This is a genomic window from Pseudomonas sp. 18173 (genome assembly GCF_050432945.1).
Taxonomy (GTDB): domain Bacteria; phylum Pseudomonadota; class Gammaproteobacteria; order Pseudomonadales; family Pseudomonadaceae; genus Aquipseudomonas.
In genome coordinates this window covers 1-230,686 of the sequence record NZ_JBKFTN010000002.1, presented here as the reverse complement: position 1 = coordinate 230,686, position 230,686 = coordinate 1, and the positions used below count along the sequence as shown (strand labels likewise).

General features: G+C 60.7%; 192 protein-coding genes (1 of these 192 cut by a window edge). 111 read left to right on the top strand and 81 right to left on the bottom strand.

Going from position 1 to position 230,686, the window contains the following annotated elements; genetic code table 11:
• Window positions 1-1,433, bottom strand: the 5' portion of a protein-coding gene (locus ACLD1X_RS03170) for a leucyl aminopeptidase (RefSeq protein ID WP_429366208.1). Its footprint begins 58 nt before the window's first position; the window shows 1,433 of its 1,491 coding nt (coding positions 1-1,433); it begins with the start codon at window positions 1,431-1,433; the stop codon falls past the left edge of the window.
• A 393-nt stretch (window positions 1,434-1,826) separates the two neighbouring features.
• On the opposite strand from ACLD1X_RS03170, the gene lptF reads away from it, so the two are divergent.
• The 8 genes from lptF to pdxJ all read left to right on the top strand — a co-directional run bounded on the left by lptF (window position 1,827) and on the right by pdxJ (window position 10,228).
• Window positions 1,827-2,945: an LPS export ABC transporter permease LptF gene (lptF, locus tag ACLD1X_RS03165; protein ID WP_429366081.1), complete on the top strand. Its 1,119-nt coding sequence runs from the start codon at window positions 1,827-1,829 to the stop codon at window positions 2,943-2,945.
• Window positions 2,938-3,999, top strand: a complete 1,062-nt coding sequence (lptG, locus tag ACLD1X_RS03160) for an LPS export ABC transporter permease LptG (RefSeq protein WP_429366080.1) — start codon at window positions 2,938-2,940, stop codon at window positions 3,997-3,999. Before lptF ends, lptG begins: the two co-directional genes overlap by 8 nt.
• Window positions 4,000-4,170: 171 nt before the next feature.
• On the top strand, window positions 4,171-5,970 hold the full coding sequence (lepA, locus tag ACLD1X_RS03155; RefSeq protein ID WP_008020289.1) for a translation elongation factor 4: 1,800 nt from the start codon (window positions 4,171-4,173) through the stop codon (window positions 5,968-5,970).
• A 5-nt stretch (window positions 5,971-5,975) separates the two neighbouring features.
• On the top strand, window positions 5,976-6,830 hold the full coding sequence (gene lepB, locus ACLD1X_RS03150; protein ID WP_008053222.1) for a signal peptidase I: 855 nt from the start codon (window positions 5,976-5,978) through the stop codon (window positions 6,828-6,830).
• A gap of 173 nt (window positions 6,831-7,003) precedes the next feature.
• Window positions 7,004-7,693, top strand: a complete 690-nt coding sequence (gene rnc, locus ACLD1X_RS03145; RefSeq protein WP_007973960.1) for a ribonuclease III — start codon at window positions 7,004-7,006, stop codon at window positions 7,691-7,693.
• Complete coding sequence (gene era / locus ACLD1X_RS03140; protein WP_093214366.1) at window positions 7,686-8,588, top strand: GTPase Era; 903 nt, start codon at window positions 7,686-7,688, stop codon at window positions 8,586-8,588. The genes rnc and era overlap by 8 nt, the downstream gene beginning before the upstream one ends.
• Before the next feature lie 154 nt (window positions 8,589-8,742).
• Window positions 8,743-9,432, top strand: coding sequence for a DNA repair protein RecO (recO, locus tag ACLD1X_RS03135; protein ID WP_429366079.1), 690 nt, complete (start codon window positions 8,743-8,745; stop codon window positions 9,430-9,432).
• Window positions 9,433-9,481: 49 nt separating this feature from the next.
• Window positions 9,482-10,228 (top strand): pyridoxine 5'-phosphate synthase, encoded by a 747-nt coding sequence (gene pdxJ, locus ACLD1X_RS03130; protein ID WP_429366078.1) that lies wholly within the window; start codon window positions 9,482-9,484, stop codon window positions 10,226-10,228.
• A 127-nt stretch (window positions 10,229-10,355) separates the two neighbouring features.
• Here the strand turns inward: pdxJ and mltF are convergent, their stop codons facing one another.
• The gene (mltF, locus tag ACLD1X_RS03125) at window positions 10,356-11,816 is read right to left on the bottom strand and encodes a membrane-bound lytic murein transglycosylase MltF (protein WP_429366077.1); all 1,461 of its coding nucleotides are present in this window, start codon (window positions 11,814-11,816) and stop codon (window positions 10,356-10,358) included.
• Window positions 11,817-12,101: 285 nt separating this feature from the next.
• Here mltF and purL point away from each other — a divergent pair, with 285 nt between their 5' ends.
• The 3 genes from purL (at window position 12,102) to ACLD1X_RS03110 (ending at window position 17,143) form a co-directional block, all read left to right on the top strand.
• On the top strand, window positions 12,102-15,998 hold the full coding sequence (gene purL / locus ACLD1X_RS03120; protein WP_429366076.1) for a phosphoribosylformylglycinamidine synthase: 3,897 nt from the start codon (window positions 12,102-12,104) through the stop codon (window positions 15,996-15,998).
• A gap of 5 nt (window positions 15,999-16,003) precedes the next feature.
• A complete protein-coding gene (locus ACLD1X_RS03115; protein ID WP_429366075.1) occupies window positions 16,004-16,315 on the top strand; it encodes an NGG1p interacting factor NIF3 in 312 nt (103 codons plus the stop codon).
• 366 nt (window positions 16,316-16,681) lie between these two features.
• Entirely contained in the window at window positions 16,682-17,143 is a 462-nt protein-coding gene (locus ACLD1X_RS03110; RefSeq protein WP_429366074.1) for a RidA family protein, read from the top strand.
• Between the two features lie 111 nt (window positions 17,144-17,254).
• Here ACLD1X_RS03110 and nagE read toward each other — a convergent pair whose 3' ends face one another.
• The 7 genes from nagE to ACLD1X_RS03075 all read right to left on the bottom strand — a co-directional run bounded on the left by nagE (window position 17,255) and on the right by ACLD1X_RS03075 (window position 25,947).
• Window positions 17,255-18,970, bottom strand: coding sequence for an N-acetylglucosamine-specific PTS transporter subunit IIBC (nagE, locus tag ACLD1X_RS03105; protein WP_429366073.1), 1,716 nt, complete (start codon window positions 18,968-18,970; stop codon window positions 17,255-17,257).
• 30 nt (window positions 18,971-19,000) lie between these two features.
• Window positions 19,001-21,517, bottom strand: a complete 2,517-nt coding sequence (gene ptsP / locus ACLD1X_RS03100) for a phosphoenolpyruvate--protein phosphotransferase (RefSeq protein WP_429366072.1) — start codon at window positions 21,515-21,517, stop codon at window positions 19,001-19,003.
• Window positions 21,518-21,667: 150 nt separating this feature from the next.
• Entirely contained in the window at window positions 21,668-22,690 is a 1,023-nt protein-coding gene (locus ACLD1X_RS03095) for an SIS domain-containing protein (protein WP_429366071.1), read from the bottom strand.
• Window positions 22,671-23,777: an N-acetylglucosamine-6-phosphate deacetylase gene (gene nagA / locus ACLD1X_RS03090; protein WP_429366070.1), complete on the bottom strand. Its 1,107-nt coding sequence runs from the start codon at window positions 23,775-23,777 to the stop codon at window positions 22,671-22,673. The genes ACLD1X_RS03095 and nagA overlap by 20 nt, the downstream gene beginning before the upstream one ends.
• Before the next feature lie 39 nt (window positions 23,778-23,816).
• Window positions 23,817-24,548: a GntR family transcriptional regulator gene (locus ACLD1X_RS03085; RefSeq protein ID WP_429366069.1), complete on the bottom strand. Its 732-nt coding sequence runs from the start codon at window positions 24,546-24,548 to the stop codon at window positions 23,817-23,819.
• A gap of 296 nt (window positions 24,549-24,844) precedes the next feature.
• A complete protein-coding gene (locus ACLD1X_RS03080) occupies window positions 24,845-25,348 on the bottom strand; it encodes a L,D-transpeptidase family protein (protein WP_429366068.1) in 504 nt (167 codons plus the stop codon).
• Between the two features lie 50 nt (window positions 25,349-25,398).
• On the bottom strand, window positions 25,399-25,947 hold the full coding sequence (locus tag ACLD1X_RS03075) for an NUDIX hydrolase (protein ID WP_429366067.1): 549 nt from the start codon (window positions 25,945-25,947) through the stop codon (window positions 25,399-25,401).
• A gap of 147 nt (window positions 25,948-26,094) precedes the next feature.
• Here ACLD1X_RS03075 and ACLD1X_RS03070 point away from each other — a divergent pair, with 147 nt between their 5' ends.
• The 8 genes from ACLD1X_RS03070 to guaA all read left to right on the top strand — a co-directional run bounded on the left by ACLD1X_RS03070 (window position 26,095) and on the right by guaA (window position 33,528).
• Window positions 26,095-26,694, top strand: a complete 600-nt coding sequence (locus ACLD1X_RS03070; protein ID WP_429366066.1) for a CoA pyrophosphatase — start codon at window positions 26,095-26,097, stop codon at window positions 26,692-26,694.
• 71 nt (window positions 26,695-26,765) lie between these two features.
• Window positions 26,766-27,290, top strand: a complete 525-nt coding sequence (locus tag ACLD1X_RS03065) for a gamma carbonic anhydrase family protein (RefSeq protein WP_429366065.1) — start codon at window positions 26,766-26,768, stop codon at window positions 27,288-27,290.
• Window positions 27,287-27,502 carry a DUF1289 domain-containing protein gene (locus ACLD1X_RS03060; protein WP_429366064.1) on the top strand — a complete coding sequence of 72 codons (216 nt, stop codon included), beginning with the start codon at window positions 27,287-27,289 and terminating at the stop codon, window positions 27,500-27,502. The genes ACLD1X_RS03065 and ACLD1X_RS03060 overlap by 4 nt, the downstream gene beginning before the upstream one ends.
• A gap of 169 nt (window positions 27,503-27,671) precedes the next feature.
• Window positions 27,672-28,139, top strand: coding sequence for a VUT family protein (locus ACLD1X_RS03055; RefSeq protein ID WP_429366063.1), 468 nt, complete (start codon window positions 27,672-27,674; stop codon window positions 28,137-28,139).
• Between the two features lie 86 nt (window positions 28,140-28,225).
• Complete coding sequence (gene purT / locus ACLD1X_RS03050; protein ID WP_429366062.1) at window positions 28,226-29,407, top strand: formate-dependent phosphoribosylglycinamide formyltransferase; 1,182 nt, start codon at window positions 28,226-28,228, stop codon at window positions 29,405-29,407.
• A 185-nt stretch (window positions 29,408-29,592) separates the two neighbouring features.
• Window positions 29,593-30,141 carry a sugar ABC transporter ATPase gene (locus ACLD1X_RS03045; protein WP_429366061.1) on the top strand — a complete coding sequence of 183 codons (549 nt, stop codon included), beginning with the start codon at window positions 29,593-29,595 and terminating at the stop codon, window positions 30,139-30,141.
• Window positions 30,142-30,381: 240 nt separating this feature from the next.
• A complete protein-coding gene (gene guaB / locus ACLD1X_RS03040; RefSeq protein ID WP_008057763.1) occupies window positions 30,382-31,851 on the top strand; it encodes an IMP dehydrogenase in 1,470 nt (489 codons plus the stop codon).
• 99 nt (window positions 31,852-31,950) lie between these two features.
• Entirely contained in the window at window positions 31,951-33,528 is a 1,578-nt protein-coding gene (guaA, locus tag ACLD1X_RS03035) for a glutamine-hydrolyzing GMP synthase (protein WP_413423661.1), read from the top strand.
• 84 nt (window positions 33,529-33,612) lie between these two features.
• On the opposite strand, the gene ACLD1X_RS03030 is transcribed toward guaA, so the two are convergent.
• On the bottom strand, window positions 33,613-38,352 hold the full coding sequence (locus tag ACLD1X_RS03030) for a membrane-targeted effector domain-containing toxin (protein WP_429366060.1): 4,740 nt from the start codon (window positions 38,350-38,352) through the stop codon (window positions 33,613-33,615).
• A gap of 210 nt (window positions 38,353-38,562) precedes the next feature.
• On the opposite strand from ACLD1X_RS03030, the gene ACLD1X_RS03025 reads away from it, so the two are divergent.
• Window positions 38,563-39,939 carry a multicopper oxidase family protein gene (locus ACLD1X_RS03025; RefSeq protein WP_429366059.1) on the top strand — a complete coding sequence of 459 codons (1,377 nt, stop codon included), beginning with the start codon at window positions 38,563-38,565 and terminating at the stop codon, window positions 39,937-39,939.
• Window positions 39,939-40,436 carry a tRNA adenosine(34) deaminase TadA gene (gene tadA / locus ACLD1X_RS03020; protein ID WP_429366058.1) on the top strand — a complete coding sequence of 166 codons (498 nt, stop codon included), beginning with the start codon at window positions 39,939-39,941 and terminating at the stop codon, window positions 40,434-40,436. The genes ACLD1X_RS03025 and tadA overlap by 1 nt, the downstream gene beginning before the upstream one ends.
• A 120-nt stretch (window positions 40,437-40,556) precedes the next feature.
• Here tadA and cmoB read toward each other — a convergent pair whose 3' ends face one another.
• The 7 genes from cmoB to ACLD1X_RS02985 all read right to left on the bottom strand — a co-directional run bounded on the left by cmoB (window position 40,557) and on the right by ACLD1X_RS02985 (window position 50,423).
• Window positions 40,557-41,513: a tRNA 5-methoxyuridine(34)/uridine 5-oxyacetic acid(34) synthase CmoB gene (gene cmoB / locus ACLD1X_RS03015; RefSeq protein WP_429366057.1), complete on the bottom strand. Its 957-nt coding sequence runs from the start codon at window positions 41,511-41,513 to the stop codon at window positions 40,557-40,559.
• Window positions 41,510-42,289: a carboxy-S-adenosyl-L-methionine synthase CmoA gene (gene cmoA, locus ACLD1X_RS03010; RefSeq protein WP_429366056.1), complete on the bottom strand. Its 780-nt coding sequence runs from the start codon at window positions 42,287-42,289 to the stop codon at window positions 41,510-41,512. The genes cmoB and cmoA overlap by 4 nt, the downstream gene beginning before the upstream one ends.
• A gap of 153 nt (window positions 42,290-42,442) precedes the next feature.
• Window positions 42,443-43,078 (bottom strand): lysoplasmalogenase, encoded by a 636-nt coding sequence (locus ACLD1X_RS03005; protein ID WP_429366055.1) that lies wholly within the window; start codon window positions 43,076-43,078, stop codon window positions 42,443-42,445.
• Window positions 43,079-43,080: 2 nt separating this feature from the next.
• Window positions 43,081-43,473 (bottom strand): protease inhibitor I42 family protein, encoded by a 393-nt coding sequence (locus tag ACLD1X_RS03000; RefSeq protein WP_429366054.1) that lies wholly within the window; start codon window positions 43,471-43,473, stop codon window positions 43,081-43,083.
• Window positions 43,474-43,690: 217 nt separating this feature from the next.
• Entirely contained in the window at window positions 43,691-46,108 is a 2,418-nt protein-coding gene (gene lon / locus ACLD1X_RS02995) for an endopeptidase La (RefSeq protein ID WP_429366053.1), read from the bottom strand.
• 308 nt (window positions 46,109-46,416) lie between these two features.
• Complete coding sequence (locus tag ACLD1X_RS02990; protein ID WP_429366052.1) at window positions 46,417-48,828, bottom strand: glucose/quinate/shikimate family membrane-bound PQQ-dependent dehydrogenase; 2,412 nt, start codon at window positions 48,826-48,828, stop codon at window positions 46,417-46,419.
• A 212-nt stretch (window positions 48,829-49,040) separates the two neighbouring features.
• On the bottom strand, window positions 49,041-50,423 hold the full coding sequence (locus ACLD1X_RS02985) for a carbohydrate porin (RefSeq protein WP_429366051.1): 1,383 nt from the start codon (window positions 50,421-50,423) through the stop codon (window positions 49,041-49,043).
• 385 nt (window positions 50,424-50,808) lie between these two features.
• Here ACLD1X_RS02985 and ACLD1X_RS02980 point away from each other — a divergent pair, with 385 nt between their 5' ends.
• Together ACLD1X_RS02980 and ACLD1X_RS02975 are read left to right on the top strand one after the other, a co-directional pair.
• Complete coding sequence (locus tag ACLD1X_RS02980) at window positions 50,809-51,039, top strand: VF530 family DNA-binding protein (protein WP_057398608.1); 231 nt, start codon at window positions 50,809-50,811, stop codon at window positions 51,037-51,039.
• A 1-nt stretch (window position 51,040) separates the two neighbouring features.
• Window positions 51,041-51,694: a Pr6Pr family membrane protein gene (locus ACLD1X_RS02975; RefSeq protein ID WP_429366050.1), complete on the top strand. Its 654-nt coding sequence runs from the start codon at window positions 51,041-51,043 to the stop codon at window positions 51,692-51,694.
• Window positions 51,695-51,746: 52 nt separating this feature from the next.
• On the opposite strand, the gene ACLD1X_RS02970 is transcribed toward ACLD1X_RS02975, so the two are convergent.
• A complete protein-coding gene (locus ACLD1X_RS02970; RefSeq protein WP_429366049.1) occupies window positions 51,747-52,538 on the bottom strand; it encodes a siderophore-interacting protein in 792 nt (263 codons plus the stop codon).
• Window positions 52,535-53,110: a PadR family transcriptional regulator gene (locus ACLD1X_RS02965; RefSeq protein ID WP_429366048.1), complete on the bottom strand. Its 576-nt coding sequence runs from the start codon at window positions 53,108-53,110 to the stop codon at window positions 52,535-52,537. The genes ACLD1X_RS02970 and ACLD1X_RS02965 overlap by 4 nt, the downstream gene beginning before the upstream one ends.
• Window positions 53,111-53,615: 505 nt before the next feature.
• Between ACLD1X_RS02965 and ACLD1X_RS02960 the strand changes: the two genes are divergently transcribed.
• From ACLD1X_RS02960 to ACLD1X_RS02935, 6 genes are all read left to right on the top strand, one after another.
• The gene (locus tag ACLD1X_RS02960; RefSeq protein ID WP_429366047.1) at window positions 53,616-54,092 is read left to right on the top strand and encodes a CS1 type fimbrial major subunit; all 477 of its coding nucleotides are present in this window, start codon (window positions 53,616-53,618) and stop codon (window positions 54,090-54,092) included.
• A 111-nt stretch (window positions 54,093-54,203) separates the two neighbouring features.
• Complete coding sequence (locus ACLD1X_RS02955; RefSeq protein WP_429366046.1) at window positions 54,204-56,726, top strand: CS1-pili formation C-terminal domain-containing protein; 2,523 nt, start codon at window positions 54,204-54,206, stop codon at window positions 56,724-56,726.
• On the top strand, window positions 56,726-57,985 hold the full coding sequence (locus tag ACLD1X_RS02950) for a hypothetical protein (RefSeq protein ID WP_429366045.1): 1,260 nt from the start codon (window positions 56,726-56,728) through the stop codon (window positions 57,983-57,985). The genes ACLD1X_RS02955 and ACLD1X_RS02950 overlap by 1 nt, the downstream gene beginning before the upstream one ends.
• Before the next feature lie 58 nt (window positions 57,986-58,043).
• Window positions 58,044-58,844 carry a molecular chaperone gene (locus ACLD1X_RS02945; RefSeq protein WP_429366044.1) on the top strand — a complete coding sequence of 267 codons (801 nt, stop codon included), beginning with the start codon at window positions 58,044-58,046 and terminating at the stop codon, window positions 58,842-58,844.
• A 130-nt stretch (window positions 58,845-58,974) separates the two neighbouring features.
• Entirely contained in the window at window positions 58,975-59,472 is a 498-nt protein-coding gene (locus ACLD1X_RS02940; protein WP_429366043.1) for a CS1 type fimbrial major subunit, read from the top strand.
• Between the two features lie 188 nt (window positions 59,473-59,660).
• Window positions 59,661-60,902, top strand: a complete 1,242-nt coding sequence (locus ACLD1X_RS02935) for a hypothetical protein (protein ID WP_429366042.1) — start codon at window positions 59,661-59,663, stop codon at window positions 60,900-60,902.
• A 66-nt stretch (window positions 60,903-60,968) separates the two neighbouring features.
• Here ACLD1X_RS02935 and ACLD1X_RS02930 read toward each other — a convergent pair whose 3' ends face one another.
• Together ACLD1X_RS02930 and ACLD1X_RS02925 are read right to left on the bottom strand one after the other, a co-directional pair.
• Window positions 60,969-65,618: an NEL-type E3 ubiquitin ligase domain-containing protein gene (locus ACLD1X_RS02930; protein ID WP_429366041.1), complete on the bottom strand. Its 4,650-nt coding sequence runs from the start codon at window positions 65,616-65,618 to the stop codon at window positions 60,969-60,971.
• A 148-nt stretch (window positions 65,619-65,766) separates the two neighbouring features.
• Window positions 65,767-68,880: a transglycosylase domain-containing protein gene (locus ACLD1X_RS02925; protein WP_429366040.1), complete on the bottom strand. Its 3,114-nt coding sequence runs from the start codon at window positions 68,878-68,880 to the stop codon at window positions 65,767-65,769.
• Window positions 68,881-69,271: 391 nt separating this feature from the next.
• Between ACLD1X_RS02925 and ACLD1X_RS02920 the strand changes: the two genes are divergently transcribed.
• Window positions 69,272-70,690: an amino acid permease gene (locus tag ACLD1X_RS02920; protein WP_429366039.1), complete on the top strand. Its 1,419-nt coding sequence runs from the start codon at window positions 69,272-69,274 to the stop codon at window positions 70,688-70,690.
• A 135-nt stretch (window positions 70,691-70,825) separates the two neighbouring features.
• Here the strand turns inward: ACLD1X_RS02920 and ACLD1X_RS02915 are convergent, their stop codons facing one another.
• Window positions 70,826-71,950, bottom strand: coding sequence for an OpgC family protein (locus ACLD1X_RS02915; protein ID WP_429366038.1), 1,125 nt, complete (start codon window positions 71,948-71,950; stop codon window positions 70,826-70,828).
• Window positions 71,951-72,331: 381 nt separating this feature from the next.
• Here ACLD1X_RS02915 and ACLD1X_RS02910 point away from each other — a divergent pair, with 381 nt between their 5' ends.
• Both ACLD1X_RS02910 and ACLD1X_RS02905 read left to right on the top strand, forming a co-directional pair.
• On the top strand, window positions 72,332-73,273 hold the full coding sequence (locus tag ACLD1X_RS02910; RefSeq protein ID WP_429366037.1) for a glycosyltransferase family 2 protein: 942 nt from the start codon (window positions 72,332-72,334) through the stop codon (window positions 73,271-73,273).
• A 1-nt stretch (window position 73,274) separates the two neighbouring features.
• Window positions 73,275-74,783 (top strand): glucosyltransferase domain-containing protein, encoded by a 1,509-nt coding sequence (locus ACLD1X_RS02905; protein WP_429366036.1) that lies wholly within the window; start codon window positions 73,275-73,277, stop codon window positions 74,781-74,783.
• Between the two features lie 27 nt (window positions 74,784-74,810).
• Here the strand turns inward: ACLD1X_RS02905 and ACLD1X_RS02900 are convergent, their stop codons facing one another.
• Both ACLD1X_RS02900 and ACLD1X_RS02895 read right to left on the bottom strand, forming a co-directional pair.
• On the bottom strand, window positions 74,811-76,430 hold the full coding sequence (locus ACLD1X_RS02900) for an FMN-binding glutamate synthase family protein (protein WP_429366035.1): 1,620 nt from the start codon (window positions 76,428-76,430) through the stop codon (window positions 74,811-74,813).
• Between the two features lie 162 nt (window positions 76,431-76,592).
• The gene (locus ACLD1X_RS02895) at window positions 76,593-77,393 is read right to left on the bottom strand and encodes a response regulator transcription factor (RefSeq protein ID WP_429366034.1); all 801 of its coding nucleotides are present in this window, start codon (window positions 77,391-77,393) and stop codon (window positions 76,593-76,595) included.
• A 124-nt stretch (window positions 77,394-77,517) separates the two neighbouring features.
• Between ACLD1X_RS02895 and ACLD1X_RS02890 the strand changes: the two genes are divergently transcribed.
• The 5 genes from ACLD1X_RS02890 (at window position 77,518) to ACLD1X_RS02870 (ending at window position 81,574) form a co-directional block, all read left to right on the top strand.
• Window positions 77,518-78,339 (top strand): carbon-nitrogen hydrolase family protein, encoded by an 822-nt coding sequence (locus ACLD1X_RS02890; protein ID WP_429366033.1) that lies wholly within the window; start codon window positions 77,518-77,520, stop codon window positions 78,337-78,339.
• A 159-nt stretch (window positions 78,340-78,498) separates the two neighbouring features.
• Window positions 78,499-79,824, top strand: coding sequence for an APC family permease (locus ACLD1X_RS02885; protein ID WP_429366032.1), 1,326 nt, complete (start codon window positions 78,499-78,501; stop codon window positions 79,822-79,824).
• A 153-nt stretch (window positions 79,825-79,977) separates the two neighbouring features.
• Window positions 79,978-80,412, top strand: a complete 435-nt coding sequence (locus ACLD1X_RS02880; RefSeq protein ID WP_429366031.1) for an NUDIX hydrolase — start codon at window positions 79,978-79,980, stop codon at window positions 80,410-80,412.
• Between the two features lie 23 nt (window positions 80,413-80,435).
• Entirely contained in the window at window positions 80,436-81,074 is a 639-nt protein-coding gene (locus ACLD1X_RS02875) for a LysE family translocator (protein WP_429366030.1), read from the top strand.
• A gap of 2 nt (window positions 81,075-81,076) precedes the next feature.
• On the top strand, window positions 81,077-81,574 hold the full coding sequence (locus ACLD1X_RS02870) for an N-acetyltransferase family protein (protein ID WP_429366029.1): 498 nt from the start codon (window positions 81,077-81,079) through the stop codon (window positions 81,572-81,574).
• Between the two features lie 132 nt (window positions 81,575-81,706).
• Here the strand turns inward: ACLD1X_RS02870 and metR are convergent, their stop codons facing one another.
• Entirely contained in the window at window positions 81,707-82,624 is a 918-nt protein-coding gene (gene metR, locus ACLD1X_RS02865) for a transcriptional regulator MetR (RefSeq protein WP_008021042.1), read from the bottom strand.
• A 117-nt stretch (window positions 82,625-82,741) separates the two neighbouring features.
• Window positions 82,742-87,973 (bottom strand): dermonecrotic toxin domain-containing protein, encoded by a 5,232-nt coding sequence (locus ACLD1X_RS02860; RefSeq protein ID WP_429366028.1) that lies wholly within the window; start codon window positions 87,971-87,973, stop codon window positions 82,742-82,744.
• A 220-nt stretch (window positions 87,974-88,193) separates the two neighbouring features.
• Between ACLD1X_RS02860 and ACLD1X_RS02855 the strand changes: the two genes are divergently transcribed.
• A complete protein-coding gene (locus tag ACLD1X_RS02855; protein WP_429366027.1) occupies window positions 88,194-89,228 on the top strand; it encodes an alpha/beta fold hydrolase in 1,035 nt (344 codons plus the stop codon).
• Window positions 89,229-89,253: 25 nt separating this feature from the next.
• Here ACLD1X_RS02855 and ACLD1X_RS02850 read toward each other — a convergent pair whose 3' ends face one another.
• The 5 genes from ACLD1X_RS02850 to ACLD1X_RS02830 are packed head-to-tail and all read right to left on the bottom strand — an operon-like array spanning window position 89,254 to window position 95,394.
• Window positions 89,254-90,645 (bottom strand): sigma-54-dependent transcriptional regulator, encoded by a 1,392-nt coding sequence (locus ACLD1X_RS02850; protein ID WP_429366026.1) that lies wholly within the window; start codon window positions 90,643-90,645, stop codon window positions 89,254-89,256.
• Window positions 90,635-92,407 carry an ATP-binding protein gene (locus tag ACLD1X_RS02845; RefSeq protein WP_429366025.1) on the bottom strand — a complete coding sequence of 591 codons (1,773 nt, stop codon included), beginning with the start codon at window positions 92,405-92,407 and terminating at the stop codon, window positions 90,635-90,637. Before ACLD1X_RS02845 ends, ACLD1X_RS02850 begins: the two co-directional genes overlap by 11 nt.
• A gap of 14 nt (window positions 92,408-92,421) precedes the next feature.
• Entirely contained in the window at window positions 92,422-93,312 is an 891-nt protein-coding gene (locus ACLD1X_RS02840) for an alpha/beta hydrolase (RefSeq protein WP_429366024.1), read from the bottom strand.
• On the bottom strand, window positions 93,309-94,703 hold the full coding sequence (locus ACLD1X_RS02835) for an aspartate aminotransferase family protein (protein ID WP_429366023.1): 1,395 nt from the start codon (window positions 94,701-94,703) through the stop codon (window positions 93,309-93,311). The genes ACLD1X_RS02840 and ACLD1X_RS02835 overlap by 4 nt, the downstream gene beginning before the upstream one ends.
• A complete protein-coding gene (locus tag ACLD1X_RS02830) occupies window positions 94,696-95,394 on the bottom strand; it encodes an MtnX-like HAD-IB family phosphatase (RefSeq protein ID WP_429366022.1) in 699 nt (232 codons plus the stop codon). The genes ACLD1X_RS02835 and ACLD1X_RS02830 overlap by 8 nt, the downstream gene beginning before the upstream one ends.
• A 232-nt stretch (window positions 95,395-95,626) precedes the next feature.
• On the opposite strand from ACLD1X_RS02830, the gene ACLD1X_RS02825 reads away from it, so the two are divergent.
• Window positions 95,627-96,388 carry a MipA/OmpV family protein gene (locus ACLD1X_RS02825; RefSeq protein WP_429366021.1) on the top strand — a complete coding sequence of 254 codons (762 nt, stop codon included), beginning with the start codon at window positions 95,627-95,629 and terminating at the stop codon, window positions 96,386-96,388.
• 18 nt (window positions 96,389-96,406) lie between these two features.
• On the opposite strand, the gene ACLD1X_RS02820 is transcribed toward ACLD1X_RS02825, so the two are convergent.
• From ACLD1X_RS02820 to ACLD1X_RS02790, 7 genes are all read right to left on the bottom strand, one after another.
• Entirely contained in the window at window positions 96,407-97,735 is a 1,329-nt protein-coding gene (locus ACLD1X_RS02820) for a sigma-54-dependent transcriptional regulator (RefSeq protein WP_429366020.1), read from the bottom strand.
• On the bottom strand, window positions 97,732-99,633 hold the full coding sequence (locus ACLD1X_RS02815) for a sensor histidine kinase (protein ID WP_429366019.1): 1,902 nt from the start codon (window positions 99,631-99,633) through the stop codon (window positions 97,732-97,734). The genes ACLD1X_RS02820 and ACLD1X_RS02815 overlap by 4 nt, the downstream gene beginning before the upstream one ends.
• A 159-nt stretch (window positions 99,634-99,792) precedes the next feature.
• Entirely contained in the window at window positions 99,793-100,527 is a 735-nt protein-coding gene (locus tag ACLD1X_RS02810) for an amino acid ABC transporter ATP-binding protein (protein ID WP_429366018.1), read from the bottom strand.
• Entirely contained in the window at window positions 100,524-101,195 is a 672-nt protein-coding gene (locus ACLD1X_RS02805; RefSeq protein WP_429366207.1) for an amino acid ABC transporter permease, read from the bottom strand. The genes ACLD1X_RS02810 and ACLD1X_RS02805 overlap by 4 nt, the downstream gene beginning before the upstream one ends.
• Window positions 101,195-101,941, bottom strand: coding sequence for an amino acid ABC transporter permease (locus tag ACLD1X_RS02800; RefSeq protein WP_429366017.1), 747 nt, complete (start codon window positions 101,939-101,941; stop codon window positions 101,195-101,197). Before ACLD1X_RS02800 ends, ACLD1X_RS02805 begins: the two co-directional genes overlap by 1 nt.
• A gap of 195 nt (window positions 101,942-102,136) precedes the next feature.
• Window positions 102,137-103,051, bottom strand: coding sequence for a glutamate/aspartate ABC transporter substrate-binding protein (locus ACLD1X_RS02795; RefSeq protein ID WP_429366016.1), 915 nt, complete (start codon window positions 103,049-103,051; stop codon window positions 102,137-102,139).
• Window positions 103,052-103,328: 277 nt separating this feature from the next.
• Window positions 103,329-104,957, bottom strand: a complete 1,629-nt coding sequence (locus ACLD1X_RS02790) for a glucan biosynthesis protein D (protein ID WP_429366015.1) — start codon at window positions 104,955-104,957, stop codon at window positions 103,329-103,331.
• A 416-nt stretch (window positions 104,958-105,373) separates the two neighbouring features.
• Here ACLD1X_RS02790 and ACLD1X_RS02785 point away from each other — a divergent pair, with 416 nt between their 5' ends.
• Window positions 105,374-105,559, top strand: a complete 186-nt coding sequence (locus ACLD1X_RS02785) for a hypothetical protein (protein WP_429366014.1) — start codon at window positions 105,374-105,376, stop codon at window positions 105,557-105,559.
• A gap of 36 nt (window positions 105,560-105,595) precedes the next feature.
• Here ACLD1X_RS02785 and ACLD1X_RS02780 read toward each other — a convergent pair whose 3' ends face one another.
• The 10 genes from ACLD1X_RS02780 to ACLD1X_RS02735 all read right to left on the bottom strand — a co-directional run bounded on the left by ACLD1X_RS02780 (window position 105,596) and on the right by ACLD1X_RS02735 (window position 116,366).
• Window positions 105,596-105,886, bottom strand: a complete 291-nt coding sequence (locus ACLD1X_RS02780) for a type II toxin-antitoxin system RelE/ParE family toxin (protein WP_429366013.1) — start codon at window positions 105,884-105,886, stop codon at window positions 105,596-105,598.
• Complete coding sequence (locus tag ACLD1X_RS02775) at window positions 105,864-106,112, bottom strand: CopG family ribbon-helix-helix protein (RefSeq protein WP_008021026.1); 249 nt, start codon at window positions 106,110-106,112, stop codon at window positions 105,864-105,866. The genes ACLD1X_RS02780 and ACLD1X_RS02775 overlap by 23 nt, the downstream gene beginning before the upstream one ends.
• Window positions 106,113-106,309: 197 nt before the next feature.
• A complete protein-coding gene (locus tag ACLD1X_RS02770; protein WP_429366012.1) occupies window positions 106,310-107,794 on the bottom strand; it encodes an APC family permease in 1,485 nt (494 codons plus the stop codon).
• Window positions 107,795-108,082: 288 nt separating this feature from the next.
• Window positions 108,083-109,507: a gamma-aminobutyraldehyde dehydrogenase gene (locus tag ACLD1X_RS02765; protein WP_429366011.1), complete on the bottom strand. Its 1,425-nt coding sequence runs from the start codon at window positions 109,505-109,507 to the stop codon at window positions 108,083-108,085.
• A 170-nt stretch (window positions 109,508-109,677) separates the two neighbouring features.
• Entirely contained in the window at window positions 109,678-110,487 is an 810-nt protein-coding gene (locus ACLD1X_RS02760) for an ABC transporter permease (RefSeq protein ID WP_429366010.1), read from the bottom strand.
• Window positions 110,477-111,424, bottom strand: coding sequence for an ABC transporter permease (locus tag ACLD1X_RS02755; RefSeq protein WP_429366009.1), 948 nt, complete (start codon window positions 111,422-111,424; stop codon window positions 110,477-110,479). Before ACLD1X_RS02755 ends, ACLD1X_RS02760 begins: the two co-directional genes overlap by 11 nt.
• A gap of 1 nt (window position 111,425) precedes the next feature.
• Complete coding sequence (locus tag ACLD1X_RS02750) at window positions 111,426-112,463, bottom strand: ABC transporter ATP-binding protein (RefSeq protein WP_429366008.1); 1,038 nt, start codon at window positions 112,461-112,463, stop codon at window positions 111,426-111,428.
• A 147-nt stretch (window positions 112,464-112,610) separates the two neighbouring features.
• On the bottom strand, window positions 112,611-113,762 hold the full coding sequence (gene ydcS, locus ACLD1X_RS02745) for a putative ABC transporter substrate-binding protein YdcS (RefSeq protein ID WP_429366007.1): 1,152 nt from the start codon (window positions 113,760-113,762) through the stop codon (window positions 112,611-112,613).
• An 84-nt stretch (window positions 113,763-113,846) separates the two neighbouring features.
• Window positions 113,847-115,304, bottom strand: coding sequence for a gamma-aminobutyraldehyde dehydrogenase (locus tag ACLD1X_RS02740; RefSeq protein ID WP_429366006.1), 1,458 nt, complete (start codon window positions 115,302-115,304; stop codon window positions 113,847-113,849).
• A gap of 147 nt (window positions 115,305-115,451) precedes the next feature.
• Window positions 115,452-116,366: a LysR family transcriptional regulator gene (locus tag ACLD1X_RS02735; protein ID WP_429366005.1), complete on the bottom strand. Its 915-nt coding sequence runs from the start codon at window positions 116,364-116,366 to the stop codon at window positions 115,452-115,454.
• Window positions 116,367-116,571: 205 nt separating this feature from the next.
• Here ACLD1X_RS02735 and ACLD1X_RS02730 point away from each other — a divergent pair, with 205 nt between their 5' ends.
• The 15 genes from ACLD1X_RS02730 (at window position 116,572) to ACLD1X_RS02660 (ending at window position 133,150) form a co-directional block, all read left to right on the top strand.
• A complete protein-coding gene (locus ACLD1X_RS02730; RefSeq protein ID WP_429366004.1) occupies window positions 116,572-117,264 on the top strand; it encodes a tellurite resistance TerB family protein in 693 nt (230 codons plus the stop codon).
• Window positions 117,265-117,589: 325 nt separating this feature from the next.
• Window positions 117,590-119,212 (top strand): methyl-accepting chemotaxis protein, encoded by a 1,623-nt coding sequence (locus ACLD1X_RS02725; protein ID WP_429366003.1) that lies wholly within the window; start codon window positions 117,590-117,592, stop codon window positions 119,210-119,212.
• Window positions 119,212-119,748, top strand: coding sequence for a chemotaxis protein CheW (locus tag ACLD1X_RS02720; protein ID WP_429366002.1), 537 nt, complete (start codon window positions 119,212-119,214; stop codon window positions 119,746-119,748). Before ACLD1X_RS02725 ends, ACLD1X_RS02720 begins: the two co-directional genes overlap by 1 nt.
• Entirely contained in the window at window positions 119,745-121,016 is a 1,272-nt protein-coding gene (locus tag ACLD1X_RS02715; RefSeq protein WP_429366001.1) for a CheR family methyltransferase, read from the top strand. The genes ACLD1X_RS02720 and ACLD1X_RS02715 overlap by 4 nt, the downstream gene beginning before the upstream one ends.
• The gene (locus ACLD1X_RS02710; RefSeq protein WP_429366000.1) at window positions 121,013-121,693 is read left to right on the top strand and encodes a chemotaxis protein CheW; all 681 of its coding nucleotides are present in this window, start codon (window positions 121,013-121,015) and stop codon (window positions 121,691-121,693) included. Before ACLD1X_RS02715 ends, ACLD1X_RS02710 begins: the two co-directional genes overlap by 4 nt.
• Window positions 121,690-123,963, top strand: a complete 2,274-nt coding sequence (locus ACLD1X_RS02705; protein ID WP_429365999.1) for a hybrid sensor histidine kinase/response regulator — start codon at window positions 121,690-121,692, stop codon at window positions 123,961-123,963. Before ACLD1X_RS02710 ends, ACLD1X_RS02705 begins: the two co-directional genes overlap by 4 nt.
• Window positions 123,960-124,970 carry a chemotaxis response regulator protein-glutamate methylesterase gene (locus ACLD1X_RS02700; RefSeq protein ID WP_429365998.1) on the top strand — a complete coding sequence of 337 codons (1,011 nt, stop codon included), beginning with the start codon at window positions 123,960-123,962 and terminating at the stop codon, window positions 124,968-124,970. The genes ACLD1X_RS02705 and ACLD1X_RS02700 overlap by 4 nt, the downstream gene beginning before the upstream one ends.
• A gap of 48 nt (window positions 124,971-125,018) precedes the next feature.
• Entirely contained in the window at window positions 125,019-126,020 is a 1,002-nt protein-coding gene (locus tag ACLD1X_RS02695) for a diguanylate cyclase (RefSeq protein WP_429365997.1), read from the top strand.
• Window positions 126,021-126,228: 208 nt separating this feature from the next.
• Window positions 126,229-127,324 (top strand): peptide chain release factor 2 gene (gene prfB / locus ACLD1X_RS02690; protein ID WP_143512432.1). Its coding sequence is split into 2 segments (ribosomal slippage): window positions 126,229-126,300 and window positions 126,302-127,324, totalling 1,095 coding nucleotides; the frame shifts between segments, so codons are not numbered across the junction.
• 114 nt (window positions 127,325-127,438) lie between these two features.
• Window positions 127,439-128,941, top strand: coding sequence for a lysine--tRNA ligase (gene lysS, locus ACLD1X_RS02685; protein WP_104450709.1), 1,503 nt, complete (start codon window positions 127,439-127,441; stop codon window positions 128,939-128,941).
• Window positions 128,942-129,052: 111 nt separating this feature from the next.
• Window positions 129,053-129,757 carry a TetR/AcrR family transcriptional regulator gene (locus ACLD1X_RS02680; RefSeq protein WP_429365996.1) on the top strand — a complete coding sequence of 235 codons (705 nt, stop codon included), beginning with the start codon at window positions 129,053-129,055 and terminating at the stop codon, window positions 129,755-129,757.
• A 141-nt stretch (window positions 129,758-129,898) separates the two neighbouring features.
• Window positions 129,899-130,453 (top strand): hypothetical protein, encoded by a 555-nt coding sequence (locus ACLD1X_RS02675; RefSeq protein WP_429365995.1) that lies wholly within the window; start codon window positions 129,899-129,901, stop codon window positions 130,451-130,453.
• Between the two features lie 32 nt (window positions 130,454-130,485).
• On the top strand, window positions 130,486-131,763 hold the full coding sequence (locus tag ACLD1X_RS02670) for a flavohemoglobin expression-modulating QEGLA motif protein (RefSeq protein ID WP_429365994.1): 1,278 nt from the start codon (window positions 130,486-130,488) through the stop codon (window positions 131,761-131,763).
• A 146-nt stretch (window positions 131,764-131,909) separates the two neighbouring features.
• Window positions 131,910-132,824 (top strand): alpha/beta hydrolase, encoded by a 915-nt coding sequence (locus ACLD1X_RS02665; protein ID WP_429365993.1) that lies wholly within the window; start codon window positions 131,910-131,912, stop codon window positions 132,822-132,824.
• Window positions 132,821-133,150: a hypothetical protein gene (locus ACLD1X_RS02660; protein ID WP_429365992.1), complete on the top strand. Its 330-nt coding sequence runs from the start codon at window positions 132,821-132,823 to the stop codon at window positions 133,148-133,150. Before ACLD1X_RS02665 ends, ACLD1X_RS02660 begins: the two co-directional genes overlap by 4 nt.
• A 132-nt stretch (window positions 133,151-133,282) precedes the next feature.
• Here the strand turns inward: ACLD1X_RS02660 and ACLD1X_RS02655 are convergent, their stop codons facing one another.
• Window positions 133,283-133,627 carry a pilin assembly protein gene (locus ACLD1X_RS02655; protein ID WP_429365991.1) on the bottom strand — a complete coding sequence of 115 codons (345 nt, stop codon included), beginning with the start codon at window positions 133,625-133,627 and terminating at the stop codon, window positions 133,283-133,285.
• A 200-nt stretch (window positions 133,628-133,827) separates the two neighbouring features.
• On the opposite strand from ACLD1X_RS02655, the gene ppc reads away from it, so the two are divergent.
• The 6 genes from ppc to ACLD1X_RS02625 all read left to right on the top strand — a co-directional run bounded on the left by ppc (window position 133,828) and on the right by ACLD1X_RS02625 (window position 140,439).
• Complete coding sequence (gene ppc, locus ACLD1X_RS02650; protein ID WP_429365990.1) at window positions 133,828-136,458, top strand: phosphoenolpyruvate carboxylase; 2,631 nt, start codon at window positions 133,828-133,830, stop codon at window positions 136,456-136,458.
• A gap of 288 nt (window positions 136,459-136,746) precedes the next feature.
• On the top strand, window positions 136,747-137,394 hold the full coding sequence (gene adk, locus ACLD1X_RS02645; RefSeq protein WP_429365989.1) for an adenylate kinase: 648 nt from the start codon (window positions 136,747-136,749) through the stop codon (window positions 137,392-137,394).
• Window positions 137,395-137,487: 93 nt separating this feature from the next.
• Entirely contained in the window at window positions 137,488-138,162 is a 675-nt protein-coding gene (gene tsaB / locus ACLD1X_RS02640; protein ID WP_429365988.1) for a tRNA (adenosine(37)-N6)-threonylcarbamoyltransferase complex dimerization subunit type 1 TsaB, read from the top strand.
• Between the two features lie 255 nt (window positions 138,163-138,417).
• Window positions 138,418-138,723 (top strand): hypothetical protein, encoded by a 306-nt coding sequence (locus tag ACLD1X_RS02635; protein ID WP_057716196.1) that lies wholly within the window; start codon window positions 138,418-138,420, stop codon window positions 138,721-138,723.
• Window positions 138,723-139,583, top strand: a complete 861-nt coding sequence (locus ACLD1X_RS02630) for a DUF72 domain-containing protein (RefSeq protein WP_429365987.1) — start codon at window positions 138,723-138,725, stop codon at window positions 139,581-139,583. The genes ACLD1X_RS02635 and ACLD1X_RS02630 overlap by 1 nt, the downstream gene beginning before the upstream one ends.
• A 34-nt stretch (window positions 139,584-139,617) precedes the next feature.
• Window positions 139,618-140,439, top strand: a complete 822-nt coding sequence (locus ACLD1X_RS02625) for an isocitrate lyase/PEP mutase family protein (protein ID WP_429365986.1) — start codon at window positions 139,618-139,620, stop codon at window positions 140,437-140,439.
• 27 nt (window positions 140,440-140,466) lie between these two features.
• Here ACLD1X_RS02625 and ACLD1X_RS02620 read toward each other — a convergent pair whose 3' ends face one another.
• Complete coding sequence (locus tag ACLD1X_RS02620; RefSeq protein WP_429365985.1) at window positions 140,467-141,087, bottom strand: energy transducer TonB; 621 nt, start codon at window positions 141,085-141,087, stop codon at window positions 140,467-140,469.
• A gap of 93 nt (window positions 141,088-141,180) precedes the next feature.
• Here ACLD1X_RS02620 and ACLD1X_RS02615 point away from each other — a divergent pair, with 93 nt between their 5' ends.
• A complete protein-coding gene (locus ACLD1X_RS02615; protein WP_008019582.1) occupies window positions 141,181-141,963 on the top strand; it encodes a class I SAM-dependent methyltransferase in 783 nt (260 codons plus the stop codon).
• A gap of 124 nt (window positions 141,964-142,087) precedes the next feature.
• Here the strand turns inward: ACLD1X_RS02615 and ACLD1X_RS02610 are convergent, their stop codons facing one another.
• Window positions 142,088-142,726 carry a TetR/AcrR family transcriptional regulator gene (locus tag ACLD1X_RS02610; protein WP_429365984.1) on the bottom strand — a complete coding sequence of 213 codons (639 nt, stop codon included), beginning with the start codon at window positions 142,724-142,726 and terminating at the stop codon, window positions 142,088-142,090.
• Window positions 142,727-142,819: 93 nt separating this feature from the next.
• Between ACLD1X_RS02610 and ACLD1X_RS02605 the strand changes: the two genes are divergently transcribed.
• The 4 genes from ACLD1X_RS02605 to ACLD1X_RS02590 all read left to right on the top strand — a co-directional run bounded on the left by ACLD1X_RS02605 (window position 142,820) and on the right by ACLD1X_RS02590 (window position 149,406).
• Window positions 142,820-143,920: an efflux RND transporter periplasmic adaptor subunit gene (locus ACLD1X_RS02605; protein ID WP_429365983.1), complete on the top strand. Its 1,101-nt coding sequence runs from the start codon at window positions 142,820-142,822 to the stop codon at window positions 143,918-143,920.
• A gap of 6 nt (window positions 143,921-143,926) precedes the next feature.
• Window positions 143,927-146,992, top strand: coding sequence for an efflux RND transporter permease subunit (locus tag ACLD1X_RS02600; RefSeq protein WP_429365982.1), 3,066 nt, complete (start codon window positions 143,927-143,929; stop codon window positions 146,990-146,992).
• Between the two features lie 642 nt (window positions 146,993-147,634).
• A complete protein-coding gene (locus ACLD1X_RS02595; RefSeq protein ID WP_429365981.1) occupies window positions 147,635-147,916 on the top strand; it encodes a DUF6124 family protein in 282 nt (93 codons plus the stop codon).
• Between the two features lie 143 nt (window positions 147,917-148,059).
• Window positions 148,060-149,406, top strand: coding sequence for a Fic family protein (locus tag ACLD1X_RS02590; RefSeq protein ID WP_429365980.1), 1,347 nt, complete (start codon window positions 148,060-148,062; stop codon window positions 149,404-149,406).
• A gap of 45 nt (window positions 149,407-149,451) precedes the next feature.
• Here the strand turns inward: ACLD1X_RS02590 and ACLD1X_RS02585 are convergent, their stop codons facing one another.
• From ACLD1X_RS02585 to plsB, 3 genes are read right to left on the bottom strand one after another with little or no spacing between them, the layout of a single operon-like run.
• Window positions 149,452-150,141 (bottom strand): DUF4197 domain-containing protein, encoded by a 690-nt coding sequence (locus ACLD1X_RS02585; RefSeq protein ID WP_413703495.1) that lies wholly within the window; start codon window positions 150,139-150,141, stop codon window positions 149,452-149,454.
• Between the two features lie 26 nt (window positions 150,142-150,167).
• Window positions 150,168-150,566 (bottom strand): YbaY family lipoprotein, encoded by a 399-nt coding sequence (locus ACLD1X_RS02580; protein WP_429365979.1) that lies wholly within the window; start codon window positions 150,564-150,566, stop codon window positions 150,168-150,170.
• A gap of 51 nt (window positions 150,567-150,617) precedes the next feature.
• Window positions 150,618-153,122 carry a glycerol-3-phosphate 1-O-acyltransferase PlsB gene (gene plsB / locus ACLD1X_RS02575; RefSeq protein ID WP_429365978.1) on the bottom strand — a complete coding sequence of 835 codons (2,505 nt, stop codon included), beginning with the start codon at window positions 153,120-153,122 and terminating at the stop codon, window positions 150,618-150,620.
• Between the two features lie 236 nt (window positions 153,123-153,358).
• On the opposite strand from plsB, the gene ACLD1X_RS02570 reads away from it, so the two are divergent.
• Window positions 153,359-153,568: a cold shock domain-containing protein gene (locus ACLD1X_RS02570; protein WP_008019570.1), complete on the top strand. Its 210-nt coding sequence runs from the start codon at window positions 153,359-153,361 to the stop codon at window positions 153,566-153,568.
• A gap of 147 nt (window positions 153,569-153,715) precedes the next feature.
• Here the strand turns inward: ACLD1X_RS02570 and ACLD1X_RS02565 are convergent, their stop codons facing one another.
• The 4 genes from ACLD1X_RS02565 to ACLD1X_RS02550 all read right to left on the bottom strand — a co-directional run bounded on the left by ACLD1X_RS02565 (window position 153,716) and on the right by ACLD1X_RS02550 (window position 158,970).
• Window positions 153,716-154,093: a hypothetical protein gene (locus tag ACLD1X_RS02565; RefSeq protein ID WP_429365977.1), complete on the bottom strand. Its 378-nt coding sequence runs from the start codon at window positions 154,091-154,093 to the stop codon at window positions 153,716-153,718.
• Between the two features lie 92 nt (window positions 154,094-154,185).
• The gene (locus ACLD1X_RS02560) at window positions 154,186-154,998 is read right to left on the bottom strand and encodes a putative RNA methyltransferase (protein ID WP_429365976.1); all 813 of its coding nucleotides are present in this window, start codon (window positions 154,996-154,998) and stop codon (window positions 154,186-154,188) included.
• Window positions 154,998-156,149, bottom strand: a complete 1,152-nt coding sequence (dapE, locus tag ACLD1X_RS02555) for a succinyl-diaminopimelate desuccinylase (RefSeq protein ID WP_103394413.1) — start codon at window positions 156,147-156,149, stop codon at window positions 154,998-155,000. The genes ACLD1X_RS02560 and dapE overlap by 1 nt, the downstream gene beginning before the upstream one ends.
• A 229-nt stretch (window positions 156,150-156,378) precedes the next feature.
• Window positions 156,379-158,970, bottom strand: coding sequence for a glycosyltransferase (locus ACLD1X_RS02550; RefSeq protein WP_429365975.1), 2,592 nt, complete (start codon window positions 158,968-158,970; stop codon window positions 156,379-156,381).
• Between the two features lie 212 nt (window positions 158,971-159,182).
• Between ACLD1X_RS02550 and tcdA the strand changes: the two genes are divergently transcribed.
• Window positions 159,183-160,001 carry a tRNA cyclic N6-threonylcarbamoyladenosine(37) synthase TcdA gene (gene tcdA / locus ACLD1X_RS02545; RefSeq protein ID WP_429365974.1) on the top strand — a complete coding sequence of 273 codons (819 nt, stop codon included), beginning with the start codon at window positions 159,183-159,185 and terminating at the stop codon, window positions 159,999-160,001.
• A gap of 102 nt (window positions 160,002-160,103) precedes the next feature.
• Here the strand turns inward: tcdA and ACLD1X_RS02540 are convergent, their stop codons facing one another.
• The 4 genes from ACLD1X_RS02540 to ACLD1X_RS02525 all read right to left on the bottom strand — a co-directional run bounded on the left by ACLD1X_RS02540 (window position 160,104) and on the right by ACLD1X_RS02525 (window position 163,287).
• Window positions 160,104-160,508 carry a SufE family protein gene (locus ACLD1X_RS02540; protein ID WP_429365973.1) on the bottom strand — a complete coding sequence of 135 codons (405 nt, stop codon included), beginning with the start codon at window positions 160,506-160,508 and terminating at the stop codon, window positions 160,104-160,106.
• On the bottom strand, window positions 160,505-161,710 hold the full coding sequence (locus ACLD1X_RS02535) for an aminotransferase class V-fold PLP-dependent enzyme (RefSeq protein WP_429365972.1): 1,206 nt from the start codon (window positions 161,708-161,710) through the stop codon (window positions 160,505-160,507). Before ACLD1X_RS02535 ends, ACLD1X_RS02540 begins: the two co-directional genes overlap by 4 nt.
• Before the next feature lie 147 nt (window positions 161,711-161,857).
• Window positions 161,858-162,892: a 2,3,4,5-tetrahydropyridine-2,6-dicarboxylate N-succinyltransferase gene (gene dapD / locus ACLD1X_RS02530; RefSeq protein WP_429365971.1), complete on the bottom strand. Its 1,035-nt coding sequence runs from the start codon at window positions 162,890-162,892 to the stop codon at window positions 161,858-161,860.
• A 32-nt stretch (window positions 162,893-162,924) separates the two neighbouring features.
• On the bottom strand, window positions 162,925-163,287 hold the full coding sequence (locus tag ACLD1X_RS02525; RefSeq protein ID WP_008052792.1) for an ArsC family reductase: 363 nt from the start codon (window positions 163,285-163,287) through the stop codon (window positions 162,925-162,927).
• 318 nt (window positions 163,288-163,605) lie between these two features.
• On the opposite strand from ACLD1X_RS02525, the gene ACLD1X_RS02520 reads away from it, so the two are divergent.
• A complete protein-coding gene (locus ACLD1X_RS02520; protein ID WP_429365970.1) occupies window positions 163,606-165,237 on the top strand; it encodes a Na+/H+ antiporter in 1,632 nt (543 codons plus the stop codon).
• Between the two features lie 24 nt (window positions 165,238-165,261).
• Here ACLD1X_RS02520 and dapC read toward each other — a convergent pair whose 3' ends face one another.
• The 3 genes from dapC to map form a co-directional block, all read right to left on the bottom strand.
• Window positions 165,262-166,461: a succinyldiaminopimelate transaminase gene (dapC, locus tag ACLD1X_RS02515; RefSeq protein ID WP_429365969.1), complete on the bottom strand. Its 1,200-nt coding sequence runs from the start codon at window positions 166,459-166,461 to the stop codon at window positions 165,262-165,264.
• A gap of 152 nt (window positions 166,462-166,613) precedes the next feature.
• On the bottom strand, window positions 166,614-169,316 hold the full coding sequence (locus tag ACLD1X_RS02510) for a [protein-PII] uridylyltransferase (protein WP_429365968.1): 2,703 nt from the start codon (window positions 169,314-169,316) through the stop codon (window positions 166,614-166,616).
• A gap of 42 nt (window positions 169,317-169,358) precedes the next feature.
• Entirely contained in the window at window positions 169,359-170,141 is a 783-nt protein-coding gene (gene map, locus ACLD1X_RS02505; RefSeq protein WP_008000050.1) for a type I methionyl aminopeptidase, read from the bottom strand.
• Between the two features lie 371 nt (window positions 170,142-170,512).
• Between map and rpsB the strand changes: the two genes are divergently transcribed.
• The 23 genes from rpsB to ispD all read left to right on the top strand — a co-directional run bounded on the left by rpsB (window position 170,513) and on the right by ispD (window position 196,800).
• Window positions 170,513-171,250, top strand: a complete 738-nt coding sequence (rpsB, locus tag ACLD1X_RS02500) for a 30S ribosomal protein S2 (protein ID WP_007978390.1) — start codon at window positions 170,513-170,515, stop codon at window positions 171,248-171,250.
• A gap of 189 nt (window positions 171,251-171,439) precedes the next feature.
• Window positions 171,440-172,303 (top strand): translation elongation factor Ts, encoded by an 864-nt coding sequence (gene tsf / locus ACLD1X_RS02495; protein ID WP_008019553.1) that lies wholly within the window; start codon window positions 171,440-171,442, stop codon window positions 172,301-172,303.
• 208 nt (window positions 172,304-172,511) lie between these two features.
• On the top strand, window positions 172,512-173,255 hold the full coding sequence (pyrH, locus tag ACLD1X_RS02490; protein ID WP_008000043.1) for a UMP kinase: 744 nt from the start codon (window positions 172,512-172,514) through the stop codon (window positions 173,253-173,255).
• Window positions 173,252-173,809: a ribosome recycling factor gene (gene frr, locus ACLD1X_RS02485; RefSeq protein ID WP_008019552.1), complete on the top strand. Its 558-nt coding sequence runs from the start codon at window positions 173,252-173,254 to the stop codon at window positions 173,807-173,809. The genes pyrH and frr overlap by 4 nt, the downstream gene beginning before the upstream one ends.
• 13 nt (window positions 173,810-173,822) lie before the next feature.
• Window positions 173,823-174,578, top strand: coding sequence for a polyprenyl diphosphate synthase (uppS, locus tag ACLD1X_RS02480; protein ID WP_429365967.1), 756 nt, complete (start codon window positions 173,823-173,825; stop codon window positions 174,576-174,578).
• The gene (locus ACLD1X_RS02475; protein ID WP_429365966.1) at window positions 174,578-175,384 is read left to right on the top strand and encodes a phosphatidate cytidylyltransferase; all 807 of its coding nucleotides are present in this window, start codon (window positions 174,578-174,580) and stop codon (window positions 175,382-175,384) included. Before uppS ends, ACLD1X_RS02475 begins: the two co-directional genes overlap by 1 nt.
• Window positions 175,381-176,571: a 1-deoxy-D-xylulose-5-phosphate reductoisomerase gene (gene ispC / locus ACLD1X_RS02470; protein ID WP_429365965.1), complete on the top strand. Its 1,191-nt coding sequence runs from the start codon at window positions 175,381-175,383 to the stop codon at window positions 176,569-176,571. The genes ACLD1X_RS02475 and ispC overlap by 4 nt, the downstream gene beginning before the upstream one ends.
• 53 nt (window positions 176,572-176,624) lie before the next feature.
• Window positions 176,625-177,977 (top strand): sigma E protease regulator RseP, encoded by a 1,353-nt coding sequence (gene rseP / locus ACLD1X_RS02465; RefSeq protein WP_429365964.1) that lies wholly within the window; start codon window positions 176,625-176,627, stop codon window positions 177,975-177,977.
• 72 nt (window positions 177,978-178,049) lie between these two features.
• Window positions 178,050-180,440: an outer membrane protein assembly factor BamA gene (bamA, locus tag ACLD1X_RS02460; protein ID WP_429365963.1), complete on the top strand. Its 2,391-nt coding sequence runs from the start codon at window positions 178,050-178,052 to the stop codon at window positions 180,438-180,440.
• 45 nt (window positions 180,441-180,485) lie between these two features.
• A complete protein-coding gene (locus ACLD1X_RS02455; RefSeq protein WP_008000031.1) occupies window positions 180,486-180,989 on the top strand; it encodes an OmpH family outer membrane protein in 504 nt (167 codons plus the stop codon).
• A gap of 3 nt (window positions 180,990-180,992) precedes the next feature.
• Window positions 180,993-182,048 carry a UDP-3-O-(3-hydroxymyristoyl)glucosamine N-acyltransferase gene (gene lpxD, locus ACLD1X_RS02450; RefSeq protein WP_429365962.1) on the top strand — a complete coding sequence of 352 codons (1,056 nt, stop codon included), beginning with the start codon at window positions 180,993-180,995 and terminating at the stop codon, window positions 182,046-182,048.
• 108 nt (window positions 182,049-182,156) lie between these two features.
• The gene (fabZ, locus tag ACLD1X_RS02445) at window positions 182,157-182,597 is read left to right on the top strand and encodes a 3-hydroxyacyl-ACP dehydratase FabZ (RefSeq protein ID WP_007978374.1); all 441 of its coding nucleotides are present in this window, start codon (window positions 182,157-182,159) and stop codon (window positions 182,595-182,597) included.
• Complete coding sequence (gene lpxA / locus ACLD1X_RS02440) at window positions 182,594-183,370, top strand: acyl-ACP--UDP-N-acetylglucosamine O-acyltransferase (RefSeq protein WP_429365961.1); 777 nt, start codon at window positions 182,594-182,596, stop codon at window positions 183,368-183,370. The genes fabZ and lpxA overlap by 4 nt, the downstream gene beginning before the upstream one ends.
• 2 nt (window positions 183,371-183,372) lie before the next feature.
• Window positions 183,373-184,503 carry a lipid-A-disaccharide synthase gene (gene lpxB / locus ACLD1X_RS02435; protein ID WP_429365960.1) on the top strand — a complete coding sequence of 377 codons (1,131 nt, stop codon included), beginning with the start codon at window positions 183,373-183,375 and terminating at the stop codon, window positions 184,501-184,503.
• A gap of 11 nt (window positions 184,504-184,514) precedes the next feature.
• Window positions 184,515-185,141, top strand: coding sequence for a ribonuclease HII (gene rnhB, locus ACLD1X_RS02430; protein ID WP_429366206.1), 627 nt, complete (start codon window positions 184,515-184,517; stop codon window positions 185,139-185,141).
• Between the two features lie 77 nt (window positions 185,142-185,218).
• Entirely contained in the window at window positions 185,219-188,740 is a 3,522-nt protein-coding gene (dnaE, locus tag ACLD1X_RS02425) for a DNA polymerase III subunit alpha (RefSeq protein WP_429365959.1), read from the top strand.
• 139 nt (window positions 188,741-188,879) lie between these two features.
• Window positions 188,880-189,827 (top strand): acetyl-CoA carboxylase carboxyltransferase subunit alpha, encoded by a 948-nt coding sequence (locus tag ACLD1X_RS02420; RefSeq protein ID WP_007990250.1) that lies wholly within the window; start codon window positions 188,880-188,882, stop codon window positions 189,825-189,827.
• 131 nt (window positions 189,828-189,958) lie between these two features.
• Window positions 189,959-191,287, top strand: a complete 1,329-nt coding sequence (gene tilS / locus ACLD1X_RS02415; RefSeq protein ID WP_429365958.1) for a tRNA lysidine(34) synthetase TilS — start codon at window positions 189,959-189,961, stop codon at window positions 191,285-191,287.
• Between the two features lie 274 nt (window positions 191,288-191,561).
• On the top strand, window positions 191,562-193,193 hold the full coding sequence (locus ACLD1X_RS02410) for a CTP synthase (RefSeq protein WP_008019781.1): 1,632 nt from the start codon (window positions 191,562-191,564) through the stop codon (window positions 193,191-193,193).
• Between the two features lie 5 nt (window positions 193,194-193,198).
• Complete coding sequence (gene kdsA / locus ACLD1X_RS02405) at window positions 193,199-194,044, top strand: 3-deoxy-8-phosphooctulonate synthase (protein WP_093214934.1); 846 nt, start codon at window positions 193,199-193,201, stop codon at window positions 194,042-194,044.
• Window positions 194,045-194,200: 156 nt separating this feature from the next.
• Window positions 194,201-195,490 carry a phosphopyruvate hydratase gene (gene eno, locus ACLD1X_RS02400; RefSeq protein ID WP_008019783.1) on the top strand — a complete coding sequence of 430 codons (1,290 nt, stop codon included), beginning with the start codon at window positions 194,201-194,203 and terminating at the stop codon, window positions 195,488-195,490.
• A gap of 327 nt (window positions 195,491-195,817) precedes the next feature.
• Window positions 195,818-196,096 (top strand): cell division protein FtsB, encoded by a 279-nt coding sequence (gene ftsB, locus ACLD1X_RS02395; RefSeq protein ID WP_008019784.1) that lies wholly within the window; start codon window positions 195,818-195,820, stop codon window positions 196,094-196,096.
• Window positions 196,093-196,800: a 2-C-methyl-D-erythritol 4-phosphate cytidylyltransferase gene (ispD, locus tag ACLD1X_RS02390; RefSeq protein WP_429365957.1), complete on the top strand. Its 708-nt coding sequence runs from the start codon at window positions 196,093-196,095 to the stop codon at window positions 196,798-196,800. Before ftsB ends, ispD begins: the two co-directional genes overlap by 4 nt.
• A 92-nt stretch (window positions 196,801-196,892) precedes the next feature.
• Here the strand turns inward: ispD and ACLD1X_RS02385 are convergent, their stop codons facing one another.
• A complete protein-coding gene (locus ACLD1X_RS02385) occupies window positions 196,893-197,789 on the bottom strand; it encodes a LysR substrate-binding domain-containing protein (RefSeq protein WP_429365956.1) in 897 nt (298 codons plus the stop codon).
• A 106-nt stretch (window positions 197,790-197,895) separates the two neighbouring features.
• On the opposite strand from ACLD1X_RS02385, the gene ACLD1X_RS02380 reads away from it, so the two are divergent.
• The 8 genes from ACLD1X_RS02380 to rpoS all read left to right on the top strand — a co-directional run bounded on the left by ACLD1X_RS02380 (window position 197,896) and on the right by rpoS (window position 205,110).
• Window positions 197,896-199,008, top strand: coding sequence for an S-(hydroxymethyl)glutathione dehydrogenase/class III alcohol dehydrogenase (locus tag ACLD1X_RS02380; protein WP_008019788.1), 1,113 nt, complete (start codon window positions 197,896-197,898; stop codon window positions 199,006-199,008).
• 88 nt (window positions 199,009-199,096) lie between these two features.
• Window positions 199,097-199,942: an S-formylglutathione hydrolase gene (gene fghA / locus ACLD1X_RS02375; protein ID WP_429365955.1), complete on the top strand. Its 846-nt coding sequence runs from the start codon at window positions 199,097-199,099 to the stop codon at window positions 199,940-199,942.
• Window positions 199,943-199,985: 43 nt separating this feature from the next.
• On the top strand, window positions 199,986-200,459 hold the full coding sequence (gene ispF / locus ACLD1X_RS02370) for a 2-C-methyl-D-erythritol 2,4-cyclodiphosphate synthase (RefSeq protein WP_111281392.1): 474 nt from the start codon (window positions 199,986-199,988) through the stop codon (window positions 200,457-200,459).
• A complete protein-coding gene (truD, locus tag ACLD1X_RS02365; protein ID WP_429365954.1) occupies window positions 200,456-201,514 on the top strand; it encodes a tRNA pseudouridine(13) synthase TruD in 1,059 nt (352 codons plus the stop codon). Before ispF ends, truD begins: the two co-directional genes overlap by 4 nt.
• Window positions 201,502-202,251, top strand: coding sequence for a 5'/3'-nucleotidase SurE (gene surE / locus ACLD1X_RS02360; RefSeq protein ID WP_429365953.1), 750 nt, complete (start codon window positions 201,502-201,504; stop codon window positions 202,249-202,251). Before truD ends, surE begins: the two co-directional genes overlap by 13 nt.
• Before the next feature lie 41 nt (window positions 202,252-202,292).
• A complete protein-coding gene (locus tag ACLD1X_RS02355) occupies window positions 202,293-202,928 on the top strand; it encodes a protein-L-isoaspartate(D-aspartate) O-methyltransferase (protein WP_177323274.1) in 636 nt (211 codons plus the stop codon).
• A 211-nt stretch (window positions 202,929-203,139) separates the two neighbouring features.
• Window positions 203,140-203,997, top strand: coding sequence for a peptidoglycan DD-metalloendopeptidase family protein (locus tag ACLD1X_RS02350; RefSeq protein ID WP_429365952.1), 858 nt, complete (start codon window positions 203,140-203,142; stop codon window positions 203,995-203,997).
• A 105-nt stretch (window positions 203,998-204,102) separates the two neighbouring features.
• On the top strand, window positions 204,103-205,110 hold the full coding sequence (gene rpoS / locus ACLD1X_RS02345; protein WP_007990225.1) for an RNA polymerase sigma factor RpoS: 1,008 nt from the start codon (window positions 204,103-204,105) through the stop codon (window positions 205,108-205,110).
• 475 nt (window positions 205,111-205,585) lie between these two features.
• On the opposite strand, the gene fdxA is transcribed toward rpoS, so the two are convergent.
• On the bottom strand, window positions 205,586-205,909 hold the full coding sequence (fdxA, locus tag ACLD1X_RS02340) for a ferredoxin FdxA (RefSeq protein ID WP_413427241.1): 324 nt from the start codon (window positions 205,907-205,909) through the stop codon (window positions 205,586-205,588).
• Window positions 205,910-206,051: 142 nt separating this feature from the next.
• Entirely contained in the window at window positions 206,052-208,631 is a 2,580-nt protein-coding gene (mutS, locus tag ACLD1X_RS02335) for a DNA mismatch repair protein MutS (protein WP_429365951.1), read from the bottom strand.
• 210 nt (window positions 208,632-208,841) lie between these two features.
• Here mutS and ACLD1X_RS02330 point away from each other — a divergent pair, with 210 nt between their 5' ends.
• The 5 genes from ACLD1X_RS02330 to recX all read left to right on the top strand — a co-directional run bounded on the left by ACLD1X_RS02330 (window position 208,842) and on the right by recX (window position 212,328).
• The gene (locus ACLD1X_RS02330; protein WP_429366205.1) at window positions 208,842-209,576 is read left to right on the top strand and encodes a LexA family transcriptional regulator; all 735 of its coding nucleotides are present in this window, start codon (window positions 208,842-208,844) and stop codon (window positions 209,574-209,576) included.
• Between the two features lie 173 nt (window positions 209,577-209,749).
• Window positions 209,750-210,091, top strand: coding sequence for a phage holin family protein (locus tag ACLD1X_RS02325; protein ID WP_429365950.1), 342 nt, complete (start codon window positions 209,750-209,752; stop codon window positions 210,089-210,091).
• Between the two features lie 118 nt (window positions 210,092-210,209).
• Window positions 210,210-210,710 carry a CinA family protein gene (locus ACLD1X_RS02320; RefSeq protein WP_429365949.1) on the top strand — a complete coding sequence of 167 codons (501 nt, stop codon included), beginning with the start codon at window positions 210,210-210,212 and terminating at the stop codon, window positions 210,708-210,710.
• A gap of 83 nt (window positions 210,711-210,793) precedes the next feature.
• On the top strand, window positions 210,794-211,852 hold the full coding sequence (gene recA, locus ACLD1X_RS02315) for a recombinase RecA (RefSeq protein ID WP_007996915.1): 1,059 nt from the start codon (window positions 210,794-210,796) through the stop codon (window positions 211,850-211,852).
• An 8-nt stretch (window positions 211,853-211,860) separates the two neighbouring features.
• Entirely contained in the window at window positions 211,861-212,328 is a 468-nt protein-coding gene (gene recX, locus ACLD1X_RS02310; RefSeq protein ID WP_095965054.1) for a recombination regulator RecX, read from the top strand.
• A gap of 44 nt (window positions 212,329-212,372) precedes the next feature.
• Here recX and ACLD1X_RS02305 read toward each other — a convergent pair whose 3' ends face one another.
• Window positions 212,373-213,491 (bottom strand): TIGR00730 family Rossman fold protein, encoded by a 1,119-nt coding sequence (locus ACLD1X_RS02305; RefSeq protein WP_429365948.1) that lies wholly within the window; start codon window positions 213,489-213,491, stop codon window positions 212,373-212,375.
• A gap of 482 nt (window positions 213,492-213,973) precedes the next feature.
• Between ACLD1X_RS02305 and ACLD1X_RS02300 the strand changes: the two genes are divergently transcribed.
• A complete protein-coding gene (locus tag ACLD1X_RS02300; RefSeq protein WP_429365947.1) occupies window positions 213,974-214,168 on the top strand; it encodes a hypothetical protein in 195 nt (64 codons plus the stop codon).
• Here the strand turns inward: ACLD1X_RS02300 and ACLD1X_RS02295 are convergent, their stop codons facing one another.
• Window positions 214,169-214,591, bottom strand: coding sequence for a quorum-sensing-regulated virulence factor family protein (locus ACLD1X_RS02295; protein ID WP_007990204.1), 423 nt, complete (start codon window positions 214,589-214,591; stop codon window positions 214,169-214,171).
• Window positions 214,592-214,779: 188 nt separating this feature from the next.
• Between ACLD1X_RS02295 and ACLD1X_RS02290 the strand changes: the two genes are divergently transcribed.
• A complete protein-coding gene (locus ACLD1X_RS02290) occupies window positions 214,780-215,538 on the top strand; it encodes a tRNA-uridine aminocarboxypropyltransferase (protein WP_429365946.1) in 759 nt (252 codons plus the stop codon).
• Window positions 215,539-215,616: 78 nt separating this feature from the next.
• Here ACLD1X_RS02290 and ACLD1X_RS02285 read toward each other — a convergent pair whose 3' ends face one another.
• Window positions 215,617-215,763, bottom strand: a complete 147-nt coding sequence (locus ACLD1X_RS02285) for a hypothetical protein (protein ID WP_429365945.1) — start codon at window positions 215,761-215,763, stop codon at window positions 215,617-215,619.
• Between ACLD1X_RS02285 and erdR the strand changes: the two genes are divergently transcribed.
• A complete protein-coding gene (gene erdR, locus ACLD1X_RS02280) occupies window positions 215,756-216,406 on the top strand; it encodes a response regulator transcription factor ErdR (RefSeq protein ID WP_429365944.1) in 651 nt (216 codons plus the stop codon). The two genes, ACLD1X_RS02285 and erdR, sit on opposite strands and share 8 nt — an antisense overlap.
• 75 nt (window positions 216,407-216,481) lie before the next feature.
• Window positions 216,482-216,844: a diacylglycerol kinase gene (locus ACLD1X_RS02275; protein ID WP_429365943.1), complete on the top strand. Its 363-nt coding sequence runs from the start codon at window positions 216,482-216,484 to the stop codon at window positions 216,842-216,844.
• Here the strand turns inward: ACLD1X_RS02275 and ACLD1X_RS02270 are convergent.
• Window positions 216,841-217,767 carry a LysR family transcriptional regulator gene (locus ACLD1X_RS02270; RefSeq protein ID WP_429365942.1) on the bottom strand — a complete coding sequence of 309 codons (927 nt, stop codon included), beginning with the start codon at window positions 217,765-217,767 and terminating at the stop codon, window positions 216,841-216,843. The two genes, ACLD1X_RS02275 and ACLD1X_RS02270, sit on opposite strands and share 4 nt — an antisense overlap.
• Window positions 217,768-217,889: 122 nt before the next feature.
• Between ACLD1X_RS02270 and fpr the strand changes: the two genes are divergently transcribed.
• Window positions 217,890-218,669, top strand: a complete 780-nt coding sequence (gene fpr, locus ACLD1X_RS02265; RefSeq protein ID WP_003443014.1) for a ferredoxin-NADP reductase — start codon at window positions 217,890-217,892, stop codon at window positions 218,667-218,669.
• Window positions 218,670-218,871: 202 nt separating this feature from the next.
• Here the strand turns inward: fpr and tsaA are convergent, their stop codons facing one another.
• The 6 genes from tsaA to rimO all read right to left on the bottom strand — a co-directional run bounded on the left by tsaA (window position 218,872) and on the right by rimO (window position 224,081).
• Window positions 218,872-219,570, bottom strand: a complete 699-nt coding sequence (gene tsaA / locus ACLD1X_RS02260; RefSeq protein ID WP_429365941.1) for a tRNA (N6-threonylcarbamoyladenosine(37)-N6)-methyltransferase TrmO — start codon at window positions 219,568-219,570, stop codon at window positions 218,872-218,874.
• 165 nt (window positions 219,571-219,735) lie between these two features.
• A complete protein-coding gene (locus ACLD1X_RS02255; RefSeq protein WP_429365940.1) occupies window positions 219,736-220,506 on the bottom strand; it encodes an SDR family oxidoreductase in 771 nt (256 codons plus the stop codon).
• A 203-nt stretch (window positions 220,507-220,709) separates the two neighbouring features.
• The gene (locus tag ACLD1X_RS02250) at window positions 220,710-221,180 is read right to left on the bottom strand and encodes a DUF1456 family protein (protein ID WP_429365939.1); all 471 of its coding nucleotides are present in this window, start codon (window positions 221,178-221,180) and stop codon (window positions 220,710-220,712) included.
• Between the two features lie 76 nt (window positions 221,181-221,256).
• The gene (locus tag ACLD1X_RS02245; RefSeq protein ID WP_429365938.1) at window positions 221,257-221,967 is read right to left on the bottom strand and encodes an rRNA pseudouridine synthase; all 711 of its coding nucleotides are present in this window, start codon (window positions 221,965-221,967) and stop codon (window positions 221,257-221,259) included.
• A 191-nt stretch (window positions 221,968-222,158) separates the two neighbouring features.
• Window positions 222,159-222,632, bottom strand: coding sequence for a GNAT family N-acetyltransferase (locus tag ACLD1X_RS02240; RefSeq protein WP_429365937.1), 474 nt, complete (start codon window positions 222,630-222,632; stop codon window positions 222,159-222,161).
• Between the two features lie 111 nt (window positions 222,633-222,743).
• The gene (gene rimO / locus ACLD1X_RS02235; RefSeq protein ID WP_429365936.1) at window positions 222,744-224,081 is read right to left on the bottom strand and encodes a 30S ribosomal protein S12 methylthiotransferase RimO; all 1,338 of its coding nucleotides are present in this window, start codon (window positions 224,079-224,081) and stop codon (window positions 222,744-222,746) included.
• A gap of 292 nt (window positions 224,082-224,373) precedes the next feature.
• Here rimO and ACLD1X_RS02230 point away from each other — a divergent pair, with 292 nt between their 5' ends.
• A complete protein-coding gene (locus ACLD1X_RS02230; RefSeq protein ID WP_429365935.1) occupies window positions 224,374-226,275 on the top strand; it encodes a potassium transporter Kup in 1,902 nt (633 codons plus the stop codon).
• A gap of 200 nt (window positions 226,276-226,475) precedes the next feature.
• Here the strand turns inward: ACLD1X_RS02230 and ACLD1X_RS02225 are convergent, their stop codons facing one another.
• The 3 genes from ACLD1X_RS02225 to ACLD1X_RS02215 all read right to left on the bottom strand — a co-directional run.
• A complete protein-coding gene (locus ACLD1X_RS02225) occupies window positions 226,476-227,771 on the bottom strand; it encodes an AcvB/VirJ family lysyl-phosphatidylglycerol hydrolase (protein ID WP_429365934.1) in 1,296 nt (431 codons plus the stop codon).
• Complete coding sequence (gene mprF, locus ACLD1X_RS02220) at window positions 227,771-230,413, bottom strand: bifunctional lysylphosphatidylglycerol flippase/synthetase MprF (protein WP_429365933.1); 2,643 nt, start codon at window positions 230,411-230,413, stop codon at window positions 227,771-227,773. Before mprF ends, ACLD1X_RS02225 begins: the two co-directional genes overlap by 1 nt.
• On the bottom strand, window positions 230,394-230,686 hold a 293-nt coding region (locus tag ACLD1X_RS02215; protein ID WP_429365932.1), incomplete at its 5' end, for a hypothetical protein. The genes ACLD1X_RS02215 and mprF, both read right to left, overlap by 20 nt.

The window sequence follows — 230,686 nt, the reverse complement described above, 5'->3', positions numbered from 1 at the left end:
GCGCCCTTGTCCTTGCCGCCGCTGGTCCAGGCAGTACCGGCGATGTCCAGGTGTGCCCAGTTCAGGTTCTTGGTGAAGCGCGACAGGAAGCAGGCCGCAGTGATGGTGCCGGCTTTCGGGCCGCCGATGTTGGCGATGTCGGCGAACGGGCTGTCCAGTTGCTCCTGGTACTCATCGAACAGCGGCAGCTGCCAGGCGCGGTCGTCGGCCGCCTTGCCGGCGCTCAGCAGTTGGCCGATCAGTTCGTCGTTGTTGCCCAGCAGGCCCGACGTGTGGGCACCCAGGGCGACCACGCAGGCGCCGGTCAGGGTCGCGATGTCGATGACCGCTTGCGGCTTGAAACGCTCGGAGTAGGTCAGGGCGTCGCACAGCACCAGACGGCCTTCGGCGTCGGTGTTGAGGATTTCCACGGTCTGGCCGCTCATGGTGGTGACGATGTCGCCCGGGCGCGAAGCGTTGCCGCTCGGCATGTTCTCGGCGCAGGCCAGGATGCACACCAGGTTGATCGGCAGCTTCAGTTCCAGCACGGCACGCAGGGTCCCGAACACGCTGGCGGCGCCGCCCATGTCGTATTTCATTTCATCCATGCCGGCGCCCGGCTTGAGGCTGATGCCGCCGGTGTCGAAGGTGATGCCTTTGCCGACCAGCGCATACGGCTTCTCGGATTTCTTGCCGCCGTTGTATTGCATGACGATCAGGCGCGGTGGCTGGGCGCTGCCCTGGCCTACGGCGTAGAACGAGCCCATGCCCAGGGCCTTGATCTTCTTCTCGTCGAGGACTTCGACTTTCAGGTCCTTGAATTCTTTGCCCAGGTCTTTGGCCTGTTCACCGAGGAAGGTCGGGTGGCAGATGTTTGGCGGCAGGTTGCCCAGGTTGCGGGTGAAGGCCATGCCGTTGGCGATGGCGGTGGCGTGGGTCACGGCGCGCTGCACTTCAGCCTGAGCGGCCTTGATGGTCAGCAGGGTGATTTTCTTCAGGGCGCGGGGTTCGGCTTTCTGGCTCTTGAACTGATCGAAGCTGTACTCGCCGTCCACCAGGGTCTCGGCCAGCAGGCGGGTCTTGCCATAGCTGTCGCGGCCTTTGACGACCAGTTCATCCAGGGCCAGTACCGCTTCGCTGCCGCCCAGACCTTTCAACGTGTTGAGGATGCCGGCGATGATTTTGCGGAACGGGCGGTCGCCCAGCTCGTCGTCCTTGCCAACGCCCACCAGCAGCACGCGTTCAGCCTTGAGGTTCGGCAGGCTGTGCAGCAACAGGCTCTGGCCGACCTTGCCGGCCAGATCGCCACGCTTGAGCACTGCGCTGATCGCGCCGCCGCTCAATTCGTCGAGTTGTCTGGCAACGGCACCGAGCTTGCGGCCTTCGCCAACGGAAACCACCAGCGTGGCGGTCTTCAACGTTTCCGGGTTAACGCTTTTTACAACCAGTTCCATGTCCGGGTCCCTGAATTGATGGTTATCACGCATGCGCCCGACACCTTATGTGCGTCGATTGCCTATAAATAGAAAGGCGCCAGGATCGACCGGCGACAAAGGCCGCAGTTTGAACCTCGCCGGCGGCGGCTGACAACCCTCGGTTGTACGATTGTAGGAGCGAGCTTGCTCGCGAAGAACCTGAGACCGCCGCGGGGGTTCAGGCTCCCCGCGTTATCGTTGACGACCATCGCGAGCGAGCTCGCTCCTACAGGCGTTTCCATGCATTGCGCAGTGACAGGCGCACCCAATCACAGGATAATGCGCCATCTTTTTCGGCGGCCCTGCCTTGCGGGCTGGCCGATACGTTTGCTTGTTTGGCCGCCTTAGCCTGACAACCCTGGAGTGTCTGGTTTGATTGTCTTCCGTTATCTATCCCGCGAAGTCCTGTTGACCTTGAGCGCCGTCAGTGCCGTGCTGCTGGTCATCATCATGAGCGGTCGCTTCATCAAATACCTCGCCCAGGCGGCTTCGGGCCTGCTGGATCCGGGCTCGCTGTTCCTGATCATGGGCTTTCGCCTGCCGGGCTTCCTCCAGCTGATCCTGCCGCTGGGGCTGTTTCTCGGGATCCTGTTGTCCTACGGTCGCCTGTACCTCGAAAGCGAGATGACCGTACTTTCCGCCACCGGCATGAGCCAGCAACGGCTGGTCTGGATGACCCTGTTTCCAGCCACCCTGGTCGCGCTCATCGTCGCGTGGTTGAGCCTGAGCCTGGCGCCGCAAGGGGCCAACCAGTTTCAGTTGCTGCTCAACAAGCAGGATGCCCTGACCGAATTCGATACCCTGGAGCCAGGGCGCTTCCAGGCCCTGCGTGACGGTACCCGGGTCACCTACACCGAACGCATGTCGGATGATCGCGTCAACCTGGGCGGTGTGTTCATCTCGCAAAAGAACATCAGTTCCAACAACAAGGATCGCGGCATTTCTGTCCTGGTGGCGGAAAAGGGGCGTCAGGAGATTCGTCCGGACGGCAACCGCTATCTGATCCTGGATAACGGCTATCGCTATGACGGTAGTCCGGGCCAGGCCGACTACCGGGCGATCAAGTACGACGAGTACGGTGTGTTGCTGCCAAAACCCGACGTCAGCGACGAAGTCACCGACCGCGATGCGATGCCGACCAGCACCTTGATCGGCAGCGATGACATTCGCCTGCGCGCCGAGCTGCAATGGCGCATATCGCTGCCGTTGCTGGTGTTTGTCGTAACCTTGATGGCGGTGCCGCTGTCGCGGGTCAACCCGCGTCAGGGCCGATTCCTCAAATTACTGCCGGCGATTCTTCTCTATATGGCTTACCTGACCATTCTGATCGCCGCCCGTGGTGCCCTCGACAAGGGCAAGATCCCTGCGGCGCTGGGCTTGTGGTGGGTGCACGGGATTTTCCTGGCCATTGGCCTGGGCTTGCTCTATTGGGAACCCTGGCGTTTGAAGCGGGCAAGTCGCCGCAGTGCACTGGAGGTGGCCCGTGGTTAAGCTGGATCGCTACATTGGTAGCAGTGTGCTGATTGCGATTTTGGCGGTACTCGGGATCATTCTCGGTCTGGCGACACTGTTTGCCTTCATCGACGAGATGAGTGAAGTCACCGATACCTACACGCTGGTCGACGTTCTGAGTTATGTGACGCTGACTGCGCCGCGCCGGATGTACGAAATGCTGCCGATGGCTGCGCTGATCGGGTGCCTGATCGGCCTGGGCAGCCTGGCCAGCAACAGTGAGCTGACCATCATGCGCGCCGCCGGTGTGTCGATCGGCCGGATTGTCTGGGCGGTCATGAAGCCGATGCTGGTATTGATGCTGGCTGGCCTGCTGGTCGGGGAATACATCGCACCACCAGCCGAAACCGCCGCGCAAGCCAATCGCTCGCTGGCCCAGGGCAGTGGCGATGCGCAAAGTGCCAAGCATGGCCTGTGGCACCGCCAGGGCGACGAGTTCATTCACGTCAACTCGGTGCAGCCCAACGGTGTCCTGTACGGCGTGACCCGCTACCGTTTCGATAACGAACGGCACATGCTGTCGGCGAGCTTCGCCAAGCGTGCCGAGTTCGACACGGATCACTGGCAGTTGACGGACGTCACGACCACGCTGTTCCACGAGCGCAGCACTGAGGTGGTGTCGACCCCGGTCGAGCGTTGGGCCATCGCCTTGAGTCCGCAATTGCTGAACACGGTGGTCATGGTGCCAGAGTCATTGTCGATCAGCGGTCTGTGGGGCTACATCCACTACCTGGCGGATCAGGGGCTGAACAACAGCCGCTATTGGCTGGCATTTTGGGTCAAGGTGTTGCAGCCGCTGGTGACTGCCGCCCTGGTGTTGATGGCGATTTCCTTCATCTTTGGCCCGCTGCGTTCGGTAACCCTGGGGCAGCGTGTGTTCACCGGCGTGCTGGTGGGCTTCACCTTCCGCATCGTTCAGGACCTGCTCGGGCCTTCGAGCCAGGTGTTCGGCTTCCCGCCGTTGCTTTCGGTGCTGGTGCCAGCAGGTGTTTGTGCCGTAGCGGGGCTCTGGCTGATGCGTCGGGCAGGTTGATGGCGGGCGTTTCCCGGCCGCTTTGACGATAAAAAACGCCCTTGTCGCAAGACCGGGGCGTTTTTGTAGGTGCCGTCTGACCTGCGAACGTGACGCTTGCGCCGTGGATCAGGTACAATTCCCGGCTATTTTTCGGCGGGCTATGCCTGCAGCCTTTTTGAGTGTTGATCCGTGAGTGATTTGAGTCATATCCGCAATTTCTCCATCATCGCCCACATTGACCATGGCAAGTCGACGCTGGCCGATCGCTTCATCCAGATGTGTGGCGGCCTGGCCGAGCGCGAAATGGAAGCCCAGGTCCTGGACTCCATGGACCTCGAGCGTGAACGCGGGATCACCATCAAGGCGCACAGCGTTACTCTGTATTACAAAGCCAAAGATGGTATCAACTACCAGCTGAACTTCATTGACACCCCCGGCCACGTTGACTTCACCTACGAAGTCAGCCGTTCGCTGGCTGCCTGTGAAGGCGCGCTGCTGGTGGTCGATGCCGGTCAAGGTGTTGAAGCGCAGTCGGTTGCCAACTGCTACACGGCAATCGAACAGGGCCTGGAAGTGATGCCGGTGCTGAACAAGATCGACCTGCCGCAGGCCGATCCGGAGCGCGTCAAGGAAGAAATCGAAAAAATCATCGGCATCGATGCCACCGACGCGGTCACTTGCTCTGCCAAGACCGGCCTGGGCGTCGACGAAGTGCTCGAACGCCTGGTGACCACCATTCCGGCGCCGACCGGCAACATCGAAGATCCGCTGCAAGCGTTGATCATCGACTCCTGGTTCGACAACTACCTGGGCGTTGTCTCCCTGGTTCGCGTTCGCCACGGCCGCGTGAAGAAGGGTGACAAGATCCTGGTCAAGTCCACCGGCAAGATCCACCTGGTGGACAGCGTCGGCGTATTCAACCCGAAACACACCCCTACCGCCGACCTGAAGGCCGGTGAAGTGGGCTTCATCATCGCCAGCATCAAGGACATTCACGGTGCGCCAGTGGGCGACACCCTGACCTTGAGCTCGACGCCGGACGTCGACGTGCTGCCAGGGTTCAAGCGCATCCAGCCACAGGTCTACGCCGGCCTGTTCCCGGTCAGCTCCGACGACTTCGAAGACTTCCGCGAGGCGCTGCAAAAGCTCACCCTCAACGATTCGTCGCTGCAATACACACCGGAAAGCTCCGACGCCCTGGGCTTCGGCTTCCGTTGCGGCTTCCTCGGCATGCTGCACATGGAAATCATCCAGGAGCGTCTCGAGCGCGAATACAACCTGGACCTGATCACCACGGCGCCGACGGTAATCTTCGAGCTGCTGCTCAAGACCGGCGAGACGATCTACGTCGATAACCCGTCCAAGCTGCCGGACCTGTCCGCCATCGAAGACATGCGCGAGCCGATCGTGCGCGCCAATATTCTTGTGCCGCAAGAGCACCTGGGTAACGTCATTACCCTGTGCATCGAAAAACGTGGCGTACAGGTCGACATGCTATTCCTCGGCTCCCAGGTACAAGTGACCTACGACCTGCCGATGAACGAAGTGGTTCTGGACTTCTTCGACCGCCTGAAATCCACCAGTCGCGGCTATGCTTCTCTGGACTACCATTTCGATCGTTACCAATCGGCCAGCCTGGTGAAACTGGACGTGCTGATCAACGGTGACAAGGTCGACGCGCTGGCGCTGATCGTGCACCGTGACAATTCGCACTACAAAGGTCGCCAGTTGACCGAGAAGATGAAGGATCTGATTCCGCGGCAGATGTTCGACGTGGCAATCCAGGCCGCCATTGGCGGGCAGATTGTGGCGCGGACAACCGTCAAGGCGCTCAGAAAGAACGTATTGGCCAAATGCTACGGCGGTGACGTCAGCCGTAAGAAAAAGCTGCTGGAAAAGCAAAAGGCCGGTAAGAAACGCATGAAGCAAGTCGGCAACGTGGAAATTCCACAGGAAGCCTTCCTTGCAGTGCTCAGGTTGGATAGTTAGGTCCTATGTCACTAAATTTCCCGCTGTTGCTGGTCATCGCCGTATTTGTCTGCGGCCTGTTGGCGTTGCTCGATCTGTTGATCCTGGCCCCGCGCCGGCGTGCCGCTATCGCCTCCTATCAGGGCAGCGTCAGCCAGCCTGACATGGTCGTGGTCGAGAAGCTGAACAAGGAGCCGCTGCTGGTTGAATACGGCAAGTCGTTCTTCCCGGTGTTGTTCATCGTGCTGGTGCTGCGTTCGTTCCTGGTGGAACCGTTCCAGATTCCTTCCGGCTCGATGAAGCCCACCCTGGATGTCGGCGACTTCATTCTGGTGAGCAAGTTTTCCTACGGGATCCGCTTGCCGGTGATCGACAAGAAAGTCATCGAAGTCGGTGATCCGCAGCGCGGCGATGTCATGGTGTTCCGTTACCCGAGCGATCCGAACGTCAACTACATCAAGCGTGTGGTTGGTTTGCCGGGCGACACGGTTCGTTACACCGCCGACAAGCGTCTGTTCGTCAACGGCCAATCGATTGCCGAGCAATTGGTCGGCTCCGAGCCGGGCACGCTGGGTAGTGCTGAGCTGTACAAGGAAAAACTCGGTGCGGCCGAGCACATGATCCGCAAGGAAATGAGTCGCTACCGCGCCATGCCGGACCATTCGTGGACCGTGCCGGCCGGGCACTATTTCATGATGGGCGACAACCGCGACAACTCGAACGACAGTCGCTACTGGGATGATCCAAACATTCCCAAGGATCTGCTGGGCATGGTTCCCGACAAGAATATCGTCGGCAAGGCCTTCGCGGTCTGGATGAGCTGGCCGGAACCCAAACTCAGTCACCTGCCGAATTTCTCGCGGGTTGGCCTGATCAAGTAATCAAACACGGCGCTGTTGAACACAGCGCCGAATGCATTTCTGGAACCGACAGAAAGCATGAAGCCAATGATATTCAGGACGTTATTTTTGAACACAGCGTTAATTGTCCCAAGCCTGCGCCGCCTCACGGCGATGGCAGTGCAATCGAACCACGAACTCAGCGTGGGTAAACCGTGAGCGTCTCCTTAAGCCGTCTAGAGCGTCAGCTCGGCTACACCTTCAAGGATCAGGAACTGATGGTCCTGGCCCTGACTCACCGCAGTTTTGCCGGGCGCAATAACGAACGCCTGGAATTCCTCGGTGACGCCATCCTCAACTTCGTCGCCGGCGAGGCGCTGTTCGAGCGCTTTCCGCTGGCCCGCGAAGGCCAGTTGTCGCGTTTGCGCGCGCGCTTGGTGAAAGGTGAGACCCTGGCCGTGCTGGCCCGTGGTTTCGATCTAGGCGAATACCTGCGCCTGGGGTCGGGCGAATTGAAAAGCGGCGGCTTTCGTCGCGAGTCGATTCTGGCCGATGCCCTGGAAGCGCTGATCGGTGCGATCTACCTCGATGCTGGCATGGAAGTGGCCCGTGAGCGTGTGCTCGCCTGGCTGGCCGGAGAGTTCGAAGGCCTGACGCTGGTCGACACCAACAAGGATCCAAAGACCCGCCTGCAAGAGTTCCTGCAGTCCCGTGGTTGTGAGCTGCCGCGTTACGAAGTGGTGGATATCCAGGGTGAGCCGCATTGCCGGACGTTCTTCGTCGAATGCGAAATCATCTTACTGAATGAAAAAAGCCGAGGTCAGGGTGTGAGCCGTCGTATTGCCGAACAGGTAGCGGCCGCCGCAGCGCTGATTGCCCTGGGTGTGGAGAATGGCAATGACTGATACAAACGCAACTCGCTGTGGCTATGTTGCCATCGTCGGCCGTCCGAACGTGGGCAAGTCCACGTTGCTGAACCACATCCTGGGTCAGAAGCTGGCGATCACCTCGCGCAAACCGCAAACCACCCGCCACAACATGCTCGGTATCAAGACCGAGGGCGATGTGCAGGCGATCTACGTCGACACCCCCGGTATGCACAAGGGGGGCGAAAAGGCCCTGAACCGCTACATGAACAAGACCGCTTCGGCGGCGTTGAAAGACGTCGACGTGGTGATCTTCGTGGTCGACCGCACCAAGTGGACCGACGAAGACCAGATGGTGCTCGAGCGCGTCCAGTACGTGACCGGCCCGCTGATCGTGGCGCTGAACAAGACCGACCGCATCGAGGACAAGGCCGAGCTGATGCCGCACCTGTCCTGGTTGCAGGAACAGCTGCCGAACGCGCAGATCATCCCGATTTCGGCGCAGCACGGGCATAACCTCGATGCGCTGGAGCGCGTGATTGCCGAGCACCTGCCGGAGAACGATCACTTCTTCCCGGAAGACCAGATCACCGACCGCAGCAGCCGTTTCCTCGCCGCCGAGCTGGTGCGCGAGAAAATCATGCGCCAGATGGGCGCCGAGCTGCCGTACCAGATCACCGTGGAAATCGAAGAGTTCAAGCAGCAGGGCAAAACCCTGCACATCCATGCCTTGATCCTCGTCGAACGCGATGGCCAGAAGAAAATCATCATTGGCGACAAGGGCGAGCGCATCAAGCGCATCGGCACCGAGGCGCGCAAGGACATGGAGCTGCTGTTCGACTCCAAGATCATGCTCAACCTCTGGGTCAAGGTTAAGGGCGGCTGGTCCGATGACGAGCGTGCATTGCGTTCGTTGGGCTACGGCGACCTGTAAGACACAGCAGCCCCCCTGTAGGAGCGAGCTTGCTCGCGATGGTCGATAACGATAATGCTGGCTTTCTGAATGAACGCGGCGCTTTCAATTCCATCGCGAGCAGGCTCGCTCCTACAGTCGTTTTTGAGCGCCCAGTTACCTCGGCGAGAAGCCCATGTCCCAAACCCCTCCCATCGGCCAACCCGCCTACGTCCTGCACTCCCGCGCCTACCGCGAAAACAGCGCCCTGGTGGATTTCCTCACGCCGCAAGGCCGGCTGCGGGCGGTGTTGCGCAGTGCACGGGGCAAGGCCGGGACGCTGGCGCGGCCGTTCGTGCCACTGGAAGTGGAGTTTCGGGGCAGGGGAGAGTTGAAGAATGTCGGGCGCATGGAAAGTGCCGGCATTTCTACCTGGCTCAATGGCGAGGCTTTGTTCAGTGGGCTTTATCTCAATGAGCTGCTGATTCGCCTGTTGCCCGCTGAAGATCCGTTCCCCTCGGTGTTCGATCATTACGCCGCCACTTTGTTGGCCCTGGCCGAAGGTCGTCCACTGGAGCCCTTGCTACGCTCCTTCGAGTGGCGCTTGCTCGATGACCTCGGCTACGGTTTTTCCCTGACAGTTGATATTCATGATCAGCCCATCGCGCCGGACGGTCTCTACCGTCTGCAAGTGGATGCGGGACTGGAGCGTGTCTACCTGTTGCAACCGGGCCTGTTCAATGGCGCCGAACTGCTGGCCATGGCCGAAGCCGACTGGTCCGCCCCCGGCGCTTTGTCTGCCGCCAAGCGCCTGATGCGCCAGGCATTGGCCGTTCACTTGGGCGGCCGTCCACTTGTCAGTCGCGAGCTGTTTCGCAAGCCCTGATCACACCGTATGCTGTGCACCGAACTTTCTCTTCTTCTGGAGCGCTTCCGTGACCACCAGCACCCGTATTCTTCTTGGCGTGAACATCGACCACGTTGCCACCCTGCGTCAGGCCCGGGGCACCCGTTATCCGGACCCGGTCAAGGCGGCACTGGACGCGGAAGAGGCGGGCGCTGACGGCATCACCGTGCACCTGCGCGAAGACCGTCGGCACATTCAGGAGCGCGACGTGTTGCTGCTCAAGGACGTGCTGCAAACCCGCATGAACTTCGAAATGGGCGTCACCGAAGAAATGATGCAGTTCGCCGAACGCATCCGCCCGGCACACATTTGCCTGGTACCGGAAACCCGTCAGGAGCTGACCACCGAAGGCGGCCTGGACGTAGCGGGGCAGGAAGCGCGGATCAAGGCGGCGGTCGAACGCCTGTCGAAGATCGGCTGCGAAGTGTCGCTGTTCATCGATGCCGATGAGCGCCAGATCGAAGCCTCCCGCCGTGTTGGCGCGCCAGCCATCGAACTGCACACCGGGCGTTATGCCGATGCCGAAACACCGGCCGAAGTCGCTGAAGAGCTCAAGCGTGTGGCCGATGGCGTGGCCTTCGGCCTGGCCCAGGGCCTGATCGTCAATGCCGGCCATGGCCTGCACTATCACAACGTTGAAGCCGTGGCCGCGATCAAGGGCATCAACGAGCTGAACATCGGGCACGCGCTGGTGGCCCATGCGCTGTTCGTTGGCTTCAAGTCGGCTGTTTCGGAAATGAAGGCGCTGATTCTGGCGGCTGCCGCAAAAGCCTAAGCCGAACACAAAAACCAATGTGGGAGCGGGCTTGCTCGCGAAAAAGGAGTATCAGCCAACAGAGATGTTGGATGATAAATTGCCTTCGCGAGCAAGCCCGCTCCCACATTTGATCTCGGTTGTTCTGTCAGAGCGGCGAAGGCTCCTGCGCCGGCTTGGTCTTGTCGATCCCCGGAACCAGCAGTTTGCCCTCGGCGACCTGGTCGCCTTCAAGCTGCGGCTGCGTGACCCAGGTCAGGATGTCGTAGTAGCGCCGGATGTTCGCCACGAAATGCACCGGTTCGCCGCCACGGGCGTAGCCGTAACGGGTTTTGCTGTACCACTTCTTTTCCGAGAGGCGGGGCAGGATCTTCTTCACATCCAGCCATTTGTCCGGATTCAACCCTTCCTTGGCCGCCAGTTTGCGTGCGTCGTCCAGGTGACCGCTGCCGACGTTGTAGGCCGCCAGGGCAAACCAGGTCCGGTCCGGTTCCTGGATCGACTCGTCGAGCTGGTCTTTCATGTAGGCCAGGTACTTGGCGCCGCCCATGATGCTCTGTTTAGGATCCAGGCGATTGGATACGCCCATGGCCTGCGCGGTGTTCTGGGTCAGCATCATCAGGCCACGCACACCGGTCTTGGACGTGACGGCCGGTTGCCACAACGACTCCTGGTAGCCGATGGCCGCCAGCAGGCGCCAGTCGACTTTCTCTTTCTTGGCGTACGACTTGAAGTGCTGTTCGTACTTGGGCAAGCGTTGCTGCAAGTGTTGCGCAAAGGTGGTGGCGCCCATGTATCCGAGAACGTCGACATGCCCGTAGTAACGGTCCTTGAGGCGTTGCAGGGTGCCGTTTTTCTTGACCTTGTCGAGGTAGTCGTTGATTTCGTTGAGCAGGCTGTTGTCGTCGCCCGGCGCGACGGCCCAGCTCTGGTTGCTGGCGTCGCCGAGGTCGAAGGCGACCCGGATGTTGGTGAAGTACACCTGGTTCATCGCGACTTCGTTGGAGTCGACCAGCGTCAGGTCGATCTGACCTTCGTCGACCATGCGCAGGAGATCGACGACCTCGACCGCGTCAGACTCTTCGTATTCGATGCCGGGAAATTTCTGTTTCAGCTGCGCTAGTTGTTCGGCGTGGGTGCTGCCCTTGAGCACCATGATCTTCTTGCCCACCAGATCTTTCGCGTCGGTCGGCCGTGACTGGCCGTTGCGGTAGATGATCTGCGGGGTGACTTCCAGGTAGGAGTGGGAGAAGCGCACCTGCTTCTTGCGCTCTTCGCTGCTGACCAGGCCGGCAGCCGCCAGCACCGGGCCGTTGGGCTGGCCTACCTGGTTGAACAGGTCATCGAGGTTGTCGGCGGTCTCGATCTTGAGCTCGACCCCCAGATCGTCGGCGAAGCGCTTCACCAGCTCGTATTCGAAGCCGGTTTCACCGTTGCGATCCTGAAAGTAGGTGGCGGGGCTGTTTCGGGTAACCACCCGCAGCACACCATCCTCCTTTACGCGCTCGAGCGTGTTGGGTTTATCAACACAGCCACCGAGCATCAGGAAGAGTCCGGTTGCGATCAGCCATTTGGCGTACCGCGGACGTAAAGCCGTTGGGGAAAACATCTGCGCAGTATACGCAAAGGACCACGGGCGCCATATCTCGACAGCGAAGGGCTTGTCTGCTAGCGATCACAAAACCGCTCGAAACCCCGCAGGAATGGGCCTTGTCTGCATTTTGTTACAGTAAAAATAAGCTGTCGTCATACGCCGCATTAACCTGACTTTCGAGGCAGAAACACAGATTGGCACCCGAGTGCAACCGTGCGTAGCGTTTCGGGTGATGTCGCGGGCTGTTTAGGCTAGAATGCACGGCCTCAAAGCACACCCCTTCCCGAGGCTGTCCCGAAGATGTTGATCCTGCGCGGCGCTCCTGCCCTTTCTGCCTTTCGCCACAGCAAGCTCCTTGAGCAACTGAGCCAGAAGGTTCCGGCTGTCAGTGGCCTGTATGCTGAATTCGCTCACTTCGCCGAAGTTACCGGCGTCCTGACCGGCGACGAACAGCAGGTGCTTGCGCGCCTTCTGAAATACGGTCCAAGCGTTCCGGTACAAGAACCGACCGGTCGTCTGTTCCTGGTGTTGCCGCGTTTCGGCACCATCTCGCCATGGTCGAGCAAGGCCAGTGATATCGCCCGTAACTGTGGCCTGGCGAAAATCCAGCGCCTGGAGCGCGGCATCGCGTTCTACGTGGCCGGCCAGTTCAGCGACGCTGAAGCTCAGGTGATCGCTGACGGTCTGCACGACCGCATGACCCAGATCGTCCTGGGCAACCTTGAACAGGCCGCCGGTCTGTTCAGCCACGCCGAACCGAAACCCCTGACCGCGATCGACGTGCTGGGTGGCGGCCGTGCCGCGCTGGAAAAAGCCAACACCGAGCTGGGCCTGGCCCTGGCCGAAGACGAGATCGACTATCTGGTCAACGCCTTCGTGGGCCTTTCGCGCAACCCGCACGACATCGAACTGATGATGTTCGCCCAGGCGAACTCCGAGCACTGCCGTCACAAGATCTTCAACGCCAGTTGGGACATCGACGGTGAGAGCCAGGAAAAAAGCCTGTTCGGCATGATCAAGAACACCTACCAGATGCACAACGAAGGTGTCCTGTCGGCCTACAAGGACAACGCTTCGGTGATCGTCGGCTCCGTCGCCGGTCGCTTCTTCCCGGACCCTGAAACCCGCCAGTACGGCGCGGTGCAGGAGCCGGTGCACATCCTGATGAAGGTTGAAACCCACAACCACCCGACCGCGATTGCCCCGTTCCCGGGCGCGTCCACCGGTTCCGGTGGCGAAATCCGCGACGAAGGCGCTACCGGCCGTGGTGCCAAGCCGAAAGCCGGCCTGACCGGTTTCACCGTGTCCAACCTGCAGATCCCGGGCTTCGAACAGCCGTGGGAAGTGCCGTACGGCAAGCCGGAGCGCATCGTCACTGCGCTGGACATCATGATCGAAGGCCCGTTGGGCGGCGCTGCGTTCAACAACGAATTCGGCCGTCCGGCGCTGACCGGTTACTTCCGTACCTTCGAACAATCGATCACCACCCCGCACGGTGATGAAGTTCGCGGCTACCACAAGCCGATCATGCTGGCCGGCGGCATGGGCAACATCCGTGAAGAACACGTCAAGAAAGGCGAGATCGTCGTCGGCTCCAAGCTGATCGTGCTCGGCGGCCCGGCGATGCTCATCGGCCTGGGCGGCGGCGCGGCTTCCTCCATGGCCACCGGCACCAGCTCGGCAGACCTGGACTTCGCTTCGGTACAGCGTGAAAACCCGGAAATGGAACGCCGTTGCCAGGAAGTCATCGACCGTTGCTGGCAGCTGGGCGACAAGAACCCGATCAGCTTCATCCACGACGTGGGTGCGGGCGGCCTGTCCAACGCCTTCCCGGAACTGGTCAACGACGGCGACCGCGGTGGCCGTTTCGAACTGCGCAACATTCCAAACGACGAGCCGGGCATGGCCCCGCACGAAATCTGGTCCAACGAATCCCAGGAACGCTACGTTCTGGCCGTTGGCCCGGCGGACTTCGAGCGCTTCAAGGCGATCTGCGAACGCGAGCGTTGCCCGTTTGCCGTCGTCGGCGAAGCCACTGCCGAGCCACAGCTGACCGTCACCGACAGCCATTTCGGCAACAGCCCGGTGGACATGCCGCTGGAAGTATTGCTGGGCAAGGCCCCGCGCATGCACCGTTCGGTGGTGCGTGAAGCCGAGCTGGGCGATGACTTCGATCCGTCGACCCTGAACATCGCCGACTGCGTCGAGCGCGTCCTGCATCACCCGGCCGTGGCCAGCAAAAGCTTCCTGATCACCATCGGCGACCGCACGATCACCGGCCTCGTGGCCCGTGACCAGATGGTCGGCCCGTGGCAGGTGCCGGTGGCCGACGTTGCCGTCACCGCCACCAGCTTCGACGTCTACACCGGTGAAGCCATGGCCATGGGCGAGCGTACTCCGCTGGCACTGCTGGACGCTCCGGCGTCGGGCCGCATGGCTATCGGCGAAACCCTGACCAACATCGCCGCTTCGCGCATCGGCAAGATCTCCGACATCAAACTGTCGGCGAACTGGATGTCCGCTGCCGGTCACCCAGGTGAAGATGCACGCCTGTACGACACCGTGAAAGCGGTCGGCATGGAACTGTGCCCTGAGCTGGGCATCACCATTCCGGTGGGCAAGGACTCGATGTCCATGGCTACCCGCTGGAATGATGAAGGCGTGGACAAGTCCGTTACGTCGCCAATGTCCCTGATCGTGACCGGTTTCGCGCCAGTGACTGACATCCGTCAGACCCTGACCCCGCAACTGCGCATGGACAAGGGCACCACCGACCTGATCCTGATCGACCTGGGCCGCGGCCAGAACCGCATGGGCGCCTCGATCCTGGCACAGGTTCACGGCAAGCTCGGCAAGCAGGCTCCGGACGTCGATGACGCCGAAGACCTGAAAGCCTTCTTCGCCGTGATCCAGGGCCTCAACGCCGATGGTCACCTGCTGGCTTACCACGACCGTTCCGACGGCGGTCTGTTGACCAGCGTGGTGGAAATGGCCTTCGCCGGTCACTGCGGCCTGAGCCTGAACCTCGACAGCCTGGCGGATTCTTCCAGCGACATCGCCGCGATCCTGTTCAACGAAGAACTGGGTGCCGTGATCCAGGTTCGCCAGGACGCCACACCGGACATCCTTGCGCAGTTCAGCGCTGCCGGCCTGGGCGATTGCGTGTCGGTGATCGGTCAGCCGATGAACAACGGCGAGATCAGCATCACCTTCAACGGCGACACCGTGTTCGAAGGCCAGCGTCGTCTGCTGCAACGCCAGTGGGCCGAGACCAGCTACCAGATCCAGCGTCTGCGTGACAACGCCGACTGCGCCGAACAAGAGTTCGACGTGCTGCTGGAAGAAGACAACCCGGGCCTGAGCGTCAAGCTGAGCTACGACATCAACCTTGACATCGCCGCGCCTTACATCAAGAAAGGCATCCGCCCACAGGTTGCCGTACTGCGTGAGCAGGGCGTCAACGGTCAGGTGGAAATGGCGGCTGCGTTCGACCGCGCCGGTTTCAACGCGATCGACGTGCACATGAGCGACATTCTGGCCGGCCGTGTCGACCTGAACGACTTCAAGGGCATGGTCGCTTGCGGTGGCTTCTCCTACGGCGACGTATTGGGTGCCGGTGAAGGCTGGGCCAAGTCGGCGCTGTTCAACAGCCGTGCCCGCGATGCGTTCCAGGGCTTCTTCGAACGCAACGACAGCTTCACCCTCGGCGTGTGCAACGGCTGCCAGATGATGTCCAACCTGCACGAGCTGATCCCGGGCAGCGAGTTCTGGCCGCACTTCGTGCGTAACCGTTCCGAGCAGTTCGAAGCCCGTGTGGCCATGGTGCAGATCCAGGAGTCGAACTCGATCTTCCTGCAAGGCATGGCCGGTTCGCGTATGCCGATCGCCATCGCCCATGGTGAAGGTCATGCCGAGTTCGCCAGCGAAGAAGCACTGCTGGAAGCCGATCTGTCAGGTTGCGTGGCGATGCGTTTCGTCGACAACCACGGCAAGGTCACCGAAAGCTACCCGGCCAACCCGAACGGTTCGCCGCGCGGGATCACCGGTTTGACCAGCCGCGACGGTCGCGTGACCATCATGATGCCGCACCCGGAACGTGTGTTCCGCGCTGTGCAGAACTCGTGGCGTTCGGATGACTGGAACGAAGACGCACCGCTGATGCGCATGTTCCGTAATGCTCGCGTCTGGGTGAACTAAACACCGTGTACAAGCTCAGCTTTTTTGTTCCAGCCAGTCACGTCGAAGACGTGAAAAGTGCCGTATTCGCCGCCGGCGGCGGGCGGATCGGCGCTTACGATCACTGCGCCTGGCAGGTGTTGGGCCAGGGCCAGTTTCGTCCCTTGGACGGCAGTCAGCCGTTCATTGGCGAAGCGGGGCAGGTCGAGCAGGTCGAGGAGTGGAAGGTTGAGCTTGTCGTGGCTGATGAGTTGATCGTTGCTGTTGTGGCGGCGTTGAAGCTCAGTCACCCGTATGAGACACCGGCTTATGAAGTGTGGCGGCTGGAAGATTTTTGATAGCTGCTGAATAAGAAACCCGCTGAGAGTGATTTCAGCGGGTTTTTTGTTGTTTGCTTTTCTGTAGGAGTGAGCCTGCTCGCGATAGCGTTCCTACAGATGCAGGAACATTTTCCGAAGTGCCTGCTGAATCTTCCTATCTACTTTTCAGAGACATTCTCTGAATTTGCCTCGGAATTATCACCGGTTGTGTATTTGCGACTGCGGTGGCGACGTCTTCGCTACCATGCCGGCCGGCTTGGTCCTGCTGTCCCCTGTAACGAGAAAGGGCAGCAGGACCTGGCAGGGGCGGCTGCACAGTGATGGTTCGTTAGTGGATCAAACAGACGACTGCTCGACATTCTTGTGGACGAAGGATTTGAAACCGTGAAGAAAATTCTATGGATGGCGGTCGGCGTTTTAGCGGTGACTTTGGTCGGGTGTGCAGGCTCCGAGGTCAAGAATCCTGGCAATAAGGGCAATGTTCAGTTCTATGATTCGGGGCGTTTCAATTTGCCCTTCTCCGATGGTGTAAGGGTTGGGAATGTGTTCTACACCTCAGGGGAAATCGGCGACAAGGCAGGATCTGACAAGCTGGTCCCCGGCGGTATCAAGGCTGAGTCTCGCCAGGCGCTGGATAACATCAGAGACACGCTTCAGGTTAACGGCTATGAACTGAAAGACGTGGTCAAGTGCACAGTGATGTTGGCCGACATGAAGGAGTGGCCGGCATTCAACGAGGTGTACAAGGAGTACTTCAAAAAGCCTTATCCGGCCCGCAGCGCATTTGGTGGGAATCAATTGGCGTTTGATGCACGCATGGAAATTGAGTGCATCGCGGCCAAGTAACGAGCTGAGTTATCAGGTTCAGCGCATCATCGTTCATCGCGAGCAGGCTCGCTCCACAGGTGATGTGGATGCGAGGCTGCTCGCGATGGCAGCCAGGGGAGGATGTCCGGTTCAGACCTTGGCGCTGACCTCGCTGCGATTGACGAGTGCCTCGATCGCCCCACTCAAACTCGCCGCCTTGTCTCCCACCAGCAAATGCCAGACCCCACCATCCAGCTGGCTGACACCCTGACAACCCAGCTCCTTCAACTGGCTCTCCGACAATGCTTTACCGTCCGCCAGTTGCAGGCGAATGCGGGTCAGGGCGATGCAGTCCAGTTGCAGCACATTTTCGCTGCCGCCCAGTGCAGTCAGCCATTGCCGGGCTTCCGGCGCAGCGACAAATGCAACTTTCGATTCCTCGACCACCACCGCAGGCGCCGGCACCAGGGCACGCCCCAACGCCGGCATGGCGAGGCGAATCTCATCCGCAATGCTGTCCGCCATCGGCCCGACCACGACCTGCAAACTGCCGCCCTTGCCCGGACGTACCACTGCCATTGCACCCAACGCTTTCAAATCAGCATCTGACGCCCTGTTGCGATCCACCATCTCAAGGCGCAGGCGGGTCGTGCAGGCGCCGACGGTCACCAGATTCTCCGCGCCACCCAGTGCCCTGATGTAAGCCGCTGCTCGTTCATTTTCGCTCAGGACAACTTTCTCAGCGGTGGCAGCGTCTTCCCGTCCTGGCGTCTTGAGATTGAAACGGCGGATACAGAAGTCGAACACCAGGTAATAGATCAGCGCATAAACCAGGCCGACCGGGACCACGAGCCAGCCATTGGTGGATTTGCCCCAGCCGAGGATCATGTCGATGAAGCCGCCGGAAAAGGTAAAGCCGAGGTGGATGTTCAGCAGGTTGGTGACAGCCATGGACAGGCCGGTCAGTAGCGCATGCAGCAAGAACAGCAGCGGCGCGAGGAACATGAAGGCGAATTCGATGGGCTCGGTGACACCGGTCAGGAACGAGGTCAGGGCCATCGACAGGAATATCCCGCCCATGATTTTGCGCCGTTCCGGCAGGGCGTTGCGGTACATCGCCAGGCAGGCGGCGGGCAGGCCGAAGAGCATCACCGGGAACATGCCGGTCATGAACTGGCCGCCTTTCGGGTCGCCGGCAAAGTAGCGCGATATGTCACCGGTCACCACGGCACCCGTGGTCGGGTCGGTGAAGTTACCGAACACGAACCAGGCCATGTTGTTGATGATGTGGTGCAGGCCGGTGACGATCAGCAGGCGGTTGAGCACGCCGAAAATGAATGCACCGATGCTGCCGCTCTCCAGCAGCAGCGCGCCGAAGCTGTTGATGCCGTGCTGGACCGGTGGCCAGATCAGACCGAACACCACGCCCAGGCCGACCGCGCTGAAACCGGTCACGATCGGCACAAAACGCCGGCCGCCGAAGAACGCCAGGTACTCCGGCAGCTTGATGTCCTTGAAACGGTTGTACAGCGCGCCGGCCATCAGGCCGCTGATGATCCCGGCGAGCATGCCCATGTTGATGCTCGCATCCAGCACCTTGAGCGTGGACACCATCACCAGATAACCGATGGCCCCGGCCAGACCGGCCGTGCCGTTGTTGTCCTTGGCGAAACCGACCGCGATGCCGATGGCGAAGATCATGGCCAGATTGGCAAAGATCACCTGGCCGGCGTCGTGGATGATCGCGATGTTCAAAAGGTCCGTGTCGCCCAGGCGCAGCAGCAGGCCCGCAATCGGCAGGATCGCGATAGGCAGCATCAGCGCGCGGCCGAGGCGCTGCAGGCCTTCGATAAAGTATTGGTACATGGCGGTACTCCCTGGATTTTTTGTTGTTCTTCAGCTCAGAGGCCAATGCTGGTGACAGGCGTGACGTACCGCAGCGGCGCTGCTCAGCTTGAGCAGGTCCTGGCTGATGCGCCGGCATTGGCTGGCATCGAGATGGCGCACGCGATCCTTGATTTCACCGATCTGTACCGGGCTCACCGACAGTTCACTCACGCCCAGCCCGACCAACACCGGCGTGGCTAGCGGATCGGAGGCCAGCGCCCCACAAACCCCGACCCAGCGTTTGTGCTGTGCGGCACCTGCACAGGTCTGGGCAATCAAGCGCAGCAGTGCCGGGTGCAGGGCATCGACCCGCGAGGCGAGACCGGCGTGGTCACGGTCCATGGCCAGGGTGTATTGCGACAGGTCGTTGGTGCCGATGGACAGGAAGTCCGCGTGTTCCGCCAGCTGTTCAGCCAGCAGAGCGGCGGCCGGCACTTCGATCATCACCCCCAGTTCCGGGCGCTCGCTCAGGCCCAGTTCGGTGCACAAGGCGTCGAGGCGCTGGCGGATGTGCAGCAACTCCTCGACCTCGGTCACCATCGGCAACAGGATCCGGCAGCGGGACAACGGGGTGACGTGCAGCAGGGCGCGCAGTTGCTGGTCGAGCAATTCCGGGCGGGCCTGGGCCAGGCGAATGCCGCGCAGGCCGAGCACCGGGTTCGCCTCGGCGGGCAGTGGCAGATAGTCGAGTTGCTTGTCGCCACCGACGTCGATGGTGCGAATGATCACCGACTTGTCACCCATGGCATCGAGCACGGCTTGATAGGCGTGGTGTTGTTCCTGTTCGTCCGGGGCGGTCTGGCGGTCGACAAAGAGAAACTCGGTGCGCAGCAAGCCGACGCCGTCGGCGCCATTGGCCAATGCGTCTGCCGCTTCCGTGCTGGACGCCACATTGGCGGCGACTTCGATGCGCAAGCCGTCGGTGGTCAGCGCGGGTGTATGCGCCTGGAGCTGTTGTTCGGCCCGGCGTTGCTGCTGTTGCAGTTGCCTCTGGCGCACGTCCGTCAGGCGTTCGGCGCTTGGCATCAGTTCGAGACGACCGCCGTCGGCGTCCAGCACCACCTGTTGCCCCTGTTGCTGATCGAGCAATGTCGAGCCCAGTGCGACCATGCACGGCAAGCCTTTGCCCCGCGCGAGGATTGCCACATGGGACGTCGCGCCGCCTTCGGCCATGCACAAACCGGCGACACCTTGCTGACTCAGTTGCAGCAGATCGGATGGGGTCAATTCGTGGGCGGCGACGATGGCACCGGGTGGTACATCGTAATGCCAGGCTTCACCGAGCAGGGCGCGCAGCACCCGTTGCTTGAGGTCGCGCAGGTCGTTGGCGCGCTCGGCCAGCAGCGTGCTGCCCAGTTGCCGGAGCACGTCGCACTGCACGTCGATCGACTGGCTCCAGGCGTGGGTCGCCACGGTGCCGAGATCGATGGACCGGCGGGCCGCGTCCAGCAATGCCGGGTCTTCCAGCAGCGCGAGATGGGCGGCGAAGATGGCTTCTTCGTCAGTGTTCCTGTGTTTTCTGGCCTGGTCCAGGGTGCCGGCGATTTCGCTGCGGACCTGGGTCAACGCAGCGTCGAGGGATTGCCGTTGCTGCATCGGATCATTGTGCCCGGCATCCGCAGGCAGGCTGATCGCGTTCAAGCGCAACAGCGGCCCGCCGACCAGCCCCGGAGCGGCGCAGACACCGTGCAACACACCGGCTTCGGCCACCCGGTTGCGCTGGACCATCGATGCCGGGGCGGTGGCGTGATGCTCTTCGGCCAGTGCCGTGGACAGCGCAGTCAACAACGCTTGCAGTGCGGCTTCGGCATCCGGACCCTGGCAGCTGACCTGCACTTCGTCATGCTCGCCGACGGCCAGGCCCATCAGCCCGATCAGGCTGTCGCAGGTCGCCGATTTACCGGCGAAATGCAGCCGGGATCTGCTTTTGAAACCCAGGGCGGTCTGCCGGATCAACGCGGCCGGCCGGGCATGCAGACCGCCACGATGGGCGATGCGGATGTGGCCGACCACTTCTTCGCCGACAAGCTCCACGTCCGCCTGCACGCCCGCGGCCTGGCGGCGAATGATGTGCAGCAACGGTTCGCCGACTTTCACCGATTTGAGGGTGATGGGCCGGGCCTGAAAATCCTGGCTGTTGGTGAGGATCAGCAGGCTGACCAGGCTTTTGCATTGTTGCGCGACCTTGTCCAGGTCGTAGCGCAGCAGCGGCTGGCCATTGGCGACCCGTGCACCTTCCTGCACCAGCATCGAAAAGCCCTGGCCTTGCAGTTCGACGGTGTCGAGACCCAGGTGCAGCAGCAGTTCCGCTCCATTGTCGGCACGCAGGGTCACCGCATGGCCGGTGCGGGCGACATGCACCACGACGCCCGCGCAGGGCGCGTGCAGGGTATCGTTCAACGGGTCGATGGCGATCCCGTCGCCCATGGCGCCACTGCTAAACACCGCATCCGGGACTTTGGCGAGCGTGAGCACCGGGCCGCTGAGCGGGGCGCTTAAGGTCAGCTCTTTATTGTTGTTATGCATGGCTCGGTCTCATCAGGAAAGCTATTGGGAACGACGCGGCCCTTGTAGGAGCGAGCTCGCTCGCGATGGTCGTAAACGAAAACGCGTGTTTGTTGGATAAACGCGGCGTTCTTTAGTCCATCGCGAGCGAGCTCGCTCCTACAAGGGGGGTTAGTGCGTACGAGTGACTTTGCTCAGGTGCCGCGGCTGGTCCGGGTCCATGCCACGAGCCACGGCCAAACCGGCGGCCATCACGTAGAAACTCTGTATCGCCAGGATCGGATCGAGGGCCGGGTGCTCGGCGCGGGTCAGGGTCAGGTCGCGCTCGAGCACGTCATCCGGTGCGGCCAGCAGGACACGGGCGCCGCGCTGGCGCATGTCGGCGGCCAGGCTGAGCAAGCCGGCCTGTTCGGCACCGCGTGGGGCGAATACCAGTAGCGGGTAGTTGTCGCCAATCAAGGCCATCGGGCCGTGACGGACTTCCGCGCTGCTGAAGGCTTCGGCCTGGATCGCCGAGGTTTCCTTGAACTTGAGCGCCGCTTCCTGGGCGATGGCAAAACCGGCGCCACGGCCGATCACCATCAAGCGTTGGCAATCGCGCAGGGCGTCGATGGCCGGGCTCCAGTCCTGCTTCGCGGCGTCGCGCAGGCCATCGGGCAAGGCAGAAACGGCCTCCAGCAGTTCGGCGTCTTCCTTCCAGTGGCCAATCAGCCGGGCGCTGGCGCTGAGGGTGGCGATGAAGCTCTTGGTCGCGGCAACGCTGCTTTCGGTGCCGGCACACAGCGGCAGGCTGAATTCGCAGGCGGCCTCCAGTGGCGAGTCTTCGGCATTGACCAGCGAAATGCTCAAGGCACCGCGCTTGCGCAACAGGCGCAGGCTGTTGACCAGGTCAGGGCTCTGCCCCGATTGCGAAAAGGCGAATGCCACCTGGCCGCTGACCTTCAACGGTGCCTGTTGCATGGTCACCACCGACATCGGCAACGAGGCCACCGGGATGCCCAGCAACTGCATGGTCAGGTAGGCGAAATAACTGGCGGCATGGTCGGAACTGCCACGCGCCACGGTCATGGCCACTTGCGGCGGCTGACGGCGCAAGCGTCCGGCGATCTCGATCATCTGCGGGTCTAGCTGCTGCAACTGGGCCTGCACGGCCTCGAACGAGGACAGCGCCTCTTCAAGCATTTTTGAAGTCAATGTCTTCTCCTTCGACCATGACGGCGGTCAGTTTCAATGAGCGATCCAGCCGCACGCAGTCGGCCCAGGCCCCCGGTTGCAGGCGCCCGCGTTCGGTGATGCCGAGGTAGTCGGCGGGGAATTGTGAAAGGCGCTGCGAGGCTTCGGTGATGGGCAGGCCGATCTTCACCAGGTTGCGCAGGGCCTGATCCATGGTCAGCGTGCTGCCGGCCAGGGTGCCGTCGGGCAGGCGCACGCCGCCCAGGCATTTGGTCACGGTGTGGCTGCCGAGTTTGTATTCGCCGTCGGGCATGCCGGCGGCCGCGGTCGAGTCAGTGACGCAGTACAGGCATGGAATCGAGCGCAGGGCCACGCGGATGGCGCCGGGGTGCACGTGCAGCAAGTCCGGAATCAGTTCGGCGTATTGGGCGTGGGCCAACGCGGCGCCGACGATCCCCGGCTCGCGGTGATGCAGCGGGCTCATGGCGTTGTAGAGGTGGGTGAAACTGCTGGCGCCGGCCTCCAGCGCCGCCACGCCTTCCTCGTAACTGCCCAGGGTGTGGCCAATCTGCATGCGGACGCCGCGGCTGCTCAGATCACGGATCAAGGCATCGTGACCGGCGATTTCCGGAGCGATGGTAATCACCCGGATCGGTGCGAGCGCCAGGTACGCTTCGACTTCGGCCATCAGCGCCGTGTGGGCGAAGTTGGGTTGCGCACCGAGCTTGCCGGGGTTGATGTAGGGGCCTTCGAGGTGCACACCGAGCACCCGGGCGCAGCCTTGGGGCCGCTGCTCGCAGAATTCGCCGACGGCCTTGAGCACGCTGGATATCTCGTCGCTCGGCGCGGTCATGGTGGTGGCCAGCAGCGACGTGGTGCCGAAGCGCAGGTGGGTTCGGGTGATGGTCTCGAAGGCCGGCGCGCCTTCCATGATGTCTTTGCCGCCGCCGCCGTGAACGTGCAGGTCGATGAAGCCCGGGAGCAGGTACGGCAGGTCGTTGTCGGCCGGATCGCAGGGCTGGCCTTCGATCGACACGACTTTGCCGTGTGCGTGGACCAGTCGGCCGCGAACCCAGCCGTGAGCGGTGAGGATGTTGTCTTCGGACATGATCGGTTCTCTGGTTTGACGGCTTCGCGGTGCAGGGTCCTAGCGGCGAAGCTCTGCCACAAAGTCGTAGTAGTCGTTACGGCAATAGGTGTCGGTGACTTCGATTGGCGTGTTGTCTTCCAGGTAGCCGACCCGGGTCATCAGCAGCATCGCGGTGCCGGGGGCGATGCCGACCAGGGCTGCGAACTCGTCCGAGGCGTTGATCGCCTGGATATGCTGCAGGGCGCGGACAACCGGTTTGCCGATGCCGTCGAGGAATTCGTAGAGGGAGTCGCCGACCAATTGCGGGTTGGCAATGATCGAGGCGGGCAGGGTGCTCATCTCGATGGCCATCACGGTGTCGTCGGCCTTGCGCAGGCGTTTGAGCCGCGCGACCTTGTCGTTGGGCGACAGGCCGAGGCGGATCAACTCTTCGTGGGTCGGCAGGGTGATTTCCCGCTCAAGCCATTGCGAGCCGGGGACGAAACCCTTGAGGCGGAGCATTTCACTGAAACCGGAGAGGCGCGACAACGGTTGTTCGAGGCGTGGCGTGATGAAGGTGCCGGAGCCTTGGTTACGGCGGATCAGACCTTGCTCGAACAACACTTCCAGCGCCTTGCGGGCGGTGACCCGGGAGATGCCCAGCGTCTCGCTCAGATTGCGCTCCGATGGCATGGCCTGTTCGGCTTTCCACTGGCCGGCATGGATCGCCGCTTCCAGATTGCGTGCCAGTTGCAGATACAGCGGCGTGGGTTGGGTGTCGTCGGGGCGCAGGGCCAGTAGGTCGTTCATGTAGGCAGTGTCCGATGCGGGTATAGGATTGTTGTCGCCCGGTTGTGAGGCGAAACCTAATACCACTTGAATACCATGTCAACGCCGCCACTGGGCCTTTGGCGCGAGAAATCCTGCCGTTTTGGCCGGTTTTCCAGAGGGTGGTTCTAAGTGGTATTAGCGTAGAGGGAGGCAGCAGCAAAAATCGCAGCCTGCGGCAGCGTCTACAGGTCAGAGTGGTATCACTGCTGTAGGAACTGCCGCTGGCTGCGATCTTTTGAATTTATTTTTTGCAGGCGACCAATGGTCGTGGGGAGTTACGGGCGGATTTCGATCATCGTGCCGTCCGGCACCAGGTTCCAGACTTCGCGCATGTCCATGTTGCGCATGGCGATGCAGCCGTCCGTCCAGTCCAGGGTATGGAACAGGTCTTCCGGGGTGTCCTCGCTGTCCGGGGTACCGTGGATCATGATCATGCCGCCGGGCTCGACACCTTCACGGCGGGCACGGGCAGAGTCGCTGATGTTCGGGTAGGAAATGTGCATCGCCAGGTTGAAGCGGTCGCTGACCTTGCGCCAGTCAACCCAGTAGAAGCCTTCCGGAGTGCGTTTGTCGCCTTCCATGAGCTTCGGCCCCCTTGGGCTCTTGCCCAGGGAAATGCGATAGGTCTTGAGCGGCTTGCCGTCATTGATCAACTGCAATTGATGGGAAGACTTGAGAATCAGGATTTTCTCGATGACCTTGCCGTCCAGGGTTTCCACGGCAGAAGCCTGGGAAAGCGTGACGAACGACAAACAGAACAGGGCAAGCAACCAGCGCATTGAAACGATTCCCCAGGAGGTGTCGCGACTATTTATTTATAGATGTTTTTTTAGTTGGCAGGCTGAGCAAGCGGCGGGATCGATTCAGACCGTACGGGATAGACCTCGGCCCGCCGGTCAGCGAAGAAGCATTCTAAGGTACGACCCACCGTGCGGAAAGCCAGCTCATCCCAAGGAATGTCCGCTTCGTCGAATAGTTGCACTTCCAGGCTCTCGGGGCCGGCGGAAAAATCCAGGTCCGCCAGTTCGGCACGGAAGAACACATGCACCTGGCTGATGTGTGGCACGTCGATCAGGGTATAGATGCTCAGGTTGCGCACCCGGGCGCAGGCTTCCTCGGCGGTTTCGCGAATGGCGGCCTGTTCGATGGTCTCGCCGTTTTCCATGAAGCCGGCGGGCAGGGTCCAGTAACCGCGCCGCGGCTCGATGGCCCGCCGGCACAGCAGCACCTTGGTGCCCCAGGTCGCCACGCAGCCGGCGACGATGTTGGGGTTCTGGTAGTGGATGGCCTGACAGCTGTCGCAGACGAAACGCAGGCGCGAATCGCCTTCGGGAATGCGCTGGGTCACCGGGTTTCCGCACTGGCTGCAAAATTTCATGCTGGGGTTCCTGAATGCTGCGCCTATCTTGGCGTGCGGCAGTGTCTGTCGGCAAGTTGTCGTTTCGCGACATGGGGCTGTTGCGGGGGTTGGGCGACCGCAGCGATTGGTGCATGATGCCGGGTAAGGCACAAATCGAGAACACTCATGCTGGACGAGCTACTGCATCGGGTTAGTAACCACACTCCACGCACACTGGAGACCGATCGTCGTTTTCCCGAGGCCGCGGTGCTGGTGCCCATCACCCGTAGTGGCGAACCCGAGTTGGTGTTGACCCTGCGTGCCAGTGGTCTGTCGACCCATGGCGGCGAAGTCGCCTTCCCCGGTGGTCGCCGCGACCCCGAAGACCCCGACCTGATTTTCACCGCCCTGCGTGAAGCCGAAGAAGAGATCGGCCTGCCGCCGGGGCTGGTCGAGGTGATCGGCCCGCTCAGCCCGCTGATCAGCCTGCATGGCATCATGGTCACGCCCTATGTCGGGGTCATCCCGGATTTTGTCGAATACCGGGCCAACGATGCCGAGATCGCCGCGGTGTTCAGCGTGCCGCTGGAGTTCTTCCGCAAAGACCCCCGCGAACATACCCATCGCATCGACTATCAGGGCCGCAGCTGGTATGTGCCGAGCTATCGCTATGGCGAATACAAGATCTGGGGGCTGACGGCGATCATGATCGTCGAGTTGATCAACCTGCTATATGACGCCAAAATCAGCCTGCATCAGCCTCCCAAAAGCTTCATCAATATCTGAAGCCATCGTTCGAATGGCCTGAATCCTGATCTGGCTGAAAAAAACCTGCCTGAGCCTTGAGGAAAACAACAATGAAATACCGCCTGGGCGACGCCCGCGTCGAAACCCATCCACAGAGCTGGGTCGCCCCCAATGCCGTGCTGGTGGGCAAGGTCAAGCTGGAAGAGGGCGCCAACGTCTGGTTCAACGCCGTGCTGCGCGGCGATAACGAGTTGATCCTGATCGGCAGGAACAGCAACGTCCAGGACGGCACCGTGATGCACACCGACATGGGCTACCCGCTGACCATCGGCACCGGCGTGACCATCGGCCATAACGCCATGCTCCACGGCTGCACCGTCGGCGACAACAGCCTGATCGGCATCAACGCGGTGATCCTCAATGGTGCAAAGATCGGCAAGAACTGCATCATCGGCGCCAACTCGCTGATCGGCGAGGGCAAGGAAATTCCGGATGGATCGCTGGTCATGGGCTCGCCCGGCAAAGTGGTGCGCGAACTGACCGAGCCGCAAATCAGGATGCTGGAGGCCAGCGCTGCTCACTACGTGCATAACTCCCAGCGTTATGCCCGCGATCTGGTCGAGCAGGAACAATGAGCACGCCCGAACGCCCGGTGCCGTCGCCCTGCGTGAACATTTGCGCGCTGGATGAAGATGATATTTGCACCGGTTGCCAACGCACGGTGGAGGAAATCACCCGCTGGAGCCGCATGACCAACGAAGAGCGGCGCACGGTGCTGGGGTTGTGTCATGAGCGGGCGAAGGCCAGTGGGTTGGTGTGGATGCTCCCCGGGAAATCTGGCGCCTGACAGGCCGACTTCGCGAGCAAGCCCGCTCCCACATATGATCTGTGGCGTACACAAGACCAATGTGGGAGCGGGCTTGCTCGCGAAGAGGCCGGTACAGTCACCACGTCTATTGGCCCATAGCCATCCCTGACGTACCCTGTGCACAAAATTGACAGGTGCTTTCACCCCCATGCTCTTCCTGATCGCCTACATCAGCAGCGTCGTGCTGATCAACTACGCCTTTTCCACCGCGCCGCACCTGGACATCATCTGGTCGGCCTGGGGCGGGCTGGTGTTCGTGTTGCGCGACATGGTGCAAGCCCGGTTTGGACATGGTGCCCTGGTGGCGATGCTGGTGGCGCTGGTGTTGTCCTATGTCACTTCCGCCCCGTCCATCGCCCTGGCCAGCGCCACGGCGTTCGCGGTGTCCGAGTGCATCGACTGGCTGGTGTTCAGCATCACCAAACGTCCCTTGCATGATCGCCTGTGGATAAGTTCGGCCCTGAGCATTCCCCTCGATACCTTTATCTTTTTCGGCATGATCGACACCCTGACACCGGGGGTGATCCTCACTGCCTTGGGCTCGAAATTCGCCGGGGTCACCGCCGTGTGGCTGATCATGGCCTGGCGCCTGCGCAAACAGGCTGTCGTCGGCTGAAGTTCATGTAAAATGCCGCGCTTTCTCCCCATGGATCGCGCCTGGTGCGCCGTATCCTCGATGATCCGCTTCTTGAGGACCTTCAGATGACCCGTATCGGAACTCCATTGTCGCCTACCGCGACCCGCGTATTGATGTGTGGCTGTGGCGAGTTGGGCAAGGAGGTGGTGATCGAGCTGCAACGTCTGGGCGTTGAAGTGATTGCCGTGGATCGCTACGCCAACGCGCCGGCCATGCAGGTGGCGCACCGCAGCCACGTGATCAACATGCTCGACGGCGCTGCCCTGCGTGCCGTGATCGAAGCCGAGAAGCCGCACTTCATCGTGCCGGAAATCGAAGCCATCGCCACCGCGACCCTGGTGGAGCTGGAAGCCGAAGGCTTCACCGTGATCCCGACGGCTCGCGCCGCGCAATTGACCATGAACCGCGAAGGCATCCGTCGCCTGGCCGCTGAAGAGCTGGACCTGCCGACCTCGCCGTACCACTTCGCCGACACCTTCGAGGACTACAGCAAGGCCGTCGAAGACCTCGGTTTCCCGTGCGTGGTCAAGCCGGTCATGAGTTCTTCGGGCAAGGGCCAGAGCCTGCTGCGCAGCGTCGATGACGTGCGCAAAGCCTGGGACTACGCCCAGGAAGGTGGCCGTGCCGGTAAAGGTCGGGTGATCGTCGAAGGCTTCATCGATTTCGACTATGAAATCACCCTGCTGACCGTGCGCCACGTTGGTGGCACGACGTTCCTGGCGCCGGTCGGTCACCGTCAAGAGAAGGGCGATTACCAGGAGTCCTGGCAACCACAAGCCATGAGCCCGATCGCCCTGGCGGAATCCGAGCGTGTGGCCAAGGCCGTAACCGAAGCCTTGGGCGGTCGTGGGCTGTTCGGTGTCGAACTGTTCATCAAGGGTGATCAAGTGTGGTTCAGCGAAGTCTCGCCGCGTCCACACGATACCGGTATGGTCACGATGATTTCTCAGGACCTGTCGCAGTTCGCCCTGCATGCACGGGCGATCCTCGGCCTGCCGATCCCGGTGGTGCGCCAGTTCGGGCCGTCGGCCTCGGCGGTGATCCTGGTGGAAGGGCAGTCGACCCAGACCGCATTCGCCAATCTGGGCGCCGCCTTGAGCGAGCCGGATACCGCATTGCGCCTGTTCGGCAAGCCTGAAGTCAACGGCCAGCGCCGCATGGGCGTTGCCCTGGCACGCGACGAGTCGATCGAAGCCGCCCGCGCCAAGGCGACCCGTGCTTCGCAGGCGGTCGTTGTCGAACTGTAAAAACAGCTGCGGCGGGCCTATACCTTCTAAAGGCATCGCGCCATTGCTTTACCTGTAGGAGCGAGCTTGCTCGCGATGGACTCAAGAACACCGCGGGGAACCTGACTGCCCGCGTTATCGTTAACGACCATCGCGAGCAGGCTCGCTCCTACAGTTCATTTATCAACGCTTCAGGCCTGTACCCCATGAATTCGCAAAGCATCATCGTCCCGAAAATCTCCACACTGCCGGTGCACGAGCCCCGGGCCCGGGCGATCGTGCGTTGGCTGGTGCGCAAGAACATCGTCCAGCAAGAGCTGACCACTTGCGGCCGCACCGGCAATCGCATGGGCCATGCCATCGCCGAGGGTGCTCGTGAGGTGGTCCTGCACCCGGACGCGCTGCCATTCGGCGAGCCGGTCAATGGCCTGGAGATCATCACCAAGCGCTGCATCTATACGCCGGCCAAGGGGTTTCTTGGCGAAGCGGGCTGCGCCGAGTGCCGCAAGGAAGTGGGTGAAGCCCTGTTCGAAAGCCTGGAAGACTGGATGCCGGGGCGCACCGACAACTTCACCTGCCCGGAATGCGGGCATGAAGACGACATCAACGGCTTCCTGTTCCTGCAGGAGTGCGGCTTCTCCAACCTCGGGTTCATCTTCAACAACTGGGCTGAAGCCGGGTTCAAGCAGGCATTTCTCGACGAATTTGCCGATTGGCTCGATCAGCCGGTCAGCTGGGTCAAAGTCGAACTCTGATCACCGTTGTAGGAGCGAGCCTGCTCGCGATGAACTTGAAGGCGACGTTGGTTTCCAGAAAGCACGCGTCATCGTTCACGACCATCGCGAGCAAGCTCGCTCCTACAAAAAAGCAGCAATAAAGCGGATGGAATCCCCGTATATCAGTAATGCCAATAATAGACAGAGTTTTACATTGAACCCGAAGGGGTGTCTGACTATAATGGCGCGCTTCCATTTTCCCGCTCGGGAGCCCCCGCGATGCTGCGTATCAGCCAAGAAGCTCTGACATTCGACGACATTCTCCTAGTGCCCGGTTATTCCGAGGTGCTTCCTAACGAAGTCAGTCTCAAGACCCGCCTTACCCGTGGCATCGAGCTGAATATTCCACTGGTTTCCGCCGCCATGGACACCGTCACTGAAGCCCGTCTGGCAATTGCCATGGCTCAGGAAGGTGGTATCGGCATCATCCACAAGAACATGACCATCGAGCAGCAAGCTGCCGAAGTGCGCAAGGTCAAGAAGTTCGAAGCCGGTGTGGTCAAGGACCCGATCACCATCGAGGCTGACGCCACGGTGCGTGACCTGTTCGAACTGACCCGCATGCACAACATTTCCGGCGTTCCGGTGCTGCACGATGGCGACCTGGTCGGCATCGTCACTTCCCGTGACGTGCGTTTCGAAAACCGTCTGGACGCCAGTGTCCGTGAAGTGATGACGCCTAAAGAGCGTCTGGTCACGGTCAAGGAAGGCGCCGACAAGAACGACGTTCGCGAGTTGCTGCACAAGCACCGCATCGAACGCGTGCTGATCGTCGACGACAAGTTCGCCCTCAAAGGCATGATGACCGTCAACGACATCGAAAAAGCCAAGGCTTACCCGCTGGCCAGCAAGGACGATCAAGGTCGTCTGCGCGTTGGCGCGGCGGTCGGCACCGGTAAAGACACCGGCGACCGCGTTGCCGCCCTGGTCAATGCCGGTGTTGACGTGGTGGTGGTCGACACCGCTCACGGTCACTCCAAAGGCGTGATCGACCGCGTTCGCTGGGTTAAAGAGAACTTCCCTGAAGTGCAGGTGATCGGCGGCAACATCGCTACCGGCGCTGCCGCCAAGGCCCTGGCCGAAGCCGGCGCTGACGCGGTCAAGGTCGGTATCGGCCCAGGCTCGATCTGCACCACCCGTATCGTCGCCGGTGTCGGCGTGCCGCAAATCAGCGCCATCGCCAACGTCGCCGCTGCCCTTGAAGGCACTGGCGTACCGTTGATCGCCGACGGCGGTATCCGTTTCTCCGGTGACCTGTCCAAGGCCATCGTGGCCGGTGCCTCCTGCGTGATGATGGGCTCGATGTTCGCCGGTACCGAAGAAGCGCCGGGCGAGATCGAACTGTTCCAGGGCCGTTCGTACAAGGCTTATCGCGGCATGGGTTCGCTGGGCGCCATGTCCCAGGCCCAGGGTTCTTCCGACCGTTACTTCCAGGACTCCTCGGCAGGCGCCGAGAAGCTGGTTCCGGAAGGCATCGAAGGGCGTGTTCCGTACAAGGGCACCCTGAGCGCGATCATCCACCAGTTGATGGGCGGCCTGCGCTCCTCGATGGGCTACACCGGTAGCGCCAACATCGAAGAGATGCGCACCAAGCCCGAGTTTGTGCGGATCACCGGCGCCGGCATGGCCGAATCCCACGTTCACGACGTGCAGATCACCAAGGAAGCGCCGAACTACCGCGTAGGTTGAGCCTTCAAGCAACAAGCTAAGCAACCGGGGCTGTTTGATTCAGCCCCGAGTTGTTTCTGAATCACGACTGTTTCTGAATGACTTAGACGAGACTGAATCATGGCCCTCGATATTCACGCTCACCGCATCCTGATCCTCGACTTCGGTTCCCAGTACACCCAGCTGATTGCCCGCCGCGTGCGTGAAATCGGCGTGTACTGCGAACTGCACCCGTTCGACATGGACGAGGATGCGATCCGCGAGTTCGCGCCAAAAGGCGTCATTCTCGCCGGCGGCCCGGAGTCCGTGCACGAAGCCAACAGCCCTCGCTGCCCGCAGGCAGTCTTTGACCTGGGCGTGCCGGTCTTCGGTATCTGCTACGGCATGCAGACCATGGCCGAGCAACTGGGCGGCAAGGTTGAAGGTTCCGAGCTGCGTGAGTTCGGTTATGCCCGCGTTGACGTGGTCGGCAAGAGCCGCCTGCTCGACGGCATCGAAGACCACATCGACGCCGACGGCCTGTTCGGCCTCGACGTGTGGATGAGCCACGGTGACAAAGTCACCCGCATGCCGTCCGACTTCCACATCCTGGCCAGCACCCCGAGCTGCCCGATTGCCGGCATGTTCAGCGACGAGCGTCGCTACTATGGCGTGCAGTTCCACCCGGAAGTGACCCACACCAAGCAGGGCGGTCGCATCCTGTCGCGTTTCATCCTCGACATCTGCGAGTGCGAAGCGCTGTGGACCCCGTCGAAGATCGCTGAAGACGCCATCGCCCAGGTTCGTGCCCAGGTGGGTACCGACAACGTGCTGCTCGGCTTGTCCGGCGGCGTGGACTCGTCCGTAGTGGCTGCGCTGCTGCACAAGGCCATCGGCGACCAGCTGACCTGCGTGTTCGTCGACAACGGCCTGCTGCGCCTGCACGAAGGCGAGCAAGTGATGGCCATGTTCGCCGAGAACATGGGCGTCAAGGTGATCCGTGCCAACGCCGAGGACCAGTTCCTCAACAACCTGGCCGGCGAAGCTGACCCTGAGAAGAAGCGCAAGATCATCGGCCGTACCTTCATCGACGTGTTCGATGCCGAGTCCTGCAAGCTGGACAACATCAAGTACCTGGCCCAGGGCACCATCTACCCGGACGTGATCGAGTCGGCTGGCGCGAAAAGCGGCAAGGCCCACGTGATCAAGTCGCACCACAACGTGGGCGGCCTGCCGGAAGAGATGAACCTGAAGCTGGTCGAGCCACTGCGCGAACTGTTCAAGGACGAAGTCCGTCGTCTGGGCCTGGAACTGGGCCTGCCGTACGACATGGTCTACCGTCACCCGTTCCCGGGCCCGGGCCTGGGCGTGCGCATCCTCGGTGAAGTGAAGAAGGAATACGCCGACCTGCTGCGTCGTGCCGACCACATCTTCATCGAAGAACTGCGCAAGGCCGACTGGTACCACAAGGTCAGCCAGGCGTTCGTGGTGTTCCAGCCGGTGAAATCGGTTGGCGTGGTCGGTGATGGCCGTCGTTACGCCTGGGTCGTGGCCCTGCGTGCCGTGGAAACCATCGACTTCATGACCGCGCGTTGGGCACACCTGCCTTACGAACTGCTGGAAACCGTATCCGGCCGCATCATCAATGAAATCGAAGGCATCTCCCGCGTCACCTACGACGTGTCGAGCAAGCCGCCGGCGACCATTGAGTGGGAGTGATCCTGCTAAAGCCTTGATGGCTTGAACGCCGGAACCGCAAAAGCCGTGTGAAATCTGATTTCACACGGCTTTGTTGTTTTCGGGTTATAGCGGTCGGGACCAGCCGGCGAGTTTCAGGCCCATGCCATTCAAATCCAGCAGGAGTTCTTTGATGCTGGCGTAGCGTTTTCCATTCACCGAGGGCCAGGCGGGGCGCTCGATGTAGTAGCGGCCTGCTTCGTCAATCTGGATGCGCGTGCGCACCAGAGCATTGGTGCGGCTGCGGTGCACCAGGAATATCGCGTCGGGTTGTTGTTTCAAGGTGTACATACCGTAGCGCGGCAGCAAGGCTTCGATTTCCGTCAGGGTTTTCGCTGGCCACGGCGTTTCCATTTGCAGGCGCAAGTCGCCTTTGGCGAGCGCGGAGCGTCCCGTGAGGTTATCGCCAAAATCCATGATTTTGCCCGGATCGACCTCGATACCCGTGGAGGCTCCTTCGGCGACGTCTTCAACGCGGATACCAATGGCTTCTTCCAGCTCGCTGATGCCTGCGATGCCTTCGAACGTGTTGGAGTGAGAGTTGCCCATCAGCGCCACCCATTTGTGCGCGCCCCGCAATGCCTGGTCACTGCGAATAATCGACCGGGCAAAGTAGTTCATCATTTTTTGCCGTGCCATTTCGTCGACGGTTCTTTCCTGATCGCTGAGGATTTCCATGCCGTTGAGTCGGTAACTCGCCATGCAGTCGATGGCTTGCACGCGGATGCCGTGTTTTCCTGCGGCCTTCACCAGTTCAAGAAAGTTGTAGCGTTCAAGGGGGTCGGTCATGTGCCCGATGTCGAGGGCCTTGAGGTAGTTTTCCAGGTCGTTTGCCATTACCCCGGTTTCGAAAAACGCGTCCAGGGCGGCTTGATGGAAGTCCGTCAGCAAATGCTCCATATACAGCGTCTTCACATTTTTGCTGGCCAGCCGTTCCATGTTCTCGATCAGCCATTGCTTGCTGCCAATGTCGCCATGGCTTTCGCCGATGACCAGTCCACGGGCATGCTCCAGGGTCTTTTCGATGATCTCGTCGGCTGTGGCGGCGGGATTTAACGTCGGAACGGGTGGGCGAGCAGGCAATTGGAGGTCGGAATAAAAACTCACGGCATCGCGATACAAGCGTTTCCTGATCGCTTTGAAGTCCCGGTAGGGGTCGAACTCGTTCAGGCTGTCGTAGACATCTCGCAGCGCATTGTCGTTTATCCCGGCTGCACCCTCTTGCAGATGCGTCTTCAACCCGTCGGGAATGTCGTATTCCGATGCCGGTAGCGGTACCGTTGGTGCGCGGCCGGGCAAGCGTGTCGCGCTTGAACCTGGAGTCGGAGGCGTCTTGCCTCCCCCCTTGAGTCCATACCGCGGCATCGTTTCCCACTTGCCTTCAGCGTTCAGGCGGACAGGGATCGAGCCGGCAGACGTTGAAGGTCTGACCGGATCAACGATCGCCCAGTGTCCTGGTCCGGCGCCGTCGTCTTGAAAGCGAACGTAATAGGGAATCTCGTCGATCATGATGGCGGTCGAGGGCTCGGAGTCGAGCCGATAAATGCCCTGGAATCTTCCGGGGGTTGTTTCGGGTGTTGTGCCGTCCAGCACTTCGTTGGCTTGCCAATGCTGAGGGATGGTCGGTCGCGGAACTTCAGGTCGCACCGGTGCAAGATCCTCCAGTACCGACGCGGCACCCTCCGCTTCGCCGGCCAGTTCTGGCCAGCCCATCGGTTGCATCCCTTTTCTGATCAGTGTCTGCTTCAGCTCATCGAGGCTGTCCACCGTCGTGCTTTCGTGGGCTGGACCCATAGGCGTGTCCAGATTGATTCGGCCGCCGGGTGTAAGTCTGAGTACGCTGTCTGCCATTCGATTTTCGGCATTGCGATAAACCACGAAGATGCTGCTTCTGTAACGCTGGAAGGTGAACATCCCGGGTCGCGACAACAGTGTTTTCAAATCATGCGGACCTCTGTGCGCCCAAGGTGTTTCAATCTGTACTCGCCAGTCGCCCTTGAGCATTTCCTGGATGTTGTTGACCTCAGATTCATCTGGCACCTCCAGAACAGGGGAGTCCGGATAATCTGAGTAGAACACCTGCAATCCGGGATCGGCGCCGATGGGTTGGGCCTGACCCGGTGTGACATCATCGACGCGTATGCTCAGGGCATCGGTCTGTTCGCTGATACCGCGATAACCTCTGAAGGTTGTCATGTTTTCCCGATTGACTAGCGCTACCCATTTGCCCGGGCCTTTCAATGCTTCATTGAACTGAATGACCTCACTAGCAAAATAGCTGCGCGACATTTGATGGTTGGGCTCCAAAGCGTTGGGGTCATTGTTGATGTTGTAGGTCGTCGACATGTCGATGGCCTGGACCCGGATGCGCTGGGCATTGGCGCTTTTCACCAATGACAGGAGATTGAATTTCCCGTCTGGATCGTTGCCGGCCTTGATGTCGAGCTTGTTCAGGTAGTTTTCCAGCTCCTCGGACATTTCTCCGGTACGTGCGTAGGCGTCCAGGTCGAGCTGGTTGACGTTGGCCAGCAGTTCCTGGAGGTACAGTGTTTTCACGCCGAGGCGGGCCAGTTTCGGCATCTGTTCGATGAGCAGTCTCTTGCTGCCGATGCAGCCTCGACTTTCACCTATGACCAATCCGGGTTTTTCCGCCAGAGCGGTCTCAAGCAGTTGGGGCGGTGAATCGAAGGTCGACGCTGTCGTTACTGGCAGTCGGGGAGCCGGCGGGTGAAGGTCGTAGTAGGCATTGGCGTCATCGATCAGGTTTTTACGCGCATCTTCCTGTGCCAGGTCAAACTCGCTCACAGTATCGACTTGTTCGATTGGAAAGGTCCTCATGATCACGCTCCTGCCTTCTATGCTGGAGTCAGAACCGGTCACACTGCGCACGTCTATGTCACCGAGAGTCCATACCCTTCTGAATTGGCCCTGAACATCTGCTCCTCCCATGGCCCATGACCTCATTTCGGGGTCATCCAGTCCGGGAACATGAACGCCTGGATATCGCGCCCATTCTTCTACAGCGGGATCACCGGTAGCGCTTTCGAGAGTGGTTGGAGGTACGTTCATGCCCCCCCTCAAACCCAGCCTCGGCAGGGTCTCCCACTGGCCGTCGGCGCCCAGGCGTACTGGAATAAATCCCGAGGACGCATAGGGATCGGACGGATCGATGATTGCCAAGTATCCAGGACCATTGGGGTCGTTCACATAGCGCACGTAGTACGCATCGTCGCCGATTTTGATCGCGGATGAAGGGTTGGACTGCAATAGGTACGTGCCCTGGTATCTGCCGGGTTCACGAACCAATGTGTCATCAGCCAGCGGTTGGCTGATTTTGAAGTGGTCGGGCACTGTGGAGGTTTTTTTTCGGGGCTCGCCGGGTGTGACTTTCGATCCTCCTACGGCGCTTTCGGTCCCGCCAGCGGAGCCTTTGTCTGGCAGCAACGTTTCACGCAAGTCAGCCATTTCTTTCGCTTCGGCCGCGTCAACTTCAGGGCCGATTTCATTCAGCGCCCCCGGACCTTTGAGAACCAGCAGGTTGAAGAGTAAATCAATACCGCTGAGCACCGCACCCAGGATGCCGGCCTTGCGTTCTTCGGACGTTTTTCCGTTGACTGCCTGATCGATGTTCAAACCCATATTGGCGATGCTGGCGCCAATCACTGGCAGTGCGATGGGCCAACCGACGACCGCCATCGGCCCGAATACTTTCACCCCGGCACTGAGGTAACCGATCCAGAGTTTTTTTCGTAAATCGCCGTTGGAGGTCAACGACAACCTGGCCTCGGCGAGCATGGCTGCTTTGTTGGCGTCACTCAGCCAGGTGAAGGCGTCACCCGTGATGACCTGGTTTTTCCGGTTGATCAGATGGTGGTTGCCCTTGTTCCAGGTGTCGAAAAGAGGGGCCCTGAAATCGTTGAGGTTTTCGGTGATGGTTTGACGATCACCCAGAGAAAAATGGGTGATGAATTGTCGGGTAAATTGTTCTTCCAGCACTTGTTCAAGCACCCAGTTGTGCATGTCGCTGGCGGTTTCAAGGGTCCGGAATGCGTTGGTTTCACCGGGTTGGTAAATAATCTGCCGGCCCTTGGGTGCCACAAAGCGCAGGATGTTGTTAGCGACGTAGTCGCTGACATCCAGGGTTCGGACGCTACCCGTGCAGGGATGTTGCGACTGCAGCATCTGCAGGGTGACTGGCCAGGTGAGCGGGCCGATGGCGGCATTCGTGACGAATTGGAAATCCTCATCGCTTAACTGGCGTGTGTCCCGGGCCTGTACGGCTTTGATAAGGAAGTTGCACTTGGCCAGTGTCCGAAAATCGCTGCCGGAATCTTTCCAGAATTTCGTCAATCGTTCGGTGTACAGGGAACTGAAATCAATGCGCCAGAAGTCCTTCAACACATCGTCACCGTGCAGGCGTACTTCATTGGTGTTATCGAACGTACCGGCATTCGGACCGGCGGTGTAGAAACCGGTATAGCTATCCAAAAGGTCAGCGTTGTCCTGATCGCTGACGCGGAAGCGCTGGATCACCAGTTGCGTCAGGGTCATGGAAGAGGTCGGCGTCGCGTTGACATGTTCCCAGCCGGTGAAGGTTTTCGAATTGCTTTGGGCAGCATCGAAGCGGTGGAAATAGACGCGATCCGGATCGAGACCGGTGATGTTGTATTTGTTCAACAGATCGCGGGCAACTTCGTGCGCCGTGTCCTGCAGGCTTGGACATGTCTGGATGACGGTGGTGGCGATGGCCTTGAGTGCGGCCTTGTCGGCGGCATTAGGCAGCGGACGTGCTGTATTCGGGTTCATGCACTCTCATTCCTTGAGAAAACGGGACGTCGAGAATGGCCCGTTTGCTCAAGGCCCGTGCACTACATGTTTATATCCATGCGAATTGAGCTGATCTGACTGTGACCCGTCGCCGCGTCGGGTTTGCTGTTTCTTTCACAATTGCAGGTGTATCGTATTCGCCTTTTGCGGGCCCACGACCCGTTGCTGATACGTGAGGTAGTTGAGTTCATGTCGTTTACCCGTCGCCAAATCCTCGGTGGCCTGGCCGGTCTTGTTGTCGTTGGCGTGGGCGCCGGTGGTGCGTCACGCTATTGGCTGGGCAAGATGGCCGACGCGGATGCCGGTCACGACTACGAGTTGATTGCCGCACCGCTGGACGTCGAACTGGTGCCGGGGCACAAGACCGAGGCCTGGGCGTTCGGCCCATCGGCGCCGGGCACCGAGTTGCGTGTGCGCCAGGGCGAATGGCTGCGGGTGCGGTTCATCAATCATCTGCCGGTCGCTACCACTATCCACTGGCACGGCATCCGTCTGCCGCTGGAGATGGACGGTGTGCCTTACGTGTCGCAATTGCCGGTGCTGCCGGGAGAGTATTTCGACTACAAATTCCGCGTGCCCGACGCTGGCAGCTACTGGTATCACCCGCACGTGAACAGCAGCGAAGAACTTGGCCGTGGGCTGGTCGGGCCGTTGATCATCGAAGAGCGCGAGCCGACCGGATTCAAGTACGAAAAAACCTTGAGCCTCAAGAGTTGGCATGTCGACGAGGTGGGCAATTTCGTCGAGTTCAGCATTCCCCGTGAAGCGGCCCGTGGCGGCACGGCCGGGCGCCTGTCGACCATCAACGGCGTCCCGCAGCCGGTGATCGACTTGCCGGCCGGGCAGATTACCCGAGTACGCCTGCTCAACCTCGATAACACCCTGACTTATCGCCTGAACATTCCCGGTGTCGAAGCGCAGATCTATGCGCTGGACGGCAACCCCATCGAGCCGCGCCCGCTTGGCAAGGAATACTGGCTCGGTCCTGGCATGCGTATCTGCCTGGCGATCAAGGCGCCGGCGGCCGGTGAGGAGTTGTCCCTGCGTAATGGTCCGGTTCGCCTGGCTACATTGCGCTCGGTGGCCAATGGCGACGCGCCGACCGACTGGCCGCCGGCACTGCCGGCCAACCCGATCGCCGAGCCGGACCTGGCCAATGCCGAGAAACTCAACTTCAATTTCGAATGGGTGGGCTCGGTGTCGGTCAATCTCGACAACGGCAAGCCGCCAAGCCTGTGGCAGATCAACGGCAAGGCCTGGGACATCACCGACAAGACCTGCGCCGACCGCCCGATTGCCAAGCTTGAGAAGGGCAAGAGCTACATCTTCGAATTGAAAAACATGACTCAGTATCAGCATCCGATTCACCTGCACGGCATGAGCTTCAAGGTCATCGCCTCGAACCGGCACAAAATCATTCCGTACTTCACCGACACCTACCTGCTGGGCAAGAACGAGCGCGCCCAGGTGGCGCTGGTGGCGGATAACCCCGGCGTGTGGATGTTCCATTGCCACGTGATCGACCATATGGAAACCGGCCTGATGGCCGCGATCGAGGTGGCGTGATGCGTCAGATTCGACCCACCGCCATTATCGACCGTAGCCGTGATCGGGATTTCATGCGTGAAGCCCTGGCGCTGGCCGCGCAAGGTGCAGCACTCGGCGAAGTGCCGGTGGGCGCGGTACTGGTGCAGGACGGTGAAATCATCGGCCGCGGCTTCAATTGCCCGATCAGTGGCAGCGACCCGAGCGCCCACGCCGAGATGGTCGCCATCCGCGCTGCTGCCCAGGCCGTGAGCAACTATCGCCTGCCAGGCAGCACGCTGTATGTGACCCTGGAGCCGTGCAGCATGTGCGCAGGCCTGATCGTGCATTCGCGGATTGCGCGGGTAGTGTACGGCGCGCTGGAACCGAAAGCCGGGATTGTGCAGAGCCAGGGGCAGTTCTTTACCCAGGGTTTCTTGAATCACCGGGTGCTGTATGAGGGCGGGGTGTTGGCGGAGGAGTGCGGGGCGGTGCTGAGCGAGTTCTTCAAGGCCAGGCGCGCCAAACCCTCAGACTGAACACCGAACCAATGTGGGAGCGGGCTTGCTCGCGAAAGCGGTGGATCAGTGAACATGGATGTCGACTGACTCTCCGCTTTCGCGAGCAAGCCCGCTCCCACAGGTTTTTCTGGTGTCTGGTTATTTGCGGGCGACGATGACAGCCCGCATCGGCGCCGGCAAACCTTCGATGGTCTTGCTGTGATCCTCGGGATCCAGGAAGTCACTGAGCGACTGATACTTCATCCACTCCGTCCCGCGCTGTTCCTCGATCGTGGTGGTGCTCACATCCACGCACTTCACATCGGTGAATCCGGCGCGACGCAGCCACAATTCCAGCGCCGGCACCGATGGCAGGAACCAGACGTTGCGCATCTGCGCGTAACGGTCTTCCGGCACCAGCACCTGGTGCTTGTCGCCTTCAACCACCAGCGTTTCCAGCACCAGCTCACCGCCTTTGACCAGGCAATCCTTCAGCGCCAGCAAATGCTCGATGGGCGAGCGGCGGTGGTAGAACACACCCATGGAAAACACCGTGTCGAAACCTTCGAGGTTCGGCGGCAGGTCTTCGAACGGGAAGGGCAGGTGCCAGGCGTTCGGCTCTGACAGGTAACGCTGCACGGCCTGGAACTGGCAGAAGAACAGCCAGTTCGGGTCGACGCCGATCACGCTGTCCGCACCGGCGCCGAGCATGCGCCACATGTAATAGCCGTTGCCGCAGCCGACATCGAGGATGCGTTTGCCTTTGAGATCCAGATGCGGGGCGACCCGCGACCATTTCCAGTCCGAGCGCCATTCCGTGTCGACGTGTACGCCGAACAGATCGAACGGCCCTTTGCGCCACGGCGACAACCCCATCAGGGCCGTACGCATTTGTGCACGGGTTTGATCGTCGCAATCGGTGTCCAGCTTCAGGCCATTGAGCAGGTCGACTTCACTTGGCTGAATCTTTGGCAGGGCGTCCAGCGCGCTTTGCCAGCGCTCCAGGTCGCCGTGACCTTTTTCCATTTTCTTGTCGAGTTGCGCTTGCAGGGTGTTGGCCCAGTCGGCCAGCGGTGTGCCGGCCAGACGGCGGGCGAGGGGGGACAGATCAATCATGGCAAGGCAATCAACGAGGCAAAGTTAAGACACTGGAACCACGGCACGACTTTCGAGAACCCGGCGGCCAGCAGGCGTTCGCGGTGTTCTTCGAGGCTGTCGGGCTTCATGACGTTTTCGATGGCGCTGCGCTTCTGGGCGATTTCCAGCTCGCTGTAGCCGTTGGCGCGTTTGAAGGCGATGTGCAAGTCGGTCAGCAACGCGTGTTCCTGCTCGTCTTCGAAGCGCAGCTTCTCCGAGAGGATCAGCGCGCCACCGGGCAGCAGCGATTGGTGGATACGCGTCAGCAACGCGGTGCGCTGGTCGGGGGCGATGAATTGCAGGGTGAAGTTCAACGCCACCACCGAGGCTGGCTGAAAGTCGAGGGCAAGGATATCGCCTTCGATCACCTCGACCGGCAGCAACTCCTGGAACATCGAATCCTGCCCGTTGAGGTACTCGCGGCAGCGTTCGACCATCGCCGCCGAGTTATCCACAGCGATCACCCGGCAACCGTCGGTGCGCACGTGCCGGCGCAGGGCCTGGGTCACGGCGCCCAGCGAGGAGCCCAGGTCGTAGAGCACGCTGCCCGGCTGGGCGAACTGCGCGGCGAGCACGCCGAGGTTTTCAACGATGGTCGGATAACCCGGCACCGAGCGCTTGATCATGTCCGGGAATACCCGCACCACGTCCTCGTTAAAGGCGAAGTCAGGCACCTGGGCCAAAGGCTGGGCGAAAAGGCGATCGGGTTCTTTGCTCACGGCGGTTCCAGCGGTGTAGGTGGAAAAGGCCGGCATTTTAGCCAAGTTGGCGCGCTGATGCGCGGGTTGTCTGATAAACCGGCGGGGAGGCTCTGAGGTCCGTGTTGTCAGTGATACCGCTTTCGCGAGCAAGCCCGCTCCCACAAGGACTGCGCTGTACCTGTGGGAGCGGGCTTGCTCGCGAAGAATTCAGCGCGGTTTTGTGCCAAACGCCGAAGCGGTGATCCCCCATTGCCCCAGCCAATAGCTGAGGATGATCACGTAAGGCGCCGCATCGAACGGCACCACAAAGCGACTGATGCCGATCACGCTGTCGGAAAACACGAACGCCACCGCCCCGCCCGCCGCCAGCAGTGCCGAACGCTTGGGCACGTCGGTGCCGAGCCGCGCGAGGGCGCGCCAGAGCATGGCGCTGATCGCCGTGCCATAGACAATCACGGGCACCAGCAATGGGCCGAGACCATTGGAAATCAGAATCCCCAGCAGGACGGCACCGACGCCGAGGGCCAGCACCAGTGGCAGCAACGCCAGCCGCCGGCAATCGCTCAGATACGCTTTCAGATAGGCCAGGTGGGCGACGAGAAACGCGCCCAAGCCAAACACGAACAAGTCCCCCGGCCATGCCAGCAACACGTCGCCGAGCAGGGAGAAAATCAAGCCCAGGCTGATCCAGCGCCGATAGTCGCCGGGCGGTGCGTCGTGCAGCCAGCCGAGCAGGGCCAGCACCGGCAGTGGTTTGACCAGCAGGCACAGGAGCGAGGCATGTACGCTCACGCCGTAAAGAAAGGTCACCGCGCCCATCAGCGCCAGAATCAGCCAGCCCACGGTCAGTTAACCGAGATCGCGCAGTCGAAGGATTCCACCGGCAGCACTTCCGGTGCCCACGGCTGTTGCGAGGTCAGGCGCAAACGCCCGGTGCCGGTCGAAAACGCTTGAAAGCGCCAGGTCGAGACCCCGGCCGCGCCGACGATGCCGGCATCTTCCGGGTTTCGATAAACCTCCGGCCCCAGGGTGTGCAAGACGCCGCCGGCCGAATCCTGGATTGCCCAGCGATAGCCCGTGGTCGGATTGCTCGGCAGGGTCAGGATCAGGTTTTGCCCGTTGGTGAGTTTCACCGGACATTCGCTTTGTTTTTCCACGGTCACGTTCTGTTTCGGTTGCGTGGCGCACGCGGCCAGCAGGGCGAGGGCGAGGGGGGCAAGCAGGCGAATGGGGGACATAAGGTCAGCGGCTCCGGCGTTCACGACGAACGGCGAGCATAACTTAAGATGAGACAAAGTGTGACAGCTGGGGGAATTGGTGTTGTGAGTGCCGGCGCCTTCGCGAGCAGGCTCGCTCCCACAGGGATCTTCGGTGAACACTCAATTTGTGTTCTACACATTCCACTGTGGGAGCGAGCCTGCTCGCGAAATCGGTAGTGCTGACGCTACAGAACTATCAGAACAACACCTTCGCCACATCCGCAAAGCGCTTGGCGAAGTGCACGGTAATACCTTCCTTCAGATATTCCGGCAATTCCTCAAAGTTGCCGCGGTTGGCCTCTGGCAGGATCAGCTCGAAAATCTTCTGCCGCCGCGCCGCAATGACTTTTTCCCGCACCCCGCCAATCGGCAATACATGCCCGGTCAACGTCAGTTCGCCGGTCATGGCCACGCCTTTTTTCGGCGGTTGGTTGCGCGCCAGCGACAGCAGGGCGCTGGCCATGGTCACGCCGGCGCTAGGGCCGTCTTTCGGCGTGGCGCCTTCCGGCACGTGCAGGTGGACGAAGGCTTCGTCGAAGAACTTCGGATCGCCACCATACGACTTCAGGTGCGAACTGACGTAGCTGTAGGCGATCTCGGCCGACTCTTTCATCACGTCACCCAACTGCCCGGTGAGCTTGAACCCGCGGTTGAGGGTGTGGATGCGCGTGGCTTCGATCGGCAGGGTCGCGCCGCCCATGCTGGTCCAGGCCAGCCCGGTGATCACGCCGACACCCGCCAGCACCTGCTCGTTGCGGAACACCGGTTTGCCGAGGGAGGCTTCCAGGTCTTTCGGCCCGAGCTTGATCACGGCTTGCGGCTCGTCGAGCAGTTTCATCACCGCCTTGCGCACCAGCTTGCCGAGGTTTTTTTCAAGCTGGCGCACGCCGGCTTCACGGGCATAACCGTCGACCAACGCCTTGAGCGCGCTGTCGCTGATGCTCAGGCTGGCCTTGGACACACCGGCTTTTTCAAGCTGCTTGGGCCACAGGTGACGTTTGGCGATGGCGACTTTTTCTTCGGTGATGTAACCCGACAGGCGGATCACTTCCATCCGGTCCAGCAGTGGGCCGGGGATCGAATCGAGGGTGTTGGCGGTGCACACGAACAACACTTTCGACAGGTCCAGGCGCAGGTCCAGATAGTGGTCGAGGAATTCGACGTTCTGCTCCGGATCGAGGGTTTCCAGCAGCGCCGAGGCCGGGTCGCCCTGGTAGCTCTGGCCCATCTTGTCGATCTCGTCGAGCATGATCACCGGGTTCATCACTTCGACATCTTTCAATGCCTGGACCAGTTTGCCCGGCTGCGCGCCGATGTAGGTGCGGCGGTGGCCCTTGATCTCGGCTTCATCGCGCATGCCGCCGAGGCTGAAACGATAGAACGGCCGGCCCAGGGATTCGGCGATGGATTTACCGACACTGGTCTTGCCTACGCCCGGCGGGCCGACCAGCAATACGATGGAACCGCTGATCTCGCCTTTGTAGGCCCCGACCGCGAGGAATTCGAGGATGCGGTCCTTGATGTCGTCGAGGCCGGCGTGATGTTTGTCCAGCACCTTGCGCGCGTGCTTGAGGTCGAGTTTGTCCTCGCCGTAGACACCCCACGGCACTGAAGTCGCCCAGTCGAGGTAATTGCGGGTGACGGCATACTCGGGCGAGCCGGTTTCCAGCACCGACAGCTTGTTCATCTCTTCTTCGATGCGTTTTTGCGCTTGCGACGGCAACACCTTGCCGGTCAGCCGCTGCTCGAACTGTTCAAGATCGGCGCTGCGGTCGTCCTTGGTCAGGCCCAGCTCCTGCTGGATGACCTTGAGTTGTTCCTTGAGGAAGAACTCGCGCTGATGTTCGCCGATCTTGCGGTTAACTTCGGCGGAAATCTCTTTTTGCAGGCGCGCGACCTCGACTTCCTTGCGCAGCATTGGCAGGACTTTCTCCATGCGCTTGAGCATGGGCACGCAGTCGAGCACTTCCTGCAGTTCGCTACCGGTGGCCGAGGTCAGCGCGGCGGCGAAATCGGTCAGCGGCGACGGATCGTTGGGGCTGAAGCGGTTGAGGTAGTTCTTCAGCTCTTCGCTGTACAGCGGGTTGAGCGGCAGCAGTTCCTTGATCGCATTGATCAGCGCCATGCCGTAGGCCTTGACCTCGTCGGTCGGCTCGGTGGGCTGGTGCGGGTATTCGACTTCCACCAGGTACGGCGGGCGGTGATGCTTGAGCCAGGTCTTCAGACGCACACGGGTCAGGCCCTGGGCGACGAACTGCAGCTTGCCGTTTTCGCGGCTGGCGTGGTGCACCTTGACCAGGGTGCCGTAGAGCGGCAGGGCCGAGGTGTCGAAGTGACGCGGGTCCTCCTGGGGCGAGTCCATGTAGAACAGGGCCAGGGAGTGGTGTCCGGACTTGGCCACCAGGTCGAGCGTCTCGGCCCACGGTTCTTCGTTGACGATGACCGGCAGCACCTGGGCCGGGAAAAACGGTCGGTTGTGGATCGGGATGATGTAGACCTTGTCCGGCAGGTTCTGACCGGGCAGGGCCAGGCCTTTGCCAGCGGTGTGGTGCGGTGCGTTTTCCGGGTCTGCGTATTCGCTCGGGTCTTCGGGGAATGCTTGCTGGTCGCTCATGGGGGCACCTGCGCAATGGGTATGGGTCTTAGATGGGGCAGGTTGGCGGTGGTTTCAACGGTCATTTTCTGCGAAGCGCTGTTTCGAAGGCGTGTTCAGGAGAGAGACAGGTTAGCTGAACCAAGGCTGTGCGCGGTCAGAATGTGGGAGCGGGCTTGCTCGCGAAGAGGGCGCGTCAGTTGATGTAAATGTTGCCTGACACAACGCCTTCGCGAGCAAGCCCGCTCCCACAGGGTGTTCCACGGCGGCCACAAAAAAAAGGCGACGTCCTCACGGACGTCGCCTTTGATGTTTACTGCCGCTGAAACTTATTCGGACAGCTTGTACGCAATCACATAGTCACCCATTTTGGTGCCCAGTGAGCCGTGGCCACCGACGACCAACAGCACGTACTGCTTGCCATCCTTGCCGGTGTAGGTCATCGGCGTAGCCTGGCCGCCAGCCGGCAGGCGGGCTTTCCACAGCTCTTTACCGCTGTTGACGTCGTAGGCGCGCAGGTACTGGTCCAGGGTGCCACTGAGGAAGCCGACGCCGCCGGCGGTGACGATCGAGCCGCCCATGCTCGGCACGCCGAGGTTCATGCCGACAGGAATGGGCGAGCTGTCGCGGCTGGTGCCGTTCTTGCGTTTCCACACGACTTTGCCGGTGGTCAGGTCGATACCGGCGACGTAGCCCCAGGCCGGAGCCTGGCAGGGTACGCCGAACGGCGACATGAACGGGTGCATGATCACCGCGTAAGGTGCGCCCGTGTTTGGTTGCACGCCCGCGGTTTCACTCTCGCGCTTGCTGCCGGCCGCGACTTGTGCGCGAGGCACCATTTTCGAGACGAAAGCCATGTAGTTCGGGCTGGTGAACAGCATCTGGCGGACCGGGTCGACCGAAACGCCGCCCCAGTTGAAGACGCCGACGTTACCCGGATAGATCAGGCTGCCCTGTTCCGACGGCGGGGTGTACTGGCCTTCGTAACGCAGTTCCTTGAACTGGATGCGGCACAGCATCTGGTCAAACGGGCTGGCGCCCCACATGGCTTTTTCGGTCAGTTCCGGGGCCAGCAGGTTCAGGTCCGAGCGGGCCTGGGTCGGGGCGGTGTGGTCGCCTTTCACCGCGCCTTGCGGAACCGGGATTTCCTTGATCGGGATGATCGGCGTGCCGTCACGACGGTCGAGGACATACAGGCTGCCCTGCTTGGTCGGGGCGATCAGCGCAGGTTTCACGCCGTCGGCGGTTTTCATGTCGAGCAGGGTTGGCTGGCTGCCGACGTCCATGTCCCACAGGTCGTGGTGGGTGAACTGGTAGTTCCAGCGCACCTTGCCGGTAGCGAGGTCCAGGGCGACCAGGCCGGCGCTGAATTTCTCGGCGCCTGGCGTGCGGTCGGCGCCCCACTGGTCAGGCGTCTGGTTGCCCAGTGGCAGGTAGACCATGCCGAGTTTTTCGTCGACGCTGGCCAGCGACCACATGTTCGCCGAGTTGCGGCTGTAGGTCTGGCCCGGAGCCAACGGTTCGGTGGCGTCCGGATTGTTGCTGTCCCAGTTCCACACCAGATGACCGTCGCGCACGTCGTAGGCGCGGATCACGCCGGACGGCTCGTTGGTCGACTCGTTGTCGGTGACGTGGCCGCCCATGATCACCAGATCACGGGTGATCGCGGCTGGCGAGGTGGAGTAGTAGCCACCGGGGGTGAACGGGCCGATGCCCTGGGTCAGGTCAACCACACCGTTGGTGCCGAAGCCTTCGCAGATCTTGCCGGTGTCGGCATTGAGTGCGATCAGGCGTGCATCGGCGGTGGGCAGGTACAGGCGACGCGGGCAAGCCTGGGCAACGGCTTTGCCAGCCTCGGAGATGACGGCGGACGCAGCGGTTTCAGACTTGGCGTAGGCGGCTTCGTCGTAGTACGACACGCCACGGCAGGTCATGTGGGCGAAGCCCTTGAAGCCCACCGGGCTCTTGATCTGCGGGTCGAAACGCCACAGTTCCTTGCCGGTATCCGGGTCCAGCGCCAGCACCTTGCTGTGGGCGGTGCAGGCATAGAGCATGCCGTTGGCCTTGAGCGGGGTGTTTTCGTTGGTCAGTTCCACCGGGTCATCGGCGGTTGGCAGATCGCCGGTCTGGATACGCCAGGCTTCCTGCAGCTTGCCGACGTTGGCCGGGGTGATCTGCTTGAGTGGCGAATAGCGGTCACCGAATTCGCTGCGGCCATAGGCCTGCCAGTCTCCGTCCGGCATTTGTGGCGCGGCGCTGGTCATGTCAGCCGAGTCACGACCCAACTCGCCGAAAGTCTCGCCCGGATGGGTGAACTGGCTGGCCACGGCGGTAGCACCGGCCAGGACCACGGCCACGCTCAAAGCGCCAGTGCCCGTTGGGGCCGGGCCATTGATCAGCAATGGGCGACGGAACCACGGCAGCAGCATCACCACGCCGAGGGCGAACCACAGCGCCAGGCGCGGCACCAGTTGCCACCAGTCCAGGCCGACTTCCCACAGGGCCCACACAGTGCTGGCGAACAGCACCAGGGCATACAGGCCCAACGCAGCGCGGCGGGCGGCAATCAGCAACACGCCGGTCAGCGCCAGGCCGATACCGGCCAGCAGGTAATACAGCGAGCCGCCGAGCATGCCCAGCTTGATCCCCCCGGCCAGCATGGCCAGGCCCATTAGCAGAAGCAGTATGCCGAGCAGGGTCGGCAACAGACGACCTCGACCCAAGGCACCATCAGTGCTCATAGTGTGATTCTCCGTGACGTTTCAAGTAGTCCCGCGCCAGTTCACTGTAGATGACGATCCGGCGCGGGCATGGTTCATATAAAAACTGTTGGGGCGCTGCATTCCCTTGTGGGAGCGGGCTTGCTCGCGAAGGCGGTGTGTCAGATAACATCGATGCTGGCTGTACCGGCCTCTTCGCGAGCAAGCCCGCTCCCACAGGTTCTGTGTGAGTTTTAGAACGACGACTGGATCTTGATACCGCCGATCAGCGCGTCATCGACCTGGTCCACGCCACCGGGATGGCGGATGTATTGCAGGTTCGGGCGCACGGTCAGCCAATGGGTGACGTGCACGCCGTAATAGAGTTCGGCGCTGTATTCGGTGTCCTGCGGTGGCAGGAAGGTCGGGTCGTCGAAGTCGAAGACGGCATGGGCCTGGTTGGTCGCCTCGGCGTTCTTGCGAAAGGCCGGGTTGACGTGCACGCGGGCCATGGCGAAACCGATGTCGTCCCTGGCGCGGGCATCGAACGGGCCTTTGTAGACAAGGCCGGCCTGGACGTAGTTGTCGATGGCGTTGGTTTTTTTGTCGTGCATCGTGCCGTTGGCGAACAGGCTCAGGCCGCGGGAGTGGTCGCTGGCGAGGCTGGTGACCTGCTGCTGAAGGCCCAGCCACACGCCGTGCTTGCTCGAGGCGCTGCGGTAGGCCTCGCCACTCAGGGCGGCAGGCTGGCCGTTGCTGTCCTTGTAGACGTCGGTGGCGTTGGCGCTGCTGTAGTAGTAACCGGCGCGGTATTCGCCCGGCAGGCCGTTGAGTTTCGGCGTCCACACCAGCTCCACCGGCAGGACCGCGCCCTGGGTGCCGCTGCCGCTGAGCTTGAAGCCATTGCCGCGATCCAGGTTCGAGGAGTTTTGCTCGTACGCACCCACCTGCGCGTACAACTCGGGCGTCAGGTGATATTTGACCCGCAGCGCCCACTGGCTGACCGGCCAGTTGTACCAGATGTCGCCCGCCCAGTTGCCGACCTGGGAGCCGCAGAACGCCAGGTTCTGGAAGTCGCAGGGGAAGCTGTTGAAGTCTTCGCCCTCACCGAAACGACCGACCTTGATGTCGAGGCTCTGGTCGAAGAACTTCTGCTGATACCACATCTGCGTCAGGCGCCAGGTCTGGCCACGTCCCCAGACCTCCTGGGCCGAGGTGAAACCGCCGACGCGCGGATCATTGATGCGGTCGTTGCTGATGTTGTTGCCGCTGCGTTCGGTGATGGTCAGCTGAAATTCGGCAGCGTCCCAGCCGAGGATCTTCTGCAAGTCCAGATGGGTGCCCAGGCCGAATTGGTCGCTGTAGCGCGCAGTGCGGTCGTGGTCGTAGCCACCGTGCAGGTTGCTGCCCATCTCGCCAGTGTAATCGACTTTGAAGTCGTAGCCTTTTTCCGCAAGTTCAGTGCGAGTGCCGTTCCAGTCGCCGAGCATCCACGGTGAGTCGCTATCGAATGCCGCAGCGGCCTGGACACAGGTGGCGAGGCCGAACGCGGTGAATCCGCTGATCAGCTTGAGGGTGTTGTGGCAAGAGACAGTCTTAAAGACAGCGCTGTCTTTCGAAAATCGTAAATCAGGCATAAAGAAGAAATTCTTGATCTTTTCTGGGGGATGAGCGGAAGAAGTGGCTAGCGGAAGCGTTTCAGCTAAGGCGGGCGCAAGGATAATGTTCTGTTACAAATAGAGAAAGGGCTTTTACTGACATGCAGCCTTTCGGATTTGGTAACAGTGCATGCGACTGATTGCTGCCCCCCTGTGGGAGCGAGCCTGCTCGCGATGGTGGTGAACAATAACGCGTTAACCCGGATGCCCATCGGCATCATCGGTTTCTTCGCGAGCAGGCTCGCTCCCACAGAGTTGTCGCGGTTCACCTACATTTAACAGACAGCACACAGACCGCTTCCCCCCAACGAAGCCCTCGGCTAAGGTGCGCGGCTTCCCATCCCTACATCGCTGAAGGCCCGGCATGACCGAACAGACCAACGACCCGCTGCATGGCGTTACCCTGGAGCAAATCCTCAACGCCCTGGTTGAACATTACGAATGGTCGGGGCTGGCCGAGCGCATCGATATCCGCTGCTTCAAGAGTGACCCGAGCATCAAGTCGAGCCTGACGTTCCTGCGTAAAACCCCGTGGGCTCGGGAGAAGGTCGAGCGCCTCTACGTGAAACTGATGCGCACCAAGCGTCCGCTCTGACATGTTCGTCCCGTCAGTCGCGCGGCGTCGTTTCGTCGCCATCGCTGCCATCCTTGGCTGGGTCGGATTGAGCATTCAGCTGTACCTGATTTTTTACTCGCGCTGGACGCTGGCAGCCAGTTTGATCGGCGGGCTGGTGAGCTTCTTCAGCTATTTCACCGTGCTCGGCAATACGCTGGTGGCGACTGTGCTGACCTGTGAAACGACGTCCCGCGAATCAGCCGCGCGCCGCTGGTTTTTACAGCCGTGGGTCAGCAGTGGAGTGGCCGTGAGCATCGCCGTGGTCGGCCTGGCCTATAACGTGCTGCTGCGCCATTTGTGGCATCCCGAAGGCTGGCAATGGCTGGCCGACGAGTTGCTGCACGACGTCATGCCGCTGCTGTACCTGGGCTATTGGTGGTGCTGTGTGCCGAAGGGCACGCTGCGGCTGGGGCACATTGCGTTGTGGGTGATTTATCCGCTGGTGTACTTTGCCTATTCCCTGTTGCGCGGGCATTTGCTGGCGGTTTATCCGTACCCGTTCATTGATGTGGAGAGGCTGGGTTATCCACAGGTGTTTATCAATGCCGGGGGATTGTTGGCGGGGTTCGTGGCGATTGCGTTGCTGTTGATCGCGCTCGATCGATGGCGTGGTGGCAAAGGCATGGATTTGTAGTGTTCGTAGCATCGCCTTCGCGAGCCTGCTCGCGAAGGGGCCCTGGAGGTTGTCACTCCTCGTCGCTGTCATCCAGCCGCCAATAGCCGACGGCTTTGACGAACTGATCATCGAGCCCATGCTCATCGAGCAGCACCCGGCGAATCTGCCGCGACACCTTGCTCTCGGTCGCGACCCAGGCATACAGGCTTCCTGCAGGAACCTGAATCTGCCGCACGGTACTCAGCAAATGGTCCTTGCCGCCTTCGCGCAGTACCCAGATCACATTGACTTCGGCAGCGCTCTGCAGCACTTGCTGCTCCTTGCCGTTCTCCACTTCGACAATCACCAACGCCCGGCGATTGGCGGCCAGCCCTTCGAGGCGGCGGGCGATGGCGGGCAGGGCGGTCTCATCGCCGATCAGCAGGTAGCTGTCGAAGATGTCCGGCACGATCATCGAGCCACGGGGCCCGCCGATGTGCAGGAACTGGCCAGGTTTGGCCTGCTCGGCCCAGGTCGAGGCCGGGCCGTCGCCGTGCAGCACGAAATCGATGTCCAGCTCCAGTGTGTCTCGGTCATAGCGGCGTGGCGTGTAGTCACGCATGGCCGGCATCGGCCCGTTGTCCTTGCCGGCGCCCAGCACCAGGGTTTCCAGCGCAGCGGCTTGCTCGGCGTTCTGCGGGAACAGCAACTTGACGTGATCGTCCGTACCAAGGCTGACGAAACCTGCCAGTTCCGGACCACCCAGCGTGATCCGACGCATGCGTGGGGTCAGGTCGACGACCCGCAGCACTTCCAGGCGACGACGTTTGATTTCATGCATGACGCGGTGAATGGTTTGGGAAGGCTCGATAACGTCGATCATTCGGCTGTCTCCTGGGCAGATTGAACGGCAGGGCCGTCGACAATGGCTTTGGCGGTGTTGTTGAGCAAGGTCGCGACACGGCGGATTTCTTCGGGGCTCCAGCGGCCATGGTGCAATTGCAGGGCATGGCGCAGGTTGTGTACCGCCTCGTGGATTTCCGGTGGACGGTCATGACCACGCAATGAGCGTTTGCTGACATCGATGCGCACCCGCACGCCTTCAAGGGCGACAGCCTGCTCGATCAGGGACAGGCGCCCGGCCTCCGTCACGCTGTAGCGTTTTTTACCGCCTTCGGCGTCGCCCTGGATCATTTCGCTTTCTTCCAGAAAGGTCAGGGTCGGATAGATCACGCCGGGGCTGGGGCTGTAGGCACCGTCGAACATCCCTTCGATCTGGCGGATCAGGTCGTAGCCGTGGCAGGGCTGCTCGGCGATCAAGGCCAGCAACAGCAATTTCAGATCGCCGGGGGCGAACACCCGTGGTCCGCGACCGCCGCGTTCGCGGCCAGGGCGTTTTTCGAAGCCGTCACGGCCATCGCCATGTTCACGGTGGGGGGAATGATGGTCTCTCATTTTTGCTTTCTCTCGTCGTATTTAGATACAACTTAAGATATATCTTAATGGCGACGCAAGACCTCCCGACCAGCGGACGCCCCCAGCGTCACCCCTGAGAAACCCGCCAGGATCGAAAAAATAGTGGGTATTAATGCAGGCGAACAACTTGAAATTAGTGTTAACTCTCTAATGTCATGTTTTCGCCTATTGTTTGCGGGACTTGTAGTATCGGTCTTACAGAGGTAACTTGCTTGGTAGTTGGTAATCATTGCTTATAAAGTGCTGTTTGTAGTCTGTCTCTTACAGTCAGACATTGGCTTTTATGTTATTTCAGATTTTTTCTTTCCAGGGTGGTAGCACTTTGGCTACGCACTTGCAGGAATTTGCCTGCTTACTTTCCAGAATGATTGAACCATCATCTTTCGGCGTTGAAAGTTCAGCTGAGCAAATAGCTGCTCGTGACGGTTTTGCTCAACAAGAACTTTCAGCGCTTAAATCCTTTTAAAAAGACAGGTACTGAAAGATGTTCAAGAAAATCGCGTTCGCTGCTCCTCTGGCTGTTCTGGCACTGAGTTCCTCGATGGCATTCGCCGCGACCGAAGCCCGGCACTCCATCAATCTGGTCGCCCATGTTCCGAGCGATGACTTCTACGCGATTCCGGTCGATGCCGACCTGGTCAACAAGGACCAGGACATGAGCTACAACCCGGCTATCGGTGGCATGCGCACTGTCGATGGCCACTTTGATGTCCTGCATACCGCCGGCAAGGTCAACGCCCGTCTGGAAGGTACGCCAAAGCTGATTTCCGGTAACAAGTACATCGATCTGAAAGTCGAACTCAACGGCAAGGAACTCAACACCATTTCCCAGGAAGTGGTCGGAGCCGATGAGTCGAATATCAGCTACCGCGCGCCGTTCAAGATCAGCGCCCAGGGTACCAAATTCGATGCGGGCGACTACACCGGTGTAGTCATGCTGGTCGTGGAACCTTCCGTGTAAGTAACTACCTACACGGCAGAACGCTTACTTACCCCAAGTAACGTACTCGGTCGGCAAACTTTCCGGTTTGCCGGCCGTGCTTTGACCTTCCCGTAATCAGAGTACTTTTTCATGTTCCCGATGACGCCCATCGCGGCAGCGCTTGCGTTGCTGTTATGTAGCAGTGCATTTGCGGCGCCTACGTCTATTGATAATACGCCGCGAAGTTTGCTGGCCCAGGCCAAGGGTTTGCCGGCAGACTTCGAAGAGCATTTCTTCGATGTTCCGTTGGCGGTTCGGGTAGAACTCGATCAACAACCTCTCGGCGAGGCGATGATTGTGTTATCCCGCGATGACCGGGTCACCTTGCTCGACTTCACCGACACCAGCGACAGCCGTTTCAGCGCCAGCGAGCGCGACACCTGGGCCGATATCCTCAAGCCCGGCGTGGTGCTGGGCAACTGCAAAGGACAGTGCCCGGAGCAGATGCTGGCAGTGCACTACAACCTGGAAAATTCCTTGCTGTCGGTCGTCACCGAAAATGCCGAGCGCGACAGCGAAGCCAAACGCTTCTACGACCAACCCGAAGGCGGCAGCAGCGGCCTGATGGTACGCAACCAGCTCAATCTCAATGGCGGCCAGGATCAGGACCTGGGCGGGCGTTTCGGTCTTGAGGCCAGCGGTAGCCTGGGCAATTGGACCCAGGCCCTCAACATGCAACTGTCTCGTCTGGGCGGCCCGGACGACAAGCTCTATCACGCGGTGCACGAGCTTTATACCCAGCGCGAGTTGCAGGGCAGTTTCTTTCGCCTGGGCTACTTCACTCCCAGTTCCGAAGGCTTGACCCGTCAGCCTCGTTCTTTCGGCACCAGCCCCGACACGGCGGTGGGCGTTATGTACGGCAGCTCGGACAGCCTGGCCATCGACAGCGCGAAACCCAGCGTCTACCCGGTTTATGTCACGGCCAACCGCCAGGCCTCGGTGGAGATCTACCGCGATGGCCTGCTGCTCAACACCCAGTCGGTGCCGGCGGGATTGCAGACCCTCGATACCCGGCCGTTGCCGGGCGGCATCTACGAAGTGGAAGTGCGTCTGATCGAAGACGGGCAGATCACCTCGACCACTCAGGAGTTGATCTACAAACCAACCAACTGGCGCAACCATGACGAACGCTGGCGCTACAACCTGTTCGCCGGCCAGGAAAGCAAACTGCTGAGCAACTGGAATCAGCAGGAAAGTGGCGATGCCACGGCGGGAGCAGCGATCAATTACCTGCTGCATCCACGGGTGATCCTCGGATTATCGGCGCGCCAGGTGCGGGAAAAACTGCAGTACGGCACCTCGGTCGATTGGAGCCTGGCCAACAGCACCAGTGTCTACGCCAACTTTTACCAGACCGAAGACCACGGCACCGGTATGGATCTGCAGGGCCTGTACAACTATGGCTCGGGCAGCCTGGTGGTCAGCCACAACCGCAGCTGGCTCGACACCACCAACACGTTCGACACGCTGCCCGACGGTACCCGCGTGCGCCAGCGCAACGTGTTCACCGGCGAGACCAGCAACTCGTCATTGGCGCTCAACCATCGGATCAGCCGCAGCAGTTCGTTGAATGCACGGGTTTCCCACAGTGACGGCAATGTTGAAGGCGTAGGCGTGGATCTGGGCTGGACCCAGCGCACGACAATGATGGGCAGCGATGCCAGCTGGCGCCTGTCGCTGTTCGACCGCCCTGGCAGCTTCAGCAGTGGCGATGCGCGCAACCGCGGCGTCGATCTGAGCATGAGCGTGGCATTGGGCGGGCCGGGCCAGCAGATCTCCGGCAGCATCGGCACCCGCACGGCGCGGGACGGCAGCCGCGACAACAACGCGTCGCTGGGCTATCGCAAAGACCTGCAGGACCACATCTTGCAAAGCGTCTCGGTGACTGCGCTCACCGATACCTATGGCGTCGGCGTGTCGAGCCTGGCGAACTTTCGTACCGATGCCATCAACGGCGACGGCTTTGTCCAGCGCTCGTCTTTCAATGGCAATTTCACCGGCGGTTTGAACGTGGACAGCACGCTGGTGATCGGTGGGCAGCAAATGGTCATGACCAGCCAGCACCAGGGGCGTGGCGCCGGGATGATCGTCGACGTGGAGTCCGATATCGACGACATCGCCCTGCGCGCCGACGACCTCAGCGGTGGCAGCGCGGCCTTGCGCCCGGGGCGCAACTTCATCCCGATCACCGCCTATAGAAACGGTTCGGTGAGTTTCGACTTCCAGGGCAATCACGCGCCAGCCGCGACCATCGAGCCCTCGCGCACCCGCTATCACCTGAACAAGGGGGGCGTGGAATACCGCAAGGTGCGGGTGATGAAAACCCTCACGGTGCTCGGGCGTTTGCTCGATGCCCAAGGGCAGCCGCTCAAGGGCCATCACGTGATCAACCACGCCAGCCGTGGCGTGAGTGAGGTCGATGGGTTCTTCTCGATGGAAATGAACGCCGGCTCGCCAACCCTGGAAGTGCGTCATGCCGACCAGTTGCTGTGCCAGTTCCGCCTCGACGCGAGCCAGCATCGCAGTGAAAACGATGTGCTGATGATCGGTGATCTGCGCTGTACGCCGGACACGTTGGCGGATGCCTCCTTCACAAGCGGGAGGTCGAGCTGATGAACATTAGCCGTGGAAAGAGATTCGGTGCCGGAAAGTCGCTGGCGCTGTTGTTCGGGATGTTTGTGTTACCGGTGCATGCCGCCGTACTGAACATCGATGCAACGTTTGTCCCGGATTTGACGGCGCCGCATAAAAACGAATTCGTCAACAAAACACCCTCCCAGGGTTTTTGCCAACAACTTCCTCATGTCTGCCTTCCGGAAGGGCTCTTCAGCTTGATCGCGCCGATAGCGTTTACGGCGAATGCGCCCATCCGTGCCGGTCATACGGATCCGCGCCAGGGCGGGATGGCCAGCGTACCGTCAAGTTGGCGCGACGTGGAGGTGACTCACGCGTCGGGTGATAAACAAACCCTCAAGGTTCGCATTGCCGGGATCGGACACGAAGCGGCGCTGCCGGTTTCAATTGGCGAAATCACCGGATCGTCTGGAGTTGCCGGCTGGGACAAACTCTGGGAGGGAGGAGGTTGGGTATACGCTCCGCCCCCTTGCCAGGGTGTAGGCCGGTTAACCGTAGGAGAACATGGCTACAACAGCTTCTGGAAAGTCCCTCTGGGGGCCGGCGTCTGCGCCAAACGAGCGCTGTTCGATATTCCGCTGGCCTTCCGGTATCAGTACTTCGTATTCGGCTACGAGCTACGAACCCCTGAGCCGTTGAAAATGCAAAGTGGTCATTACACCGGATCCATCACCTTCAGTGTCGGGCCGGGACAGGATTTCGACATGGGCGATGTGATGCAGCCCGATGACTCGACATTGACCTTGAATTTCAACCTGGATGTCCAGCACACCCTCAAAGTCGACATCCCACCGGGCGGCGAAAAAATCCAGTTGGTCCCCGAGGGTGGCTGGCAAAGCTGGTTGCAGGCAGGGCGCAAACCGGTACGGCTGTTCCGCGACCAGACCTTCAATATTTCCGCGTCATCGCGGTTCAAGATGCACTTGCAGTGCGGGTACACCACTACCGATGACCAATGCGGGCTTTTTAGCGGAGCGGCGAATCGTATGGTCGGGATCTACGTCAGCGTCAGTCTGCCCAATGGTCTGACCGACATGGCTGGACAACCCGTAAGGCAAATGCGCCTGCGCCCGGGAGAGGCCAATGCGTTGCAGTTCCAGCCGGGGTTTTATGTCGATAGAGCGCCGGGCGTGCTGCACTTTGAAATGCCGTCGCAACGTGTGGAAGAAATGCTTAGGCCGGGCGCAGGTCACCGTTACTGGGGCCCTGTCACTGTCATCTGGGATTCGGAAGTCTGACGGGCGTGCCCATCCGGGGCGCCGTTGCGCTGTATTCAATGTTACGAGGTTCAAGTGTATGAAACGTTTTTGGCTGATGTTGGGTTTGTGCGGCTTTTCCCTGGGGCTCCAGGCCGGCCCGCAAATCAATGTGGGCACGGTCTACGACTATCTGGATGCCGACAAGAGCACGTACCTCAAGCGCGTGTTCAACAGCGGTGACAGCACCGCGTTCGTCAAGGTCAACATCCTGGAGATCATCTACAACGCCGACGGTACGTCCAGTGAAGTGCCGGTCAAGACCCAGGCCGATGCCAGCGGCCGCGATGGCCTGATGGCCAGCCCGGCGCGGTTGATCGTGCCGGCCAACGGCATGCAGGGTACGCGCTTGTTGCACATGGGCAGCCGCGACACCGAACGTTATTTCCGCGTGCGTTTCGTGCCGGTGGTGCCGGAAAAGGAAGACGAGTTCGCCGTGTCGGCCGACGAACGTGAAGACTACAAGAAGAACCTGTCGGCGGGGGTCAACGTCATGACCGGCTTCGGCACGGTGTTTTTTGTCCGCCCCGGCAATGCGCGTTTCGACAGCGTGATCGACGACAGCCCCGAGCGTTATCGCCTGCGCAACAACGGCAACACTGTGGTGCTGATCGACGAGTTCCGCAACTGTTCGCGCAAGAACGAGAACGAGTGCGAACCGACCACCAANCGCCCGGGAGAGGCCAATGCGTTGCAGTTCCAACCGGGGTTTTATGTCGATAGAGCGCCGGGCGTGCTGCACTTTGAAATGCCGCCGTATCGTGTGGAAGAGATGCTCAGGCCGCCTTTAGGTCACCCTTACAGGGGCCCTGTCACTGTTATCTGGGATTCGGAAGTCTGACGGGCGTGCCCATCCGGGGAGCCGTTGCGCTGTATTCAATACACCATGTGCTGGCGGGCAAGAGCTTCGAGTTCGAGAAGAAGCCCGGGCGCGCTCGCGGTTCCGTTTTTTTATGCAACAGGTAACTGACATGATCAAGCAATCGGCCATCGCCTTGTGCATGGGCGCACTGACACTGCTAGTAAGTGCATCGACTTTCGCGGCGCGTGAAGAGCACACTTTCGAAGTGTCGGTAGACATCCCGACCCTGGGCTTTTACGTGATCCCTGCCGAATCGGACTGGATTCATCAGGAACAAACCCTGCCGTGGAACCTGAATACCTCGACGTTGGACGGATTACGCAAGAATTTCGACGTGCGTCATGACACCAGCGCCATCGAGGCCCGGCTGGAGAGCGAGCCGTATCTGTCCAATGGCCGTGAGGAGCAGAACATCTATCTGCGGGTCACTTTCAATGGTCAGGAACTGAGCCATGAGCCACAACCAAGGCAACTGGTGCCGGCGGACCAGGCCATGAGCGGCGGCCGCTTTCCGCTGGAGATCAGACCGCTACCGCCAGCCGGTGGCTACAAGCCCGGTAACTACTACGCAAATGTCTTGCTGGTCTTCAGTGCCGCCGCGCCATGAAGCGCCATCAGCTCAAGGGCCATCACGTGCAGCCAGTTCCACCTCGATGCGAGCCGGCATCGTAGTGAAAACGATGTGCTGATGATCGGCGATCTGCGCTGTACGCCGCAGGCGTTGGCGGATGTCTCTATCACGCGGCACAAGGCCGGTTGAACCGGATCGGCAATGACCTATGGGAATGAAAGTTGATGAATCTGAAAACCTGCCTACCGAAATGGCTGGGGCTGCTGGCGGCCCTGGCGGTGCCATCGGCCGGGGCGATGACCCAGGAAATCAGGGCGGTGTTCACCCCTGATCCCGCGAACCCGCAGCGCAATGCTTTCGTTAACGTGACGCCGGTCAGTGGCCGGTGCGTTAATAATCCAGGCGATTGTCGGGCCGAGAACATGTCCAGTATCCGCCTCCCGATCAAATTCCAGTCCGCCAGGGCCATGCAGCCTAACGACCCTGTTGTGCGTAACCGCGCCATGTTCAAAATTCCGGCGCAGTGGCGGTCCCTGACGGTGACGAACGCGGACACCGGCAAATCCGAGACGGTGGAGGTTCGTGTTGCTGGGATCGCCTCGCAGTACCGTCTCAGCGACACTGCCCAGAATCTCACAGGGGAATCGAATCTCCAGCTAGCGCACGCACGCCTGTGGGACGGCCGTTGGGATAATGCGCCATCACCCTGCACATACAGCACTGGGGCGGGGCTTGGTGCCGACTATTACTACTTTGTCTGGAGGACCCCTGTTGAAGGTACGTGCGTCAGGTATGCGCAATTCCCGATTCCGGGAGTGTCATACGAGTATCTGGATTTTATCTACCAGCTACGCACACCCAACCCGCTGGGAATGTCCTCGGGCCTGTACACCGGTTCGCTGAATTACAGCTTCGGCCCCGGCGGTGATTACGACATGGGCGACGTGATGCTGCCGGACGACCCGGTCCTGACCCTGGATTTTGTGCTCGACGTGCAGCACGCCCTCAAGGTCGATATACCGCCGGGGGGTGAAAAAATCCAGCTGGTGCCGGAAGGCGGCTGGCAGAACTGGCTGCAGGCGGGGCGCAAGCCGGTACGAGTATTTCGCGACCAGACCTTCAACATTTCTGCGTCAACGCGCTTCAAGATGCGTTTGGAGTGCGAGTTCATCTACGTAGCCCACTGCATGCTCCGTGACTCCGTTTCGAATCGCACAGTTCAGGTATTCACCCGTATCAGCCTGCCCAATGGCTTGACGTGGAGTGGCGGGCAGCCGATTCAACGGCACCTGTTACGCAGCGACTTTGGAGTGCCGCCAACCGTTTACCCCGGTTTTTACGTTGATCGCGCCCCTGGCGTTCTGCATTTTGAAATTCCGGGTTTTTACTTCAAGCCGATGCTGGGGCCCGGCGAGGGAGGGCGTTTCAGGGGCAATGTCACGGTGATCTGGGATTCGGAAGTCTGACGCAGAGCATTACGATGTTCCCGGTCGGGCTGACGGCAGTCGCCAGCCCGTCCAGGTACTGCGTTGCTATTGCCCGGCTCGCCTTAACGCCTCGCGAGTCAGGCGTCTGGACAGTTCCTTCTCGTCGTCGCCCAGGTCGACCAGCAATCGGTCAAAGATCGCATCGCTGATCGGCTCATCGTCGAAGACCACCGTTGCTGGCACCGGAAGATCATTCATCAGTTCCCACAAGCGGTTGCGCAGTTCCCCCCGGTCTTTGTCCGCGGCTTGCGCCCACTCGCGCTGCACGGTGCGCAATGTCTCCAGTCGCTCGTATTTGGTCAGGTAGTCGCGCTTGTTGGCTTCCATTGCGTTTGGATACCTTTCGTGCAGATACTTTTCCCAGAAATCCTGCTCGAGCATTTTATTGACCAGGCCGTCGCCTTCTTCCAGCGTCAGCACGGTGTCATAGGCCTGGTCGACCATGGCATCGGTCACTCCGGACACGCGCCTGAACAGCATGCCTTCGGATTGCCACGGCAAGCCCAGGCGCTGCGCCAGCCCGGTCTGGTAAGCCAGGTAGACTTCCACATCGTCCGGGTTGCCGCCTCGGCCGGCGACGTCGGCACGGGCGATTTCATTGACCTGCTCCAGGCGAGCGGCACCCTTGGCCAGCGTCACCAGTTTGTTTTCAAGCTCGACGTTGTCGGTGGAGTACGAGTACGCCTCGGAGGCCAGCACCCGGATACCCATGCTGTTGAACAGTTGCGCGCCGGCATCGGCACAGTCCACGGGTGCGATGGCCATGGTGAACAGCTCCTCGCGCAAGCGTGTGTCGACCTGCACCGCATCGAGCATGCGCCAGATGCGTTGAGTCAGTTGATCGCGCGCCCGGCCGCCGGCTCGATAGTCGGCCGATTTCTGGGTGTCGATCAACACCTCCATGAAGCGCTGGGCTCTGGGTTCGTTGATCAGGTCCGACCACAGAGAGGCGCGGTCAACGCCCAGGCCGGGTACATCATTCCAGTGGTCGATGCTGATCCTCGGGTCGATCTGGCTGTTTGAAGGTATGACTGGTTCCGGGGGCAGCGCCACAGTGCGGCGTACTTCCTGATAGAGAACACGATTGATATCCGACAAATTGGCGACGTTCAGACGGGTGCGTGCCACGACCCAGGCGTCTGCGGAGGCGGGTATCACTTCGGGAATCCGGTTAATCGGGTTGTCGCGCAGGTCCAGCAGGAAGCCGCGAGGCCTGCGTTTGCTGAAGGTTCCGACCGGCCAGGTCGAGAGGCCCGTGTCCTTCAAACCCACGACGATCAGACGGGGCATGCGCCGGATGTCCGGGCTCATGCCCAGGGGATTGCCATCGAGTCTGAGGATTTCCAGGCGGGTCAGGTCCTTCAGTCGGCGGACTGAAGGGGCATCCAGCACGATCTTGTTGTCCGTCAGACGCAAACGCTCCAGTCGCGGCATCGAGTCCAGTCTTTTGGGCAGTATCGTCAGCTCGCAACCTTTGGCGCTGAGTTCGCGAAGGTTGGGGAAATCCTTGAGTATGCCGTTCAGCTCGATGGAAAACCGTGTGTTGTCGAGTTTCAGCACGGTGACTTTATCGAGGAATTTTTTCAGCACCGGGCGTCTTGACCACCAGGTTTCCAAATCCAGCGGCAAGAATTCCCGAGACAGGTCCAGGGAGTAGCTGGCCGGATCGGTGCGGGTGCCGAGGTCGGTGTTTTTGCGCCGGAAACATTCGATCAGGCGCTCGACGATGTGGCGTCCGCCGTCATCACGAAAGCTGTTACCGCTGGGGCCCCAGGTTTGGGGTTGCTGATATTCCCAACGATTGACGATTGCCCGCAGTTCGTCGAGGTCAGCTTCTTCGCGCTCCATGGCCTGGAGCGGTTCGCCTTGTTCGGTCAGGGCATCGGCGTATGCATCGACCTCGCGTTCGCTGAAATGCGGGTAGAGGTCGCGGACGCGCTCGTGCACGGTTGCGCCGTCCCGACTCATACCACCGCCACGCACCAGCAGCAGCGTTTCGCGTTCGGCAACCGGGCGCAAGGGCGGGGTGGCGAGGACCGTGCGACGCTCGGTGGGCGTGGCCTTGGCGATGACCCATTGTCTGAAAAACTCACCATCGCCCGGCCTGTAGCCCAGTATGTAGCGCCCGTTGTTTTGAGTGGCATGGAGCAGGGCTTCGAAAAGACCTTGCGCTGCGTGGATCTGTTGGTCCGAGCCATCGCGTACGGTGTATTTCCCGGCCGCGTCCCGAATCAACACCCGTACCCGCGTTGCATTTTCGGAACCGGTGTCGCAACGAAGCTCGCCATCGAACGTCCCCTGACGGATTTCAATGCGCAAGTCGGCAAAGGTATCGGTATGGATTCGCAAGGCCCCCAGCGCCAGGCGTTCGGTATCGATGCTGCTTAATGAATCCAGGTACAGGCCCTGTGCCGCGCGAACCGAGCGTGTTTCGAATTGCAGTTCCCGCGCCTGGGTTTTCAGGCGCAGTGGCAGGCGCTTGTTTTGCGTGATTCGCTGGCGCTCCGCCGGGGTGGCGCTGTCGAGAATTCTTTGCGCGATGTTTGCTGGCAGGTCCGGGAAGTCGCTGAACAGCTGGCCAATCTCGGGGGATGCCACCGGAGCGGGGCTGGCGGTGGAACCGATGCGTTGCAGGGTATCGCTCAGCAGCGGCGGCGGTGGCGCGTGCTCAACGTGCATCCTGCGCAGTTCGGTCTCTTCACTGCCGCTGACCTGACGGATCTGCTCAAGTTGTTGGTCGCTGTAACCGTCGGTGCTGTGACCGAGGCGGCGCATCAGCGTCGAGCCTTCCCACTGTCGGGGGTTTTCCGTTTCGCTGACCCAGGCCCCGTGGCCATTGTGTTGCAGGGTGGGCGCATAGGCGTCGGCGCGTTGCGGATGCTGGATGCGGTGCTGCCCGGTGACCGGGTCCTGGCGCACCTGGTAATGCTGGTTGTCCAGGCGTACAAGGCTTTGCTCTTGATGCTGGTAGATACCCAACCGGTCTGGCCTTGCGGTGGTGGGCAAGACGACATCGGTCCGCTGATAAGGTGCCAGGTCGGGGTGCCACAAACGCGCCTGGCCGTTGTCCAGCCGGACCGGTTTGAGCCCCTCGAAAAACGGCGAGAGCTGCGTCCGGGCGTAGTTGCCCAGTGCGGCTCCCCCCGCGAACGCAGCGAACTGAGCGACACTTTCCAGCACGCCGATGGCCTGTTCAGCCGCCTCGACCAGGTGACCTTCGGCCAGGTCGACAATGCCTTCGACCACTTCGTCGGTCAGTTGATAGGCGGTATACGCCAGCATCAGCTCGCCCAACCCCGGCACGAAGGGTGTCACCACCATGAGAGCGGCATTGAAAATGTCAGAAAGCATTTTCTCCAGATTGTCCCACCAGGCCCAACGCGCTATGCGGTCGGCGTACTCGGTGGTAATCGCGATCTCCCTGGCGTCGTTGAGAATCTTGTTCATGCTGCGCTTGTAGAGGTAATCCCACGGGTCACCGGCATAGCGCAGCTGGCGGTCCTCCTCAAACCTGGTCACGCGAAATTGCAGGTTCGGATTATTCACCGGTGTGTCGCGCCAGCTCGGAAGGTTGGAACCCGGTGGGGCGGGTTGCCATGTCACCTTGCTCAGGCGCGCGTTCAGATTGGCAAAAAAATGCCCACGCTGGTTGTGGGCGACAAACCGGCTGAAAAACTGTGGGTAGTTTGCATCGGTCTCTGTGCTGCGCAGCTGGCGGGTCAGCTCGGCCATGAATTGCAGCGACGACGGATACTCCTTGAGCGGATGCTCCGGATCGTGCGGGACGTACGCAATCAGCGGCGCAGGGGTGTTGCCGCTGAGCGACGAGTAGCTGATCAGCACGATGCCGGTCAGCGCGGCGTCCATCATCTCCAGGGTGTAATAGCTGACGGGATGACCGTTCCAGTGCGGATTCCTGTGGCCATCAATCAAGCCCTGGATGACGTGATGGGCGTGCTGGCCGATGTCGTTTTTCATCAACGCCATGTGTGCCGCGACTTTGAGTGCATGTTTCTGGTTGAGCACGACTTTGTAGCGCAGGACATTGCTGGCCACCGGGTTGGTGGACAGCAGGTATTCGCGCAGGCGCCGTTCGTACCGGGCGCCGATATCCAGTTCGCGGCACAGGGATTTGAACTGATCGATGCTGATTTTGTGCAGCAGGTGTTTGGTGAAGAAGTGACCGCGCTCGTCGGGTCGGGTGATGAACCCCGAATCTGCGGTAAAGGTTTCGCCACTGGAAAAATTGTGCAGCGCCGCATCCAGCAGGGAAACGTTGCGTGCCCGGGTGCTTGAAGAGAAGTCATGCACCCACCATGACGTTTCCCTCGGTGCATAGAGCCTCAACCAGGTCTCTTCGACATCGTCTTCAACACCGTAGCGGTCCTTCAACGCCTGTTGCAACAGAGGTTTGGCAAAGGCGTAGACGTCTTGCAGATTGCTCAGCATCCGGTCGATATCGTTCTGGGCAGTCCAGGCCAGCTGCATGTCGTTTTTAAGGTTTTGATGGGCCGTGGCCGGCGCATTCCTGTGCCAGTCGGGCAGGGTCAGCCTGACGGTTTTCAGCGCTTTGATGCGAGGCAGCGAGGTGCTCAGCAGCCAGGAAGGAATGGCCTTTTCGACCAACTCGTAGTGGACACTTTTATCCACAGGAGCGGATGGCGCCTGCGCGGGTGCCGCGAAGGGTATGGGCATGGTTTGATCGTCCATTGATCGTGAGTGGAGCCGCCAGTCTAGGCAGGCGCCATGCCCGGAAAAAGTTCAAAGATCGGTTTGAAACAGCGCCGTTTGCGGCTCGACTCTCTCAAAATTCAAACATGAACAATACATGGATACCACCACGTCAACGCACAGCCGTCGACGCACCAGGCTGGCACATGGTGTGAGTGCCCGGTTGCAGGTACGGCGTCAGGATCGGTGCCATGCCCTTGAGCACCTGCACGGGCAACGCCGAGGTGAAGGTAAAGCTTTCCGCCGAACGGCCCGGCACGAACGCGGTCAGTGTGCCGAAATGGTGGTCACCGATGTAGAACACGAACGTCGCCGTGCGGTTGAGCGACTTGGAACTGAGAATCCGCCCGCCGGAGCCGATGGCCTCGATACGGTTGTCACCGGTGCCGGTCTTGCCGCCCATGGCCAGCGGGCTGCCGTCCGGCAGTTTGAAGCTGCCGGCCACGCGCTTGGCCGTACCAGCATCCACCACCTGTGAAAGGGCTTCGCGCATGGCCGTGGCGACTTCGGATGGCATCACCCGTTTGCCGACATCCGGGTCATTGATCAGCTGGGTTTCATAGGGCGTGTTCGCGGCGAAATGCAGGCTGTCGATGCGCAGGGTCGGCATGCGCACGCCGTCGTTGAGGATGGTGCCGATCAACTCTGCCAGCGCTGCCGGGCGGTCGCCGGAGCTGCCGATGGCGGTCGCCAGCGACGGCACCAGGTGGTCGAACGGGTAGCCGACTTTCTGCCAGCGCTGGTGAATGTCGAGGAACGCCTCGATTTCGAGCATGGTGCGGATGCGGCTGTCGCGGGCACCCTTGTGCCGGCTTTTGAACAGCCAGCTGTAGACCTCCTGGCGTTCGAACTGGCTGGCCTTGACGATGTCGCCCCACTTGGCGTCGGGGTGATTGAGCAGGTAGCCCATCAGCCACAGGTCCAGCGGGTGAACCTTGGCGATGAAACCCTGGTCCGGCAGGTCGTAGGTACCGGGACCGTAGGCCTCGTAGAGCCGCACGAGACGTTCGTCAGTGAGCTTTTCCGTGAGCTTGGCGCCGGTCAGGTGCGAGCGCACGAAGGCGTTGAAGCTTTCCTGGCTAGCCTGCGGCAGCAGATAGCGGTGCACGGCGGCCATGCGGATCGGGGTCGGGCGCATGCTGTCGAGGAAGGTTTCGAGCCGGTCCTGGGTGTCCTTGTTCTTGTACCGTTTCCAGAACTTGAGCAGGAACGAAGTGCCTTCGCGGTCGGCAAACTCAGCCAGGTATTCCTGGCGCCGAGGGTCGCGGTCGTCCTTGAGCAGTTCGGCACTGCTGTTGGGGCCGGAGTAGGTGGTGTAACGCACCAGGTCGCGCATCAGGCGAATGAACGGCAGGTTGATCGACTCGCGCAAGGCATCGCGCAGGGTCGGTATGCGGCCGTTGTCTTCCTTGCGGAAGTTGTGGAACACATGCAGGCCGCCCCCGGTGAAAAACGCTTCGCCGGGGCTGGCGGAGTATTTGCGGTCCAGGGCTGCGCCGAGCATTTTCTGCAGGTCGCGGTCCTTGTTCTCGATCAGGTAATCGACCGCCCAGCGGCTCAGGCGGTCCTGATCCGGCACGTCGACTTTCTTCAGCTCCGGAACGGCCATGCCGGCGTATTTGTCGTGCAGCTCGGAGATGATTTGCAGGTAGGTGGTCAGCACGCGCATTTTTGCGGTGGAGCCCAGTTCCAGTTTGCTGCCTTCGTTGATGTCGAATGGCTGGTCGGTGCTGTCGGTTTGCACCCGAACCCGCGAGCCGTCCGGGGTCAGCTCGAACAGGGTGAAGCTGTAGCGTACCTGGGTGGTGCTGGTGGTGGTCAGCAGACGTTCGCCGATCAGGCCGAGCTGCGTGGCAAATGCAGGGTCGGCGAGTTTTTTCAGGTACTCGGTGGCCTCGGTTTGCAATTCGCCTTGCAGGGTGCTGGTGGCAGACAGGTCAAGGCGGTCGAGGTCATACAGCGGGCGATTGAGCATGCCCGCCAGACGGCTGCGCGCCACACTGATGCCCTTGTTGGTTTCAATCGGTTGAATGGTCGGCTGGGTGGCCCAGTCGCGGTAGGTCACCTTGCTGGCCAGTGCGGCGGCGGCGAACTGGGCGTCGATCACATTGTTTTGCGCCAGCAGGCGAATATGGCTGTCGGTGAGGTCGGCCAGTTCATCATGACCCTTGGTCAGGTAATGCGATGGGCGGCGCTGAGCAATCATCAACGACAGCATTTCACGCAAGGCCAGGCCTTTTTCCGCCATGGTTTTTGGATCCGTCGCAGTGCTGGTCAGTGCCTCGTTGGCCTGCTTGAAGTCTGAGCCATACCACACGCGCAGGCCCTCAGCCATGCCATGCACTTCGCCGTGCCCCGGTACGGCGGATAACGGCACACTGTTGAGGTAGTCGCGAACCACGTTCTGCCGGGCTTCGAGGGTTTGTGGCCCGGCCTGGTACGCGCGTACCGTGGCGGAAATCATCTGGCGGATCTTTTCCGCGCCATTGACCGTCAAGCCATCGGGGGAATGCCGGTACTTCTCCAGTTGTGTGGCCAGGGTACTGCCACCGGCGGACTGGCCGGGCACATGCAACATTTTGGCCACCTGGGACCACGCCGCCATGCCGAACCGCGGCCAGTCTACCGCCGGGTTGGCCAGCGGTTGTTTGGGGTCGAGCAGGAAGCGGTTTTCGATGAACAGCAGACTGTTGACCACCACTGGCGGGATCGAGTCAAAGGTTGAATAAAGCTGCTGTGGATAGTTGTACTGATACAGCGGCGCTGCACGGCAATCGGTGATCGACAGCCCGGCCTGGATTTTCTCGGCGTAAGGCACGAACAGGCCCTTGTCGCTGTACTTCAGCAGGGCTGGAGAAAAGCGGGTTTGCGCCTCAACGACGAAATCGCGCTTGATCAGGCGCGGCAGGAATTCATCCAGGGAGCTGTAGCCCAGGCGTCGATCAAAGGGACCGTCGCCCGGATAGCGAATCGCATCGCTGGGGCCGGGTTTGAGCTCATAGTTCAGGGATGCCGCGTATTTGCTGACTTCCCGGGCCTGGAACCTCGAGGTACGCATTTCCCTCGCAGCCGCCAGCCCCACGACAATCGCGATGATCAACAGCAATAGCCAGAACGCTCCCCATCCGTGCCTGGAACGACGGGGTTTTTCAGGTATAGGCGCTTCATCCACACGTTCAGTCGGAACCACGGTTTTACTCGAATCGGTTTGCCACAAAGCGCCCATAGTCGACTGATCCATTCACGCAGATTGATCGGACTTGACTCAAGCTTAGACGGTGGTTGGCGAGGGTGAAAAAAATGTGAAGGGCAAAATGATGCGCGGACACACCGTTAATTGGGCTGATTGAAGCCGTTGTGGCGAGGGAGCAAGCTCCCTCGCTACGGTAGGTCGGCGGGCTGAAACACTTGAGATAGAGCGTTATAGGCTTTGGTAGGGGCATGACGATGCACCATTGTTGTGCAATACTCGGCGCCGCTTTTCCCACTGATTTTGCGGGTTTTTCCTACAAAACGGGCCTGCCCACGAAGCAGGTCCGGTTCGGGAAGCGAGGGCTTACCGGTCAGCGCTTTGCCACTCGGTGGTCATATCCAATAACAAGACGAGGATGTCCCCCATGCCTGTAGGCAATCACCTGCCCCACGGCGAAACCGCTCAGGGCGGTCCGCTCAAACGTGAACTCGGCGAGCGGCATATTCGCCTGATGGCACTCGGTGCCTGTATCGGCGTCGGCCTGTTCCTGGGCTCGGCCAAGGCCATTGAAATGGCTGGTCCGGCCATCATGTTGTCCTACATCATCGGCGGTCTGGCGATCCTGGTGATCATGCGCGCCCTCGGCGAGATGGCCGTGCACAACCCGGTTGCCGGCTCGTTCAGCCGTTACGCCCAAGACTACCTCGGCCCGTTGGCGGGCTTCCTGACCGGCTGGAACTACTGGTTCCTGTGGCTGGTGACCTGTGTTGCGGAAATCACTGCCGTCGCGGTGTACATGGGGGTCTGGTTCCCCGACGTGCCGCGCTGGATCTGGGCGCTGGCAGCATTGATCAGCATGGGCTCGATCAACCTGATCGCGGTCAAGGCGTTTGGCGAATTCGAGTTCTGGTTTGCCCTGATCAAGATCGTCACCATCATTGCCATGGTGCTCGGCGGTATCGGCATCATCGCCTTCGGCTTCGGTAACGATGGTGTGGCCTTGGGCATTTCCAACCTGTGGACCCACGGCGGCTTCATGCCCAATGGCGTGCAAGGCGTGTTGATGTCCCTGCAAATGGTGATGTTCGCCTATCTGGGCGTGGAGATGATCGGCCTGACCGCCGGTGAAGCGAAGAACCCGCAGAAAACCATCCCTGACGCGATCGGCTCGGTGTTCTGGCGGATCCTGTTGTTCTACGTCGGTGCGTTGTTCGTCATCCTGTCGATCTACCCATGGAACGAAATCGGCACCCAGGGCAGCCCGTTCGTGATGACCTTTGAGCGCCTGGGCATCAAGACGGCCGCTGGCATCATCAACTTCGTGGTGATTACCGCTGCGTTGTCGTCCTGCAACGGCGGCATCTTCAGCACCGGGCGCATGCTCTACAGCCTGGCGCAGAACGGTCAGGCCCCGGCCGGTTTTGCCAAGACCTCGAACGGTGTGCCGCGTCGCGCCTTGCTGCTGTCCATCGGCGCCCTGCTGCTGGGCGTGCTGCTCAACTACCTGGTGCCGGAGAAGGTGTTTGTCTGGGTGACGGCGATTGCCACCTTCGGCGCGATCTGGACCTGGGTGATGATCCTGCTGGCCCAGCTCAAGTTCCGCAAAGGCCTGAGCGCCAGCGAGCGAGCGGGCTTGAAATACCGCATGTGGCTGTACCCGGTCAGCTCGTACCTGGCGCTGGCGTTCCTGGTGCTGGTGGTCGGCCTGATGGCGTACTTCCCGGACACCCGTGTGGCGCTGTATGTGGGGCCAGCGTTCCTGGTGCTGCTGACGGTGCTGTTCTATGTGTTCAAGCTGCAACCGACGAATGTTGAGCAAGGTGCGGTGCGTTCGGCTTCGTAAATTTGTAGGAGCGAGCACGCTCGCGATGGTCGATAACGATAACGCGTGTTTTCAGGCTGAACGCGGCGCTCTTGAGTCCATCGCGAGCGAGCTCGCTCCTACATCAGACGGTCCTGTGACCGGGGTTTTTTAATATCAGGCAGGCGCAGTTTGCGGTGATCGATTCAAACGCTTGTTGAACTCCAGCCACGCCCCCAGCAACGCCATCAACCCGGCCCCCACCAGCGCGGTAAAGACCTGCATGGCGAAGGCGTCATCGGCCAGGGCGTTGACCATGTCCGCCAATGGCGCCAGCAGCACGCCCAGGCAGAAAATCTCCAGCGAGAAACGACCCATGCGGCAACTTTGCTGCGCAAGCCAGTTTTGCGTCCATCCGCTGTCAGGTATCAGTTTCGCCGTGACGTAGGCCAGTGCGAGGAAATGCAGCAGGCGTACAGGAGACAGGTCGGTCTTGCTGATGGGGTACAAGGCGTTTTGCAGGCTCGCCGGCACCACGGCATCGTGCAGGTCCGGCCAACGCCAAAGGACGGTCAACACACCCGCGACCACGACATACAGCACCGCACTCACAAACAACGGCTGGCGCAGCAATGGGCGGGTTTCGGGCAAGCGCGGGCGCTGGCCGTGAATCGCCGCGGCGCCGCCGAGCACGAACAGCAACTGCCAGGCGACAGGATTGAAATACCACACGCCGTCCTTGATGGCCGCCAGGTTCCAGCCAGCCAGTGGCACCATCAAGTACAGCGCCAGGGACATGCTGACCACCACCCAGGCCTTGCGCACCAGCATCGGCAGCACCAGTGGCAAACCCGCCAACAGCACGATGTACAGCGGCAACGGGTCCATCAGGTTCGGCTTGAAGCGCAACAGCAGTTCATCGATCAGGGCCTGCTGGGGGTTGCTGATGAAATGATGCATGCCCATTTCCTCCACCAGATCCCGTGTTTCCACGTGGCTGTTGGCGAAAAACACAATGCCCATCAGCATCGCCAGCAAGAAGATATGCACCACGTACAGCACCCACGCGCGGCGCAGGATTTTCACGCAGGCGATCAGCAAACCGTCACGCGCCAGGACTTTGCCGTAGGCCAGCACGGCCGCGAAACCTGCCAGAAATACGAAGACCTCGGCCGCATCGCTGAAACCGAAGTTACGCAGGGTGATTTGCCCCAAAGGGTTGTGGGGCACGTGATCCCAAAAGATGAAGATCAGTGCCAGGCCACGAAAAAAGTCGATCCGGTGATCGCGCGCTAACGTCATGACAGCAGGCCCGTAACAGCGAGTGAAAATGGGATTGGCCGCGGGCGCAAAAGGCAGCGCGCCCAACCGGCGGCGCGCAGGGTGGACTGATTCGCGGGCAAATGCAAAGTCGGGATATTACCGGATGTCTCGGGTGCTGCCTCAGGGTCCAACCGCTGGTCTGAAAGGTCCGTCAACATGCGATTTCTGACAGTGGACAGGCTGAAATATTAATGAGTGCAACGTTGTAAAAAAGCGGGAGCCTTACATGAGACGGGTGTGGAAAGGGCTGTCCAGTGCCTCGGTCGCCACGTATCTGCCGTTTCTTCCAAGCGTGGGGGCATTGAGCCTGGTGTGCGGTTTCCTTTATTGCGGATACGGGGTGTTTCGCGAGCGTGATCAATGAAAATCTCGCTCATTGTCCCGGTGTTCAACGAGGAGCAGTCGATCAACCTGTTTTACCAGGCGGTACGCCGCGAACTGCTGCTGGGGGATTGCGAGGTCGAAATCGTGTTCATCAACGACGGCAGTTCCGACCGCACGGCCGAGCAGGCTACGGCACTGGCGCAGGCGGATGACCAGGTCATGCTGATCAATTTCTCGCGTAACTTCGGTAAGGAACCGGCACTGTTTGCCGGCCTGGAGCACGCCAGCGGCGATGCCGTGATTCCGATGGATGTCGATTTGCAGGACCCGATCAGCGTCATCCCGCTATTGGTCGAGCAATGGCAAAAAGGCGCCGATGTGGTACTCGCCAAGCGCCGCAACCGGGACGTCGACGGTTACCTCAGGCGTCACAGCGCATCGATTTTCTACCACGTGCTCAATCGCATCGCCTACACCCGCATCGAGGAAAACGTCGGCGACTTCCGGCTGATGGATCGCAAGGTGGTCGACGTGATCCGTTCCCTGCCCGAACACCAATTGTTCATGAAAGGCGTGTTGTCGTGGGCCGGGTTCAACACCGTGGTGGTGGAGTTCGAACGGGCCGGGCGGGTGGCGGGGAGCAGCAAGTTCAATGGCTGGAAACTGTGGAACCTGGCGCTGGAAGGGGTGACCTCGTTCAGTACAGTGCCATTGCGCTTGTGGACTTACGTCGGTGGCGGCCTTTCGATTTTCGCGGTGCTGTACGCGGTGTACATGGTGCTGGACAAGATTTTCTTCGGCAACAGCGTTCCCGGCTATCCGTCGCTGATGACCGCGATCCTGTTTCTGGGCGGCGTGCAATTGATCGGCATCGGCATCCTTGGCGAGTACATCGGTCGCATCTATATCGAGGCCAAGCACCGGCCGCGCTACGTGATCAAGGACATCGTCGGCGGTAAAGCCCGGGGCGGACGCTAGCATGGGCCGGTTCAGTGACTTCTTCGTTCGCGAGCTCAGCCGGCATCAGGTCTGGCGGTTTTTTCTGTTCGCGACCTTCTTGTATGTCCTGCCATTTATCCTCGCCGATTTTCCCTACATCGATGACAACTGGCGCTCGCTGGCGGCGGGCACGGCCTGGTCCGGGCAGGGGCGACTGTTCACCCAGCTGTTCTACAACGCGCTGACCTTCAGCCATGCCGCGCCGAACATCTTTCCCTTGCCCTTGCTGATCGCCACGCTGGCCATGGCGTCGGCGCTGACCAGCCTGACCTTCCATTACTTTCGCCAGCCCGGCGTTGCTGGCTGCCTGGTGCTGTTGCCGCTCTGGTACAACCCGTTTTTCCTGCAGAACCTGTCTTATCAATACGACGGTCCCGCCACGGCCCTGAGCCTGGTGGCAGTGATCTACGCGATCACCTTTCGCCACCCCTGGCGCGGCGTGCAATGGCTGGTGCCGTCGTTCCTGATTGCCCTGGCGCTGGGGCTTTATCAAATCAGCCTGAATGTGTTCCTGGGCCTGTGTTGCCTGGAGCTGCTCAGGGCCGCCAACGATAAAACGACCCCGATGCCCTGGGGCGACCTGCTGGGCTGGAAAGCCGCCCAGCTCTTGCTCGGCGGGTTGATCTACAGCGTCAGTGCTTATCCGTTCATGGACTCCAGTCGCACGGCGCTGCTCAATGGGTCGGCCCATCCTTTGATGCAGATCCAGATCAACATTGCCCGGGTCCTGGAAAAAGTCGTGCTGCTGTTCCACGGCGGATGGCTTTGGCTGTTTGGCGGGTTGTTATTGATGGCGATCGCCGGGGCGGTGCGCCTGGGACTGAACGTAGCGGCGCGCCAGGACAGCGCACCGAAGAAACTGTTGATTGGCCTGGTGTGTTTGCTGACATTGCCGCTGGTGACACTGCTGGTGTCCGGTGTCACGTTGTTTTTCCGCGACTTCAACGAAGGTGCCCGTACCCTGATGGGCTTCGCCGTGCTGCTGGTGTTGCTGCTCTATCTGAGTCATCTGGCGCTGGCGTCGATCCATGAGCGACTGCCACTGTTGCTGATCATTGCGCTGCTGGCGATGTTGTCGCTGTCGTACGCCTACGGTCGGGTGCTGACAATGCAGAAAACCTTCGCGTCCATGGCGCTGACCAGCCTTGAGTACGACATCGCCAGTCGTCAGGCACTGCGCGAGGCAAAACGCATTTACCTGTCGGTGACTTACTCCGACTACTGGTTAACGGCGGCAGCTGGCTCGTTCAAGCAGATGCCGGTGCTGCATTACCTGCTCAATACCGACTTTTACATGCTGGCGGAGAATCTGCCGAAAGCCGGCATCACCAACGTGGTGGCGGAACAGGAGCGGCGCAATGCGACGCGGGTCGGCTATCAGGGCTATCCGGCGTTGGTCGAAAGCCGGTTCTACCGGATCTACCTGATCGGCGATTACGGTTTTATCGTGATGAAGGAACCGCCCCCGACCAAAACGCTGCGCTGGTGATGCGCGATTCTGACCGGGGCGGCGCGGTCATGCTGCCGCTATGTCATGGGGCTCGAAACTGTCGGCCCGGGCCATCTGCCACATCCGCGAGTAGAACTCGCCGTTCACTTCACCGGTCAGCAACTCGCCAGGTTTGAGGAACACGTGCAACTGCGAGAACAGCTTGATCTCGGTCGCCGACATGCGCCGTACCAGGTGCTTGGCCGACAGTTGCGACGGATGCTCAAGACCGGCGGCGGCAAGCATTTCCGCCAGGGCCTTGAGGGTGTTGCGGTGGAAGTTGAATACGCGCTGGGCCTTGTCCGGCACCACCAGCGCACGCTGGCGCAGGGTGTCCTGGGTGGCGACGCCGGTCGGGCATTTGTTGGTGTGGCAGCTCTGCGACTGGATGCAGCCGATGGCGAACATGAAGCCCCGGGCCGAGTTGGCCCAGTCGGCGCCGATGGCCAATACGCTGGCGATGTCGAAGGCGCTGACGATCTTGCCGCTGGCGCCGAGCTTGATCTTGTCCCGCAGGTTCAGGCCCACCAGGGTGTTGTGCACGAACAGCAGGCCCTCGCGCATCGGCACGCCGATGTGGTCGGTGAACTCCACAGGCGCCGCGCCAGTGCCGCCTTCCTTGCCATCGACGACGATGAAGTCCGGCAGGATGCCCGTCTCCAGCATGGCCTTGGCGATGCCCATGAACTCCCACGGATGGCCGAGGCAGAACTTGAAGCCCACCGGTTTGCCACCCGACAACTCACGCAGTTGGGCGATGAAATGCATCATTTCGATCGGCGTGGAAAACGCCGTATGGCGCGACGGTGACACGCAGTCCTCGCCCATCAGGATGCCACGGGTTTCGGCGATTTCTTTAGTGACCTTGTGCTTGGGCAGGATGCCGCCGTGGCCAGGCTTGGCGCCCTGGCTCATCTTGATTTCGATCATCCGCACCTGTGGCGTTTGCGCCTGCGCCGCGAAGCGTTCCGGGTCAAAGCGACCGTCGCTGGTACGGCAGCCAAAGTAACCGCTGCCCAGTTCCCAGGTCAGGTCGCCGCCGTGCTCGCGGTGATAGGGGCTGATGCTGCCTTCGCCGGTGTCATGGGCGAAGTTGCCGAGTTTGGCGCCCTGGTTCAATGCGCGGATCGCATTGGCGCTGAGGGAGCCGAAGCTCATGGCCGAAATGTTGAACACCGACGCCGAATACGGCTGGGTGCACTGCGGACCGCCGACGGTGACCCGGAAGCTGCTCGGGTCGCTCAGCGGCGCCGGGCGCATGGAATGGCCGATGAATTCGAACCCCGACTGATACACGTCAATCAGCGTGCCGAACGGTTTGTCGGCAGTTTCGTTCTTGGCCCGGGAATAGACCAGCGAACGCTGGGCCCGGGAGAAGGGCAGGGCGTCGCTGTCGGATTCGAGCAGGTACTGGCGGATTTCCGGGCGGATGCCTTCGACCAGATAACGGATATTGCCGAGGATCGGGTAATTACGCCGCACGGCATGCGGACTTTGCAGCAGATCAAACAAACCGATCAGACTGAGGACGGCGGTAACGGCAGTGATCGGCCAGAGCCAGTCGTATTCAAGAAACGGCAGGCTGGCGAGGGTGAAGATCACGCAGACGGCAAAGAAGGCGTAGCGGCTCAGGAGTGACAGGCTCATACGGTTTCCTTGGGTTCGGACTCGGTTGCAGGTGACGTGGAGATCCCTGTGGGAGCGGGCTTGCCCGCGATGGCGTAGTGTCAGACAACCTGTTTTCGACTGAGAGGACGCTATCGCGGGCAAGCCCGCTCCCACAGAAAAGCTAAGCGTTCAACAGACCAATCAGGCATTTTGTGCCTGGAGAAAAATCGAAAACAGCTCGGACTGGGATTTGATCCCCAGCTTGCTGTACATGTGTTTCTTATGGACTTTCACGGTTTCAACGGAGATTTCCAGCTTACGGGCGATTTCCTTGCTGGAGCAACCGCTGAGCATCAAGCGTCCGACATCCAGCTCCCGGGCAGTCAGTTGTGCGCCTTTGAGCTGTTGCACCGAAGCCTCCAGTTGCACCCGCCAGTCGGCTTGCGGCGGCGCGGGGGCCAGGGCCACGACTTCGTTGATTTCATAAGGCAGACGCTGGCGCAACAGCCCGAGCACCCATGGCTGGATCAGCGACAGCAAGGCGATCTGCTGGCTGCTGAAGCGCTGCGTGCTGCCCAGTGACAGGCACAGCGTGCGGTCGCCTTCGAGCTGGCAATTGAACTGGATTTCGTCGGCCACCACATTCAGACGAAAGTAGCGCTGGTAATACTCGGTCAGCTCGAAATGCTCCGGAGCCACTTCCGACAGACGATACAGCCCGGTGCGCGATTGCTCGCGGCAGGCGATGTAGAACGGGTCGAGCAGGTACAGCCCGCGCAGGTAATCCTGGAACAGCTGGTCGGGGCTGCCATCTTCGCCCGGGCACTCGGCGAACACCTGCGGGTGCTGGTCGGCACTGAAAAGCAGGGCCACCCAGCTGTCGAAGGACACGTATTGATCCAGCAAACGCACAAGCTGGGTCCAGAAGTTGGGCTTGTCCAGGGCGTCGATCAGTTGCCCCACCGAACGGTGCCAGGCGATGTCGTCCAACGAGAGTGTCATGCATCTACCCCTATCGTGTTACCCCAGCGGCGTGATTCCCCGCCCGGTTGCTTGCTGCGCATACTGGCGCACAGACACCGACCGGGCAATCTTTCTGCCGCCTGGTCCATAACAAGGAATACCCATGAAGGTCGAACTCGCCCAATTGGCCGGCCGTGACAATGACACGGCCTACAACCTCGAACGCACCCTGGCGGCCATTGCCGCATGCGGTGCCGATACGCAGCTGATCCTGTTCCCTGAAGGCCACTTGATGGGCTTCCCTTCGGCCGAGTCCGTGGCCGAGGTGGCCGAGCCGCTGGACGGACCCTCCGTCAGCGCAGTGATCGTCGCCGCCCGACAGCACAATATCGCCGTGGCCATCGGCATGGCCGAGAACGACAACGGCCGCTTCTACAACACCACGCTGTTGATCACCCCTGAAGGCATCGCGCTGAAATACCGCAAGACCCACTTGTGGGCGTCGGATTGCGGCGTCTACGAGGCGGGCGATCGCTACGCCACCTGCCTGTGGAACGGTGTGCGCGTGGGCCTGCTGATCTGCTACGACATCGAGTTCCCCGAAAGCGCCCGTGCCCTGGCGCAACTGGGCGCCGAGTTGCTGATCGTCACCAACGGCAACATGGACCCCTATGGCCCCACCCACCGCACCGCAATCATGGCCCGCGCCCAGGAAAACCAGGCGTTTGCGCTGATGGTCAACCGGGTGGAAGAGGGCGACGGTGGTTTGTTGTTTGCCGGCGGCAGTGCGCTGGTCGATCCGTTGGGGACCTTGCTGTTCGAAGCCGGACGCGAGGAAGGGCAGTTCGCGGTCGAGCTGGACCTGAAGCAGTTGACGGTGGCGCGCCAGGATTATCGCTACCTGGATGACCAGCGGCTGAGGTTGCCGGGGGAGGTGGTTGAGCATGTGGGTGGTTTGCGGGAGCTGCTGATTCCTGCGCGCTGATCCGGATTCTGTGTTGACCGGGCTGACGCCTTCGCGAGCAGGCCCTCACAGGCGACACACCTGCTTGATCATTCACCCAATAACAACAACGCAACACCCGAAAATCCTGCGCCGAACTCGGCTCTGCCATAAATCCAATAAAATCCGGAGTAGTCGCTCATGGCTCGTTTGCAACGCACCCTGTCATTAGGGTCGGTGGTGCTGTTTGGCATCGCCTACATGACGCCGATCATTGTGCTCGGCACCTTTGGCATCCTCGCCCAATCCACCGCCGGCATGGTGCCGGCCGCGTATCTGGCAGCGTTGGTGGCCATGTTCTTCACCGCCATGAGTTACGGCCGCATGGCCTCGGCGTTCCCGGTGGCCGGCTCGGCCTACAGCTATGTGCGCAAGGCCATCAGCCCCAAGCTCGGCTTCATCGCCGGCTGGGCGGTGCTGCTCGATTACCTGTTCTTGCCCATGGCGATCTGGCTGATCGGCGCGGCCTACCTCAACTCCGCCTTCCCGGCGGTGCCGCAGTGGATCTGGGTCCTGGCGTTCATCGGCATCACCAGCGCGATCAACATCGTCGGCCTGAAACTGGCCAACGGCATCAACGCCTTGCTGATGCTGGTGCAGTTTCTGGTGCTGATCGCCTTTGTCGCGCTGTGCGTGCACTACGTCGGCGGTGACGCCAGCACGCCTTTGTGGTCGATCAAACCATTTTTCAACGGTGACATGCAGATGCCCTTGATCATGAGCGGCGCGGCCATTGCCTGTTATTCGTTCCTCGGGTTCGACGCGGTCAGCACCCTGACCGAAGAAACCCGCGATCCGCGCCGCACCATTCCCCGGGCGATCATGTTGATCACCCTGATCGGCGGCCTTATTTTCGTCGGCGTGTCGTATTTCGTGCAGATCGCCCATCCGTCCTTCCAGTTCGACAACGTCGACTCGGCGGCCTATGAAATTGCCCGTAACGTCGGTGGCGACCTGTTCGTCTCGATCTTCCTGATCGGCCTGATCGTCGGCCAGTTCGCTTCAGGCCTGTCGGCCCAGGCCAGCGGTTCACGCCTGCTGTATGCCATGGGCCGTGACGGTGTGCTGCCGAAATCGTTCTTCGGCACCCTGCACGAACGTTTCGGCACGCCGATCAACAGCATCCTGCTGTGCGCGGTCGTGGCCTTGCTGGCGCTGAAACTGGACGTGACCACCTCGACTTCGTTCATCAACTTCGGCGCGTTCCTGGCCTTCAGCCTGGTGAACCTGTCGGTGATCTTCCACTACTGGATCGGTGGCGAGAAAAAAGGCCCGCGCGAGTTCGTACTGTTCCTGCTGTTCCCGTTCATCGGCCTGGCAGCGGATTTGTGGCTGATGGTCAGCCTCGATCATCTGGCGGTTTACCTGGGCCTGAGCTGGCTGACGATTGGCGTGGTGTACCTGGCGGTGTTGACCGGCGGTTTCCGGCGCCAGCCACCGGAGATGGATTTCCAGGAAGCCGCATAAAGGAACTGTAGGAGCGAGCTTGCTCGCGAAAAACCTGAGGGCGCCGATGGGCATCTGGTTTTACGCGTTTTCGTTCACGACCATCGCGAGCAAGCTCGCTCCTACAGGACGGACATGGGATCCTTGCGGCTTTTGAGTCGAAGGCCTTAGTTCATGACGACGTTTCCCGCCCAGCCCGCTGGATTTATCCGTATCGCCGCCGCCCTGTTGATCGGCCCTGATGGCCGCACCTTGCTGGTGCGCAAGCGCGGTACCCAGGCCTTCATGCAACCGGGCGGCAAGATCGAGCCCCATGAACTGCCGGTTCATGCCCTGGCCCGGGAACTGGAAGAGGAACTGGGCCTGGACATCGACCCGGCGCAGGCCGTTTACCTGGGGCACTTCTCGGCTCCGGCCGCCAACGAACCGGGTTTTGTCGTTCACGCCGAGATTTTCCAGCTGCACATCGATGTCGAGGTGACGCCTGCAGCCGAGATCGAAGAGATACTCTGGATCGACCCGGCCACCGATGGCGGTGTCAGCCTGGCGCCATTGACACGGGACCTGATCCTGCCGTTTTATCGAGCATCGCTGACCGCGATCGCCTGATCATTACGCAAAGGACTTCGCCCATGATCCCGCTTCAGGACTTGCTGATTTTTGCCGCCGCCGCGTTGCTGATGGTGCTGACGCCGGGGCCGAACATGATCTACCTGATCTCCCGTTCGATCTGCCAGGGGCGCAAGGCCGGGGTGATCTCGTTGCTCGGGGTGGTCGGCGGATTCTTCGTGCATCTGTTTGCGGCGGCCGCCGGTTTGACGGCGGTGTTCCTCGCGGTGCCGATGGCCTATGAAGTGTTGAAGTGGGCCGGTGCGCTGTACCTGTTGTGGCTGGCCTGGCAGGCGGTCAAGCCCGGTGCGCGCTCGCCGTTCGAGGCGCAGCAGTTGCCCCCGGACTCGTCACGCAAACTGATCACCATGGGCTTTCTGACCAGTGCCCTGAACCCGAAGATTGCGGTGTTCTATCTGTCGGTGTTTCCGCAGTTCATCACCCCGGAGCACGGCTCGGTGTTCAGCCAGAGCATCATCCTCGGCCTGACCCAGATCAGCGTCAGTTTTAGCGTCAACCTGATGATCGCCATGTTTGCCGCGGGCATCGCCTCGTGGTTCGTCAATAATCCGACCTGGTTGGCGATGCAGCGCTATTTCATGGGCTTCGTATTGTCGGGGCTGGCACTGCGGCTGATGCTTGAGCAGAAACGGATGGCCTGAGCATGTGGATCGAACGACTGGATGCCAGCCATGCCCTGGACTATCGGGCGCTGATGCTCGAGGCCTACGACTTGCACCCGCAAGCCTTCACCTCGAGTGTGCGCGAGCGGGCGGCGATGCCGCTGGGCTGGTGGGAGTCGCGCCTGACCGGCAAGCTCGATGTGGTGTTCGGTGCGTTTGAAGAGGGCCGGTTGGCGGGCATCGTCGGGCTGGCCTTCGAGCCTCGGGAAAAGGTCCGGCACAAGGCGACGTTGTTCGGCATGTACGTGACCGCCAGTGTGCGCCAGCGTGGACTCGGTTTTCATTTGGTGCAGGCTGTTCTGGCCGAAGCGCGGTCCCATGAGAAGCTGCGATTGATCAAATTGACCGTCACCGCCGGCAACGATGCCGCGCTCAACCTGTACCGGCGCTGCGGTTTCGTTCAGTTCGGCCTGGAGCCAATGGCGGTGCGGGTGGGCGAGGATTATTTCGACAAGATCCACATGTGGCGCGAGCTCTAACCATCACATAGATCCCCTGTAGGAGCGAGCTCGCTCGCGATGGTCATCAACGATAACGCTGGAAGCCTGACACCCCGTGTCGCTCGCAGGTTTATCGCGAGCAAGCTCGCTCCTACAGATGGATGTGTTGTTCTAGCGAACGGCACTCACCCCGTCCAGCGTCGAAAACGACGTGTCCTTGGCCGTCAGCAAGAAGTCGCGCATGTACGGCGCATCCAGCATGTCGGCCCGGATCGCCGCATACAGCGTCGCAAACAAGCCCTTTTCGCCCAATCGCTTGGCTTTTACATAACCCCGTGAGCTGTACTCGTGCAGCGCCCAATGGGGCATGCCGCACACGCCGCGACCGCTGGCTACCAACTGCATCATCATCACCGTCAGTTCCGAGGTGCGCACCTGGGCCGGTTCGATGTCGGCGGGTTCCAGGAAGCGGGTGAAGATGTCCAGCCGGTCCCGTTCCACCGGGTAGGTGATCAGGGTTTCCGGGAGCAGGTCTTCGGGGACGATATAGGCTTTGCCGGCCAGGCGGTGCTGGTTGGCCACCGCGAGCATCGCTTCATAGGTGAACAGCGGTACATAGGTGATCCCGGCCAGGTCCACCGGGTCGGAAGTCACCACCAGGTCCAGGTCGCCACGGGCCAGGGCCGGCAGCGGAGCGAAGGAGAAGCCCGAAGCCAGGTCCAGTTCGACTTCCGGCCAGGCATCACGGAACTGGTCGATGGTCGGCATCAGCCACTGGAAGCAACTGTGGCATTCGATGGCCATGTGCAAGCGCCCGGCGGTACCACCGGCCAGCCGACTGATGTCGCGCTCGGCGGCGCGTAGCAGCGGCAGGGTGGCGTCGGCCAGTTGCAGCAGGCGCAAACCGGCGCTGGTGAAACGCACCGGTTTGGTCTTGCGCACGAACAACGGCATGCCCATGCGCTCTTCCAGCTCCTTGAACTGGTGGGACAGGGCCGACTGCGTCAGGTGCAGGCGGTCGGCCGCATCCACCAGGCTGTCGGCTTCGCGCAAGGCGTGCAGGGTCTTGAGGTGACGGATTTCAAGCACCGGTGGCTCCATGAGGAAAACTTGTCGATAAATCGAAAAGATTGAGTTTGTCTCATGTTGATGCCGCTGTCGACCCTAAGCACAGCGGAGCACATTGCGTGCTCCGCCGTTATTGCTTCACAGTCCGGAAAAGTGCTTGTTGCCTAGTGGTTTACCGATGTCGCCGCGCCAGATCGACTCGACCGCGGCACCGCTGCTGGCCTTCGTCTCCTGCCATTTCAGTCCGAGATTGCGCTGTGCGGGCAACTTCAAATGGCCTTTGACGAAGTCATCGAATCGAGGGTTTGCGGAGGTGTAGTGAAAATGCGCATACCACAAGGGCTTGGGTGGCAGGCTGACCAGGTCCAGCACCACATACTCTTGCAAAAAGTCTTTGCGCCCATCAGGGCGTTTGCCCAACTCCCGTAGAACACCCTCCTTGCGCGTTTCAACCACGCCCTGTTCCACCAGGTAATCCAGATAACCCTCGGTGGGCGTTTTACTTTTCATTGAGTACTGCATCCGCAGAGTGCGACCGGCGCTCTTCAATTCCCGTGCCTTTGTGTTGAGTTGCTGGATGACAGGATCAGTGGGCGACAGCCGCTCGATGGCTTGGGCGCGAGTGGTCAGTTCTGCGGCTTCACTGTTCATCATGTGCTCAAGGTCAATCGGCAGCATGTCTTGCCTGGCATAGCCTTCGACTTTGCTTTGGTAGGCACCTACATCGGCGAGCCGTTTCCTGGCCTCCGTCAGCAACGGCATGACATCGGTTGGCAGCGGAGATTGCGTAGAGCCTGCGGGCTGGCTGAGGTGATATTTGCCGCTGGAGCGGGGCAGCCAGGTTTCGGTTTGGCCATCGACTCCCTGCAGGGTGAAGCGATTTTGTCGAGTTGGGTTGTCGGTAGTGGCAACCCCGATCAGTAATTGATCGTCCTCGGTTTCGAAGAGTTGCCGACCGCTGCGGCCCACATCGTGCGTGGGGGTTGGTCGATTCTTGATGGAATTGCGAGCGGCTTCTTCGACGTTGTTCAGGCTGTCCAGAAACACCGCGACCTGCTCCAGATCCAGGTGCTGTGGGTAACTCAGCGTCCAGGCACCCAGGTTGCGGCGAAACTCGGCATAGGTGGCCAGGCAGCCTTCCAGCACTTTGTTGCGTTGGGTGACACTGGCGCTCACTTCCGGCAAATGATGTTGAGTGAGCAGAGTGCGCCCGACTTTGCTGCGGGCCTTTTTCAGTTGCACATGAAAGTAAACCCAGGACAGGTCCTGGACGGCGTCATAGCGAGCGATGATTTCCAATACGTGCGCGGTCTTCAGGTAGTGGTAATTCGCGTCGCCCATTGTTTTGTTCACGACCGCCATATCAGGGGCCATACTCGTCTTTTGTGTGCGATTGGTAATGCGCGAATTCCAGTAGTTTGCTTCTTGTGCAGCATCACGAAGCCGCTCGAAATCTTCCAGAAAATCCTTTCGCACCTCTTTGCGTTGTGCCATCAGTTGCAGATGCGTGGCGGTATCGGTAATTGGGGTTGTATCGGAGCGCGTAAGCAATTGATCAACCCGATCGAGGTGCGCGACCAGCCTGTTCTGGATGATACGGGTCCTCATCACACACCGGTCGGTCGCGACCCAGGCACAGCGACTTTGAAGGTCGCTGAGTTGAACGCGTTTTCGGCCGTGGCTGAGTGACATCAGTTCCTCCACGTTCCGGTAGAGGGTTTGCGCGACGTCGATGTCGTTTGCGCAGGCGGTGTCTGCACGCGCCCGCAAGGCGTGTTGCTGATCCGGTTGCACGGCGAAATAATCTCGCAACGTGTCGTTGGTGCTGCGGGTCTGGCGATCGAGTCGCCGGGTGTAAGCGTCGACGGTGTTGTTCAGGGTCAATTGGCGGCGCAAGGTCCTGTCCGTCCACCAACGTGGCAGCCAACGGCGAATGGCGGCGGGCCAGAGCGGGTCCATGCCGTCGGCCATGTGCCCTAGCACGGCACCACCGCCGGCACCGCCGCCCTCGATCACGGTGCCGTACACCGCGTAGTGAGTATTCCAGTTTCCCGCTTCATCCAGCGCGATGGGTTGTTTGTAGGAGCGTGTCCGTGTACCGCTCAAGCGCCAGCCACGCCGGCCATCGCTCAACTCGATCCGGTAGATGCGCCCCTGGCTGATCATGAAGTCGCCATCGGCATGCCGATAGACATTGCGGTAAATCCCGTGAGTCCCTGGCTGCAGACCGGCAAGGCTGATCAGGTTTTCGTACTCGTAACCGGCGAAACGCTCGACCACTTGCCTGGCATGACGGATGGTCCTGAAGGGACGTAGCGCCTTCGCGGCATTGCCCGTTGTTCCGAGCTGTCGTACTCGCGTCAGCGAACGAGCGGTCGCCGCCGGGCTGGAACCGGCAGCACCACCGGGAAGTATGTCCAGCGCAGCATCAATCAATGACAGCAACGTCGCTTCAACCTCGGCCAGGCCATGGCCGACTTCACCACGCAGAAAAGCGCCAACCGCCAGATTTGCGCTGTTCCAGGCGTCATACAATGCGATGGCCGTGCCCACGAAAGGCACCATGCCCAAGGCCATTTTCAGGTAATTGAACAGAGCGCCGCACTTCAATGCGGCACGCTCAAGGTACAAGGCATCGTTGGAGCGCGATGTCGTCCGGTGTGCTTCGAGCAAACGGCCCATATGCACATTGAGCAAGTGTGCCGCCAAAGAGGTGGTAGCCGGCCAGGCCATGCCCGTGCCGATCATGGCATCGAAGTTTTTCAGCAGCGCCTGGTTGATTCGACTGACATGGTGTTCAAAATTGCCGTGGATTGCACGACCGGCCAGGTAGTTGACCATTTGTGTGCGCAGGCACAGGTTGAACAGGGCTTTGCGCGCTTCTTCGAGGGAATCGTACTGGCGTAGAAAGACGCCGTCGGGGCTGTCAGGCAAGTAAAGCAGGGTCAGGCCGCTAATCTGTTCCTCGATGAAGGTGACGCCGGCCAGGGTGCTAGATCCTTGATGCGGGGTGTCCTCACCGCCCACCGTCAGGTTCACCGGCAACAGCACGATGCGTTTGCCGTCGGCCGCATAGGCTTCCCGGCTATTGGCGTCGATGGCGATTTCCAGCAACCGGTGCCCGGCGACGCTGATCTGCCGTTGCAGCAAAGCGAACTCGCCTTGCAGTTTGAGCATCAGGCGCCACGGCTCGCTCAGGCATTCGCGACGGTGTTCATTGCTGAAGGTCGACGCGGCCCCGCTGCCGAGGAAGGTCTTGCGGATCAGCGTTTCATATTGCCCGGCCAGGTCAAGTTCGGTAACCCGCGCGCGCAGCCACGCCTGGGTGATGCCCGTTTGCAACATCTGACGTTGTGCCTCATCCGCCCCGTTGATCTCGACTCGCATGAACGTCAGGCGCAGCCACATGGCTTCATCGATATTGCTGAGCGCCAGCTCGGCGAGTGACAGCTTGCTGCGCTGCTGGTTGGCAAATAGCATGTTTTGCTGAGGCGTACCCGGCGCGGCACCCTCCATGACGATTTTCTGCCAGTAGGTAGAGTCGGGCAGGTCGAGCAGCACCTCGACCCTTTGTGTGAGGCCAAACTCCTGGCGCAGCTTGATGTCGATGGCCTTTTCAGCGAAGGCTTCCCTTGGCGGCAGATCGCGTTCGAGCAGTTCATGGGAGCGCTTCATCGCCTTGATGTAGGCAGTGAACAACCCTTTGAGTCGCGAGCGCTGAGCCTCGGAAAGCGTGCCAAGCCATTGTGGCAAGTTGCTCGCCAATACGCCGCTCCGGTGTTGCTCGAGCAGTTGCGTGTACGCCAGTTCCCGGGCGGCCGGAATGGGCACCGTGAGGCTGGCCAGGGTTTGCTCGCGCAGTTTTTCCAGGGCCTGGATGCGCTGATCGGCACGTTGTGGCGCGGAATTGTCGGCAATGATTCGGGCTGCCTGTTGTTCGCAGGCATAGAGCTGGGTTTGCAATGAGTATTCAATCGGATCACGGGACAGCGCCGACAGGCGTAGCGCCAAAGTGTTTTCGCCGGCTGTCAGCCTGAACACTGTCCTTTGCAGGGTCTGCAGGGAATCAAAGCGTTGCAGGCCGCCGAAGTGACCCGGCCAGTAGAGCAAAAGACCATGGGGCGCGTCGGTCAGCAGCGCGGACGGATGAGTGAACAGCAATACGCCCTCCAGCTCCTGGAGCGCGGGTGTGCTGGTGCCCTCGACATCGGCCGCTACCAGCGTAATGCGGGCCACCGCCACGTTAGCCTGTTGATCTGTCTTATCCGGTGCGTCCAGGACGGTTTTGAGCCATTGATGTTCTTGCGCGCTGATCTGCTTCAGGGTCAGTTGAACATCGGCCTCGGCACGCAGGCCCGCGAGACGTGCCTGGTAAAGCGCGGTGTAGTGAGGATTTGGAAGGTTGCGCAGTTCCAGCAGGCTGAGCGGATTGCGGGTGTTCAGCAGCGTCGACGCGGCAGTGGCGCTGGACTGTTCGGCGGCCGTTAATGCATCGAGTTGCTGTTTTAGCACTGGCAGGAGGCTGGCATTGGACGTGTCAAACAGGCTTTCCAGTGCTGCGTGCTGCATCGTCAGGGCGCTGCGCCGCTCATCCAGGGGAATGTCGGGGTTCAACAGGCCGAACAGGGACTGGTCATCCACCTCGTTCGGGTCCGTTGGCGACGGGTCGGCGGCCTGGGCAAAAACCGCCTGGCGCTGCGACTGACTGACCTGTGCTGTGGATAAATGCGTCAGCAGGAAGTCGGCATTGCCGGTCAGCGGGGTATTTTCCAGCGCGGCGTAATCGATGCTGACGACGCCCGGCCCGGATGGGGCAACCAGTTGCTGCTGATGCCCGATCAGCCAGCGTTGCATATCGTTGCGGTCCTGGAAAATCATCCAGGCCACTGGCCGGGAAGGCAGATATAACATTTGGGCGGCCGGTTGAACGGTATCCCGGGTGATGACCAGGGCCCCGGCAAGTTCGATGCGTGTGTCATTGGCGGATTTCAATGTCAATCGTTCGACCCGGATTACCGGGGCTTCAGGCGTCGTTGTCGGTATGGCGGGATCAATCAGCGTCTGTATCGACTTGATCTGCTCGACAGTCAGTCTGCCCTGGGCGAACGCCAGTTGGCTGGAGGACTCGAAGTGCTGGTGGTACAGCCTCATCGCCAGAGTTCTGCGTGAAACGTCGGTACCGCGGGCGCGGGTGCCCCACCAATGACCATCGAGTATCGACTGCGGGCTTTGCGCCATGAGGCCGAGCCATTGATCGCGGTATTCATTGCAGCGTGCCGAAGCGCTCAGTATCAGGCTTTCATCCAGGCTGGACGGCAAAGTGCGTGTGAGACCGAATTCGCTCGGTAAGGGTGTTGGTTCGTCGACCATGACGATAGCTCTCCAAAGGGCCGGGCTCGTGCCGGCGTTGCCTCCATTAAGGGGTCGTCGAACCAGGGGCTGGCGGTACATAGTTATCGCGTCGTGCGCTTTTGTTCCTCGACGACCGCTCGGCACTCTTCATCAAACTGTCATGGAACTGTGGCAGCGCGCTTGAACAAACTTCATCAGACTCGCGCTCTACTGGGGTTCTGCGTTTTGGTGTTTTTCCATGGGTGCTGCATTTTTTTCACGAATCGTATTTTTGGCCGCGCTGGTGTTCGGCCTGCCGTCCCTGGCGGCCTCGCGTTGTGACGTCAATGTTCCGACCGAACGAGTGGATCTGGCCCAGGTAAGCCTGGCGTACCAGAGCATCGGCCGCGCGTCGGATCCGGCGTTGCTGCTGGTGATGGGGCTGGGCGGTCAATTGATTCACTGGCCGGACGAGGTGGTGGTCGCTCTGTGCCAGCAGGGTTTCCGGGTGATCCGCTATGACAATCGCGACGTCGGCCTGTCGACCTGGCGACAGCCACCGGGCGAGGCCAACCTGACCTTCGAAGTGCTGCGCTACAAGCTCGGCTTGCCGGTGTCGGCACCGTACTCGCTGACCGACATGGCCGACGATGGCCTGGGCTTGATGGACGCCTTGCACATCGATCAATTCCACGTGCTGGGCGCGAGCATGGGCGGCATGATCGCCCAGCACATGGCGGCCATGGCGCCGCAACGGGTCGAGAGCCTGACCCTGATCATGACTTCCTCAGGTGCCGAAGGTTTGCCCGCACCCAGTGCCGCGCTGGTGCAGCTGCTTGCCCGCCGGGGCGCACCGAATCGTGAAGTGGCGCTGGAGCAGCAGGCCGACCTGCTGGCGGCGCTGGGCAGCCCGATGGTGACCGACGATCGTGAAGTGCTGCTGCATCAGGCGGCGCTGTCCTATGACCGGGCATTCAATCCCGAGGGCGTTAAACGCCAGATCATGGCCATTCTCGCCGAGCCGAGCCGGGTGGCGTTGCTCAATCAGTTGCGCGTGCCGGCACTGGTGGTGCATGGCACGGCCGATCCGCTGCTGCCGGTGATGCATGGCGTGCATCTGGCCGCGCATCTGCGTGGCAGTCAGTTGATCCTGATTCCGGGCCTGGCCCATCGTTTTCAGGAAGCGTTCAAGGCGCCGTTGCTCGCGGCGGTGTTGCCGTACTTGCGTGAGCACCGGGAAGACACCTCCCATTGGGCACAGATCGAGCCGCTGGCGGAACACAATCTCCTGTAACACCTAGCCCCTACAGTGGCAACGCTCAGCGGACGATTTTGTCCACGTGAATGCCCAGCTTTTTCAGCCTGTACCAGAAGCTGCGCTCGGAAATTCCGATCAGTTGGGCGGCGGCGGCCTGCACGCCGTTGCTCTGGGCAAGGGCGGCGAGAATGTAGGACTTTTCGGTTTGCGCCAGCGCCGCGTCCAGATCCGACGGGATGCTGCTGCCCTCGATGAAGACCGCGCCGTTGTCGGCGGACCGTGAAGCAAACAGGTAGCCCGGCAGGTCAACGTCTTCTATCACCGCGCCAGACGCGACAATGGTCGCGCGCTCCACGCAGTTCTGCAGTTCGCGAATATTGCCCGGCCACGCGTATTGGCTCATGGCTTGCAGCGCTGCGGGGCTGAAACCATTGATGCGCTTGCCCGCCGTGGCGCCCAGGATGTGGGCGAAGTGCCGGGCCAGCGGGGCGATGTCTTCGGCCCGCTCACGCAAGGCCGGCAGGGGAATCGGGAACACATTGAGGCGGTAATACAGGTCTTCGCGAAACTCCTTGTTCGCCACCGCTTCCAGCAGGTTCTTGTTGGTGGCCGCGATGACCCGCACATCGACCTTGCGCTCGCGCGGATCGCCCACCGGTTCGATGACCCGCTCTTGCAGCGCCCGTAGGATCTTCGCTTGCAGGGGCAACGGCATTTCACCGATTTCATCGAGAAAAAGGGTGCCCTTGTCGGCCTGCTGGAAGCGTCCGATACGGTCGGTCACGGCCCCGGTGAACGCGCCTTTGCGGTGACCGAACATTTCGCTTTCCAGCAGCCCTTCGGGGATCGCCGCACAGTTGACCGCGACGAAAGGTTGGTCGGCACGGTTGCCGTGCTTGTGGATCGCCCGCGCGACCATTTCCTTGCCGGTGCCGCTTTCGCCGGTCAGCAGGATCGTGGCGTTGCTCTCGCGCACGGATTCGATCGCCTGCAGGACGCGGCGAAAGCTCGGGCTGTCGCCGATCAGGCTGTCGATCTGCTGGTGTTCGTCGAGTTCGGCACGCATGCGCTGGTTGTCTTTGAGAATGTCGCGAAATTGCAGGGCCTTGCTGACGGTGATGTCCAGTTCGTCGATGTCGAACGGCTTGGCGATGTAGTCGAAGGCGCCGTTGCGCATCGACTGCACGGCGTTTTTCACCGTGCTGTAGGCGGTCATGACGATCACCGGCAGTTGTGGATAACGGCTTTTGATTTCTGCCAGCAGTTGCGGGCCGTCCATGCCGGGCATGCGCCAGTCGCTGATCACCAGGTCGATGTCTTCGGCCTCCAGCACCTTGAGCGCGTGCAGGCCATTGCCGGCGGTAAATACGCCGATGCCGTTCTGACTCAACGCCGAGGCGAGCAAGTCGCAGAGCTTGGGCTCATCGTCGACCACCAGTACGTTATGCGTCATCGTTGCCCTCGTCGAAGTGTTCACCGCTGGCCGGAATGTACAGGCTGAAGGTGGCGCCGGCATCCTTTTGACTGACGCACTCGATGCGCCCGTCATGACTTTCCATGATCGAGAACACCTTCGCCAGCCCCAGGCCCGTGCCCGAGGCCTTGGTGGTGACGAATGGCGTGAAGATCCGCTCCAGCATGTCGGCGTCGATGCCCTGGCCGGTGTCGCGGAGGCTGATCACGGTATAGGGCGTTTCGCGGCTGATCGTGACCGTCAGGCGGCCGCCGTCGGGCATGGCGTCGATGGCGTTGACGATCAGGTTCAGGCCGGCCTGCTTGAGTTGCCGCGCGTCGGCATACAAGGTCGCACCGGGGGCGTGATCTTCGATCTGCACGTCGATCCGCTGGCTGGCCAGTTCCGGGGCGCAGAAGCCGATCAGTTCATCCACCACCTGCCGCGCCGGCTGCGTCGAGCGCATCGGCGCGCTGGGCTTGGCGAAGTCGAGGAACTCGGTGATCAGGTCGTTGATCCGGCTGACTTCACTGACCACGTATTCGAGGTGACGCTTGTCGGATTCGGGCAAGTCGGTGCGACGATGCAATAACTGCGTAGCGGTCTTGATGATGCCCAGCGGGTTGCGGATTTCATGGGCCAGGCCCATCGCCACTTCGCCCAGCGCGTGCAAGCGGTCACGTCGGCGTAACTGCGATTCCAGATGCTGCAACTCCCCCAGGCGCTCGCTCATCAGGTTGAAGGTGCTGCTCAGTCCTGCCAGTTCGTCGCCCCCGGTGACCGGCAAACGCTGGCGGTAATCTCCGGCGATAACCGCCTGGACGCCGTTGGACAGGTTGCTCAAGGGCTTGGTCAGGCGCTGGGACACCAACCAGCCGACCGCCAGCGAAGCGGCCGAACTGAGCAGGAAAATCAGGATGAACAGGTTGCTCTGGTTCACCAGCCCGACCAGGCTGGTGTGGCGCAGCAGGCCGCTGAAGATCACACCTTGAAGTTGGCCGTTTTCGTTGAGTATCGGCCGGTAGATGCCGCTGTAGCGGTTGGTCGATTGCTCGATGGGCTGCTTGGTGTTGCGCAGGGTCTGTTCGATTTTTTCCGGTACCGCCGCCGGGTGATCCTCGAAGCGCTGGGTCGAAAATATCTCCGAGAAGTTGTCGTCCTTGGCCAGGTACAGCCGCAGGTCCAGGGAGTGCACGTCGGCCACGCTGGTCAGGAAGCTGCTGTCGAGGTAGGTGGCGACGATCATTTTGTAGTCGACGCCATCCTGTTCGGTCTCGAACGTCGACACCACCGCGCCGGTCGCTACGCCGCCGACCTGCAAGGTTTGCAGCACCGCTTTGGGGGCGATGTCGATCTGCCGGATGATGTCGTCGGCCACGGTGCTGAACACCACTTTGTGATCGCTGTTGCGCACCAGCGCAACCACATCGATGCCCATGGAGTCGGCGATATCGGCCGTCAGTCGGTCATTGCGGGCCGCCAACTCGTCGGTGGGCGAGCGAGTAAACCGCAGGAACAGCTGAGCGGCCCGGGCGTTCTCGTGGAGGATCTCGGTGATTTCGTCCTCGACGATCTTGGTCGACTCCTGCAGCCAGATCCGCACGTTGCTGTCGAAAATCTGCGACAGGGTGGTCGCCGCCAGTTCCGCGGCGATCATGGTCGGAATCACGCTGACCAGCCAGAACGCCAGCACCAGTTTGCGTTGCAGGCTCCAGCCGGAGAGGGCAAAAGGTCGGGCATCGGGACGTCGGGCTGTTGTCACATGTTCTCCTTGAGTTATGCCAGCTGCCGGTACACCGGGGGCGTCGGTAACAGCGTAGATCGCTGTTGCATGAAACGACGCTGGATAAAGTCCGCGCTCAGTTCCACGACGCGCCGATATTGCAGGTCGACGGTAATCATGTGGTAGCAGTCGTCGAGCAGGATCTTCACCACCGGGCCACCGAGTTTGCGCTCCACGTAGTCGGCGTTCCAGCGACTGGTGATGTCGTCTTCGCGTGAGTGCAACACCAGCGCCTGGGTGGTGATGTGCGGCATGCGTTTTTTCACCGCCGCCACCAGCCGGTGCAGTTCGCGGACACTGACTCCGGACATGGTGAGCAACCCGGCACTGCCGCTATCGCCGGCCCGCATCTGCCGTTCGACGATGGCCCGCAAGCGTTCGTCCTTGATGCCATAGGGCGGTTTTTCGTTGAAGCGGCACAGGTGCACGCCAAACGGGATCGACATCACCAGGCTGCTCAATTTCGCCACCCAGGGCATGTTCCAGCCGTCGTAGCGCAGCGTCGTCGAGTACAGCAGCAAGCCTTCGATCTGTCCCGGGTGTTCCGCTGCCAGGTACATCGACAGCACCGCGCCCATGGACAGCCCGCCGACAAATACATGGGCATGCTTGCGGCGCACGCCAACGAAGGTATTGCGTGCGCTTTCGTACCAGTCGCGCCAACCGCTGGCTTGCAGGTCGGCGTTGTCGCCGCAGTGACCGGCCAGGGTCGGCACGTAAACCGTATGGCCGGCCTTGGCCAGGCCCATGGCCACCCGCCGCAGTTCCGTCGGGGTGCCGGTCAGACCGTGGATCAGCAGCACCGCAACCTCGCCACTGCCGAGAACGAACCCGGCAGTGCCTTCGCCCATGTCGATACCCTCGACTGCAGGGGCGGCGTTCATCGCTTCATGGCCCGGGCGAGCAGGCGGTCGAGCAGGGCGATACCGAGGTCGATCTCCGGGTAGCTGATTTCCAGGGATGGCGCCAGGGTGATGACGTTCTTGTAGTAACCGCCTACGTCGAGAATCAGGCCCAGGCGTCTGCCGTCGATTTCGATGTCGCCCTTCATGCCCTCTTCGACCATGAAGTCCAGGGTTGCCTTGTCCGGGGTAAAGCCATCCGTCGTACAGATTTCGCAACGCAGGGCCAAGCCCAGGCCGTCGACGTCGCCGATGATCGGGTAGCGTTTCTGCAGGTCTTTCAGGCCTTCAAGGAAGTATTTGCCCTTGTTCATGACCATCGCGCCGTAATCGACTTCGCTGGTCATCTTGAACATTTCCAGGCCGACGGCGGTGCCCAGCGGATTGGAGGCGAAGGTCGAGTGAGTGGAGCCCGGAGGGAAGACTTTCGGGTTGATCAGCTCTTCTTTTGCCCAGATGCCACCCAGCGGGTTGAGGCCGTTGGTCAAGGCCTTGCCGAAGACGATCACGTCCGGTTTGACGTCGAAGTGCTCGATCGACCACAACTTGCCGGTGCGGTAGAAGCCCATCTGGATTTCATCGACCACCATCAGGATGCCGTGCTGGTCCAGCACATGCTTGAGTTCGCTGTAGAAGTTCATCGGCGGGATCACGTAGCCACCAGTGCCCTGGATCGGCTCGACGTAAAACGCGGCGTACTCGCTCTGGCCGACTTTCGGGTCCCAGACGCCGTTGTATTCGGTCTCGAACAGGCGGGCGAATTGTTGCACGCAATGGCTGCCGTACTCTTCCTTGGTCATGCCTTTGGGGCCGCGGAAGTGATACGGGAACGGGATGAAGTTGGCGCGCTCGCCGAAGTGGCCGTAGCGACGACGATAGCGGTAGCTGGAGGTGATCGACGAGGCGCCGAGGGTGCGCCCGTGGTAGCCGCCCTCGAAGGCGAACATCAGGCTCTTGCCGTTGCTGGCGTTGCGCACGACTTTCAGCGAGTCCTCGATGGACTGCGAACCACCGACGTTGAAATGCACGCGACCGTCGAGACCGAACTTTTTCTTCGCGTCCACGGCGATCATTTCCGAGAGCTCGATCTTGCCTTTGTGCAGGTATTGGCTGGCGATCTGCGGCAGGGTGTCGATCTGCTGTTTCAGTGCGTTGTTCAGGCGCGGGTTGGCGTAACCGAAGTTTACCGCCGAGTACCACATTTGCAGGTCGAGGTAGGCCTGGTCGCTGGTGTCCCAGACGTAGGAACCTTCGCAGCGGCTGAAAATGCGCGGCGGTTCGATGTAGTGAACGGTGTCGCCGTAAGAGCAATACCGCGCTTCTTTTTCCAGCAGGATTTGGTCTTCGGCGGTAGCGATTCGAATATCAGACATGGTGGAAGTGTTCCTGTGTTTCGACGGTGAAAGAGGTGGCGTTGGCCGCGCTGGCAATCGGCAGCAGGGCCAGCAGGGCAGGGAGTTCGGCGAAGCTGTCGAAGCGTGCGTAGGCGATGCCGTTGCGTTCGCAGTGCTCGGCGAGGCGATCCTTGGCGAACACGAAGTCGGCGGTGCCCGCCACGCACAGGTCGGACTGGCCGTCACCGATCACCAGCACGCGTTTGGTGGCGGGCGTGGATTTGCATTTGCAGTTGCCGGCCGCGGCGCGACAGGCGTCGCTGGCATGGGGGAAGTCGATGCGCCAGCTGTCGTGATCGACCTGGCGCAAGCGGTTGGCCAGGATCGGCAACAGGCTGACGTAGTGGCGCGCCAGGATGCGTGCGATGCCCTGCTCGATGCCGTCGCTGACCACTTCAAGCGAGGCACCGAGGCCGATCACGTGGTCGACGAAGTCGGGGAAGTCCGGGTCGATGTCGATGCTGTCGAAGAACCCGAGCAGTTCGCCGGGCGATGCCTTGACCAGCGAGAGCTGGCGGCCCAGGCACTCGCGCGAACCGATGTCGCCCGCCAGCCACTCGTTTTCGATGGCTTCCCAACTCGGGTCGGCGAATCGCTGGAGGATGCCGTCGATCACGTCGGTGCGGGTGATGGTTCCATCGAAGTCACACACGATATGCCAGTCATTCATCTGCTGTACCTTTCTTGGATCAAGCGAGTGCAGGTCGCACTGTTTGCGCTGCCAATGGGGGTAGAGCAGGGACTGTGCCAAACCGGTTTGGCCCCGCAGGGCCGGGGTTCTGGCGGATTCAGACCGCGGCGAAGCTACGATTTTTGTAGGTCGCTACAAACAACATGAGTGCTTGCACGGGGCGGGCAATCCGGGGATTGATGCGCGCAGATGCCGATAAGGAGCGAGCCTCATGTCGAGGATCACCATTGCGCTGCTGGCCGTGCTGGCCTGCCTTTCATTCGATGTTCACGCCGACGCAATCACCGGTAAGGCCGGACTTGGCCTCAGCTATCAGCCCCATGATCCGAGTGGCAGCCGCTACGAAACCCGGCCCGTGCCCTACCTCGATCTGGATTGGGGCGATGTCAGCCTCGGTACCGACGATGGCCTGACCTGGAACGCGTTCAAGGCCGACGGCTTCAGCGCGGGGCCGTTTTTCGGTTACCTGCCCGGGCGCACCGCCAACGGCACCCTGCGAGGCCTGCGGGATGTCCCGGACATGGGCGAGGTCGGCGCATTTGTGCAGTACGCGCCGGCCGATTTCTGGCGAGTGTTCGCGTCCGTCGGTCAGGCGCTGGGCGGGGGCAGTGGCCAGGGTGGCGTGCTGGGCCGGGTGGGCGGCGAGGTGGGCTATCCGCTGGGTGGCGGGGTGATCGGCAGCAGCAACCTGACCGCCCATTTTGTCGATGCCCGGCAGAACCGGACGTTCTTCGGAGTCAGTGCCGATGAATCACTGGCCTCGGGCATTCGACCTGCCAACGCCAGCGGCGGGTTGCAGAATGTGGCATTGACCCAGAGCTTCGAATTGCCACTGGCCAGCCATTGGTCGTTGCTGACCAGTGTCAGCTGGATTCACCTGACCGGTTCGGCGGCCGACAGCAGTCTCGTCAAGGAACTCGGCCACTCGGACCAGGGTGCAGTGCAGGCGGCGATTGCCTACGCATTCAACTGAAGCGAGCAACAGCCTCGCTCAATGGCTCAGGCCGTACTTCTTCACTTTGTCGAACAGCGTGGTCTTGGCCATGCCCAGTTCCTGGCTGGCCTGGGTCAGGTTGCCGCCGCTGCGTTGCAAGGCATCGCTGAGCAAGTTGCGCTCGAACGCTTCCACTGCTTCGGCAAAGGCCAGGCCCTGATTGCCGCTGCCGGCACCGGTTTTTTTGAACGCCGGCAGGCCCAGGGCAAAGCGCTCGGCAACGTTGCGCAGCTCACGCACGTTGCCCGGCCAGTCGTGGCTCATCAGGTTCGAAACGGTCTGGTTGTCCAGCTCTGGTGCTGCGCGGTCGAAGCGCAGGGACGACTGCTGCAAGAAGTGTTCGAACAGTTGCAGGATGTCCTCACGGCGCTCGCGCAGCGGCGGCAGCTCCAGGGTCACCACGTTGAGTCGGTAATACAGGTCGCTGCGGAATTCGCCGGCCTTGCTCGACTCGACGAGGTCGGATTTGGTTGCCGCGATGACGCGGCAATCCACTGCCACGCTCTGGTTCGAACCGAGGCGTTCGAGGGTGCGCTCCTGCAACACTCGCAACAACTTGATCTGCAAGGGCAGGGGCATGCTTTCCACTTCGTCGAGGAACAGTGTGCCGCCATCGGCGTGTTCGATCTTGCCGATCCGCCGTTTACCCGCGCCGGTAAAGGCGTTGGCCTCGTGGCCGAAGATTTCGCTTTCGAAGAGGTTCTCCGGCAGGCCGCCGCAGTTCAAGGCAACGAACTGCCGGGTGTGCCGCCGACTGAAATCATGCAGGCAGCGCGCAACCAGTTCCTTGCCGGTGCCGGTCTCGCCTTCGATCAGCACGTTGGCCGAGGTATCGGCGACGTTGGCGATCAGTTCCCGCAGGTTCTGCATGGCTGGCGAGCGTCCGATGATCCGTCCTTCGAGGGAGTTGCGCTCGGCCAATTGCCGACGCAGCGACGACACCTCCCGCGCCAGGCTGCGTTGCTCCAGGGCGCGACGGGCGACATCCACCAGGCGTTCGGGCGAGAACGGTTTCTCCATGAAGTCGTAGGCGCCTTTCTGCATCGCGCCGACGGCCATGGAGATGTCGCCATGCCCGGTGATCAGCACCACCGGCAGGCTGCGGTCGCGGGCCTTGAGCCGGGTCAGCAGTTCCAGGCCATCGATGCCCGGCAGGCGAATGTCGCTGACGACGATGCCGGCGAAATTGTCGCCGACCCGCTCCAGGGCTTCTTCGGCGCTGCCCACGCCAATGCAGGGAATGTCTTCCAGGGTCAGCGCCTGTTGGCAGCCGAGCAGTACATGGGGGTCGTCTTCGACGATCAATACACTAAGGTCGTTGTTCATATTGGCTCGGCGGAAATGGGGCTTACCAACGGTAAACTGAGGACGAATGCGGTACCACCGCTGGACGGGTGCTCGACACCCAGGTGACCGCCGGTGGCGGCGGCCAGGCTGGCGGAAAGGGTCAGGCCAAGGCCCAGGCCCTGTTCGCCGGGTTTGGTGGTGAAGAACGGTTCGAACAGGTGCTTGCGCGCTTCGGCGTCGATGCCATGGCCATTGTCTCGCACGCGCAGCCGGTATTTGCCTTCGGACACTTCGCCCTCGAGCCACAACTCCGGCAGCGGCTGCGCTTGCATCGCATCCAGGGCGTTGCCGATGAGGTTGACCAGAATCTGCTCCAGGCGGGTCTGGTCGATTTGCACCTGCACGTCGCTGAAGTCGCGGTGCAATTGCAGCTGAATGTTTTCCACCCGGCCGCCGAGCAATTGCAGGGCCGCGTCCACCGCTTTGCCGAGGCAGGCCTGGCCCTTGTCATCCCCGCGCCGGGCGAACGAGCGCAGGCTGGCGGTGATCCGGCCCATGCGGTCGATCAGTTCGTTGATGGTCTTGAGGTTGGTGCTGGCCACGTCGAGCTGGCCGCGTTCGAGGAAGCGCACGGTATTGCCGGACAAGGTGCGCAGCGCCGCCAGCGGCTGGTTCAGTTCGTGGGCGATGCTGGTGGACATCTGGCCGATTGCCGCGAGTTTTCCGGCCTGTACCAGTTCATCCTGGGCGCGGCGCAAGGTCTCTTCGGCGTGCCGGCGCTCGCGGATCTGCCCCTTGAGCCGTTCGTTGCTGGCGCGCAGGTCGGTGGTGCGTTCGGTAATCCGACGCTCCAGCTGACTGTTGGCTTCCTGCAAGGCTTCCCGGGCCGCGAGGCGGGTGGCAATCACCTTGCGCCGTTCATTCCAGGCGATCAGCAGAAAGGCACAGAGGGCAAACGCCACCGCCACCAGAATCCCCTGGTTGATCGCTTCGCGGCGCAAGTCCTGCAGCGGGGTGAGCAGGGTGAAGTTCCACGGTGTGTCGCTCAAGTTGCGGGTTTGTGCCAGATAGCTGATGTTTTCTTCGTCGGAGGCCAGCTCGCTGTTGGCCGGAAAGGTCAGTTTCTCCACGCCTTCGGACAGGGTTTCGCGGGCCAGCGGTTGCAGTTCGTTGAGCGGGAACCAGTAGTACTGCAGGCTGCGCGCAAGTTTTTCCTTGGTTTCTTCGCTCAGCGGCACCACCGACTTCAAACGTCGGGCCGGGTCGCTGGACAGAATGATGATGCCGTTCTCGTCGCTGACGAAGGCTTCCAGGCGTGCCCGCTGCCAGCGTTCCTCCATGGCTTCCAGGCGTACCTTGACCACCGCGACTCCGATGATCTTGCCATGTTCTTCCAGGCCATGGGCCAGGTAGTAACCGGGTTCGCCGTTGGTACTGCCGATGCCATAGAAACGCCCTGGCTGACCGCGCACGGCGTTCTGGAAATAGGCGCGAAAGGACAGGTCTTCACCCAGGTAACTGTCGACATCGCGCCAGTTGCTGGTGGCCATGACTCGGCCGGTGGTGTCCATCACGTAGATGGCCCGACTGCGGCTGCGCCGGTTCAGGCCTTCGAGGTAATCGTTGACCGTTTGCCGGTGTTCCGGGGTCGGGTCGGCCAGCAACTGCGAAACACTGGTTTCGAGCTCCAGCAGGCTGGGCAGGTAGGTGTATTTGCTGATTTCGCTTTCGACGGCACGGGCGTGCAGTTCCAGCTGGCGCTGGCCGTTCTCGCCGAGGCTGCGAATGCCATAGTGCTCACTGATCCAGAAGCCGATATAGCCCAGGCCGATCATCATTGCGATGATCAGTGGTGGCAGGAACAGGTGACGAACCAGACGGGGTTTCACGGCAAGTGATGGCGACGTGTCGCGATGGGGATTGGGGTCGCATTTCATCACAGATGCCTTGGGTCAACCAGCGTTTGCCCGCCTCTCTGTAGGAGCGAGCCTGCTCGCGATGGTCGTCAACGATGACGCGTTCATTCTGAATGTACGCGGTGTCTTTGAGTTCATCGCGAGCAGGCTCGCTCCTACAGGGGGAGGGGCGTACAGCTTTTAGTGCTGCAGAATCTTGTTGAGGAAGTGCTGCGTACGTTCGGCACGGTGGCTGATGTCGCCGAAGAACTCCTCTTTCGGGCAGTCTTCGATGATCTTGCCGGCGTCCATGAAGATCACCCGGTCCGCCACTTTACGGGCGAAGCCCATTTCGTGGGTCACGCACATCATGGTCATGCCTTCGTGGGCCAGTTGCACCATCACGTCGAGCACTTCGTTGACCATTTCCGGGTCCAGCGCCGAGGTCGGTTCGTCGAACAGCATGACGATCGGGTCCATCGCCAGCGCACGGGCAATCGCCACACGCTGCTGCTGACCACCGGAAAGCTGGCCAGGGTGCTTGTGGGCATGGGCCGACAGACCGACGCGATCGAGCAGTTGCAGACCTTTTTTGGTTGCCTCTTCCTTGCTGCGCCCCAGCACCTTGATCTGCGCGATGGTCAGGTTTTCGGTGATGGTCAGGTGCGGGAACAGCTCGAAGTGCTGGAACACCATGCCCACGCGCGAACGCAGCTTCGGCAGGTTGGTCTTCGGGTCGGCGATGGAGGTGCCGTCGACCACGATGTCGCCTTTCTGGAACGGTTCCAGCGCGTTGACGCACTTGATCAGGGTCGATTTGCCGGAGCCGGATGGCCCGCACACCACGATCACTTCACCTTTTTTGACCTCGGTGCTGCAATCAGTCAGTACCTGGAAGTCCCCATACCACTTGTTGATGCTTTTGATAGAGATCATACGGCGAACCTTTTTTGCAGACGCTTGACCAGCTGCGAGGCGGCAAAGCTGATGATGAAGTACACGAGACCGGCGAAGACCAGGAACTCATTGGAGCGGCCAATGATGTCGCCACTGGCGCGCGAAGCATTGAGGAAGTCCACCAGGCCGACGGCGTAGACCAGCGAGGTGTCCTGAAACAGGATGATGCTCTGCTGCAGCAACAGCGGCGTCATCTTGCGAAACGCCTGGGGCAGGATGATCAGGCGCATCATCTGGCCGTAGGTCATGGCCAATGCCTGGGCAGCGCCCATCTGGCCCTTGGGAATCGACTGCACGCCAGCGCGGACGATTTCGCAGAAGTACGCCGCTTCGAACATCATGAAGGCCACGATGCACGAGGCGAACGCGCCGATCGGCGTGTCTTCGCCGGTGATCCAGCGCAGCACGAACGGCACCGCCAGGTAGAACCAGGTGATCACCAGCAGCAGCGGGATCGAGCGGAAGTAGTTGACGTAAGCGCCGGCCAGGTTCGACAGCAGCTTGTTGTGGGACAGACGGCACAGCGCCAGGATCGTGCCGAGGATGATCCCGCCAACCACGCCCATGGCCATCAGCTTGAGGGTCATGATCATGCCGTTCCACAGGCCCGGCAGGGACGGGATGATGCCCGAGAAGTCGAATTCCATCATTTACCCCCTACGGAGATCAGGCCCGGTACGGCGACTTTCTTCTCGACCAGGCGCATCAGCAACATCAGGCTCATGTTCAGGGTGAAGTAGATCAGCGTTGCCAGGGTAAAGGCTTCGAACAGGTTGGCGGAGAACTCGGCGGTCTGTTTGGTCTGCGCGAGCAATTCCATCAAGCCGATCAGCGAGGCCACGGAGGTGTTCTTGAAAACGTTCAGGAATTCCGAGGTGAGCGGCGGAATGATGATCCGGTAGGCCTGGGGCAGCAGCACGTTCCAGTAGATCTGCGGCAGTTTGAAACCCATGGCGCGGGCCGCGGACTCCTGGCCCTTGGGCAGGGCCTGGATACCGGTACGCACCTGTTCGCAAACCCGGGCGGTGGTGAACAGGCCCAGGCACACGACGACGCTGAGGAAGGCCGAAGTGGTCGGGTTCAGGTCCTGCTTGTACCACTCTTGCAGGTCGGCAGGCAGCAGGTCGGGTACCAGGAAGTACCAGATGAACAGCTGAACCAGCAGCGGCACGTTACGGAAAAGTTCGACGTAGCAGGTGGCGATGCCCGATACGATGCGGTTCGGCACGGTGCGCATGACGCCCAGGATCGAGCCCAGTGTCAGGGCGATGATCCAGGCCGCGATGGCGATGGCGATGGTCCAGGCCAGACCGGACACGTACCAGTCGAAATAGGTCTCGCTGCCCACGCCGGTGGACTTGAAGAACACGCCCCAGTCCCAGTTGTAATTCATTAGGGTCTCCCCTCAGTTCAATCGATGTACAAGTGCCCGCTTGGGGGAAGCTCCGTTCCCGCCTGTCCTTGAGGGACAGGCACACGCGCTCGGCTCGACAGCCACCGGTTCGAGTGTTTCCAAAAAATGCCAGCAGGAAGTGACCACCTCCTGAAAGGGCGACCGCCCTCTCAGGAGATAAGGTTAGTCAGAAAATCAGGACTTCTTGTCGTCAGCCGCTTTATCAGTCGGATTGGCGATCAGGGCCTTGAGCTCGTCGCTCATCGGGAAGTTCAGGTTCAGGCCTTTTGGCGGGATTGGCTGCATGAACCACTTGTCGTAGATCTTGTTGATCTCGCCCGAAGCGTAGGTGGCCTTGATGGCGTCATCCACAGCCTTTTTGAACGGCTCATCGCCTTTACGCACCATGCAGCCGTAGATTTCGAAGGACTGTGGAGTGCCGGTTACAGCCCAGTCTTTCGCGTTCTTGGCCTTGGCCGCTTCACCCGCCAACAGGGCGTCATCCATCATGAAAGCGACGGCACGGCCGGTTTCCAGCATCTGGAAGGACTCGCCATGGTCCTTGGCGGAGATGACGTTCATGTTCATTTGCTTGTCGGCATTCATCGACTTCAGGATGCGCTCGGACGTGGTACCTGCGGTGGTCACGACGTTCTTGCCGGCCAGATCCGGGAAGTCCTTGTACTTGGAGTCAGCCTTGGACAGCAGGCGAGTACCGATTTCGAAGATGCCGACGGAGAAGTCGACTTGCTGCTGACGCTCGACGTTGTTGGTGGTGGAGCCGCATTCGAGGTCCACGGTGCCGTTCTGCACCAGCGGGATGCGGGTCTGCGAGGTCACCAGGTTGTACTTGACCTGGAGATTCGGCATGTCGAGGTCTTTTTTCAGGGCTTCAACGACTTTCAGCTGGATGTCGTGGGAGTAGCCGACCGGCTTGCCGGAAGCGTCTGCAATGTAGGAGAACGGAATGGAAGCGTCGCGGTGGCCCAGGGTGATGACACCGGACTCTTTGATCTTCTTCAGGGTGCCGGTCAGTTCGGCGGCGAAAACTGGCGTGCTGATCAGAGCGGCAGCAATGGCTGCGCCCAGGATGTGGGGAACGATGCGCATCAAATTTTCCTCGACTTTGTTTTTTTTATGGAGCCAGTTCATCGGCCCTTTTGTGCTGCAAAACACCTGAGCGCTACGATGAGTAGGCGCAAAGGACGTTCGTCGAAGAAGTGTAGAGCATGACTCGTGCCAGACTAGTCATGATTAGTTACATCGTTGATTTGTAAGGGAATATAATATTTTGTGCACTGAAATTTCAGTGATGTGGTCCGGTTAACCGAACCGACCGTCAGGTCGCGTTCGGAAAACCGAATGGTGGCGGGGTGCTACCCGGTCATCAGGGGTATTTGCGCTTGTCGGGAGCTGGCGGGAAGTACTGGTACAACCAGGTCTCACTCAGCGTGCGGTCGTTGGTGCGGATGAACAGGCGCAGCTCGACAGGTTCAGTGCTGTCATTGGTCGGGTACCAGTCAAACAGGATGCGGTAGCCCTTGATGTCATCGAGCTTGAGGACGCTGAAATCCTTGACCTCGCCGTTCGAGCACGTGACCACCGGCTCGATGCCCGCGCCTTCGGGCAAGCGGTCCAGGCCGCCACCGGTGAAGTCCACGGCGAAACGACGGGCCCAGACTGGCGGGTAATGCTCGCCCGGTGCCCAGCCTTCGGTGAAACCGCCCATCCCGGAACGAGTGGCATTGACCCGCGCCAGCGGCGTGCCGACCGGAGGCAATGCGCTCCAGTAGAGCTTGTAGCCGTAGTTCAGCGAATCGCCGGCAGCCACCGGTTTCTTCGGGGTCCAGAAGGCGACGATGTTGTCCATGGTTTCGCCCGTGGTGGGGATTTCCAGCAGGTCGACCGAGCCTTCGCCCCATGCGGTGGTCGGTTCGACCCACAGGCTCGGGCGACGGCTGTACCAGTCGACGGTGTCCTGATAGCTGGCGAACTCGTGGTCGGTCTGCACCAGGCCGAAACCTTTCGGATCCTTGTCGGCGAAGGCGTTGAATTGCAGGGTCGCCGGGTTGTTCAGCGGACGGCAGATCCACTCGCCGTTGCCGCGCCACATGGCCAGGCGATCGGAGTCATGGATTTGCGGGTGAATGGTGTCGCACATCCGGCGTTCGTGGGTACCGCAGCTGAACATGCTGGTCATCGGCGCGATGCCCAGCTGGTCGATGGCGGTGCGAGCGTTGATGTGGGCGTCGATCTCCATCACCACGCGCTCGGCCTGGCAGTCGATATCGAAGCGGTAGGCACCGGTGGCGCTCGGCGAGTCGAGCAGGGCGTAGACCACGAAACGGGTGCTGTCCTTGTCCGGCGTCTCGAACCAGAACTTGGTGAAGTCGGGGAATTCTTCGCGTTTTTTGGCGTAGGTGTCGATGGCCAGGCCGCGGGCCGACAGGCCGTACTGGCCGGTGGCGTCCACCGCACGGAAGTAGCTGGCGCCAAGGAAAGACACGACATCGTGCTTGTCCAGTTCCGGGGCCTTGAACAACTTGAAGCCGGAGAAACCCAGGTCGCCCTTGAGCTGTGCGGTGTCGACCGCGGTGTTTTCATAGTTGAACAGCGATGGGCGGAAATGCACTTCACGCGCCTGGCGGGTCCTGGGGTCGACGCTGTACATGCGCACCGGTTGCTTGAAGCCCATGCCGACGTGGAAAAACTGCACATCCAGCTGACCGTTCAGGTCATTCCACAACGAATGGTTGGCGTCATAGCGGATCGCGTTGAAGTTCTGCGGCGTCATGCTCGCCAGGGTCGGCGGCAACTGCTGCTTGGTGTCCTGGTAGCGATTGCTGGCAAGCTGCCTGGCCTGGATTTTCAGTGCTTCGAAGTCGAACGCGGTGGCCTCGCCATCAGCGGTGCCGGTGTTGCCGGCCCAGGCCTGGGTGGCCAGCAGGCCCGTGGCGGACAAGCCGGTGTAGGCGGCAATGGCCATGGAGGCTTTGAGCAAGTTCCTGCGGTGCATAAATACAACCTGTCGTGAACAATCCCGCGCCGTTCCTGGCACGTGCTGGATCAGAAATATCGGTTCGGACATGCCTTCGGCCAAACGCAACGGACTTTGAAACAGATGCCGGATAGCTTAAACCGTTCGATTGCAGAGCAAAATTGATTGATGGCATTGCGCCGGCCCGGCAATGAAACAAGACATGTCGGGAAACAATTCCGACAGTGGTTTCTGATTTGAAGGGTGTTTCTGCCTTTTTCGACTAATTACTCTAAAAATCGCTTTTCAGCGCCCGGAATATTTCTATTCTGTGCACATGACCGGTCTATGCCCGAAAGGCCGGCGCGGTTCAGTCGGCACGATGCGGCTGCTGAAAAGGGGGAGGGCGATGCGGTTTTTTGCAGTTTTCTTTGACGTTCAGAAGGACATCGTCCATGTCGAAAGTACAAGGCATCACCGAAATGTTGGGAATCTTTCCGTGTCTGGCCATGGTGCAGCGAAGACGCCGACTCAATAGCGAAGAAATGAAACTGGTGGAGCGCTATCGGGAACTGTCGGAGAGCGACAGGATTGCGATGCGGTATCTGGTGGATGCGATGAGGAGTGTTTCGCGGTTTTGACCAGTGGGGCATCCCGTCCTGGCTGGATGCCCTCATCTACCAGTCCTGAGAGCGCTCGGATCGATGATGCAGAACGCGTAAAACTTGTACCTGGCCTTGGGAAAATCGGTAAGGGGCGATAAAGGGATAACGGCCAAGCACCAACTCTCTGACATCGGGCATGCCTGAAGGCCTGCCCGAGCCGGGAAACTGTTCCAACTGTTCAAAGGATTGCAAAATTGTGGAAATGATTTCGAGAGCGGCTTGTGCGCCAACTACCTTTCGGTAGTGCTCGTGGATGGTATCGAGATCGTTATCGGCTTTTTCAGTCAGTACTACGCTCGGCACGTTTTGCCCACTTAGCCTTCACGGCATCCAGATCGGTGAGTTTCCCCGCGTCGGCATCGGCGATGCCTTCACTGATGGCTTGCAGATGCCAGGACTCGGCTTCCACATATCGAACCAATGCACGCTTGAGATGGTACTGACGATCTCTGTCGGTCGCCGCAGCCAGTAAATCCAGCTGCTGTGCCAGTTGTTCTTCGACGCGAAAAGACAAAACGGGTGAGGCCATGATGGCTCTCCTAAAGTGTATACGCTGTAAACAACGTAAACACCCTAGGCTCTACCGTCGGATTCGTCAACCGATGCAGCGTGCATTCGTGACGAAACTCTAGCTGGAGATACTGGCGTGAGCCGGGAGGAAAATGTTGCGAAATGATTGGATTACTCTGATTGCCCCGGCACCCTTCGGTACCGGGGCAAACGCGGTCAGCGACTGACCTTCCACGCATCCCCCGCAGGCGCCGTGCCGTGGTCATACGGCTTGGCGATCCACATGTAGAGCAGGCCCAGGCCAATGACGATGGCGGTACTGAGCACCATTGCGTAGTTGATGTACCACGCGGCATCCGGCGTGCGTGGCCAGGCCATGTTGATGATGGCTCCGACACCGTAGACCAGCGCGCCGATGTTCACCGCCCAGCCCCAGGCGCCGAGGGTGAATTTGCCGCTCGGTTTCCAGCCCTTCATGCGGGCGTACAAGGCCGCGAGCACGATCATCTGGAACGCCAGGTAGATGCCGATGGCGGCGAAGCTGACAATGGTGGCCACCGCGTCCTGCAGGAAGAAGCCGAGGATGATGATCAGTGCCGGCAGGACGCCAGACACGAACAGCGCGGCAACCGGAACCTGAGTTGTAGGGGAAATCTTTTTCAGCAGTCGGCTGCCGATGACCATTTCATCACGGGCGTAGGAGTACAGCAGGCGACTGGCCGCTGCTTGCAGGCTGATCACGCAGGAGATGAAGGAAATCATCACCACACCCATCACCACTTTCGAACCGATCGGTCCGAATGCGTTGTTGAGGATGGTGGTGACCGGGTCCTTGTCGGTGCCGTTGATCACTGCTTGCATGTCTGGCACGGCCAGGATCAGCGCCAGGCAGGCGAACATTGCCGCGATGCCGCCGATGTAGATGGTCATGCGCATGGCCACCGGGATTTTCTTGCTTGGGTTCGGGGTTTCTTCGGCTACGTCGCCGCAGGCCTCGAAGCCGTAGTACAGGAACATCCCCGCCAGCGAAGCGGTGAGGAACGCCGGCAGGTACGAGCCGTCGACGCTGATATCGAAGGTGTTGAACAACACGCTGATCGGTTGATGACGTTCGAAAATCAGCAGGTAAACGCCAACGATGACCGCGCCGACCAGTTCACAGAGGAAGCCGAACATGGCGATCCGCGCCAGCACCTTGGTGCCGCTGAGGTTGACCAGGGTGGCGAACAGCGTCAGGAACAGGGCGATGATGATGTTGGTGTTGTTGCTCGGTTCGAAGCCCATCATGGCCGCGAGGTACGGACCGGCACCCACTGCAACCGCGGCGATGGTGACGCACAGGGCGATGGAGTAGATCCAGCCGACCATCCACGCCCAGCGCTTGCCCACCAGACGACGGGCCCATGGATACACGCCGCCGGAAATCGGGAACTGCGAGACCACTTCGCCGAAGATCAGGCACACCAGCAACTGGCCGCAACCGACCAGCAAGTACGCCCAGAACATTGGTGGCCCGCCTGCAGCGAGGCACAGGCCGAAGAGGGTATAGACCCCCACGACCGGGGACAGGTATGTGAAGCCCAGGGCGAAGTTTTCCCACAGGCTCATGCTGCGATTGAAGTTGGAGGTATAGCCCAGCTTGCGTAGCTGCTCGGCATCGCTGTCGGCAACGGCTGCAGAGAGGTCGGGTGATGCAGTCATGTGTATTTTCTCCGGAAAATCGGCAGATTTCGGATGTCCGAAACCGTGGCGGGGCCATGAGGGCACCGCCCGGATCGGTGGTTATTGTTTTGTCTTCTTTGGGGTGGAGCCTGGTGGTGCGTATTGCCGGTTTCTGCCTTGAAACCGAGGTGACCCATTTGCTGTAGGAGCAGCCGGTCGACGCTCGATTGCTCGCGAAAAACCTGAGGACACTGCGGGGCGTCAGGTTTCCCGCGTCATCGTTGACGTCCATCGCGAGCGAGCTCGCTCCTACAGGCGATGTTTTTTTTAATGCTTGAACATCACATGGCGAACGACGGTGTAGTCCTCCAATCCGTACATGGACATGTCCTTGCCATAACCGGACAGTTTCTGACCGCCATGAGGCATTTCGCTGACCAGCATGAAGTGCGTGTTGACCCAGGTGCAGCCGTACTGCAAGCGGGCCGACAGGCGATGGGCGCGGCCGACATCGGCGGTCCACACCGACGACGCCAGGCCGTAGTCCGAATCGTTGGCCCAGCCCAGCACCTGCGCTTCATCGCTGAATTTGGTTACCGAGACCACTGGCCCGAACACTTCGCGGCGGACGATTTCATCGTCCTGCTGCGCATCGGCCAGCACGGTGGGTTCGAAGAAGTAGCCATTGCCTTCAACCGCCTTGCCACCGGTGATCAGGCGAATGTGCGGCTGGGCCACGGCGCGTTCGACGAAACTGGCCACGCGGTCACGATGTTGCGCGGTGATCAGCGGGCCGAGTTCGGTCGACGGATCGTCCTGCAAGCCGTACTTGATGCTGCTGACGGCGGCGCCGAGTTTCTCGACGAACTTCTCGTAGATGCCGGCCTGGGCGTAGATGCGGCAAGCCGCGGTGCAGTCCTGGCCGGCGTTGTAGAAGCCGAAGGTGCGGATGCCCTCGACGGCGGCATCGATGTCGGCGTCGTCGAAGATGATCACCGGGGCTTTGCCGCCCAGTTCCATGTGCATGCGTTTGACGGTGTCGGCGGTGCTGGAAATGATGTTCGAACCGGTGGCAATCGAACCGGTCAGTGACACCATGCGCACTTTCGGGTGGGTGACCAGCGGGCTGCCGACGCTAGGACCACGGCCGAACACCAGGTTGAGTACGCCGGCCGGGAAGATAGCCGATGCCAGTTCGGCCAGGCGCAGGGCGGTCAGCGGTGTCTGTTCCGACGGCTTGAGTACCACGGTATTGCCGGCGGCCAGGGCCGGGGCGATTTTCCAGGCAACCATCATCAATGGGTAGTTCCACGGCGCGATGGAGGCGATCACGCCCACCGGATCGCGGCGGATCATCGAGGTGTGGCCCTGCAGGTATTCGCCACCGGCCGAACCGCTCATGCAGCGGCTGGCGCCGGCGAAGAAGCGGAACACGTCGGCAATGGCCGGGATCTCGTCGTTCAGCGCGGCGCTGTAAGGCTTGCCGCAGTTGTCCGACTCCAGTTTGGCCAGCTCTTCGCCATGGGCCTCGATGGCATCGGCGAGTTTGAGCAGCAGCAGCGAGCGCTCTTTCGGCGTGGTCTGCGACCAGCTGTCGAACGCGGCGTCGGCAGCGCGCACGGCGGTATCGACCTGGGCTTCGCTGGCTTCGTTGATTTCCACCAGCACACTACCCAGCGCCGGGTTGAACACAGGTTGGGCGGGGCCTTCGCCGACGAGCAGTTGGCCGTTGATCAAGAGTTTGGTTTGCATGGCATTTGTCCTCTTAAAAGCAGATCTTGTTTTGAAACCGGCCCCTGTGGGAGCGGGCTTGCCCGCGAAGAGGCCATCACATTCAACATTGATGTCGGCTGATACACCGCTTTCGCGGGCAAGCCCGCTCCCACAGGATTCGGTTTTTACAGTGGGTATCGAGTTGTTCGTTATTTCCCGCCGCTCCCCGCCACGCTCTCACCGCCACGGGTCAGGTAATAGGCGCCGAGGATCGGCAGCATGGTCACCATCATCACCAGCATCGCCACGACGTTGGTCACCGGCACGTCCCGTGGGCGGCTGAGCTGGTTGAGCAGCCACAGCGGCAGGGTGCGTTCATGGCCGGCAGTGAAGGTGGTGACGATGATTTCGTCGAACGACAGGGCAAACGCCAGCATGCCGCCGGCCAGCAACGCCGAGCCGAGGTTCGGCAGGACGATGTAGCGGAAGGTCTGCCAGCCGTCGGCGCCGAGGTCCATCGAGGCTTCGATCAGGCTGTGGGAGGTACGACGCAAACGGGCGATGACGTTGTTGTAGACGATCACCACACAGAAGGTCGCGTGACCGACGATGATGGTGAACATCCCGGGTTCGATTCCCAGTGTCTTGAACGTCGCCAGCAGCGCGATCCCGGTGATGATCCCCGGCAAGGCGATCGGCAGGATCAGCATCAGCGAGATGCCCTGCTTGCCGAAGAAATCGCGGCGATACAGCGCGGCCGAAGCCAGCGTGCCGAGGATCATGGCGATCAGGGTGGCAATCGAGGCGATCTGCAACGACAGCTTGATCGCTTCGAGCACGTCCGGCCGTGAGAACGCCACGCTGAACCACTTCAGGGTGAAGCCCTTGGGCGGAAAGCTGAACGCCGCGTCTTCGGTGTTGAAGGCGTACAGAAAGATGATCAGGATCGGGAAGTGCAGGAACAGCAACCCGCCCCAGGCTGCGATGCGCAGGCCTATAGAAGCTTTCTCAGAGTGCATCGAAGGCCCCCAGGCGTTTGACGATGGACAGGTAGATGGCGATCAGCACGATCGGCACCAGGGTGAAGGCGGCGGCCATTGGCATGTTGCCGATGGCACCTTGCTGGGCGTAGACCATGCTGCCGACGAAGTAGCCGGGCGGGCCGACCAGTTGCGGCACGATGAAGTCACCCAGGGTCAGCGAGAAAGTGAAGATGGAGCCGGCGGCGATGCCGGGTACCGACAGCGGCAGAATCACTTGCATGAAGGTCTGGCGCGGCTTGGCACCGAGGTCGGCGGAGGCTTGCAGCAGCGATGGCGGCAGGCGCTCCAGCGAGGCCTGGATCGGCAGGATCATGAACGGCAGCCAGATGTAGACGAACACCATGAAGCGGCCCAGGTGCGAGGTCGACAAGGTACTGCCGCCAACACCCGGCATGCCCATCACCATTTGCAGGAACGGCTCCAGCCCCAGGTGCTGCACGAACCATTGCGCCACGCCGCCCTTGGCCAGCAAAAGCGTCCAGGCGTAGGCCTTGACGATGTAGCTGGCCCACATCGGCATCATCACCGCGATGTAGAAAAACGCCTTGGTCTTGCCCGTGGTGTAGCGCGCCATGTAATAGGCAATCGGGAACGCGACGATGGCGCTGGCAATCGACACGACAATCGCCATGCCCAGGGTGCGCAGGATGATGTCGAAATTCGACGGCTGGAACAGCGCGGTGAAGTTAGCCAGGGTCAGGTCAGGGGTGACCGCCATGGTGAAGTCGTCGAAGGTATAGAAACCCTGCCACAGCAGTACCAGCAATGAACCCAGGTAGATCGCGCCGAACCACAGCAGCGGCGGTACCAGCAGTAGCGACAGGTAAAAATTCGGCCGGCGATACAGCAGGTTGGAAAACCTGCGCAGCAGCGAGCCACTGGCCGGCGTTTGAGGGATAGCCACGGTGTTCATCTCACACCCCGCCTGCAACGGTATCGTGCAACGGAATCATTGCCTCACGCGCCCAGCGTGCGCTGATGCGCTGGCCGGTCTGGTGTTGTGCGCTGGTGTCCAGCCATTGGTTGTTGGCCTTGCTGATGTTCAGGGTCTGGCCGTTTTCCAGTTTCAGCTCATAGCGAGTGGCGCTGCCTTGGTACTGGATGTCGTGGAGCAGGCCACTGACTTCGATTTCGTGGCTGGCCAGCGGGCCGTCGGCGAATCGCACGTGTTCCGGGCGAATCGAGAACGGCTGCGGGTTGCCACTCAACGCTCGGGCCAGGTCGCCGCGAATCACGTTGGAGGTGCCGACGAATTCCGCGACGAAGGTGGTGGCCGGTTTCATGTACAGGTTGCGCGGGCTATCGACCTGTTCGATGCGCCCCTTGTTGAACACCGCCACGCGGTCGGACATCGACAGCGCTTCGGTCTGGTCGTGGGTGACGAAGATGAAGGTGATGCCGAGCTGGCGTTGCAGCTTCTTCAGTTCGCCCTGCATTTGCTCGCGCAACTTCAGGTCGAGCGCGCCCAGGGGTTCGTCGAGCAGCAGCACCCGTGGGCGGTTGACCAGGGCGCGGGCCAGGGCCACACGCTGGCGCTGGCCGCCGGACAGTTGCACCGGCTTGCGGTCGCCGTAGCCACCGAGGGCGACCATGTCGAGGGCTTCTTCAGCGCGCTTCTGGCGTTCGTTTTTGCCGACGCCTTTGACTTTCAGTCCATAGGCGACGTTGTCGCGAACGTTCATGTGCGGGAACAGCGCGTAATCCTGGAACACGGTGTTCACGTCACGCTGGTAGGGCGGCAGCCCGGCGGCTTCGGCGCCATGAATACGGATGGAACCTGCGCTCGGTTGTTCAAAACCGGCAATCAGGCGCAAACAGGTGGTTTTGCCCGAGCCGGAAGGCCCCAGCATGGAGAAGAACTCGCCGTCCTCAATGTCGATGGAAACCCGGTCGACGGCTTTCACTTCGCCGAACTGACGGGAAACGTTGGTGAACTGGACTGCAAGTGTCATGGTGCGGTGCTCCAAAAAGGCGAAGGCCGTCGCAGCGGCCCTGCCTGGACTTCTGAAAAATCTGAATCTTTAAAAGCTTCGCGAGCAGGCTCGCTCCCACAGGGGAATGCGATCAATTGTGGGAGCGAGCCTGCTCGCGAATGGGCCTTACCTGCCGCCCATGATCGCGATGTAGTCCTGGGTCCAGCGGCTGTACGGCACGAACTTGCCGCCTTCAGCCTGCGGGGTTTTCCAGAAGGCGATCTTGTCGAAGTTGTCGAAACCGTTGGTCTTGCAGCCTTCGGCGCCAAGCAGTTCGCTCTCCTTGCACGCCGCCGGAACCGCTGGCAACGAGCCGAACCACGCCGCGACATCACCCTGGACCTTCGGTTGCAGCGACCAGTCCATCCACTTGTAGGCGCAGTTCGGGTGCTTGGCCTCGGCGTGCATCATGGTGGTGTCGGCCCAACCGGTGGCGCCTTCTTTCGGGATGGTCGATGCGATCGGTTGTTTGTCGTTCACCAGGCCGTTGACCTGATACGGCCAGGAGCTGCCTGCGACCACACCTTCGTTCTTGAAGTCGCTCATTTGCACAGTGGTGTCATGCCAGTAGCGGTGGATCAACGGCTGCTGGGCACGCAACAGGTCGAGTACGGCCTTGTACTGCGCCTCGGTCAGTTCGTAGGGGTTCTGGATGCCCAGTTCCGGCTTGGCGGTCTTCAGGTACAGCGCCGCGTCGGCGATGTAGATCGGGCCGTCATAGGCCTGCACGCGACCCTTGTTCGGCTTGCCGTCGGGCAGGTTTTCCGCATTGAACAGCACGCCCCAGGTGGTGGGCGCGGTCTTGAATACGTTGGTGTTGTACATCAACACGTTCGGGCCCCACTGATACGGGGTGCCGTAGGTCTGCTTGTTGACCACGTACCAGGGGCCGTCCTTGAGGCGCGGGTCGAGGTTTTTCCAGTTCGGGATCAACGCGGTGTTGATCGGCTGCACTCGCTTGCCGACGATCAGGCGCAGGGAGGCGTCGCCCGACGCGGTCACCAGGTCGTAGCCACCCTTGGCCATCAGGCTGACCATTTCATCGGAGGTGGCGGCGGTCTTGACGTTGACCTTGCAGCCGGTTTCTTTCTCGAAACCGGTCACCCAGTCATAGGCCTTGTCGCTCTCGCCACGTTCGATATAGCCAGGCCAGGCCACAATATCCAGTTGGCCTTCGCCCGCCCCGACAGCTTTGAGCGGCTCGGCGGCCTGGACGCTGGCGCTGGCCAGCAGCGCGGTGGTGATTGCACTGAGCAGTGCGGTCTTGTGCACGAACATGGGAATTCCCTCTTCTTTAATTATGGTCGGGGCAGTTTTTTGAACGTGGTGAAGCTGGCCTTTGGTGGCTTGTTATTAGCTTAGTCAGAGATGCTCGCCGTGGCGGGCCATGATGTGCCGCACCACGCTGTAGTCCTGAAGCGAGTCACTGGACAGGTCCTTGCCGTAGCCCGAGCGCTTCAGGCCACCATGGGGCATTTCGCTGACCAGCATGAAATGGCTGTTGATCCAGGTGCAGCCGTACTGCAAGCGCGCCGCGACCTGCATGGCCTTGTCCAGGTTCTGGGTCCAGACCGACGAGGCCAGGCCGTATTCCGAATCGTTGGCCCAGTCCACCGCTTGTTCCAGTTCATCGAAACGGGTCACGGTGACCACCGGACCGAACACTTCGCGCTGGACGATCTCGTCACTTTGCTTGCAGCCGGCCAGGAGGGTCGGCTGGTAATAGAAACCGGCGCCGGAATGCACGGCTGCACCGGTGACCCGCTCGATGTGCGGCTGGCCGAGGGCGCGCTCGACAAAACTGGCCACGCGGTCGCGTTGGCGGGTACTGATCAGCGGGCCGATTTCGTTGTCGGCGTCGCGTTTACCGGCGAAGCGCAGGCTGCCCACGGCCGCGCCGAGCTCGGCCACCAGACGGTCATGGATTCCCGCCTGGGCGTAGATGCGGCAAGCGGCAGTGCAGTCCTGGCCCGCGTTGTAATAGCCGTAAGTGCGCACGCCCTCGACCACGGCCTGAATGTCGGCATCGTTGCACACGATCACCGGCGCCTTGCCACCGAGCTCGAGGTGGGTGCGCTTGAGCGTTTTCGAGGCGGCCTGGAGGATTTTTTGCCCGGTGACGATATCGCCAGTCAACGACACCATGCGGACCTTTGGATGGCTGACCAAATGGCTGCCGACGCCTTCGCCACCCCCGCAAATGATGTTGATCACACCCCGCGGCAGGATCTCGGCCAGCGCTGGCGCCAGGGCCAGGATCGACAGCGGCGTGTGCTCCGACGGCTTGAACACCAGCGTGTTGCCGGCGGCAAGGGCCGGGGCGATTTTCCACGCGGCCATCATGATCGGGTAGTTCCACGGCGCGATGGAGGCGACCACGCCTATCGGATCGCGGCGCACCATGCTGGTGTAGCCCGGCAGGTATTCGCCGCTGAGCTGGCCGGTCTGGCAGCGCACGGCGCCGGCGAAGAAGCGGAATACGTCGATTGTGGCATTCAGGTCATCCTGACGGGCCAGGTGCAACGGCTTGCCGCAGTTCATGGACTCGAGGCGGGCCAGCAGGTCGGCGTTTTTTTCGATGGCGTTGGCGATGTCCAGCAACAGGTTCGAGCGTTGCTGTGGAGTAGTGCGAGACCAGCTGGCAAAGGCACGGTTGGCGGCGAGGATCGCGGCTTCGACTTGCTCGGTGCTGGCTTCGGCGATCCGGGTCAGGACTTCCCCGGTAGCCGGATTGAGAATCGGCTCGACGCAGCCTTGACCGGCAACCAATTCACCATCGATCAACAATGCGGTGAACAACGGGGTCTGCGCACCAGCCATTTTTCGGGTTCTCTTTGCTTGTGTGGCTTGTTGTGTAGACATGGCAGCGCTCCCGGTGACCGGGGGCCGGCTGTCTTTATTAGATGTAACAAGACTAGTGCGCGGCCCCGAGGACAACAAATACTAAATACTGAAGGTGGCGTTCGATTAAATAGATGGCTTGCGCCCGCCATGGGGTTGTTCGCGGGCGACCGTCAGGAACGGGTCCACCAGCGCCGGCCGCGCCGTGCCGCGACGCCACGCCAGGCCGACATCGAGGGTCTGGCTCAGGTCGGCAATCTGCCGGGCTTCGATGATGTCGCCCTCCAGCGACCATGGGCGATAAGTCATGTCGGGCTGGATCGACACCCCCAATCCGGCGGCCACCAGGCTTCGCACGGCTTCGGTCGAGGCCGTGCGCAGGGTGATGCGCGGTTGCAACGAGGCGGCGGACCACATGCGCTGGGCGTTGCGGTCCATTTCATCGACATTGAGTTGAATCAAAGGCTCGCGGGCGACGTCGGCGAGGTTGATGCTGTCGTGCTCCAGCAACGGGTGTTGGGCCGGCAGCCAGAGCCGGTGCGGCGAGTGGGTCAGCACTTCGGTCTGCAGGGCGTGGCGGTCTTCGAGGTTGGAAAGGATCAGCACGCCGACATCGATCTCGCCGCTGACCAGCAAGTGCTCGATGTACGGGCGCTCATCTTCCATCACGCGGATTTCCACGTTGGGGTAGGCGCGCTGGAAACGGGTGAGCAAGTCTGCCAGGTAATAACCGGCCACCAGGCTGGTCACGCCGACGATCAACTGCCCGGCGACCTGGTCGGTGCTCTGTTGCAGGCTGCGCTTGGCGTTGTCCACGGTGGCCAGGATCAAGTGCGCCTGGCGCAGGAACTGATGCCCCTGGTGGGTCAGGGTCATGCCCTTGGCATGGCGGCTGAACAGGCTGACGCCGATTTCTTCTTCCAGTTGCTGGATGGCCAGGGTCAGGGTCGACTGGGAAATGAACGCGGTTTGCGCGGCGGCCGAGATCGAGCCGGTCTCGGCCACGGCGATGAAATGACGGATCTGACGCAAGGTCATCATGGGAAAGCACCCGGTGGGCTGTTTTTATCGATTTTTGAGAGTGTATATCGTTTTTTTGAAACGCAGCTTTATGGGGGGCAAGCTTCAAGCGGCAAGCAGCAAGGCTTGAGCAACATCTCGAAGCACTCTTGCGGGCGGCCATCGGGCACTTTCGATCTAGGCTGGTGGCCTTGGTTTGAGGTTAAACGTCTTGTGGAGGCGGCGAATGAACACCCGTGGATTGCTCGATCAACTACTCAAGTCCGGCCAGGACCTGTTGCAGAACAAGGCCGGTGGCTCACAGCAAAAGGGCGCGAACGCTGGCACAGGTGCCCTTGGCAGTCTGCTCTCCGGCGCGGGCGGCGGGGCATTGGCGGCAGGCGCCATGGGCTTGCTGCTGGGCAGCAAGAAGGCCCGTAAAGTCGGGGGCAAGGTCGCGGTCTATGGTGGTCTTGCCGCGTTGGGCGTGCTGGCCTACAAAGCTTATGGCAACTGGCAGTCACAGCAGGGCGGTACAACGAGTCCGGAGCCGCAAACCCTGGACCGGGTACCCGCCGCGCAAGTCGAGTTGCACAGTCAGGCGATTCTCAAGGCGCTGGTGGCGGCGGCCAAGGCAGACGGTCATGTCGATGAGCGTGAACGTGCCTTGATCGAAGGCGAATTCACCCGGCTCGACAGCGATCAGGAACTGCAACACTGGCTGCACGCCGAACTCAACAAGCCGCTGGACCCGAGCGATGTCGCCCGCGCCGCCCGCTCCCCGGAAATCGCCGCCGAAATGTACATCGCCAGCGTGATGATGGTGGACGAGGAAAACTTCATGGAGAAGGCCTACCTCGACGAACTGGCGCGGCAGCTCAAGCTGGCGCCGGGGTTGAAGGCCGAGCTGGAGAAGCAGGTCCGCCAGGCATCCCTGTAAACCTTCAGGCTGTATTCGCGAGCAGGCTCGCTCCCATGTTGAATCTCTGGTGTAGATGGAATCTGCGATCACTGTAGGTCCACTGTGGGAGCGAGCCTGCTCGCGAACGCGTTTTCAGTCCCGCCTGCATCCTCAATGACCATTCCACGGTCCCTTTCTACCCAATCACCACTACCACTCATCCCCGCAATTAGCGGACAGTCCCAACCCAGAGCCCATCCCGCCTTTTTCAGCAGGATGAGAAGTGGCGCGCATCCGTCTTATAAATGAAACACCGCCCTCGGCTATACTCCCCGCATTTCGAATCAGGCCCTGAGGATTGACTGTGAAGAACTGGACATTGCGCCAACGCATCTTGGCGAGTTTTGCGGTCATTATCGCCATCATGCTGTTGATGGTGGTCGTCTCGTATTCGCGGTTGTTGAAGATTGAGGAAAGCCAGGACAGTGTTCGGGATGACGCACTGCCGGGGCTTTACTACAGCTCCATGATTCGCAGCGCCTGGGTCGATGCTTATCTGCAGACCCAGGAGATACTCGGCTTCAAGGAAGGGCAGGGCGTCAACAGTGAAGACGCCGCGGACTACAAGGCTTTCGAGGCACGCCTGCTGGAGCAGATGAGCAACTACCGCAACACCGTCACGACGGATGAGGACAAGGTCGAATATGCCGTCTTCGAACAAAAGCACGAGGAGTTCAACAAGGTTCTGGCGGCAGTGCTCGATCTGCATGGGCGCAACCAGCAAGCTGAAGCGGTCAGGTTGTTCACCGATCAACTGACCCCGGTCTGGACTGCCGGCCGGATGAAACTCAACGACATCATCCGCGAAAACAAGGCGGTGGCCGATCATGACATCGCCGCCATCGACGACGCGGTCGTCGCGGCAAAGATAAGCATGGGCGTTTCCCTGCTGGTGGCGGTGCTGGCCGCCGGCCTGTGCGGCCTGTTGTTGATGCGCGCCATCATGGCGCCGATGAACCGCATCGTGAATATTCTCGAAATCATGCGCACCGGCGACCTCAGCGGCCGCCTGAACCTGGAGCGCAAGGACGAATTCGGCGCCGTAGAGACCGGTTTCAACGACATGATGACCGAGCTCACTTCGCTGGTGTCCCAGGCCCAGCGTTCGTCGGTGCAGGTGACCACGTCGGTGACCGAGATCGCCGCGACCTCCAAGCAGCAACAGGCCACCGCCACGGAAACCGCCGCCACCACCACGGAAATCGGCGCGACCTCCCGTGAGATCGCCGCCACTTCCCGGGACCTGGTGCGCACCATGACCGAGGTCTCCACCGCCGCCGACCAGGCTTCCGTGGCCGCAGGCTCCGGGCAACAGGGCCTGGCGCGCATGGAGGAAACCATGCATTCGGTGATGGGCGCGGCCGATCTGGTCAACGCCAAGCTGGCGATCCTCAACGAGAAGGCCGGCAACATCAATCAGGTGGTGGTCACCATCGTCAAGGTCGCCGACCAGACCAACCTGTTGTCGCTCAACGCCGCCATCGAGGCCGAGAAGGCCGGGGAATACGGACGCGGTTTTGCCGTGGTCGCCACCGAAGTGCGGCGCCTGGCGGACCAGACGGCGGTGGCCACCTACGACATCGAGCAAATGGTGCGCGAGATCCAGTCGGCGGTATCGGCCGGGGTCATGGGCATGGACAAGTTCTCCGAAGAAGTGCGCCGCGGCATGTCCGAGGTGCAGCAGGTCGGCGAGCAGTTGTCGCAGATCATCCATCAGGTCCAGGCGCTGGCGCCGCGGGTGCTGATGGTCAACGAAGGCATGCAGGCCCAGGCTACCGGCGCCGAGCAGATCAACCATGCGCTGGTGCAGTTGGGTGATGCCAGCAGCCAGACGGTCGAGTCTCTGCGCCAGGCCAGTTTCGCCATCGATGAGCTGAGCCAGGTGGCCGTCGGGCTGCGCAGCGGCGTTTCGCGATTCAAAGTCTGATGAGCGAAATCACGGCCAAACGCTCTGCCGTGAAGCAGGCGCCGCATGCATTGTTTCTGGTGTTTCGCATCGGCAACGAACGCTATGCCCTGAAGGCTATCGAAGTGGCCGAAGTGTTGCCGCGCCTGCCCTTGAAGCCCATTCCCCATGCCCCGGCCTGGGTCGCCGGGGTGTTCGCCTATCGGGGGACCGTGGTGCCTGTGATCGACTTGAGCGCACTGACCTTCGGTACGCCGGCGCAGGTCCGTACCAGCACCCGGTTGGTACTGGTCAACTATCGCCCGGATGAAACCGCCGAGACACAGCTGCTCGGGCTGATTCTGGAACAGGCGACCGACACCTTGCGTTGCGATCCGGCGGATTTTCAGCCCTATGGCCTGGACAATCGGCAGACGCCTTACCTCGGGCCGGTCCGCAAGGACGAGGAGGGCTTGTTGCAATGGGTACGGGTCAGCGATCTGCTGGAGGATCAAGTGCGCGCATTGCTGTTTCCCTCGCCGCCAATGGATCCGACCTTGCTGGAGGGGCGGCCATGAACGGCGACCAGCGCTTTTTCGACTTCCTCAAGGAACGTATCGGGCTCGATGTGACCTCGGTGGGGCCGGCGATCATCGAGCGAGCGGTGCGCCAGCGCAGCATCGCTTCGCAAGCACTCTCGGCCGATGAGTACTGGCAAAACCTGCAGGGCTCGCGGGACGAGCAGCAGGCATTGATCGAAGCGGTGATCGTTCCGGAAACCTGGTTCTTTCGATATCCCGAGTCATTCACCACCCTGGCGAAGCTGGCGGGAAAACGTCTGACCGAGATCAACAACCTGCGCGCACTGCGGATTCTCAGCTTGCCGTGCTCCACGGGCGAAGAACCCTACTCGATCGCCATGGCGTTGCTCGATGCCGGACTCAAACCACACCAGTTCAAGGTCGACGGCATGGACGTCAGCCCGTTGTCGGTGGAAAAAGCCAGGCGAGCCTTGTACGGGAAGAATTCCTTTCGGGGTGACGACATTGTGTTTCGCGACCGCCACTTCATGGCTGAAGGCGATGGCTATCGCCTGAACCCGCGTGTGCAGGAGCAGGTGCGCTTGCAGGTCGGCAATCTGCTGGATCCGGCCTTGCTGGCCGGTGAGCCGCCATTCGATTTCGTGTTTTGTCGCAACCTGCTGATCTATTTCGACCAACCCACCCAGAAGCAAGTCTTCGAAGTGCTCAAGTGCCTGACCCACGTTGACGGAGTGCTGTTTATCGGCCCGGCCGAAGGCAGTCTGCTGGGGCGCCTGGGGATGCGTTCGATCGGCATTGCACAGTCCTTTGCATTCAGCCGGCAGGGGAGTCCGGACCCTGAGCCCTTGCCGGCATTCGTTCCCGCACCGTTGCCCGTGCCGCAACCGCTGCGCGCTCCAGCGCCTGCACCGGTGCGCAGTCGCCCATTCGCCCGTGTCGTGCCGCTGGCTGCTGCGCCAAAAACCTCTGGCACCGATACGGCCGTGCTGCTGGCGAACATCGCGGCCCTGGCCAACGAAGGCAAAAGCGCCGAGGCGAGAGCCGCGTGTGAAAGCTATTTGCGCAGTCATGAACCGGCGGCCCAGGTGTTCTATTGGCTGGGACTGCTCAGCGATGTCGCCGGTAGTGTCCTGGAAGCCCAGGTTTTTTATCGCAAGGCGTTGTACCTCGAACCGCAGCATCCCGACGCGTTGATGCACCTGGCCGTGTTGCTGCAGGCCCAGGGCGACGCGGCGGGGGCCAAACGATTGCAGGCGCGTGCCGCCCGTAGCGAGCGCGCCGCCGACAGTGAGCGTAAACGATGATCGCCTCCGACACTTTCAGCGTCACCCGGGATGCCCAGGCCATCGACGACTGCTGGAACCGCATCGGTATCCACGGTGACAAGTCCTGCCCGTTGCTGGCCGAACATATTCATTGCCGCAACTGTGCGGTGTATTCGGCGGCCGCTACACGCTTGCTCGATCGCTATGCGTTGCAGCAGGAAGATCGCGGGCCAGTGTCCGTCGCGGTCGAGAGCGAGGTGAAGACCCGCTCGTTGCTGATGTTCCGTCTGGGCGAAGAGTGGCTGGGTCTCGCGACCCGCAGCCTGGTCGAGGTGGCGCCGCTGCAAGCGATTCACTCCTTGCCGCATCAGCGTTCCCGCGCCCTGCTCGGCGTGGCGAATGTACGCGGTGCGCTGGTCGCCTGCCTGTCGCTGGTGGAGTTGCTCGGGCTCGACGGCACCGGTAACGGGGCGTCCGGTACGCGGGTCATGCCGCGCATGCTGATCATCGCGGCCCATGGCGGGCCGGTGGTGGTGCCGGTGGACGAAGTCGACGGGATTCACGCCATCGACGAGCCTGTCCTCGATGCCGCATCGCGCTCGGGTGCCCAGGCCAGCGCCAAATACACCCGTGGCGTGTTGCAATTCAAGGGTCGAAGCCTGCGTTGGCTGGATGAAGAACAGTTGCTGTCCGCCGTGACCCGGAGCCTCACATGACCCCCGAGCAAATGCGCGACACCTCTTTGCTGGAACTGTTCAGCCTGGAGGCCGAAGCCCAGACCCAGGTCTTGAGTGCCGGCCTGCTGGCGCTCGAGCGCGACCCCACCCAGGCCGATCAGCTTGAATCGTGCATGCGTGCCGCGCACTCGCTCAAGGGCGCGGCGCGGATCGTTGGCGTCGATGCCGGGGTCAGCGTGGCCCATGTGATGGAGGATTGCCTGGTCAGTGCCCAGGAAGGGCGCCTGTTGCTGCGTCCCGAGCACATCGATGCGTTGTTGCAAGGCACCGATTTGCTGATGCGCATCGCCACGCCGGGCAGCACCCCGGAGGCTGCGGACATCGAGGCCTATGTTGCGTTGATGGCGCGGTTGCTGGACCCGACGGCCTCGCTGGTTGCACCTGCTGCGCCGGTGATGGCCGAACTTCAACTCGAAACCCCCGAAGCCAGGATCGAGTCGCCAGCGCCTGTCGTCGAACCGCCACCGACCCCACGCAAGACCAAGCGCAACACCGAAAATGGTGAGCGGGTGCTGCGGGTCACCGCCGAGCGCCTGAACAGCCTGCTCGATCTGTCGAGCAAGTCCCTGGTGGAAACCCAGCGGCTCAAACCGCACCTTGCGACCATGCAGCGCCTCAAGCGCATGCAGAGCAACAGCCTGCGAGCGCTGGAGAGTCTCAATGTTCATCTCAAGGATCACGCCTTGAGCCTGGAGGCCCGGGAATCCCTGGAAGATGCGCGGCGCTTGCTCGCGCAATCCCAGCAATTGCTCATGGAAAAGAACGCCGAACTCGATGAGTTTGCCTGGCAGGCCAGTCAGCGGGCACAGGTGTTGTACGACACGGCGCTGGCCTGTCGCATGCGGCCGTTTGCCGATGTGCTGACCGGGCAGGTGCGAATGGTCCGGGATCTGGGGCGCGACCTGGGTAAACAGGTGCGACTGGAGATTGAAGGCGAGAAGACGCAGGTTGATCGCGACGTACTGGAAAAGCTCGAAGCGCCGCTGACTCACCTGTTGCGCAACGCGGTCGACCACGGCATTGAATCCCCTGAGCAACGCCTGCTGGCGGGCAAGCCGGCTGAAGGCCTGATTCGTCTGCGCGCTTCGCATCAGGCCGGTCTGCTGGTGCTTGAATTGAGCGATGACGGCAACGGCGTGGACCTGGAAAAGGTCCGCCGCAGCATCGTTGAACGAAATCTGTCGCCCGCGCAAACCGCCGCACAGTTGAGCGAAGAGGAGTTGCTGACGTTCCTGTTCCTGCCCGGTTTCAGTCTGCGCGACACGGTCACCGAGGTGTCCGGGCGCGGCGTTGGCCTGGATGCGGTGCAGCACATGGTCCGGCAGTTGCGCGGCGCGGTGGTGCTGGAGCAAACGGCGGGCGAGGGCAGTCGTTTCCACCTCGAAGTGCCGCTGACCCTGTCGGTGGTGCGCAGCCTGGTGGTGGAAGTCGGCGACGAAGCCTATGCCTTCCCGCTGGCGCACATCGAGCGCATGTGTGATCTGGAACCTGTGGATATCGTGCAGGTCGAAGGTCGCCAGCACTTCTGGCACGAGGGCCGGCATGTCGGTCTGGTAGCGGCCAGCCAGTTGCTGCAACGCCCGGCCAGCCAGGACAGCGGGCAAACCCTCAAGGTCGTGGTGATTCGCGAACGCGATGCCATCTATGGCGTGGCGGTCGAGCGTTTTATCGGTGAGCGCACGCTGGTCGTGTTGCCGCTGGACGAGCGCCTGGGCAAGGTGCAGGACATTTCCGCCGGGGCCTTGCTCGACGATGGCTCGGTGGTGCTGATCGTCGATGTCGAAGACATGCTGCGTTCGGTGGACAAACTGCTCAACACCGGTCGCCTGGAGCGCATTGCCCGTCACGGTCATCAGGTGGTCGAGGCGGCCCGTAAGCGAATTCTGGTGGTGGATGATTCCCTGACCGTGCGAGAGTTGCAGCGCAAGCTGTTGCTCAATCGCGGCTACGACGTGGCGGTTGCGGTGGACGGCATGGACGGCTGGAACGCGTTGCGTTCGGAGGATTTCGATCTGCTGATCACCGACATAGATATGCCGCGCATGGACGGCATCGAACTGGTCACGCTGCTGCGTCGGGACAATCGCCTGCAATCGTTGCCGGTGATGGTGGTGTCCTACAAGGATCGTGAAGAGGACCGGCGCCGTGGACTGGATGCCGGTGCCGACTATTATCTAGCCAAGGCCAGTTTTCATGACGACGCCTTGCTTGATGCGGTGGTTGAGCTCATCGGAGGAGCGCGTGCATGAGGATCGCAATCGTCAATGACATGCCCATGGCGGTGGAGGCCCTGCGCCGGGCGCTGGCCTTCGAGCCGACGCACCAGGTGATCTGGGTCGCCGGCAATGGCAGGGAGGCGGTGCAAAAGTGTGCCGAGCAGACGCCGGACCTGATTCTGATGGACCTGATCATGCCGGTGATGGATGGCGTCGAGGCCACGCGACGGATCATGGCCGAGACCCCGTGTGCCATCGTCATCGTCACCGTGGATCGCCAGCAGAATGTGCACCGGGTGTTCGAGGCCATGGGCCACGGTGCGCTGGACGTGGTCGATACCCCGACCGTCGGCGCCGGCAATGCCCAGGAAGCGGCCGCGCCGTTGTTGCGCAAGATCATGAACATCGGCTGGCTGATCGGCGACAAGGGCAACCGCCCGCGTACGGCGCCGGCACCGTTGCGCAGTTCGGGCTCACGCCAGAGCCTGATCGCCATTGGCTCATCCGCCGGTGGGCCGGCAGCGCTGGAAGTCTTGCTCAAGGGGCTGCCGCGTGATTTCTCGCCGGCCATCGTGCTGGTGCAACACGTTGACCAGGTGTTTGCCGCCGGCATGGCCGAATGGCTCGGCAGCGCCAGCGGGCTCGACGTGCGCCTGGCCCAGGAAGGCGAGCCGCCGCAAAGCGGCAAAGTATTGCTGGCCGGCACCAATCACCATATTCGCTTGCTGAAAAACGGCACGCTGGCCTACACCGCCGAACCGGTCAACGAGATCTACCGGCCCTCCATCGATGTGTTCTTCGAGAGCGTGGCCAGTAACTGGAACGGTGACGCCGTTGGGGTTTTGCTCACCGGCATGGGGCGTGATGGCGCCCAGGGGCTTAAACTCATGCGCCAACAGGGCTACCTGACCATCGCACAAGACCAAAGCAGCAGCGCGGTGTACGGCATGCCGAAGGCGGCCGCGGCCATCGACGCTGCTGTAGAGATTCGCTCGCTGGACAAGATAGCGCCACGATTGCTGGAGATGTTCCACAAATGAGTGCATTTTCCCGCAATCCTGGCCCAGGCAGTACTCAGGTGACCGCACATGAATGAATTACAGCTCGACGACTTCAAGACCGACGAAAACGCCGCCATGGTGTTGCTGGTGGACGACCAGGCCATGATCGGCGAAGCCGTGCGCCGCGGCCTGTCGAATGAAGAGAATATCGATTTCCACTTCTGCGCCGACCCGCACCAGGCCATTGCCCATGCGGTGCGGATCAAGCCGACGGTGATCCTGCAGGACCTGGTCATGCCGGGGCTGGACGGCCTGAGCCTGGTGCGCGAATACCGCAATCACCCGGCGACCAAGGACATTCCGATCATCGTCCTGTCGACCAAGGAAGACCCGCTGATCAAGAGCGCGGCATTCGCGGCCGGGGCCAACGATTATCTGGTCAAGCTGCCCGATACCATCGAACTGGTTGCACGCATCCGCTATCACTCGCGCTCCTACATGACCCTGCTGCAGCGTGACGCGGCATACCGCGCGTTGCGGGTCAGCCAGCAGCAACTGCTCGACACCAATCTGGTGCTGCAACGCCTGATGAACTCCGATGGCCTGACCGGGTTGTCGAACCGTCGGCACTTCGATGAATACATGGAACTGGAGTGGCGCCGTTCGCTGCGTGAGCAGAGCCAGTTGTCGTTGCTGATGATCGATGTGGATTACTTCAAGACCTACAACGACACCTTCGGCCACCTGGAAGGCGACGAGGCCTTGCGCAAGGTCGCCACGGCGATCCGTGACGCCAGTGCCCGGCCGTCCGACCTGCCGGCTCGTTACGGCGGTGAAGAATTCGCCCTGGTGCTGCCCAATACCTCCCAGGGCGGTGCGCGCCTGGTGGCGGAAAAACTGCGCATGACCGTGGAAGCCTTGAAGATCCCCCACATCTCCCCGAGCGAAGGGTCGAGCCTGACCATCAGCATCGGCCTGGCGACCATCACCCCGAAAACCGGCAGCAATTGCCGTGAATTGATCTCGGCGGCGGACAAGGGGCTGTATATGGCGAAGAACAATGGGCGCAACCAGGTAGGCATCGGCTGAACACTCCCCCCTTGTAGGAGCGAGCCTGCTCGCGATGGTCGTTAACGATGACGATGGCTATCTGAATAAACGCGGTGCCTGAGCGTTTCTCGCGAGCAAGCTCGCTCCTACAAAGGACTTGCGTTTTCGGCCGGGCGGACTGCCGTTTACGGCCGTTTGCCGTTATACTCGTCGGCTTTCAAAAGTTCGCCTACGAGTGCTGCCCGTCATGGAAATCAACCCGATCCTGAATACCATCAAGGACCTGTCCGAGCGCTCCGAAACTATTCGGGGGTATCTTTGACTACGATCAAAAGCATGAGCGTCTGACCGAAGTCAACCGCGAGCTTGAAGATCCGAGCGTCTGGAACAAACCTGAATACGCCCAGGAGTTGGGCCGCGAGCGCTCTGCGCTGGCGCAAATCGTCGATACCCTGGACGAGCTGAACACCGGTCTGGCCGATTGCCGCGACCTGCTGGACATGGCAGTCGAAGAGAACGACGAGGGCGCAGTGGGCGATGTCGTCGCCGAACTGGCCCGTCTCGAGGAAAGTCTGGCCAAGCTGGAATTCCGCCGCATGTTCAGCCACGAAATGGACCCGAACAACGCCTACCTGGACATCCAGGCCGGTTCCGGCGGCACCGAAGCGCAGGACTGGGCCAACATCCTGCTGCGCATGTACCTGCGCTGGGCCGACAAACGCGGTTTCGACGCGACCATCATGGAACTGTCGGCCGGTGAAGTCGCCGGGATCAAGGGCGCGACCGTGCACATCAAGGGTGAATACGCCTTTGGCTGGTTGCGGACCGAGATCGGCGTACACCGTCTGGTGCGCAAGAGCCCGTTCGACTCCGGCAACCGTCGCCACACCTCGTTCTCCGCGGTGTTCGTCTCGCCAGAGATCGATGACAAGGTGGAAATCGAAATCAACCCGGCAGACTTGCGCATCGACACCTATCGTTCCTCTGGTGCCGGTGGTCAGCACGTAAACACCACCGACTCGGCCGTACGTATCACCCACGTACCGACCAACACCGTGGTCAGCTGCCAGAACGAACGTTCCCAGCACGCCAACAAGGACACCGCCATGAAAATGCTGCGGGCCAAGTTGTACGAGCAGGAAATGCAGAAGCGCAACGCGGCGTCCCAGGCGCTGGAAGACACCAAGTCCGATATCGGCTGGGGTCATCAGATCCGTTCTTATGTACTCGATGCCTCGCGCATCAAGGATCTGCGCACTAACATCGAGCGCAGTGACTGCGACAAGGTGCTCGACGGCGATATCGACGAATACCTGGAAGCGAGCCTGAAGTCCGGGCTGTAAGCAATGCAATACGGGATCGGCTGACACCCCCCCGATCCCCTGTAGGAGCCAGCTTGCTGGCGATCCCCGGCCGCAGGCCGGGGGCAACGAACCCGTGATGGAATATTTAAAGACATGAGCGACCTAGAACTCGACCCGCAAGCCCTGCAACAGGAAGAAAACTCCCTGATCGCCCTGCGCAAGGAAAAGCTTGCTGCCGAGCGCGCCAAGGGCAATGCCTTCCCGAACGACTTCCGCCGCGAAAACTACTGCGAGCAACTGCAGAAACAGTACGCGGACAAGACCAAGGAAGAGCTGGCAGAGGCTGCGATTCCGGTCAAGGTTGCCGGTCGCATCATGCTCAACCGTGGCTCGTTCATGGTGATCCAGGACATGACCGGGCGCATCCAGGTCTACGTCAACCGCAAGACCCTGTCCGAAGAAACCCTGGCCGCGGTGAAAACCTGGGACATGGGCGACATCATCGCCGCCGAAGGCACCCTGGCCCGTTCCGGCAAAGGCGACCTGTACGTTGAAATGACCAACGTGCGCCTGCTGACCAAATCCCTGCGCCCGCTGCCGGACAAGCACCACGGCCTGACCGACACCGAACAGCGCTACCGCCAGCGCTACGTTGACCTGATCGTCAACGAAGACGTGCGCCAGACGTTCCGCGTGCGTTCGCAAGTCATCGCCCACATCCGCAGCTTCCTGATGAAGCGTGACTTCCTGGAAGTGGAAACGCCGATGCTGCAGACCATTCCAGGCGGCGCGGCAGCCAAGCCGTTTGAAACCCACCACAACGCGCTGGACATGGGCATGTTCTTGCGTATCGCGCCGGAGCTGTACCTCAAGCGGCTTGTTGTTGGCGGGTTCGAGAAAGTGTTCGAGATCAACCGCAACTTCCGTAACGAAGGCGTTTCGACTCGTCACAACCCTGAATTCACCATGTTGGAGTTCTACCAGGCATACGCCGACTACGAAGACAACATGGACCTGACCGAAGAACTGTTCCGCGAGCTGGCGCAGCTGGTTCTGGGCAGCACCGACGTGCCGTACGGCGACAAGGTGTTCCACTTCGGCGAGCCGTTCGTGCGTCTGTCGGTGTTCGACTCGATCCTCAAGTACAACCCCGAGCTGACCGCTGACGACCTGAACGACATCGACAAGGCTCGCGCTATTGCCAAGAAGGCCGGCGCCAAGGTGCTGGGCTTTGAAGGCCTGGGCAAGCTGCAGGTGATGATTTTCGAAGAGCTGGTCGAGCACAAGCTGGAACAGCCGCACTTCATTACCCAGTACCCGTTCGAAGTGTCGCCGCTGGCCCGCCGTAACGACGAGAACCCGAACGTCACCGACCGTTTCGAGCTGTTCATCGGTGGTCGTGAAATCGCCAACGCCTACTCCGAGTTGAACGACGCGGAAGACCAGGCCGAGCGCTTCATGGCCCAGGTGGCCGACAAGGACGCCGGCGACGACGAAGCCATGCACTACGACGCCGACTTCGTTCGTGCGCTGGAGTACGGCATGCCGCCAACGGCGGGTGAAGGCATCGGTATCGACCGCCTGGTGATGCTGCTGACCAACTCCCCGTCGATCCGCGACGTGATCCTGTTCCCGCACATGCGGCCGCAAGCGTAAGTGTTTCAATTAAAAAACCGCCTTTTCAGGCGGTTTTTTATTGCCTGTCTGGTACAAACGTATCAACTTGTTACTTTCATCTGAGAGGAAATACCTGTCGTGATTCGTGCAATGGCTCAAGAAGGTGCAGCGGGTATCGCCACTGCGGTCGCTGAAAGCGTTCAGTACCAGGGTCGCAAGGCCAGCCGGCAGGGCAGCGAGCAGCGACGACAGGACATTCTTGACGCCGCCATGCGCATTGTCGTGCGCGACGGCGTGCGTGCCGTCCGGCACCGTGCCGTGGCCGCCGAGGCGCAAGTGCCGTTGTCGGCGACCACTTACTATTTCAAGGATATCGATGACTTGCTCACCGATACCTTCGCCCAATACGTGGAGCGCAGCGCGGCGTACATGGGCAAGCTTTGGGTGAACAACGAGGGGCTGTTGCGCGACATGATCGCCAGTGGCGACGGCAGCCCGCAGGCGCGCTCGAAACTGGCGGACGACATTGCACGGCTGATGACCGATTACGTTCACCGGCAGCTGGTCAATCGCCGTGAGCATTTGATGGCCGAACAGGCGTTCCGCCAGGAAGCGTTGCTGAACCCGCGCCTGGCCGAACTGGTGCGCTCGCACCAGCAAATCCTGTTGCAGGGCTCTTGCCAGTTGTTCCAGGTGCTGGGCTCACGCGAGCCGCATCAGGATGCCAAGGTGTTGACGGCAATTATCGGCCGGATGGAATATCAAGGGCTGCTCAACGTCGGCGAGCCTGGCGACGAAGAGGAAATGCTCGGCATCCTGACGCGCTATATGCACCTGGTGCTGGCGTCGGAGTAGTCCCGGCTGGTGCTTTCCCCTGTGGGAGCGGGCTTGCTCGCGAAAGCGGTGTATCAGTCGACTTGAATGCTGAATATTGAACCGCCTTCGCGAGCAAGCCCGCTCCCACAGGGTGAAGCCGTGTGATCAAGGGAGTGTTGAATGAAAGCCTGGCGTGTCGTTGTGATCGCCTTGTCGTTCCTGCTGCTCAGTGGCTGTCTGGTGACCTTCAAGGAGCCGCTGCCCACAAGCGAGCCCGCGCCCAAGGGATTGCTTGGCAAATGGACCAGCACCAATGGCTGGGGCGAGCCGCTCAACCTCGAACTGAGCCGCATCGGCGACAACCGCTATCAGGCCGTCAGCTATTACCGGGCCAGGCCCGGAGAGCGGGAGGCTTATCCTTTCACGGTGTCGCGCCATGGCAACCGCTGGTATCTGTCGGCGAAGGTGCCGGCGCAGTTCGGCGGGCATTTCACCCTGGGCGGTTTTGAGTTGACCGACAAGCATGAGCTGGTGGTCTACAACCTCGATCTCGAGCAGATCAATCAGGCCATCAGGCAGAAAGCCCTGAGTGGTGAAAACTTTCAGACCAGCGATGGCGATGGCGTATTGGTCGACAGCAACATGGATCAAGTCGCTGCCTACCTCGACGACCCGGCCAATTCCGATGTGTTCGTCGAAGCGGTGCGCTACCAGCGTCAGGCCAAAGCCAAATAACCGGCAACAACAGGTTTCTACAGGAGTTTCGGGTGGACGATTACCAACAGTCGATACGCGCTTTGTCCGATCGCATCGTGCTGGCGCAGACACCGATCCGTGTCCTCGATGCGGTCAAATGGGACGACAACATTCGCAAGGGTTTCCTCAAGGCCAAGGGCAAGGAAATGCCGGCGGTGGACCGCGACTACTACCTCAACCGGCCATTGGCGTTCGATTCCAGCAAAGTGAAGCTGGAGTTCCAGAACATCGAGCGCGACATCACCCGCCAGCTCGGCCAGTTCAACCCGGTCGGGCAGATCATGCGGCGCATGTGCAAGGAATACCGCATGGTGGTGCGCATGCTCGAAGCGCGTGGCACCGAGGATTTCGGCCTGATTTCCCAGGAATTGTACGGCGCCGCCTCCGACGCGTTCCATGCCGGCGACCCGACCCTGTCCGACCTGGGCATGATGCTGTCCGAATACCTGAACAACATCGACGGCCGTGGCGATCTGAAAGATGAGCCGAAAACGCTGACGGCCAAGGATGCGGTCGACATGCTGCAGCATCGCTTGAACAAGGTGTTTGGCGAAGCCGAGGAAACCATTCGGGTGTTCGAGTCTGACGGGATCGTCGCCGATGCGGCGGCCGGTGCCGACTACATCAAGATCCGCACCGACGCGATGTTCAACGAGCGTGACGTGCGGGCCCTGGAAGTCCACGAAGGGTTGGTGCACGTAGGCACGACACTCAATGGCCTGAATCAGCCGATCTGCACCTTCCTGTCCAAGGGGCCACCCTCGTCGACGGTGACCCAGGAAGGCCTGGCGATCCTGATGGAAATCATCACCTTTGCCTCCTACCCGAGCCGCCTGCGCAAGCTGACCAACCGCACGCGGGCCATTCACATGGTGGAGGAGGGCGCGGATTTCCTGCAGGTGTTCGAGTTCTTCCGCGAACAAGGCTTCGAGATGCCCGAGAGCTACAGCAACGCCAGTCGCGTTTTCCGCGGCTCGGTGCCGACAGGTCTGCCATTTACCAAAGACTTGTCCTACCTCAAGGGCTTCATCATGATTTACAACTACATTCAGCTGGCGGTGCGTAAAGGCAAGCTGGAGCAGATACCGCTGCTGTTCTGCGGCAAGACCACCCTGGAAGACATGCGCACCTTGCGCCAGTTGGTGGATGAAGGGCTGGTGGTGCCACCGAAGTATTTGCCGGAACAGTTCCGTGACATGAATGCGTTGTCGGCGTGGATGTGTTTCTCCAACTTCCTCAACCACCTGAGCCTGGACCGGATCGAGGCGGATTACTCCAATATCCTTTAAGGCTGGTGAGATCCAAATGTGGGAGCGGGCTTGCTCGCGAAGGCGGTGTTTCAGCCAACTGAAATGTTGAATGTTAAACCGCTTTCGCGAGCAAGCCCGCTCCCACAGGGGTATGTATTCCAAACGTCACTGCGAGGCTTCACCGGATGAGAACCCTCGGCATCATCGGTCTTCTGCTGGCCTTGAGCGGTTGCAGTTCGCTGCTGTTCTACCCCGAACCCGGCCAGTTGTTCACTCCGGAAAAGGCCGGGCTCGAGTACCGCACCATCACCTTGAACACCGCCGATGGCCTCAAGCTGAACGCCTGGTGGCTGCCGGCGAAGCCGGGGGGCGAGGTCAAGGGCACGGTGCTGCACCTGCACGGCAACGGCGGAAACCTGCCCATGCACCTCGGCGGGAGCTTTTGGTTGCCGAAAAATGGTTACCAGGTGTTGCTCGTGGACTATCGCGGTTATGGCTTGTCCGAGGGCAAACCGAGCCTGCCGGCGATCTATCAGGACATCGATGCGGCGTTCGCCTGGCTGGACAAGGCGCCTGAGGTTCAAGGCAAGCCGCTGATCCTGCTCGGCCAGAGTCTCGGTGGCTCGATGGCCGTGCATTACCTGGTCCAGCACCCGCAACGACAGAAGCAACTCAAGGCCATTGTCCTCGATGGCGCACCCGCCAGTTACCGCAGCGTGGGCCGGTTTGCCCTGAGCAACTCATGGTTGACCTGGCCGTTCCAGGTGCCGTTGTCATGGCTGGTGCCAGACGGCGACAGCGCGATCAATTCCATGGTGCAACTCAAGGATGTGCCGAAACTGCTCTACCACAGCATCGACGATCCGATCGTGCCTCTTTCCAACGGCATCCGACTGTATCAAGCTGCGCCGCCGCCGCGGGTGCTGCAACTGACCCGTGGCGGTCACGTGCAGACGTTCGCCAATCCGGTCTGGCGCAAAGTCATGCTGCGCTATCTTGATGACCCGCAGCATTTCAACGGCCTGCGCCGCCTGGGTGAAATCCCCAATTACCCGGCACCCCCGAATTCTGAAGATGAACCACCAGAGAGTCCGCAATGAGTGAAGAACGTAACGCCATCCCGCTGATCATCACCGGTATCTGCAGCATCCTCGGCACCGTCGGTGCCCTGTGGTGGTACGGCTACCTGCACTTCGCCAAGCCTGAGGATGCGTTGCTGCTCAATGAGTTCACCATGCTCAAGACCATTGCGGGCGAAGACTATAAAGTCTCCCTGGAACCGGCGGCCCAGGTGGCGCAGTGCATTGATGGTGTGCTGGTGCTGTTCGACATGGAGCAAAAAGGCCTGACCGGCGTGCTGGTCGACAGCAAGAAAAAAGCCGTGCGCTGCATGGGGCAGGAAACACCGCAGAAGCTGGAGCAGTAAGCAATATTTGCTTGCGACACAAATCAAATGTGGGAGCGGGCTTGCTCGCGAAAGCGGTGTGTCAGTCAACATTATTGTTGAATGTTAAACCTCATTCGCGAGCAAGCCCGCTCCCACAGGTTCTGCGCAAGTTCAGTGTTTCTGTTTGTCGTCGGGCATCGACAGATCGTGCAGGTGCCGACGCGACAAGGCCAGGAAGCGCGGGGTCGGGCCGATGTCTTCGTACAGCGGATCGCCTTCTTCGTCGGTGGCGACCACGGTCGAGCCTTTGACGTACGGGAAGCTTCTTTCCAGTTCTTCCAGCGCAGCGCCGATCAGGTCGCCGAGCAGTTCTTCGGGATGCCGCTTGGGGTACATCTCGATGATTGCGGCCAGCCGTGCGGCCGACTCGACATCCAGGTGAATCGAGTAGCCGGTGTCGGTCAGGCGACCCTTGGCGTTTTCTTCCCAGTGATGGGCAAGCTCGCGGATTTTCATATTGACCTCATGGCTCTCCTGCTCGTGGCAGGCAGGGTGAGTGTCCGGCCTTGGCCGGCGATGGCCGTTGTACGGCTTATCTTCAGACTAGCTTCAACAGCCAAGGTTTAAAGGCCCTTCGTCGTCTTGCTTGTAAGAACCTGTCTGGGGCGGCACTCTCTAGGGTACTAGCCGCCCGGATTTTTGCTGGAGACCTGCTGATGACCGATATTGATGCACGCTTGCGCGAGGACGTTCACCTGTTGGGTGAGCTGTTGGGCAACACCATTCGTGAACAGTATGGCGACGATTTTCTCGACAAGATCGAGCAGATTCGCAAGGGCGCCAAGGCTGACCGGCGCGGTTCCATGGATGCCGAACTCAGTGCCAGCCTCAACCAGTTGAGCGAAGACGAATTGCTGCCGGTGGCGCGGGCGTTCAACCAGTTCCTCAACCTGGCCAACATCGCCGAGCAGTACCAGTTGATTCACCGCCGCGAGGAATCGCAACAGGCGCCGTTCGAAGCCCGGGTGCTGCCAGAACTGCTCGCCCGCCTGCGCGCCGAGGGGCATGGCGCCGAAGCGCTGGCCCGGCAATTGGGACGACTGGAAATCGAGCTTGTACTCACCGCACATCCCACCGAAGTCGCGCGCCGCACGCTGATCCAGAAGTACGACGCCATCGCCGCGCAACTGGCGGCCCAGGATCACCGTGACCTGACCAGTGCCGAGCGTGGGCAGATCAAGGCCACCTTGCAGCGCCTGATCGCCGAAGCCTGGCACACCGAAGAAATTCGCCGCACGCGTCCGACACCCGTGGACGAGGCCAAGTGGGGTTTCGCGGTGATCGAGCATTCGCTGTGGCAGGCCATTCCCAATTATCTGCGCAAGGCCGACCAGGCCCTGCACGCCGCCACCGGCCTGCATTTGCCACTGGAGGCGGCACCGATTCGCTTTGCCTCGTGGATGGGCGGCGACCGCGACGGCAACCCGAACGTGACGGCGGCGGTGACCCGGGAAGTCTTGCTGTTGGCGCGCTGGATGGCGGCTGACCTGTACCTGCGCGATGTCGATCAGCTGGCGGCTGAACTGTCGATGCAGCAGGCCAGCGATGAATTGAAGGCTCGGGCGGGAGACAGTGCCGAACCTTACCGGGCAGTGCTCAAACAGCTGCGTGAACGCCTGCGGGCGACGCGCAACTGGGCGCACGCCTCGTTGTCGACGCCAACGCCGGCACCGGCCGATGTGTTGCAAGACAACCGCGAACTGCTCGATCCGCTGGAGCTTTGTTATCACTCTCTGCACGAGTGCGGCATGGGCGTGATCGCTGACGGGCCATTGCTCGATTGCCTGCGCCGGGCGGTGACCTTCGGCCTGTTCCTTGTTCATCTGGATGTGCGCCAGGACTCCTCGCGGCACACCGCCGCCATGACCGAAATCACCGACTACCTCGGCCTGGGCCGCTACGAGGACTGGAGCGAAGAAGAGCGCATCGCCTTCCTGATGCGTGAACTGAGCAATCGTCGTCCCTTGTTGCCGACGTACTTCAAACCCTCCGCTGACACCGCCGAAGTGCTGGCGACTTGCCGGGAAATCGCCGCTGCGCCGCAGGCATCCCTCGGTTCCTATGTGATTTCAATGGCCGGTGCGGCTTCCGATGTGCTGGCCGTGCAGTTGTTGCTCAAAGAGTCCGGCGTGTTGCGGCCGATGCGCGTGGTGCCGCTGTTCGAAACCCTGGCCGACCTCGACAACGCAGGTCCGGTGATCGAGAAACTGTTGCTGTTGCCAGGCTATCGCTCGCGCCTGCAAGGGCCGCAGGAAGTGATGATCGGCTACTCCGACTCGGCCAAGGACGCCGGCACCACCGCGGCGGCCTGGGCGCAGTATCGGGCGCAGGAGCGACTGGTGGATATCTGCCGCACGCATGACGTAGAGCTGCTGTTGTTCCACGGTCGCGGCGGCACCGTGGGGCGTGGCGGCGGCCCGGCCCACGCGGCGATCCTGTCGCAGCCTCCGGGTTCGGTGGCGGGGCGTTTCCGCACCACTGAACAGGGCGAAATGATTCGCTTCAAATTTGGCCTGCCGGACATCGCCGAGCAGAATCTCAACCTGTACCTGGCCGCCGTGCTTGAAGCGACCGTGCTGCCGCCGCCACCACCGACGCCTGAGTGGCGCCATTTGATGGACGAGCTGGCCGCCGATGGTGTCAGCGCTTACCGCGCCGTGGTGCGGGAAAATCCGCAGTTCGTGGAGTATTTTCGTCAGTCCACGCCGGAACAGGAACTCGGTCGCTTGCCACTGGGCAGTCGTCCGGCCAAGCGTCGGGCTGGGGGAATCGAGAGCTTGCGGGCGATTCCATGGATCTTCGGCTGGACCCAGACGCGCCTGATGCTGCCGGCGTGGCTGGGTTGGGAAGCCGCCCTGAGCAAGGCCCTGGAGCGTGGCGAAGGCGAACTGCTGGGGCAGATGCGTGAGCAGTGGCCATTCTTCCGCACCCGCATCGACATGCTGGAAATGGTCCTGGCCAAGGCGGATGCCGACATCGCCCAGTCCTATGATCAGCGTCTGGTGGAGCCGAATCTGTTGCCTTTGGGTGCGCACTTACGCGACCTATTGTCGCAGGCGTGCACCATCGTTCTCGGCCTGACCGGGCAGTCGCAGCTACTGGCACATAGCCCGGCGACCCTCGAGTTCATCCGCTTGCGCAACACCTACCTCGACCCGCTACATCTATTGCAGGCCGAGTTGCTGGCCCGCTCGCGATTGCAGGACGTGGCGCAGGGCAGCCCGGTAGAACAGGCCTTGCTGGTGTCTGTGGCGGGGATTGCCGCCGGTTTGCGTAACACCGGCTAAGGTTCTTGCCGTGGGGTCAGGCATCCGGCAAGTGGGTCGGATGCCACCGCATGACGGGTTGAAAAGTGCTGTCAGGCGACAGTTAATGACGGGGTTGCGACTTGGGGAACTGTGCGCAATGGTCGCAAGAGGTAGCGGTTTCTCCGACTTTTGGCGTCTTGTGTGGGCGCAGCCTGCTGTGTATCTTGAGCAGCCTTTGGCCGTTTGGGCGGTCACGACCCTATTTTTGAGATTGGCCCCACGAGGCGAATCTGACGTTATCCATATAAAAAATTGAGGAGCACATCGATGCGCGTCATTCTGCTGGGAGCTCCCGGGGCCGGTAAAGGTACTCAGGCTAAGTTCATCACCGAAAAATTCGGCATTCCGCAAATCTCCACCGGCGACATGCTGCGTGCCGCGGTCAAGGCCGGCACCGAGCTGGGCATCAAGGCCAAGAGCATCATGGATGCCGGTGGCCTGGTGTCCGATGACCTGATCATCGCACTGGTCAAGGACCGCATCGCCCAGGCGGACTGCGCCAACGGCTTCCTGTTCGACGGCTTCCCGCGCACCATTCCCCAGGCTGAAGCCCTGGTGACTGCAGGCGTCGAGCTGGATGCAGTGGTTGAGATCGCCGTCGAAGACGAAGAAATCGTCCAGCGTATCGCCGGTCGCCGTGTTCACGAGGCCAGCGGCCGCGTGTACCACATCGTCTACAACCCGCCGAAAGTCGCTGGCAAAGACGACGTCACCGGCGAAGACCTGGTACAGCGCAAGGACGACACCGAAGAGACCGTGCGTCATCGCCTGTCGGTCTACCATTCGCAGACCAAGCCGCTGGTGGACTTCTACCAGAAACTGTCGGCTGCCAACGGCAAGCCGCAGTACAGCCATATCGAAGGTGTTGGCTCGGTTGAAGCGATCACCGCCAAGGTACTTGAAGCGCTGAGCTGAAAAACCTGATCTGCTGCATCATCCACGGCCCGCTTGCGGGCCGTAGTTGTTTATACTGGCGCACTTTTTCTGATCTCTTTTACGGAAACATCGATGAGCACCTTGCTGGCCCTGGACACCGCGACTGAAGCCTGCTCCGTTGCCTTGCTGCATGACGGCAAGGTCACGAGCCATTACGAGGTGATCCCGCGCCTGCATGCGCAGAAGCTGTTGCCGATGATCCAGCAATTGCTGGCCGATGCCGGCACCACCCTGCAAGCGGTCGATGCCATTGCCTTCGGCCGTGGCCCGGGAGCCTTCACGGGCGTGCGCATCGCCATTGGCGTGGTGCAAGGGCTGGCGTTTGCCCTGGACCGCCCGGTGTTGCCGGTGTCGAACCTGGCGGTACTGGCGCAACGTGCGATGCGCGAACACGGCGCCACCCAGGTCGCTGCCGCCATTGATGCGCGCATGGATGAAGTGTATTGGGGTTGCTACCGCGAAACGGCCGGGGAGATGCGCCTGGTGGGTGCCGAAGCGGTACTGCCGCCGGAGTCCGCGGCATTGCCGGCCGATGCCAGCGGCCAGTGGTTCGGCGCTGGCACCGGTTGGGGTTATGGCGAGCGTATCGCCGTCAGCCTGAGCGGGCAGGACGCGGGCATGTTGCCCCACGCCGAAGATCTGCTGACCCTGGCGCGATTTGCCTGGGAGCGCGGCGAGGCGATCGTGGCCGATGAGGCGCAGCCGGTTTATCTGCGCGATAAAGTGGCGACACCCAAGGCGCGTTGATTCACGCAGTACCTGTGGGAGCGGGCTTGCTCGCGAAGGCGGTGTCACATCCAACATTTGACGTGACTGGCCCACCGCTTTCGCGAGCAAGCCCGCTCCCACAGGGTTTGTGTTCTGCGCTAATTCTGCCAATCGTCATTTTCTAACCCCGGCTTTTAAACCTTTTGCCTTTTATGTGTTCTAGTTATCACTCGGCGGTTTGCGCAGCGGGTTTTGCGCCACTAAACTGCCATCACTGATTCCGAGTATGCACGTATGCGTATAGACGGCGTTTCCTCTCAGTCCTACCCCATCAAGCGCAAGCCTCGCAAAGGCCGCGTGGTGGAAGATGACGCCATCGATATCGAAGGCGAGCTGGAATTCCCGACTGAAGAGCAACTGGCTGCCCGCGCCGCCAAAGCTTCTGCGCAAAAACTGAGCAATCTTCCCGCCCGTCAGCAAGACATGATTTACCACCGTGCCATGAGCAAAAGCGTGGCGACAGCCCTGGCCAGCTACCTGAGCACCGCCGGTTTCGTCGATTGGGAAGCGGATGTGCTGGGTCTCGACCTGTACATCTGATGTCGCTGCCGTACTACCTCGGTTGCCCGTCCTGGAGCGAGAACGCCTGGCGCGATTGCCTGTACCCACCAGACGCCAAAACCGCTGATTTTCTTGATCTCTATTGCCAGGTATTCAATGCCGTGGAAGGCAACACGACCTTCTACGCCAGCCCGGCTGCCAGCACCGTGCAGCGTTGGGCCGAGACCATGCCCGAACATTTTCGATTCACCGCCAAGTTTCCCGGCGAAATCAGCCATGGCGGCGATCTGCGCGAGCAGTTGACCGCCGCCGACACCTTCCTGCAATTGCTCAGCCCTCTCGGTCAACGGGTGTCGCCGCTGTGGTTGCAACTGTCGAAAAGCTTCACGCCCCAACGTTTGCCCGAGCTGGCCGGGTTTATCGATGCCTTGCAGCGCCCGCTGGCCGTGGAAGTGCGGCACGACGACTTTTTCGCCAGGGGTGACAGCGAGCGCATGCTCAATCGCCTGTTGCTGGATCGCGGTGTCGAACGCATCTGTCTCGATCCCCGCGCACTGTTCAGTTGCACGTCTACCGAGGCTTCGGTGCTGCACGCGCAATCGAAGAAGCCCCGTGTGCCACCGCGTCCGGCGGCATTCACGCAGTTCCCGCAGGTGCGTTTTATCGGCCACCCGACGCTTGAGGCCAACGATACGTTTCTCGAGCCATGGGTCGAGAAAATCGCGCTATGGATCGAAGAAGGCCGCACGCCCTACATCTTCCTGCACACGGCCGACAACCTGTTGGCGGCGAAACTGGCGCAGCGTTTTCACGCCCGGCTGATGCTGCGTTTGCCTGGCTTGCCGGCGCTGCCTGAGCTATACAGAGAACCCGTCGCCGAGCAACTTGGCCTGCTCTGAGGCGGATTTTTCCCCCTCTACAGGAGCCTGCCCAATGGATGCGCAAACCCTTCGAGCCCAGGCGTTCAAAGCCCTTCATGAGCGCCCCGGCGTATTTGTGATTCCCAATCCGTGGGATGCCGGTTCGGCGAAAATGCTTGCCAGCCTCGGCTTCGAGGCGCTGGCGACCACCAGTGCCGGTTTTGCCTTTTCCCAGGGCCGTGCCGATGGCGGGTTGACCCTCGACGATACCCTGGTGAACGTTCGGGCGATTGTAGCCGCCACCAGCTTGCCGGTTGCCGTCGACCTGGAAAACGGCTTCGCCGATAACCCGGCTGATTGCGCCAAAAGCATTTTGCATGCGGCAGAGGCCGGTGCCGTCGGTGGTTCGATTGAAGACGCCACCGGCCGTGAAGAAGGCCCGATCTACTGTTTCGAACACGCCGTGGCGCGAATCGAGGCCTCTGTCGCTGTCGCTCGCAGTTTGCCGTTCCCCTTCACATTGACCGCCCGGGCGGAAAACTTCCTGCACGGCAACCCCGATCTGGACGACACCATCCGCCGTTTGCAGGCATTCGCCGAGGCCGGTGCCGATGTGCTTTACGCACCCGGTCTGCGCAGCGCCGAGGAGGTGTTGGCAGTGGTGCGCGCCGTGGCGCCAAAACCGGTGAATGTGTTGATGTCGGGCGGCTTGAAGCTGACGGTCGCGCAGTTGGGTGAAATGGGCGTCAAGCGCATCAGCGTTGGCTCGGCGCTGGCACTGGCGGCGTATGGCGAATTCTTTCGCGCCGCTGAAGAGATTCAGAAATCAGGCTCGTTCGGCTTCACTTCGCGGTCGATGCCGTACCAGAAGGCCAATCAGTTCTTCAAAGGCTGAACACGGGAATTGCAGGGCGGCTGAGAATCAGGCGGCGATGCGCAGGTTCTGCAGGATGATCGGGCGTGCCCAGCCATTGTCGAAATCGAGTTGTTTCTGCTGTTCCACCAGTTCCTCTGGCGAGAACGGCGGGAACGGCTTGTCGAGCAGATCGAGTTCGAATTCGGCGATCGGCAAGTGCAGCGGACGTGGTTGCGGGGCAGGGCCGGCTTCTGGCAGCGGCTGGCCGGCGTTCAGCACGATCGGGCGCACCCAGCCGCTTTCGAAGTCCTGTTGTTTTTGCTGGGCGACTATTTCATCCGCCGGGAACGGTGGGAATGGCTTGTCGGCCAGGTCCATTTCGAACTCGGCAATCGGCAGGAACAGTGGCTCGGGCGGACGGACCGGGGTGTCATGCACGTCGCATTCGCGCTGGGACACGATGTGCGCCAGCAGGTCGCTGCCAACGGTGGGTTCAACCGGGCTTTCGAGATCGACCGGTGGGAAGTTCAGCGATTGCGGCAGCACTTCACCCGACTGTTCGGCCAGCGCCCGGGCAAAGAAATCCTGCCAGATGTGGCTGACGCCGCTCAGTGCCTGGGTGTTTCGCAGGTTGTAATCGCCGTAGGGCGAGATAAAACCTGTGATTGTGGGTTGAATGTCTGACATTTCTCTCGGTCGACGCTCAGCTCTGGCAAAATGCTCGATAGTTTTGTTATCGGCCGTTTTTGCCGATCATTAATTTTTTGAGCGTGTTTTCCGATGATTGATCAACCTGCGGCCTGCCGCATCCATGTCCAGGCCCTGGACGCGGCTTTCGAGCCACAAGCCGAGCAATGGGCCGAGCGCCTGGGCTTGCCGATGCAAGTGGCGGACGGCGAATTTGCCTTGCAGGTGGGCGACCAGGGTTTGCAGCTGCAACAGCTGGGGCCGGATGCGCCGGGGCCGGTGCGGGTGGACTTCGTCGAGGGTGGTGCGGCCCATCGCCGGTTGTACGGTGGTGGCAGCGGGCAGATGATCGCCAAGGCCGTTGGCGTCGCCCAGGGCGTGCGCCCGCGGGTGCTGGATGCCACGGCGGGGTTGGGCAAGGACGCGTTCGTGCTGGCCAGCCTCGGTTGCGAGATGAGCCTGATCGAGCGTCAGCCGCTGATTGGCGCCTTGCTGGAAGACGGCCTGGCCCGTGGCGCGGAAGATTTCGATGTGGCGCCGATCGTGGCGCGCATGCGCTTGCTCAAGGGCAATTCGATCGAGGTGATGCGCAACTGGGAGGGCGAACCGCCGCAGGTGATCTACCTCGACCCGATGTTCCCGCACCGTGAGAAAACCGCGCTGGTGAAGAAGGAAATGCGCCTGTTCCGGCCGCTGGTCGGCGATGACCCGGATGCACCGGCATTGCTCGAGGCCGCGTTGGCGCTGGCCAGCCACCGGGTGGTGGTCAAGCGTCCGCGCAAGGCACCGTGCATCGAAGGGCCGAAGCCGAGCCATGCGCTGGATGGCAAGTCCAGTCGGTATGACATCTATCCGAAGAAGGCTTTGAAGCCTTAAGACCGCAGCGCCTGCTTCGCGAGCAAGCCCGCTCCCACAAGGGGTCTTGTGATCACCATAGATCCAATGTGGGAGCGGGCTTGCTCGCGAAAGCGTCAGTACAATCACTGCAAGTTCATCTGCCTCAATCAGGCCGATAAGCCCGCATAAACAACCCCACCACCTCCCGCACATGGCTCTCCGCCGCCTCGCCAACCGGCGGTTCGCCGCAGCCATACAGCAAGCGGAAATTCCCGGCGCCCTTGAGCAGGCAGAAGAAGTGCTCGGCGGCGTTGTGCGGCTTGTCGATGCGCAGCACGCCACTCTCATCGATCTTGCTCAGCAGGCGCTCCATGCCCTGCAACATGCGCTGCGGCCCGGCCTCGAAGAAGATCAGCGAGAGTTTCGGGTCCTGGCTGCCCAGGGCCATCATCAACCGGTGCAGGTTCACCGACTCATCGCTGTTGATCAGTTGATGAAAACCGCGCGCGATGTTCAGCAGCACGGTTTCCACTGACACGCCTTCGGGCAATTCGAAGAACAACGGTGGCAACTGCTCCTCGCACTTGGCCATCACGGCGGCGGAGAACAGTGTCTCCTTGTCGTTGAAGTGGCTGTAGACCGTCAGCTTTGACACACCGGCCTCGGCTGCGACGGCATCCATGCTGGTATTGGCATACCCCTTACTCAGAAACAGCGTTTTCGCCGCATCGAGAATCGCCTGACGCTTGACCAGATCCTTGGGTCTGCCTGGGCCATTGGGTGCTGAAAGATTGTTTGGCATATTCGTTTTTATTACTGGACTGGTGAGTTTGCTATTAATAACATACTGCTCAGTATAATTATTCAAAGCACCATTAGCGAAAGGTCCTTCACCATGTTCCGCTATGCCTTGCCCCTCGCGTTGCCAGTCACCCTGGCTTTTTTATTGTCTGCGTGTGGTCACGAAGAGGCGCCGCAAGTCAGTGTGCGCCCGGCCATGGTGGTCCAGCCAGAGCCTTCGGCGCAGTCCATGGAAAGCTATCCCGGTGAAGTTCGCGCGCGTTATGAGCCGGACCTGGCGTTCCGTATCGGCGGCAAAGTCAGCCGACGACTGGTCGAGGAGGGGCAGCGGGTCAAGGCCGATCAGCCATTGGCGGAGCTCGACCCTCAGGACGTGCGCCTGCAACTGGAGGCCACTCGCGCCCAGGTCGCTGCCGCTGAGGCCAACCTGAACCTGGTGCGTTCCGAACGTGATCGTTACAAGACCCTGATGGATCGCCAACTGGTCAGTCGTTCGCAGTACGACAACGCGGAAAACCTCTACCGTTCCGGTGAAGCCCGCCTCAAGCAGATCAAAGCCGAATTCAACGTTTCCAATAACCAGGCCAGCTACGCCGTGTTGCGTGCGCCGCAGGACGGTGTCGTGGCCAAGCGTCTGGTGGAAGTCGGGCAAGTCGTGGCCGCCGGACAAACGGCATTCACCCTGGCCACCGATGGTGAGCGTGAAGTGTTGATCAGCCTGCCGGAGCAGAATTTTGGCCGTTTCAAGGTCGGTGAGCCGGTGTCGGTGGAGCTCTGGACGCAACCCGATCAGCGCTTCGAAGGGCGTATCCGTGAACTGTCACCAGCGGCCGACCCCAAGTCGCGGACCTTCGCGGCGCGCATCGCCTTCAGTGCCGGCAAGGTGCCTGTCGAGCTGGGCCAGAGCGCCCGCGTGTTCGTGCAGGCTGCCGACGTGGTCCCGCTGTCCGTTCCGCTCTCGGCGCTGACGGCAGAAAACGGCGTGACCTATGTCTGGGTCGTCAGCGCCAACAACACCTTGAAGAAAACGCCGGTGCGCGTGGGCGCCTTCGGCGAGAAAAGCGTGCCGGTGCTCGAAGGGCTCAACGCCAGCGACTGGGTGGTAGCCGCCGGCGTTCATGTGCTTCTCGAAGGGCAGCAGGTACGCCCGGTGGATCGTTCGAACCGCGTGGTCAATCTGGCAGACAAGGAGTAAGCCCCGATGCGCTTCAACGTTTCCGAATGGGCGCTGCGTAATCGCCAGATCGTCCTGTTCCTGATGCTGTTGCTGGCCATTGTCGGCGCAATATCCTACACCAAGCTCGGCCAGAGTGAAGACCCGCCGTTCACCTTCAAGGCCATGGTGATTCGCACCAACTGGCCGGGAGCGACCGCCCAGGAAGTCTCGCGCCAGGTCACCGAACGCATCGAAAAGAAGCTGATGGAAACCGGCGAGTACGAGCGCATCGTGTCGTTCTCCCGCCCGGGCGAATCCCAGGTGACCTTCATCGCCCGCGACTCCATGCACTCGGTGGAGATCCCGGAGCTCTGGTATCAGGTGCGCAAGAAGATCAGCGACATCCGTCATACCCTGCCGCCGGGGATTCAGGGGCCGTTCTTCAACGATGAGTTCGGCACCACGTTCGGCAATATCTACGCCCTGACCGGCGAGGGTTTCGACTACGCCGTGCTCAAGGATTACGCGGACCGCATCCAGATCCAGCTGCAACGGGTCAAGGATGTGGGCAAGGTCGAACTGCTGGGATTGCAGGACGAGAAAATCTGGATCGAACTGTCCAACGTCAAGCTCGCCACGCTCGGCTTGCCGCTGGCTGCCGTCCAGCAAGCCCTTGAAGAACAGAACGCGGTGTCCACCGCAGGTTTCTTCGAAACCAGCAGCGAGCGATTGCAGCTACGGGTGACGGGGAATTTTCAGACGGTCGACGAGATCAGGAACTTCCCGATCCGCGTCGGTGATCGCACCTTCCGCATCTCCGATGTGGCCGATGTGCGGCGTGGTTTCAATGACCCACCGGCACCGCGCATGCGCTTCATGGGGCAAGACGCGATCGGTCTGGCGGTGGCGATGAAGGACGGCGGTGACATCCTGGTGCTGGGCAAGGCGCTGGAAATCGAGTTCGCCCGTATTCAGAAAAACCTCCCGGCCGGCATGCAGCTGCGCAAAGTCTCCGACCAACCGGCTGCGGTGAAAACCGGTGTTGGCGAGTTCGTGCAGGTGCTGGTCGAGGCACTGGCCATTGTGTTGCTGGTGAGTTTCTTCTCCCTCGGCGTGCGCACCGGCATGGTGGTGGCCCTGGCGATTCCGCTGGTGCTGGCGATGACCTTCGCCTGCATGTATTACCTCGGTATAGGCCTGCACAAGATTTCCCTCGGGGCGCTGGTACTGGCGCTGGGTTTGCTGGTGGACGACGCGATCATCGCCGTGGAAATGATGGCGATCAAAATGGAGCAGGGCTTCGACCGGGTCAAAGCGGCAAGTTATGCCTGGACCAGTACCGCGTTCCCGATGCTCACCGGTACGCTGATCACCGCGGCCGGCTTCCTGCCGATTGCTACGGCGCAATCGGGCACGGGCGAATACACCCGTTCGATCTTCGAGGTGGTCACCCTCGCGCTGTTGGCGTCGTGGGTCGCCGCCGTGGTCTTCGTGCCGTACCTGGGGGAAAAACTCCTGCCGGACCTGGCGAAAATTCACGCCGCCAAGCACGGTGCCGGCCAGCCCGATCCGTATGGCACGCCGTTCTATCAGCGCGTCAGGCGTCTGGTGGAGTGGTGCGTGCGCTGGCGCAAGACCGTGATCGTGGCGACGGTGCTGTTGTTCATCGCCTCCATCGTGCTGTTCCGTTTTGTGCCGCAGCAGTTCTTCCCGGCATCGGGTCGCCTGGAGTTGATGGTCGATCTGAAACTGGCCGAAGGCGCTTCGCTGAGTAACACCGCGGACGAGGTCAAACGCCTCGAAGCGCTGCTCAAGGACAAGGCGGGGATCGACAATTACGTGGCCTACGTCGGCACCGGGTCGCCGCGTTTCTACCTGCCACTGGATCAGCAACTGCCGGCGGCGAGCTTCGCCCAGTTTGTCGTGCTGGCGAAAACCATCGAGGAACGCGAAGCCCTGCGTACCTGGTTGATTGCAACGCTCAATGAACAATTCCCCGCTCTGCGCTCGCGGGTCACGCGTCTGGAAAACGGTCCGCCGGTTGGTTATCCGGTGCAGTTCCGCGTGACCGGGGAGCACATCGAGGAAGTCCGGGCGCTGGCGCGTAAAGTCGCGGCCAAGGTTCGCGAGAACCCGCATGTGGTCAACGTCCACCTGGATTGGGAAGAGCCGAGCAAGGTGGTGTACCTGAACATCGATCAGGACCGCGCGCGGGCGCTGGGCGTGAGCACGGCGAACCTGTCGAGGTTCCTGCAAAGCTCCCTGACCGGTTCCAGCGTCAACCAGTACCGCGAAGACAACGAGTTGATCGAGATCCTGTTGCGCGGCACCTTGCATGAGCGCACCGAGTTGTCGTTGCTGCCGAGCCTGGCGGTGCCAACCGATAACGGTCGCAGCGTCGCGCTGTCGCAGATCGCGACCCTGGAATACGGCTTCGAAGAGGGCATCATCTGGCACCGCAACCGTCTGCCCAACGTGACTGTTCGCGCTGATATCTATGGCAAGGAGCAACCGGCGACGCTGGTGCAGCAGATCATGCCGACCCTGGATCCGATCCGCGCCGAATTGCCTGACGGCTACTTGCTGGATGTCGGTGGCACGGTAGAAGACTCCGCGCGCGGGCAGAATTCGGTGAAGGCCGGTGTGCCGTTGTTCATCGTGGTGGTGCTGACCTTGCTGATGCTGCAACTGCGAAGTTTCTCGCGCACGGCGATGGTGTTTCTGACGGCGCCGCTGGGGTTGATCGGGGTGACGTTGTTCCTGCTGGTGTTCCGTCAGCCGTTCGGTTTCGTGGCCATGCTGGGGACTATCGCGTTGTCCGGGATGATCATGCGCAATTCGGTGATTCTGGTGGATCAGATCGAGCAGGATATCGCGGCGGGGCTCAAGCCCTGGCAGGCGATCATCGAGGCGACCGTGCGGCGGTTCCGGCCGATTGTGTTGACGGCGCTTGCGGCGGTGTTGGCGATGATTCCGCTGTCGCGCAGTGTGTTTTTTGGGCCGATGGCGGTGGCGATCATGGGGGGGTTGATTGTTGCTACGGCGTTGACGCTTTTGTTTTTGCCTGCGTTGTATGCGGCGTGGTTTCGGGTGAGGAAGGAGTCCGTTTGACCGGGGGCTTATCCATTTTTTGGGTAATGGCGGCTGGCGGTTTCGCCCTTACGGCGAGTCACTTTTAACAAGCGCCTTAAAAGTAACCAAAAGCGCTCGCCCCTTACGTACGGCCCCTCGCCTAGGCTCGGGGTTCCTTCGCTCCGGCATTCATCCGGGGGCATTGCCCTCCGGTCGGCTTCGCTCGACCTACATGCAATGAGTTCGACTGCGTCGAACGGCGCTGCGCGCCAGTCCCCGGATGAACACCTCCACTCAGCCTGCCGAGGGGGCGGGTGGATCAAGATCAAGAGCTGCAGGCGAGCTAACGCTCGGCCTGATGAGTGGTGAAGAGCCTTGGTGTCCGCCGAACTGCTTTTGCTCTGCTCTTCTGTGGGAGCGAGCCTGCTCGCGAAGGCGGCCTACTGGCCGACCTGGTTATCTGGCCGTACCCAAGACCTGTGGGAGCGGGCTTGCCCGCGATGGCGGCCCAACAGTCAACAACGTTTATCGCCTAGGCCAACCATTCAGACCATTCCCACAAGGTTTTCAGGTTGCCCGTCGGAAGGACGATCTCTAGCCTTCACCCGTCGCTGCCAATTCAGCGACCGGGACTGCAAGCCCGCCAATAGTTTGTCAGGCGCCAGCTTTGGGAGCTTCGCAATGATCAAAGACAGTCCGGATTCCTTCGCCTCGGAATCCGAAAAACAAATGAGAACCGCCTGCCGGCCCTGTCCAATTTTCACCATCCGCCCAGGCGTCGATTCCGAAACCCTGCTGGTCCATGCCTACGAAACCCTCGCCTCAGCCAACGTGATGGCAACTGAATTGTCATCCATCCTGACCGGCCCCACCTGCAATCTGGTTCTCGGCATTCAGCAGATGATTGTCCTGGCGCAGCTATCGGTGAATCGCGTCCTCGATCAGTTGGATCCGCAGCATTAGCCAAAGGAAGAAGCCCACTGAACCTTTACCAACCAGCGGGCCTTCATTGTTCCTACATCCATCTCGGACCCGTCTGATATTGAGGCTGAAAAACTCAGGTGTTGTACTCAGGCACCCGGCTTACGCATGTTTGAGACACCGCCATGAAAAATCCACCTGCTTTGAGGGGCCGGACCGATCCGGTGTTTGATCGGCTGTTGCGATCGCCACACAAGGAGCGCCTTTCGGAGTACCTCGCCTTGCTCAAGCCCCTGGACGATCAGGGGCGTTACCTGCCGTTCGATTCATTGCGCTACCGCTGGGCTCCCGGGCTGGATTCGAACCTGTGCTGGGCCTTGGTCAAGAAAGCGCGGACTGCACAGTATTCGAGCCTTTTGCCATTGGGCGAGCCGGCGTGCTGGCTGAAATTCATGCTGACGCCGCAGGCGCAAAAAGCCATTTCCGTAGTGGATCGTCAGGCGACAACCGCAGTGCTGGAATACATGACCGGACAGATTGGCGAGCGCGCTCATTTCAGCTTTTTGCTCAATGATCTGATCGAAGACGAGGCCATCAGCAGCAGCCAGCTTGAAGGTGCGGCCACCACGACGCGGGTGGCCAAGGACATGCTCAAGCGCCACCGCTCGCCGCGTACGCCGGATGAACGAATGGTCTTCGGTAACTTCAAGATGATGAACTTCGCCTGGGAGCAGCGTTACGAGCCACTGAGCGTCGAGCTGATTGCAGCCATGCATCGAGTTGGCGTCGAGGGTATCGACGATTCGCGGTATTCGCCTGGAGTCTTCAGGATCAACGATGACGTCGTAGTCCAGGATGGCGAGGGCAACACCGTGCATTCGCCACCGCCTGCAACAGGGCTCGTGTCCCGTTTGCAGTTGCTGGCCAAGTGGATCAACCAACCCCACAACAACCCTCATCAAGCGAACTACCTTCATCCATTGATCAAAGCCATCGCGCTGCATTTTGTCTTGGGTTACGAGCATCCTTTTCGCGACGGCAACGGTCGCGTAGCGCGTGCGTTGTTTTACTGGTTCATGTTCAAAAATGACTTCTCGGCGTTTCGCTACATCGCCATCAGTGTTTTGTTGCGCAATGCGCCGTTGAAGTACGGGCGGTCGTATTTGAATACCGAGGCGGATGACCTGGATCTGACGTACTTCATCGATTTCCAGTGTTCGGTGGTGTTGCGGGCTGTGGGCAGTTTTACCGAGGCGTATCGGAAAAGTCTGGACGATGTGCAGCAATTTGATTGCTGGTTGCGTGAAAGTGGTTTTCTCGACCAGCTCACCGAGAAACAGCGGGCGTTGTTTCAAGTGGCCAGGAGCGGAATGGCCAAGGAGTTCACGGCGGTCAATGTGAAGGCGAATCTGGGTTGTTCCTACAACACAGCGTCAGCCACGCTAAATGGGCTGGTCGCGTTGAAGTTGTTCGAGAAACGCAAGATGGGGCGTGAGTGGGTGTTCTTTCCAAGACCCGTATCAGCGGCCTGAACCTTTGTGGGAGCACGCCTGCTCCCACAGGTTTTGTATTGCGGCTCAGAGCGTACCAAACACCTTCTTCGCCAAACTGGTCGCCGCCGCCGCCGGGTTCTGGCGGATGGTTTCTTCCTGTTTGCCGATCATCTCGAACAAGCCATTCAGCGCTTGTTCGGTGACGTAGTTTTCGACGTTGGCGTTTTTCGCATCCACTACGCCCATGGTCGCCGCTTGCCCGGCGAACGAGTTGTACTGCTGGGCCAGGCCAACCTGGTCGGTGGCTTTCTTGACGATAGGCAGGAACTTGGCGCGGATCTGTTCGCGGCTGGTCTTGTTCAGGTATTGGGTGGCCGAGTCGTTGCCGCCGCTGAGGATGCCCTTGGCATCTTCCACGGTCATTTTCTTCACGGCGTCGACGAGGATCGGCTGGGCCTGGGTGACGGCGGTTTCCGCCGCTTTGTTCATGCTGGCTTCCAGTTCATCGACCTGATCGCCCATGCCGAACTGTTTCATCTTGCTCGCGACCTTGCCCAGTTTGCCCGGCAGTTCGATCTTCACGTCCGGGTTGTTGCTGAAGCCGCCCGGAGTACCGAGTTGTTTCACGGCCAGTTGCGCACCTTGGGTCAGGGCGTCCTTGAGGCCGCCAGTGGCGTCTGTCTGCGACAGGTCGCTGAGGGACAGCGCGAGTGCGCTCGCGGAGATCATCAGGCCTGCGCACAGGCCGGCAAAGCGAAGGGTAGGGCGGAACATGGCGACTTCCTTTTTCAAAAAGACATTTAGCGGGCCGCGTCGACGCGAACCTTCAATGGCTGTGGATCGGTGCCGTCCAGACGCACGGCGTGATTCTCGGTGGTGATGAACAGCAGTTTGCCATCGACTTCAATGCGCGCATTGATCGAATAACGGTGATTGGGCTCGATCTGCAACGGGTCGTAGCTCAGCTTGAAGGGGAGCGGCACCTGGCCTTTGACCGGGCCGCGTTGTTCGTCGATGACCTTGGCCGGGGCATCGGCGAGCGAGATGTCTTGCAAGCTGACGCTGAGGACCGCCGTTGGTGGCAGTGCGATGCGTTGCAGGTAGAAGACTTCACCATTGAGGGTGGCCTTGGGCGCCGGGGTCGGATGCTGGCAGGCAGTGAGCAGCACGGCAGCAGCGATCAGGGACAGTTTTTTCATTGGAAGATCTCCGTATCGAGGGCGCCAGAACCGACTGGCGCCCTGATCAATCTAGACGCTTTGTGCCGGCGCTGCGGGTTGGTCGGCAGCATCTTCACTGCGATGCAACGCCACCTGACGGATCGACAGGCGAATCTCCGCCGGCAACACCCGTTTGGCCGCGCCTTCGGCCAGTTCGCCGAGCAGTTCGTGATAGCCCAGCTTGCCGGCTTCGTCGCGCTTGAGCACCTCGAGGTCGAGCATGGTCTGGATGAAGTGGCGGAACAGGCTCTTGTCGAAGAATTCCGGGGCGTTCAGGCCATGCAGGATCGACAGGCGCTGGGCCATGACCGTGCACAGGTCTTCCAGTTCTTCGGCGCTGATGCTGTTCTGGCCGCTGTTGAGCAGCAGGGACACGGTCATGTAGAAGCGCTGCAGGGTCTGGGCGATGCTTTTCGACAGCAGCGTCAGCAGCACGAAATGCCGTGAACTTGGCGCCGGGCGCAGGTACACGGCGTTCTCGAAACGCAGCAGGCCTTGTTCGACGAACGCTTCCAGCCACTGGTCGATCACCCCGTCCAGTTCGTCCAGCGTCCAGCGGATGAACAGTTCCGCTTGCAGGTACGGATACAACGCGCGGGCGTAACGCAGGATCTGTTCGCGGCTCATGCGCGAGGCGCTCTGGAAGAAGCTCGCCAGCAGTGCCGGCAGCGCGAAGATGTGCAGCACGTTGTTGCGGTAGTAGGTCATCAGGACGGCGTTCTGTTCGTCCAGATACAGGATCTTGCCAAGGGCGTCGCTCTGTTCGGACAGCAGGTGCATGTCCTTCACGTGCTCGATCAACGCTCGGCCATCACCGTCCGGCAGGGTGGTGTGCGGCGAGTACGGCACCTTGCGCAGCAGCGCCAGATACAAGTCGAGCACCCGTGCCATGGCGCGGTCGTCCAGGGCCAGGCGGCTGGTGGACAGGAGTGCCAGCGCTACCAGGTTGACCGGATTGATCGCCGCCGCTTCGTTCAGATGCTGCGCGACTTTCTCGCCCAGGCGGTTGGTGGTTTCGTTGAGCCAGGCAGGCCTGAATTGCGGGCCGAGTTCCTGTTTACGCCAGTCCGGTTGTTCGCTGTCGAGGAACTCCGCCAGTTTGATCGGCTCGCCGAAGTTCACCGCCACCTGGCCGAAGCGCTGCTTGAGCGCGCCGATGACTTTGAAGATGTCGAAGATCGATTCTTTCTTCTTGCTCGCACCGCGCAGTTCGCCGAGGTAGGTGCGGCCTTCCAGTACGCGCTCGTAGCCGATGTACACCGGTACGAACACGATGGGCACGCGCGACGAACGCAGGAAGCTGCGCAGGGTGATCGCCAGCATCCCGGTCTTCGGTTGCAGCATGCGCCCGGTGCGCGAGCGGCCGCCTTCGACGAAGTACTCCACCGGGAAGCCTTTGGTGAACAGGGTGTGCAGGTATTCGTTGAACACTGAGGTGTACAGCGGGTTGCCCTTGAACGTACGGCGCATGAAAAACGCACCGCCGCGACGCAGCAGGCCACCGATCCCCGGCATGTTGAGGTTGATCCCGGCGGCGATGTGCGGCGGGGTCAGGCCATTGCGAAACAGCAGGTAGGACAGCAGCAGGTAGTCGATGTGGCTGCGGTGGCAGGGTACATAGATCACTTCGTAACCCGGGGCGACCTTCTGCACGCCTTCGATGTTGTTGACCTTGATGCCGTCGTAGATCTTGTTCCAGAACCAGCTCAGCACCACTTCCATGAAGCGGATTGCGGTGTAGGTGTAGTCCGAGGCGATCTCGTTGCCGTAGCGCAAGGCCTGGGCCTTGGCTTTTTCCGCGGAGATGTTTTCGCGCTCGGCTTCGTCGAGGATCGCTTGCTTGACCAGCGGCTGGTTGACCAGGCCCTTGACCAGGTTGCGGCGGTGGGAAATGTCCGGGCCGATCACCGCCGCCTTCAGATTGCGGAAATGCACCCGCAGGATGCGCTGGGCCATGCGCACGGTGCGCTCGTGGCCCTTGTTGTGGTCGATCAGTTCGCGCAAGTGGATCGGCGCGGAGAACTGCACGCGGGTCTTGCGTCCCAGCACGATGATGCTCAGCAGGCGACGCAGGCGCCCGGTCACCGCCCAGCTATCGGCGAAGAGCAGTTTCCATGGGCTGTTCTCGCTGTCCGGCGACTGGCCCCAGAACACGCTGACCGGGATGATCTGCGCATCTTCGGCGGCATTCTGGCTCAGGGCGCTGACCAGGCGGGTCAACGTCGGCGGCGCGCCGCGCTTGTCCTGGCGGCCGAGCCAGTCCGGGTCCGGCGTCAGGTAGAAGAACGCGGCAGGTTCCAGCAGGTTGCCCACCGATACCGGCAGCACCGGGCGCGGCAGGCCGGCCTTGCGGCACTCGGTGTCGACCACGGCGAGGTCGGTCAGCGAAGGGTTTTGCAGGACGTAGAACACCGGACGACTGCGGTCGAGGTTGAGGGTGAACGACGACTGGTTGATCGTCTCCGAGCGAACCCAGAGGTACAACAGTCGGCGCAGGGTGCCAAACACAAGACGGCGGAACGGGGAGCGGGTCATACGGCTTCTGCGTGAGTGGAAAAAACCAAGCGTTTGCTCGGGCGGACGATAGTGTGCCGGATTCGTCGAAAATCGGCAAAAAAGCGCGTAAGTAAACTCCTGTTGAGAGTTTTTGCGTCTGTCATATACTCGGCGCTCTGTCGCCGTTGCCCTCATGGGACCGGTATGCGCAGGCTGACGTTCCCGAGGCTTTCCTGCGAAAAGCCCGATCAATAATAAAAAGGGAGTATGAACAAATGGCAACACGCGAAACCGGCAACGTGAAGTGGTTCAACGACGCCAAGGGCTACGGCTTCATTCAGCGCGAAGACGGGGTGGACGTGTTCGTGCACTACCGCGCGATTCGTGGCGAAGGCCACCGCTCGCTGACTGAAGGCCAGCAGGTCGAGTATGCGGTGGTGCAAGGGCAGAAGGGCTTGCAGGCTGAGGATGTGGTGGGGCTGTAAACCCACTCTTCAGTTCACCCAAAAAACCACTGTAGGAGCGAGCTTGCTCGCGAAGAGCTCAAGGACGCCGCGCTTTCCCGGAGTTGGCGCGTTATCGTTGACGACCATCGCGAGCAAGCTCGCTCCTACAGGGGCGATGTTCGGGCTTCAGGCAGTTTTCCAGGTGATTTCTTCTTCACCGTCGGTGCTGATGCGAATCCAGCGGTCCGCTGTTTCCTCGCCTTCCTCCTCGACCCAGCTACCCGGTGCGCAACGCACTTCTACATTGAGCGCGGCAAAGGCTGCGCGGGCGCAGGCGATGTCGTCGTCCCATGGGGTCTGGTCGCTTTCCAGGTACAGGCTGTTCCACTTGCCGACCGCTTTTGGCAGCCAGGTCACGGGCACGTTGCCGGCCTTGCACTTGTAGGTCTGGCCCTTCTGGACCCATTCCGTGCACGGACCCAAAGCCGCACCGAGCCAGGTGGAAATGGCTTTGTGGTCGACGTCGGCGTCTTTCAGGTAAATCTCGATATCGGGCTGGCGCATGGATGTCCTCACTGCGGGTCTGAAAAATCCATTCGCGGATTTAGCCGGTCTTGAGCCGTTGCCCAAGACCAAAAATTTAAGTTGCTCTCTGGTTACGACTGCAGAACGAAATAATCGTAGCGCATCGACACGGTGACCTCGAACGGCTCGGCCTGCTCGATGACGGCAGCGCGGCGCTCGGCACTGGCGCGCCAGCCGTGGGGCGTCATGGCCAGCAGGTTCGCCCGGTCCTGACCGTTTGCCAGCGTCAGTTTGTATTCCAGGGTTTCACTGTGCGCCAGCGCCATGCCTTCGGGCACCAGGGCCAGATGCTTGTCGTCGGTGTATTCACGGACTTCGTCGTACAGCCGCTCACGCAGCTCCATCAGGTGGCCGCTGGTCGGCCCGACTTTCATCAGGCCGCCGCCGACGCTGAGCAGGCGTTTGGCCTCTTCCCAATCGAGCGGGCTGAAGACGCTCGCCAGGAACTGGCAACTGCCGGAAGCCAGCGGCACCCGCGCCATGCTGGCGATCAACCAGGTGAGCTTCGGGTTGCGTTTGCAGGCGCGCTTGACCGCTTCGCGGGAGATGTCCAGCGCGTAGCCGTCAGCCTCCGGCAAGGCCTCGGCGATCTGCGCGGTGTAGTAACCCTCGCCACAACCGATATCGACCCAACGTCCCGGTGCATAACCTGCCGCCAGCTCCGCCAGGCGTTTGGCCACCGGGGCATAGTGCCCGGCGTTCAGGAAGTCGCGGCGGGCTTCGACCATCGCCTGGTTATCCCCAGGGTCGCGGCTGTTCTTGTGCTGCACCGGCAACAGGTTCAAGTAACCCTGGCGCGCGCGGTCAAAACGATGCCCGGCGGGGCAGGCCACGCCGTTGTCCACCGCGTTCAGCGGTTCACTGCAGATCGGACACGCCAGCATCAGGCAAGCAACTTGATCAGGGTCTGGTAGTAGATCTCGGTCAACACGTCGAGATCCGCCGCCAGCACGCGCTCGTTGACCTGGTGGATGGTCGCGTTGACCGGGCCCAGCTCTACCACCTGGGTGCCCATGGTCGCGATGAAGCGGCCGTCGGAGGTGCCTCCGCTGGTTGACGCCTTGGTTTCACGACCGGTGATGTCCTTGATGCTCGACGACACCGCGTCCAGCAGTGCACCTGGTTCGGTGAGGAACGGCAGGCCGGACAGGGCCCAGTCCACGTGCCAGTCCAGGCCGTGCTTGTCGAGGATGTCGGCAACACGCTTCTGCAGGCCTTCGACGGTGGACTCGGTGGAGAAACGGAAGTTGAACACCGCCACCAGGTCACCCGGAATCACGTTGGTCGCACCGGTGCCGGAGTTGACGTTGGAGATCTGGAAACTGGTCGGTGGGAAGAAATCGTTGCCGTGGTCCCAATGCTCGGCAGCCAGTTCGGCCAAGGCCGGGGCAGCGAGGTGGATCGGGTTTTTCGCCAGGTGCGGGTAGGCCACGTGGCCTTGCACACCGCGTACAGTCAGCTTGGCGCCGAGGGAGCCGCGACGGCCGTTCTTGACCACGTCACCCACCAGGGTGGTGCTCGACGGTTCGCCGACGATGCACCAGTCCAGGCGTTCCTTGCGGGCGGCGAGGCGTTCGACCACCGCCTTGGTGCCGTGATGCGCCGGGCCTTCTTCGTCGCTGGTGATCAGGAACGCGACTTTGCCCTTGTGGTTCGGGTAGTCGGCGACAAAGCGCTCGGAGGCGACGGTCATGGCCGCGAGGCTGCCTTTCATGTCGGCGGCGCCACGACCGCAGAGCATGCCGTGTTCGTCGATCAGCGCGTTGAACGGTTCGATCTGCCAGGCCGTCACCGGGCCGGTCGGGACCACGTCGGTGTGGCCGGCGAAGCACAGCACCGGGCCGTCGTCCTGGCCGTGGGTGGCCCAGAAGTTATCCACATCTTCGATGCGCATCGGTTCCAGGGTGAAACCGGCATCGCCCAGGCGTTGCATCATCTGCTTCTGGCAATCGGCGTCGATCGGCGTCACGGACGGACGGCGGATCAGGTCGATGGCGAGCTGGAGGGTCGGCGAAAGGTCGGCGTGGGCCGTCATGGAAAACTCCGAAAGTCATGAATGTGGGCGCGGACTAACTGTGGGAGCGAGCCTGCTCGCGAATGCGCTGTGTCAGCCAACATAAATGTTGATTGTTACAACCCTTTCGCGAGCAAGCTCGCTCGTACAGGGATCAGGTCAGGCCATTGGGCCGCAGGCCCCGCAAAATGGCGGTTATCTTAAAGCAAAACGGCGACCATTGGCCGCCGTTTAGTGCATCCACAGAGATTTAGACGACAGGTGCCGTTTCAGGTTCGGCGACCGGTTTGGGCAGCGACGACAGGAACGCCATGATCAGCGCCGCGACGTACGGCAGCGACTGCACCAGCAGCATGGTGACCCAGAAGCGCATGTCGTTGCTCGGCAGGCCCTGCACCAGGAAGATCCCCAGCGCCGCGCCCCACAACAGCAGCATGATGAACATCTCTTCCCGGGCTTCCGAAATCGCTACCCAGAAGCCGTGGTTATCGGCGTTTTTCGGTGTGCGGAAGAACGGAATGCTGCTGGTGAAGAAGCCATACAGCACTGCTTTGGCGATGATATGGGACAACGCCAGGCCTGCCAGAGCCGCGCAGAAGGCATCCTTGAGGTTGACCCCGACCGCACGACGGTAGAGGAAGATGATCTTGGCGACCTTGAACACAAACAGCGCCAACGGCGGGATCGCGAAAATCAGCAGCGGTGGATCGACCCGTTGCGGCACGATGATCATCGCCGCCGACCACAACAGTGCGCCGACGGTGAAGAAGATGTTCATACCGTCCGCCACCCACGGCAACCAGCCCGCCAGGAAGTGATAACGCTGGCCACGGGTCAGCTCGGTGTCCTTGCCGCGCAGCAGGGCGGCGGTATGACGCTTGATGATCTGAATCGCTCCGTAGGCCCAGCGGAAGCGCTGTTTCTTGAAGTCGATGAAGGTATCGGGCATCAGGCCCTTGCCGTAGCTGGTGTGGTAATACGCCGCCGACAGGCCTTTTTCGAATACCCGCAGGCCCAGTTCGGCGTCTTCACAGATGCACCAGTCGGCCCAGCCCAGTTCCTCGAGCACCGAACGGCGGGTCATGGTCATGGTGCCGTGCTGGATGATCGCGTCGCGGTCGTTGCGGGTGACCATGCCGATGTGGAAGAAGCCCTTGTATTCGGCGTAGCAGAGCTTCTTGAAGGTGCTTTCGTTCTGGTCGCGGTAATCCTGCGGCGACTGCACCACGGCGATTTTCGGGTCGGCGAAGTGCGGCACCATGTGCTTGAGCCAGTTGCGGTCGACGCAGTAGTCCGAGTCGATCACGGCAATGACTTCAGCATCCTTGGCGGTGTGCGGAATCAGGTAGTTCAGCGCGCCGCCCTTGAAGCCGGCCAGGGGGGCCACGTGGAAGAACTTGAAGCGCGGGCCGAGGGTTGCGCAGTAGTCACGCACCGGTTCCCAGACCGCCGGGTCCTTGGTGTTGTTGTCGATGATCAGGACTTCGAAGTCCGGATAGTCGAGGTTGGCCAGGGCGTTGAGGGTCTGTTTGACCATCTCCGGCGGCTCGTTGTAGCAGGGAACGTGAATCGACACTTTCGGGCGATAGCTGGAATCGCCCACCACCGGCAGGAATTCGCGTCGACGCTTGTGCACCCACACCGCTTCGGCCAGTTCGTGGGCTTCGGTCAGCAGCACGATAAACACCCCGAGCGCACCGAGGGCGAGCAAGAAGCCCACCGTCAGGCTGAACCAGGTGCTGTATTGCTGGCTGTAGTCGTAACCGATCCACACCAGCACCGAGCCGCACAGGAACGCGATGAAGGTCAGGAAGGTACGGCCACGCTGACGCAGGGCCGAGCCGTCGATCATCAGCAGGGTCAGCGACAACAGTGCCAATACCACCGAACCAATGGCCAACACGCGCCACTGCGGAATCGCGACGACCGGGCCTTCGAAGTTGAACTTCTGCTGGCGTGCGGCGTTGAACACGCCCCAGTAGGCGCCGACGGAGCCTTCGTCACTGGCTTTCCACGGTTGGTCAAACGCTTCGATCACGAAGTAGTTGAAGCCCTGGCGGTTGAGCTTGTTGACCAGGGTTCGCAGGTAGATCGCCTGGTCCGCCGGTGAGGCATCGGCGCCACCGCGCATGCGGCCATTGCTCGGCCAGCCCACTTCGGACAGCAGCAGCGGCTTTTTCGGGAACATCTTTTTCAGGTCGCGGGCGCGGTCAAGGACGAACTGCTGCGCTTTATCCACAGGGATAAATTCCCAGTACGGAAGGACGTGCGCGGCGATCAGGTCAACGTGTTTGGCCAGTTCCGGATGTTCCTCCCAGACGTGCCACTGCTCGGAGGTGGTGACCGGCACCTTCACGGCGGCGCGCACGCGATCGAGCAGAACGCTGAGTTCCTTGGCGGTAATTTCCTTGCGGAAGATCGCTTCGTTGCCGACCACCACTCGAACCACGCTGCGTGAGGAGTTGGCAATTTCAATGGCCCGGGTAATTTCCCGTTCGTTGCGTTCCTGGTCCGGGCTGATCCAGATCCCCAGGGTCACCCGCAAGCCGAACTCTTCCGCGAGTTTCGGGATGTCTTGCAGGGAGCCATCGACCGAGTAGATGCGGATGTTGTCCGTCAGCTTGCTCATGATTTCCAGGTCGCGACGCATCTCATCGTCGGTCGGATACTGTTCCTTCTGTGGGAATTGTCCTTGTTGGAACGGTGAGTAGGAGAAACCGGAGATCTGCTCCGGCCAGTTGGGGGCGGTGACCGGGCGATTGATCAGCGCCCAGAAGCCGGTAAACAAGGCTGCGATGGCGAGCACCACGACCAGGTTGAGTCCAAATTTACGCGATGACATGGTTATTTCGGGTTCCAAAGGCTGTGGAACGAGGGGACGGTCGGCGGCCGTAAATGGGCGCGCATCCTACACCGGCAGTTCACTGAACGTACATCGGACAGGGAAATGCCTGACGTTGGGCAGTTAACTTTCACATAAGTTCTTACACTTGTAGCTTGAAGCTTAAAACTTGGTGCTGCGAAGCCCTATACTGCGCGCCGGTTTTTGGGGTAATGGTCATGAGTACAGAAGATCCGCGGTTTGCAGGCATCGCCCGTTTGTATGGCATCGAGGGGCTGGAGCGCCTGCGTGCGGCCCATGTGGCGATCGTTGGCGTCGGTGGTGTCGGTTCCTGGGCGGCGGAAGCCATGGCCCGTTGTGGCGTGGGCGAGATTTCGCTGTTCGACCTGGACGACGTCTGCGTCAGTAACGCCAACCGCCAGCTGCATGCGCTGGACAGCACGGTGGGCAAGCCCAAGGTCGAGGTGATGGCCGAGCGTCTGCGCGGGATCAACCCGGACTGCACGGTGCACGCAGTACCGGACTTCGTTACCCGCGACACCATGGCCGAGTACATCACGCCAAACATCGACTGCGTGATCGACTGCATCGACAGCGTCAACGCCAAGGCTGCGCTGATCGCCTGGTGCAAGCGGCGCAAGATCCAGATCATCACCACCGGTGGCGCGGGCGGGCAGATCGACCCGACGTTGATCCAGGTCTGCGACCTCAATCGCACGTTCAACGACCCGCTGGCGTCGAAGGTGCGCTCTACCTTGCGCCGCGACTACGGTTTCTCCCGCACCGTGACTCGCCACTACAGCGTGCCGTGCGTGTTTTCCACCGAGCAACTGCGCTACCCGAAACCGGACGGCAGCATTTGCCTGCAGAAGAGTTTTGTCGGTGATGGCGTGAAGCTCGACTGCGCGGGCGGGTTTGGCGCAGTGATGATGGTGACGGCGACCTTCGGCATGGTCGCGGCGACCAAGGCTGTGGATAAAATCGTGGCTGGAGTGCGGCGACCGGCGGATCGGGTCAAGCCTCAGGCCTGATTTGTGTGGCTGATGGCCCTTCGCGGGCAAGCCCGCTCCCACAGGGATTTCGGTGATCCTGTAGGAGCGGGCTTGCCCGCGATGGGCTGCGAAGCAGTCCTCTTATTGAGCCAACTCCCGCATTCGCTGAAGCACCGCATTCAAGCCATTGCTGCGGGATTCGGACAACTGCCGCCCCAACCCCAACTGATTGAACCAGTCCGCCAGGTCCACCTGCTGCAACTCAAGCGCGGACAAGCCGTTGACCCGTGCCAGCAGCAACGCCACCAACCCGCGAATCAAGCGAGCATCACTGTTGGCGCTGAACTGCCAATGGCCGCCGCGCAGTTCACCCACCAGCCACACCTGGCTTTCACAGCCGTGCACCCGGTTGGCGTCGCACATCTGCGCATCACTCAACGCCGGCAGACGCTCGCCCCATTGCATCAACAGGCGTGCGCGTTGTTCCCAACCGGCAGCTTTCTGAAAGGTGTCCAGCGCCGTCACGGCATCGGCAGGCAGGTTCATCGCAGCAACTCCAGCGCCTGATCCAGGGCAACAAAGAACCGCTCCAGGTCTTCGGAATCGTTGTACAGCGCCAACGACACCCGAATCGCCCCGGCCAGTTCGAAGCGTTTGAGCAGCGGCATGGCGCAGTGATGACCGGCGCGCACGGCGATCCCTTGTTCGGTCAGCAAATGCGCGAGATCGGCGTTATGCACACCTTCGACAGTAAAACTGGCCAGTGCCACTTGCGGCCTGGCCAGCAGGCGAATGCCCTTGCGCGCCTCAAGGCCCTTGAGCAGGCAGGCATGCAGCGCCGCTTCATGGGCGGACACGGCGTCCTGATCGAGCCCGGCGAGGTAATCCAGGGTTGCTCCAAGGCCGATCACACTGGCAATCGGTGGCGTTCCGGCCTCGAAACCCAGCGGTGCCGGGCGAAAGCGCGCGTCGTGATAATTGGCATCCAGCACCATTTCGCCGCCAAACTGCCAGGGACGCAACTGTTGCAGCGCTGTATGGCGCCCGAACAGCACGCCCAGGCCATCGGGGCCGTAGAGCTTGTGGCTGGAGAACACATAAAAATCGCAGCCCAGCGCTTGCACGTCGTGGCGGCCATGGACCACGCCCTGGGCGCCGTCGATCACGGTCAGTGCATTGTGCGCCTTGGCCAGCGCCAGCAATTGCGGCAGTGGCTGCCACGCGCCAATCACGTTGGACAGTTGGCTGACTGCCAACAGGCGTGTGCGCGAGCCGATCAGGCCGGCTGCGGCCTCAAGGTCGATCACGCCGTCGGCATCCAGCGGCAATATCACCAGTTTCAGATCGCGGCGATGTGCCAGTTGCTGCCACGGCAACAGGTTGGCGTGATGCTCCAGGGCGCTGATGACAATTTCGTCGCCCGGATTGAAAAGATGTTCCAGGCCGTAGGCCAGGAGATTCAGCGCGGACGTCGCGCCGTGGGTAAAGATGATCTGACCGCAATCGCCGGTATTGAGCCATTGCGCGACTTTGCGGCGGCTGTCCTCGAACGCCTGGGTGGCGTGAGCGCCGGGCAAGTGTTGTGCCCGATGCACGTTGGCCGCGCCGTTGGCGTAGTAATGCGCCAGGGCATCCAGCAGGGCTTGGGGCTTTTGCGTGGTGGCGGCGTTGTCCAGATAGGTCTGGCCTTGCCGTTGCAGGGCGGCGATGGCCGGAAAATCGGCGCGCCAGGGGGAGAGAATCATCATGTTGTTCGCCTGTACGCCTGACCCTTGTAGGAGCGAGCTTGCTCGCGATGGACGTCAACGATAACGCAGTGCACCAGACAGCACGTGTCGTCTAATCGTCCTTCGCGAGCAAGCTCGCTCCTACAAGGGTGCGGGTGGTCGTGTGGCTTAGTTGTGAGCGTGCAGCGCTTCGTTCAGTTCGATGGCCGATTTGTGGGTTTTGCATTCCACGGCACCGGTTTCCGAATTGCGACGGAACAGCAGATCCGGCTGACCGGCCAGTTCACGGGCCTTGACCACTTTGACCAGCTGATTGTTTTCGTCCAGCAGCGCCACTTTGGTGCCAGCGGTCACGTACAGGCCCGACTCGACGGTGTTGCGGTCGCCCAACGGGATACCGATACCGGCGTTGGCGCCGATCAGGCAGCCTTCGCCGACCTTGATCACGATGTTGCCGCCGCCCGACAGGGTGCCCATGGTCGAGCAGCCGCCGCCCAGGTCCGAACCCTTGCCGACGAATACGCCAGCGGATACGCGGCCTTCGATCATGCCCGGGCCTTCGGTGCCGGCGTTGAAGTTGACGAAGCCTTCGTGCATCACGGTGGTGCCTTCGCCTACGTAAGCGCCCAGGCGCAGACGCGCGGCGTCAGCGATACGCACGCCGGCCGGAACCACGTAGTCGGTCATTTTCGGGAACTTGTCCACCGAGAACACTTCCAGCAGCTCGCCGCGCAGGCGGGCTTCGAGTTGCAGCTCGGCCAGTTCGCCCAGGTCGATGGCGCCCTGGCTGGTCCAGGCCACGTTTGGCAGCAGCGGGAAGATCCCGGCCAGGTTCAGGCCGTGTGGCTTGACCAGGCGATGGCTGAGCAGGTGCAGCTTGAGGTAGGCCTCAGGGGTGGACGACAACTGGGCGTCTTCAGCCAGCAAGGTGGCAACCAGCGGCTTGTGGCTCTCGGCCAGGCGGGTCAGCAGCTTGCCTTGTACCGCGTCGATGCCTTTCACGGCTTCAGCCAGTTGCGCAGCCTGTGCGGTGGTGAAGGTGATGGCCTGGTTGCCTTCGCTGTAACCGAGGATCGGTGCAACAGCGGCGACCAGTTCGGCGGTCGGGTTGAGCAGCGGCTGGGCGTAGAACACTTCCAGCCATGCGCCTTGACGGTTTTGAGTGCCGACACCAAACGCCAGGCTGAACAGGGTAGTAGACATGTTGATACCTCTAGCAAATTGAAACGGGCTGCTTACTTGAGCGCGGCCGCGTAGATATCTGGCTTGAAGCCAATCAGGGTTCGGTCACCGAGATCGAGCACCGGGCGCTTGATCATCGAGGGTTGTGCGAGCATCAGTTCGATGGCTTTCGTCTGGTCGAGATCGGCTTTGCGTTCGTCGTCGAGCTTGCGAAAGGTCGTGCCTGCACGGTTCAACACCACTTCCCAGCCGTGCTCGTTGCACCATTGGGTCAGGTGTTCACGGTCGATACCGACCGCTTTGTAATCATGAAAGTCATAACTGACAGCGTGTTCATCGAGCCAGGTGCGCGCCTTTTTCATGGTGTCGCAGGCTTTGATGCCGAAAAGGTGCAACGTTTTGCTTGAAACGGTCAAGGAATTGCCCCCTTTGCAGGTGCCGTAAATAAAAGGTGACGGATTATGCCATGGCCGGACGGTTTCGCGGCGGCCGTGGTCGGGTTTGTATGTGTGCCATGCCGTTAAACCTTTGTAGGAGCGAGCTCGCTCGCGATGAACCTGAGAGCGCCGCGGGGTGTCAGGCATACAGCGTCATCGTTAACGACCATCGCGAGCGAGCTCGCTCCTACGGAGGGTGCGGCGATTCCGTGTGCGACATTGGTGCAAGGGCCGCCATGCAGTCTAAGCGGCTAATATGGCACTTCAATGCTGTCGACTGTCCGGGAACCAAGCTTTATGCAAACCGCTTACACCGTCCTGATCCTGTTGATGCTGGTCGGCGTCTCGCGCCTGATCGGACGGGTGATTCCGCTGCCGCTGCCGCTGGTGCAAATCGCCGCAGGGGCCTTGCTCGCGTGGCCGACGCTGGGTTTGCACGTGGCCCTTGATCCCGAACTGTTCCTGTTTCTGTTCCTGCCGCCGCTGTTGTTCTCCGACGGTTGGCGCATGCCCAAACGCGAACTCTGGCATTTGCGCGGACCGATCCTGACGCTCGCGGTGGGGCTGGTGCTGTTTACCGTAGTCGGCGCCGGGTATTTCATTCACTGGCTGCTGCCCGCTGTGCCGTTGCCGGTGGCGTTTGCCCTGGCGGCCGTGCTGTCGCCGACAGATGCGGTGGCGGTGTCGGCCATCTCCCGCAACAGATTGCCCACACCCTTGATGCACATTTTGCAGGGCGAGGCGCTGATGAATGACGCCTCTGGCCTGGTGACGTTCAAGTTTGCGCTGGTGGCAGCAGTGACCGGTGTGTTCTCGCTGGCCAATGCCAGCCTGACCTTCATGCTGGTCGCCGTTGGTGGTCTGGCCGTCGGGGTGGCCTTGAGCTGGCTGGTCGGCCGCCTGCGGGCGTGGATGATCGCGCGCGGCTGGGATGATCCGGCGACGCACGTGGTGTTCATGTTGCTGCTGCCGTTTGCCGCCTACGTGCTGGCCGAGCGCATGGAAGTGTCGGGCATTCTGTCAGCGGTGGCGGCGGGGATGATGCAGAGCTGGCTCGATCTGCTGCCGCGCCAGACCAACACTCGCTTGCTCAATCGCAGCGTCTGGTCATTGCTGGAGTTCGCCTTCAACGGTTTGATTTTCCTGCTGTTGGGCCTGCAGTTGCCGGACATCATCAAGGCCGTCGCCAGTCACGAAACCTCGCTTTGGCCGACGTTGCTGTATCGCGGGCTGGATGTGCTGGCGATTTTCCTGGTGCTGCTGGCCTTGCGCTTCGTCTGGGTGCAAAGCATCTGGCGCCTGTCGGTGTTGCTGCGGCGCCTGCGCGGCAAGGGTGAAGTGACCCGGGTGCCGACAGCGCGTTCCTGTTGGTTGCTGACCGTTGGCGGTGTGCGCGGGGCCGTGACGCTGGCGGGTGTGATGTCGGTGCCGATGCTTATGGGGGGCAGCGCATTTCCCGAGCGGGACTTGCTGATCTTTATTGCTGCCGGGGTGATTCTGCTGTCATTGATTGCGGCCTGCATCGCGCTGCCACTGTTGTTGCGTGGCATCGAAGCCAGCCCGGACGACAAGCGGCGTAATGAGGTGCGCGACGCCTGGCGCAAGACCGCCGAAGCGGCCATTCATGCGCTTGAGGCAGAAGAGGTCAACCCGCAGGACGCCGCGCAATCCGCGCTGGCCGCCGAGCTCAAGGCGCGGATCATGTCGGAGTACCGGCATCAGCTGGAGGTGTTCAACGACTCCGCTGAAGCCCAGGCCCTGGCCTTTCAGATGGACTTGCTGGAGCGGCGTTTGCGCGTGAAGGCGCTGCGGGCGCAGCGCCTGGAGTTGTACAGCCTCAGCCGTCAGCACCAGATTGCTGATGACGTGTTGCGTGAAGTGCTGGGTGAGCTGGACTTGAGTGAGGCCAAGCTGGGCCAGGTGAAGTAAACCTGGCCGTTGCCGGGCGGAGGGTTATTTGTGGCGCTGGATGAAATCGCGAATACGCTCGGCGGCTTCAACGCACTCCGCCAATGGCGCGACCAAAGCCATACGCACGCGCCCGGCTCCCGGATTGACGCCATCGACATCACGTGACAGGTAGGAGCCCGGCACCACGGTCACGTGCTCCTGTTCGAACAGGTCGCGGCAGAACGCTGCGTCGTCACCGGCCACATTCGGCCACAGGTAGAAACTGCCATCGGGGCGTTGCACGTCCAGCACCGGGCTGAGGATCTCCAGTACCGCATCGAACTTCTCACGGTACAACGCACGGTTGGCGCGCACATGCACTTCGTCGTTCCACGCGGCAACACTGGCCAGCTGCGTCTGCACCGGCATCGCGCAGCCGTGGTAGGTGCGATAGAGCAGGAAGCCCTTGAGGATGTCGGCGTCACCGGCGACAAAACCCGAACGCAGGCCTGGCAGGTTCGAACGCTTGGACAGGCTGTGGAACACCACGCAGCGCTTGAAGTCCTTGCGGCCCAGCTCCGCGCAGGCGCTGAGCAGGCCTGGTGGCGGGGTTTGTTCGTCGAAGTAGAGTTCGCTGTAACACTCATCGGCGGCGATCACGAAGTCGTACTCGTCAGCCAGTGCGATCAGCTTTTTCAGGGTTTCCACCGGAATCAATGCACCGGTCGGGTTGCCTGGCGAGCACAAGAACAGGATCTGGCAGCGTTTCCAGATGTCCGGCGACACGGCGTCGAAATCCGGGTTGAAGCCATTTTCGTCCAGGCACGGCAGGTAATGCGGCTTGGCGCCGGCGAGGAACGCCGCGCCTTCGTAGATCTGGTAGAACGGGTTCGGGCTGACCACCAGTGCGTCATCGCAACGGTTGACCACGGTCTGGGTGAAGGCGAACAGCGCTTCGCGGGTGCCGTTGACCGGCAGCACATTGCGCGCCGGGTCGATCCAGCCCTTGGGGACGTCGAAGCGCCGCTCGCACCATGCCGCGATGGCTTCACGCAGCTCCGGGATACCGAGGGTGGTCGGGTACACGGCCATTTTTTCCAGATTGCTGGCCAGCGCCTCGGCGACGAAGCCAGGCGAACGGTGTTTCGGCTCGCCGATGGACAGCGCGATAGGGCGTTTGTCCGGATTGGGCGTGACACTGCCGAGCAGGGCGCGGAGTTTCTCGAACGGGTAGGGCTGCAGCTGGGTCAGAGCGTTGTTCATCGATAAATCTCGTTCGGTGGACGCTGGTCCCTGTAGGAGCGAGCTTGCTCGCGATGGTCGTCAACGATAACGCGTTCTTTCCAGGATCACGCGGTGCATTTGGGTTCATCGCGAGCAAGCTCGCTCCTACATAAGGGCGGGTCGTTGTTAAGTCAGATGCTGATACGCGACAGTTTGATATCCGGTTCCTGGTTGACGCTCAGTTGTTCGACGATCGCATCCTGCAGGCGGCTGCACAGCAGCGGGTCGGACAACGGGTGATTGTTGGCGTCGGTGATGAAGAACACGTCTTCCACGCGCTCGCCGAGGGTGGCGATCTTGGCGTTCTGCAATGACAGATCGAACTCCAGGAAAATCGTGCCGATGCGCGCCAGCAGGCCCGGGCGGTCGGGTGCCGTGAGTTCCAGTACCGTCACCTGGCGCTGGGCGTCGTTGTGGATCGTCACCTGTGGCGCAAAGGCGAAATGCTTGAGCTGACGGGGCACCCGGCGCTGGATGATGGTCGGATAGTCATCCGGATTGCGCAGGGCTTCGGTCAGGCCGTCGCGGATCTGCTTGATCCGTGCCGGGTTATCGCCAATCGAGTCGCCGTCGGTGTCGAGCACGATATAGGTGTCGAGGGTGAACTGGCTGCTGGAGGTGATGACCCGGGCGTCGTGAATGTTCAGGTTGAGCTGGTCCATCGCCGCCACGGTCACGGCAAAGAAGTCGTGCTGGTCGGGGGCGTAGATGAAGATCTGCGTACCGCCTTCGAACTCGCGCTGGGTGGTTTCCTTGATCAGCACCAGCGGCCCGCCGTCGGTCGGTTGCTGGAGGATCGCGTCGCTGTGCCAGGCCACGTCGCCGGCAGTGTGGCGCAGGAAATAGTCGTCACCCAACTGCGCCCACAGTTGCTCGACATCGTCCGGGTCGGTGCCGCCGCGCACCAGGATATCCAGGGCGGCGCTCTGGGTCTGGCGGATCTGCTCTTCGCGATCCACCGGGTTCTCCAGGCCACGACGCAGGGCGCGCTTGGTCTCGGTGTAGAGCTGGCGCAGCAGGCTGGCGCGCCAGGAGTTCCACAGCGTCGGGTTGGTGGCGTTGATGTCGGCGACGGTCAGCACATACAGGTAGTCGAGGCGGGTTTCATCGCCGACGATCTGCGCGAAATCGTGGATCACCTGCGGGTCGGACAGGTCCTTGCGCTGGGCGGTTGTCGACATCACCAGATGGTTTTGCACCAGCCAAACGATCAGGCGGCTGTCCCACATGGGCAGTTGATGACGCTGGCAAAAGGCCTCGGCATCCACGGCGCCGATGTCCGAGTGATCGCCATGCCGGCCTTTGCCGATGTCGTGGTACAGGCCGGCCATGTAAATCAGCTCGGGCTTGGGCAGTTTGCCCATGAGCTTGCTGGCCAGCGGGAATTTTTCCGACACCTGGGTGTACTGCAACTTACGCAGGTGCTTGATCAGGTTCAGGGTGTGGGCATCGACCGTATAGATGTGGAACAGGTCATGTTGCATCTGCCCGACGATAAAGCCGAATTCGGGCAGATAACGCCCAAGGATGCCGTAACGGTTCATTCGCCGCAGGTTGCGGTGGATGCCGATCTTGCACTTGAACAGCTCGATGAACAGGCTGGTGTTGCGAATGTCGTTGCGGAAATCGTCGTCGATCAGGTGCCGGTTTTCCCGCAGCAGACGAATGGTGTCGGCGCGCACGCCCTTGATTTCCGGCTGCTGGGCCATCAGCACGAAGATTTCCAGCATCGCAAATGGCGTGCGGCGGAAGACGTTGTTGTTGCGTGCCTCGATGTAGCCGTCATGCAGCTGGAAGCGCGAATTGATCGGCTGCGCCGGCGCTTCGTCTTCCGGTGCGAGGATGACTTCCTCGAAGTGCTGGATGATCAGGTCGCTGAGCTGGGCGATGCTCATCACCACCCGGTAATACTGCTGCATGAAGTTTTCGATGGCTTGCTTGGCGTCGTCGCCCTTGAAGCCCAGCAGCCCGGCAATGGTGCGCTGGTGATCGAACAGCAGGCGGTCTTCGGCGCGACCGGCGAGCATGTGCAGGGCATAACGAACCTTCCACAGGAACTCCTGGGAAGAGGCAAGGAGGGCGTTTTCACTTTCGACCAGGAACCCTTCGCCAGCCAGTGCCCGCAGGTTCAGAGTGCCGTACTGGCGACGGGCCACCCAAAGAATCGTCTGGATATCCCGCAAGCCGCCGGGTGAGCCTTTGACGTTGGGTTCCAGGTTGTATTCGGTGTCGTTGTACTTGTGGTGGCGGGCCTTCTGTTCGGCACGCTTGGCCAGGAAGAAGTCCTTGCTCGGCCACATGTGCGCGGTGCTGGTGACGTCCAGCATGCGCTGGCGCAAGCGCTCGGGGCCGGCGATGGTGCGGCTTTCCATCAGGTTGGTGACGACCGTCAGGTCGGCGCGGGCCTCGACGGCGCACTCGTCGACCGAGCGAACGCTCTGGCCGACCTCCAGGCCGATGTCCCACAACAGCGTCAGAAAACGCTCTATGGAATCGCGGAAAACTTCGTGGTCGGCGCTGTCCAGCAGGATCAGCAAATCGATGTCGGAATAAGGGTGCAATTCGCCGCGGCCGTAGCCACCGACCGCAACCAGTGCAATGTCGGCGTCCTCGCTCCAGCTGAACTGGTTCCAGGCCTTTTGCAGGATGTTATCGACGAACCAGGCGCGATCCTCGATCAGTCGGCGAATGTCGCGGCCATTGCGAAAGCGCGTGTCGAGCACCTCGCGGGCCTGGCGGATCGCCTTCTTGAAGGCCGCGATCGGGCTTGCCTTCAGGGCCAGTTCAGCCTGGAACTGGCCTCGGTCGAAGAGTTCGGGATCCACCTGCGGCATCGATTGGCTTTCCTTTCTATAAGGCGATGTACGGTAACGGGATCAGGCCGAAACGCGAGGGATGGTGTCATCGCTGCGCAGGGTGAAGATCTCGTAACCGGTTTCGGTCACCAGCAGGGTGTGTTCCCACTGTGCCGAGAGCTTGCGGTCCTTGGTGATCGCGGTCCAGCCGTCGCCCAGCACCTTGGTGTCGGCCTTGCCCTGGTTGATCATCGGCTCGATGGTGAAGGTCATGCCGGCCTTGAGTTCCATGCCGGTGCCCGCGCGGCCGTAGTGCAGGATCTGCGGCTCCTCGTGGAACACCTTGCCGATGCCGTGGCCGCAGAATTCACGAACCACCGAGAAACCGTTCTTTTCGGCGTGCTTCTGGATGATTTCGCCGATGTCGCCCAGGCGGCAGCCGGGTTTGACGATTTCAATCGCCTTGTACATGCATTCCTGGGTCACCTGGGACAGGCGCTCGGCCCACACTGGCACATTGCCGACGTGGAACATGCGGCTGGTGTCGCCGTGGTAACCGTCCTTGATGACCGTGACGTCGATGTTCAGGGTGTCGCCGTCTTTGAGTGGCTTGTCGTTCGGGATGCCGTGGCAGACCACATGGTTGATCGACGTGCAGATCGACTTTGGATAGCCCTTGTAGTTGAGCGGAGCTGGGATGGCCTTCTGCTCATTGACGATGTAGTCGTGGCAGATCTGGTTCAGCTGATCGGTGGTAACGCCCGGCTTGACATATTCGGCAATCATTTCCAGCACATCGGCGGCCAGTTTGCCGGCGATACGCATCTTGGCGATATCCTCGGGGGTTTTGAGGGTGACGGTCATACAGGCTCTCTCTGCGCTCGACGGCGCTTTCTAAACGGAAAGGGCATTGCGCGATCGATCTTCGCGGCCCTGAAAAATGCGATTCTACCAGACGATCAGCGCAAATCCGCGCCTGTGTGCATCGCTTCTCTCTATAGAATGGTGCATTCTTGGCGGATTCCAAGGGATGGAGCAAAGTGCCCGCCAGGATTTCAGAATCCGGGTTCCGTTTTGCCCTGCCTTGTGATATAAAATGCGCCGCTTTCCGGGGATGTCCCGAAAAGCCTAAATCCACACACGTGTCGACACGATGACCTGGGTGCCTTCAGCTGATGCTGCTGGTTGGTCATTGGGATACGTGGAGGCCAAACCCGACTTATTAAGGAACTATCATGTCCCAAGTCAACATGCGCGATATGCTGAAGGCCGGTGTGCACTTCGGTCACCAGACCCGTTACTGGAACCCGAAAATGGGCAAGTACATTTTCGGCGCGCGTAACAAGATCCACATCATCAACCTTGAAAAAACCCTGCCAATGTTCAACGAAGCTCTGACTTTCGTAGAGCGTCTGGCCCAGGGCAAAAACAAGATTCTGTTCGTCGGCACCAAGCGTTCCGCTGGCAAGATCGTTGCTGAAGAAGCAGCACGTTGCGGTTCGCCGTACGTCGATCACCGCTGGTTGGGCGGCATGCTGACCAACTTCAAGACCATCCGTGCTTCCATCAAGCGTCTGCGTGACCTTGAAGTTCAAGCCGAAGACGGTACTTTCGCCAAGCTGACCAAGAAAGAAGCGCTGATGCGCACTCGTGACCTGGAAAAGCTGGATCGTTCCCTGGGTGGTATCAAGGACATGGGCGGTCTGCCAGACGCTCTGTTCGTTATCGACGTTGATCACGAGCGCATCGCGATCACCGAAGCCAACAAGCTGGGCATCCCGGTTATCGGCGTAGTCGATACCAACAGCAGCCCGGAAGGCGTTGACTACATCATCCCAGGCAACGATGACGCAATCCGCGCTATCCAGCTGTACATGGGTTCGATGGCTGACGCTGTCATCCGCGGTCGCAACAACGTTGCCGGCGGCACCGAAGTGTTCGTTGAAGAAGCTCCGGTAGCAGCAGCTGAGTAATTGACGCCTTGGCGTTGACTCAGTAAGCAAAAAGGGGGCTTGGCCCCCTTTTTGCCACCTCGAAAACCATTTGTCGGCGCCCACTGCTCTATCTGTAACGTGCGGCAGCTAACAAGGGTGGTTCGGGAAGAATTGATCGCCCGTTCGATCGGGTGGAATGGTTGAAAACCTATCCAAGAGGATTTTGAAATGGCAGAGATTACTGCAGCGTTGGTCAAAGAACTGCGCGAGCGTACTGGCGAAGGCATGATGGACTGCAAAAAGGCCTTGACCAAGGCTGGCGGCGACATCGAGAAAGCCATTGATGACATGCGTGCTTCGGGCGCCATCAAGGCTGCCAAGAAAGCCGGCAACGTTGCCGCTGAAGGCGCTATCGCCATCAAGGCCGACGACAAGTCCGCCGTACTGCTGGAAGTGAACTCGCAGACCGACTTCCTGGCCCTGCAAGACGACTTCAAGAACTTCGTCGCTGCCAGCGTAGAAAAAGCCTTCGCCGAAAAACTGACCGACGCAGCTCCGCTGATCGCCGCTCAGGAATCGGCTCGTGAAGCCCTGGTGGCCAAAGTTGGCGAGAACGTCAACATTCGTCGTCTGGTACGCGTAGAGGGTGACGTTGTCGGCACCTACCTGCACGGTAACAAGATCGGTGTTGCTGTTGTTCTCAAGGGCGGCGATGTTCAGCTGGCCAAAGAGATCGCCATGCACGTGGCGGCAAGCAACCCTGAGTTCCTGCTGCCATCGCAGGTTTCCGCTGAAGCCATCGAGCGCGAGAAAGCTGTGTTCCTGCAGCTGAACGAAGACAAGATGAAAGGCAAGCCAGCTGAAATCGTCGAGAAGATGATTGCTGGTCGTATCACCAAGTTCCTGGCTGAAGCCAGCCTGGTCGAGCAAGCGTTCGTCATGAACCCTGAGCTGACCGTAGGTGCCCTGGCCAAGAAAGCCGGCGCTGAAATCGTTTCCTTCACCTACTTCAAAGTCGGCGAAGGCATCGAGAAGCCAGTGGACAACTTCGCTGAAGAAGTTGCTGCCCAGCTGGCTGCCGCCAAGCAATAAGACGGTTTTCAACTGTCGCCCAGAAGAGGCTGCCCGCTCACGCGCGCAGCCTCTTTTCAGATGGGGCACCAATTTTTAATTGGTTTCCTTTTGGAACTGGCTTACAAAGCCATGTTCCGATGGCGCTGAAGCAGCGCAAAGCTAGAGTGAACGCCAGCTGTAAACAGCTCGCAAAGAATTTTTAAATACGCCGCAGGAGAGATTCGCAATGGCTCAGCAGGGCAGTGGTTATCAGGCTCGCTATAAACGCATTCTACTCAAGCTTAGCGGCGAGGCCCTGATGGGCTCGGAAGAGTTCGGGATCGATCCGAAAGTTCTGGATCGCATGGCATTGGAAGTTGGCCAACTGGTCGGCATCGGTGTCCAGGTCGGTCTGGTTATCGGTGGTGGCAACCTGTTCCGCGGTGAAGCGCTGAGCAAGGCTGGCATGGATCGGGTCACTGGCGACCACATGGGCATGCTGGCCACTGTGATGAACGCCCTGGCCATGCGCGACGCCCTTGAGCGCGCCAATATCTCGGCCATCGTGATGTCCGCTATTTCCATGGTTGGCGTGACCGATCACTATGATCGCCGCAAGGCCATGCGCCACTTGAACTCCAAGGACGTGGTGATTTTCGCGGCCGGTACCGGCAACCCGTTCTTTACGACGGATTCGGCTGCCTGCCTGCGTGCAATCGAAATCGATGCCGATGTCGTGCTCAAGGCGACCAAGGTCGATGGCGTCTACACCGCTGACCCGTTCAAAGACCCGCATGCCGAGAAGTTCGATCATCTGACCTACGATGAAGTGCTGGATCGCAAGCTGGGTGTGATGGATCTGACGGCCATTTGCCTGTGCCGCGACCACAAGATGCCGCTACGCGTATTTAACATGAACAAGCCCGGCGCCCTGCTGAACATCGTGCATGGCGGCGCTGAAGGAACCCTGATCGAGGAAGGCGAACAATGATCAACGAAATCAAGAAAGACGCTAAAGAGCGCATGCAGAAGTCTGTCGAGTCCCTGTCGCACAACTTCGGCCGCATCCGTACCGGCCAGGCGCACCCGAGTATCCTGGAAGGCGTGATGGTGCCTTACTACGGCGCTGACACCCCGATCAAGCAGGTGGCCAACATCACCGTCAAGGATGCCCGTACCCTGCAAGTCGTAGCTTTCGAGCGCAACATGCTGGGCGCCGTCGACAAGGCGATCGGCAGTGCAGGCCTGAACCTGAACCCGACCAACCTCGGCGAGCTGCTGTTGATCAGCATGCCGGCCCTGACCGAAGAAACCCGCCGCGGTTTCACCAAGCAGGCCCGTGATGTGGCTGAAGACGCTCGTGTTGCCGTGCGCAACATCCGTCGCGATGCCAACAGCTCGTTGAAAGACCTGGTCAAGGAAAAAGAGATCAGTGAAGACGAAGAGCGTCGCGCCACTGGCGAGATCGACGACCTGACCAAGAAGTTCGTGGCTGAAATCGACGCGAAGCTGGCAGAGAAAGAAAAAGACCTGATGGCCGTATAAGGGTCGCGTTTTCATGGAAAAGACCAAGCAGACTGCACCGTCCGCGGTGCCGCGCCATGTCGCGATCATCATGGATGGCAACAATCGCTGGGCGAAAAAGCGCTTTATGCCGGGTGTCGCCGGGCATAAAGCGGGTGTGGATGCGGTACGTGCGGTCATTGAGGTCTGCGCCGAGGCCAAGGTCGAGGTGCTGACCCTGTTCGCCTTTTCCAGCGAGAACTGGCAGCGCCCGGCCGATGAGGTCAGCGCCTTGATGGATCTGTTCTTCAAGGCGCTGCGTCGTGAGGCCAAGCGCCTCAACGACAACAACATCAGCTTGCGCATCATTGGCGACCGCTCGCGTTTTCATCCCGAGCTGCAGGCCGCCATGCGCGAGGCCGAGGCCATGACGGCTGGCACCAATCGTTTTGTCCTGCAGATCGCCGCCAATTACGGCGGTCAGTGGGATATCGCGCAAGCGGCGCAACGACTGGCGCGAGAGGTTCAGGCCGGACACCTGCGTCCGGAAGACATCACGCCTGATCTGTTGCAGACCTGCCTGGCCACGGGTGACCTGCCGTTGCCGGACTTGTGTATCCGTACCGGTGGCGAGCACCGCATCAGCAACTTCCTGCTCTGGCAGCTGGCCTATGCCGAGTTGTATTTCTCCGACCTGTTCTGGCCGGACTTCAAACACGATGCCATGCGCAATGCGCTGGCCGATTTCGCTTCCCGCCAGCGCCGCTTCGGTAAAACGAGCGAGCAGGTCGAGGCTGGAGCCCGGGTTTAATGCTTAAACAACGAATCATCACCGCACTGATCCTGCTGCCGATCGCCCTGTGCGGGTTTTTCCTGCTTGAAGGTTCCGGCTTTGCACTGTTCATCGGGCTGGTCGTAACCCTTGGCGCCTGGGAATGGGCGCGTCTGGCAGGTTTTGCCGGTCAGGCGTTCCGCCTGGGCTATGCCGCTGTGGTCGCTCTGATGCTGTTCCTCATGTACATCCTGCCCGGTCTCGCGCCTTGGGTGTTGGGCGCTTCGGTGTTGTGGTGGGCGGTGGCGACTTTCCTGGTGCTGACCTATCCGCGTTCGAGCGAGCATTGGTCCAATGCGGCAACCAAGTTGGTGATCGGCCTGTTGATTCTCCTGCCGGCCTGGCAAGGTCTGGTGCAGATCAAGCAATACCCGCTGGGTAACTTGCTGATCCTGGCGGTGATGGTGTTGGTCTGGGGTGCCGATATTGGCGCGTACTTCTCCGGTCGTGCTTTCGGCAAGCGCAAGCTCGCGCCGCAGGTCAGTCCGGGCAAAAGCTGGGAGGGTGTGTACGGTGGTCTGGCGCTGAGCCTGGTCATTACCACATTCGTTGGCCTGGTGCGCGACTGGACGGTCGCCGAACTCTTCAAGGCGCTGATCGGTGCCTCGCTGATCGTGTTCATTTCGGTGGTGGGCGATCTCACTGAAAGCATGTTCAAGCGTCAGTCCGGGATCAAGGACAGCAGCAACCTGCTTCCAGGCCACGGTGGCGTGCTGGATCGTATCGACAGCCTGACGGCAGCGATCCCGGTGTTCGCCGTACTGTTGTGGATGGCGGCCCCATGAGCCGCCCACAGCAGATTACCGTCCTGGGTGCGACCGGCTCGATTGGCCTGAGTACGCTCGACGTCATCGCTCGCCATCCTGATCGTTATCAAGTCTTTGCCTTGAGTGGTTTTACCCGCTTGAGTGAGCTGCTGGCGCTGTGCGTGCGTCATGTCCCGCGGTTCGCGGTCGTGCCTGAGGTCGCTGCTGCCCGCACCCTGCAGGATGACTTGCGCGCGGCAGGTCTTTCGACCCGTGTGCTGGTGGGTGAGGACGGTTTGTGTCAGGTCGCTTCCGATCCGGAAGTCGATGCGGTCATGGCGGCCATCGTCGGTGCGGCAGGCTTGCGCCCGACCCTGGCGGCGGTCGAGGCGGGCAAAAAGATCCTCCTGGCCAACAAGGAAGCGCTGGTCATGTCCGGCGCGCTCTTTATGCAGGCGGTGCGCAAGAGTGGCTCGGTGCTGCTGCCGATCGATAGCGAGCACAACGCGATTTTCCAGTGCATGCCGCTCGATTATGCCCGTGGCCTTGAGGCCGTTGGCGTACGTCGGATTTTACTGACGGCTTCCGGCGGACCGTTCCGGCAGACGCCTTTGGCTGAGCTGGCGAATGTTTCACCTGACCAGGCGTGTGCGCATCCGAACTGGTCCATGGGGCGAAAAATCTCCGTTGACTCGGCCAGCATGATGAACAAGGGGCTTGAGTTGATCGAAGCCTGCTGGCTGTTCGATGCCAGGCCATCGCAGGTCGAGGTGGTGATTCACCCGCAAAGCGTGATCCATTCCCTGGTCGATTATGTCGATGGTTCTGTGCTGGCGCAGCTGGGTAATCCGGACATGCGCACGCCCATCGCCAATGCCCTGGCCTGGCCGGAGCGGATCGACTCGGGTGTGGCACCGCTGGATCTGTTTGCCATTGCACGGCTGGACTTCCAGGCGCCCGATGAGGAGCGTTTTCCTTGCCTGCGTCTGGCTCGTCAGGCGGCCGAGGCGGGTAACAGCGCGCCGGCGATGCTCAATGCGGCGAATGAAGTGGCAGTGGCGGCATTTCTCGACGAGCGGGTTCGTTACCCGGAAATCGCGAGTATCATCGAGGAAGTACTGAATCTTGAGCCCGTAGTGGCAGTGGATGATCTCGATGCAGTGTTCACGGCAGACGCGAAGGCGCGATTGCTGGCCGAACAATGGTTGAGCCGTCACGGGCGGTAAATGCTGCGGATAGTCGACCGAGGCAGCAGCGGACAGGTTTGCGGAGAAAGTAGATGAGCGCGCTCTATATGATTGTCGGCACCCTGGTTGCCCTGGGTGTGCTGGTTACCTTCCACGAGTTCGGCCATTTTTGGGTCGCGCGTCGCTGTGGGGTCAAGGTGCTGCGCTTCTCCGTTGGCTTCGGCATGCCGTTGCTGCGCTGGCACGACAAGCAAGGCACCGAGTTTGTCGTAGCCGCCATCCCGTTGGGCGGCTACGTGAAAATGCTCGACGAGCGCGAAGGTGAAGTGCCGCTCGATCAGCTTGATCAAACTTTCAATCGCAAGTCCGTTCGCCAGCGCATTGCCATCGTAGCGGCAGGGCCGATTGCCAACTTCCTCCTGGCATTGGTTTTCTTCTGGGGATTGGCAATGCTCGGCAGCGAGCAGGTGCGTCCGGTCATCGGCGCTGTCGAGTCCGGCAGTATCGCGGCCAAGGCGGGTTTGAACCCGGGCGAGGAGATCGTGGCCATTGATGGCGAAGCGACTTCCGGCTGGGCGGCGGTGAATCTGCAACTGGTTCGTCGCCTGGGTGAAAGCGGCTCGTTGCAGGTAATGGTTCGCGAACAAGGCTCCACGACCGATTCTCCTCGTGAACTTGTGCTGGATAAATGGCTTAAAGGGGCCAATGAACCCGACCCTATCCATTCGCTGGGGATTCGCCCGTGGCGTCCGGCGTTGCCACCTGTGCTGGCCGAACTCGATCCAAAGGGGCCGGCCCAGGCTGCCGGCCTGAAGACCGGCGACCGGTTGCTGGCACTCGATGGTCGTACGCTGGATGACTGGCAGCAGGTCGTCGATACCGTGCGTATGCATCCTGATACCAAAATCATGCTGCGGGTGGAGCGTGACGGTGCTCAAATCGACGTCCCGGTGACGCTGGCCGCTCGCGGCGAGAGCAAGTCACCCAGCGGTTACCTGGGGGCAGGGGTGAAGGCTGTCGATTGGCCGCCGGAGATGATCCGCGAGGTCAGTTACGGGCCATTGGCAGCGATTGGCGAGGGGGCTCGACGCACCTGGACCATGAGCGTGCTGACCCTCGACTCACTGAAGAAAATGTTGTTCGGTGAGCTCTCGGTAAAAAACTTGAGTGGACCGATAACCATTGCTAAAGTGGCGGGCGCTTCGGCCCAGTCGGGTGTTGCAGATTTCCTGAATTTCCTTGCTTATCTGAGTATTAGCCTGGGGGTTCTGAATTTGCTGCCCATTCCTGTGCTGGATGGGGGGCATTTGTTGTTTTATCTGATTGAGTGGGCGCGTGGTCGCCCCTTGTCGGATCGGGTGCAAGGTTGGGGGATACAGATCGGTATCAGTTTGGTGATCGGAGTGATGTTGCTTGCTCTGGTCAATGATCTGGGTCGTCTGTAACGTCGCTGAATTGCGAATCTGCCGCATTTTGCGGCAGTTTGTTTATTGCCAGTTGGAATAAGAAAGGACTTCATGAAACGTCTGCTGCTAACTGCGGTTCTCACCGTATTGATGATCGCCGAAGTTCACGCCGAGTCCTTCACTATCTCTGATATTCGCGTCAATGGCCTCCAGCGGGTCTCCGCGGGTAGCGTCTTTGGTGCTTTGCCGTTGAACGTCGGTGAACAGGCGGATGATCGTCGCCTGGTGGAATCCACTCGTGCGTTGTTCAAAACCGGTTTCTTTCAAGATATCCAGCTGGGCCGCGATGGCAACGTCCTGGTCATCACGGTAGTCGAGCGTCCGTCTGTCGCCAGTATCGAGATCGAAGGCAACAAGGCGATCTCTACCGAAGACCTGATGAAAGGCCTCAAGCAATCCGGTCTGGCCGAAGGCGAGATCTTCCAGCGTGCCACCCTTGAAGGTGTGCGTAACGAACTGCAGCGCCAGTACGTCGCCCAGGGTCGCTACTCGGCTACCGTCGATACCGAAGTGGTACCGCAGCCGCGTAACCGCGTTGGCCTGAAGGTCAATATCAACGAGGGTACCGTTGCAGCCATCCAGCACATCAACGTGGTGGGCAACACGGTTTTCCCCGATGAAGACCTGATCGACCTGTTCGAACTCAAGACCACCAACTGGTTGTCGTTCTTCAAGAACGACGACAAGTACGCCCGTGAAAAACTGTCCGGTGACCTGGAGCGCCTGCGTTCCTATTACCTGGACCGTGGCTATATCAACATGGATATCGCTTCGACCCAGGTATCCATTACGCCGGACAAGAAACACGTCTACATCACCGTCAACGTCAACGAAGGCGAGAAATACACCGTTCGTGACGTCAAGCTCAGCGGCGACCTGAAAGTCCCTGAAGACCAGGTCAAGTCCCTGCTGCTGGTGCAAAAAGGCCAGGTGTTCTCGCGCAAGCTGATGACCACCACCTCCGAACTGATCACCCGTCGCCTGGGTAACGAAGGTTATACCTTCGCCAACGTCAACGGCGTGCCTCAACCGCACGATGAAGATCACACCGTAGACATCCTGTTCGCAGTCGATCCGGGCAAACGTGCCTACGTGAACCGCATCAACTTCCGTGGCAACACCAAGTCCGAAGACGAAGTGCTGCGTCGTGAAATGCGTCAGATGGAAGGCGGCTGGGCTTCGACCTACCTGATCGACCAATCCAAGACCCGTCTGGAACGTCTGGGCTTCTTCAAGGAAGTCAACGTCGAGACGCCGGCCGTGCCAGGTGTCGATGACCAGGTTGACGTCAACTACAGCGTTGAAGAGCAAGCCTCCGGTTCGATTACCGCCAGCGTCGGTTTCGCCCAGAGTGCCGGCCTGATCCTCGGTGGCTCGATCACCCAGAACAACTTCCTGGGTACCGGTAACAAGGTCAGCATCGGCTTGACCAAAAGCCAATACCAGACCCGCTACAACTTCGGTTTTGTCGACCCCTACTGGACGGCTGATGGCGTGAGCCTGGGCTACAACGCCTTCTACCGCACTACCGACTACAACGATCTCGACGTCGATGTAGCGAGCTATGCGGTGGACAGCATGGGTGCTGGCGTGAGCGTCGGCTACCCGATCAGCGAGACTTCGCGTCTGACCTTCGGCCTGACTGCACAGCAGGACAAGATCAAGACCGGTCAATACACCGTCGACGAGATTTTCGACTTCGTTAACCGTGAGGGCGATCAGTACCTGAACTTCAAGGCTTCGGCCGGCTGGTCCGAGTCGACCCTGAACAAAGGCGTATTGGCGACCCGTGGTCATTCTCAAAGCTTGACGGCGGAAGCCACCATTCCGGGTAGCGACCTGTCGTTCTTCAAACTCGATTACCGTGGCCAGTTGTTCCAGCCATTGTCTGATAACTACACCATGCGCCTGCACACTGAATTGGGTTATGGCGATGGTTATGGTTCGACCGACGGCTTGCCGTTCTATGAAAACTACTATGCTGGTGGTTTCAACTCGGTTCGTGGCTTCAAGGACAGTACATTGGGTCCGCGCAGTACTCCGAGCCGTGGTGTAGGCAGTACCGGCAACCCGGGCACTCTTGCTGACCCGGATCAGGATCCGCTGCCGTTCGGTGGTAACGTCCTGATTCAAGGTGGTGCGGAGGTTCTGTTCCCGATGCCGTTCGTCAAGGATCAGCGTTCCCTGCGTACGTCGGTATTCTGGGACGTGGGTAATGTGTTCGATTCCAAGTGCGATCAGACGACCAATACCAACCCTGCGTCGAAGTCCAATACGCAGTGCAACGATATCAGCCTCAGCAACATGGCCAGCTCCGTGGGTGTAGGTGTGACGTGGGTAACGGCGCTGGGTCCTCTGAGTTTCGCGTTGGCGATGCCGGTCAAGAAACCGGATAACGCTGAGACTCAAGTGTTCCAATTTTCCCTCGGCCAGACGTTCTAAGCGTCTGACCCAAGATAACGACAATGAATTTTGTAGGAGTGCATCGTGCGTAAGTTGACTCAATTGGTTCTCCTGGCCAGCGTACTGGTCGCTGGTCCGGCATTCGCCGACATGAAAATTGCCGTTCTGAACTATCAGATGGCTCTGCTGGAGTCCGACGCGGCCAAAAAATACGCCGTGGATGCCGAGAAGAAGTTCGGTCCTCAACTGACCAAGCTCAAGACGCTGGAAAGCAGCGCCAAGGGCATTCAGGACCGCCTGATGGCCGGTGGCGACAAAATGCAGCAGGGCGAGCGTGAGCGTCTGGAGCTGGAATTCAAGCAAAAGGCCCGTGACTTCCAGTTCCAGTCCAAGGAACTGAACGAAGCCAAAGCCGTTGCCGACCGTGAAATGCTGAAGCAGCTCAAGCCGAAACTGGACAGCGCTGTGGAAGAAGTCATCAAGAAAGGTGCTTATGACCTGGTCTTCGAGCGTGGCGCAGTGATTGATGTCAAGCCTCAGTACGACATCACTCGCCAGGTTATCGAGCGCATGAATCAGCTGAAGTAATCCATGACCGTGACCATTAAGCTCGGCCAGTTGGCCGAGTTCCTCGGCGCCACGCTACGTGGCGACCCCGAGAAAGCAATTACTGGGCTAGCCACCTTGCAGGAGGCTGGCCCAGCTCAGTTGAGCTTTCTTGCAAACCCCCAGTACCGCAAGTACCTGGCAGGCAGTCAGGCGGCAGCCCTGTTGCTGAAGGCCGCTGACGCCGAAGGTCATTGCGGGGATGTGCTGGTGGTGCCGGATCCTTACGCGGCCTATGCGCGTGTTTCCCACCTGTTCGATCCCAAGCCCAAGGCCGCTGCCGGAGTTCATCCGACGGCGGTGATCGCGGCGGATGCGGTGGTCGATCCTGCGGCGAGCATCGGTGCTTTTGCGGTGATCGAAAGCGGTGCCCGGATTGCAGCCGGTACGACTGTTGGCGCGCATTGCTTCATCGGCGCTCGCAGCGTGGTGGGTGAGGGTGGCTGGCTCGCGCCGCGCGTGACCTTGTATCACGACGTTCGCGTCGGCCAGCGGGTAGTCATTCAGTCCGGTGCGGTGCTCGGCGGCGAAGGCTTCGGTTTTGCCAATGAAAAAGGCATCTGGCAGAAAATCGCCCAGATCGGTGGTGTATTGGTCGGCGATGATGTGGAAATCGGTGTGAACACCGCTATTGATCGCGGTGCCCTGGCCGATACCATCATCGGCAACGGCGTGAAACTCGACAACCAGATCCAGATTGCCCACAACGTCCAGATCGGTGACCACACCGCCATGGCGGCGTGCGTCGGGATCTCCGGCAGCACCAAAATCGGCAAGCATTGCATGCTCGCCGGTGGTGTAGGCCTGGTGGGTCATATCGATATTTGCGACAACGTATTCATCACCGGGATGACCATGGTGACCCACTCGATTACCGAGCCAGGCGCCTATTCTTCCGGTACGGCGATGCAGCCGGCAGCCGAGTGGCGCAAAAGCGCGGCACGCATTCGTCAACTCGATGACATCGCGCGACGTCTGCGCCAGCTGGAAAAGCAGGTCGGGGAAGTGACCCCTGACGGTAATGCTTCATCAGATGGCTGATACCATTTCCATATCAAGTGCGCGCAGCCGCTAGACTGCGTCCCTGATTTGCTAGTGGAGCGCGCGCCAGTCGCGCGCCCCCAATCTTTACATAGGCTTCCCCCCGAAATGATGGACATCAACGAGATTCGCGAATACCTGCCTCACCGTTACCCGTTCCTGCTGGTGGACCGGGTAGTGGAGCTGGATGTTGAAGGCAAGCGCATTCGCGCCTACAAGAATGTCAGCATCAACGAGCCGTTCTTCAATGGTCACTTCCCTGCGCATCCAATCATGCCGGGCGTATTGATCATCGAAGCGATGGCTCAGGCTGCCGGGATCCTTGGTTTCAAAATGCTCGACGTGAAACCGGCCGACGGCACGCTCTATTACTTCGTCGGTTCCGACAAGCTGCGCTTCCGCCAGCCGGTACTGCCGGGCGATCAGCTGATCCTTGAAGCCAAGTTCATCAGCTGCAAGCGTCAGATCTGGAAGTTCGAATGCCAGGCTTCGGTCGATGGCAAGCCTGTCTGCTCCGCTGAAATCATCTGTGCGGAACGCAAGCTATGAGTTTGATTGACCCTCGTGCAATCATCGATCCGACAGCCGTTCTGGCTGACGGCGTCGAGGTCGGCCCGTGGTCGATCGTCGGCGCAGGTGTGGAAATCGGCGAGGGGACAGTCATCGGGCCACACGTGATCCTCAAGGGCCCGACCCGAATCGGTAAGCACAATCGCATCTACCAGTTTTCCTCGGTGGGTGAAGACACCCCCGACCTGAAGTACAAGGGTGAGGAAACCCGCCTGGTGATTGGTAATCACAACGTCATCCGTGAAGGCGTGACGATTCACCGTGGCACCATCCAGGACCGTTCGGAAACGACCCTGGGCGATCACAACCTGATCATGGCCTATGCCCACATCGGCCACGACAGCGTCATCGGCAACCACTGCATCCTGGTGAACAACACCGCACTGGCGGGCCATGTGCATGTGGAAGACTGGGCGATCCTCTCCGGTTTTACCCTGGTTCACCAGTATTGCCACATTGGCGCCCACAGCTTCTCCGGCATGGGTACGGCGATCGGCAAGGATGTTCCTGCGTATGTCACGGTGTTCGGCAACCCGGCCGAAGCCCGCAGCATGAACTTCGAGGGCATGCGCCGCCGGGGCTTCAGCGAAGATGCGATCCACGCGCTGCGTCGCGCCTACAAGGTGGTGTACCGCCAGGGCCTGACCGTGGAGCAGGCGCTCGCCGAACTGGCCGAACCGTCGGCCCAGTATCCTGAAGTGGCAGTGTTCCGTGACTCCATCCAGTCTTCGACTCGCGGCATCACCCGCTGATCATGGCCAATCTGCGTATTGCGCTGGTAGCGGGTGAGGCTTCCGGTGACATTCTGGGTGCGGGCCTCATGCGCGCGCTCAAGGCACGTCACCCGGCCGTCGAATTCATCGGGGTTGGCGGCCCGCTGATGCAGGCCGAGGGCCTGACCCCGTACTTCCCGATGGAGCGCCTGTCGGTGATGGGGCTGGTGGAAGTCCTGGGCCGCCTGCGCGAGTTGCTGGCGCGGCGCAAAAAGCTGGTCGCCGACCTGATCGCCGCGAAGCCGGACGTGTTCATCGGTATCGATGCACCGGACTTCAACCTCAATATCGAACTCAAACTGCGCCAGGCCGGGATCAAGACCGTGCATTACGTCAGCCCTTCGGTCTGGGCCTGGCGGCAGAAACGCGTGCTGAAGATTCGCGAAGGCTGCGACCTGATGCTCACGCTGTTCCCGTTCGAAGCCAGATTCTACGAAGAGAAAGGCGTACCGGTGCGGTTCGTCGGCCATACCCTGGCCGATGCCATTCCACTCGAAGCCGATCGCGCTGCTGCACGGGCCGAACTCGGTTTGCCCGACGGGCCGCTGGTGGCGTTGATGCCCGGCAGCCGTGGTGGTGAAGTGGGCCGGCTCGGTGCGTTGTTTCTCGATACCGCGCAGCGCCTGCGGGCGTTACGCCCCGGGGTGCGGTTTGTCATGCCCTGCGCCAGTGCCCAGCGCCGCGCACAGCTTGAAGAACTGTTGGTTGGTCGCGATCTGCCGCTGACCCTGCTCGATGGACAGTCTCACCTGGCCCTGGCAGCGTGCGATGCGGTGTTGATTGCCTCCGGCACCGCAACGCTCGAAGCGTTACTGTACAAGCGGCCGATGGTGGTGGCCTATCGCCTGGCGCCGCTGACGTTCTGGATCCTCAAGCGCATGGTGAAAAGCCCCTACATTTCGTTGCCGAACTTGCTGGCCCAGCGTCTGTTGGTGCCCGAGTTGTTGCAGGACGATGCCACGGTCGAAGCGCTGGCCCAGACGTTGTCGCCGTTGATCGAGGGTGGGGAAGAGCAGACCCGCGGTTTTGACGAGATTCACCGGACCCTGCGTCTGGATGCCTCCAACCAGGCTGCGGATGCAGTGCTGAACCTGATCGGCCAAGTGAAATGAGTAAAACGAACATGCAGATGGGGCTGGATTTCACCTTGGTGGCGGAAGTCGAAGAACTGGTTGCCGGCGTCGACGAAGTCGGTCGTGGCCCGCTCTGTGGTGCGGTAGTGACGGCGGCGGTGATTCTTGATCCGAATCGCCCGATCCTCGGCCTGAACGACTCGAAGAAGCTCACCGAGGCCCGCCGCGAAAAGCTTTACGACGAAATCCGCGAAAAAGCCCTGAGTTGGTGCATCGCTCGCGCCGAAGTCGAGGAAATCGACGAATTGAATATCCTCCACGCCACCATGCTGGCCATGCAGCGCGCGGTAGCAGGGCTGCACATTCAACCGAAGCTGGCGATGATCGACGGCAACCGTTGCCCCAAGCTGCCGATGCGTTCCGAGGCGGTGGTCAAGGGCGATAGCAAGGTTCCAGCCATCGCTGCCGCGTCGATCCTGGCCAAGGTCAGTCGCGACCGGGAAATGGCCGCATTCGAATTGATCTACCCGGGTTACGGTATCGGCGGGCATAAAGGCTACCCGACACCCGTTCATCTGGAAGCGCTCGGCCGTCTTGGTCCGACGCCGATACACCGCCGCTCGTTCGCCCCGGTGCGGCTGGCGTATGAGGCGCGGGAAGGTCTCATCGAGAGTTAGTCGCGAGGCTGATTTTTTTTAGCAGGGCCCGGTACAATCCGGGCCTTGTTGTTTTCAAGTTCACAGACAGGATCACTATGCCGGCTTCATTCGTTCACCTACGCCTGCACACTGAATACTCCCTGGTCGACGGTCTGGTGCGGATCAAGCCGCTGGTCAAGACCCTGGTCGGCATGAACATGCCTGCCGTAGCGGTCACCGACCAGAACAACATGTGTTCCCTGGTCAAATTCTATAAAAACGCCATGGGTGCCGGGATCAAGCCGATCTGCGGCGCCGACCTGTGGCTGTCGAACAAGGATCCGGACAACCCGCTGAGCCGGATCAGCCTGCTGGTGATGAACGCCGAAGGCTATCGCAACCTCACCGAGCTGATTTCCCGCGGCTTTATCGATGGCCAGCGCAATGGCGCGATCATCATCGAACGCGAGTGGGTCGCTGAAGCCAACGCCGGCTTGATCATGCTATCGGCGGCCAAGGAAGGCGAGATCGGCCAGGCCATGCTCAGCGGCAACCCCGCCGAGGCCGAAACCCTGGCCCGCGAATGGATGGAAGTGTTTCCGGATCGTTTCTACCTGGAAATCCAGCGCACCAACCGCCCCAACGATGAAGAACAACTGCACGGCGCCGTGGCCCTGGCCGAGAAGCTCGGCGCACCGCTGGTGGCGACCAATGACGTGCGCTTTATCAAGCAGGAAGACTTCGCCGCCCACGAAACCCGCGTTTGCATCGGTGAGGGCCGTGCCCTCGACGATCCGCGGCGTTCGAAGAACTACAGCGATCAGCAGTACCTCAAAAGCGCCGAGGAAATGGCCGAGCTGTTCAGCGACATTCCCGAGGCGCTGGAAAACACCGTCGAGATCGCCAAACGCTGCAACATCGAAGTGAAGCTGGGTACGCACTTCCTGCCCAACTTCCCGATCCCCGATGGCATGACCATCGACGAATACTTCCGCAAGGTCTCGTTCGAAGGTCTGGAGGAGCGGCTGTCGGTACTGCTGCCCAAGGACACCACCGAAGACTACGAGACCAAGCGCCAGGTCTATGTCGACCGGCTGAATTTCGAGCTGGATATCATCATCCAGATGGGCTTCCCCGGTTACTTCCTGATCGTGATGGACTTTATCCAGTGGGCCAAGAACAACGGCGTGCCGGTCGGTCCTGGCCGTGGATCGGGTGCCGGATCGCTGGTGGCCTATGTGCAGAAGATCACCGACCTCGACCCACTGGAATACGACCTGCTGTTCGAACGTTTCCTCAACCCCGAACGGGTATCGATGCCCGACTTCGACGTCGACTTCTGCATGGACGGCCGTGACCGGGTGATCGACTATGTGGCCGAGAAGTACGGCCGCAATGCGGTCAGCCAGATCATCACCTTCGGTTCCATGGCCGCCAAGGCGGTGGTCCGCGACGTGGCGCGGGTGCAGGGCAAGTCCTATGGCCTGGCGGACCGTCTGTCGAAGATGATTCCGTTCGAAGTCGGCATGACCCTGGAAAAGGCCTACGAGCAGGAAGAGATCCTGCGCGACTTCATCAAGGTCGATGAAGAAGCCGCGGAAATCTGGGAAATGGCGCGCAAGCTCGAAGGCGTTGTGCGTAACGTCGGCAAGCACGCCGGTGGTGTGGTGATCGCGCCAACCAAGCTGACCGACTTCTCGCCGATTTATTGCGACGAGGCCGGTGACGGCCTGGTAACCCAGTTCGACAAGGACGACGTCGAGGCGGCCGGCCTGGTGAAGTTCGACTTCCTCGGCCTGCGGACCCTGACGATCATCGACTGGGCGCTGAAAACCATCAACCGTGACCGCGCCAAGGTCAACGAGCCGCCGCTGGATATTGCGTTCATCCCGCTGGACGACAAGCCGACCTATACCTTGCTGCAAAAAGCCGAAACCACGGCCGTGTTCCAGCTTGAATCCCGGGGCATGAAAGAGCTGATCAAAAAGCTCAAGCCCGACTGCCTGGAAGACTTGATCGCACTGGTGGCGCTGTTCCGTCCGGGCCCGCTGCAATCGGGCATGGTGGACGACTTCATCAACCGCAAGCACGGTCGCGCGGAGCTCGCGTACCCGCACTCGGACTACCAGTACGAAGGCCTGAAGCCAGTGCTGGCACCGACTTACGGCATCATCCTGTATCAGGAACAGGTGATGCAGATTGCCCAGGTCATGGCCGGTTACACCCTCGGTGGTGCGGACATGCTGCGTCGAGCCATGGGCAAGAAAAAACCCGAGGAAATGGCCAAGCAGCGCGGCGGCTTCATTGAAGGTTGCGCCACCAACAATATCGACGCGGACCTTGCCGGTAACATTTTCGACCTGGTGGAAAAATTCGCCGGTTACGGCTTCAACAAGTCCCACTCCGCCGCCTATGGCCTGGTGTCGTACCAGACCGCGTGGCTGAAGGCGCACTACCCGGCGCCGTTCATGGCCGCGGTACTGTCGGCGGATATGCACAACACCGACAAGGTCGTGACCTTGATCGAAGAAGTGCGGACCATGAAGCTGCGTCTCGACGCGCCGGATGTGAACACGTCCGAATTCAAGTTCACGGTGAACGACGAAGGCCGGATCATCTACGGCCTGGGTGCAATCAAGGGTGTGGGTGAAGGCCCGGTCGAGGCGATTACCGAAGCGCGTCTGGCCGGTCCGTTCAAGGACCTGTTCGACTTCTGCGCACGGGTCGACCTCAAGCGCATCAACAAGCGCACCCTCGACGGTCTGATCCGCAGCGGTGCGCTGGATCGCCTCGGGCCGTATTTCCACGATGAGCAGAAAGCCTACCAGGCCAACATCGACCGCAACCGCGCGGTACTGCTGACGGCCATGGAAGAAGCGATCAAGGCGGCCGAACAGACCGCGCGCACCCAGGACAGTGGTCACTCCGACCTGTTTGGCGGTCTGTTTGTCGAAGAAGACGCCGATGTCTATGCCAATCACCGCAAGGCCAAGGAGCTGACCCTCAAGGAACGCCTGAAAGGGGAGAAAGACACCCTCGGCCTGTACCTGACCGGTCATCCGATCGACGAATACGAAGGTGAGATCCGCCGCTTTGCCCGTCAGCGCATCATCGATCTGAAACCTGCACGTGATACCCAGACGGTCGCCGGGATGATCATTGCCTTGCGGGTGATGAAGAACAAGAAGGGCGACAAGATGGGCTTCATCACCCTCGACGACCGCTCCGGGCGGATCGAGGCCTCGCTGTTTTCCGAGGCGTTCCATTCTGCGCAATCACTGTTGCAGACCGACGCGATGGTGGTGGTCGAAGGCGAGGTCAGCAACGACGACTTCTCCGGTGGCCTGAAGTTGCGGGTCAAGCGGGTGATGAGCATGGAAGATGCGCGCACCAACCTGGCCGAAAGCCTGCGCCTGAAGCTGCATGCCAAGGATCTGAAGGGCGATCAGCTACGTTGGCTGGGTGATCTGTTGAAGCGTCACCGCGGTGCATGCCCGATCACCATGGACTACACCAGCCCTGATGCGAAGGCCTTGCTGCAGTTCGGCGAAGGCTGGCGGATCGATCCGGCGGATGCGTTGATTCAAGCCCTGCGTGACCAGTTCGGGCGAGACAACGTCTTCCTCCAATACCGTTGACGGTCAGTGCTGGCAGAATGCCCTGACCTTGACCTGAATTTTTAATCTCGACCTCAGCGCGCCTGTCCCTTAAGGTAGGGCGCGAACAGACTACCGGCCGGCCCAAGATTACTTGGGACTCGACCCAAGACGGACGCCTATGAACCCGAATTTTCTAGATTTCGAACAGCCGATCGCCGACCTGCAAGCCAAGATCGAAGAGTTGCGCTTGGTCGGTAATGACAATTCGCTGAATATCGGCGATGAGATCTCCCGCCTGCAGGACAAGAGCAAGACGCTGACCGAAGACATTTTCGGCAAGCTGACCAGCTGGCAGATCGCACGTCTGGCGCGTCACCCGAAACGTCCGTATACCCTGGACTACATCGAACACATCTTCACCGAATTCGACGAACTGCACGGTGACCGTCACTTCTCCGACGACGCCGCGATCGTTGGCGGCATTGCCCGCCTGGATGACCAGCCGGTGATGATCATCGGTCACCAGAAAGGCCGCGAAGTGCGCGAGAAGGTTCGCCGCAACTTCGGCATGCCGCGTCCGGAAGGCTACCGCAAGGCTTGCCGCCTGATGGAAATGGCCGAACGTTTCAAGATGCCGATCCTGACCTTCATCGATACCCCGGGCGCCTACCCGGGCATCGACGCGGAAGAGCGCAACCAGAGCGAAGCGATTGCCTGGAACCTGCGGGTGATGGCACGCCTGAAAACCCCAATCATCGCCACCGTGATCGGTGAGGGTGGTTCTGGCGGCGCACTGGCGATCGGTGTCTGCGACCAGTTGAACATGCTGCAATACTCGACCTACGCGGTGATCTCGCCGGAAGGTTGCGCTTCGATCCTGTGGAAAACCGCCGAGAAGGCTCCGGATGCCGCCGAAGCGATGGGCATCACCGCCGAACGCCTCAAGGGCCTGGGCATCGTCGACAAGGTGATTGGCGAGCCATTGGGTGGCGCGCACCGTGACCCGGCCGCTGCAGCCGCATCGATCCGCGCCGAGCTGAGCTCGCAACTGGCGATGCTGAAGAAGTTCGACAACGACGCGCTTCTGGCCCGTCGGTATGAGCGTCTGATGAGCTACGGTCTCTGATCTGACCTCGGCTTGAATGTGGGAGCGGGCTTGCTCGCGAAGACGGTGTGTCAGTCAACGATGATGTTGAATTTGATGGCCTCTTCGCGAGCAAGCCCGCTCCCACAGTTGTTTTGTGTGAAGTGATCGATATGAGTCAGCCCATGATTGATCTATCTGTCAGACTTCTCCTGAATCTTGCCCCGTGGCGCAATGCCACGGCCTGGCGTATCGGCTTCTCCGGCGGCCTGGACTCCACCGTCCTGTTGCACCTCCTTGCACACCTCGCAAAAACCCAATCCCTGCCGGCGTTGAGCGCCATCCATGTTCATCACGGCCTTCAGGCTGTGGCCGATGCGTGGCCGGAGCATTGTCGTTCGGTGTGCGCTGCGCTGGGCGTCCCGTTGCAGATCGTTCGCGTACAGGTGCAGCCCGGCGCCAGCGTTGAGCGAGCGGCTCGGGACGCGCGTTATCAGGCCTTCACTGAAACCGTCCAGGCCAACGAAGTGCTGCTGACCGCCCAACACCGTGACGATCAGGCGGAAACTTTGCTGTTCCGCTTGCTGCGTGGCGCCGGAGTGCGGGGTTTATCGGGCATGCCACGGCAGCGTCCACTGGGTAAGGGACTCCTGCTGCGGCCTTTGCTCGATGCGACCCGCGTCGAGCTGGAAGCCTATGCGGCGGAGCATCAATTGCGCTGGGTCGAGGACCCTTCCAATCAGGACCGACACTTCTCGCGCAATTTCCTGCGGCATCAGGTGTTCCCGGTGTTGACCTCGCGCTGGCCACAGGCGATGGCGACCATGGCGCGCAGTGCAGCGCATTTGAGCGAAGCCCTGGGGCTGCTTGATGAGTTGGCGCAGATTGACTTGAGCCAGGCACGCACCGCCGGTGAATTCGATTGGCTGGGTCTGCCGTCGCTGGAACTGGCTGCACTGGAAACACTCTCTGCAGCGCGTCAGCGCAATGCACTCAGCCACTGGCTCGAACCGCTGACCCGCCTGCCGGACACCGACCATTGGTCGGGTTGGGAGGATTTGCGTGATGCCACCGGCGATGCCTGCCCGGTGTGGCGGCTGGCCGATGGTGAACTGCATCGGTCGGGCGGGCGAGTCTGGTGGCTGTGCGGCCGCTGGCTGCGTCCGCTGCCTGCCGCCGGCGCGTGGCAGGATCCGGTTTCACCGTTGGCAATACCGGACAACGGCGTGCTTTCGATCACCGGGCAAATCCCCGATGGCCCGTTGCAGATCCGCTATCGTGAAGGGGGAGAGGTCATGGCTTTGCCGGGTCGTGGTCATCGGGACCTGAAACGTTTGCTCAATGAAAGCGGTGTACCGTCCTTCGTGCGCGGCAGATTGCCGCTGCTCTACAAAGAGGGGCAATTGCTCGCGGTAGCGAACCTCAAGGGGCTCGATGGTGGCATGACCGGCGACTGGCATTTGCATTGGCAACCACTGAACGAAGATCAAGGTTTGAGCTGAAAGGGGCTTTCCGGTAGACTACGCTCCCTTCTTGATACAACTTCTGTGGATTCGCCTGAATTGCAGGAGTTGCCGATTACCAAGCAGTCTTTGCTGGGCGATTCCAAAAAATGTGTAGCGAGCAACGAACCGGTGATTCATTTTCCGGTCTGTCCCAACGCGGCGGTTTTTTTGAAAGGTGCACTGTGATTAATGCAGGTGATCGGGGGCTTCGGCCTTCCTTCGCTTTCCCCGGCGGCTCGGACCGCTTTAACGCAGACTTCTAGGGTTTTTCATGACGCGCTACATATTCGTCACGGGCGGTGTTGTTTCTTCATTGGGGAAAGGCATTGCATCGGCATCATTGGCGGCCATCCTGGAGGCGCGGGGACTTAAGGTCACCATGCTGAAGCTGGACCCGTACATCAACGTCGACCCGGGCACCATGAGCCCGTTCCAGCACGGTGAAGTGTTCGTCACCCACGACGGCGCCGAGACCGACCTGGACCTGGGCCACTACGAGCGGTTCATCCGCACGACCATGACCCAGAACAACAACTTCACCACTGGCCGTGTCTACGAACACGTGCTGCGCAAAGAGCGCCGTGGTGACTACCTGGGCGCAACCATCCAGGTGATCCCGCACATCACCGACGAAATCAAGCGCCGCATCATCAAGGGTGCTGGCGATGCCGACGTGGCAATGGTCGAGATCGGTGGCACCGTGGGTGACATCGAGTCGCAACCGTTCCTCGAGGCGATCCGTCAACTGCGTTTCGAAGTCGGCGCCAAGCGCGCGATGCTGATGCACCTGACGCTGGTGCCGTACATCGCCACTGCCGGCGAGACCAAAACCAAGCCAACCCAGCACTCGGTGAAGGAACTGCGTTCCATCGGCCTGCAGCCTGACGTGCTGGTGTGCCGCTCGGATCACCCGATCGACATCTCGTCGCGCCGCAAGATCGCGCAGTTCACCAACGTTGAAGAGCGTGCGGTGATCGGCCTGGAAGACGCTGACACCATCTACAAGATCCCGGGCATCCTGCACTCCCAGGGCCTGGACGATTTCGTCGTCGAGCGCTTCGGCCTGCAATGCGGCGGTGCCGATCTGTCCGAGTGGGAAGCCGTGGTCGACGCCAAGCTCAACCCTGAGCACGAAGTCACCATCGCCATGGTCGGCAAGTACATGGAGCTGCTGGACGCCTACAAGTCGCTGATCGAAGCGATGAGTCACGCCGGCATCAGCAACCGTACCAAGGTCAACCTGCGCTACATCGATTCCGAAGACATCGAGAACCAGGGCACCGCGCTGCTCGAAGGCGTCGATGCCATCCTGGTACCGGGCGGCTTCGGTCTGCGTGGCGTTGAAGGCAAGATCACCGCCGTTCAATACGCTCGCGAAAACAAGGTTCCGTACCTGGGTATCTGCCTGGGCATGCAAGTGGCCGTTATCGAGTTCGCCCGTAACGTGATGGGCTGGAAAGACGCCAACTCCACCGAGTTCGATCGTGCAAGCGGTCACCCGGTCGTGGGTCTGATCACCGAGTGGGAAGATGCCACCGGCGCCGTCGAAACCCGTACCGAAACTTCCGACCTGGGCGGCACCATGCGCCTGGGCGCGCAGGATTGCCTGCTGGAGCCGGGTTCCCTGGTTCACGGTTGCTACGGCAAGGACGTGATTGTCGAGCGTCATCGTCATCGCTATGAAGTGAACAACAACCTGCTGCCGCAAATCATGGAAGCCGGTTTGAAAATCTCCGGTCGTTCCGGTGATGGCGCACTGGTTGAAGTGGTTGAAGCTCCGGATCACCCATGGTTCGTCGCTTGCCAGTTCCACCCTGAGTTCACCTCGACGCCACGCGACGGTCACCCGCTGTTCAGCGGTTTCGTCAAGGCAGCGTTGGCTCAACACCAGAAGAAGGCGTAACCCCGATGGCACAGAAGATCATCCGCGTCGGCGACATCGAGATTGCCAACGACAAACCCATGGTGCTGTTCGGCGGCATGAACGTGCTGGAAAGCCGTGACATGGCCATGCAGGTTTGCGAAGAGTATGTGAAGGTCACCGAAAAGCTCGGTATCCCTTACGTGTTCAAGGCCAGTTTCGACAAGGCCAACCGGTCTTCTGTGACCTCCTATCGTGGTCCTGGCCTGGAAGAAGGCATGCGCATCTTCCAGGACATCAAGCAAGCCTTCGGCGTGCCGATCATCACCGACGTCCACGAGCCTGACCAGGCCGCGGTCGTCGCTGAAGTCTGCGACATCATCCAGTTGCCGGCCTTCCTGTCGCGCCAGACCGACCTCGTGGTCGCGATGGCCAGGACGGGCGCGGTGATCAACATCAAGAAAGCCCAATTCCTCGCGCCTCAGGAAATGAAACACATCCTGAACAAGTGCGTGGAAGCGGGTAACGATCAGTTGATCCTCTGCGAGCGCGGTTCGAGCTTCGGCTACAACAACCTGGTTGTCGACATGCTCGGCTTCGGCATCATGAAGCAGTTCGAATACCCGGTGTTCTTCGACGTGACCCATGCCCTGCAAATGCCGGGCGGTCGCGCTGATTCCGCTGGCGGTCGTCGCGCTCAGGTGCTCGATCTGGCGAAAGCCGGCATGAGCCAGTCCCTGGCCGGTCTGTTTCTGGAAGCCCACCCGGATCCGGACAACGCCAAATGCGATGGTCCTTGCGCCTTGCGCCTGGACAAACTGGAGCCATTCCTGGCCCAGCTCAAAGCTCTGGACGAGCTGGTGAAGAGTTTTCCGACGGTAGAAACCGCGTAATCCTCAATTCTCCGGTAAAGTACCGCACGATTTAACGCTCAGGCCCCCGGGCCTGAGCCTTGTCGTCTGCAAGACTGCCTGCTGCACCTCGCTTGCCGACGACTCAAGATTTCCTACAGCTGCGTCGTTTTCGTCAACTTTGGAGTGTTTACAACAATGGCTAAAATCGTCGACATCAAAGGTCGTGAAGTTCTCGACTCCCGTGGCAATCCCACCGTGGAAGCGGACGTGCTTCTCGACAACGGCATCATCGGCAGTGCCTGTGCGCCGTCCGGTGCTTCCACTGGCTCGCGTGAAGCGCTCGAGCTGCGTGATGGCGACAAGAGCCGTTACCTGGGCAAGGGCGTCCTCAAGGCCGTGGCCAACATCAACGGTCCGATCCGTGACCTGTTGAAAGGCATGGACCCAAGCGACCAGAAAGCGCTCGATCTGGCAATGATCAAGCTCGACGGCACCGAAAACAAAGGCTCCCTGGGCGCCAACGCGATCCTCGCCGTTTCCCTGGCCGCGGCCAAGGCAGCAGCACAGGACCAGGACCTGCCGCTGTACGCTCACATCGCCAACCTCAATGGCACCCCGGGTGTCTACTCGATGCCGGTTCCGATGATGAACATCATCAACGGCGGCGAGCACGCCGATAACAACGTCGACATCCAGGAGTTCATGGTTCAGCCGGTTGGCGCCAAGTCCTTCTCGGAAGGCCTGCGCATGGGCACCGAGATTTTCCATCACCTCAAAGCCGTGCTGAAGGCCCGTGGCCTGAGCACTGCCGTTGGTGACGAAGGTGGTTTCGCGCCGAACCTGGCTTCCAACGAAGACGCACTGAAAGTCATCTCCGAAGCCGTGGCCAACGCCGGTTACAAGCTGGGCACCGACGTGACCCTGGCCCTGGACTGCGCGGCCAGCGAATTCTACGAAGACGGCAAGTACAACCTGTCCGGCGAAGGCCAGGTGTTCACTGCCGAAGGTTTCGCTGACTACCTCAAAGGCCTGACCGAGCGTTACCCGATCATCTCCATCGAAGATGGCCTGGACGAGTCCGACTGGGCTGGCTGGAAGATCCTCACCGACAAGATCGGCGAGAAGACCCAACTGGTAGGCGACGACCTGTTCGTGACCAACACCAAGATCCTGAAAGAAGGCATCGACAAAAAGATCGCCAACTCGATCCTGATCAAGTTCAACCAGATCGGCACCCTGACCGAAACCCTGGAAGCCATCCAGATGGCCAAGGCTGCCGGTTACACTGCCGTGATCTCGCACCGCTCCGGCGAAACCGAAGATTCGACCATTGCCGACCTGGCTGTTGGTACTTCGGCTGGCCAGATCAAGACCGGTTCCCTGTGCCGTTCCGACCGCGTTTCCAAGTACAACCAACTGCTGCGTATCGAAGAGCAGTTGAACGGCAAAGCCAAGTACAACGGTCGCGGTGAATTCCGCGGTTGATAGAGTGCCGTGCCTCGCCAATACTGCTCATTTTTGACGGTGCCTGTTGTCGTCATACTGCGTTGCCGCTTCTCGCCATAGCCAGCTATGACTCGTCGCGGCGCCTTGTCTGACAACAACAGTCACTCGTCAAAAAGGAGCGTATTGGTGAGGCACGGCACTGCTTGGAAAAAAAGACACCGGATTGTGTCGGAAAAATCGCTACAGCGACGTTTTTGCCACTAATCTGATGCCTTATAAGCACAAGCCTGGTTCTTCCAGGCTTCGTGCTATCAGTAGCTTCACGTTTGGCATGGCTGTCTTTTTTCACTGGAAACCTGATATTCGATGCGCAGTCCCAATTGGTTGTTCCTCGTCTTGCTCCTGCTGCTGGCTGGCCTGCAATACCGCCTGTGGGTGGGTAATGGCAGCCTGGCGCAAGTGGCCGACCTGACTCAGCAGATCGCGGATCAGCAGGCCGAGAACCAGACATTGCTGGAGCGCAACCGGGTGATGGACGCTGAAGTCAGCGAGTTGAAGAAGGGCATGGAGACCGTTGAAGAACGGGCTCGCCATGAGTTGGGCATGGTCAAGGACGGTGAAACCCTTTACCAGTTGGCCCAATGATCAAGTCGTTACCGGCCTTCTGGGCCGTGATTCCTGCCGCGGGCGTCGGTGCCCGTATGGCCGCGGACCGTCCCAAGCAATACTTGCAACTGGGCGGGCGCACTATTCTCGAACACAGCCTTGGCTGTTTTCTTGATCATCCAGGCCTGAAAGGTCTGGTGGTCAGTCTTGCTGTAGACGATCCTTATTGGCCGAACCTGGCGTGTGCCAGTGATCCGCGGATTACCCGGGTCGAGGGCGGTTCCGAGCGCTCAGGGTCGGTGCTCAATGCGTTGCTGCATTTGCATGCGCAGGGCGCTGATGATGAGGATTGGGTGCTGGTTCACGATGCCGCACGGCCGAATCTGAGTCGTGACGACCTGGACAAGCTGCTGGCTGAGCTGGCTGACGATCCTGTCGGCGGACTGCTGGCGATCCCGGCGCGGGATACGCTCAAGCGCGTCGACAAACAGGGTCGTGTGGTCGAAACCGTGGATCGCAGCGTGATCTGGCAAGCCTACACGCCGCAGATGTTCCGCCTTGGGGCGTTGCATCGGGCATTGGCGGACAGTCTGGTGGCTGACGCGGTGGTTACCGATGAGGCGTCGGCCATGGAGTGGGCGGGTTCGGCACCACGCTTGATTGAAGGGCGAGCTGACAACCTCAAGGTCACTCGGCCCGAGGATCTGGACTGGTTGCGCCAACGCTGGGCCAATCGTCGCTGAGTTCCTTGTTTACCTTTCTACCGCCATCGCGAGCCTGCTCGCGAAAACGGCAGTTCAGTCAGTCATTTTGTAGCTGAATTGCCCTGGCCAATCTAACTCTGATACTCCGGCCGTTCGGCCAACCCTTCCTTCAAGTAATCCACCAGTTTTCTCACCTTCGGCGACAAATGCCGTTGCTGTGGATACAGCGCCCACACCGCCGTGTTCGGTGGCTGATGCGCCTCCAGCAACGAAATCAACGCGCCGCTCTTCAAATGCTCCAGCACGTAATAGTCCGGCAACTGACACAGCCCTACGCCCTGTAGTGCGGCATCCAGTACTGCTTGTCCACTGTTGCAGCGCCAGTTTCCCTGCACCCTTTGCGAAAATTCCCGCCCGTTCTGTTCCAGTTGCCAGAGGTCCGAGCTGCCGATGAGGCAGTTGTGGCGGCTCAGTTCCGAAAGGCTGTGCGGGCGACCGTAGCGTTCAAGGTAGGACGGCGATGCACAGAGAAACATGCGTCTTGGCGCGAGGCGGGTGGCGACCAGTCGTGAATCCTGCAAACGCCCCAGGCGGATCGCCAAGTCGAGGCCTTCATGTACCAGGTCGAGTTGCCGGTTGGTCAGTTCGATATCAATCCGCAGTTGTGGATACAGCCCCATGAAACGCGTCACCAGCGGCACGATGAAGCGCTCACCGTAAGCCACGGCGCAGGTCATGCGCAGCATGCCTTTGGGCTCGCTGGTCAAGTCGCTGACCGCGCGCAACGCCTCTTCACGTCCATCCTGCAAGCGTTGGCAATGTTGCAGGAAGGTTTGCCCGGCCTCGGTCAGCGTCACCCGGCGGGTGCTGCGGTAGAGCAAACGGGTTTGCAGGCGTTCTTCGAGGCGTACAATTTGTCGACTGATGTGAGAGGAAGAAACCCCGAGGCGTTCCGCCGCAGCGGTGAACTGGCTGCATTCGGCCACGGCGACAAATTCGTCGATTCCTTCCCAGCGGTTTTCGGACATGGATGATTATCCCTGTGCAGCAATAATGTTTTGCTTTTGTCCGGATTATTCACTGTAGGGCGCTGTATTACACTCCCTGTCTCGTTTTCTTCACTGGAGAGTCATCATGATCAAGTCGCGCGCCGCCGTTGCCTTCGAGGCCAAGAAGCCCCTCGAAATCGTTGAAGTCGATGTCGCCATGCCCAAGGCCGGCGAAGTATTGCTGCGCGTGGTGGCCTCCGGTGTCTGCCATACCGATGCCTACACCTTGTCCGGCGCCGACCCGGAAGGCATCTTCCCGTCGATCCTCGGTCATGAAGGCGGGGCGATCGTGGAAGCCATCGGCGAAGGTGTGACGTCCGTTGCAGTCGGTGACCATGTGATCCCGCTGTACACCCCGGAATGCCGCAAGTGCAAATTCTGCCTGTCGGGCAAAACCAACCTCTGCCAGGCAATTCGTGCAACTCAAGGCAAAGGCCTGATGCCGGACGGCACTTCGCGCTTTTCCTACAAGGGCGAAACGATTTTCCACTACATGGGGACGTCCACGTTTTCCGAATACACCGTCCTGCCGGAAATCTCCGTGGCGAAAATCGCCAAGGAAGCGCCACTGGAAAAAGTCTGCCTGCTGGGCTGCGGTGTCACCACCGGCATCGGCGCGGTACTCAACACCGCCAAGGTGAAACCGGGTGACACCGTGGCCATTTTCGGCCTCGGCGGCATCGGTCTGTCGGCGGTCATTGGCGCAGTCAAAGCGAAGGCTGCCCGGATCATTGCCATCGACATCAACCCGGCCAAATTCGAAATCGCCAAGCAGTTGGGTGCAACCGATTGCGTGAATCCGAAAGACTTCGATCGCCCGATCCAGGAGGTCATCGTCGACATGACCGATGGCGGTGTCGACTTCTCCTTCGAATGCATCGGCAACGTGCAGTTGATGCGTGCCGCGCTGGAGTGCTGCCACAAGGGCTGGGGCGAGTCGGTGATCATCGGTGTGGCCGGTGCCGGCCAGGAAATTTCAACCCGTCCGTTCCAGTTGGTCACCGGCCGCGTCTGGCGTGGTTCGGCGTTCGGCGGCGTGCGCGGCCGTACCGAGTTGCCGAGCTATGTGGAAATGGCCGAGACCGGTGAAATCCCGCTGGATACCTTCATCACCCACACCATGGGCCTGGAAGATATCAACAAGGCGTTCGACCTGATGCATGAAGGCAAAAGCATCCGTAGCGTCATTCATTTCTGAGAAGCAGCTGCAAGCGTCAAGCTTCAAGCGGCAAGCAGATCGCATCAGCTTGGCGTTTGAGGTTTGGGCTGCTACTGAGGAGTTTGCTATGAGTCTGGAAAATATCTCCTGCCAGAAAAGTTTTGGCGGTTGGCACAAACGCTATCGCCATCGCTCAGAAGTACTCGGCTGTGACATGGTGTTCGCTGTCTACCTGCCGCCACAAGCGGAGCAGGGCGGCAAGTTGCCGGTGTTGTACTGGTTGTCCGGCCTGACCTGCACCGACGAGAACTTCATGCAAAAGGCTGGCGCCATGCGCATGGCCGCCGAGTTGGGGTTGATCATCGTCGCTCCGGATACCAGTCCTCGCGGCCCTGATGTGCCGGGTGATCCGGACGGTGCCTGGGACTTCGGCCTCGGCGCCGGGTTTTATCTGAATGCCACCCAGGAACCCTGGTCGCGCCACTATCGGATGCATGACTATGTCGTGCAGGAATTGCCGGCATTGGTTGAAGCCCATTTCCCGGCGTCGGACAAGCGCGGCATCAGCGGCCATTCCATGGGTGGCCATGGTGCGCTGGTCTGCGCATTGCGTAATCCGGGGCGTTATCTGTCGGTGTCGGCGTTCTCGCCAATCAACAATCCCATGGATTGTCCGTGGGGGCAGAAGGCCTTTTCCCGTTACCTGGGAGAGGACCGTTCAAAGTGGCGCGAGTGGGATGCCTGTGCACTGATCGCCGAGGCCGACGAAAAGCTGCCGCTGTTGGTCGATCAGGGTGATCGTGACGATTTCCTCGCTACCCAGCTCAAGCCTGAAGCCCTGCAACAGGCGACAAAATTGGCCGAACATCCGCTGACGTTGCGCCTGCAACCGGGCTACGACCACAGCTATTTCTTCATCGCCAGTTTCATTGACGACCACTTGCAGCATCACGGACGCGCTCTAGGCCTTTAATGCAGGTAGAATCACGCCCTGACAAAAATCGGGGCGTTTTTTTATGCGTATTGGCCACGGCTATGATGTGCACCGTTTCGCTGAAGGCGATTTCATCACTCTGGGCGGTGTGCGCATTGCACACAGTTTTGGGTTGCTCGCTCACTCTGACGGTGACGTCCTCTTGCACGCCTTGAGCGATGCCTTGCTTGGCGCCGCGGCGCTGGGAGATATCGGCAAGCATTTCCCGGATACCGACCCGCAGTTCAAGGGCGCCGACAGCCGTGTGCTGTTGCGTCACGTCGTCGCACTGGTCCATGCCAAAGGCTGGAAAGTCGGCAACGTCGATAACACCATTGTCGCCCAGGCGCCGAAAATGGCCCCGCATATCGAATCGATGCGCGCGCTGATTGCCGCGGATCTTCAAGTAGAGTTGGATCAAGTGAACGTGAAAGCTACCACCACCGAAAAGCTTGGCTTCGTCGGTCGCGAAGAAGGCATTGCCGTGCACTCCGTTGCCTTGTTGCTGCGCGCATGAACGAACTGCAATTGCTCGGCCCGCGGGCTTACGGTGAGGCCCTCGGCACGGCGGTACTGAAAGCGATCGCGGAAGATTTCCAGGTCGACGAAGTCCTCGACATTCCCCTGAGTGGCGAAGGCGAACACCTGTGGATCTGGGTGGAAAAGCGCGGTCTGAACACAGAAGAAGCGGCGCGGCGGATTGCCAAGGCGGCGGGTGTGCCATTGCGCACCGTCAGTTATGCCGGGCTCAAGGATCGTCAGGCGTTGACCCGCCAGTGGTTCAGCGTGCAATTGCCGGGCAAGGCCGACCCTGATCTGTCGGCGGCGGAAAACGACACGCTGAAGATCCTCAAGACCGCCCGGCACAAGCGCAAACTGCAACGCGGCGCACACTCGGCCAACGGTTTCACATTGCGCCTGACGCAGTTCGCTGGCGACAAGACAGCTATTGAAGAGCGTCTGCAACTGATCGCCAAACAAGGCATCCCCAATTATTTCGGCGCCCAGCGTTTCGGCCATGACGGCGGCAATGTGGTCGACGCCCGTGCCTGGGCCGCGCGCAAGGCCTTGCCGGAGCAGCGCAACGTGCGCTCGCGCCTGCTTTCGACGGCGCGCAGTTTTCTGTTCAACCAGGTACTGGCAGCTCGTGTCGCCGATGGCACCTGGCAGCGTGCCCAAGTGGGCGATCTGCTGGCATTCACCGACAGCCGCAGCTTTTTCCCGGCAGGCGAAGCCGAGTGCAGCGACCCGCGCCTGGCGATTCTCGATCTGCACCCGACCGGTCCGCAGTGGGGCGAAGGTGACTCGCCGACCACGGGCGCTGTCCATGAACTGGAGCAGGCTATCGCCGCACGCGAAGCGGATTTGCGTGACTGGTTGATCAACGCCGGTATGAGCCACGAACGTCGCATCCTGCGGCTGCCCATTGGTGGGTTGACGTGGCATTATCCCGAGCCTGACATTCTGCAACTGGAATTCGTCCTGCCGGCCGGATGCTTCGCCACCGTATTGGTGCGCGAGCTTGTTGATCTGGTGCCGGTGGGGCAGACGGACAGCCCATGCGTATTCTGATTTCTAACGACGATGGGGTAACCGCACCCGGACTCGCCGCGCTTTATGCTGCGCTGGCGGATTACACCGAATGCGTGGTTATCGCCCCGGACCAGGACAAGAGCGGCGCCAGCAGTTCGCTGACGCTCGACCGTCCGTTGCACCCGCAAACCCTGGCCAACGGCTTTATCAGCGTGAACGGCACGCCAACCGACTGCGTGCACCTGGGCCTCAACGGCCTGCTGGAGCGCGAAGCGGACATGGTGGTTTCCGGTATCAATCTGGGCGCGAACCTGGGGGACGATGTCCTGTACTCCGGTACGGTGGCGGCGGCCCTCGAGGGGCGTTTCCTGAAGCATCCTGCGTTTGCCTTTTCACTGGTCTCGCGCCAGGTGGATAACCTTCCCACAGCTGCCCATTTCGCGCGCAAACTGGTCGAAGCCCACGCTGACCTGGATCTGCCGCCGCGCACGGTACTGAACGTGAACATTCCCAATTTGCCGCTGGACCGTATCCGCGGTATCCAGCTGACCCGGCTGGGCCATCGCGCCCGAGCCGCGGCGCCGATGAAAGTGGTGGATCCGCGGGGCAAGTCCGGTTACTGGATCGCGGCGGCCGGGGATGCCGAAGACGGTGGCCCGGGTACCGATTTCCATGCGGTGATGCAGGGTTATGTTTCGATCACGCCACTGCAACTGGATCGCACGTTCAACGATGCCTTCAGAAGTCTGGACGGCTGGCTGGAGGGGCTGCGCTGATGAGTCGCGAACAAGACGATATGCTGCGTCGCGGCATCGGCATGACTTCCCAGCGTACCCGCGAGCGGCTCATCCAGCGCCTGTACGAGGAGGGTATTTCCAACGCCAGGGTGCTGGAGGTGATTCGCCGGACCCCGCGCCACCTGTTCGTCGATGAAGCGCTGGCGCACCGTGCCTATGAAGACACGGCGCTGCCGATTGGCAATAACCAGACCATCTCCCAGCCTTATATGGTGGCGCGCATGAGCGAGCTGCTGCTGGAAGCCGGTCCCCTCGACAAGGTGCTGGAGATCGGTACCGGGTCGGGCTATCAGACGGCGGTACTGTCGCAACTGGTCGAGCGCGTGTTCTCTGTCGAGCGCATCAAGGTCCTGCAGGATCGGGCAAAGGAACGCCTGGTCGAGCTGAACCTGCGCAACGTGGTGTTCCGCTGGGGCGATGGCTGGGAGGGCTGGCCGGCACTGGCGCCCTATAACGGGATTATCGTCACTGCGGTGGCGACCGATGTGCCCCAGGCATTGCTTGATCAGTTGGCTCCGGGAGGGCGCATGGTGATCCCGGTCGGGTCCGGAGAGGTCCAGCAGTTGATGCTGATCATCCGCGAGGAACACGGATTTTCCAGGCATGTCCTGGGGGCTGTGCGCTTCGTGCCATTGCTCAATGGGCCACTGGCCTGAGCATTTGTTTCGGCACGCTGAATTCTCTTCGATTGGCTTTGTCTTACGGCGGCATCGTTGTGTTAAACGGGATTCATCGTCAGGCAGCAAACGTGTGCGCGACAGCGATTCGCCACATTAAAGGTAAAGCGTGCACGGCCCGTTATACTTGCGACAGTTCATGCCGGACTCCGGCATTTCACATTTTCAGCCACCACAGAGGGAGCGGCGGGTGAGTCTCACAGTCATTGCGCAGCGTATGAGTAAAACGAGCTTTCAGCGCCTGGTGACTGGCCTTGTCTTGAGCACCTTGCTGGTCGGTTGTTCCAGCAACAAATCCAGCGATGTTCGTGTGGTGGACCGCAATAATGCCGCGCCCCAGCGTCCAGCCGTGACCACCGGGCAATACGTCGTTCGGCCCAAGGACACCCTGTTCTCCATCGCCTTCCGTTACGGCTGGGACTACAAGGCCCTCGCGGCACGCAACAACATTGCAGCGCCCTACACCATCCATCCGGGTCAGACCATTCGCTTTGATGGTCGAAGCGATTCAACGTCGACGGCGGTGGTCAGTTCGTCCAGTTCAACACCGTCGTCGTCGAGTAAAACCACGGTCATCCGTCGCCCGGTAAACGGTTCGACCACCAGCACAACGACGGTTGTACCGTCCGTCGCGAACAAGCCTGCACCTGCTCCATTGCCCCCTCCCGGGCCGGCCCCGACCGGCTGGGGATGGCCATCTAATGGCATTCTGATTGGAAAATTCTCTTCAAACGGTAGTTTGAATAAAGGAATTGATATCGCCGGAGATTTGGGACAGCCTGTTTTAGCTGCGTCTGATGGGACGGTGGTTTACGCCGGGAGTGGCTTAAGGGGCTACGGCGAATTAGTGATCATCAAACACAGTGAAACCTACGTCAGTGCCTACGGACATAACCGCAGGCTGTTGGTTCGGGAGGGGCAGCAGGTCAAGGTTGGGCAGACAATTGCCGAAATGGGGTCAACGGGTACAGACCGGGTGAAACTGCATTTTGAGATTCGCCGCCAAGGTAAACCTGTAGATCCACTGCAGTTCCTGCCACGTCGTTGATCGCTTACCAGCCTGTTCCGTCGCGTAGAGGGGACAGGCTCCAGCGTTGCCAGGGATAAAGGCGCCGCTTGAGCTTGAGGTCGAACTCACCAAAGGACTATAACAATGGCTCTCAGTAAAGAAGTGCCGGAGTTTGACATCGACGATGAGGTTCTCCTGATGGAGAGCAGCATCGATACGGATTCGATGTCGAATGATGAAGGGGCGGCTCCACCTTCCGTTCGTGCCAAATCCAAACACTCCGCATCGTTGAAACAACACAAGTACATTGACTACACGCGGGCACTTGATGCCACGCAGCTGTATCTCAATGAAATTGGTTTCTCTCCCCTGCTGTCACCCGAAGAAGAAGTTCATTTTGCGCGCCTGTCGCAAAGTGGCGATCCGGCCGGGCGCAAGCGCATGATTGAAAGTAACTTGCGGCTGGTGGTGAAAATCGCCCGACGCTACGTCAATCGTGGGTTGTCGCTGCTGGACCTGATCGAAGAGGGTAACCTCGGCTTGATCCGGGCGGTGGAGAAGTTCGATCCGGAACGCGGCTTCCGCTTCTCGACCTACGCGACCTGGTGGATTCGCCAGACCATCGAACGCGCAATCATGAATCAGACCCGGACCATCCGGTTGCCGATCCATGTGGTCAAGGAGCTGAATGTGTACCTGCGCGCCGCGCGGGAGCTGACGCAAAAACTCGACCATGAACCCTCACCCGAAGAAATCGCCAACCTGCTGGAAAAACCGGTGGGAGAGGTCAAGCGCATGCTCGGCCTTAACGAGCGGGTTTCTTCGGTCGACGTCTCGCTGGGTCCGGATTCGGATAAAACCCTGCTCGATACCCTCACTGACGACCGCCCAACCGATCCATGCGAACTGTTGCAGGACGACGACCTGTCCCAGAGCATCGATCAATGGCTCTCGGAACTGACCGACAAACAACGCGAGGTGGTGGTACGCCGCTTCGGCCTGCGCGGTCATGAAAGCAGCACCCTTGAAGATGTGGGCCTGGAAATTGGCCTGACCCGGGAACGGGTCAGACAGATCCAGGTGGAAGGCTTGAAGCGGCTGCGCGAGATCCTGGAAAAAAATGGCCTGTCGAGCGAGTCGCTGTTTCAGTAAGGCACTCACTGCGATGGCATAAAAAAACCCCGACTGGCTCGGGGTTTTTTTATGCCTGGCCCGGGGGAGACCGAGTCCGCTCTGGATTGTGGTTTCGTGCTGTAAGCCTTGGCTTACTGTTGCGTAAGTGTTCGTTATTTTTACACCCTGGCAGTCGTCCATCCTGAACGTTTCATGATCATATCTTTATGATTTTCAAGGTTATTTTTTAATGTTGATGGTGTGTGACAGTTAGGTTTCGCCCCGGTGGGCGATTGATCCCGGAGCGGAAAACTCTAATATTCAGGTTGTGTCGACGGACAGACACGCCCTTCAAGGATGAGGGGAAAGGACATCGCAGGAAGCGATTCATCAGGACGATGAAAAGGAACACAGGGAATAGGGAAAAAATGCGGGCGGGTCAAACCGCCCCTTTTTTTGTCTGCAGAAAAGCAAAAAGGCCCTTGTGGGGCCTTTTTCGGGAACGCGGGGGTGATCAGCGTTCCAGCTGTTCAATCTTGCCTGGCTTGCCATCCCATTCTGCGGAATCGGGCAGCGGGTCCTTGCGTTCGGTGATGTTCGGCCAGATATCGGCCAACTCAGCGTTCAGCTCGATGAAGTTTTCCATGCCGGCCGGAACTTCATCTTCGGAGAAGATAGCCACGGCCGGGCATTCAGGTTCGCACAGCGCGCAATCGATGCACTCATCCGGGTGGATCACCAGGAAATTCGGGCCTTCGTAAAAGCAGTCCACCGGACAGACTTCTACGCAGTCGGTGTACTTGCACTTGATGCAGTTGTCGGTGACGACGAAGGTCATTTCTAATTTTCTCCTCAGGCGCGGCTTGCTGCGCCCCTTCTCGTAGGGGTCGCCAGGTTCGGGAGCGATAGTCTGCTGGCCAGGCTATTAGCCAGCAGCATCCCAAACCGCGCGAGATTCTAACAGCTTGCAAGCCGCTGCGTTAGATCCGTGTCTTTAGTGTATAGAGCATTTCGAGAGCACGACGTGGTGTCATGTCGTCCAGATCGAGTTTGGCCAGTTCCTCCAGCACCGGGTGCGGCAGGCTGGCAAACAGATCGCTCTGCAGCGGCGCAGCCGGTTTGCCTTTGGCAGGTACAGGCACCTCATGGGGCAGGGCGGTGTCTTCCAGGCGGCTCAAATGCTCGCGAGCACGCACGATCACTTCACTTGGTACGCCGGCCAGCTGTGCCACCGCCAGGCCGTAGCTCTGGCTGGCGGGCCCGGGCAGCACGTGGTGCAGGAACACGATGCGTTCGTTGTGCTCGGTGGCATTGAGGTGCACGTTGGCCACCAGCGGCTGGGCTTCCGGCAGGACGGTCAGTTCAAAGTAGTGGGTGGCGAACAGCGTGTAGGCACGCAGGTGCGCCAGGCGCTCGGCCGCCGCCCATGCCAGGGACAGACCGTCGAAGGTGCTGGTGCCGCGACCGACCTCGTCCATCAGTACCAGGCTGCGCTCGGTGGCATTGTGCAGGATGTTCGCGGTTTCGCTCATTTCCACCATGAAGGTCGAACGCCCGCCGGCCAGGTCATCGCTGGAGCCGATCCGGGTGAAAATGCGGTCGACCAAGGACAATTCGCAGCTGGCCGCCGGCACGAAGCTGCCGATGTGCGCCAGGAGCACGATCAAGGCGGTCTGACGCATATAGGTGGATTTACCGCCCATGTTCGGGCCGGTGATCACCAGCATGCGGGTATTGTCGTCCAGGCTCAGGTCGTTGGCCACGAACGGTGTGGTCAGCACTTGCTCGACCACCGGGTGACGTCCCTGGCTGATGCGCATGCACGGTTCGCTGACGAAGCGCGGGCAGTTCAGGTCGAGGTTCAGTGCACGCTCGGCCAGGTTGCTCAAGACATCCAGTTCGGCCAGGGCACCTGCGGTGTCCTGCAACGGTGGCAGCTGGGCGATCAGGTCTTCGAGCAGGGCTTCGTAAAGCATCTTCTCGCGGGCCAGGGCGCGGCTCTTGGCCGACAATGCCTTGTCTTCGAACGCCTTGAGTTCCGGCGTAATGAAACGCTCGGCACCTTTGAGCGTCTGGCGGCGAATATAGTCGGCCGGTGCCGATTCCGCCTGCTTGCTAGGCAGTTCGATGAAGTAGCCGTGGATGCGGTTGTAACCGACCTTCAGGTGCGACAGGCCGGTACGGGCCTTTTCCCGCGCCTCGAGGTCGATCAGGAATTGTCCGGCGTTTTCACTGAGCGACTGCAGTTCGTCGAGTTCGCTGTCATAACCGGTTTTCAGCACGCCACCGTCACGAATGACTGCAGGCGGGTTGTCGATGATGGCCTTTTCCAGCAGGGCCGCCAGCTCCGGGTAGGTGCTGGTGATGGTGGCGAGTTGCTGGAGGTGCGGCGCTTCAAGCTCCGTCATCGCCACTTGCAGTTCGGGCAGTGCGCCGAGGGCGTCACGCAGGCGGGCGAGGTCGCGCGGACGGGCATTGCGCAGGCCGATACGCGCAAGAATCCGCTCGATGTCGCCGATTTCCTTGAGCTGCGGTTGCAGTCTTTCGAAGCGGTAACCGTCGAGCAGGCAGGTGATTGAGGTCTGGCGCGCCAGCAACACGGTCAAATCGCGTAACGGGCGATTCAGCCAGCGGGTCAGCAGGCGGCTGCCCATGGCGGTCTGGCAACGGTCCACCACCGATTGCAGGGTATTGTCGCGGCCCCCGGCCAGGTTGGTGTCGAGCTCCAGGTTGCGACGGCTGGCGCCATCGAGCACCACGGTGTCGTCCAGGCGCTCATGACGCAGGCTGCGCAAATGGGGCAGGGCGGTGCGCTGGGTTTCCTTGGCGTAGGCCAGCAGGCAACCGGCGGCGCCGATCGCCAGGGTCAGGTTTTCGCAGCCAAATCCCTTGAGATCCTGGGTCGCGAATTGCTGGCACAGGCTTTTGAGTGCCGAATCGCGCTCGAAATCCCACGGCGCACGGCGGCGCACACCGCGGCGTTTTTCCGCCGGCAGATCCTTGGGCCAGTCATCCGGAATCAGCAGCTCTACCGGATTGACCCGCTCCAGTTCCGCCAGCAGGTTTTCCCAACCCTTGATTTCCAGCACGCTGAAGTTGCCGCTGGTGATGTCCAGCACGGCCAGGCCGAACAGGCGCTCATCACCCAGGACGGCGGCGATCAGGTTGTCGCGGCGCTCGTCGAGCAGCGCCTCGTCACTCACCGTCCCCGGCGTGATGATGCGCACGACCTGGCGCTCCACCGGCCCTTTGCTGGTGGCCGGGTCGCCGACCTGCTCGCAGATCACCACCGATTCGCCCAGCTTCACCAGTTTTGCCAGGTAACCCTCGGCGGCATGGTAGGGAATCCCGCACATCGGAATCGCCTGCCCGGCCGACTGCCCACGGGCGGTCAGGGTGATGTCCAGCAATTTGGCGGCCTTCTTCGCATCCTCATAGAAGATCTCGTAGAAGTCGCCCATGCGGTAGAACATCAGCTGGTCCGGATGCTGGTTTTTCAGGCGCCAGTACTGCTGCATCATCGGGGTGTGGGAGGACAGGTCGGAGACGGCTTTATTCATCGGATTGTCAGGAAGCTCGTTGAAAGAGGTGGGGCAAAAGCGGGGCAATGGCCGGGCTTTTCCGCGATGGACGCAAGGTTACCATGGGCGGTCCACCCGACGCAGGCGCCACGGCCGGGTGACATCTTTTACGATGCAAAAATCATGTTATGCATCGATTATGCAATTTGGCATTTGTCTTCTTCGAAAAGAACAAGCACTATGCGCGTTATGCAAAAACGCAACGTATCTACTGTCTTGAGAGCATTGCTCGATCAGCACGGGATCTCCCCCACGGAGCTTCACCGTCGTACCGGCGTGCCTCAATCCACGCTCTCGCGCATTCTCAGCGGGAAAATCGTCGATCCTTCGGATAAGCATATTTCGAAGATCGCCGAGTATTTCTCGGTGAGCACCGACCAGTTGCGTGGCCGCGCGGATGTCGCGCCTGCCGCCAATGCCGGGCGCACTCCTGTGCATTCGGAACTCAAGGATATAAGTCTGTGGGATGACGATACCCCTGTCGATGACGACGAGGTGTCGGTCCCCTTTCTTCGCGAGGTTGAATTGGCCGCAGGATCGGGAAGATTCGTCATTGAAGAAAGCGAGCGCTCTAGTCTGCGCTTCGGCAAGCGTAGCCTGCGCCATAATGGCGTGCAGTTCGACCAGGCAAAGTGCGTGACGGTGCGGGGCAACAGCATGTTGCCGGTACTGCGCGATGGCGCCACGGTCGGGGTCAATGCCGGCAAGTGCGGCATCGGCGATATCGTTGACGGCGACCTATATGCAATCAATCACAACGGCCAATTGCGGGTGAAGCAGCTTTATCGCCTGCCAACCGGGATTCGCCTGCGCAGCTTCAACCGCGACGAACATCCGGACGAAGATTACAGCTTTCAGGAAATCCAGGGAGAGCCGATAGTTATCCTCGGACATGTCTTCTGGTGGGGTATGTACGCCCGCTAATACCTGTACTTTCGGATAAAACCCGCTCCCCAAGCGGGTTTTTTTTCGTGTGCTGAACGCATTGGGTTGCTTTTGTTATGCGTAAATGCATTGATTTTATATGCTGAAATGCATAGTCTGATTGCCTATCTATGCAAGAGCGTGGAGTGGCCGTTCACTCAAGGAGGCATGAAATGACCGCTGAGCAATATGCGTTGCTGGACGTGCCTCTTTGGCTGGTCATTGTCCTGCCAATACTCGGTGGCGTTACCGGTGAAATGTGGCGTGCCGATAAAGAGGGTGTTCGGGGCTGGCCCCTTATCCTGCGCCTGAGCCTGCGGTCTGGCTCCAGCATGATTTGCGGCGCCTCGGTCATCATGCTGTTGCACGCCGCCAATGTTTCCATTTGGGCTGCCTGTGCGGTTGGTTGTTTAACGGCGATGGCCGGGACAGACGTAGTTTTAGGGCTATATGAGCGTTGGGCAGCCAAGCGCATGGGGATCACTCATGTTCCGCCCGGTGACGTGGAAGATTGATTCCCTCGACAGGCCTTTTCCAGAGCCTCTGGTTCTTTACATTTTGATCGGTCCTGTCGCTTGCAAGTGCGGTCTGCTCGTGTACGGTTAACCCATCCCGCCCCATCAGGAGATGACCGTGAAAGTAATCACCCAGCTCGCCGCTGACCTTGGCAGGCAATTGCAGATTCTCAATGCCCATGTTTCCACGGCCGAGTCCTGTACCGGAGGCGGGATCGCCGAGGCGATCACCCGTATTCCCGGCAGCTCGGCGTGGTTCGAGGCCGGTTATGTCACGTATTCCAATCTGCAGAAGAACCTGCAACTGGATGTCCCGGTGGAGCTGTTCACCGAGGTGGGGGCGGTCAGTCGCGAGGTCGTCGAAGCGATGGCCAGGGGCGCGCAAGAGAAAAGTCGCGCGTACTTTTCCGTGGCAGTCAGTGGCGTGGCCGGGCCGGACGGCGGTTCGCGGAGCAAGCCTGTGGGCACGGTATGGCTGGCCTGGGGCGTTGGCGAGCGAGTGTTCAGCGAGCTGCAACACTTCCCAGGTGACCGCGACGAGGTGCGCCGACAAACGGTGAAGGCCGCGCTAGAGGGGCTGCTGCGGTATGCCGCGGCAGAAATCGCAAATCAGGGGTAGGCGATCCTCAAACGCTGTGGAATAATACTGGCTACTTATACAGGTGTTGGCCGTCAGGCCTTATTGATTACGTGAGGACTTTAATGGACGACAACAAGAAGAAAGCCTTGGCTGCGGCCCTGGGTCAGATCGAACGTCAATTCGGCAAGGGTGCCGTAATGCGTATGGGCGATCAGGACCGTCAGGCGATCCCGGCCATCTCCACTGGCTCTCTGGGTCTGGACATCGCTCTCGGCATCGGCGGCCTGCCAAAAGGCCGTATTGTTGAAATCTACGGTCCTGAGTCTTCCGGTAAAACCACGCTGACCTTGTCCGTGATCGCCCAGGCTCAAAAAGCCGGCGCGACCTGCGCATTCGTCGACGCCGAACACGCCCTCGACCCTGAGTACGCCGGCAAGCTGGGCGTCAACGTTGACGACCTGCTGGTTTCCCAGCCGGACACCGGCGAGCAGGCCCTGGAAATCACCGACATGCTGGTGCGTTCCAACGCGGTAGACGTGATCATCGTCGACTCCGTGGCCGCCCTGGTGCCAAAGGCTGAAATCGAAGGCGAAATGGGTGACATGCACGTGGGCCTGCAAGCTCGTCTCATGTCCCAGGCCCTGCGTAAAATTACCGGTAACATCAAGAACGCCAACTGCCTGGTGATCTTCATCAACCAGATCCGTATGAAAATCGGCGTGATGTTCGGTAGCCCGGAAACCACCACCGGTGGTAACGCACTGAAGTTCTACGCATCGGTTCGTCTGGACATCCGTCGTACTGGCGCGGTGAAAGAAGGTGATGAAGTCGTTGGTAGCGAAACCCGCGTCAAGGTTGTGAAGAACAAGGTGGCTTCGCCGTTCCGTCAGGCCGAGTTCCAGATTCTTTACGGCAAGGGCATCTACCTCAACGGTGAGATGATCGACCTGGGGGTTCTGCACGGTTTCGTTGAGAAGTCCGGCGCCTGGTATGCCTATGAAGGCACCAAGATCGGTCAGGGCAAGGCCAACTCGGCCAAGTTCCTGGCGGATAACCCGGAAGTCGCGGCAAAGCTGGAGAAGCAATTACGTGACAAGCTGCTGTCGCCTGCATCGGTTGCGGACGCCAAAGCTTCTGCGGTCAAAGAGACCGAAGACGATCTGGCCGACGCTGACATCTGATCGAAGCGATGACCGCCGTACTCGATACACTCGTCGCTGTGCGGCGAACCGCAATGGACCTGCTCGCACGACGCGAGCACGGTCGTGTCGAGCTGACGCGTAAACTGCGTCAGCGCGGCGCCCTCCCTGAAATGATCGAAACAGCACTCGACCGGTTGACGGAAGAGGGGTTGTTGTCGGAAACCCGTTATCTCGAAAGTTTCGTTTCCTACCGCGCCCGTTCCGGTTATGGCCCTTTGCGCATTCGCGAAGAATTGAGCCAGCGTGGCCTGCAGCGCACCGATATTGAACTCGCCCTGCGTGAGAGCGGTATCGACTGGCAGGAGCAACTGGCCGATACCTGGCGACGCAAGTTCTCCGGGCAATTGCCTGCAGACGTCCGGGAGCGGGCCAAACAAGGCCGGTTCCTGGCGTATCGGGGATATTCCATGGAAATGATCAACCGCCTGTTCAGCGGTCGCGGGATGGATGATTGAACTGAAACGGCCCGCTATTTCGATAGCGGGCCGTTTTTTATGCCTCACGTAACCTTTGATGGCTCCCGCGTGCGTTGCTGTACCTGGGGTTTTGATTGTGCCCAGTTATCCGGCAGGTTGATGTAGTCCACAAGCTCGCGCAGGCGGCCATGATTGCGGGCGTTGAAGTTGAAGACCAGCCGCGCCAGGTGCCTGAATTCGGCTTCTTCGTGTTCTTCTCCGCTGTAAGCATGTTGATGGAAATGATCGTTCAGACACAGGTCGGCGAAAGCCACCTGTATGTGTTCAAGTGCATGGTCGCTGAGTGCATGATTCATGCGAATCAGGAACTGGTGCTTGAGCCAGCGACTGGAGTGGAAGTTGCCGTAGAACTGGTTGATGTGCTCGACCGCTTCTTCGACGTTGTAGACCAGTTTCACCAGCTTCATGTCAGTGGGCAGGATGTAGTGGTTTTCCTCCAGTTGCTGGTGAATGAAGTCCAGTGCGCCTTGCCAGAATTTGCCGCCCGGCGCGTCGAGCAGCACCACGGGTACCAAGGGGCTTTTGCCGGTCTGGATCAGCGTCAGTACTTCGAGCGCTTCATCCAGGGTACCGAAGCCACCCGGGCACAACACCAGGGCATCGGCTTCCTTGACGAAGAACAGTTTGCGGGTGAAGAAGAAGTGGAAGGGCAGCAGGTTGGTCGTGCCGTCGACTGTGGGGTTGGCATGCTGTTCGAAGGGCAGGGTGATGTTGAACCCCAGGCTGTTTGCCAGTCCAGCACCCTCATGGGCGGCGGCCATGATGCCGCCACCGGCGCCAGTGATCACCATCATGTCCGAACGCGCCAGCGCGGCGCCGAGTTCCCGGGCCATGCTGTAGAGCGGATGTTCCATGGGGGTGCGGGCCGAGCCGAAGACAGTGACCTTGCGCCGCCCCTTGAACTGTTCGAGCACGCGGAAAGCCTGTTCCAGTTCGCGCAGGGCTTGCAGGGTGATCTTGGCATTCCAGCGGTTGTGGTCTTCCTGGGCCATGCGTAGCACGGTCAGGATCATGTCGCGGTAGATCGGGATGTTCGGGCTGTTGGGTGAAATCAGCTTGAGCTGTTCTTCGACCTTGCTGATGAGGTCGTGGCCGCTTTCTTCAAAATGACGGCTCAGGAGGTCATTCGGTTGGTAAGGCATTCAACTTCTCCTTCTGCACAGAACCCTCGGCCCGACAACTTGCGTCGGTGCCACGACACTTCCTGTGTCGCTGTCTGCCCCGGCCCATGCCTGGGCGATCTACTTGACCCGAAAAACATCGGGTCATCCAAACAGGTTCTGTTATTCCCTTGGATGAAAGAAACATTCGCACACTACGGCAAACGACGGGCAGCCCCTTTCCAGCCCTGAAAAAGTGAACGTGGATAACCTGAAATCTAGACCTTCACTGTGATTTGCGCTGCCTTGATCATTGCGCCACAAAGTCTTTCCTGGCAACCGCTTATTGACGATATGCAAGGTGGTTTCACCGCTCGTCCGAACGTACGTCGCATGTGCCGCACTCTGATTTACTAAGTTACAGGTGTCACACGACAACTTTGCGTCAATGGCATGGCGCAAGGTCCAGGCGGTTCAAGGATTTATCGCTCAAACAAGCGTGAAGTGCAGGGAGGCGGGAAGCCATGGCCAGAGTCGTTCTGGAGATCGATACGCAACTGTATCGATTGCTGAAGTCGTCAGCCGAGACCAATCATGTGAGTCTCGAAGAGGAGTGCTGCCGGCGTTTGCGTGGTGGTGAACGCCGTTCGCATTACTTGCAGGCGCTGCTGGCGGAATTGCGCGCCGAAGATGAACAGCGGCGCGCCAATTCCAGGTGATCACTTTTTCTTCTTGGCCGGTTGCAGGCAATCCGATTCCTGGAAGCTTGCAGAGCCGACCGGGCGGTTGGTCTTCACCTCGGTGAAGTCGTAACGCATGATCGCGCCCTTGGCCATCAGCTTGCGAAACCCTTCGTTCCTGCAGACAGAAGCTCCCAGCTGGAAGTACACCGCTTTCGGGTCGGCACGCATCTTGTCGGCATGGCTGCTCTGCACGCTCAGATGGTTGATCAGCTGTTTGCCTTCAACGGTGTAGCCTTGATCGAGAATGTCTTCGTTGATCGCTCGTGGAGTGCCGACGCTGCTCTGGGTGGCGACGTTTTGCAGCATTTTGTTCAGTTCCGTGTCTTTCAGGGACGCGGCCTGGGCGTTGAAGGACGACGCCAGCAAAATGGCCGCGGTAGGAACGATAAGGCGCAGCATGAAACTCTCCTGGTTCAGTGATGGGGGTTTGACCCGTCACGTGACTGTGCGTTCAGTGGCGGCGAATTATAGGGGAGGCAGGCTGGACGGTACAGGCTTGCGCCGGGCGGTCTGTTAAACTGCTGGCACTTTTTACCCTGTCGAGTGTCTTTCGTGTCGATTTCCCTTCTCTGCGGGCGTTGCCCGCTATGAGCCACACCCCCGCGCGCTTTGCCTTGAATGCCGTGGCCCGCCTGCGCGATCAGCGCGAGGAGGAGGGCATCAAGCCGATTCAGGCCCGCGGCTGGCGCGCGCCGCGTTGCCGTGATTGCCGGGTCATCGAGAGTCACTGCCTGTGCGCATGGCGCCCGCAGGTCGCTACCCGCTCCGGCGTGTGCCTGATCATGACCAACAAGGAAGTGTTCAAGCCGAGCAACACCGGCTGGCTGATCGCCGACGTGGTCCCGGACAACCATGCCTTCATCTGGTCCCGCACGGAGGTCGATCCGAAGTTGCTGGCGCTGTTGTCCGACCCGCAATGGCAACCTTATCTGGTGTTTCCGGGGGAGTACGTCGAGCCTGAGCGTGTGACAAACAGCGTGGATGTCGATGGCACGAAGCGCCCGTTGTTCATTCTGCTGGATGCGACCTGGACCGAAGCGCGGAAGATCTTTCGCAAGAGCCCCTATTTCGATCGATTGCCGATCCTCAGCCTGCTGCCCGAGAAACTCTCGCGCTACCGGTTGCGCCGTTCGACCCGCAGCGAGCATCTGTGCACGGCAGAAGTCGCGGCGCTGTGCCTCGACCTGGCAGGCGATGTCGCCGCAGCCTCGGCGCTGGATGCCTACTTTGATGTATTCAGCCAGCATTACCTCGACGCCAAACATCAGTTGGACATGAACGTTTCGACCCCGGCACACGCCGAGTTGATGCCCTATGTCCAGCCGGTCGCGCCATCGCCGGGCTGATTGTCGCGGATATTGCAATAAAGTGTACCAGCCCTGCGGCTTGACCACCCCGGCTTCGCTGGGCATGCTTGGCGCCGATTAGGGTACGGCCAGAATTTGCAACGCGTTTTTTGCGTTGAGCGTGCCTTGTAAGTGCAGCTCCGTGGCTGTGCCTTGAGTTGCTTTGGCGAAGTCCGAATGCAGCGGGCGTCCCATGAAAAACAGGATCATTTGAAAAATGGCCACATACGAAATCCTGATTGCCGATGACCACCCACTTTTTCGTAGTGCCTTGCATCAAGCGCTGACCCTGGGTCTTGGCCCGGATGTCCGCCTGGTGGAAGTGGCGAGCATCGCCGAGCTGGAAGTGCGCCTGACGGAAAAATCCGACTGGGATCTGGTGCTGCTGGACCTGAACATGCCGGGAGCCTACGGTTTTTCCGGGCTGGTCCTGCTGCGCGGTCAGTACCCGCAGATTCCGGTGGTGATGGTTTCGGCTCAGGAAGAAGCCTCGGTGATGGTCAAGTCACGTGAGTTCGGCGCCAGCGGCTTCATTCCCAAATCCAGCGACCTGGGTGTGATCCAGAAAGCCGTGCGGGCGGTCCTTGATGGTGATGTGTTCTGGCCACCGCAGGCGTTCGAAGCGGTCAGCGTCTCAGAAGAGGCCAAGGCGGCCAGCGAAGGCCTTGCCAGCCTGACACCGCAGCAGTTCCGGGTGTTGACCATGGTCTGCGAAGGTTTGCTGAACAAGCAGATCGCCTATGAACTGGGTGTTTCCGAGGCGACGATCAAGGCGCACGTCACCGCGATTTTCCGTAAACTGAATGTACGGACCCGGACCCAGGCCGCGCTGCTCTTGCAACAACTTGAGTCAATTTCCAGCCATTAATGGCTGGCAACTTCACGCTTTTTTGACTTTGGTTGAACTAGCTTTCCCACTTCTTTTTTGTCAGTTGCCCACTCTATGTCACCTTTCAAAGGCCAGACCGGCCTGAAACGAATCCTCAATGCCTCCGGTTATTCGCTGGACGGCCTGCGCGCAGCCTTTACCGGTGAAGCCGCCTTTCGGCAACTGGTGTTGCTCAACGTCGTCCTGATTCCCTTGTCGTTCTTCCTGAATGTCAGCCGGGTCGAACGGGCAGTGTTGATCGCCGTATGCCTGTTGGCGTTGATCGTCGAGCTGCTCAATTCGGCAGTGGAAGCGGCCATCGACCGCATTTCCCTTGAGCGGCACCCGCTGTCCAAGAATGCCAAGGACATGGGCAGTGCCGCCCAGTTCGTGGCATTGAGCATGATTGCCCTGGTATGGGCGGTGATTCTGCTCTAGGCGATCGTTGGCAGCACGATCTCGTCGCTGCGCTGGACCCCGGCGGTGAAGGCGCGGCACAGGTCGAGGAACTCGCGCATCGCCGAGGTCTGATACTTCTGTTTATGCCAGATGAAATAAAACTGTCGCGCCAGATCCAGATCCGGCGTCTCGACAGGCATCAGGCTGCCCCGGCGGAACGCGTCGCGCAAAGCCAGTCTGGAAATGCAGCCAATCCCCAAGCCTGATTCCACCGCGCGCTTGATCGCTTCGGTGTGCTCAAGCTCCAGGCGGATATTCAGGGAAGTGCGGTGATGGCGCATGGCTTGATCGAAGGTCAGCCGTGTACCGGAGCCTTGTTCGCGCAGGATCCACGCTTCGTGGCTCAACTCCTCCATGGTGGCCGTGCCGCGCTTGGCCAGCGGATGCTGAGGGGCGCAAAACACCACCAGTTCGTCTTCGACCCAGCTTTGCACTTCGATGTCCGGGTGGCTGCAGTCACCTTCGATCAGACCCAGATCAATTTCGTAGTGGGCCACTTGTTGCACAATATTGGCAGTGTTCTGCACGTGCAGCTTCACCTGGCTTTCCGGATGGCGCTGCATGAAGCTGCCGATCAGCAGGGTGGCCAGGTAATTGCCGATGGTCAGGGTCGCGCCCACGGCCAGCGAGCCGAAACCGGACTTGCCATTGAGCAGGTCTTCGATTTCCTTGGCCTGGTCCAGCAAGGCCACCGCCTGGGGCAGCAGCTGTTTGCCGAGCGCGTTCAGGCTCAGGCGTTTGCCGGCGCGGTCGAACAGCTGGCAGCTGCACTGGCGCTCCAGCTCGGTGATCGAGGTGCTCGCCGCCGATTGCGAGAGGTTGAGCAGGCCCGCAGCACGGGATACGCTTTCCTGCTGGGCGACGGCGACGAATACTTGAAGTTGACGGAGAGTAAATCGCATATCGATATAACCGATAACCCTTATCTTAATAATCCATTTAACAGATATTGTCTCTGCCTTTAGAATGCGATGCAATTGCGCACATCATCGGCGCAGGCAAAATCTCCAGGAGTCCCACGTACATGAGCAACATGAACCACGAGCGTGTCCTCAGTGTTCACCACTGGAACGACACTCTGTTCAGCTTCAAGTGCACCCGTGATCCGGGCCTGCGCTTCGAGAACGGTCAGTTCGTGATGATCGGCCTGCAACAGCCCAACGGCCGCCCGCTTATGCGCGCTTACTCGATTGCCAGCCCGAACTGGGAAGAGCATCTCGAGTTCTTCAGCATCAAGGTACCTGATGGTCCGCTGACTTCGCAGTTGCAGCATCTGAAGGAAGGCGACGAGATCATCATCAGCAAGAAGCCTACCGGCACGCTGGTACTGGATGACTTGAAGCCTGGCAAACATTTGTACCTGCTCAGCACCGGTACCGGTCTGGCGCCGTTCATGAGCGTCATCCAGGACCCGGAAACCTACGAGCGTTTCGAAAAAGTGATCCTGTGCCACGGCGTGCGTTACGTCAACGAAGTCGCTTACCGCGAATTCATCACCGAGCACCTGCCGCAGAACGAATTCTTCGGCGAAGCGCTGCGTGACAAGTTGATCTATTACCCGACCGTGACCCGTGAGCCGTTTGAAAACGAAGGTCGCCTGACCGACCTGATGCGCAGCGGCAAGCTGTTCAGCGACATCGGCCTGCCACCGATCAACCCGCAGGACGACCGCGCCATGCTGTGCGGCAGCCCGAGCATGCTCGACGAGACCAGCGAAGTGCTCAACAGCTTCGGCCTGAAAGTTTCGCCGCGGATGCGCGAGCCGGGTGATTACCTGATCGAGCGTGCCTTCGTCGAGAAGTGACCGCAGGTCACCTGTAGGAGCAGCCGGTCGACGCTCGATTGCTCGCGATGGCCGTCAACGATAACGCGGGAAGCTTGATACCCCGCGGCGTTCTCAGGTTTTTCGCGAGCATGCTCGCTCCTACAGATACAGAAGATTTGCAGTGCATCTAAAAAGCCCGCATGACCTGAAAAGGTCATGCGGGCTTTTTCGTTTCTGGCATTCAACCTTTCGCGGGAATGACTTCCAGGACGCGGATCAGCTCTGGTGTCGGGTAATGCCAACGCACATCCAGATCCCAGAACTGCGCGCCATATTCGCGCTCGGGTGCAGGCGTTTGATAGGCCGGGCGCGGATCCTGCGCCAAACACTGCTCGATTAGCTCCACCAAGGGTTCCTCAAGGCGCTGAGCGTGCCCGTGAGCCTGTTGCAACGCCGAGTCCTTCCACTGCACGGGAATCAACTGCGGCGCGGCGCTGGCGATGCTGTTGGCGGCGGTATCGATGATGTCGGCGTAGGGCACGTAGGGTTTGATATCGAGAACCGGCGTGCCATCGAGCAGATCGATACCCGAGATCCACAGGCGGTTGGCTTCTACCTTGTCCAGTTTCACCACGGACTGCCCGATACCATTGGGGCGATGGGTTGCGCGGGTGGCAAACACGCCCATGGATTTATTGCCGCCGAGGCGAGGAGGGCGGACCTTCAAGCGCGGCTTTTCCTCCAGGGCCTGGTGGAACAGGAACAGCAGCCACACGTGGCTGACCTGCTCCAGGCCCTGTACCGCGTCCCCTTGATCGAACGGTGCCACAAGTTCCAGCACCCCACGGGCGGCCGGGGCCAGTTGCGGCTGGCGCGGAATGGCGAACTTCTCCTTGAAGCAGGAGCGCACGAAGCCGATGGGGGAAACGCTGTAGGTCATGGTTTTGGGTCGAGACGGGGAAGAGGGTGGGCATGATAACCCGATGGGTCTCAAGCCGGGTGGCGCCTGTCCCGGCGTCTTCGCGAGCAGGCTCGCTCCCACAGGTCTTGTGGCGTACTCAAACTCTGTGGGAGCGAGCCTGCTCGCGAAAGCCGCACCGCCGATCTACAGGCTGAATCCGCCATCCAGAGGAATAATATTTCCAGTCATATAGGCTCCGGCAGTGCTCGCCAGGCTGATCGCCAACGCCGCCATCTCTTCTTCGCGACCCCAGCGCTTCATCGGGATCAACGCCGTATCCTGCGCCAGCGCCTGTTCATCATTGCCAATGTGCTGGGTCATCTTGCTGGGAAAGCGCCCCGGGGCGATCACGTTGACGTTGATGTGCTGGCTCACCAGTTCGCGCGCCAGGATCCTCGACAGTTGATGTAGCGCAGCCTTGCTCGGCCCGTAGGCATACGCCTGTTCGCCGAATGAGGAAATCCCCGCCACCGAACCAATGTTGATGATCCGCGCCGGATTCGCTTCGGAACCGGCCTTGCGCAGCAGCGGCAGGAATTGCTGGATGCAGTTGAAGACGGACGTCACGTTGAGCTGCATGACTTTTTCCCAGCCCTTGACCGGGTAGCTCTCCAGCGGTGCGCCCCAGGTGGTGCCAGCATTGTTCACCAGAATGTCCAGGTGGGTGATCTGCTCGCCCAGGCGTGTGGCCAGTTGCAGGACACCCTCTTCGGTGGCGAGGTTGGCCGCCATGGCGTGGCAGCGTCCAAGCGCTCCGAGCTCGTCGGCGGTTTGCTGGCAGGCTTCGGCATCGCGGGCACAGACGTACACGGTTGCGCCTGCCTCGACGTAGGCCTTGGCTATCATCTTGCCGATACCACGGGTGCCGCCGGTCACCAGGGCGGTGCGGCCTTGCAGGGAAAAGTAGGGATGCATGGCGAATCCTGAGAACTGAGGTCTTTACACCCTAGCCGTCAGCCGCTAGAAGCGGAGCCACTATTTTTGCGCGGAATGGAAGGCCATTCGGCCCTGTAGGAGCGAGCTTGCTCGCGATGGTCGATAACGATAACGCGTGCTTGCTGGATAATCGCGGCGTTTTCGAATCCATCGCGAGCGAGCTCGCTCCTACAGGGAACGGTTTACTGCGGGCGCACGCGCAGGGTCAGCCCCTTGAGGAAGTTGCGCAGCAACTGGTCGCCGCACGGGCGATAATTGGTGTGGCCGAACTTGCGGAACAGCGCGCTCAACTCAGGCTTGGACACCGGGAACTCGGCGGCCTTGAGGATCGCGTGCATGTCGTCTTCCTTGAGCTCGAACGCCACCCGCAGCTTTTTCAGGATGATGTTGTTGGTCACGGGCACTTCGATCGGCTGCGGCGGACGGCTTTCGTCCTTGCCGCGCTTGAAGATCACCAGGCCGTCGAGGAAATGCGCCATGACTTCGTCCGGGCAGCGTACGAAACCTTCCTCGTCTTCCTCTTTCTTGTCGAGGTAGGTCACCAGGTCCGGCAGGGTCACGTCCAGGCCGCCGAGCTTGATGATCTCGATGACTTTCTTGTCGCTGATGTCGAGCATGTAGCGCACGCTGCGCAGTACGTCGTTATGAATCATGTGTGCAGTCCTGGTAATTCAGCTATGGGCGCCGCCGAAAACAGCGGCGCCGAAAGGTGTGGCGGCGCGGGAAGCCTTAGAACTTCTCTTTGCCGGACAAGTAGCGCCATTGCCCCACGGGCACTTTGCCGATGGACACGCCGCCGATGCGTATGCGGCGGATGGCGACGACCTTCAGGCCGACGGCCTGGCACAGCTGGGCGATGATGCCCGGTTGCGGGTTCTTCATGGCGAAGCGCAGGCGGTTTTCGTTCTGCCAGCTGGCCTTGACCGCCGGCAACTCCTTGCCCTTGTAGGTCAGGCCATGATTCAGGCGGTTGAGGCCGTGAGCCACCATCTCGCCCTCAACCTCGACCACATACTCCTGCTCGATCTTGCTGGAGTCGGCGGTAAGTTTGCGCAGGATTTTCCAGTCCTGGGTGAACACCAGCAGACCGCTGGCGTTGGCCTGCAGGTCGGTGCTGGCGGTCAATCGCAGGAAGTGCCCGCGCAACGGGCGCTTGCCGTAGCGGTGTTCTTCGCTCAGGGTCTCGGCGCCGAGGGTGGCCATGGCGGTGTCTGCGTCCATGCCGGCGGGCACATTGAGCAGCAGGGTCACAGGTTCCGGCGCAGTGGCCTTGGCCTCTGGATCAAGTTCGACTTTCTGGTTGCCGACCTTGAATTGCGGCTCGTCGATGACCTCGCCGTCGACGGTGACCCAGCCGCCCTCGATGAACAGCTCAGCCTCCCGACGGGAACAGCCGACGAGTTCGATGAGGCGTTTGGAGAGACGAATCGGGTCAGTCATGTCAGGGCCGTAACAAAAAGGGGGTGGGCATTGTACCTGCCTGGCGCCGGTTAATCCCGGAACCATTTTGCCGCAGGTTTTTTTTTGTGGGAGCGGGCTTGCTCGCGAAAGCGGTTTGCCGGACAGCATCGATGTTGAATGTAAGTCCGTCTTCGCGAGCAAGCCCGCTCCCACATTGGTTCTGCGTTGTGTCAGCCCTGTTGTGAAAGCTTTTGGTTTTGGCGCAAACGCATGTGCAGCAACGGATACGGCTGGCCCATGCCATCGACTTCCGAGCGGCCAATCACTTCGAAACCCTGCTTGAAGTAAAAGCCGAGGGCTTGCGGGTTCTGTTCGTTGACGTCCAGTTCGTCGGCGTTCAGGTGTTCGAGGGCATAGCGCAACAATTTTTTGCCCAGGCCCTGGCCGCGGTGCTCAGGGTCGATGAAGAGCATTTCGACCTTGCCGGCGGCGACGCCGGCGAACCCGGTGATGCGTTGGTTCGCATCCTTGGTGCAGATCAGCATCACTGCGTCGAGGTAACGGGTCAGCACCAGGGTTTTCAGCAGTTCGATGTAACTGTCGGGCAGGAAGTCATGGGTGGCGCGTACCGAGGCCTCCCAGACCCGGGTCAACTCTTCGTAGTCGCCGAGTTTCGGCGTGTGGATGACCGAATGCTGACGCATGCCTGTCTGCCTCTGGTGCGTGAGTGATGTGAATCCGTCCAATCTCAAACGATAGCCGTAAAAAAGCCCCGCATCTCGTCAAGAGGGCGGGGCTTTGCGTATTTTTTGCGTTTAGATCTGTTCAGCCCACAGGTCGTATTCGTCGGCGTCGGTCACTTTGCACCAGACCTTGTCGCCCGGCTTGAGATTGCTGCCGTTGTCGATGAATACGTTGCCGTCGATTTCCGGGGCGTCGAAGAAGCAGCGGCCCACCGCACCTTGCTCGTCGACTTCATCGACCAGCACTTCGATCTCGCGGCCGATGCGCATTTGCAGGCGCGCCGAACTGATGGCCTGCTGGTGCGCCATGAAGCGCTCCCAACGGTCCTGCTTGACGTCGTCCGGGACGACTTCCAGGTCCAGGTCATTGGCCGGAGCGCCGTCTACCGGCGAGTACTGGAAGCAGCCGACGCGGTCGAGCTGGGCTTCGGTCAGCCAGTTCAACAGGTACTGGAAGTCTTCTTCGGTTTCGCCGGGGAAGCCGACGATGAAGGTCGAACGGATGATCAGGTCCGGGCAGATTTCGCGCCAGTTCTTGATGCGCGCCAGGGTCTTGTCTTCGAAGGCCGGGCGTTTCATCGACTTGAGCACTTTCGGGCTGGCGTGCTGGAACGGGATGTCCAGGTACGGCAGGATCTTGCCGGCGGCCATCAGCGGGATCAGCTCGTCAACGTGCGGGTACGGGTAAACGTAGTGCAGGCGCACCCAGACACCGAGGGTGCTCAGGGCTTCGCAGAGTTCGGTCATGCGGGTTTTCACCGGCGCGCCGTTCCAGAAACCGGTGCGGTATTTCATGTCGACGCCGTAGGCGCTGGTGTCCTGGGAGATCACCAGCAGCTCTTTGACGCCGGACTTGACCAGGCGCTGGGCTTCGTCGAGCACGTCGCCCACCGGACGGCTGACCAGCTTGCCGCGCATCGACGGGATGATGCAGAAGCTGCAGCTGTGGTTGCAGCCTTCGGAAATCTTCAGGTAGGCGTAGTGGCGCGGAGTCAGCTTGATGCCTTGTGGCGGCACCAGGTCGATCAGCGGGTTGTGATCCTGGCGTGGCGGCACGACTTCGTGCACGGCGTTGACCACTTGCTCGTACTGCTGCGGACCGGTCACGGCCAGCACGCTCGGGTGCACGTCGCGGATGTTGCCTTCTTCGACGCCCATGCAGCCGGTCACGATGACCTTGCCGTTTTCCTTGATGGCTTCGCCGATCACTTCCAGGGACTCGGCCTTGGCCGAATCGATGAAGCCGCAGGTGTTGACCACCACGACGTCGGCGTCCTGGTAGGTGGACACGACGTCATAGCCTTCCATGCGCAGCTGGGTAAGGATGCGCTCGGAGTCGACCAGTGCTTTGGGGCAGCCCAGGGATACGAAGCCAACCTTTGGATTGGCTGACGCAGGAGTGGTGGACATGTCTAACCTCGGTATTTTGTGACGCCTCGTGCCGAGTGCGGCAAGACGACGGACGGGCGCTTATTTGGCGCCTCTGATCAAAAAGTGCGCAATTCTAGCGATGGTAAGCGCACTTGACCAGCTTTATGCAGGGAAATACGACGAGTGCTGCGCTATGCTTCGCGCCGTTACGCTTTACTGTTTTTTTACAGTCAACAAAACGTCTGTAACGTGAAGTAAAACAGCGCATGCTGCACGACAAAGCATAGTGCTTCTTTCAAAGAAGCCCGAGTCTGGGTAGTAGGAGTGGTGGATGGGTCAGGCAAGTAGTCAGACTGCGGGCGCCGAGCATTCGGCGGTCAAGCCGATCGGCATGCTGGTCGCGGCAGTCGGGGTGGTTTATGGCGATATCGGCACCAGTCCGTTGTACACCCTTAAAGAAGTGTTTTCCGGAGGCTATGGCGTGCCGGTCAACCACGACGGGGTGTTGGGGATTCTGGCACTCATTTTCTGGTCGCTGATCTGGGTCGTGTCGATCAAGTACATGATGTTCGTGCTGCGCGCCGACAACCAGGGCGAAGGCGGGATCATGGCCTTGACCGCTCTGGCCCGGCGGGCGGCAGCGGGGCACGCCAGGTTGCGTACGTTGCTGGTGGTCTGCGGGCTGATCGGCGCGGCGTTGTTCTATGGCGACAGCATGATCACCCCGGCGATCTCCGTACTGTCGGCGATTGAAGGCCTGGGCCTGGCATTCGACGGCATCGACCACTGGGTGGTGCCGATATCGCTGGTGGTGCTGGTCGCGCTGTTCCTGATCCAGAGTCACGGTACCGCGCGCATCGGCATTCTGTTCGGGCCGATCATGGTCACCTGGTTCCTCGTGCTGGGTGCATTGGGCGTCTATGGCATCAGCCAGCATCCGGAAGTCCTGCAGGCGATGAACCCGGTATGGGGTGTACGTTTCTTCATGGTCCATCCGGGCATGGGCGTTTCGATTCTCGGTGCCGTTGTGCTCGCACTGACCGGTGCCGAAGCGCTGTACGCGGACATGGGCCACTTCGGTCGCAAGCCGATCGCCCGCGCCTGGTTCATCCTGGTGTTGCCAGCGCTGGTGCTGAACTACTTCGGCCAGGGGGCATTGTTACTGGGTGATCCGGAGGCCGCGCGCAACCCGTTCTATCTGCTGGCGCCAAGCTGGGCCTTGATTCCGCTGGTCGGCTTGTCGACCATGGCCACGGTAATTGCTTCGCAAGCGGTGATTTCCGGTGCGTTCTCCCTGACCCGTCAGGCGATCCAGCTCGGTTACATTCCGCGCATGCATATCCGGCACACCTCCAGCGCCGAGCAAGGCCAGATCTACATCGGCGCGGTGAACTGGGCGCTGATGGTCGGCGTGGTGCTGTTGGTGCTGGGTTTCGAATCCTCCGGAGCCCTGGCCTCGGCCTACGGCGTGGCCGTGACCGGGACCATGCTGATGACCAGCATCCTGGTGTCCGCGGTGATCCTGCTGCTGTGGAAATGGCCACCGGTGCTTGTGGTGCCGGTCCTGTTGGGTTTCCTGTTGGTAGACGGCGTGTACTTCGCCGCCAACGTGCCGAAAATCGTTCAGGGCGGTGCATTCCCGGTGATCGCCGGTTTCGCCCTGTTTGTGCTGATGACCACCTGGAAACGCGGCAAGCAGTTGCTGGTCGAGCGCATCGATGAAGGCGGATTGCCACTGCCGATTTTCATCAGCAGTATTGCCGTACAACCGCCGCATCGCGTGCAGGGCACCGCCGTGTTCCTCACCGCGCGTCCGGATGCTGTGCCCCACGCGCTGTTGCACAACCTGCTGCATAACCAGGTGTTGCACGAGCAAGTGGTGCTGCTGACGGTGGTGTACGAAGACATCCCGCGGGTGCCGCCATCACGACGGTTCGAAGTCGATGCCTATGGCGAAGGTTTCTTCCGGGTGATCCTGCACTTCGGTTTCACCGACGAGCCGGACGTGCCGAAGGCCTTGAAACTGTGTCATCTCGATGAACTGAACTTCAGTCCGATGCGCACCACGTACTTCCTCAGCCGCGAAACGGTCATCGCCTCCAAGCTCGAAGGCATGTCGCGCTGGCGTGAGGCACTGTTTGCGTTCATGTTGCAGAACGCCAACGGCAACCTGCGCTTCTTCAATCTGCCGCTGAACCGGGTGATTGAGCTGGGTACGCAGGTGGAGATGTAAACCTGATCCTGTAGGAGCGAGCTTGCTCCGGGCGGCGTTCCGACGAAAAACCTGAGTTCACCGCGGATATTCAGGCAGCCAGCGTTATCGTTGACGACCATCGCGAGCGAGCTCGCTCCTACAGGGATTGGTGGTGTTGCTGGAATGAAAAAGCCCCCGCTATCGTGAGATGGCGGGGGCTTTTTTTCGGCTGGCTCAGATCACTCTATGGCAGCCGTTTCCTTGGGCTGCCGCTTCTCGATCACATCCACCAGACGCTTGGCCAGCGCCGGGTAGTTCTCGTCGAAGTGGTGGCCGCCCGGCAGCTTGATGGCTTCGCCCACCGCCGTCTTGTCGGTGCAGCCGCTCTCGTCGGTTTCTTCTTCACCGTAGATGCACACCACCTTGGCGGCTGGCAGCTTGGCCATTTCCGGGCCGGTGGCGGCTTCTTTGCCGGCGTTGCCGAGCCAGCCTTCGACTTCGATCTCGAAGCTGCCGGTACGGGCAAAGGCCAGCAGGATGATCGCGTCGACGCGTTGCTGCTCGGATTCGGCCAGGCGGTTGTAGATCGCCGGCAGGACATCGGCGCCGAACGAGTAACCGGTCAGGATGAAGCGCTTGGTGCCCCATTTTTGCCGGTAGTGCTGCATCAGTTCAGCCAGGTCCAGCGCGCTTTGCTCCGGGCTCTTGTGCTGCCAGTAGTAGCGCAGGGTATCGATGCCGACCACCGGGTAGCCGATCTTGGCCATTTCGCCCGCCACATCGCGGTCAAGGTCGCGCCAGCCGCCGTCACCGGACAGGAACAGGGTCACAGTGTCCCTGGCCTGGCCGGCGGGCACTTCGACCACCGGGATCTGCAGGCCGCCAGCGGCCTTGTCGCCACCGACGAGGATCTTGCGCAGTTCGTTGTTCAGCACTTGCGGCAGGTTGATGTCGTAGTCGCTGATGCTGGTTTCGGCGTTCGGTTGATCCCGCACGAAGCCGGCACTGGTGTCGTCCGGGTTGTCGTTCCACGCGACCAGCCAATGGCCGTGAGCGGCGCTTTTCGGCAGCAGGTGGGTGCAGCCGCCTTTTTCCAGGGCCAGGTCGACCGAGACGGCCTGTGCCGTGTCATTTTTCTGCTCGGACAGCCAGCGCCAGGCCAGCACGGCACCTGGGCCGATACCGCTGACCAGGGTCGCCGGGCCCTTCAGCTCTCTCAGGCCCGATTGCAGGGCGCGGCTTTGCAGCAGGCAGTCCTTGGGCAGGATCACCTGGACAATTTGCGCCGCGCCACTGCGGCTCAGGGTCATCAACTGCTTGTCGCTGAGTTTCTGGTCTTCGTTGACCGCCACCAGCACCTGGGCGCGAGGCGTAGTGCCGGGGATGACGCGGGTCATCGCCGCACCATCGGCCGGGTTGAGCGATTCGAGGGTCGGTTCCGGCGCCGGGCGTTTGAGGTACCAGTAACCGCCACCGAGAACCAGGGCCACTATCACCAGCGTGCCCAATACATACCGCAAGGAGCGTTGAATCATCAGCGTTTCACCAATCCGGTCAAGCCGCCCGCGATCAGGGCGGCAGTGTCGGCCAGCGCAACCAGCGGATCGAGTCCGGCGGGCACGGCCATATAACGGGGTTCCCAATCAGGCTGGAACTTGTCTTTGAAGCGGCGCAAGCCTTGGAAGTTGTACAGCTGCTCACCACGGCGGAATACCATCGAGCCCAGGCGCTGGGTCAAGGGTGCACCGCGACGGGGTTGCAACCCCGACAACGGCACCATGCCCAGGCTGAAACGCGCGTATCCATGATTTTTATAATGCTGGATCAGGCCGACCATCATGAACTCCATGGTCAGCTTCGGGGCGTCCGGATGCGCGCGCATCAGGTCGAGACTGGCCAGGTCGTGGCCGTAGGTCTCGAGCAAGTTGGCGAACGCGACCGGGCGTCCTTCGAAACGAATCACCGCGATGCGGAAATACTTGAGGTAGTCATCGCTGAAACGACCCAGCGAAAAACCTTTCTCCCGGACGTTCTTGCCGGTCAGCCAGGCATCGGAAATCACCTTGAGCTCATCCATCGGCGCGTGGCCCGGCTCAAAGATTTCCAGCGACAGGCCGTCGCGGGTACCGCGGTTCCAGGTGTAGCGCAGGTCCTTCATCTCCTTGCCCTTCGCTTCGAGATCAAAGCGCTTGAGATCGACCCGGGCTTCTTCGCCGAGCTTGATCGCGGTCAGGCCGATGTCCATGTAGTACGGCAGGTTCTCTGCGCGCACCTGATAGAACACAGGGCGGGCGTGGTGGATGTCGCACAGGTCGCGGAACTGCCAGATCATTTCCGCCCGTTGCTGGCCCGGGCCGATCGGGTCATACAACGCCACCAGGCTGCGGCCACGGCGGGCGTACATCAGGAACGCTTCGTCATTGGGGTGGAACAGCAGCGCCTTGTCCCCGGTCAGTGCCAGGCCGCCATCCGGTTGGGCCGAGGCCATGAGGATCTTGCTGGCGCGCTCGAGCTCCTCGGACGTCGGCAGATGAATGACCGGACGCGCGGTGCGCAGCAACCAGGTCAGCGACACTACCACCAGCAATACGGCAGCCCCGAGCAGCGAACGCAGACCGCGAGGGGCGTCGGCGTCCAGGGTGAACTGCCACCAGAGCTGGTGGCTGTACGGAACGTCCTGATAGGCGAACAGCAGCAACCAGATCGACGCACCGAGCACACACAGGCTGGCCACCAGGTACAGCGGCGAGAACGGTACTTCGGTCAGGCGGCTGGGGCGATAGAAGGAGCGGCGGAACACCCCGAGCAGGCTCGCCGTCAGCACCATCAGGCTCGCTTCTTCCCAGTCGAAGCCTTTAAGCAGTGAGAGCAGGGCGCCGACCAGCAACAGAATGGTGGTCAGCATCCACGCGGCCGACAACCGGCGGCGCAGTCCCTGGGCCAGCAACAGGCAAAGAACACCGACCAGGCTGGCGCCAAAGTGCGACGCATCGACCAGTCGATGGGGGATCAGAAAACCGATGTGTTCCAGGCGGGTATCGATTTCCGGGGTGGCCCCGGAGAACAGCAGGACAACACCGGACAGGAATACCAGCACCGCCAGTATCGGAGCCGCCAGGCCTGAGGCCGCGCGCAGTGTCTGGCGTGTCTGGAACAGGCGCTGACCTTCGTTGATCAGCAACAGCAGGCAGGCCACCAGCAAGGGCAGGACCACGTAGATCAGGCGATAAAGCAGCAGGGCGGCTGCCAGTGGCGCAGCGCCCAGGGTGTCGGAAAACGCCGCCAGCAAAATCGCCTCGAACACCCCGACACCGCCCGGCACATGGCTGAGCACGCCGGCGGCCAGGGCCAGCAGGTAAACCAGAAGGAACGCACCGAAGGGCGGCGTTTCCGGCAGCAACAGATAGAGCACGGTCGCGGCGGCGGCTACGTCCAGCGCGGTGATGATCAATTGCAGGAATGTCAGGCGAGTCCCGGGCAAGCGCAAGGTGCGGCGCCCGACCTTGACCAGCAGGTTGTCCGGATAAGGCTGTTCCGGCAGCCGCCGACGGTAGATGCCAATAGCCAGCACCGAAAACAGCATGAGCACGGCGCTTGCCACCACGCCCAGCAACGTCTCGGAGATCCCCAAGGCGGTGGAGGCGGCCGGCAGGTCGCTGAGCGTCGCCAGGGCGGCCAGCGGCGGCAGGGCGCAACCCAGCGAGAGGCTGGCGAACAGTGTCATGCGAGCGACTTCAGCCGCTCCCACACCATGACGGGCATAGAGGCGATAGCGAACCGAACCGCCAGACAACATGGAGAGACCGATGGCGTTGCCAATGGCAAAGGCCGTGAAGCCGCCCATTGCCAGCGTGCGGGGTGCCAGGTTCACGCCGGCATAGCGGCTGGCCGACCACTCGTAGCCGAGCAGAATGATGAAGCCCACCACCGTTGCGGCCAGCGCACCCATCAAGGCAGGTTTTGGAACTTCAAGAATCGAATCGTGCAGCGCGTAAAGGTCGAGTTCGCTCAACAGGTGACGACAGGCAATCAGCGCAATCGCGAACAACAGCAGGGTGACCGCCAGGCCAATGGGTTGACGGTACTTGCTCAGCAGATCAAGCAGGCGCAGACGCTCAGCCTTGATCGGTTGTGTCGCTGTGACAGTGTCTTGTGAATCAGACGAGTTGGCGCGCATCAATCACCTCTTGGATTGTGCGCGACAGGATGGGGGTATCCAGCCAAGTTACCAATCCCTGTAGAAAAAAATAATCACAAATATTAACGCCTATCACCGGGCAGCGGGGACGGCGCGACATCAGTCGTGAAGGCTTCAGCCTGCGATTGAGCATAGTCTGAACCTGGCGCATGGGTGATCCCCCAAACGGCTTGCTACACAGTGACAGATCATTGTTGCGAAAGGACTTTTTCAACAGATACAAAAAAGGCCACTCTTTCGAGTAGCCTTTTT

Coding starts and splice junctions, on each gene's coding strand:
- ACLD1X_RS02570 (WP_008019570.1), top strand. CDS start 153,359: ATGGCAACACGCGAAACCGGCAACGTGAAGTGGTTCAACGACGCCAAG.
- dapD (WP_429365971.1), bottom strand. CDS start 162,892: ATGTCTACTACCCTGTTCAGCCTGGCGTTTGGTGTCGGCACTCAAAAC.
- ACLD1X_RS02740 (WP_429366006.1), bottom strand. CDS start 115,304: ATGGCTGGTGCGCAGACCCCGTTGTTCACCGCATTGTTGATCGATGGT.
- ACLD1X_RS03065 (WP_429366065.1), top strand. CDS start 26,766: ATGAAATACCGCCTGGGCGACGCCCGCGTCGAAACCCATCCACAGAGC.
- guaA (WP_413423661.1), top strand. CDS start 31,951: ATGGCCCTCGATATTCACGCTCACCGCATCCTGATCCTCGACTTCGGT.
- ACLD1X_RS02900 (WP_429366035.1), bottom strand. CDS start 76,430: ATGAGCCTGTCACTCCTGAGCCGCTACGCCTTCTTTGCCGTCTGCGTG.
- ACLD1X_RS02800 (WP_429366017.1), bottom strand. CDS start 101,941: ATGAATTACAACTGGGACTGGGGCGTGTTCTTCAAGTCCACCGGCGTG.
- ACLD1X_RS02700 (WP_429365998.1), top strand. CDS start 123,960: ATGAGGATCGCAATCGTCAATGACATGCCCATGGCGGTGGAGGCCCTG.
- fabZ (WP_007978374.1), top strand. CDS start 182,157: ATGATGGACATCAACGAGATTCGCGAATACCTGCCTCACCGTTACCCG.
- ACLD1X_RS02630 (WP_429365987.1), top strand. CDS start 138,723: ATGTCGCTGCCGTACTACCTCGGTTGCCCGTCCTGGAGCGAGAACGCC.
- fdxA (WP_413427241.1), bottom strand. CDS start 205,909: ATGACCTTCGTCGTCACCGACAACTGCATCAAGTGCAAGTACACCGAC.
- rpoS (WP_007990225.1), top strand. CDS start 204,103: ATGGCTCTCAGTAAAGAAGTGCCGGAGTTTGACATCGACGATGAGGTT.
- ispC (WP_429365965.1), top strand. CDS start 175,381: ATGAGCCGCCCACAGCAGATTACCGTCCTGGGTGCGACCGGCTCGATT.
- ACLD1X_RS02835 (WP_429366023.1), bottom strand. CDS start 94,703: ATGTCTGATATTCGAATCGCTACCGCCGAAGACCAAATCCTGCTGGAA.
- ACLD1X_RS02875 (WP_429366030.1), top strand. CDS start 80,436: ATGATCCCGCTTCAGGACTTGCTGATTTTTGCCGCCGCCGCGTTGCTG.
- ACLD1X_RS02355 (WP_177323274.1), top strand. CDS start 202,293: ATGACTTCCCAGCGTACCCGCGAGCGGCTCATCCAGCGCCTGTACGAG.
- ydcS (WP_429366007.1), bottom strand. CDS start 113,762: ATGTTCGTGCACAAGACCGCACTGCTCAGTGCAATCACCACCGCGCTG.
- ACLD1X_RS02580 (WP_429365979.1), bottom strand. CDS start 150,566: ATGAAAAAACTGTCCCTGATCGCTGCTGCCGTGCTGCTCACTGCCTGC.
- ACLD1X_RS02325 (WP_429365950.1), top strand. CDS start 209,750: ATGACCGCTGAGCAATATGCGTTGCTGGACGTGCCTCTTTGGCTGGTC.
- cmoB (WP_429366057.1), bottom strand. CDS start 41,513: ATGATTGATCTGTCCCCCCTCGCCCGCCGTCTGGCCGGCACACCGCTG.
- ACLD1X_RS02255 (WP_429365940.1), bottom strand. CDS start 220,506: ATGCATCCCTACTTTTCCCTGCAAGGCCGCACCGCCCTGGTGACCGGC.
- lon (WP_429366053.1), bottom strand. CDS start 46,108: ATGAGCGACCAGCAAGCATTCCCCGAAGACCCGAGCGAATACGCAGAC.
- ACLD1X_RS02815 (WP_429366019.1), bottom strand. CDS start 99,633: ATGAAATGCGACCCCAATCCCCATCGCGACACGTCGCCATCACTTGCC.
- tsaA (WP_429365941.1), bottom strand. CDS start 219,570: ATGACCTACAGCGTTTCCCCCATCGGCTTCGTGCGCTCCTGCTTCAAG.
- ACLD1X_RS03085 (WP_429366069.1), bottom strand. CDS start 24,548: ATGAACGACCTACTGGCCCTGCGCCCCGACGACACCCAACCCACGCCG.
- ACLD1X_RS02750 (WP_429366008.1), bottom strand. CDS start 112,463: ATGACACTTGCAGTCCAGTTCACCAACGTTTCCCGTCAGTTCGGCGAA.
- tsaB (WP_429365988.1), top strand. CDS start 137,488: ATGAGCACCTTGCTGGCCCTGGACACCGCGACTGAAGCCTGCTCCGTT.
- ACLD1X_RS02870 (WP_429366029.1), top strand. CDS start 81,077: ATGTGGATCGAACGACTGGATGCCAGCCATGCCCTGGACTATCGGGCG.
- ACLD1X_RS02600 (WP_429365982.1), top strand. CDS start 143,927: ATGCGCTTCAACGTTTCCGAATGGGCGCTGCGTAATCGCCAGATCGTC.
- ACLD1X_RS02660 (WP_429365992.1), top strand. CDS start 132,821: ATGAGTGAAGAACGTAACGCCATCCCGCTGATCATCACCGGTATCTGC.
- lepB (WP_008053222.1), top strand. CDS start 5,976: ATGTCACTAAATTTCCCGCTGTTGCTGGTCATCGCCGTATTTGTCTGC.
- lpxA (WP_429365961.1), top strand. CDS start 182,594: ATGAGTTTGATTGACCCTCGTGCAATCATCGATCCGACAGCCGTTCTG.
- ACLD1X_RS02560 (WP_429365976.1), bottom strand. CDS start 154,998: ATGCTGGCGTGTCCGATCTGCAGTGAACCGCTGAACGCGGTGGACAAC.
- nagA (WP_429366070.1), bottom strand. CDS start 23,777: ATGTCCGAAGACAACATCCTCACCGCTCACGGCTGGGTTCGCGGCCGA.
- eno (WP_008019783.1), top strand. CDS start 194,201: ATGGCTAAAATCGTCGACATCAAAGGTCGTGAAGTTCTCGACTCCCGT.
- purL (WP_429366076.1), top strand. CDS start 12,102: ATGTTGATCCTGCGCGGCGCTCCTGCCCTTTCTGCCTTTCGCCACAGC.
- ACLD1X_RS02915 (WP_429366038.1), bottom strand. CDS start 71,950: ATGACGTTAGCGCGCGATCACCGGATCGACTTTTTTCGTGGCCTGGCA.
- ACLD1X_RS02905 (WP_429366036.1), top strand. CDS start 73,275: ATGGGCCGGTTCAGTGACTTCTTCGTTCGCGAGCTCAGCCGGCATCAG.
- ACLD1X_RS02880 (WP_429366031.1), top strand. CDS start 79,978: ATGACGACGTTTCCCGCCCAGCCCGCTGGATTTATCCGTATCGCCGCC.
- lpxD (WP_429365962.1), top strand. CDS start 180,993: ATGACCGTGACCATTAAGCTCGGCCAGTTGGCCGAGTTCCTCGGCGCC.
- ACLD1X_RS02635 (WP_057716196.1), top strand. CDS start 138,418: ATGCGTATAGACGGCGTTTCCTCTCAGTCCTACCCCATCAAGCGCAAG.
- ACLD1X_RS02565 (WP_429365977.1), bottom strand. CDS start 154,093: ATGCGCCAGCCCGATATCGAGATTTACCTGAAAGACGCCGACGTCGAC.
- ACLD1X_RS02245 (WP_429365938.1), bottom strand. CDS start 221,967: ATGACTGACCCGATTCGTCTCTCCAAACGCCTCATCGAACTCGTCGGC.
- ACLD1X_RS02975 (WP_429366050.1), top strand. CDS start 51,041: ATGTTCGTCCCGTCAGTCGCGCGGCGTCGTTTCGTCGCCATCGCTGCC.
- map (WP_008000050.1), bottom strand. CDS start 170,141: ATGACCGTCACCCTCAAAACCCCCGAGGATATCGCCAAGATGCGTATC.
- erdR (WP_429365944.1), top strand. CDS start 215,756: ATGGCCACATACGAAATCCTGATTGCCGATGACCACCCACTTTTTCGT.
- ACLD1X_RS02935 (WP_429366042.1), top strand. CDS start 59,661: ATGAATCTGAAAACCTGCCTACCGAAATGGCTGGGGCTGCTGGCGGCC.
- ACLD1X_RS02720 (WP_429366002.1), top strand. CDS start 119,212: ATGAGCGAAATCACGGCCAAACGCTCTGCCGTGAAGCAGGCGCCGCAT.
- ACLD1X_RS02655 (WP_429365991.1), bottom strand. CDS start 133,627: ATGAAAATCCGCGAGCTTGCCCATCACTGGGAAGAAAACGCCAAGGGT.
- ACLD1X_RS02305 (WP_429365948.1), bottom strand. CDS start 213,491: ATGCCTTACCAACCGAATGACCTCCTGAGCCGTCATTTTGAAGAAAGC.
- ACLD1X_RS02755 (WP_429366009.1), bottom strand. CDS start 111,424: ATGAACACCGTGGCTATCCCTCAAACGCCGGCCAGTGGCTCGCTGCTG.
- guaB (WP_008057763.1), top strand. CDS start 30,382: ATGCTGCGTATCAGCCAAGAAGCTCTGACATTCGACGACATTCTCCTA.
- ACLD1X_RS02785 (WP_429366014.1), top strand. CDS start 105,374: ATGTCGAAAGTACAAGGCATCACCGAAATGTTGGGAATCTTTCCGTGT.
- ACLD1X_RS02805 (WP_429366207.1), bottom strand. CDS start 101,195: ATGGAATTCGACTTCTCGGGCATCATCCCGTCCCTGCCGGGCCTGTGG.
- mprF (WP_429365933.1), bottom strand. CDS start 230,413: ATGCGCGCCAACTCGTCTGATTCACAAGACACTGTCACAGCGACACAA.
- ACLD1X_RS02695 (WP_429365997.1), top strand. CDS start 125,019: ATGAATGAATTACAGCTCGACGACTTCAAGACCGACGAAAACGCCGCC.
- ACLD1X_RS02960 (WP_429366047.1), top strand. CDS start 53,616: ATGTTCAAGAAAATCGCGTTCGCTGCTCCTCTGGCTGTTCTGGCACTG.
- cmoA (WP_429366056.1), bottom strand. CDS start 42,289: ATGCCGGCCTTTTCCACCTACACCGCTGGAACCGCCGTGAGCAAAGAA.
- ACLD1X_RS02770 (WP_429366012.1), bottom strand. CDS start 107,794: ATGACTGCATCACCCGACCTCTCTGCAGCCGTTGCCGACAGCGATGCC.
- rpsB (WP_007978390.1), top strand. CDS start 170,513: ATGTCCCAAGTCAACATGCGCGATATGCTGAAGGCCGGTGTGCACTTC.
- era (WP_093214366.1), top strand. CDS start 7,686: ATGACTGATACAAACGCAACTCGCTGTGGCTATGTTGCCATCGTCGGC.
- ACLD1X_RS03000 (WP_429366054.1), bottom strand. CDS start 43,473: ATGTCCCCCATTCGCCTGCTTGCCCCCCTCGCCCTCGCCCTGCTGGCC.
- lysS (WP_104450709.1), top strand. CDS start 127,439: ATGAGCGACCTAGAACTCGACCCGCAAGCCCTGCAACAGGAAGAAAAC.
- tcdA (WP_429365974.1), top strand. CDS start 159,183: ATGGTCATGAGTACAGAAGATCCGCGGTTTGCAGGCATCGCCCGTTTG.
- ACLD1X_RS02765 (WP_429366011.1), bottom strand. CDS start 109,507: ATGCAAACCAAACTCTTGATCAACGGCCAACTGCTCGTCGGCGAAGGC.
- adk (WP_429365989.1), top strand. CDS start 136,747: ATGCGCGTCATTCTGCTGGGAGCTCCCGGGGCCGGTAAAGGTACTCAG.
- purT (WP_429366062.1), top strand. CDS start 28,226: ATGACCCGTATCGGAACTCCATTGTCGCCTACCGCGACCCGCGTATTG.
- truD (WP_429365954.1), top strand. CDS start 200,456: ATGAACGAACTGCAATTGCTCGGCCCGCGGGCTTACGGTGAGGCCCTC.
- ACLD1X_RS02925 (WP_429366040.1), bottom strand. CDS start 68,880: ATGGGCGCTTTGTGGCAAACCGATTCGAGTAAAACCGTGGTTCCGACT.
- ACLD1X_RS02860 (WP_429366028.1), bottom strand. CDS start 87,973: ATGGTCGACGAACCAACACCCTTACCGAGCGAATTCGGTCTCACACGC.
- ACLD1X_RS03045 (WP_429366061.1), top strand. CDS start 29,593: ATGAATTCGCAAAGCATCATCGTCCCGAAAATCTCCACACTGCCGGTG.
- mutS (WP_429365951.1), bottom strand. CDS start 208,631: ATGAATAAAGCCGTCTCCGACCTGTCCTCCCACACCCCGATGATGCAG.
- tsf (WP_008019553.1), top strand. CDS start 171,440: ATGGCAGAGATTACTGCAGCGTTGGTCAAAGAACTGCGCGAGCGTACT.
- ACLD1X_RS02475 (WP_429365966.1), top strand. CDS start 174,578: ATGCTTAAACAACGAATCATCACCGCACTGATCCTGCTGCCGATCGCC.
- ACLD1X_RS02850 (WP_429366026.1), bottom strand. CDS start 90,645: ATGACGCATAACGTACTGGTGGTCGACGATGAGCCCAAGCTCTGCGAC.
- ACLD1X_RS03030 (WP_429366060.1), bottom strand. CDS start 38,352: ATGAACCCGAATACAGCACGTCCGCTGCCTAATGCCGCCGACAAGGCC.
- ispD (WP_429365957.1), top strand. CDS start 196,093: ATGATCAAGTCGTTACCGGCCTTCTGGGCCGTGATTCCTGCCGCGGGC.
- ACLD1X_RS02420 (WP_007990250.1), top strand. CDS start 188,880: ATGAACCCGAATTTTCTAGATTTCGAACAGCCGATCGCCGACCTGCAA.
- ACLD1X_RS02585 (WP_413703495.1), bottom strand. CDS start 150,141: ATGTTCCGCCCTACCCTTCGCTTTGCCGGCCTGTGCGCAGGCCTGATG.
- recX (WP_095965054.1), top strand. CDS start 211,861: ATGACCGCCGTACTCGATACACTCGTCGCTGTGCGGCGAACCGCAATG.
- ispF (WP_111281392.1), top strand. CDS start 199,986: ATGCGTATTGGCCACGGCTATGATGTGCACCGTTTCGCTGAAGGCGAT.
- bamA (WP_429365963.1), top strand. CDS start 178,050: ATGAAACGTCTGCTGCTAACTGCGGTTCTCACCGTATTGATGATCGCC.
- ACLD1X_RS02380 (WP_008019788.1), top strand. CDS start 197,896: ATGATCAAGTCGCGCGCCGCCGTTGCCTTCGAGGCCAAGAAGCCCCTC.
- ppc (WP_429365990.1), top strand. CDS start 133,828: ATGACCGATATTGATGCACGCTTGCGCGAGGACGTTCACCTGTTGGGT.
- ACLD1X_RS02330 (WP_429366205.1), top strand. CDS start 208,842: ATGCAAAAACGCAACGTATCTACTGTCTTGAGAGCATTGCTCGATCAG.
- ACLD1X_RS02710 (WP_429366000.1), top strand. CDS start 121,013: ATGATCGCCTCCGACACTTTCAGCGTCACCCGGGATGCCCAGGCCATC.
- ACLD1X_RS02820 (WP_429366020.1), bottom strand. CDS start 97,735: ATGAACAACGACCTTAGTGTATTGATCGTCGAAGACGACCCCCATGTA.
- dapE (WP_103394413.1), bottom strand. CDS start 156,149: ATGACGGCCCACGCCGACCTTTCGCCGACCCTCCAGCTCGCCATCGAC.
- surE (WP_429365953.1), top strand. CDS start 201,502: ATGCGTATTCTGATTTCTAACGACGATGGGGTAACCGCACCCGGACTC.
- ACLD1X_RS02680 (WP_429365996.1), top strand. CDS start 129,053: ATGGCTCAAGAAGGTGCAGCGGGTATCGCCACTGCGGTCGCTGAAAGC.
- ACLD1X_RS02300 (WP_429365947.1), top strand. CDS start 213,974: ATGGCCAGAGTCGTTCTGGAGATCGATACGCAACTGTATCGATTGCTG.
- ACLD1X_RS02705 (WP_429365999.1), top strand. CDS start 121,690: ATGACCCCCGAGCAAATGCGCGACACCTCTTTGCTGGAACTGTTCAGC.
- dapC (WP_429365969.1), bottom strand. CDS start 166,461: ATGAACAACGCTCTGACCCAGCTGCAGCCCTACCCGTTCGAGAAACTC.
- rimO (WP_429365936.1), bottom strand. CDS start 224,081: ATGTCCACCACTCCTGCGTCAGCCAATCCAAAGGTTGGCTTCGTATCC.
- ACLD1X_RS02940 (WP_429366043.1), top strand. CDS start 58,975: ATGATCAAGCAATCGGCCATCGCCTTGTGCATGGGCGCACTGACACTG.
- mltF (WP_429366077.1), bottom strand. CDS start 11,816: ATGTTTTCCCCAACGGCTTTACGTCCGCGGTACGCCAAATGGCTGATC.
- fghA (WP_429365955.1), top strand. CDS start 199,097: ATGAGTCTGGAAAATATCTCCTGCCAGAAAAGTTTTGGCGGTTGGCAC.
- ACLD1X_RS02410 (WP_008019781.1), top strand. CDS start 191,562: ATGACGCGCTACATATTCGTCACGGGCGGTGTTGTTTCTTCATTGGGG.
- ACLD1X_RS02295 (WP_007990204.1), bottom strand. CDS start 214,591: ATGCTGCGCCTTATCGTTCCTACCGCGGCCATTTTGCTGGCGTCGTCC.
- ACLD1X_RS02895 (WP_429366034.1), bottom strand. CDS start 77,393: ATGACACTCTCGTTGGACGACATCGCCTGGCACCGTTCGGTGGGGCAA.
- ACLD1X_RS02535 (WP_429365972.1), bottom strand. CDS start 161,710: ATGATGATTCTCTCCCCCTGGCGCGCCGATTTTCCGGCCATCGCCGCC.
- uppS (WP_429365967.1), top strand. CDS start 173,823: ATGGAAAAGACCAAGCAGACTGCACCGTCCGCGGTGCCGCGCCATGTC.
- ACLD1X_RS02760 (WP_429366010.1), bottom strand. CDS start 110,487: ATGCACTCTGAGAAAGCTTCTATAGGCCTGCGCATCGCAGCCTGGGGC.
- ACLD1X_RS02520 (WP_429365970.1), top strand. CDS start 163,606: ATGCAAACCGCTTACACCGTCCTGATCCTGTTGATGCTGGTCGGCGTC.
- recO (WP_429366079.1), top strand. CDS start 8,743: ATGTCCCAAACCCCTCCCATCGGCCAACCCGCCTACGTCCTGCACTCC.
- ACLD1X_RS02275 (WP_429365943.1), top strand. CDS start 216,482: ATGTCACCTTTCAAAGGCCAGACCGGCCTGAAACGAATCCTCAATGCC.
- ACLD1X_RS02950 (WP_429366045.1), top strand. CDS start 56,726: ATGAACATTAGCCGTGGAAAGAGATTCGGTGCCGGAAAGTCGCTGGCG.
- ACLD1X_RS02590 (WP_429365980.1), top strand. CDS start 148,060: ATGAAAAATCCACCTGCTTTGAGGGGCCGGACCGATCCGGTGTTTGAT.
- ACLD1X_RS02855 (WP_429366027.1), top strand. CDS start 88,194: ATGGGTGCTGCATTTTTTTCACGAATCGTATTTTTGGCCGCGCTGGTG.
- ACLD1X_RS02605 (WP_429365983.1), top strand. CDS start 142,820: ATGTTCCGCTATGCCTTGCCCCTCGCGTTGCCAGTCACCCTGGCTTTT.
- ACLD1X_RS02890 (WP_429366033.1), top strand. CDS start 77,518: ATGAAGGTCGAACTCGCCCAATTGGCCGGCCGTGACAATGACACGGCC.
- ACLD1X_RS02615 (WP_008019582.1), top strand. CDS start 141,181: ATGATTGATCAACCTGCGGCCTGCCGCATCCATGTCCAGGCCCTGGAC.
- ACLD1X_RS02990 (WP_429366052.1), bottom strand. CDS start 48,828: ATGAGCACTGATGGTGCCTTGGGTCGAGGTCGTCTGTTGCCGACCCTG.
- ACLD1X_RS02885 (WP_429366032.1), top strand. CDS start 78,499: ATGGCTCGTTTGCAACGCACCCTGTCATTAGGGTCGGTGGTGCTGTTT.
- ACLD1X_RS03055 (WP_429366063.1), top strand. CDS start 27,672: ATGCTCTTCCTGATCGCCTACATCAGCAGCGTCGTGCTGATCAACTAC.
- ftsB (WP_008019784.1), top strand. CDS start 195,818: ATGCGCAGTCCCAATTGGTTGTTCCTCGTCTTGCTCCTGCTGCTGGCT.
- ACLD1X_RS02550 (WP_429365975.1), bottom strand. CDS start 158,970: ATGTCATCGCGTAAATTTGGACTCAACCTGGTCGTGGTGCTCGCCATC.
- ACLD1X_RS02230 (WP_429365935.1), top strand. CDS start 224,374: ATGGGTCAGGCAAGTAGTCAGACTGCGGGCGCCGAGCATTCGGCGGTC.
- ACLD1X_RS02810 (WP_429366018.1), bottom strand. CDS start 100,527: ATGATCTCTATCAAAAGCATCAACAAGTGGTATGGGGACTTCCAGGTA.
- ACLD1X_RS02675 (WP_429365995.1), top strand. CDS start 129,899: ATGAAAGCCTGGCGTGTCGTTGTGATCGCCTTGTCGTTCCTGCTGCTC.
- ACLD1X_RS02715 (WP_429366001.1), top strand. CDS start 119,745: ATGAACGGCGACCAGCGCTTTTTCGACTTCCTCAAGGAACGTATCGGG.
- ACLD1X_RS02385 (WP_429365956.1), bottom strand. CDS start 197,789: ATGTCCGAAAACCGCTGGGAAGGAATCGACGAATTTGTCGCCGTGGCC.
- nagE (WP_429366073.1), bottom strand. CDS start 18,970: ATGTACCAATACTTTATCGAAGGCCTGCAGCGCCTCGGCCGCGCGCTG.
- ACLD1X_RS02595 (WP_429365981.1), top strand. CDS start 147,635: ATGATCAAAGACAGTCCGGATTCCTTCGCCTCGGAATCCGAAAAACAA.
- ACLD1X_RS02970 (WP_429366049.1), bottom strand. CDS start 52,538: ATGATCGACGTTATCGAGCCTTCCCAAACCATTCACCGCGTCATGCAT.
- kdsA (WP_093214934.1), top strand. CDS start 193,199: ATGGCACAGAAGATCATCCGCGTCGGCGACATCGAGATTGCCAACGAC.
- ACLD1X_RS02735 (WP_429366005.1), bottom strand. CDS start 116,366: ATGATGACCTTGCGTCAGATCCGTCATTTCATCGCCGTGGCCGAGACC.
- ACLD1X_RS02610 (WP_429365984.1), bottom strand. CDS start 142,726: ATGCCAAACAATCTTTCAGCACCCAATGGCCCAGGCAGACCCAAGGAT.
- ACLD1X_RS02930 (WP_429366041.1), bottom strand. CDS start 65,618: ATGCCCATACCCTTCGCGGCACCCGCGCAGGCGCCATCCGCTCCTGTG.
- tilS (WP_429365958.1), top strand. CDS start 189,959: ATGAGTCAGCCCATGATTGATCTATCTGTCAGACTTCTCCTGAATCTT.
- recA (WP_007996915.1), top strand. CDS start 210,794: ATGGACGACAACAAGAAGAAAGCCTTGGCTGCGGCCCTGGGTCAGATC.
- ACLD1X_RS02730 (WP_429366004.1), top strand. CDS start 116,572: ATGAACACCCGTGGATTGCTCGATCAACTACTCAAGTCCGGCCAGGAC.
- rnhB (WP_429366206.1), top strand. CDS start 184,515: ATGCAGATGGGGCTGGATTTCACCTTGGTGGCGGAAGTCGAAGAACTG.
- dnaE (WP_429365959.1), top strand. CDS start 185,219: ATGCCGGCTTCATTCGTTCACCTACGCCTGCACACTGAATACTCCCTG.
- ACLD1X_RS02980 (WP_057398608.1), top strand. CDS start 50,809: ATGACCGAACAGACCAACGACCCGCTGCATGGCGTTACCCTGGAGCAA.
- plsB (WP_429365978.1), bottom strand. CDS start 153,122: ATGACCCGCTCCCCGTTCCGCCGTCTTGTGTTTGGCACCCTGCGCCGA.
- ACLD1X_RS03070 (WP_429366066.1), top strand. CDS start 26,095: ATGCTGGACGAGCTACTGCATCGGGTTAGTAACCACACTCCACGCACA.
- ACLD1X_RS02840 (WP_429366024.1), bottom strand. CDS start 93,312: ATGAACGCCGCCCCTGCAGTCGAGGGTATCGACATGGGCGAAGGCACT.
- frr (WP_008019552.1), top strand. CDS start 173,252: ATGATCAACGAAATCAAGAAAGACGCTAAAGAGCGCATGCAGAAGTCT.
- ACLD1X_RS02830 (WP_429366022.1), bottom strand. CDS start 95,394: ATGAATGACTGGCATATCGTGTGTGACTTCGATGGAACCATCACCCGC.
- ACLD1X_RS02540 (WP_429365973.1), bottom strand. CDS start 160,508: ATGAACCTGCCTGCCGATGCCGTGACGGCGCTGGACACCTTTCAGAAA.
- fpr (WP_003443014.1), top strand. CDS start 217,890: ATGAGCAACATGAACCACGAGCGTGTCCTCAGTGTTCACCACTGGAAC.
- ACLD1X_RS02620 (WP_429365985.1), bottom strand. CDS start 141,087: ATGTCAGACATTCAACCCACAATCACAGGTTTTATCTCGCCCTACGGC.
- tadA (WP_429366058.1), top strand. CDS start 39,939: ATGCGTCAGATTCGACCCACCGCCATTATCGACCGTAGCCGTGATCGG.
- ACLD1X_RS02625 (WP_429365986.1), top strand. CDS start 139,618: ATGGATGCGCAAACCCTTCGAGCCCAGGCGTTCAAAGCCCTTCATGAG.
- ACLD1X_RS03080 (WP_429366068.1), bottom strand. CDS start 25,348: ATGCGCTGGTTGCTTGCCCTGTTCTGTTTGTCGTTCGTCACGCTTTCC.
- ACLD1X_RS02920 (WP_429366039.1), top strand. CDS start 69,272: ATGCCTGTAGGCAATCACCTGCCCCACGGCGAAACCGCTCAGGGCGGT.
- ACLD1X_RS02240 (WP_429365937.1), bottom strand. CDS start 222,632: ATGCGTCAGCATTCGGTCATCCACACGCCGAAACTCGGCGACTACGAA.
- ACLD1X_RS02825 (WP_429366021.1), top strand. CDS start 95,627: ATGTCGAGGATCACCATTGCGCTGCTGGCCGTGCTGGCCTGCCTTTCA.
- ACLD1X_RS02985 (WP_429366051.1), bottom strand. CDS start 50,423: ATGCCTGATTTACGATTTTCGAAAGACAGCGCTGTCTTTAAGACTGTC.
- ACLD1X_RS02795 (WP_429366016.1), bottom strand. CDS start 103,051: ATGCGCATCGTTCCCCACATCCTGGGCGCAGCCATTGCTGCCGCTCTG.
- ACLD1X_RS02290 (WP_429365946.1), top strand. CDS start 214,780: ATGAGCCACACCCCCGCGCGCTTTGCCTTGAATGCCGTGGCCCGCCTG.
- ACLD1X_RS02955 (WP_429366046.1), top strand. CDS start 54,204: ATGTTCCCGATGACGCCCATCGCGGCAGCGCTTGCGTTGCTGTTATGT.
- ACLD1X_RS02910 (WP_429366037.1), top strand. CDS start 72,332: ATGAAAATCTCGCTCATTGTCCCGGTGTTCAACGAGGAGCAGTCGATC.
- ACLD1X_RS03025 (WP_429366059.1), top strand. CDS start 38,563: ATGTCGTTTACCCGTCGCCAAATCCTCGGTGGCCTGGCCGGTCTTGTT.
- ACLD1X_RS03060 (WP_429366064.1), top strand. CDS start 27,287: ATGAGCACGCCCGAACGCCCGGTGCCGTCGCCCTGCGTGAACATTTGC.
- ACLD1X_RS02250 (WP_429365939.1), bottom strand. CDS start 221,180: ATGATTCATAACGACGTACTGCGCAGCGTGCGCTACATGCTCGACATC.
- ACLD1X_RS03075 (WP_429366067.1), bottom strand. CDS start 25,947: ATGAAATTTTGCAGCCAGTGCGGAAACCCGGTGACCCAGCGCATTCCC.
- rseP (WP_429365964.1), top strand. CDS start 176,625: ATGAGCGCGCTCTATATGATTGTCGGCACCCTGGTTGCCCTGGGTGTG.
- ACLD1X_RS02775 (WP_008021026.1), bottom strand. CDS start 106,112: ATGGCCTCACCCGTTTTGTCTTTTCGCGTCGAAGAACAACTGGCACAG.
- ACLD1X_RS02965 (WP_429366048.1), bottom strand. CDS start 53,110: ATGAGAGACCATCATTCCCCCCACCGTGAACATGGCGATGGCCGTGAC.
- ACLD1X_RS02270 (WP_429365942.1), bottom strand. CDS start 217,767: ATGCGATTTACTCTCCGTCAACTTCAAGTATTCGTCGCCGTCGCCCAG.
- ptsP (WP_429366072.1), bottom strand. CDS start 21,517: ATGCATAACAACAATAAAGAGCTGACCTTAAGCGCCCCGCTCAGCGGC.
- ACLD1X_RS02665 (WP_429365993.1), top strand. CDS start 131,910: ATGAGAACCCTCGGCATCATCGGTCTTCTGCTGGCCTTGAGCGGTTGC.
- ACLD1X_RS02790 (WP_429366015.1), bottom strand. CDS start 104,957: ATGCACCGCAGGAACTTGCTCAAAGCCTCCATGGCCATTGCCGCCTAC.
- ACLD1X_RS02510 (WP_429365968.1), bottom strand. CDS start 169,316: ATGCCGCAGGTGGATCCCGAACTCTTCGACCGAGGCCAGTTCCAGGCT.
- ACLD1X_RS02225 (WP_429365934.1), bottom strand. CDS start 227,771: ATGATTCAACGCTCCTTGCGGTATGTATTGGGCACGCTGGTGATAGTG.
- pyrH (WP_008000043.1), top strand. CDS start 172,512: ATGGCTCAGCAGGGCAGTGGTTATCAGGCTCGCTATAAACGCATTCTA.
- lpxB (WP_429365960.1), top strand. CDS start 183,373: ATGGCCAATCTGCGTATTGCGCTGGTAGCGGGTGAGGCTTCCGGTGAC.